Source organism: Pseudoxanthomonas broegbernensis, assembly GCF_014202435.1.
GTDB lineage: Bacteria > Pseudomonadota > Gammaproteobacteria > Xanthomonadales > Xanthomonadaceae > Pseudoxanthomonas > Pseudoxanthomonas broegbernensis.
The window spans coordinates 167172-387649 of sequence record NZ_JACHGU010000002.1; the positions used below are offsets into that span (position 1 = coordinate 167172).

Here is a 220478-nt window from a genome sequence, read left to right on the forward strand (position 1 = left end):
GAGCATGCGCGTGCGTTCGGCCGGCGAGGCGTTCCAGCGCTCGCGCAGCGGGGCGATCAGCAGTTCGCGCTGTTCGGCGCTCAGTTGCTCCCAGGCCGGCGGCGCGGCAACGGCCGGCGCGGGCGGGGCCGCCGACACGGCGTGCGGCAGCGCCAGGACGATCAGGCACACGGCGAGGCGCAGGGCGTTCATCGTCTTACTCCAGGGCCAGGAGGGGGACATCGGCCGAAGCCAGCCACAGGTAGAAGCCGGGATCTTCCTGCAGCGGCCCGGTGGATTCTTCGGCCAGCACGGCGGCGGCCGGCGGCCCCGGGGGCGCCGTTTCCGGGCGCAGCACCACCGCCAGCGCCAGGGCCGCGGCGACCGCGCCGCCGGCCAGCCAGGGCGAGCGCCAGGACGCGCGCCGCGGTTCGTCGACGGCCGCCGACGCGGCCCGGCGCGCATCGCGCAGCCGCGCCATGACCGGGGCGGAGAGATGGGCCAGGGCACTGGCGTGCAGGGCCTTGGCGCGCAGGTCGAGGGGATCGGGTGCGGTCGTCATCGGACGTCCTCCAGTCGCGAATTCAGGGCCTGCCGCGCACGCGACAGGTGGGTTTTGACCGAGCCTTCCGAACAGCCCATGGCGCGGGCGGTGGTGGCCACGTCCAGTTCCTCCAGCACGCGCAGGGTGAAGGCTTCGCGCTGGCGTGCCGGCAGCCCGCGCAGGCCTTCCACCAGGCGCGCATAGACCTCGTGCTGCTCGTGCGTCTGCGCCGGCCCGGCGGTGGGGTCGGCCCAGTCGATGCTGGCGTCCTCGCCGTGCGCGCCTTCGCCGGCCGGCAGCAGCCAGCGCAGGCGGAAGCGCGCGCGCCGCTGCACGTCGATGATGCGCCGGCGCAGGATGCTCCAGAACAGCGGAGTCCATTCGTTCGATGGGCGCTCGCGGTAGGCGAGCATTTTCATCATCGCGTCCTGCACCGTGTCCAGCGCGTCCTCGCGGTGGCGCAGGCCGGCCTCGGCGAAGCGGAAGGCGCGCGGGCCCACCTCCGCCAGGAAGGCGTCCAGCGACGCCCAGGCGGGCGTGGCGGCGGCTTCCCAGGCGGGGTCGAGCGGTGTGGTCACCAGCACAGCTTAGCCTCATCGGTGGCGCCGACGCCGTGGGGCGGCGGCGTGTCCAGGGACATCGACACGGCGGTTTCACCGGAAATCTCCGTGAGCCCGCTTCCCACCCGTAAACGCCTGTACGCGGACCGCGTTGACCGGCTGTATGCCGGTTCATGCTGCGGTTATCATCGCGCCGGGCGCTGTGCCCGGGGAGCGAGGCGGTAATGAACGACGGTTTTGTGGCGCTTTACATCTTCATGCTCGCAGCCATCGCGGGCCACGTGATCATCTCGCGGGTGCCGGTGATCCTGCATACGCCGCTGATGTCCGGTTCCAACTTCATCCACGGCATCGTGCTGATCGGCGCGATGGTGGTGCTCGGCCACGCCGACACGACCCTGGAGAAGGCGATCGGCTTCGTCGCGGTGGTGCTGGGCGCGGGCAACGCCGCCGGCGGCTACGTGGTGACCGAGCGCATGCTGGAGATGTTCAAGTCGTCCAAGAAGCCGGAGCGCAAGGCATGAGCGGCGCACTCGACCTGCGCACCTGGCTGGTGGCCTCCAGCTACCTGGTCGCCGCCACCCTGTTCCTGCTGGGCCTGCAGCGCATGGCCTCGCCGGCCACCGCGCGCAGCGGCATCCGCTGGGCCGGCCTGGGCATGGTGATCGCCACGGCGGTGACCTTCCTGCTGCCGAACCTGCACAACCTCCCGCTGATCGTCACCGCGCTGGTGCTGGGCACGGTGGTGGCGTGGATCTCCGGCAAGAAGGTGGCCATCACCGACATGCCGCAGATGGTGGCGCTGTACAACGGCATGGGCGGCGGCTCGGCCGCGGCCATCGGCGCGGTGGAGCTGCTGAAGTATTCGGACCGGGTGCATGCCACGCCGGGCGTGGTCGTGGGCGGTCCCGGCGCGGTGGTGCTGACCCTGGCGGTGCTGGGCTCGGCCATCGGCGCGGTATCGCTGTCCGGCTCGATCATCGCCTGGGCCAAGCTCGACGGCCGCCTGGACAAGCGCATGGCATTCCCCGGCCAGCAGGTGTTCAACCTGCTGGTGGCCGCGGCCATGGCCGCGCTGGGCGTATGGGCGGCGGTGACCTTGCAGACCGGGCCGATCATCGCCTTCTTCGTGGTGGCGCTGCTGCTGGGCGTGCTGATGACCCTGCCCATCGGCGGCGCCGACATGCCGGTGGTGATCTCGCTGTACAACGCCTTCACCGGCCTGGCAGTGGCCTTCGAGGGCTACGTGCTGGGCAACCAGGCGCTGATCATCGCCGGCATGATGGTCGGCGCGGCCGGCATCCTGCTGACCCGGCTGATGGCCAAGGCGATGAACCGGCCGATCTCCGGCGTGCTGTTCGGCAGCTTCGGCGGCGGCGGCCAGGCCCAGGAGATCACCGGCGCGCAGAAGCCGATCGAGGCCGGCGACGTGGCCGCGATGATGGCCTATGCCGAGCGCGTGGTGATCGTGCCCGGCTACGGCCTGGCCGTGGCCCAGGCCCAGCACAAGATCTGGGAGCTGGCCCAGCGCCTGATCGACCGCGGGGTGAAGGTGAAGTTCGCCATCCACCCGGTGGCCGGGCGCATGCCGGGGCACATGAACGTGCTGCTGGCCGAGGCCGGCGTGCCCTACGACCTGATCGCCGACATGGACGACATCAACCCCGAGTTCCCGAACACCGACGTGTCGCTGGTGATCGGGGCCAACGACGTGGTCAACCCAGTGGCCAAGACCGACCCGGCCAGCCCGATCTACGGCATGCCGATCCTGGACGTGGTCGAGTCCAAGAACGCCATCGTGATCAAGCGCGGCAAGGGCACGGGTTTCGCCGGCATCGAGAACGCGCTGTTCTACGCCGACAACACCCGCATGCTCTACGGCGACGGCGCCGAGATGGCCAGCGCGCTGGTCAGCGAGCTGAAGGCGCTGGACGGCGGGCACTGAGCCAGCGGTTCCCCGGAACGGCCTCCGCCCGGCGCCGAAGCCGGGCGGCCCCCACCGGCGAAGGCGACTGCGTGTTCCACGCCGGGGGCGAGCGTCCGCTGGTGCTGCGGCGCGAATAGAACCGGAGGCCCGGGGCGCGTGCCGGCCGCCTGCCGGATCGATGCGCGGTGTGTCGGCGCCTCAGCGCGCCGCGCGCAGCGCCAGCAGCGGCGCCAGGCCCAGGCACAGCAGGTCCAGCCGGGTGTTGGCCAGCAGGCTCAGGGTCCAGACGTAATAGGCGCCCATCTTCGGTGCGGCCAGCCACGGCGGCAGGCCCATCTGCCCGCCGATATGGCCGGAGGCGACGAGCCACTGCGCCGTCGCGGTCACCGCCAGGGTCGTGGCCGCGGCCAGCAGGCGCCGCGGCCAGCCGCGTGGCATGCCGCCCAGGCGCAGCAGCCAGGCCGCCTGCAGGGCGGCGGCCAGGGCGATCCAGCCGTGCTGCCGGCCGCTGGCCAGCGCCAGCGATGCCCAGGCCGCCACCATGGTCGCCGCACCGATCAGCAACAGCGGCGGCCACAGCCAGTGCGTGGCCCGGGGCGGCTTGGGAGAGGCGGACTTGACGGAGGTCATGGCGGGGCCGGGACGGATCGCCAAGGATACGCGTTGCCGGCATCGGCTAGAATCCGCACATCCCCACGGGGCCGCCGCTTGCGCGTGCGCTCCACACGCCCCATATCCTTCGCATGTATTCCCGCAGCAGTGAACCCGTCCGTTTCGAGCGCGACTGCGCCGCCGTCATGGTGCCGCAGGGCGAGGCCGTGACCCTGCCGGCCGGCAGCGTCGGCTACATCACCCAGGGCCTGGGCGGCAGCTACACCGTGTTCGTGGAGGGCAACCTGTTCCGCATCGCGGGCAAGGATGCCGACGCCATCGGCAAGGAGCCGGTGGCCGAACTGGAACTGCCGGCCGGCGCCGGCGACGACGAGATCGAGGCGATGGTCTGGCGCCAGTTGCGCACCTGCTTCGACCCGGAGATTCCCTTCAACATCGTCGACCTGGGCCTGGTCTACGAGGCCAGCCTGAAGCCGCGCGAGGACGGGCAGCGCATGGTCGAGGTGAAGATGACCCTCACCGCGCCGGGCTGTGGCATGGGCGAGATCCTGGTGGACGACGTGCGCAGCAAGCTGGAGCAGATCCCCACCATCGCCGAGGCCGACGTCGAGCTGGTGTTCGACCCGCCCTGGGGGCGGCACATGATGTCCGAGGCCGCGCGGCTGGAAACCGGGATGTTCTGAAGGCCGGCCCGGGCTGCCGCTTGCCCTTGCGGGAGGTGGCTTGCCGGTGCCGCCCTGCAAAGCCGCCTGCCGGTGATCCACCGGCCATGGCGATGCGTCCCATCCCCGGCGCCCGTGCCATGCCGCCGACTGGAGTCGCCCCCGCAGGAGGCATGGCGCCTCAGCGGCTGATCGCCACCGCCTGCGCCTTCAGCACCCGCATCGCGTCGGCGGGGGAAATCTCCAGTAGCAGTCCGCGCTGGCCGGCATTGACGAAGACGCTGTCGGCGGCCATCGCATCGCGCTCGATCCACACCGGGGCCGGCCGCTGCTGGCCGAACGGGCTGATCCCGCCGACCTTGTAGCCGGTGCGGCGCTCGGCCTCGGCCACCTCCATCATCTTCGCGCCCTTGCCGCCAGCGGCCGCGGCAAGGGCCTTGGGGTGCAGTTGGCGGTCGCTGGGGATGACCACGCATACCGGCCGTGCGTCGACCCAGGCCATCAGCGTCTTCAGCACCCGCTGCGGCGGCGCGCCCACCGCGGCAGCGGCCTGCAGGCCCTTGCCGCCCGCGGTGCTGGCCTCGGCGTCGTAGTCGTAGGGATGCAGGCGATAGGCCACGCCGGCGGCATCGAGCGCGCGGGTGGCGCGGGTGGCCATCGACATGGGCGGCTCAGCAGGCTTCGAAGCGGTTGGCGGCCACGTTCTTGCGCACCGTGCCCGGATTCCAGACCCGGCCGTTCATCGCGATGTAGACGCCGGCCGGCAGCGACTGCACCGCGCCCACCGCGCAGCCGATGTTGAACTCCGCGTCCGAGCCGCGGAAGCGTGCCGGGTTCAGCGCGCCGGTCAGGACGATGGTCCGGTCCGGGATCGACTGCAGCACCTGGGCCGTGTCCACCATCGAGTCGGTGCCGTGGGTGACCAGCACGTGGCGGGCGGGCTGGGCGGCGATGGTGGCGCGCACCAGCTCGCGGTCCTCGTCGGTGATGTGCAGGGAATCCTTGCGCAGGATGGGGATCACGTCGAAGCGGAAGGCCACGCCGATTTCCTCCAGGATGCGCCCGATCTGCGGTGCGCCGACCTGGAAATCGGACTTGTCGTCGAAGTAGACCTTGTCGATGGTGCCGCCGGTGGTGACGATCAGAAGCTGGTCCATGTCCGGTCCTGATGCGGCGCGGCGCATGCCGCGCCGGCCGCGAAGCGGGGGAGCGACGCCCGCGGAAGGGTGCGGGTGTCGCGCAAGTGCGGCCATTATCGGCCAAACCGGGGGTGCGGCCGTCGGTAGGCGCGTGCGGGCCAGGATGTCGATGCCGGGCAACTGCGCCTCGGCGCATCCGGGAGCGGTCCCATCGCGCCCAAGGCCATGCCCGCGGCAGCGGCATCCATCGCAGAGCGTCTTCGAGGGCGGCGATTTCCGGAGTGCGTCGGCGTGGCCGGCTTGCGCTGCGCGCGCGATGCCCTGCCGGATCAGCGCCGCCGCGCGCCCAAGCGCGCGCGCAGGCCAGGCCAGCTCGAAGTGCCGATCACCGCCAGCGAGAGCGATATCTCGGCCCAGGCGAGCGCGGCCCGCTGCGGATGCGCCCAGGCGCTCATCACTCCGTGGCTGAACCAGAACAGGGCCAGGACGCCGGCCCAGAACGCCGCGCGGCGGCCGCCCCGCCAGCACGGCACCGCCAGCAGCAGCGGCGGCAGCGCGAACACCAGCAGCGCGGCGGCGGCATGGCGGTCGTCGTGGAACCAGGCCAGGTACAGCACCGCCAGCGCCAGCAGCGCGATTCCCGACAGGCGGTGGGCGGCGGGCATGGCCATCAGCGCGCCATCCGCGCGGCGACGTCGGCCAGGCGCCGGCCCAGGGCGCGCGCCAGCGCGGCTTCTTCCTCCGACAGTCGCGGGTCGTCCTGCGTCCCGGCGACGTGGCTGGCGCCATAGGGCGTGCCGCCGCTGCGGGTGCTGGTCAGCAGAGGCTCGGTATAGGGGATGCCGAGGATCAGGCAGCCGTGGTGCAGCAGCGGCACGTGCATCGTCAACAGCGTGGATTCCTGCCCCCCATGCTGGGTGGAGGTGGAGGTGAACACGGCCGCCGGCTTGCCGACGAGGGTGCCGCTGGCCCACTCGGCGCCCAGGCCGTCGAGGAAATGCTTGACCGGCGCGGCCATGTTGCCGAAGCGGGTGGGGCTGCCCAGGGCCAGGCCGGCGCACTCGGCCAGGTCGTGCGCGTCCACGTACGGCGCGCCGTCCTCCGGCACCGGCGGAGCGGCCTGCTGGGTCACCGCCGCCACCGGCGGCACGGTGCGCAGGCGCGCCTGCATTCCCGGCACCTCCTCCACCCCGCGCGAGATCTGCCGGGCCAGGCGCGCGACCGAGCCGCCGCGGCTGTAGTAGAGGACCAGGATATCGGGCATCGGGCGGGTTCCGGGCATGGGGAGGCGCCAGTATCGGCGATCCGGCGGCGCTGCGGCCCGCGCGCCGCTTCGGGTAGGCTTCGCGGGTGGGCATCGTGGAAACCGCCATCCGCTGGAGCGAACGCGTGCGCGACCCGGCGCGCGCGGCCACGTTCGCGCGCTTCCTGTGGCGCCGCTTCCTGGACGACCGCCTGTTCCAGGCAGCCGCCGCGCTGGCCTACACCACCGCCTTCGCCCTGGTGCCGCTGGCGGTGGTGGTGTTCGGCGTGCTGGCCGCGTTCCCGGTGTTCGACCGCTGGAGCGACCAGCTCAGCCACTACGTGTTCTCCAACTTCGTGCCCAGCGCCGCGCGCACGGTGGAATCCTCGCTGCGCCAGTTCTCGGCCAGCGCCGGGCAACTGACCGCGGCGGGCATGGTGGCGCTGGTGGCCTCGCTGCTGGTCACGCTCAACAGCGTGGAGAGCACCTTCAACCGGATCTGGCGGGTGGCCTCGGCGCGGCCGCGGCTGAGCCGCTACCTGGTCTACTGGACCGTGCTGACCCTGGGCGCGCTGCTGGCCGCCGCCTCGCTGTCCATCTCCGCGCGCTTCTTCGCCCTGCCGCTGTTCGCCACCCCGGAGGGGCGCTGGCTGGCCGACATCAGCCTGCGCCTGGCGCCGGTACTGATCGAACTGGTGGCGGTGGCGCTGGTCTACCGCGTGGTGCCGCACCACACCGTGCAGTGGCGCCATGCCTTCGTCGGCGCGGTACTGGCCACGGTGCTGCTGGAAGCGGTGAAGGCGGGGCTGAGCCTGTACCTGGGCAGCTTCCAGACCTACCAGAAGCTGTATGGCGCGCTGTCGATCGTGCCGATCCTGATGCTGTGGATCTACCTGGGCTGGGTGGCGATCCTGCTGGGCGCCTCGCTGGCCTCCTCGCTGGCGGCCTTCCGCTACCAGCCGGCCGCGATGCGGCTGCCGCCGGGCTACGAGGCCTATGCGCTATTGCGCTTGATCGGCCGCTTCCAGGACGCGCGGCGCGAGGGCCGGGGCCTGCACACCGACGAACTGCTGGCGCTGGAGCCGATGCTCACCGACTCGCTGCTGCAGGAGTTCCTGTGCCGCCTCGACGCAATCGGCATGCTGCGCCGGGACGAGCGCGGCGAATGGCTGCTGGCGCGCGACCTGGAGCGCCTCACCCTGGCCGAACTCTACGAAGCCTGCCAGTTGCGCATCCCCATCGACGAGGCGTGGCTGCCATGCCGCGACGATGCGCTCGGCACGGCCGCCATCACGGTGCTCGACGACCTGCGCCTGCCCTTGCGCGACGCGCTGAAGCGGCGCGTGGGCGACCTCTACTCCCCCTCCACAGAACCCACCGGAGCCTGATCCATGCGCCTGCCGAAAATCGTGGTGTTGTTCCCGCTGCTGCTCCTGCTGCCGGCCGCATGCGACCGCACGCCCGAAGCGTCGCCCGAGGCCGCCGCCGCGATGGAAGCGCCTCCCGCGCCGCCGGCCTCGGGCGAGGAAGAGAATCCCGCCTCGGGTGGGGCAGAGCAGACCGCGCCCATGCCGCGGTTCTCTTCCACCGCGCTGGATGGAAGCCCGTACGACCTGGCCGCGCACCGCGGCAAGTGGGTGGTGGTGAACTTCTGGGCCACCTGGTGCGGGCCGTGCCTGAAGGAAATGCCCGAACTGTCGGCGCTGCACACCATGCGCGAACAGGTGGAGGTGGTCGGCCTGGCCTACGAGGACATCGAGCCGGAGGAGATGAGCGAGTTCCTGCGCGAGCGCCCGGTGTCCTACCCCATCGTCATCCTCGATCCGTACGATCCGCCGCAGGATTTCGCCACGCCGCGCGGCCTGCCGACCACCTACCTGATCGCGCCCGACGGCACCGTCGCCCACCACTTCCTGGGGCCGGTGACCGCGGCGGACCTGGAAGCGGCCATCGCCGAGGCGGGAGGGTCGGTGGGAGGCGGCCGGTGAAGGCGGCGCGCTTCCTCGTGTCGGGCCGGGTGCAGGGCGTGCGCTTTCGCGCCTCCACGCGCGAACAGGCGCAGCGCCTGGGCCTGGACGGTCGCGCCACCAACCTGGTCGATGGCCGGGTCGAGGTGGTCGCCATTGGCCCCGCCCACGCGCTGGAGGAACTGGAACGGTGGCTGCGCGTCGGGCCGCCGCAGGCGCGCGTGGAGGCCGTCGAGCGCGACGCGCATGCCGGCCCCGTGACCGCCGGCTTCGGCATCGGCTGAGGCGGCCGCCCCCTGCGCGGCCGCGGCTCAGTCCGCGGTCAGCCGCGCCAGTTCGTCGGCCTGGTGCTCCTGCTGCAGGCGGGCGACCAGGGGGGCCAGCCCGCCCTCCAGCACCTCGGGCAGGTCGTACAGGGTCAGGCCCTCGACCCGGTGGTCGGTGATCCGGCCCTGGGGAAAGTTGTAGGTGCGGATGCGCTGGCTGCGGTCGCCGCTGCCCACCTGCAGACGTCGGCTCTGCGCCTGCGCGGCCTGCTGGCGGCTGCGCTCGGCGTCCAGCAACTGCGCCTTCAGCCGCTTCATCGCCTTGTCGCGGTTGGCGTGCTGGCTGCGCTCGGTCTGGCTCTCCACCACCGTGCCGGTGGGCAGGTGGGTGATGCGGATGGCCGAGTCGGTCTTGTTGACGTGCTGGCCGCCGGCGCCGGACGAGCGGAAGGTGTCCACCCGCAGGTCCGCCGGGTTGATCGCGATGTCCTCGACCTCATCGGCCTCGGGGATGATCGCCACGGTCGCGGCCGAGGTATGGATGCGGCCCTGCGACTCGGTGGCCGGCACCCGCTGCACGCGATGGGTGCCGGACTCGAACTTCAGCTTCGAATAGGCGCCGCGCCCGACGATGCGGGCCACGATCTCCTTGTGCCCGCCGTGCTCGCCCGGGTTCTCCGATTCCACTTCCACCTTCCAGCCCTGGCGCTCGGCGTAGCGTGCGTACATGCGGAACAGGTCGCCAGCGAACAGCGCGGCCTCGTCGCCGCCGGTGCCGGCGCGCACTTCGAGGAACAGGTTGCCGTCGTCGCGCGGGTCCCTGGGTACCAGCAGCAGGGCCAGTTCGCCGTCCAGCGCGCCCAGGCGCTCGCGCGCCGCGGCGATCTCCTCCTCGGCCAGTTCGCCCAGCTCCGGGTCGGTGCGCATCGCCTGCGCGGCGGCGAGGTCGGCCTTGGCCCGGGCCTCGTCGGCCAGCGCGGTGGCGACCGGTTCGAGCTGGGCGAACTCGCGCGACAGGTCGCGGAAGCGGGCGTTGTCGGCCACCACGCCGGGGTCGGCGAGCAGGCGCTCCAGTTCCTCGCGGCGCTCGGCCAGCGCTTCAAGCTTGCGGCGCAGGCTCGGGGTCATCGGTCGGCCGGGAGACGGGATGGGGGTGGGAATAGCCCGGCTTGGCCGGGAACAGCCGCTCGGCGGCACGCGCCAGCTCGGCATCGCCGCTGAGCGCGGCCTCGCGCAGGGCCGCGGTCGGCGGGTGCAGCAGGCGGTTGGTCAGGGTGTGGGCGAGGAACTGCAGCACCTGGTCCGGGTCGCGGCCGCCGGCCAGTTGCTGCCGGGCGCGGGCCAGGATCTCGTCGCGGGTGCCGTCGCCCAGCGCGCGCAGGCGCTTGAGCGTGTCCTGGCGGCTGCCGGCCTGCAGGGTCTCCATGTAGCGGGCGACCTGCAGGTCGATGATGGCCTCGGCCGCCTCGGCGGCCTCGTGGCGGCCGCGGCGGTTGTCTTCCACCGCCCGTTCCAGGTCGTCCACGGTGTACAGGTAGGCATCGGCCAGCCCGGCCACACCCGGCTCGATGTCGCGCGGCACGGCCAGGTCGAACAGCAGGACCGGCTTGCGCCGGCGCGCGGCCAGGGCGGCCTCGACCTGGGCCTGGCGCAGCACCGGTTCGCGGCTGGCGGTGGCCGCGAACACCACGTCGGCCTCGGCCAGGTGGCGGTCCAGTTCGCTCAGCGGCAGGGCGTAGCCGCCGTGGCGGCCGGCCAGGTCCTGGGCGTGGGCGAGGGTGCGGTTGGCCACCAGCAGCCGGCCCACGCCGCCCCTGGCCAGGTGGCGCGCGGCCAGTTCGATGGTCTCCCCGGCACCGACCAGCAGCACGGTGGAGCCGGGCAGGTGGGCGAACGAATCCTGCGCCAGCCGGACCGCGGTGGAGGCCACCGAGACCGGGTTGACCCCGATGCGGGTATCGGTACGCGCGCGCTTGGCCACGGCGAAGGTCTGCTGGAACAGCCGGTCCAGGCGATTGCCCAGGGCGCCGTGCTGGCGCGCCAGTGCCCAGGCGTCCTTCACCTGGCCCAGGATCTGCGGCTCGCCCAGCACCATCGAGTCCAGGCCGGTGGCGACGCGGAACAGGTGGCGCACCGCATCGGCGTCGTGGTGCCGGTAGAGGTAGCCGTCCAGGCCCGGCGCATGGGCGTCGAGCCACTGCGCCAAGGCGTCGCCGTTCTCGGCCACCGCGTAGATCTCGGTGCGGTTGCAGGTGGACAGCAGCGCCGCCTCGGCCACATCCGGCAGCCCTTGCAGCGACGCCAGCGCCCGTGCCAGCGCATCGCCGGCAAAGGCGACACGTTCACGCAGGTCGACCGGCGCGGTCTGGTGGTTGAGGCCGAGGAGCCACAGCGTCATGTTCAGGTGCTTGCGCTAATCTGCTGGCTTTAGTTGGGGCTGCCATTTTACGGCCCGGCCGGTGCCAATGCCCGTATCGCTTCATTCCATCCGCGGAGTCCAGCGCCCGCGGTCTCGTTTCTACGGTGCGTGGGCGCGCCTGGGCGCCTTGCTGTGCCTGGCGCTGGCGGCCGCGCCGCTGGCCCGTGCGGGCACGCGCGACATGCTCGTGCCGCTGATGGCGGGCGAATACGCCTTGCAGGCCGGCCAGCTCGATGCCGCCGCGCGCTGGTACCTGGCGGCCGCCCAGGCCGCCGAGGACGACGCGGCCCTGGCCGAGCGCGCCACCCGCATCGCGCTGCTGGCCAACGACGACCTGCGCACCGCGCAATCGCTGCGGCTGTGGCGGCAGCGCGCGCCGCAGTCGGAGGCCATGCGTGCGGCCATCGCCACCCTGGCCCTGCGCGAAGGCCGGCTGCGCAAGGCGCGACGCGAGCTGGAAGCCCTGCTGCGCTCGCCGGATCCGCGCGGCTGGCGGTACGCCCTGTCGGCCCTAGGGGGCGGCCGCGACCCGGACCGGATCGCGCGGGTGCTGGGCTGGCTGGTGGACGATGGCGCCATCCCGGGCGAACTGCCCGCCTGGCAGGAGTTCGGCCGGCTGGCGCTGCGCCTGGACGATGCGGCGCTGACCCGGCGGATCGTCGACCAGTTGGCCGACCGCTTCCCCGAGGAGCCCCGGGTGGCCGTGCTGCGCGCCGGCCAACTGCAGCAGGCCGGCCGCGATCAAGAGGCCCGCGCCATGCTGCGCCAGGCCGAGCCGCGGGCCGAGCACGACCCGGAAGTGCGCGCCATGCTGGCCATGGCCTACGAATCGCTGCGCGACTACGGGCAGGCGGCGCGGGTCATGGCCATGGGCGCGCAGGACACCACCACCTACAGCGTGCGTGCCTCCCTGCTGGCGCGTACCGACGACACCGACACCCTGGGCGCGTTGTATTCGGAACTGGCGGCCGACGCCAGCAAGCCCGACCCCTCGCGGCGCCTGCTGCTGGGGCGCATCGCCGAATTCCTGAAGCGCCCCGCGGAAGCCGTGGGGTGGTATCGCGGCGTGCCCGGCGGGCCGCAGCGCAACGAGGCGCGCATGCGCACGGCCGTCGCCCTGCACGAGCTGGACCGCAAGGACGAGGCCTACGCCGAGGCGCGCGCATTGCAGGACGAAATCGCCGCGTCCGGCGACATGCGTCGCGACGCCTACCTGCTGGAGGCCGAGCTGCGCCAGCGTGCCGGCGAAGGCGAGGCTGAACTGGATGCGCTGGACCGCGGCCTGGCCGCCTGGCCCGACGACACCCACCTGCTGTACGCACGTGCCCTGGCCTGGGAACGCCGCGACCGCATCGACCGTGCCGAGGCCGACCTGCGCCGTCTGCTGGTGTCCGAGCCGGAGAACGTGGCCGCGCTCAATGCGCTCGGCTACACCCTGGCCGACCGGACCACCCGCTACCAGGAGGCGCTGGAACTGATCGACCGCGCCCGCGTGGCCGAGCCGGACGACGCGGCCATCGCCGACAGCTATGGCTGGGTGCTGTACCGCCTGGGCCGCCACGAGGAAGCGCTGGTCGAGCTGCGCCGGGCCTGGGGAATGATGAAGGACCCGGAGATCGGCGCCCACGTCGGCGAAGTGCTGTGGGTGCTGGGCCGTCGCGAGGAAGCGCAGCGCTACTTCGACGAGGCGCGCCGGCTCGACCCGGACAACCGCGCGCTGCGCCGGGCATTGCAGCGCTTCGGCCTGCCGGGGCGGGGCACGTGAGTCGGCGCCTGGGTGCGCTTGGCCTGGCGGTGTTCCTGTCCCTGGCCGGCTGCGCGACCGCCCCGCCGCGCCCGGCCGCGCCGCTGCTGGAACCGGGCGAGGTGCCCGTTGCGGCGCGCCAGGCCGAGGCGGCGCGTCGCGCGTGGCTGCAGGCCCGGCCGGACTGGGCCTTCCAGGGCCGGGTGGCGATCAGCCGCGGTCGCGATGGCGGCAGCGGCCGCGTGGACTGGCGCCAGCGCGAGCGCGTCTACGAGGTGCGCCTGAGCGCGCCGGTCACCCGGCAGAGCTGGCGGCTGCTGGGCGATACGCGGCATCGGGGCGGCCGCCTGGAGGGCCTGGAGGGCGGCCCGCGCGAAGGCGAGGATGCGCAGGCCCTGCTGCTGGAGGCGACCGGCTGGGAAATCCCCGTCGGCTTCCTGCCCGACTGGGTGCGCGGGGTGCCGGCGGACGACGCGGTCGCGCCGGAATCGGCCCTGTATGGCGCCGATGGGCGCCTGCGGCGCCTGCGCCAGATGGGCTGGACCATCGACTACCAGGACTGGTCCTTCGACGACGAGGAAGGCCGCCCGCCGCTGCCGCGCAGGATCGAGGCCGATAACGGCCTTGCGCGGGTCCGGCTGCTGGTGGACCGCTGGGAGTTCGGCGCGCCATGAACGCCCCCGCGGCCGGCGGCTGGTCGGAATGGCCGGCGCCGGCGAAGCTGAACCTGTTCCTGCGCATCACCGGCCGCCGCGCGGACGGCTACCACGAGCTGCAGACCGTTTTCCGCCTGCTCGACTGGGGTGATCGGATCCGGCTGCGGGTCCGCGACGATGGCCGGGTCGTGCGCCATGGGCCATCGCTGCCGGGGGTGGCCGAGTCCGACGATCTCACGGTCCAGGCGGCGCATCTACTCAAGGGTGATGCCAATTCCGCCAAGGGTGCGGACATCGTCGTGGAAAAGAACATCCCGGCCGGCGGTGGCTTCGGCGGGGGCTCGTCCGATGCGGGCACCGTCCTGTGCGCCCTCGACCGGCTCTGGGGGCTGGGCCTGGGCGAGGAACGCCTGGCCGCGCTCGGCCTGCGGCTGGGGGCGGACGTACCGGTGTTCGTACGCGGCCGCAGCGCCTGGGCCGACGGCGTGGGCGAACGGCTGCGCCCGCTGGACCTGCCGCCGGCCTGGTACGTGCTGGCCGACCCGGGCGTGCACGTGCCCACCGCCGCTCTTTTCCAAAGCCCGGATTTGACGCGAAATGCCAGGCCCGTGAAAATAGCCGACTTCGTTGCGGGAACGGTGCTCGACAATGCGTTCGAGCCGGTCCTGCGCCGCCGCGAACCGTCCGTGCAGGCCGTGTTCGATGCGCTGGCGCGGATCGGCCTGCCGCGCCTGACCGGCTCCGGCAGCGGATGTTTCGTCGAGTTCGCCGATCGCGCCGGTGCGGAAGACGCACTGGCGAGGTTGCCGCGCGGGCTGCGCGCCTGGGTCGCGGCCGGCGTGACCGAGTCGCCGCTGCGGACCGCCCTGGCGGGTTCGCGAACGTGATCCAGGGGCGTCGCCAAGTGGTTAAGGCACCGGGTTTTGATCCCGGCATTCGCAGGTTCGAATCCTGCCGCCCCTGCCAGGCAACCCGCGAGTGCTGCGGGGGTCCGCGTCTTGGCGCGGTGTTCCACAACGCGATGGCCACGATGGCCATCCCCTCCGCCCACCGACCGTAGCCGCCGCCGAAAATGAAGAAGATGCAAGAAGATCGCAACCTGCTCATCTTCGCCGGCAACGCGAACAAGTGCCTGGCCTCGAGCATCTGTCGCGAGCTCGGCATCCGCCAGGGCAAGGCGCTGGTGTCGACCTTCTCCGACGGCGAGGTCCAGGTCGAGATCGAGGAGAACGTCCGCCGCCAGGAAGTGTTCGTGGTCCAGCCCACCTGCGCGCCGGCCGCGGAGAACCTGATGGAGCTGCTGGTGCTGATCGACGCGCTCAAGCGCGCCAGCGCCTCCAGCGTCACCGCGGTGGTGCCGTACTTCGGCTATTCGCGCCAGGACCGGCGGCCGCGCTCCTCGCGCGTGCCGATCACCGCCAAGGTCGCGGCCAAGATGTTCACCGCGGTGGGCACCGACCGGGTGCTCACCGTGGACCTGCACGCCGACCAGATCCAGGGCTTCTTCGACCTCCCGGTCGACAACGTCTACGCTTCGCCGCTGTTGCTGGCCGACATCTGGCGCGCCCACGGCACCGAGAACCTGATCGTGGTGTCGCCGGACGTGGGTGGCGTGGTCCGCGCCCGCGCGGTGGCCAAGCGCCTGGACGATGCCGACCTGGCCATCATCGACAAGCGCCGTCCGCGCGCCAACGTCTCCACGGTGATGAACATCATCGGCGACGTGTCCGGCAAGACCTGCGTGCTGGTGGACGACATCGTCGATACCGCCGGTACCTTGTGCGCGGCCGCGGCGGCGCTCAAGGCGCAGGGCGCGACCAAGGTCGTCGCCTACTGCACCCACCCGGTGCTGTCCGGCCCGGCGGTGGACAACATCACCGGCTCGCAACTGGACGAGCTGGTGGTGACGGATACCATCCCGCTGTCGCCGGCGGCACGCACCTGCAGCCGCATCCGCCAGGTCAGCGTGGCCGAACTGCTGGCCGAGACCATCCGCCGCATCGCCTTCGGCGAGTCGGTCAGTTCGCTTTACGTGGATTGAGGGCGCTTAACTCCTCATCCCCGGTTATTCCCCCGTCGCGGGGACCCAAGGCTCTCCTGGTCGCGGGGGAGCCGCCAAAGCCGCCGCGAGGCGGTCCATCAACCTAGGTAGTGAAAAAATGGCAACTCATGTAATCAACGTCGAACGTCGCGAGGACGAGGGCAAGGGTGCGAGCCGCCGCCTGCGTCGCGACGGCAAGGTGCCGGCCATCGTCTACGGCGGCGACCTGCAGCCGGTCGGCATCCAGCTCGATCACGAAAAGCTGTGGCTGGCCAGCCAGAACGAGTGGTTCTACTCCTCGATTCTGGGCCTGAGCCTCAACGGCGACGTGCAGAAGGTCCTGCTGCGCGATCTGCAGCGCCATCCGTACAAGCAGCAGATCCTGCACCTGGATTTCCAGCGCGTGAGCGAGAACGAGATCCTGCGCGCGGCCGTGCCCCTGCACCTGCTCAACGGCGAGAAGTCGCCGGCCGGCAAGATCGCCGGCGTGGTGATCATGCACGAGCTGACCGAAGTGACCGTGGCCTGCCTGCCGAAGGACCTGCCCGAGGCCATCCAGGTCGACCTGTCCGACCTGGTCGTCGGCGCGGTGGTCCACCTGTCCGACCTGAAGCTGCCGGCCGGCGTGGAGATCCCGCAGTTGAAGCTGGGCAAGGAGCACGACGTGGCCGTGGTCGTGGCCAAGCACGCGCGCGGCGAGGAAGAGCCGGCCGCCGCCCCGGAAGAAGCGAAGAAGTAAGCCCGCGGCTCCCGTCCGGTTCGCCGGGCGGGAGCGTCGGTGCACTCCCTGTGATGGCGGAACTTCGTCTCATCGTCGGGCTGGGCAATCCCGGTCCGGAGCATGCCAACACCCGGCACAACGCCGGGTTTCGTTTGGCCGATGCGCTGGCCGCGCGCTCTGGTGCGCGTTTCGGCCTGGAGTCCCGGCTGTTCGGCGAGACCGCCAAGGTCGACATCGGCGGCCGCAGCGTGTGGCTGCTCAAGCCGGCCACCTTCATGAACCTGTCCGGCAAGTCGGTCGCCGCGGCGCTGCGCTACTGGAAGTTCGCCCCCGAGGAGGCGCTGCTGGCCCATGACGAACTGGACCTGCCGCCAGGCGCGGCGCGGTTGAAGTTCGATGGCGGCCATGGCGGCCAGAACGGCCTGCGCGACACCATCCACCACCTGGGGCATGGCGGGTTCCACCGCCTGCGCATCGGCATCGGCCATCCCGGGCACAAGGACCGGGTCACCGGTTGGGTGCTGGGGCGCCCCGGCAAGGACGATGCGATCCTGATCGACCGCGCCATCGACGACGCGCTGGACGTGCTGCCGCTGGCGGTGGCCGGCGACTTCAACGAAGCGATGAAACGCTTGCACACCAGCAGGGGAGCAGGGAATGGGGAATAGGGAATCGAGGGGCCGCGCGGCCTTTTCGTTCCCCATTCCCGATTCTCCGTTCCGGATTACAAGACATGGGCATCAAATGCGGCATCGTCGGCCTGCCCAACGTGGGCAAGTCGACCCTGTTCAACGCGCTGACCAAGGCGGGCATCGCGGCGGCCAACTTCCCGTTCTGCACGATCGAGCCGAACGTGGGCGTGGTGCCGGTGCCGGACCCGCGCCTTGGCCAATTGGCCGAGATCATCAATCCGCAGAAGGTCGTGCCCACCGCGGTGGAGTTCGTGGACATCGCCGGCCTAGTCGCCGGCGCGGCCAGCGGCGAGGGCCTGGGCAACAAGTTCCTGGCCCACATCCGCGAGGTCGATGCCATCACCCACGTGGTGCGCTGCTTCGAGCACGGCGACATCGTGCACGTGGCCGGCAAGGTCGACCCGCTCTCGGACATCGACACCATCGACACCGAACTGGCCCTGGCCGACCTGGACAGCGTGGAAAAGGCGCTCAACCGCGCCGAGCGCTCGGCCAAGGCCGGCGAAAAGGACGCCATCGCCCGCAAGCCGGTGCTGCAGAAGCTGCACGCCGGCCTGAGCGAGGGTCGGCCCGGCCGCGCACTGGGGCTGGACGAGGAGGAGCGGGCGCTGGTCCGCGACCTGTTCCTGCTGACCCTCAAGCCGGTCATGTACGTGGCCAACGTCCTGGAGGACGGGTTCGCGGACAACCCCCACCTGGACACCGTGCGCGCCCGCGCCGCGACCGAGGGCGCCGAGGTGGTGCCGGTCTCGGCCGCGATCGAGGAGGAGCTGTCGCAACTGGACGACGCCGATCGCGACACGTTCCTGGCCGATCTGGGCCTGGACGAGCCGGGGCTGAACCGGGTGATCCGCGCCGCCTACAAGCTCCTGGGCCTGCAGACCTACTTCACCGCCGGCGTGAAGGAGGTCCGTGCCTGGACCGTGAAGGCCGGCGCCACCGCCCCGCAGGCGGCGGCCGTCATCCACACCGACTTCGAGAAGGGCTTCATCCGGGCCGAGACCATCGGCTTCGACGACTTCATCAAGTACCGGGGCGAGAGCGGCGCGCGCGAGGCCGGGCGGATGCGCCTGGAGGGCAAGGAATACCGGGTCCAGGAAGGCGACGTGCTGCACTTCCGCTTCAACGTCTGACCCGGCCGCCGAAGAGCGCCGGATGCGTTGACATCGGCGCCGGGGGTGGTCAGAATTAAGGGCTGTTTCACCCCGGTTGCTTTTTTGCTGGCCGGTGGGAAATTCCGGAGGGATACCCAAGCGGCCAACGGGGGCAGACTGTAAATCTGCTGGCTTACGCCTTCGGTGGTTCGAATCCACCTCCCTCCACCAGCTCTACAATGCAGTACCGGAACATCGTGGCAAGCCCCGGGGCGGTCGACCGGGAAGCGGTTCCCCTCGCGGGAGTAGTTCAATGGTAGAACCTCAGCCTTCCAAGCTGATGGTGCGGGTTCGATTCCCGTCTCCCGCTCCATTGCGCCGCCCCCGATGTTCCATGCAGTACCGGTTTCACCTGCTCACGTAGCTCAGTCGGTAGAGCACCTCCTTGGTAAGGAGGAGGTCGATGGTTCGATTCCATTCGTGAGCACCATCTTTCCCGCCACGCCATGCAGGATGGCGGGTACGCGGAAACCCGTCATCCGGGCCACCGGTTCCAAGACAACCCCGATATCGAGAAGAAGCAGCCATGTCCAAGGGTAAGTTCGAGCGCACCAAGCCCCACGTGAACGTGGGCACGATCGGTCACGTGGACCACGGCAAGACGACGCTGACGGCGGCGCTGACGAAGGTGGGAGCGGAGCGTTTTGGCGGCGAGTTCCGAGCCTACGACGCGATCGACAAGGCGCCGGAAGAGAAGGCGCGCGGGATCACGATTTCGACCTCGCACGTGGAATACGAGTCGCCGACGCGCCATTACGCGCACGTGGACTGCCCGGGCCACGCCGACTACGTGAAGAACATGATCACCGGTGCGGCGCAGATGGACGGCGCGATCCTGGTGTGCTCGGCCGCGGACGGCCCGATGCCGCAGACGCGCGAGCACATTTTGCTGGCGCGGCAGGTGGGCGTGCCGTACATCGTGGTGTTCCTGAACAAGGCGGACATGGTGGACGACGCCGAGCTGCTGGAGCTGGTGGAGATGGAAGTCCGCGAGCTGCTGAGCAAGTACGAGTTTCCGGGCGACGACACGCCGATCATCAAGGGATCGGCGCTGAAGGCGCTGGAAGGGGACCAGTCGGAGATCGGCGTGCCGGCGATCCTGCAGTTGGTTGACGCGCTGGACAGCTACATTCCCACGCCCGAGCGCGACGTGGACAAGGCGTTCCTGATGCCGGTGGAGGACGTGTTCTCGATTTCGGGCCGTGGCACGGTGGTGACCGGGCGCATTGAGCGCGGGATCATCAAGGTGGGCGAGGAAGTGGAGATCGTGGGCATCCGTCCGACGGTCAAGACGACGGTGACGGGCGTGGAGATGTTCCGCAAGCTGCTGGACCAGGGGCAGGCGGGCGACAATGCGGGCCTGCTGCTGCGCGGCACCAAGCGCGACGAGGTGGAGCGCGGGCAGGTGCTGGCCAAGCCGGGCTCGATCACCCCGCACACGGACTTCGAGGCGGAGGTGTACGTGCTGTCGAAGGACGAGGGTGGCCGGCACACGCCGTTCTTCAAGGGCTATCGTCCGCAGTTCTACTTCCGGACCACGGACATCACCGGTGCGGTGACGCTGCCGGAGGGCGTGGAGATGGTGATGCCGGGCGACAACGTGAAGATGGTGGTGTCGCTGATCAACCCGGTGGCGATGGACGAGGGCCTGCGCTTCGCGATCCGCGAGGGCGGCCGCACCGTCGGCGCCGGCGTCGTGGCCAAGATCCTGAAGTGACGATCTGACCCGGGTGGGCGCAAGCCCACCCGGCTTTGTCGGGCCGTCGTCCCCGCGAGGCGCTTTTCAACGGTCCACTGGGCCGGCCGCCCGGGGATTCAACGGCTTGACGAGGCGACAAAGGCGGGCCGGAACCACGGTCCGCCTTCGCCGTCTAAAGGGAAGCCAAGGTTCACGCGTACGCCAGTAGCTCAATTGGCAGAGCAGCGGTCTCCAAAACCGCAGGTTGGGGGTTCGAGTCCCTCCTGGCGTGCCACTTCCCGACTAGCCCCGCAGGGCCGGCCCAGCGGGCCGTAACGGTAACGAGAGCGACAGCGAACTTGAACAGCAAGATCGATCCGGCCCAATCTGCCGCCAGCGGCGGCGAAATCGTCAAGTACACGCTCGCCGCACTGTTGGTGCTCGGCGGCCTGTTCGTCTGGTTCTGGTTTTCCTCGCCCGAACATGCCGCCCGGCTCGGCGAGTGGTCCACCCCGCTGCGCGGGCTGGCCGTGGTGGCCGGTCTGGCTGCCGGCCTGATGGTGTTCCTGACCAGTGTCCGGGGACACGACCTGCGCGAATTCGTGGCCGAGTCCCGCTTCGAGCTGCGCAAGGTGGTGTGGCCGACGCGCCAGGAGACCACCCGCATGACCTGGGTCGTGATCGCCGTAGTGGTGCTTTTGAGCCTGATACTGGCCGGCTTCGATTTCGTCGTGAAGTGGGCGATCGAGCTGTTCCTGAATCTGGGCCGCTGAGGAGAGTGTCGCAGTGAAGCGTTGGTATGTGGTTCACGCCTATTCCGGTTTCGAGAAGAGCGTCGCCCAGGCGCTGCGCGACCGCATCGTCCGCAACGGCATGGAAGATCGCTTCGGCGACGTGCTGGTCCCGACCGAGGAAGTGGTGGAGATGCGCTCCGGGCAGAAGCGCCGGTCCGAGCGCAAGTTCTTCCCCGGCTACGTGCTGGTCCAGATCGAGACCCACGAAGAAGCGGGCATCCCGCGCATCGACAGCGAAAGCTGGCACCTGGTGAAGGAAACCTCCAAGGTCATGGGCTTCATCGGCGGCACCGCCGACCGTCCCCTGCCGATCCACGACGACGAGGCCGACGCGATCCTGCAGCGCGTGCAGGAGGGTGTGGAGAAGCCGCGGCCGAAGGTGCTGTTCGAGCCCGGGCAGATGGTCCGCGTCGTCGATGGCCCGTTCAACGACTTCAATGGCGTGGTCGAGGAAGTCAACTACGAGAAGAGCCGTCTGCGCGTGGCGGTGCTGATCTTCGGCCGGTCCACGCCGGTGGAGCTGGAGTTCGGCCAGGTCGAGAAGGCCTGACCGGGCGGGCCCTGTGGGGCTGCCAAAACCCTGCTACAATGCCCGGCTTCCCGCCCGGAAGCTACCGGGTACCCGCATCGGCCGCCGACCTGGCGGCCTTTTGCACGGTCGGGTTTCAGTATGGACGCGGTGCCGGGACGCGTGATTTTCCCGGAACGATGGGGAGCCCGCCATGCGGGCGCTAGCACCCGGAGAGCATTGAAATGGCAAAGAAAGTCGTCGGTTACATCAAGCTGCAGGTGAAGGCCGGGCAGGCCAATCCCTCGCCGCCGGTGGGCCCTGCGCTGGGTCAGCGCGGCCTGAATATCATGGAATTCTGCAAGGCGTTCAACGCCGCCACGCAGAAGCTGGAGCCGGGCCTGCCGATTCCGGTGGTCATCACCGCCTATTCGGACCGCACCTTCACCTTCATCACCAAGACGCCGCCGGCGACCATCCTGCTGAAGAAAGCGGCGGGGATCACGTCCGGCTCCAAGCGCCCGAACACCGAAAAGGTGGGCAAGGTCACCCGCCAGCAGCTCGAGGAAATCGCCAAGGCGAAGGAACCCGATCTGACCGCGGCCGACCTGGAAGCGGCGATACGTACCATCGCGGGCTCCGCCCGGGCGATGGGTCTGTCGGTGGAGGGCTGAGAACATGGCACTGAACAAGCGGCAAAAGGCAATCAAGTCGGCCGTGGAGCCGGGCAAGGCGTATCCGATCGATGACGCCCTGAAGATCATCAAGGGCTTCACCAAGGCCAAGTTCGTCGAGGCCGTCGACGTGGCCGTGCGCCTGGGCGTGGACGCCAAGAAGTCCGACCAGCAGGTCCGCGGCTCCACCGTGCTGCCGGCCGGTACCGGCAAGAGCGTGCGCGTGGCCGTGTTCGCCCCGGCCGGTGCCAAGGCCGACGAGGCGCTGGCCGCCGGTGCCGAGGCCGTGGGCATGGACGACCTGGCCGAGAAGATGCAGGCCGGCGACCTGAACTACGACGTGGTCATCGCCACCCCGGACGCCATGCGCGTGGTTGGCAAGCTCGGCACCCTGCTCGGCCCGCGCGGGCTGATGCCCAACCCGAAGGTCGGCACCGTGTCGCCGAACCCGGCCGAGGCGGTGAAGAACGCCAAGTCGGGCCAGGTCCGCTACCGCACCGACAAGGCCGGCATCATCCACGCCACCATCGGCAAGGCCGATTTCGGCGACGACGCCCTGAAGTCGAACCTGCAGGCGCTGTTGCTGGACCTGATCAAGGCCAAGCCGGCGACATCCAAGGGCCAGTACCTGCAGAAGATCTCGCTCAGCTCGACCATGGGCCCGGGCGTGATCGTCGACCAGGCATCGCTGACCCTGAAGTGACGAAGCAGTAATGCCGTTGCCCCAGGCTATCGCCAAAGGCAGCGGCGAATTTTGAGGGCAGTCGCCGGTTCTTCCGGCGACAGCCGTCAAAGACCGCAGGTGCGGTCGGCGCACATCGACGACGGGCAGGGAGGCTCGCACTGGCAGGGAATCGCCGTCGATGCAGCGGGACAGCTTAATCGAGGGCCGTCGAGGCCCGGAGCCTGCGTAGATGGTGCCGCCTTCTGGAAGTTTTCCGGCATGCCCGATTGTTCGGGCATGCGGATCAGAAAGGCCAGCACCGGGATGCCGAGGCATCCCCGGCGCGCACGGAAGGGCGCCGCCCTGGACCGCAAGCGGCAGGAGCCGCGAGCGGAGTTCATACGGAGGAGTGTTATGGCTCTCAATCTGTCCCAGAAGAAGGAAGTCGTCGCCGAAATGGCCGACGTCGCCGCCAAGGCGCACTCCCTGATCGCCGCCGAGTACGCAGGCACCACGGTCGAGCAGATGACCGCGATGCGCAAGAAGGCCCGTGAAAATGGCGTGTTCCTGAAGGTCGTCAAGAACACGCTGGCCGCGCGCGCCGTCGAAGGTACCGAATACGAGTGCGCCAAGGATGCGCTCGTCGGGCCGCTGCTGTATGCGTTCTCGACCGAGGAGCCCGGCGCCGCCGGCCGCCTGATCAAGGAGTTCTCCAAGACCAACGACAAGCTGCAGCCGAAGGTGGTCGCCGTGGGCGGCCAACTGTACCCGGCGAGCCACGTCGAGGTCCTGGCGTCGCTGCCGACCCTCGAGCAGGCCCTGGCCATGCTGGCCCGCGTCCTGGCCGAGCCGGTCACCATGTTCGCCCGCGCGGTCAAGGCCGTCGGCGAGCAGCAGGGTGGCGGCGAGTCCGCGCCGGCCGAGGAGGCCCAGGCCGAGACGGCCTGAGTCGCATCGACGATTTCCTGAATCCCTTTCCAGAAAACATTTCAGAAGGTAATCACAATGTCCCTTTCCAACGAGCAGATCGTCGAAGCCATCGCCGGCAAGACCCTGATGGAAGTGATGGAGCTGGTCAAGGCCATCGAAGATAAGTTCGGCGTTTCCGCCGCCGCCCCGATCGCCGTGGCCGCCGGCCCGGCCGCCGCCGGCCCGGCCGCCGAGGAGCAGACCGAGTTCACCGTCGTGCTGAAGGCCACCGGCGAGAAGAAGGTCGAGGTCATCAAGGCCGTCCGCGCCATCACCGGCCTGGGCCTGAAGGAAGCCAAGGACCTGGTCGAAGGCGCGCCGAAGGACGTCAAGGAGGGCGTGTCCAAGGAAGACGCCGAGAAGTTCAAGAAGGACCTTGAGGCCGCCGGCGCCACCGTCGAGCTCAAGTAAGCGGCATCTTGCGTCGCCGGCATACCCGGGCGATGCACGAAGGCTGGGGGCGAAAGCCCCCGGCCTTTGGTCGTTCCGGAGCCTTGGGTTCCGCGGCGGCCTGAAACGACCGGGGAAACCCGGAGCGACACGGCAAAACCCAGTTTCCAGTACGGAGCTGGTAGTCGGAAGTAGCGATAGATGGCGTGCTGGTGCCGGCAATACCAGCGACTACCGACTGACAGCTTCATGTTCCCCGCAGGCCACGCACATGCGGCCCGCACTGCCAAAGGTGGTAGACCCATGACGTCCTATTCGTTCACCGAAAAGAAGCGCATCCGCAAGGACTTCGGCAAGCAGCGCTCGATCCTGGAAGTGCCCTTCCTGCTGGCCATCCAGGTCGATTCGTACCGTGATTTCCTGCAGGCCGAGACCGATCCGGCCAAGCGCCGCGAGCAGGGCCTGCATGCCGCCTTGAAGTCGGTGTTCCCGATTTCCAGCTACAGCGGCAACGCCGCGCTGGAGTACGTGGGCTACAAGCTCGGCGAGCCGGTGTTCGACGAGCGCGAGTGCCGCAACCGCGGCCTGTCCTACGGCGCCCCGCTGCGGGTGACCGTGCGCCTGGTGATCTACGACCGCGAGTCCTCGACCAAGGCGATCAAGTACGTCAAGGAGCAGGAGGTCTATCTCGGCGAGATCCCGCTGATGACCGAGCACGGTACCTTCATCGTGAACGGTACCGAGCGCGTCATCGTCTCGCAGTTGCACCGCAGCCCGGGCGTGTTCTTCGACCACGACCGCGGCAAGACCCACAGCTCGGGCAAGCTGCTGTACAGCGCCCGCATCATCCCCTACCGCGGCTCCTGGCTGGACTTCGAGTTCGACCCGAAGGACGCGCTGTACACCCGCATCGACCGCCGCCGCAAGCTGCCGGTGACGATCCTGCTGCGCGCGCTGGGCTACAACAACGAAGAAATGCTGCGCGCGTTCTTCGAGATCAACACCTTCCACATCGACCCGAACGAGGGCGTGCAGCTGGAGCTGGTGCCCGAGCGCCTGCGCGGCGAGACCCTGGGCTTCGACCTGGCCGACGGCGAGAAGGTGATCGTCGAGGCGGGCAAGCGCATCACCGCGCGCCACGTGCGCCAGTTGGAGCAGTCGGGCATCACCGCCCTGGCGGTGCCGGACGAGTACCTGCTCGGCCGCATCCTGGCCCACGACGTGGTCGACGCCAACACCGGCGAGCTGCTGGCTTCGGCCAACGACGAGGTCAACGACGAGCAACTGGCCGCCTTCCGCAAGGCCGGTGTGGCGGCCGTCGGCACGCTCTGGGTCAACGACCTGGACCGCGGACCGTACCTGTCCAACACCCTGCGCATCGACCCCAGCCGCACCCAGCTCGAAGCACTGGTCGAGATCTACCGGATGATGCGTCCGGGCGAGCCGCCGACCAAGGAAGCGGCGCAGAACCTGTTCCACAACCTGTTCTTCACCTTCGAGCGCTACGACCTGTCGGGCGTGGGCCGGATGAAGTTCAACCGCCGCGTCGGCCGCAAGGAAGTGCTCGGTTCGTCGGTGCTGTTCGACTCCAAGTACTTCGGCGAGCGCAACGATGAGGATTCCAAGAAGCTGGTCGCCGCCCAGGGCGAGACCTCGGACATCCTCGACGTGCTGCGCGTGCTGACCGAGATCCGCAACGGCCGCGGCACGGTGGACGACATCGACCACCTGGGCAACCGTCGCGTGCGTTCGGTCGGCGAAATGGCCGAGAACGTGTTCCGCGTGGGCCTGGTCCGCGTCGAGCGCGCGGTCAAGGAGCGTCTGTCGATGGCGGAGTCCGAAGGCTTGACCCCGCAGGAGCTGATCAACGCCAAGCCCGTCGCCGCCGCGATCAAGGAATTCTTCGGTTCCTCGCAACTGTCGCAGTTCATGGACCAGAACAACCCGCTGTCGGAAGTCACCCACAAGCGCCGCGTCTCGGCGCTGGGTCCGGGCGGCCTGACCCGCGAACGCGCCGGCTTCGAGGTGCGCGACGTGCATCCGACCCACTACGGCCGCGTCTGCACCATCGAGACGCCCGAAGGCCCGAACATCGGCCTGATCAACTCGCTGGCGGTGTTCGCCCGCACCAACCAGTACGGCTTCCTGGAGACGCCGTACCGCAAGGTGGTGGACGGCCGCATCACCGACGAGGTCGACTACCTGTCGGCGATCGAGGAGAACGAGTACGTCATCGCCCAGGTCAACGCCGCCCACGACGGCAAGGGCAAGCTGACCGAGGCGTTCGTGCCGTGCCGCTACCAGGGCGAGTCGCTGCTCAAGCCGGCCAGTGAGATCCACTACATGGACGTCTCGCCGATGCAGACCGTGTCGGTGGCGGCCGCGCTGGTCCCGTTCCTCGAGCACGACGACGCCAACCGCGCGCTGATGGGCGCCAACATGCAGCGCCAGGCGGTGCCGACCCTTCGCGCGGAGAAGCCGCTGGTGGGCACGGGCATCGAGCGTGCCGTGGCCCGCGACTCGGGCGTGACCGTGAACGCTCGCCGCGGCGGGGTGATCGAGCAGGTCGACGCCGGCCGCATCGTGGTCAAGACCAACGAGGCCGAGATCTCCGGCGAACACGACGCCGGCGTGGACATCTACACGCTGACCAAGTACACCCGCTCCAACCAGAACACCTGCATCAACCAGCGTCCGCTGGTGCACGTGGGCGACCGCGTGGCGCGCGGCGACGTACTGGCCGACGGCCCCTCGACCGACATCGGCGAGCTGGCCCTGGGCCAGAACATGCTGATCGCGTTCATGCCGTGGAACGGCTACAACTTCGAGGACTCGATCCTGCTGTCCGAGCGGGTGGTCCAGGAGGACCGCTACACCACGATCCACATCGAGGAGCTGACCTGCGCGGCGCGCGACACCAAGCTGGGCCCGGAAGAGATCACCGCCGACATCCCGAACGTGTCCGAGCAGGCCCTGGGCCGCCTGGACGAGTCGGGCGTGGTCTACATCGGCGCCGAAGTGCGCGCCGGCGATATCCTGGTGGGCAAGGTGACGCCGAAGGGCGAAAGCCAGCTCACCCCGGAAGAGAAGCTGCTGCGCGCGATCTTCGGCGAGAAGGCGTCCGACGTTAAGGACAGCTCGCTGCGCGTGCCGCCGGGCATGGACGGCACCGTCATCGACGTGCAGGTCTTCACCCGCGACGGCATCGAGAAAGACAAGCGCGCCAAGCAGATCGAGGAAAGCGAGATCAAGCGCGTCAAGAAGGACTTCGACGACCAGTTCCGCATCCTGGAAGCGGCGATCTACGCGCGCCTGCGCTCGCAGATCGTGGGCAAGGTCGCCAACGGCGGCCCGGGCCTGAAGAAGGGCGACACCCTGACCGACGCCTACCTGGATGGCCTGAAGAAGGCCGACTGGTTCGTGCTGCGGATGAAGGACGAGGACGCCTCGGAGGCCATCGAGCGCGCGCAGAAGCAGATCGCCGCGCACGAGAAGGAGTTCGAGCGCCGCTTCGCCGACAAGCGCGGCAAGATCACCCAGGGCGACGACCTCGCCCCGGGCGTGCTGAAGATGGTCAAGGTGTTCCTGGCGGTGAAGCGCCGCATCCAGCCGGGCGACAAGATGGCCGGCCGGCACGGCAACAAGGGCGTGGTCTCGAACGTGGTTCCGGTCGAGGACATGCCGTACATGGCCAGCGGCGAGTCGGTGGACATCGTGCTCAACCCGCTGGGCGTGCCTTCGCGCATGAACATCGGCCAGATCCTGGAAGTGCACCTGGGCTGGGCGGCCAAGGGCCTCGGCCGCAAGATCCAGCGGATGCTGGAGGCGCAGGCCGCGGTGACCGAATTGCGCAAGTTCCTGGAGGACATCTACAACCACGACCGCACCGTGGTCGGCGAGCGCGTGGACCTGGGCCAGTTCACCGACGAGGAACTGCTGGGCATGGCCCACAACCTGACCGGTGGCGTGCCGATGGCCACCCCGGTGTTCGACGGCGCGACCGAGGCCGAGATCAAGCGCATGCTGGAACTGGCCGAGCTGCCGAGCAGCGGCCAGACCGTGCTGCACGACGGCCGCACCGGCGAGGCGTTCGAGCGCCCGGTCACCGTGGGCTACATGCACTACCTGAAGCTGAACCACCTGGTCGACGACAAGATGCACGCCCGTTCGACCGGCCCGTACTCGCTCGTCACCCAGCAGCCGCTGGGCGGCAAGGCGCAGTTCGGCGGCCAGCGCTTCGGCGAGATGGAAGTCTGGGCGCTGGAAGCCTACGGCGCGGCCTACACGCTGCAGGAAATGCTGACGGTGAAGTCCGACGATGTGCAGGGCCGCAACCAGATGTACAAGAACATCGTCGATGGCAACCACGAGATGGTCGCCGGCATGCCGGAATCCTTCAACGTCCTGGTGAAGGAAATCCGCTCGCTGGCCATCAACATGGAGTTGGAGGACGAGTAAGGCGCTGGCGCGGCGTGCACGTGCATGCCGCGCCCCTTCCCGAACCGCCCATCGACTGCCTTCACTCCTGACGGAGACAAGAAATGAAAGACCTGCTCAACCTCTTCAACCAGCAGCGCCAGACGCTGGACTTCGACGCGATCAAGATCGCGCTGGCATCGCCGGACCTGATCCGCTCGTGGTCCTTCGGCGAGGTGAAGAAGCCGGAGACGATCAACTACCGCACCTTCAAGCCCGAGCGCGACGGCCTGTTCTGCGCCGCGATCTTCGGTCCCACGAAGGACTACGAGTGCCTGTGCGGCAAGTACAAGCGCATGAAGCACCGGGGCGTGGTGTGCGAGAAGTGCGGCACCGAGGTCACCCTGGCCAAGGTGCGGCGCGAGCGCATGGGCCACATCGACCTGGCCAGCCCGGTCGCCCACATCTGGTTCCTCAAGTCGCTGCCGTCGCGCATCGGCCTGATGCTGGACATGACCCTGCGCGACATCGAGCGGATTCTGTACTTCGAGGCCTACGTGGTCACCGAGCCGGGTCTGACCCCGCTCGAGCGCCGCCAGTTGCTCAACGAGGAGCAGTACCTGACCGCGCGCCAGGAGCACGGTGACGACTTCGACGCCGCCATGGGCGCCGAGGCGATCTACGAACTGCTGCGCACGATCGACCTGCAGGCCGAGATGGCCCGCCTGCGCGAGGAGATCGCCGCCACCGGGTCGGAGACCAAGCTCAAGCGCCTGACCAAGCGGATCAAGCTGGTCGAGGCCTTCATCGAGTCTGGCAACCGTCCGGAGTGGATGGTCATGACCGTGCTGCCGGTGCTGCCGCCGGACCTGCGCCCACTGGTGCCGCTGGACGGCGGCCGCTTCGCGACCTCCGATCTGAACGACCTGTACCGCCGGGTCATCAACCGCAACAACCGCCTGCGTCGCCTGCTGGAGCTCAACGCGCCCGACATCATCGTGCGCAACGAGAAGCGCATGCTGCAGGAGTCGGTTGACGCCCTGATGGACAACGGCCGCCGCGGCCGCGCCATCACCGGCACCAACAAGCGCCCGCTCAAGTCGCTGGCCGACATGATCAAGGGCAAGCAGGGCCGGTTCCGCCAGAACCTGCTGGGCAAGCGCGTGGACTACTCGGGCCGCTCGGTGATTGTCGTGGGCCCGTACCTGCGCCTGCACCAGTGCGGCCTGCCGAAGAAGATGGCGCTGGAGCTGTTCAAGCCGTTCGTGTTCGCCAAGCTGCAGCGCCGCGGCCTGGCCACCACGATCAAGGCCGCCAAGAAGCTGGTCGAGCGCGAAGAGGCAGAGGTGTGGGACATCCTCGAAGAGGTGATCCGCGAGCATCCGGTGCTGCTGAACCGTGCCCCGACCCTGCACCGCCTGGGCATCCAGGCGTTCGAGCCGGTGCTGATCGAGGGCAAGGCCATCCAGTTGCACCCGCTGGTCTGCACCGCGTTCAACGCCGACTTCGACGGCGACCAGATGGCCGTGCACGTCCCGCTGTCGCTCGAGGCGCAGCTGGAAGCGCGCGCGCTGATGATGTCGACCAACAACATCCTCTCGCCGGCCAACGGCGAGCCGATCATCGTGCCGTCGCAGGACGTCGTGCTCGGCCTGTACTACATGACCCGCGCCCTGGAGAACAAGAAGGGCGAGGGTATGGCGTTCGCCAACGTGGCCGAGGTCAAGCGCGCGTACGACAACCGCGTGGTCGAACTGCACGCCAAGGTCAAGGTCCGGATCGCCGAGACGGCGACCGACGAGGACGGCAACAAGGAGAAGAGGGCCTCGATCGTGGACACCACGGTCGGCCGCGCGCTGCTGGCCGAGATCCTGCCGGAGGGCCTGCCGTTCGCGCTGGCCAACACCGAGCTGACCAAGAAGAACATCAGCCGCCTGATCAACTCCTGCTACCGCCAGCTCGGCCTGAAGGACACGGTCGTGTTCGCCGACCAGCTGATGTACACCGGCTTCGCCTTCGCCACCCGCGCCGGCGTGTCGATCGGCATCGACGACATGCTGATCCCGCCGGAGAAGAAGGGCATCCTGACCGAGGCCGAGGCCGAGGTGCTGGAGATCCAGGAGCAGTACCAGAGCGGCCTGGTCACCGCCGGCGAGCGCTACAACAAGGTGGTCGACATCTGGTCGCGCACCAACGAGCGCATCGCCAAGGCGATGATGGACACCATCGGCACCGACAGGGTGGTCAACGCCAAGGGCGAGGAGATCGCCCAGAAGTCGATGAACTCGCTGTACATCATGGCCGACTCCGGCGCCCGCGGCTCGCAGGCGCAGATCCGCCAGTTGGCCGGCATGCGCGGCCTGATGGCCCGCCCGGACGGCTCGATCATCGAGACGCCCATCAAGGCGAACTTCCGCGAAGGCCTGAACGTGCAGGAGTACTTCAACTCCACCCACGGCGCGCGCAAGGGCCTGGCCGACACCGCGCTGAAAACGGCGAACTCCGGCTACCTGACCCGCCGCCTGGTCGACGTGGCCCAGGACGTGGTGATCACCGAGAACGACTGCGGCACCGTCCATGGCCTGACCATGACTCCCATCGTGGAAGGCGGCGACGTGGTCGAGCCGTTGCGCGACCGTGTGCTGGGCCGCGTGGTGGCCGAGGACGTGTTCCTGCCGGGCAACGACGAGGATCCCATCGTCACCCGCAACACCCTGCTCGACGAGGTCTGGGTGCAGAAGCTGGAAGAGGCCGGCGTCCAGACGATCAAGGTGCGCTCCACCATCACCTGCGAATCGGCCTTCGGCGTGTGCTCGCATTGCTACGGCCGCGACCTGGCCCGTGGCCACCTGGTCAACATCGGCGAGTCGGTCGGCGTCATCGCCGCGCAGTCGATCGGCGAGCCGGGCACCCAGTTGACCATGCGTACCTTCCACATTGGCGGCGCGGCCTCGCGTGCGGCGGCGGTGGACAACATCACGGTCAAGACCACCGGCTCGGTGAAGTTCACCAACCTCAAGTCGGTCGACCACGCCGCCGGCCACCTGGTCGCGGTGTCGCGTTCGGGCGAAATCTCCGTGCTCGACCCGCACGGCCGCGAGCGCGAGCGCTACAAGCTGCCGTACGGCGCGACCATCACCGTCAAGGACGGCGCCGAGGTCAAGGCCGGCCAGTCGGTCGCCCACTGGGATCCCCATAACCACCCGATCGTCTCGGAAGTGGCCGGTTTCGTCCGCTTCGTGGACTTCATCGACGGCGTCACCGTCATCGAGAAGACCGACGAGCTGACCGGCCTGGCCTCGCGCGAGATCACCGATCCCAAGCGACGCGGTACCCAGGGCAAGGACCTGCGTCCGCTGGTCCGCATCGTCGACAAGGACGGCAAGGACCTGAGCATCCCGGGCACCGACCTGCCGGCGCAGTACCTGTTGCCGCCGCGCTCGCTGGTCAACCTGCAGGACGGCGTGCCGGTGGGCGTGGGCGACGTGGTCGCCAAGATCCCGCAGGAGGCCTCCAAGACCCGCGACATCACCGGCGGCCTGCCGCGCGTGGCCGATCTGTTCGAGGCGCGCAAGCCGAAGGACCCGGCGATCCTGGCCGAGCGCTCGGGCGTGGTCAGCTTCGGCAAGGACACCAAGGGCAAGCAGCGCCTGATCATCCGCGACGGCGAGGGCGGCGAGCACGAGGAGCTGATCCCGAAGTACCGCCAGATCATCGTGTTCGAGGGCGAGCACGTGACCAAGGGCGAGACCGTGGTGGACGGCGAGCCGAGCCCGCAGGACATCCTGCGCCTGCTCGGCATCGAGCCGCTGGCCGCCTACCTGGTCAAGGAGATCCAGGACGTGTACCGCCTGCAGGGCGTGAAGATCAACGACAAGCACATCGAGGTCATCACCCGGCAGATGCTGCGCAAGGTCGAGATCGCCGACCAGGGCGACTCCAAGTTCCTCAATGGCGAGCAGGTCGAGCGCCAGCGCATCATCGAGGAGAACGCCCGCCTGGCGTCCCGCAACGAAATCCTGGCCAAGTTCGAGCCTGTGCTGCTGGGCATCACCAAGGCCTCGCTGGCGACCGAGTCGTTCATCTCGGCGGCTTCCTTCCAGGAAACCACCCGCGTGCTGACCGAGGCGGCCGTGCGCGGCACCCGCGACAGCCTGCGGGGCCTGAAGGAGAACGTGATCGTCGGCCGCCTGATCCCGGCCGGCACCGGCCTGGCCTACCACAGCCAGCGCCGCCGCACCGCTTCCGGTCTCACCGAGTCGGAGATGCAGACCCTGGCCGGTCCGGCCGAGCCGGCGGCGGCACCGGAAGCCGCTACCGCGGCCGCGGCCCAGGACGACGCTGCCGAGTGACGCAGTAGGGGCCTGGGCAGCCTGCCCAGGCGATCGGCGCGGCAAGGAAGCCGCCACCGGCACCGAGGGGCACTCCCCTCGGGCGGTCCCGGGGCCGATGTCCGGCGATGAGGGCGGTTGACGCAGTTTTCAGCCGCCCGCTATACTTTCCTGTCTCGGCAGGCCGTCCTTCGGCCTGCCGTCGTTTTCACGTACAGGCCCCGGCGGCAACGCGGGCCCCCAAGCAGAAGAACCTTACAGATGGCGACGATCAACCAACTGGTCCGCAAATCGCGGCAGGCGGCGACCTACATGAGTGCCTCGCCGGCGCTCGAGAAGTGCCCGCAGCGCCGCGGTGTGTGCACGCGCGTGTACACCACCACCCCCAAGAAGCCGAACTCGGCCCTGCGCAAGGTCGCCAAGGTGCGGCTGACCAACGGCTACGAGGTGATCTCGTACATCGGCGGCGAAGGCCACAACCTGCAGGAGCACTCGGTCGTGCTGATCCGCGGCGGCCGCGTCAAGGACCTGCCCGGCGTGCGCTACCACACCGTCCGCGGTTCGCTGGACGCCGCCGGCGTGACTAAGCGCCGTCAGGCGCGTTCCAAGTACGGCGCCAAGCGCCCGAAGAGCTAATCGAGGAAGCCCGACATGTCCCGTAAAGGTTCCACCCCCCAGCGTGCCGTCCTTCCCGATCCGAAGCACGGGAGCGAGACCATCGCCCGCTTCATCAACATGGTGATGAAGAGCGGCAAGAAGTCGATCGCCGAGAACATCGTGTACGACGCGATGGACGTCATCGGCGAGAAGAACGCCAGCGCCATCGAAGTGGTGCAGAAGGCGCTGGACAACGTGTCCCCGGCGGTCGAGGTCAAGTCCCGCCGCGTCGGCGGCGCGACCTACCAGGTGCCGGTCGAGGTGCGCGCGTCCCGCCGCCTGGCTTTGGCCATGCGCTGGGTGATCGACTCGGCCCGCAAGCGCGGCGAGAGCTCGATGGCCCGCAAGCTGGCCGGCGAGCTGCTCGATGCATCGGAGAGCCGCGGTGCGGCCATCAAGAAGCGCGAAGAGACGCACCGCATGGCCGAGGCCAACCGGGCCTTCGCACACTATCGCTGGTAATCGGCCGGGCCCCCATGGGCCCGCCTGACCAGCCCGGGCGTCGCGCACATCGCGCGCCCCCGCATCGCGGAAGCTGGCGCCGTGCGCCGCTCCGCCATCCATAAAGCCAAAAGCAAACGAGAGGCTCCCCGTGGCCCGCACTACTCCCATCGAGCGTTACCGCAACTTCGGCATCATGGCCCACATCGATGCCGGCAAGACCACCACGTCCGAGCGCATCCTGTTCTACACCGGCAAGAGCCACAAGCTCGGCGAGGTGCACGACGGTGCCGCCACCATGGACTGGATGGAGCAGGAGCAGGAGCGTGGCATCACGATCCAGTCCGCCGCCACGACCGCGTTCTGGAAGGGCATGGACAAGTCCCTGCCGGAGCACCGCTTCAACATCATCGATACCCCCGGACACGTCGACTTCACCATCGAGGTCGAGCGTTCGCTGCGCGTGCTCGACGGCGCGGTATTCGTGCTGTGCGCCGTCGGCGGCGTGCAACCGCAGTCGGAAACCGTGTGGCGCCAGGCCAACAAGTACCACGTGCCGCGCATCGCGTTCGTCAATAAGATGGACCGTACCGGCGCCAACTTCTACAAGGTCCGCGACCAGTTGAAGTCCCGCTTGGGCGCCGTGCCGGTGCCGATGCAGGTGCCGATCGGCGCCGAGGACGGCTTCGAGGGCGTGGTCGACCTGATCAAGATGAAGGCGATCCATTGGGATTCCGCCTCCCAGGGCCTGAGCTTCGAGTACCGCGAGATCCCCGCCGAGCTGCAGGCCAAAGCCGCGGAAGAGCGCGCGTTCATGGTCGAATCGGCCGCCGAGGCCAGCGAAGAGCTGATGAACAAGTACTTGGAGGGGGGCGACCTCACCGAGGCGGAGATCGTCGCGGGCCTGCGTATCCGTACCCTGGCCACCGAAATCGTGCCGATGTTCTGCGGCACCGCGTTCAAGAACAAGGGCGTGCAGGCCATGCTCGACGGCGTGATCAACCTGCTGCCGTCGCCGGTGGACGTGCCCGCGGTCAAGGGCCTGGACGTCGACGACGAAACCAAGGAGCTGATCCGCGAATCCAGCGACAAGGCCCCGTTCTCGGCGCTGGCGTTCAAGATCATGACCGACCCGTTCGTCGGTTCGCTGACGTTCTTCCGCGTGTATTCGGGCAAGCTCAATGCCGGCGACCAGGTGCTGAATTCGGTCAAGGGCAAGAAGGAGCGCATCGGCCGCCTGCTGCAGATGCATTCCAACAACCGTGACGAGATCAAGGAAGTGCTGGCCGGCGACATCGCCGCGGCGGTGGGTCTGAAGGACGTCACCACGGGCGACACCCTGTGCTCGCAGGACGACCCGATCGTGCTGGAGCGCATGGTGTTCCCCGAGCCGGTGATCTCCATGGCGGTCGAGCCGAAGACCAAGTCCGACCAGGAGAAAATGGGCACCGCCCTGGGCCGGTTGGCTCAGGAGGACCCGTCGTTCCGGGTGAAGACCGACGAGGAGTCCGGGCAGACCATCATCTCGGGCATGGGCGAGCTGCACCTGGACATCATCGTCGACCGCATGAAGCGCGAGTTCAACGTCGAGGCCAACGTTGGCAAGCCGCAGGTCGCCTACCGCGAGACGATTCGCGCCAGCGACGTGAAGTCGGACTACAAGCATGCCAAGCAGTCGGGCGGCAAGGGCCAGTACGGCCACGTCGTGATCGAGCTGTCGCCGCTGACCGCCGAGGACCGCGAGAAGTACGCCGCCGACATCAAGAACGATTTCCTGTTCGTCAACGAGATCACCGGCGGCGTGATCCCGAAGGAGTTCATCCCTTCGGTCGAAAAGGGCATGCGCGAGACCATCACCAGCGGCCCGCTGGCCGGCTTCCCTGTGGTGGGCGTGAAGGCCAAGCTGGTCTTCGGTTCCTACCATGACGTCGACTCCTCGGAAATGGCGTTCAAGCTGGCCGCGTCCATGGCGTTCAAGCAGGGCTTCGCCAAGGCCAGGCCGGTGCTGCTGGAGCCGATCATGAAGGTCGAGATCGTCAGCCCGGAGGACTACCTGGGCGACGTGATGGGCGACGTGAGCCGCCGCCGCGGCGTGCTGCAGGGCCAGGACGACAGCCCGTCGGGCAAGATCATCAACGCGATGATCCCGCTGGGCGAGATGTTCGGTTATGCGACCTCGCTGCGCTCGATGAGCCAGGGCCGCGCGACGTTCTCGATGGAGTTCGATCACTACGAGGAAGCGCCGACCAACATCGCCGAGACGGTGATCAAGAAGGCGTGATTCGTGCGCCCGTCCACGGGCGCGAAGAAGATCAAGAAGCGGCCATGCGTGGTCGCACTTTCCAAGAAAAGCAAACTCCAAGTTCAAGAGGCATCAGACAATGTCCAAGGGTAAGTTCGAGCGCACCAAGCCCCACGTGAACGTGGGCACGATCGGTCACGTGGACCACGGCAAGACGACGCTGACGGCGGCGCTGACGAAGGTGGGAGCGGAGCGTTTTGGCGGCGAGTTCCGAGCCTACGACGCGATCGACAAGGCGCCGGAAGAGAAGGCGCGCGGGATCACGATTTCGACCTCGCACGTGGAATACGAGTCGCCGACGCGCCATTACGCGCACGTGGACTGCCCGGGCCACGCCGACTACGTGAAGAACATGATCACCGGTGCGGCGCAGATGGACGGCGCGATCCTGGTGTGCTCGGCCGCGGACGGCCCGATGCCGCAGACGCGCGAGCACATTTTGCTGGCGCGGCAGGTGGGCGTGCCGTACATCGTGGTGTTCCTGAACAAGGCGGACATGGTGGACGACGCCGAGCTGCTGGAGCTGGTGGAGATGGAAGTCCGCGAGCTGCTGAGCAAGTACGAGTTTCCGGGCGACGACACGCCGATCATCAAGGGATCGGCGCTGAAGGCGCTGGAAGGGGACCAGTCGGAGATCGGCGTGCCGGCGATCCTGCAGTTGGTTGACGCGCTGGACAGCTACATTCCCACGCCCGAGCGCGACGTGGACAAGGCGTTCCTGATGCCGGTGGAGGACGTGTTCTCGATTTCGGGCCGTGGCACGGTGGTGACCGGGCGCATTGAGCGCGGGATCATCAAGGTGGGCGAGGAAGTGGAGATCGTGGGCATCCGTCCGACGGTCAAGACGACGGTGACGGGCGTGGAGATGTTCCGCAAGCTGCTGGACCAGGGGCAGGCGGGCGACAATGCGGGCCTGCTGCTGCGCGGCACCAAGCGCGACGAGGTGGAGCGCGGGCAGGTGCTGGCCAAGCCGGGCTCGATCACCCCGCACACGGACTTCGAGGCGGAGGTGTACGTGCTGTCGAAGGACGAGGGTGGCCGGCACACGCCGTTCTTCAAGGGCTATCGTCCGCAGTTCTACTTCCGGACCACGGACATCACCGGTGCGGTGACGCTGCCGGAGGGCGTGGAGATGGTGATGCCGGGCGACAACGTGAAGATGGTGGTGTCGCTGATCAACCCGGTGGCGATGGACGAGGGCCTGCGCTTCGCGATCCGCGAGGGCGGCCGCACCGTCGGCGCCGGCGTCGTGGCCAAGATCCTGAAGTAATTCACTGCTTTGCCGGTCCCCGTCCGCCTGGGCGGGCGGGGGCTCAACGCGAAAAGAGGCATAGGACGTGTCTCGTGTTCGCCGGACAGGGAAGGTTCGCGTGACGAATGCGCGGAAACGGCCGAATGGCTGTTGACCGCGCTGTTTACGCGTTCTATACTTTTCCGTCTGGGCAGGCCGGCTAGCTGGTCTGCCCACGCTTTTGGGGCCGCGCGCCGGCCCCGCCTGCCGGCCGGTACGGCACCAGGCAGATCAATGGACCATCCGGGGCAGGCATCCCAGAGGCCGCGCCCGTCGCTCTTTATAACGAAGGAACTCCGTCATGGCGGACCAAAAGATCCGGATTCGGCTCAAGGCGTTCGATCATCGTCTGATCGACCGTTCGGCCAGCGAGATCGTCGAGACGGCGAAGAGGACCGGCGCGCAGGTGCGTGGCCCGATCCCGCTGCCGACCAAGATCGAGCGCTACACCATTCTCGTTTCCCCGCATGCCGACAAGGATGCGCGCGACCAGTACGAGACCCGCACGCACAAGCGCGTGCTCGACATCGTCGACCCCAACGACAAGACCGTGGACGCGCTGATGAAGCTCGAGCTCGCGGCTGGCGTCGACGTCCAGATCAAGCTCGCCTGAGGACTGCCGACATGACGAAGAAGTATTCGTTGGGTCTGGTCGGCCGCAAGGCCGGCATGAGCCGGGTGTTCACCGAGGATGGCCGTTCCATCCCGGTGACCCTGATCGAGGCCACCCCGAACCGCATCACCCAGATCAAGACCGCCGAGGTCGATGGCTATAGCGCCGTCCAGGTCGCCGCAGGCACCCGCCGCGCCGCGCTGGTCAACAAGCCGCTGGCCGGGCATTACGCCAAGGCCAAGGTCGAAGCCGGCCGCGGCCTGTGGGAGTTCCGCGTCGCCGACGAGAAAATCGGTGATTTCGCCGTCGGTGGCGAGATCAAGGCCGACATCTTCGAGGTCGGCCAGATCGTGGACGTCCAGGGCGTGACCAAGGGCAAGGGTTTCCAAGGCACGATCAAGCGCCACAACTTCACCATGGGCGACGCCACCCACGGCAACTCGCTGTCGCATCGCTCGCCGGGTTCGATCGGCCAGCGGCAGACGCCGGGCCGCGTGTTCCCGGGCAAGAAGATGTCCGGCCACATGGGCGCCGAGGTGCAGAGCACGCAGAACCTGGAAGTGGTTCGCGTCGATGCCGAGCGCGGCCTGATCGCCGTTCGCGGCGCCGTCCCGGGTGCTCCGGGTGGCGATGTGATCGTGCGACCGGCGAGCAAGGCGTAAGGAGAAGCACGATGGAACTCACCATTACGGGTAGCGCCAACAAGTTGTCGGTTTCCGATGAAGTGTTCGGCCGCGAATTCAGCGAAGACCTGGTCCACCAGGTCGTGGTCGCATTCCGCAACGCCGGCCGCGCCGGCACCAAGGCGCAGAAGACCCGGTCCGAGGTCAGCGGCACCACCAAGAAGTCGAAGAAGCAGAAGGGCGGCGGCGCACGTCATGGCGCCCTGACCGCTCCGATCTTCGTCGGCGGCGGCGTGACCTTCGCGGCCAAGCCGCGCAGCTTCGCGCAGAAGGTCAACCGCAAGCAGTACCGCGCCGCGATCAGCTCGATCCTGTCCGAGCTCAACCGCCAGGGCCGGCTGAAGGTCGTCGATGCGTTCGAGGTCGATTCGGCCAAGACCAAGGGCCTGGTCGAGAAGCTGGCCGGTTTCGAGCTGGGCAAGCGTCCGCTGATCGTCACCGAGGAGGCCTCGGAGAACCTGTTCCTGTCCGCCCGCAACCTGCCGTACGTGCAGGTCCGCGACGTGCAGGGCCTGGATCCGGTGGCCCTGGTCGGCGCCGATTCCGTGCTGATCACCGCCGATGCGGTCAAGAAGGTCGAGGAGTGGCTGGCATGAGCACCAACGAGAATGTTTTCAGCGTGCTGCGCGCGCCGCGTGTGTCGGAAAAGACCGCGCGCCTGCAGGAGCTCAGCAACCAGTACGTGTTCGAGGTTTCGAACGACGCCACCAAGGCCGACGTCAAGGCCGCCGTGGAGAAGCTGTTCGACGTGAAGGTCGAGTCGGTCAACGTCGTCAACGTGAAGGGCAAGAACAAGTCCTTCCGCTTCCGTGCCGGCCGCCGCGGCGACTGGCGTAAGGCGTACGTGCGCCTGGCCGACGGCCAGAGCATCGACGTGTCCGCCAAGGCCTGAGGGTGATCCCATGCCATTGATGAAGTTCAAGCCCACTTCCGCCGGCCGCCGTTCCGCGGTTCGCGTGGTCACGCCCGACCTGCACAAGGGCGCACCACACGCCCCGCTGGTCGAGAAGCAGAGCAAGTCCGGCGGCCGCAACCACCACGGCCGCATCACCACCCGCCACGTCGGCGGCGGTCACAAGCAGCATTACCGCCTGATCGACTTCAAGCGCAACAAGGAAGGCATCGTCGCGCGCGTGGAGCGGATCGAATACGATCCCAACCGCACCGCGCACATCGCCCTGCTGTGCTACGCCGACGGCGAGCGCCGCTACATCATCGCGCCGAAGGGCCTGAAGGCCGGCGACCAGGTGATCGCCGGTTCCGATGCGCCGATCAAGGCCGGCAATACCCTGCCGCTGCGCAACATCCCGGTCGGCACCACCGTGCACTGCATCGAGCTCAAGCCGGGCAAGGGCGCGCAGATCGCGCGGGCCGCCGGTGCCGCGGTGCAACTGGTCGCCCGCGAACAGGGCTATGCGACCCTGCGCCTGCGTTCCGGCGAGATGCGCAAGATCCCGAGCGAGTGCCGCGCCACCATCGGCGAGGTCGGCAACGACGAGCACAGCCTGCAGAAGCTGGGCAAGGCCGGCGCCAGCCGCTGGCGCGGCATCAAGCCGACCGTCCGCGGCGCGGCCATGAACCCGGTCGATCACCCGCACGGCGGCGGCGAAGCCAAGGCCGGCCAGGGCAACCCGCACCCGGTCACCCCGTGGGGCGTGCCGACCAAGGGCTACAAGACGCGCAAGAACAAGCGCACCCAGCAATTCATCGTTCGTGATCGTAGGGGCTAATCGACCATGCCACGTTCCCTCAAGAAAGGCCCGTTCGTCGATCACCACCTCATCAAGAAGGTGGAAGCCGCCGGCGGCAGCAAGCGCCCGATCAAGACCTGGTCGCGCCGCTCCATGATCCTGCCGGAGATGGTGGGATTCACCATCGCCGTGCACAACGGCAAGAACCATATTCCGGTGCTCGTCAACGAGAACATGGTCGGCCACAAGCTCGGCGAGTTCGCCATCACCCGGACCTTCAAGGGTCACGGCGGCGACAAGAAGTCGAAGTAAGGAGAGATGACCATGGAAGCGAAAGCCATCCTGCGCACCGTGCGCATCTCCCCGCAGAAGGCACGCCTGGTCGCCGACCAGGTGCGCGGCCTGCCGGCCGAGCGCGCCGTCAACCTGTTGAAGTTCTCGGACAAGAAGGCCGCCCACCTGATCAAGAAGGTGGTCGAGTCGGCCATCGCCAACGCCGAGAACAACCAAGGCGCCGACGTCGATGCACTGAAGGTCAAGGCCATCATGGTCGACGAGGGTCCGACCCTGAAGCGTTTCATGGCGCGAGCGAAGGGCCGCGGCACCCGCATCCTCAAGCGGACCAGCCACATCACCGTCGTCGTGGGAGAGGGCAAGTAATATGGGTCACAAAGTTCATCCCACCGGTATCCGCCTGGGCATCGCCAAGGACTGGAACTCCAAGTGGTACGCGGGCAAGGGCGAGTACGCCCAGTACCTGGCGGCCGACCTCAAGGTCCGCGAGATGCTGCGCAAGAAGCTGGCCCAGGCCGGCATCAGCAAGATCCTGATCGAGCGTCCGGCCAAGACCGCGCGCGTGACCATCCACACCGCCCGCCCGGGCGTGGTGATCGGCAAGCGCGGCGAGGACATCGAGAAGCTGCGCAAGGAAGTCAGCGCGATGATGGGCGTCCCGGCGCACATCAACGTGACCGAGGTCCGCAAGCCCGAGCTGGACGCGCAATTGGTGGCCGAGTCGATCGCCCAGCAGTTGGAGCGCCGCATCATGTTCCGCCGCGCGATGAAGCGCGCCGTCGGCAACGCGGTGCGCCTGGGCGCACTGGGCATCAAGGTCAACGTCGCCGGCCGCCTGAACGGCGCCGAGATCGCCCGTTCGGAGTGGTACCGCGAAGGCCGCGTGCCGCTGCACACCCTGCGCGCGGACATCGACTACGGGTTTGCCGAGGCTCACACCACCTATGGCGTGATCGGCATCAAGGTATGGGTCTACAAGGGCGAGATCTTCGACTTCGCCCAGGTCGGACAGGAGAAGCAGGAAGAAGCCAGCAGCCCCCGCGGCGAGCGTGAGCGTCCCTCCCGTCCCGCACGTGAAGCGAGGTAACGGCGATGTTGCAACCCAAGCGAACCAAGTACCGCAAGCAGCACAAGGGCCGTAACGAGGGCCTGAGCTGGAGTGCCAATGCCGTTTCCTTCGGCGAGTACGGCCTGAAGGCCACCGCGCACGGCCGCCTGACCGCGCGCCAGATCGAGGCGGCCCGCCGCACGATCAGCCGCTACGTCAAGCGCGGCGGCAAGATGTGGATCCGAGTCTTCCCGGACAAGCCGATCACCCAGAAGCCGATCGAGGTCCGCATGGGCTCGGGCAAGGGTGGCGTGGAGTACTGGGTGGCCCAGATCCAGCCCGGCCGCATGATCTATGAAATCGAGGGCGTGCCGGAGGAGATGGCGCGCGAAGCGTTCCGCCTGGCGGCGGCCAAGCTCTCGGTCACCACCACCTTCGTGACCCGCACGGTGCGCTAATGGCTACGATCAACGAACTCCGTGAAAAGTCGGCCGACGACCTCAAGGCCCACCTGCTGGACCTGCGCAAGGAGCAATTCTCCCTGCGCATGCAGCGGGCGACCGGTCAGTTGACGAAGACCCACGAAACCCGCCGGGTGCGTCGCGAGATCGCGCGCGTGAAGACCCTGCTCGGCAGCAACAAGTAAGGGATCGCAGCGATGAGCGAGAACAACAACAAGCCGCTGCGCACGGTCGAAGGCCGCGTGATCAGCAACAAGATGGACAAGACGGTCACCATCCTGGTCGAGCGCCAGGTCAAGCACGCCCTGTACGGCAAATACATCAGGCGCTCGACCAAGCTCCACGCCCACGATGCGGACAACAGTTGCAACGAGGGCGATGTGGTGCGCGTGACCGAGATCGCACCGTTGTCCAAGACCAAGAACTGGCGCGTGGTGGAAGTCGTCACCCGCGCGGCCGAATAAGGGAGATCTGAATCATGATCCAGATGCAGAGCTACCTCGACGCCGCCGACAACTCCGGCGCCAAGGAACTGATGTGCATCAAGGTGCTGGGCGGCTCCAAGCGCCGCTATGCGGGCATCGGCGACATCATCAAGGTGACCGTCAAGGACGCGATCCCGCGCGGCAAGGTCAAGAAGGGCGAGGTTTACGACGCCGTCGTGGTCCGTACCCGCAAGGGCGTGCGCCGCGCCGACGGCTCGCTGATCCGCTTCGACGGCAACGCCGCGGTCCTGCTCAACAACAAGCAGGAGCCGATCGGTACCCGTATCTTCGGACCGGTGACCCGTGAGCTGCGTTCCGAGAAGTTCATGAAGATCGTTTCGCTCGCGCCTGAAGTGCTCTGAGCGGAGGAAGGCAGACATGGCAAACCGTATCAAGAAGGGCGACCACGTGGTCGTCACCGTCGGCAAGGACAAGGGCAAGCAGGGCGAGGTGGTGCGCGTGGACGGCGACCGTGTGGTCGTGTCCAACGTCAACCTGGTCAAGCGGCACACCAAGCCGAATCCGCAGGCGGGCATCGCCGGCGGCGTGGTCGAGCGCGAAGCCTCGATCCACATTTCCAACGTGATGCCGTTCAACCCGGCCACCGGCAAGGGCGAGCGCATCGGATACAAGGTCCTGGAGGATGGACGCAAACTGCGTGTGTTCCGCTCCAGTGGTGAGGCGCTCGACGCCTGAGGAATGAAGCAATGACCACGCGGCTCGAAAAGATCTACAAGGAACAGGTTGTGCCGGCTCTCATGGAGAAGTTCGGCTACACCAATCCGATGCAAGTGCCCAAGCTCGTCAAGATCACGCTGAACATGGGCGTGGGCGAGGCGGCGGCCAACAAGAAGGTGCTGGAAAACGCGGTCGCCGACATGACCAAGATCTCCGGCCAGAAGCCAGTGACCACCAAGGCCCGCGTCTCGGTGGCGTCGTTCAAGATCCGCGACGGTTGGCCGATCGGTTGCAAGGTCACCTTGCGTCGCGCCCAGATGTTCGAGTTCCTGGATCGCCTGATCAGCGTCTCGCTGCCGCGCGTGCGCGACTTCCGCGGCGTGTCCGGCCGCTCGTTCGACGGCCGCGGCAACTTCAACATGGGCGTGAAGGAGCAGATCATCTTCCCGGAGATCGACTTCGACGCGATCGATGCGACCCGTGGCATGGATATCGCCATCACCACCAGTGCCAAGACCGACGCCGAAGCCAAGGCGCTGCTCGAAGCGTTCAAGTTCCCGTTCCGCAATTAAGGGTTAGAGAAATGGCAAAGACCTCGATGGTCAACCGCGATGCGAAGCGGGCAAAGCTGGCGAAGAAGTACGCGGCCAAGCGCGAGGCCCTGAAGAAGGTCGTCTCCAGCCATACCGCGTCGTACGAGGAGAAGATCGAGGCGGCGACCAAGCTGGCCAAGCTGCCGCGCGATTCTTCGCCGAGCCGCCAGCGCAACCGCTGCGAACTGTCCGGCCGTCCGCGTGGCGTGTATCGCAAGTTCGGCCTGGGCCGCAACAAGCTGCGCGAGGCCACCATGCGCGGCGACGTGCCGGGCCTGCGCAAGGCCAGTTGGTAACAGCCCGCCGGGGGCGCGCACTGCCCCTGCCGGATGCGTCGATGGATGACCGGCCGGACGGCCGTTTATCTGCTATGATTTCGCGCTTTCCCGCCCGGTACGGCGCGCGGCAAGGGCCCCGGCCCCTTCCGGGACAATCCAGATTTCGCGAAAGCGGATATCGGTGCACTCAAGGAACCATTCATGAGCATGACTGATCCCATCGCCGACATGCTGGTCCGCATCAAGAATGCGGCCGCTGTGGGCAAGCCGACGGTGAAGCTGCCGTCTTCCAAGATCAAGGTGGCCATCGCCAACGTCCTGAAGGACGAGGGCTACATCGCCGACCTGCGTGTCGTCCAGGTCGAGAACAACAAGGCCGAGCTGGAAATCGTCCTGAAGTACTTCGAGGGTCGCCCGGTCATCGATCAGCTCAAGCGTGCCTCGCGCTCGGGGCTGCGCCTGTACCGCGGCAAGAGCGACCTGCCGAAGGTCCTTGGTGGCCTCGGCGTGGCCATCATTTCCACCTCCCAGGGCATCATGACCGACAAGCAGGCGCGCAGCGCCGGCGTGGGCGGCGAAGTCCTGTGCTACGTGGCCTAATCGAAGGAGTACGACGACCATGTCCCGCGTAGCCAAGAAGCCGATCGCCCTGCCCAAGGGCGTGGAACTGAACATCCAGGACACCAGCGTCAGCGCCAAGGGTCCGAAGGGCACTCTTTCCCTGGCCAAGCCGGCCGGCGTGCAGATCGCCATCGAGGACGGCAATGCCGTGCTGTCGGCCAACGATCCGTCCCTGGTTCCGCTGACCGGTACCGTCCGCTCCATCCTGGCCAACATGGTCAAGGGCGTGTCCGAGGGCTTCGAGCGCAAGCTCGAGCTGGTCGGCGTGGGTTACCGCGCCGCCATGCAGGGCAAGGACCTGAGCCTGTCGCTGGGGTTCTCGCACCCGGTCGTGTTCCAGGCGCCGGAAGGCATCACCCTGGCGGCCCCGACCCAGACCGAGATCCTGGTGCAGGGCGCAGACAAGCAGCGCGTCGGCGAAGTCGCGGCCAAGATCCGCGCCTTCCGTCCGCCGGAACCCTACAAGGGCAAGGGCGTGAAGTATTCCGACGAAGTCATCATCCGCAAGGAAGCCAAGAAGGCGTAAGCGTACGCGGGCCCTTCCGCAGGAGCCCGGCCATTCATGGCCAGGCTTCCCGAGGCAAAGGCCCGGACCATCCTTCAGCTTCCACGAGGTAATCCACATGAGCATCAAGAACGACGCCCGCCTGCGCCGCGCCAAGACCACCCGGGCCCACATCCGCAAGCTCGGCGTTCCGCGCCTGTCGGTGCTCCGCACCGGGCAGCACCTGTACGCCCAGCTTTTCACCGCCGATGGCGCCAAGGTCATCGCGGCCGCCAACACCCTGCAGGCCGACGTCAAGGACGGCCTGAAGAACGGCAAGAACACCGACGCCGCCGCGAAGGTGGGCAAGTTCATCGCCGAGCGGGCCAAGGCCGCGGGCATCGAGAAGATCGCATTCGATCGCTCGGGCTATCGCTTCCATGGCCGCATCAAGGCGCTGGCCGATGCCGCCCGCGAGGGTGGCCTGCAGTTCTGATCCATTCCGGTCATATGGGTCCGTTCCGGCGGACCCGTCCTGCCGGCGCAGGTGGCGCCGGGCGCCGTCCTCCTTCTGCGGGGACGTGACGCTGCAACGCGACAGCCCACAACCATAAGCGGCGCTCGAGCCGTACATATCCGAATCCATAAGGAAACGAAAATGGCAGAAGAACGTCAGCAGCCGCGGGGCCGCGACCGCAACCGCGAAGAAAAGATCGACGATGGCATGATTGAGAAGCTGATCGCGGTCAACCGCGTCAGCAAGACGGTCAAGGGTGGCCGCCAGTTCACCTTCACCGCGCTGACCGTGGTCGGCGACGGGGACGGCAAGGTCGGCTTCGGCTACGGCAAGGCCCGCGAGGTCCCGGTCGCCATCCAGAAGTCGATGGAGTACGCGCGCAAGGGCATGCTCAGCGTCGACCTGAACAACGGCACCCTGTGGCACCCGGTCAAGGCCGGCCACGGCGCGGCCCGCGTGTTCATGCAGCCCGCCTCCCAGGGTACCGGCGTGATCGCCGGCGGCGCCATGCGCGCCGTGCTGGAAGCGGTCGGCGTGAAGGATGTGCTGGCCAAGGCGGTGGGTTCGCGCAACCCGATCAACCTGGTCCGCGCCACCCTGAGGGGCCTGGAGGCCATGCAGTCGCCGGAGCGCATCGCGGCCAAGCGCGGCAAGAAGGCGGAGGAACTCCTCAATGGCTAACGAGTCGAACAAGACCGTCAAGGTGCGCCTGGTGCGCGGCCTGCGCGGCACCCAGGCCCGCCATCGCTTGTCGGTGAAGGCCCTGGGCCTGAACAAGCTCAACGACGTGCGCGAGCTGAAGGACAGCCCGCAGGTCCGCGGTCTGATCAACCAATTGCACTATCTGGTGCGGGTCGAGGACTAAGGAGAACACCATGCGTCTCAACACTCTCAAGCCCGCCGAGGGCGCCCGCCAGGAGCGTACCCGCGTCGGTCGCGGTATCGGTTCGGGCCTGGGCAAGACCGCTGGCCGCGGCCACAAGGGCTCGTTTGCCCGTTCCGGCAAGGGCAAGATCAAGGCCGGTTTCGAAGGCGGCCAGACCCCGATGCAGCGCCGCCTGCCGAAGGTCGGCTTCCGCTCGCTGTCGGCCAAGGACACCGCCGAGGTGCTGCTGTACAAGCTGGCGCTGATCGAGGGCGACACCGTCGATTTCGCCGCGCTGAAGGCGGCCAAGCTGGTGCCCAGCACCGCCAAGCGCGCCAAGATCGTCAAGAAGGGCGAGCTGTCGCGCAAGCTGGTCATCAAGGGCGTGCAGTTGACCGCCGGCGCCAAGGCCGCGGTCGAAGCGGCCGGCGGCAGCATCGAGGAGTAAGCGGCATATGGCGCAAGCTGGCATCGGCAATCTCGGCGGCGGTCTGGGCAAGTTCACCGAACTGCGCCAGCGCCTGCTGTTCGTGCTGGGTGCGTTGGTCGTCTATCGCATCGGCTGCTTCGTGCCGGTGCCGGGCGTCAATCCCGATGCCATGCTGGCGATGATGCAGGCGCAGGGCGGCGGCATCGTGGACATGTTCAACATGTTCTCGGGCGGCGCCCTGCACCGCTTCAGCATCTTCGCGCTGAACGTGATGCCGTACATCTCGGCGTCGATCGTGATGCAGTTGGCCGTGCACATCTTCCCGGTGCTGAAGTCGATGCAGAAGGAAGGCGAGTCCGGCCGCCGCAAGATCACCCAGTACTCGCGCATCGGCGCGGTGGGGCTGGCGGTGGTGCAGGGCGGCAGCATCGCCATGGCGCTGCAGAATCAGGTCGCGCCGGGCGGCATGCCGGTGGTGTACAGCCCAGGCATCGGCTTCGTCCTGACGGCCGTGGTATCGCTGACCGCCGGCACGATCCTGCTGATGTGGCTGGGCGAGCAGGTGACCGAGCGCGGCATCGGCAACGGCGTGTCGCTGATCATCTTCGCCGGCATCGTCGCCGGCCTGCCCAGCGCGGTGATCCAGACGATCGAGTCCTACCGCAGCGGCAGCATGAACTTCCTCGCCCTGCTGTTGATCGTGACGCTGGTGCTCGCCTTCACCTGGTTCGTGGTGTTCGTCGAGCGCGGCCAGCGCCGGATCACGGTCAACTACGCGCGCCGCCAGGGCGGGCGCAATGCGTACATGAACCAGACCTCGTTCCTGCCGCTGAAGCTCAACATGTCGGGCGTGATCCCGCCGATCTTCGCCTCCAGCATCCTGGCCTTCCCGGCGACGCTGAGCATGTGGTCGGGGCAGGCGACCTCGATCACCTGGTTGCAGCGCGTCTCGAACGCCCTGGCGCCGGGCGAGCCGCTGCACATGATCGTGCTGGCCTCGCTGATCGTGGGTTTCACGTTCTTCTATACGGCCCTGGTCTTCAATTCCAACGAGACGGCCGACAACCTGAAGAAGTCGGGCGCGCTGATTCCGGGCATCCGCCCGGGCAAGGCGACCGCCGACTACATCGATGGCGTGCTGACCCGCTTGACCGCCACCGGCTCGGCCTACCTGGTGATCGTGTGCCTGCTGCCGGAGGTGATGCGCACCGAACTGGGCACCTCGTTCTACTTCGGCGGCACCTCGCTGTTGATCGTGGTGGTGGTGGTGATGGACTTCATCGCCCAGATCCAGGCCCACCTGATGTCGCACCAGTACGAGAGCCTGCTGAAGAAGGCCAATCTCAAGGGCGGTTCGCGCGGCGGTCTGGGGCGCGGCTGAACTTACGAATCCAATCCGGCGGACCCATTCCGCCGGTCTCCGGCCAAGGCCGGAAACAGCAAATGGGCGGCCCGTGCGACGTCTCGCGCGCGGGTGAGACACTGCGGTGCCGCGCTGGAGTAGCGCGGTCGGCTCCGGGGAACCGGGTGCCAGCAGAGTCCGGCGCCGGAGCATGGGCACACTCCCCATGCCGGGCCAGGAACCTTTCGGTTCCGGGCTTCCAAGTAATCCGGGACATTGATAGAATTCGCAGTTCACTTTTGAACCAATCCTGTCGGGCGTGCCCTGGGCGCGTGCCGACCCTCAAGTTTGGAGATCGCGTCATGGCGCGTATTGCAGGCGTCAACCTGCCGACCCACAAGCACGTCTGGGTGGGGCTGCAGAGCATCTATGGCATCGGCCGCACCCGGTCGAAGAAGGTTTGCGAGGCCGCTGGCGTGGCCTCGGTGACCAAGATCCGTGACCTGTCCGAGCCGGAAGTCGAGCGCCTGCGCGCCGAGGTGGGCAAGTACGTGATCGAAGGCGACCTGCGTCGCGAAATCGGCATCGCCATCAAGCGACTGATGGACCTGGGCTGCTACCGCGGCCTTCGCCACCGCCGCGGCCTGCCTCTGCGCGGCCAGCGCACCCGCACCAATGCCCGCACCCGCAAGGGCCCGCGCAAGGCAATCAGGAAGTAAGGGATACCGATCATGGCAAAGCCGGCAGCAGCCAAGACCAAGAAGAAGATCAAGCGCGTCGTCACCGACGGCATCGCCCACGTCCACGCTTCTTTCAACAACACCATCGTCACCATCACCGACCGCCAGGGCAACGCGCTGTCGTGGGCGACTTCGGGCGGCGCGGGTTTCCGCGGTTCGCGCAAGTCGACCCCGTTCGCCGCCCAGGTGGCCGCCGAGAAGGCCGGCCGCGCCGCGCTGGACTATGGCGTCAAGTCGCTGGAAGTGCGCATCAAGGGCCCGGGCCCGGGTCGCGAGTCCGCCGTGCGTTCGCTCAACGCCGTCGGTTACAAGATCACCAATATCATCGACGTGACGCCGATCCCGCACAACGGGTGCCGTCCGCCGAAGAAGCGTCGCGTCTAAGGGAGCGATAAGAAATGGCTCGTTATATCGGTCCTACCTGTAAGCTCGCGCGCCGCGAAGGCGCCGACCTGTCGCTCAAGAGTCCGGCCCGCGCGCTGGATTCCAAGTGCAAGCTGGAGCAGAAGCCCGGCCAGCACGGCGCCACCGCGCGCAAGGGCAAGCTGTCCGACTACGCCACCCAGTTGCGCGAGAAGCAGAAGGTCAAGCGCATCTACGGCCTGCTGGAGCGCCAGTTCCGCAACTACTACAAGAAGGCCACCACCAAGAAGGGCAACACCGGCGAGAACCTGCTGCAGTTGCTGGAGACCCGCTTGGACAACGTGGTGTACCGCATGGGCTTCGCGGTGACCCGGCCGGCGGCGCGCCAGTTGGTCAGCCATCGCGGCGTGCTGGTCAACGGCAAGCCGGTCAACTTGCCTTCCTACCAGGTCAAGGCCGGCGACGCGATCGCCCTGGCCGAGAAGGCGCAGAAGCAGTTGCGCGTCCAGGAGGCGCTGACCGTGGCCGAGCAGCACGACCTCAGCCCGTCGTGGGTGGAGGTCGACGCCAAGAAGTTCGCCGGCGTGTTCAAGGCCGTCCCGGACCGGGCCGACCTGCCGGCCGACATCAACGAAGCGCTGATCGTCGAGCTGTACTCGAAGTAACAGTGGCAGGCCGCCGCGTCCATCCGGGCGCGGCGCCGCATCCCACCTCCGGCCGGATCGCGTCGCCCCGCCTTCCGGCCGTCCCCGGATGAAGGGGCCACACATCAGGGCCGGCGTTTCCCCCGAATCGTCGGCTTATTGCAGGAGAATCCGCAACATGACGGTTACCGCCAACCAGGTCCTGCGTCCCCGCGGACCGCAGATCGAACGCCTCACCGACAATCGCGCCAAGATCGTGATCGAGCCGCTCGAGCGCGGCTACGGCCACACGCTGGGCAATGCGCTGCGCCGCGTCCTGCTGTCCTCGATTCCCGGCTTCGCGATCACCGAGGTCGAGATCGACGGCGTGCTGCACGAGTACACCACGGTGGAAGGTCTGCAGGAAGACGTGCTGGAAGTCCTGCTGAACCTCAAGGACGTCGCCATCCGCATGCACAATGGCGAAAGCTCCACCCTGAGCCTGTCCAAGCAGGGTCCGGGCGTGGTCACCGCCGGCGACATCAAGACCGACCACAACGTCGAGATCCTCAATCCCGACCACGTGATCTGCCACCTGACCAAGGACACGGCGCTGAACATGCGCCTGAAGATCGAGCGTGGCTTCGGCTACCAGCCGGCCACTACCCGTCGCCATCCGGACGAGGAAACCCGCGCCATCGGCCGGCTGGTCCTGGACGCCTCGTTCTCGCCGGTCCGGCGCGTGGCCTACGCCGTGGAAGCCGCGCGCGTGGAGCAGCGTACCGACCTGGACAAGCTGGTCATCGACATCGAGACCAACGGCACCATCGATGCCGAGGAAGCCGTGCGCACCGCCGCCGACATCCTCAGCGACCAGTTGTCGGTGTTCGGCGACTTCACCCACCGCGACCGCGGCAGCGCCAAGCCGGCGCCAGCGGGCGTGGACCCGGTGCTGCTGCGCCCGATCGACGACCTCGAGCTGACCGTGCGTTCGGCCAACTGTCTCAAGGCCGAGAGCATCTACTACATCGGCGACCTGATCCAGAAGACCGAAGTGGAACTGCTCAAGACCCCGAACCTGGGCAAGAAGTCGCTTACCGAGATCAAGGAAGTGCTCGCCCAGCGCGGCCTGTCCCTGGGCATGAAGCTGGAGAACTGGCCGCCGGCCGGCATCGCACAGCACGGCATGCTGGGGTGATTCGCTGACGCGAACCCCGCCCGACCCCGCACGACCATGTGCGGGGTCCGGCAAAAGGCCCGGCCATGGACGGACGGGCGCGGCTCCGCGGAGCCGACGATACATGGCCCTGGATGGGCCGACACGATAACGGGCCTGCAGTCCCTGCAGGCTCCAAGCGCCGACGGGCCTGAAGGCACGCGGCGACTCTCCGGCCAGGGAATGCCGGACAGGACCAGCGCAGTCCGCAGCACCAACGCCTGGATGGCGACAGCGAACCACAGACGTCACACCATTCCGAAGGAACCACGACCATGCGTCACCAGAAAGCAGGCCGCAAGTTCGGCCGTACCAGCGCCCACCGCGAAGCGATGTTCCGCAACATGGCCGCCTCGCTGTTCAAGCACGAATTGATCAAGACCACCCTGCTCAAGGCCAAGGAACTGCGCCGCGTCGCCGAGCCGCTGATCACCCTGGCCAAGGTCGACAGCGTGGCCAACCGCCGCCTGGCCTTCGCCCGCCTGCGCGACAAGGAAGCGGTGGGCAACCTGTTCACCATGCTCGGCCCGCGCTACGAGGCCCGCCCGGGCGGCTACCTGCGCATCCTCAAGTGTGGCTTCCGGGCCGGCGACAATGCGCCGATGGCCTATGTCGAGCTGGTCGACCGCCCGCAGGCGGCCGAGTAACTCGTCCGCCGAGGCGGACATGTCCGAGAATCCCGGCCTCCGCGCCGGGATTTTCGTTTCAGGCGGCACGGTTACCCTTGCCGCCGCAGATGCGGAATAATTGGCCGATTCCTTCCATGCCCTGGGTGCCAACGCCAATGAACCCGTTCCGCTGGAGTTTCCGAGCCCAGTTCCTGGCTGGCTTCCTGGGCTGCGCCGCCTTGCTCGCCTATGCGATCTACACCCAGCTTTACCAGGGGCTGGAGCCATGTCCGCTGTGCATCTTCCAGCGCATCGCCTATGCCGCGCTGGGACTGGTGTTCCTGGTGGGAGGCCTGCACGCGCCACGGGCGCCGGGCGGGCGCCGCTTCTACGGCGTGGCGGTCGCGCTGGCCGGGCTGGTGGGCATCGGCATCGCCGGGCGCCATGTCTGGCTGCAGCTTCAGCCTCAGGGGACGGCGCCGTCCTGCGGTCCGCCGCTGTCGTTCCTGCAGGAAACCCTGGGCCCGATGGAGCTGGTGCGCAAGGTGCTGACCGGCACCGGCGATTGCGGCACCGTGGACTGGACCCTGCTGGGCCTGAGCATGCCGGCCTGGAGCCTGATCGGCTTCGTGTCGCTGGCCGCCTGGGGCTTGCTGGCCGCCTTCCGCCGGCGCAAGGGCCGCCACCGGTTCTGATCTCCCATCCCCCCATCCGAGTTTCACGATGAGTACCTTCGAACGTAGCCTGCAGCCCGTCTGCCTGGCCGAGGGCTGGTCGCCCGCTAGCTGGCGCGGCCGCCCGGCGCTGCAGATGCCGCAGTACCCCGACACCGCGGCGCTGGAGCGGGCGCTGGCCGAATTGCGCCGGCTGCCCCCGCTGGTCACCTCCTGGGAAATCTTCGCGCTGAAGAGGCAGATCGCCGAGGCGCAGGAAGGCAGGCGCTTCCTGCTGCAGGGCGGGGACTGCGCGGAGAACTTCGGCGATTGCGAATCGGGCACCATCTCCAACCGGCTCAAGGTGCTGCTGCAGATGAGCCTGGTCCTGATCCACGGCCTGCGCCTGCCCGTGGTGCGGGTGGGGCGCTTCGCCGGGCAGTACGCCAAGCCGCGCTCGGCCGACATGGAAACCCGCGGCGACATCAGCCTGCCCAGTTACCGCGGCGACGTGGTCAACGGCCCGGAGTTCACCGCCGCCGCGCGGGTGCCCGATCCGCGACGCATGCTGACCGCGCACGCGCGCTCGGCAATGACCATGAACTTCGTGCGCGCGCTCACCGACGGCGGCTTCGCCGACCTGCACCATCCTGAGTACTGGAGCCTGAACTGGGTCGGCTGCTCGCCGCTGGCCGAGGACTACCAGCGGATGGTGGGTTCGATCGGCGACGCGGTGCGCTTCATGGAGACGCTGGCCGGCGTGGAGATGCACAACCTCAACCGGATCGACTTCTACACCTCGCACGAGGCTTTGCTGCTGCCCTACGAGGAGGCGCTGACCCGACAGGTGCCGCGGCAGTGGGGCTGGTTCAACCTGTCCACGCACTACCCGTGGATCGGCATGCGTACCGCCGCGCTGGACGGCGCGCACGTGGAGTATTTCCGCGGCATCCGCAATCCGGTCGCGATCAAGGTCGGCCCGTCGGTGCAGCCGGACCAGTTGCTGCGCCTGATCGACGTGCTCAACCCGGACGACGAGCCGGGGCGGCTGACCTTCATCCACCGCATGGGTGCGGCGCAGATCGCCTCCAGGCTGCCGCCGCTGCTCGACGCGGTGCGCCGCGACGGCCGCCGCGTGCTGTGGGTGTGCGATGCGATGCACGGCAACACGGAAAGCACGTCCAACGGCTACAAGACCCGGCGCTTCGCCAACATCCTCAGCGAGCTGGAGCAGTCCTTCGACCTGCATGCGGCGGCCGGCACGCGCCTGGGCGGCGTGCACCTGGAACTGACCGGCGAGGACGTCACCGAGTGCACGGGCGGTGCGCGCGAGTTGACCGAGCACGACCTGGAGCGTGCCTATCGCTCCACCGTGGATCCGCGGCTGAACTACGAGCAGTCGCTGGAGATCGCATTGGCGATCGTGCGCAAGCAGGGCTTGCGGCAGGCGCTCGTCCACGGCTGAAAGCCGGCGGTGCATGGCCGTGGAGCGGAGGCTCGCGGCCCGCGCCTTGGGCGTTCGCTGCATATCCGTCACGCGGTGGCGGGCATCATCGGGCGTTACGAAACGATGCGCCGGCCCGCGCGCCCGTCCGCCGTTCCGGCCATCGTTCATGGCAGCGAAGGGGAACAGGGCGATGCCTTGCCTGCCATCATCCGTATGCACTTGCGGGCCGCGTTCGGCCGCGAGGCGGAAGACGCCGCGCCGACGCCGCGCCGGCAGGCACGACCGCGAGGCAGGTGCCGGGGTCGCCGCATGCGGAGGACGATGATGCCGGCGCGGAGGCCGCCGGTCGTCCCGTCGCGGCCGCGCGCTGAAAGCGTCAGGGTGCCGTGGTCGTCAGCGGCGGCGGGCGCCGGGCGCGGGTCAGTTGCTCGTAGGCGTAGCCGAGCTGCAGCAGGCGGGTCTCGCTCCATGCCGGGCCGATGAAGGTCAGGCCCAGCGGCAGGCCGCCGCTCTGGCCCATGGGGACGGTCAGCGACGGGTATCCGGCCACGGCGGCGGCGCCGTAGCTGGCGCCTGGAAAGCGGTCGCCGTGCGCCGGGTCGATCGGCCAGGCCACGCCGGTAGTGGGGGCGACAAGCACTTCCAGCCGCTGCGCGCGCAATGCGGCATCGATGCCCTCCGCGCCGGCCAGGCGGCGCGCGCGCATGCGTGCGGCGATGTACGCGGGCGAGGCGAGATCGCCGCGGGCGGCGGCCTGCTCGAACAATTCCTGGCCGAACAGCGGCATCGTTTCATGCGCATGCGCGCGGTTGTATTCGATCAAGCCGTCCAGCGTCCGCACCGGCGCCTGCCGCTGCTGCAGGTAGCGCTCCACGCCGGCCTTGAATTCGTGCAGCAACACCTCGAGCTCGTCCACTTCCCACTGGCCATCGGTGGGAATGCGCGCATCGACCACGGTCGCGCCGGCCTCGCGCAGGACCGCCACGGCACGTTCCGTCGCCGCGGCGACTTCGGGGGAAATGGCCATCGATTCGCGTAGCAGGCCGATGCGCACGCCCCGCAGGCTGCCTTCGCGCAGGTGCTCGGCATAGTCGAACGTAGTCAGAGTGGCGTTGGCCGAGGTGGCCGGATCGGCCGGGTCGCGCCCGGCCATGGCGGCCAGCAGCAGGGCCGCGTCCTCGACGCTGCGGGTCATCGGCCCGGCGGTGTCCTGGCTGTGCGAGATGGGCAGGATGCCGTCGCGGCTGACCAGGCCGACGGTCGGCTTGAGCCCGACCAGGCCGTTGACCGCCGCCGGGCAGAGGATGCTGCCGTCGGTCTCGGTGCCGACCCCGACCACGGCCAGGTTGGCGGCCACCGCGACCGCGGTGCCGGAACTGGAACCGCAGGGCGAGCGGTCCAGCGCGTAGGGGTTGCGGGTCTGGCCGCCGCGCGAGCTCCAGCCGGAGGTGGAGCGGGTGGAACGGAAGTTGGCCCACTCGCTGAGGTTGGACTTGCCCAGGATCACCGCGCCTTCCTGGCGCAGGCGCCGCACCAGGAAGGCATCGCCGCCCGGCCGGAAGCCGGCCAGGGCCAGCGAGCCGGCCGTGGTGCTCATCGGCGTGGCGTCGATGTTGTCCTTCAGTACCACGGGGATGCCGTGCAGCGGCCCGCGCACGCGGCCGGCGCGGCGTTCGGCGTCCATCTGCGCGGCTTCCGCGCGCGCGTGCGGGTTGATCTCCAGGTAGGCGTTGAGCCGTGGGCCGTTGCGGTCCACGGCGACGATCCGGGTCAGGTAGGCCTGGACCAGCGCGCGGCTGCTGGTCTCCCCGCGCGCCATGGCCGCTTGCAGGTCGCCGATGCCGGCCTCGGCATAGGCGAAATCCTGCGGAGACGCGGCCGCCGGCGGCCGTTGCGCGTCTCCCTCAGGCTGGCAACCCATCGCGGCACCGCACAGGGTTGCCGCGGCCAGCAATGCGAACGGACGCATTCGCAGTCTCCCCAGGTGAATCTCCGAGACTAAGGCGCCCGGCCGGGCTTGGCAAACCCGCCCCGGGGCGATCAGGCCGCGCGCGAGGCGCGCTTGCGGTCGCTCTCGGTCAGCATCTTCTTGCGCAGGCGGATGGCCTTGGGCGTGACCTCGACCAGCTCGTCGTCCTCGACGAATTCCAGGGCCTGCTCCAGCGACATCTTGATCGGCGGGGTCAGCGAGATCGCCTCGTCCTTGCCCGAGGCGCGGATGTTGGTGAGCTGCTTCTCGCGCAGGGCGTTGACGGTGAGGTCGTTGTCCTTGGCATGGATGCCGACCAGCATGCCCTCGTAGATGTCCTCGCCGGCGTCGATCAGCAGGCGCCCGCGCTCCTGCAGGCCCATCAGCGCGTAGCCGGGCGCCTTGCCCTGGCCGTTGGAGATCATCACCCCGTTCGGGCGCTTGGCGATGCTGCCTTCCTGCCGCGGGCCGTAGTGGTCGAAGATGTGGAACAGCAGGCCGCTGCCGGAAGTCAGGGTCTTGAACTCGCCCTGGAAGCCGATCAGCCCGCGCGCGGGGATGATGTAGTCCAGGCGCACGCGGCCCTTGCCGTCCAGCTCCATGCCGTTGAGCTGCGCCTTGCGCGTGCCCAGGCGCTCCATCACGCCGCCCTGGTGCTCCTCCTCGACGTCGATGACCAGTTGCTCGTAGGGCTCGTGCGGCACGCCGTCGATCTCTCTGACGATCACCTCCGGGCGGGAGACGCCCAGCTCGTAGCCTTCGCGGCGCATGGTCTCGATCAGCACCGACAGGTGCAGCTCGCCGCGGCCGGAGACCTTGAAGCGGTCGGGGTCCTCGGTGTCCTCCACCCGCAGGGCCACGTTGTGCAGGGTCTCGCGCATCAGGCGTTCGCGGATCTGGCGGCTGGTCAGGAACTTGCCGCCGGAATATTCCTTCTGCCCGGCAAACGGCGAGTTGTTCACCTGGAAGGTCATGGAGATGGTCGGCTCGTCCACGCTCAGCGCCGGCAGCGCCTCGGGGGTTGACGGGTCGGTGACGGTGTCGGAGATGCCCAGGTCCTCGATGCCGGAGATGGCGACGATGTCGCCGGCCTGCGCCTCCGCCACCTCGTGCCGCTCCAGGCCGAGGAAGCCGAGCACCTGCAGGACTTTTCCGTTGCGCTTCTTGCCGTCGCGGTCGACGATGCTGACCGGCATGTTGGTGCGGACCTTGCCGCGCTGGATGCGGCCGATGCCGATCAGGCCGACGTAGCTGTTGTAGTCCAACTGGCTGATGCGCATCTGGAACGGGCCGTCCAGGTCCACCGGCGGCGCGGGCACGTGCTGCATGATCGCTTCGTACAGCGGCGTCATGTCGCCCGAGCGTACGTCCTCGGTCAGGCCGGCGTAGCCGTTGAGGCCGGAGGCGTAGATGATCGGGAAGTCCATCTGCTCGGCGGTGGCGCCGAGCCGGTCGAACAGGTCCCATACCTGCTCCACGACCCACTCCGGCCGCGCGCCGGGGCGGTCGACCTTGTTGACGACGACGATCGGCCTGAAGCCCATCGCGAACGCCTTCTGGGTGACGAAGCGGGTCTGCGGCATCGGCCCGTCCATGGCATCGACCAGCAGCAGCACCGAGTCGACCATCGACAGCACGCGCTCGACCTCGCCGCCGAAGTCGGCGTGGCCGGGGGTGTCGACGATGTTGATGTGGTTGCCGTTCCAGTTGATGGCGGTGTTCTTGGCCAGGATGGTGATGCCGCGTTCCTTTTCCTGGTCGTTGCTGTCCATCACGCGCTCGCCCATCTGGGCGCGCTCGCTGAACGTGCCGGACTGCTTGAGCAGTTGGTCGACGAGAGTGGTCTTGCCGTGGTCGACGTGGGCGACGATGGCGATGTTGCGCAGGTTTTCGATGGACATGGGAATGACGCGCCGTCTGGGGGCACGTGGGGCGAGAGTGGGGGAAGCCGGGTATTATATCCGGCTGGCCGTCGCTCATAGCGACCGTTTGCCGGCGGGCGGCGCCGTCCCCCGGTGCCGCCCCGGCCGGCATCGCATCGATTGCCGTCCCCTCATCCCCTGCGCAGGAGCCTGACCGAATGTCCCTGATCGCCACCTTCGCCACCGCCCGCGGTCCGATCCGGGTCGAACTGCTGCCCGACAAGGCGCCCCTGACCGTGGCCAATTTCGTCAACCTGGCCGCGCGCGGCTTCTACGACGGCCTGAGCTTCCATCGCGTGATCCCCGACTTCATGGTGCAGGGCGGCTGTCCCGAGGGCTCCGGCCGTGGCGGCCCGGGCTACCGCTTCGAGGACGAGACCGACAATGGCGTGGCCCATGAGCGCGGCGTGCTGTCCATGGCCAACGCCGGCCCCAACACCAACGGCAGCCAGTTCTTCATCACCCACGTGGCCACCCCGTGGCTGGACGGCCGCCACACGGTGTTCGGCAAGGTACTGGAAGGCCTGGAGGCTGTGGATGCCATCGCCCAGGGCGACCGGATCGACTCGGTGAAGATCGAGGGCGATGCCGAAGCGGTGCTGGCGGCCAAGGCCGACCGCGTCGCCGAGTGGAATCGCTACCTGAGCGCTTGATCGGCCATGCCGGCACCGGACCTGCGTCCGGCCGGCCTGGCGGGGCCGCGTGATAAAATCACCGGCCCCACGCGACGGATTCCCATGCGCACCCTCGGCTTCCTGCTGATCCTCGGTATCGCCGGCGGGCTCTATGCCTGGTGGTCGCAGCACCGCCAGCCGGAACTGCACCCGGACGATCCGCGCGTGGCCACCGGCGAGCAGGGCATCGTGATGCTCGCCGCCGACTGGTGCGGCTACTGCCGCAGGCAGCAGGGCGACTTCGAGCGCGCCGGCGTGCGCTACCAGGTGCTCGACATCGACACCGAGCCCGGCGACCGCGCCCTGCGCGCGATCGGCGCCCGCGGCGTGCCGGTGACCGTGGTCGGTCAGGCCGTGATCCGCGGCTACGACACCGCCGCCCTGGACCGGAAGCTGGCCCCGCTGGGCTACGACGTCTATTGACCTGCGCGCCGGCCACGTCCATTCCTCCCACCTCCGCGACATCCGCAACCACCGTAAGGACCTCCACGCGATGAAGACCCCCGTTCGAGTTGCCGTCACCGGCGCCGCCGGCCAGATCGGCTACGCCCTGCTGTTCCGCATCGCCTCCGGCGAGATGCTGGGCAAGGACCAGCCCGTGATCCTGCAGTTGCTGGAACTGCCGATCGACAAGGCCCAGGCCGCGCTGAAGGGCGTGATCATGGAACTGGAGGACTGCGCGTTCCCGCTGCTGGCGGGCATCGTCGGCACCGACGACCCGGAAGTGGCATTCAAGGACGCCGACGTGGCCCTGCTGGTCGGTGCGCGTCCGCGCGGCCCGGGCATGGAGCGCAAGGATCTTCTGCTGGAAAACGCCAAGATCTTCACCGCCCAGGGCGCGGCGCTGAACAAGGTCGCCAGCCGCGACGTCAAGGTGCTGGTGGTCGGCAACCCGGCCAACACCAACGCCTACATCGCGATGAAGTCCGCACCGGACCTCAGGCCGGAGAACTTCACCGCGATGCTGCGCCTGGACCACAACCGCGCGCTGAGCCAACTGGCCGCCAAGGCCGGCGTGGCCGTGGGCGACATCGAGAAGCTGGTGGTGTGGGGCAACCACAGCCCGACCATGTACCCGGACTACCGCTTCGCCACCGTCGGCGGCGCTTCGCTCAAGGACAAGATCAACGACGCCGACTGGAACGCCAACGAGTTCATCCCCAAGGTGGGCAAGCGCGGCGCGGCGATCATCGAGGCCCGCGGCCTGTCCTCGGCCGCGTCGGCCGCCAATGCCGCCATCGACCACGTGCATGACTGGGTGCTCGGCAGCAACGGCAAGTGGGTGACCATGGGCATCCCGTCCGACGGCAGCTACGGCATTCCGGAGGGCGTGATCTTCGGCGTCGCGGTGACCACCGAGAACGGCACCTACACCCGGGTCCGCGACCTGCCGGTCGACGCTTTCAGCCAGGCTGCGATCGACAAGACCCTGGCCGAGCTGGAAGAAGAGCGCGCCGGCGTGGCCCACCTGCTGGGCTGAGCGCGATGATGCCGCGTACGAAAAGGCCGGGTTTCCCGGCCTTTTCGCGTTCCGGGGCACTGGGCTCCGGCGCGTTCCCCCACGGCCGGGCCGGGCTTTCCGCCGCGCCATCGGGAAATCGGCGGACGTACGCCGCCGGGTCCGCTGTCCTCCTCGCACTGAAGAAGAGCGGCGCGGCCGACGGTGCGGCGCATGGGCGTCGAGGTTTGGCACCGGGAGCATCCGGTACCGTGCCACGCCCACGGATGCACGTTGATGCGCATCCGGACCTCATCCCGGAAGCGGCGCCTCAGTCGTGCGCCGCCGCCGCCGCGGCCTCCGGCTGCAACCCGGTATAGCGGGCGCGGGGGCGGATCAGGCGGCCTTGGGCCTGCTGCTCCAGCGCATGGGCCAGCCAGCCGGCGAGGCGGCTGGTGGCGAACATCGCCAGCGCATGGGTGGCCGGCAAGCCGAAGGCCAGGCAGATCGCGGTGAGCATGAAGTCGATGTTGGGCTGCCGTCCGCTGGCCTGGCCGGCCGCGTCGATCACCGTGTCGAGCAGCCGCATCGTCGCCGGGTCGACCGGCGCGGCGCGCAGCATGGACAGCAGTTCGGCCGCGCGCGGATCGCCGTCCGGATACAGGGCGTGGCCGAAGCCTGGCAGGTCTTCTCCCTGGCGCCAGTGGGTGGCGATGAAGCGGCCGATGTCGCGGGACTGCCCGGCTTGCTCGATCAGCATGTAGGCGCGCGTGGCCGCGCCGCCATGGCGCGGGCCGGACAGCGCGGACAGCCCCGCGCACACTGTGGCGTGCAGGTGCGCTCCGGTGGAGGCGACCACGCGCGCGGCGAAGGCCGAGACGTTGAGTTCGTGGTCGGCGCACAACACCAGCGCGGCGCGGACCAGTTCGGCGAAAGCCGCATCGCCGGGGCGCCATGTCTGGCCCAGCAGGCGATGCACCGGGCCGGCGGGCCGGCTGGCCACCAGCAGCGCGGCGTTCTGCCGCAGCAGGGTGGCGGCCACCGCGCGGCGCGTGGCCTGGTCTGCGCGAAAGGAGTGCGGCACCTGCAGCGCCAGCAGCGGGATCACCGCCATCGCCCGTGCCAGCGGCGGCAGTTCGGCGTCGAGCGCCAGCGCAGCGACCCGCGCGGGCCAGTCGCCGGGCGGCTCGACGAACGGATCCTGGCTGCCGCAGTCCCACAGCAGGCGGGCGGTGTCCTCCAGGGTGGCGCCGGCGCGGACCGCGGCCACGGCCGAGCGGCCGCGGTAGTAGGGCCCGTCCGGCCGGATCAGCGAGATCCGCGTCTCCAGTACCGGCAGGCCGCGATCCAGGCTCTGTGCCGCGCCACGCGCCGGTCCGCGGCCCAGTCGCTTGCGCTGCGCCAATTGTTCCACCTCGCGGCGCAGGTAGACGCGGCTGCGGTGATCGCGGCCCGGCCGCGATTCCAGCAGCCCGCGGCTGACGTAGGCGTAGAGCGTGGCCGGGCTGATGCCCAGCAGCCGGCAGGCCTCGACGGCGGGGATCAGATCGCTATCCATCGAATGTATTGATTCTTCAGATCAAGATTGATCAACTGGTGACAGGGTGCCACATTGCCGCTGCCGCTGCCGCTGCCGCTGCCGCTGCCGCTGCCGCTGCCGCTGCCGCTGCCGCTGCCGCTGCCGCTGGCACGCCGCGCCCTCGCATTCCTCCCAGCCAGGCCGAGGTCCGAACATGACCATGTCCCCGTCCGCAGGCGCCCGCTTCCGCGCCGCGCTGACCGCCGAGTCGCCGCTGCAGGTGATCGGCGCGATCAACGCCAACCACGCCCTGCTGGCGCGGCGTGCCGGCTATCGGGCGATCTACCTGTCGGGCGGCGGCGTGGCCGCCGGTTCGCTGGGCCTGCCGGACCTCGGCATCAACACGCTTGAGGATGTGTTGATCGACACCCGCCGCATCACCGACGTGTGCGAGCTGCCGCTGCTGGTGGACATCGACACCGGCTTCGGACCGAGCGCATTCAACATCCAGCGCACGGTCAAGTCGCTGATCAAGGCCGGCGCGGCGGCCTGCCACATCGAGGACCAGGTGGGCGCCAAGCGCTGCGGCCACCGGCCCGGCAAGGAGATCGTGCCGGTGGCCGAGATGGTCGACCGGGTCAAGGCCGCGGCCGACGCGAAGACCGATCCGGACTTCTTCCTCATCGCGCGCACCGACGCCATCCAGGTCGACGGGGTGGACGCGGCCATCGAGCGCGCCATCGCCTGCGTGGAGGCCGGCGCCGACGGCGTCTTCGCCGAGGCCGCCTACGACCTGGACACCTATCGCCGCTTCGCCGGGGCGGTGAAGGCGCCGGTGCTGGCCAACATCACCGAGTTCGGCAGCACCCCGCTGTTCTCCCGCGAGGAGCTGGCCGCGGCCGGCGTGGCGATCCAGTTGTTCCCGCTGTCCGCGTTCCGCGCGGCCAACCGGGCCGCCGAGCGCGTCTACGAGGCCATCCGCCGCGACGGCCACCAGCGCGGCGTGGTCGACGCCATGCAGACACGCGAGGAACTGTACGAGCGCATCGGCTACCACGCCTTCGAGCGCAGGCTCGATGCGCTGTCGGCGGCGAAGCGATAGCCTCGTCCCTCAGCCTTGAGGCAACCAGGCAACAGGACCGGGAGCACTCCGATGAGCGAAGCCACCCCTGCCGCATTCAAGCCGAAGAAGTCGGTCGCACTGAGCGGCACGGTCGCCGGCAACACCGCGCTGTGCACCGTCGGCCGCAGCGGCAACGACCTGCACTACCGCGGCTACGACATCCTCGACCTGGCCACGGCCAGCGAGTTCGAGGAGGTGGCCCACTTGCTGGTCCACGGCACCCTGCCCAACCGCGCCGAGCTGGCCGGCTACAAGGCCAGGCTGAAATCGCTGCGCGGCATTCCCGCCGCGGTGAAGGCGGTGCTGGAACGGTTGCCGCCCTCGGCGCATCCGATGGACGTGATGCGCACCGGCGTATCGGCGCTGGGCTGCGTCTGCCCGGAAAAGGACGACCACGGCCATCCCGGCGCGCGCGACATCGCCGACAAGCTGATGGCCAGCCTCGGCTCGATGCTGCTGTACTGGTACCACTACAGCCACAACGGCCGCCGCATCGAGGAAACGGCGCCCGGGGAAGACTCCATCGGCGGCCACTTCCTGCACCTGCTGCATGGCCGGGAACCGCACGAATCGTGGGTGCGTGCGATGCACACCTCGTTGATCCTCTATGCCGAGCACGAGTTCAACGCCTCCACCTTCGCCGCGCGGGTGATCGCCGGTACCGGCAGCGACATGCATAGCTGCATCGCCGGGGCGATCGGCGCGCTGCGCGGGCCCAGGCACGGCGGCGCCAACGAGGTCGCCTTCGAGGTGCAGCAGCGCTACGACACCCCCGACGAGGCCGAGGCCGACATCCGGGCGCGGGTGGAGCGCAAGGAAGTGGTGATCGGCTTCGGTCACCCGGTCTACACCGTGGGCGATCCGCGCAACCAGGTGATCAAGCAGGTGGCGCGCGAACTGTCGGACGAGCAGTCCAACCGGAAGATGTTCGACATCGCCGAGCGGCTGGAAACGGTGATGTGGGACATCAAGAGGATGTTCCCGAACCTGGACTGGTTCAGCGCGGTCAGCTACCACATGATGGGCGTGCCCACGGCCATGTTCACCCCGCTGTTCGTGCTGGCCCGCACGTCCGGCTGGAGCGCGCACGTGATCGAGCAGCGGGCCGACGGCAAGATCATCCGGCCCAGCGCCCACTACACCGGCCCGGAGAACCGGGAGTTCGTGCCGCTCGACCGGCGGGGGTGATAAGGTTGGGAGATGCGTATTCCTGGGGGGGAACGATGCGCGAGGGGATCTATCGCAAGACCGACGCCGGCCGGGACGAGATCCGCGACCGTGGGCGGCGCCTGCCGCCGCCGCTGCGGACCGTCCTGCTGATGGTGGACGGGCAGCGCACGTTGTCCGAGCTGCGCGAGCTGGCTACCGGCGTGCGAGCCCAGGAGGACGCGCTGGAGCGTCTGTTGGCAGAGGAGCTGATCGAGCTGGTGCCCAGCGGCTTCGACGCCGCCGGCCTGATGCGGGCGTTGGGGCCTGCGGCGCCGGCAACTGCGGCCGCCGCCGTCCCGCCTTCGCCTTCGCCACCTTCGCCCGCAGCGGTAGAGGCAGTGGAAGAGGAGCCGGCCGCGGCTGCGCCGGCCGGCACGCCCGGCGACACGGACCGCTACGTCCGCTTACACACGGAAATGAGCGAGGCCGTGCGCGGCCATCTGGGGCTGCGCGGCTATTTCCTGCAGTTGAAGATCGAGCGCTGCAAGGACCTGGGCGCGCTGCAGGGGGTGCTGCCCGAGTTGCGCCAGGCGCTGGCCAAGGGCAAGGGCGAGGCGTTCGCCACCGACTGGGAAGCGCGCCTGGCCGATCCCGGCTGACCAGCGGGCGCCGCCCGCAAGGGCAGGGCGCCGCCGGGCGGGAGGGTCAGGCCAGGCCCTCGGTGCGCAATGCGCGTTGTACGCCGGCATCGGCCTGCATGCGCTGGCGGAAGCCGGCCAGCCGGTCCAGGCCGGCCAGGTCCACACCGAAGCGCTCGGCCCAGGACAGGGTCACGAACAGGTAGGGGTCGGCGAAGCTGCGGAAGCCGGCCAGCCAGTCGCGGCCGTCCAGGCGCGCATCCGCGGTTTCGTACAGCCCGCGCAAGCGCTTGCGCGTGGAGGCCGCCAGCGCCTCGTGCTGCGCCGGGTCGGCGATGAACAAGGCCGGTGCGAACAGCGGCCGGAACGCCGGGTGCAGGTCGGAGTTGACGAAGGACAGCCAGCGGGTGGCTTCGCCCCGCTGCCGGGCGCTGCCGTCGCCGGCCAGGCCGGCCTGCGGGAAGCTGTCGGCGATGTAGCCGACGATGGCGGCGTTCTGGGTGAGGACGAAGTCCCCGTCGACCAGCACCGGCACCGAGCCGGCGGGATTCAGGGCGCGGAATGCGGGTGCCTTCATCCGCTCGGCGTCCATCACCTCCACGTCGAACGGCTGGCCGGTCCAGCACAGGTCGATATGGACTGCGGTGGAGCAGGCGCCGGACTTGGTATAGAGCTTCATGCGGGGATCCTCGTGCAGAAACGGAACGGACCCGCGATTATGCGGGCCCGTGCCGTGTCGTGCGCGTGGTCTGCCGGCGGTGCCGGGAGCGGCGGATCAGGTGCGCGGGCGCAGCCGCTGGACCCGGTAGAAGGTGTGGTCGCCGATGGTCGCCACCTGGTAGGCGTTGCTCCAGCTCGGGCTGGCGATGGCGTGGGCGGCGAAGTGGCTGGCGCCGGGGACGATCTCCTCGCGCTGGCCCAGCGGCAGCGCCCAGTTGCGCTCGGCGCGCAGGGCCACGTCGATCGAGCGGTTCCAGGCGTCCAGGTTCCGCAGCCGGGTATTGGGCGAGACGATGGTGGGCGCGAACTGCTTGCGGGCGGTGACCACGTCGCACATCGATTCGCCCCACAGGCCGCTGTCGCGGCGGCGCAGGGCGACCTCGGCCACCGCCTGCTGGCCGCGCACGCTCTGGTCGCGGGCTTCCAGGTACACGGTGGTGCTCAGGCACAGCGAGTCGGCGGCCGGCTGCGGCAGGAGCTGCGACAGCCAGAGGATCCATGCCAGTTTCATTCGTTTTCTCCTTGCTCCGTCTTCGCCGCCCGGCTGCCTTCCTCCACGTGCGGGAGGAAGCTGGCGGGTCATGGCGCGGCGTCATGGGGAGGCGGCCTTCCGCGGGTCGCCCGGGATGTCGGCCAACGAAGGGCCGGCGGGTCCGCCAGTTGAATAGGGGCGGATCAGAGGTGGCGCGCAAGATAGAGGCGCTTTGCAGAACGAAAACTGAACATCCTGGCTTGACAACCGGCTTCGGTACAGATTCCGGAATGGGGCGCCCCCCGGCCGCGAGCGGGCAGGCGGCCGGCCAGGACGGGCGTCGGGACCCAAGGTGGAATGGAGCGGGCCCGGCGCAGAAAGGGGTTCCGGAGGCCGGGCATGCACTCGGGGTCAAGCCCCCGGCCTTGTCCTTCTGGTGGCGCCTACAGCATGGCCGCCAGGCGGCTCGCCTGGGCGATGGCCCGCTTGGCGTCCAGTTCGGCGGCCACGTCGGCGCCACCGATCAGGTGCACCGGGGCGACAACGCCGGCCGCCTGCAATTGCGCCTGGAGGTCGCGGCGGGGTTCCTGCCCGGCGCATACCACCACCGTGCCCACCGGCAGGCGCATTTCCTCGCCGTCGATGCGGATGCGCAGGCCTGCGTCGTCCACGCCCAGGTATTCGGCCCCGCCCAGCATCCTGACGCCCTTGGCCTTGAGCGCGGCGCGGTGGATCCAGCCGGTGGTCCTGCCCAGCCGCGCGCCGGGCCGGCCGGGGCTGCGCTGCAGCAGCCAGACCTCGCGCGCGGCTGGTTCCGGGCGCGGCACGGCCAGGCCGCCGCGGCCGTCGCCGGCGAGATCCACGCCCCATTCGGCCTGCCAGCGGGCGGGATCCAGGCTGGGCGAGGGACCGGCCTGAACCAGGAACTGGGCCACGTCGAAGCCGATGCCGCCGGCGCCGATGACGGCGACCCGGCCGGCGGCCTCGACCCGGCCGCCCAGCACGTCCAGGTAGCCGACGACCATCGGATGGTCCGCACCGGGAAAGTCGACCTTCCGCGGCACGATGCCGGTGGCCAGCACGATCGCCTCGTAGCCGGCCAGGTGCCCGGGCCCGACGGGCGCGCCCAGGTGCAGTTCCACGCCGGTTTCCTCGATGCGATGGTGGAAATAGCGCAGGGTCTCGTGGAATTCCTCCTTGCCCGGGATGCGCTTGGCCAGGTTGAACTGGCCGCCGATCTCATCGGCGGCCTCGAACAGGGCCACCGCATGCCCGCGCTGGGCGGCCACCGTGGCGCAGGCCAGCCCGGCCGGTCCGGCGCCGACCACCGCGATCCGCTTCGGCGTCTTCGCCGGAAGGTAGTCCAGCTCGGTCTCCGCGGCCGCGCGCGGGTTGACCAGGCAACTGGCGCGCTTGTTCTCGAACACGTGGTCCAGGCAGGCCTGGTTGCAGGCGATGCACGTATTGATGGCGTCGGCGCGTCCGGCGCGTGCCTTGTTCGGCCATTCCGGGTCGGCCAGCAGCGGGCGGGCCAGGGAGACCAGGTCGGCCTGGCCGGCGGCGAGGATGCCCTCGGCCACGTCGGGCATGTTGATCCGGTTCACCGCCACCAGCGGCAGCGATACGTGCGGCTTCAGCCGTGCGGTGATGCCGGCGAAGGCACCGCGCGGCACCGAGGTGGCGATGGTGGGCACCCGCGACTCGTGCCAGCCGATGCCGGAGTTGATGATCGTGGCGCCGGCCGCCTCCACGGCCCGGGCCTGGACCGCGATCTCGTCCCAGGCGTTGCCGTCGTCGACCAGATCCAGCAGCGAGAGCCGGTAGACCAGGATGAAGTCCGGGCCGCAGGCCTCGCGCACCCGGCGCACGATCTCCACCGCGAAGCGCATGCGCCTTTGCGCGTCGCCGCCCCAGGCGTCCGTGCGGCGGTTGCTGCGCGGGGCGGTGAACTGGTTGATCAGATAGCCTTCCGAGCCCATCACTTCCACGCCGTCGTAGCCGGCATCGCGGGCGCGCGCGGCGGCCGAGGCGAAGGCGGCGATCTGGCGCTCGACGCCACGGGCGGACAGCGCGCGCGGGGTGAACGGGTTGATCGGCGCCTTCAGTCTCGAGGGCGCCACCTGCAGCGGGTGGTAGCCGTAGCGGCCGGCGTGCAGCAGTTGCAGGCAGATCTTCGCCCCGTGTTCGTGCACCGCACGGGTCACCTGCCGGTGCGGCGCCACCTCCCAGGGCCAGGACAGCTTGCCACCGAACGGTTTGAGCCAGCCGACCGTGTTCGGCGAGAAGCCGCCAGTGACGATGAGCCCGGCGCCGCCGGCGGCGCGCTCGGCGAAATAGGCGGCCAGCTTCGGGAAGTCGCGGGCGCGGTCCTCCAGGCCGGTATGCATCGAGCCCATCAGCACCCGGTTGCGCAAGGTGGTGAAGCCCAGGTCCAGGGGAGCGAACAGGTGCGGGTAGGCGGGCGCGCGGCGGCGGGCAGGCGTCATGTTTGGATACGCAGGCGTACGGAATGAGGCCAGCCTGCCGCGAAACCGCGCAGGCGGCAAGCCGGGACGGAATCAGCGTGCCTGCGCCGGGCGCGGGCCGCGGTCGAACAGGGGCAGGGCGATGCCGCACAGCGGCCCGATCAGCAGGGCGAAGGCCAGGGTGCCCCAGCCGACGTCGCCGCCCAGCCACCACCCCACCGCCAGCACCGACGTCTCCAGCAGGGTGCGGACCCGCCAGATCGGCTGGCCGGTGCGCGCGTTCAGGCCGGTCATCAGCCCGTCGCGCGGGCCCGGCCCGAAATGCGCGCCGATGTACAGGCCGGTGCCGACCGCCAGCAACACCAGGCCCGCGGTGAACAGCGAAAGCCGGCCGGCCGGCGTGGTCGCCGCGGGAATCAGCCACAGCCCCCATTGCGCGCTGGGGCCGATCAGCAGTGCGTTCAGTACGGTGCCCAGGCCCGGCTTCTGCCGCAGCGGCCACCACAGCAGCAACACGGCGATCCCGACCAGGTTGGTGACCAGGCCGAACGCAAGCCCGCTGCGGATCGACACGCCCTGGGCCAGCACATCCCAGGGCGCGATGCCGATGCCGCCCCGGATCATCAGCGAGGAGGCGATGCCGAACAGGAACAGCCCCAGCAGCAGTTGCAGCAGGCGTGCCGGCAGCCGAACCGGCGGGACGGCTTGCGCGCTGGACTCCGGCATCCGGCGCGTGATCGCGGGCTCGCTCACGGCCACCCGGCCAGTGCCAGCTTGCCGATGACGGTCCCCGACTCCAGGCGCCGATGCGCCTCGCGCAGGCCGGCCGCGTCGATCGGCCCGAGCACCTGCGCGAGCGTGGCCTGCAGCTCGCCGGCCTCCACCAGGCTGCCCACCCGGCCCAGGATGCGGTGATGCTCGATCATGTCCGGGGTGCGGAAGCGCGGCCGGGCGAACATGAACTCCCAATGGATGCCGATGCACTTGGCCTTGTACGGATCGCCGATGCGCAGCGGGCCGGCCGGCTCGACGATCAGGCCCACGTGGCCCTGCGGTGCGAGCAACTGGCCCAGTTCGTCCCAGTACCGGTCGGTGTCGGCCAGGTTGATCGCGGCATGCACCTCCTCCAGGCCCAATGCCCGCACCTGCGGCGCCAGCGGTTGGCGGTGGTCGATGACGTGGTGGGCGCCCATCGACCGGCACCAGTCGCTGCTGCGCGGGCGCGAGGCGGTGGCCACCACGGTGAAGCCGGCGTGCCGCGCCAACTGGATGGCGATGGAGCCCACGCCGCCGGCGCCGCCGATCACCAGCAGGCAGCGCCCGCCATTGTCGGCGTCGAAGTCGAAGGGCATGCGCTCGAACAGCAGCTCCCAGGCGGTGAGCGTGGTCAGCGGCAATGCCGCGGCCGCGGCGAAATCCAGCGTGGCCGGCTTGGCACCGGCCAGGCGTTCGTCGACCAGGTGGTATTGCGCGTTGCAGCCGGGCCGGGTGACGTCGCCGGCGTAGTAGACCTCGTCGCCCGGACGGAACAGGGTGACGCCCGGACCGACCGCCTCGACCACGCCGGCGGCATCGAAGCCGAGCACTCGCGGCTGCGCCTCGACCTGCGGCCTGGGCGCACGCAGCTTGGTATCCACCGGATTGACCGAGACGGCCTCCACCCGCACGCGCAGGTCCAGGTCGCCCGGCACCGGCTGCGGCAGCTCGACGTCCTGCAGCGAGAGCGGGTCGTCGATGGGCAGGTAGCGGGTCAGTGCGATGGCCTTCATGGGCGGCTCCGTTCTGCGGCCTGGACGCCGGCCATCATACGCATCGGGTCGCTCCGCGATCCGGCCCGGAACGGTCCTTGAGGCAGGTGCAGGCGCGCCTTCATGCCTTGCCGAAGGTGCCGGATTCCGGCCTCGTCCGGGATCGCAGGCTCCGGGTCGATGCGGGCGACGCGTCCGTGCTGCCGCGCCAGTCGCTGGCCTGGCGGGTCATGGTCGGCAAGCGTGCGGAGGCGCCGGCACGACACCGGTCCGGCAGCGCATCGCTAGGTGAACGAAAGCTTGCCGGGCGAGCTGGATGGCTCCACCAGGCCCGGCGATTTTCACATGTTATGGTACTGTTAACGCCGTCTTCACCCGGTCCCGCCTACCCTTCGCGGCGACGACGTGACAGAACGGCCGTCAGGGATGTCCGCTGCCGCAAGCAGCGATGTCTATATACGAGAACCCTGAGGCACCCGAAGGTTTCTTCGATCCCCCTGAATCATCAAGGAGCTATAGATGAACAAGAAACTTCTGACTGCTGCGTTGATCGGCGGCCTCGCCGTTTCGCAGCTCGCCTCCGCGCAGGAGTTCGACGACCGCTGGTACCTGACCGGCGCGGTCGGCTTCAACGTGCAGGACAACGACCGCGGCACCGAAGACGCGCTGTTCGGCACCCTGGGCCTGGGCAAGTTCATCAGCCCGAGCTGGTCGGTCGATGGCGAACTGAACTACCAGAACCCCGGTTTCGAGGCCAACCAGGACCTCAACTGGAGCCAATACGGCGTGTCGCTGGACTTCCGCCGCCACTTCATCAACGAAGCCCGCGGCTGGAATCCCTACCTGCTGTTCGGCGTCGGCTACCAGCGCTCGGAAGAAGAGTTCGACAGGTTCCCGAACCCGGATTCGCCGGGCAAGCGCAAGGACGGCAACCTGGCCGCCAAGGTCGGCGTCGGCCTGCAGACCACGTTCAACCAGCGCGCCGCCGTCCGTGCCGAGCTGGCCTACCGCGGCGATTTCGACGACCAGAGCGTCGGCGGTGCGGGTGAGGACTGGTTCGGCGACGTGCTGGCTTCGGTCGGCATCGTGATCCCGCTGGGCCCGGCTCCGGTCTCCGCCCCGCCGCCGGCTCCGGCTCCGGTCGCGCCGAGCTGCGCGGACCTGGACGACGACGGCGACGGCGTCAACAACTGCGACGACAGGTGCCCCGGCTCGCAGGCCGGCCAGGCGATCGGTCCGGACGGTTGCCCGGTGCCGGTCTCCATCGACCTGAAGGGCGTGAACTTCGACTTCGACAAGTCCACCCTGCGTCCCGACGCGGTCGCGATCCTGTCCGAGGCCACCGAGATCCTGAAGCGTTACCCGGATCTGCGCGTGGAAGTGGCCGGTCACACCGACTCGAAGGGTACCGATGCCTACAACCAGGCCCTGTCCGAGCGCCGCGCCAAGGCGGTGTACGACTACCTGACCAACAACGGCGTCAGCGGTTCGCGTCTGGTCGGCCCGGTGGGCTACGGCGAGAGCCGCCCGATCGCTCCGAACGCCAACCCGGATGGTTCCGACAATCCGGAAGGCCGCGCGAAGAACCGTCGCACCGAGCTGAACGTCCAGAACTGAGTGACGTCCGCTCGCGGTCGAGTGAACGCGGGGCCCGGCAATGCCGGGCCCCGTTTTTTTGTGCCGGCCATGCAAGGCCCGCATGGGCCGATGCGCCTTCGCAGGCGACGCGCTGCAGCATGCATCGGCCGATGCACGCGCGTCGTCCTTGAATCGGTCCATGGCGCTGCCTACACTCGGTCACTGTCCTGGAGACCCATGCCCATGCACGCTTTCGCCGTGGCCGGATTGCTGGCCCTCACCTTCGCCCCGGCCGCTGCCACCGCCGCGGTGAGTTGCTCCGGATCGGCCGTGCCGCAGCCCCTGCAACTGCCGTCCACGGTGGTGGCGCCGGTGGCGCCCGAACTGGGCGCGCGCGCTTCGCAACTGGGGATGCCCTCGGGCGTGCTGGCCCCGGCCAGCGATGCTTCGCAGTCCCTGGACCGGGTGTTGCTGCGCCTGCGCATCGAGGGTTGCCGCAACGTCGCCCAGGCATTGCCGGCCGCACCTGTGGCGGCCAACCCGGACGATCCGGCCGCCTACAAGCCGCAGACCGAATTCGACAACACGCCCTGGCGCTTCGACATGAGCCAGGGGGGCAAGCGCATGACCGCCGACGAGTTCGACGCCTGGATGAAGGCGCGCGGCGTGCGCGTGGCCAAGGGCGCGCCGAGCGCGGCGCCGGCGGAAGCGCCCGTGGCACCGGCCGCCACGGAATGATCGCTCCGCGACGATGACGCTGCGCGTGCCGCGAGCAGGGCATCGGCCCGGCGCGGCGCGCCGGCGCGCACGGCACGGGGAGGGGGCGATCGCGGGGGAAGCTGCCCTGGTGCCTTCGATCCGCTTCCTCCAGGCATGGGTCGCCCTGGGCCTGATCGCTGCCTGCGCTCCAGCGAAGGACCGGCCCGCGGCCGGGGAGGGGGTGGTCGTCCGCAGCGAAGATCCGCTGGACTATCGCTTCGACATGCAACAGGACGGGCGCGGGATGAGCGCGGACCAGTTCGATGCCTGGATGAAGGCACGCGGGATCCGCATCGCCAAGGGCGTGCCTGCGCGGCACCTCCGCAAATAGACCGCGCGGTACGCCGGCACGGATCGGGGGCACGGATCAGCCGGAGAGGGCGCCCAGTTCGCGGCCGACGCGGACGAAGGCGTCGATCGCCTGGTCCAGTTGCGGGCGGGTGTGCGCCGCGCTGATCTGGATGCGGATGCGGGCCTGGCCTTGCGGCACCACCGGATAGAAGAAGCCGGTCGCGTAGATGCCTTCCTCCAGCAGCCGTCGGGCGAAGCGCTGCGCCAGCGGCGCGTCGTACAGCATCACCGGGCAGATTGGATGGGTGCCGGGTTTCAGGTCGAAGCCGGCCGCGCCCATCCGCTCGCGGAAGTAGGCGGTGTTGTCCCGCAGGCGCGCGCGCAGCTCGTCGGCGCCGGCCAGCATCTCGAACGCCTCGATCCCGGCGGCCACCACGTGCGGCGGCAGCGAATTGGAGAACAGGTAGGGGCGCGAACGCTGGCGCAGCAGTTCCACGATCTCGGCACGGGCGGTGGTGAAGCCACCCAGCGCGCCGCCCATGGCCTTGCCCAGGGTGCCGGTGAAGATGTCGATCTTCTCCATCACGCCCTTGACCTCGGCCGAGCCGCGGCCGGTGGCGCCGAGGAAGCCGGTGGCATGGCATTCGTCGATGTGGACCAGGGCGTCGTACTTGTCCGCCAGCGCGGCGATCTCGTCCAGCGGGGCGATGAAGCCGTCCATCGAGAACACCCCGTCGGTGGTGACCATGACGGTGCGGGCGCCGTCGGCGCGGGCCTGCCGCAGTTGCTTCTCCAGGTCGGCCATGTCGCAGTTGGCGTACCGGTACCGCTTGGCCTTGCACAGGCGCACGCCATCGATGATCGAGGCATGGTTGAGGGCGTCGGAAACGATCGCGTCGCGCTCGTCCAGCAGCGGCTCGAACAGGCCGCCGTTGGCGTCGAAGCAGGCGGCATAGAGAATGGTGTCCTGGGTGCCGAAGAACTCGGCGATGGTCCGCTCCAGGCGCTTGTGCAGGTCCTGGGTGCCGCAGATGAAGCGTACCGAGGCCATGCCGAAGCCGTGGGAGTCCAGCGCGGCCTTGGCCGCGGCGACGATGTCCGGGTGGTCGGCCAGGCCCAGGTAGTTGTTGGCGCAGAAATTGAGCACCGTGCGCCCGTCGGCCAGGGCGATCCGCGCCGACTGCGGGCCGGTGATGATGCGCTCGGCCTTGAACAGGCCCTCCGCGCGCAGGGCCTGCAACTGCGCCGCGTAGCGGGCGAGGGCGGCTTCGGACATGCGCAAATCCTTAACTGCAAAGGGAAAAAGATAGTCTACCCGGGGTGGTGCCCGGCCCGCCTTCATGCGCGTTCGCTATAAGAATCCGCCGTCAAGTCATTTCCCGAGCCGAAACTGAATAGGGACTATTTGCCCACCGGCCGATCGGCCACCACCAGGAAACGAGCAATGCAACTGCGACGCAACGAGGGGCGCGGTGCCGGCGGGAGGCAGATGTTCTGGCTGGCCGGGGCGCTGGCCTGCGCGCTGGCGGCTCCTGCCCTGGCCCAGGACAAGAAGCCGACGGTGGATGAGCTGCAGCGCCGGCTCGAGGCGCTCGAGCAGCGCTTTGGCGGCGCCGGGACGGCCACCGTCGACGGCCAGCCGCTGGACCTGTCCGCCCTGGACCAGCGCCTGCGCGCGCTGGAGCGCAACCTGGAACTGCAGGAAGAGGTCCGCACGGCCAAGGAGAAAGAGGCGGCGGTGGTGACCGTCAACGACAAGGGCGCCTCGTTCAAGTCCGGCGACGGCGGCTACGAGGTCAAGATCCGCGGCCTGCTGCAGGGCGACGGCCGCTTCTTCGGCAGCGGCGCACCGGCCGGCGCCAACGACACCTTCCTGCTGCGCACCGCGCGGCCGACCATCGAAGGCACCCTGGGCAAGTGGATCGGCTACCGCTTCACCCCGGAATTCGCCGGCGACAGCGCCAGCATCGTCGACGTCTACGCCGACCTTAAATTCTCCCCGGCGGCCACCCTGAGGGTGGGCAAGTTCACCTCGCCGGTCGGCCTGGAGCGCCTGCAGTCGTCCTCGTCGCTGCCCGACATCGAGCGCGCGCTGGTCAGCGAACTCAACCCCAACCGCGACATCGGCGTGCAGTTGCAGGGCGAGGTGGCCGGCGGCAAGGTCGGCTATGCGATCGGCGTGTTCAACGGCACCGTCGACGGCCGCGACGCGGTGACCAGCAACCCGGACGATAACTTCGAGTACGCCGGGCGGGTGTTCGTCGAGCCGCTCAAGGGCAGCGGCGGCTTCTGGTCCGGGCTGGGCTTCGGCATCGGCGGCAGCATCGGCGACGTCGAGGGCGCCGGCAACAACTTCCTGCCGCGCTACCGCACCCCGGGCCAGTCGCAGTTCTTCAACTACCGCAGCGCCGTGGCCGCCGACGGCCGCCGTACCCGCTGGTCCCCGCAGGGCTATTTCTATCGCGGGAGCTTCGGCCTGCTGGCCGAATACGCTTCTTCCAGCCAGGAACTGCGCGTGGACGGCGCCACCGCCGAGCTGGAAACCACCGCCTGGCAGGCCACCGCCAGTTGGGTGCTGACCGGCGAGGACGCCGGCTACCGCGGCGTGGCCAAGCCGGCACGGTCGTTCAACCCGGGCAAGGGCGGCTGGGGCGCCTGGGAAGTGGTGGCGCGCTATGGCGAGCTGGAAGTGGACGATGGCGCCTTCCCCCTGTTCGCCGACCCGGCGGTGGCCGCGCGCAAGGCCGATGCCTGGGTGGCCGGCGTCAACTGGTACCTCAACAGCAATCTCAAGCTGGTCGTGAACTACCTGCAGACCGGGTTCGAGGGCGGCGCGGCCGGCGGCGCCGACCGTCCCACCGAGAAGGCCGTGTTCACCCGCCTGCAAGTCGCGTTCTGACCTACTCCCACGCAAACGGAGCCAAGCCCATGAACATCTCCACCCGCTACCGCAAATCCGCCTTCCGCCTGCTCGCCGCCGCGTTCTGCCTGGCCATGGCGGCGGGCGCGGCGGCCAAGGACGCCAAGCTGCTCAATGTCTCCTACGACCCCACCCGCGAGCTCTACCGCGAATACAACGCCGCCTTCGCCGAGCACTGGCAGAAGGCCAAGGGCCAGAAGGTGACGATCGAGGCCTCGCATGGCGGTTCGGGCAAGCAGGCGCGCGCGGTGATCGACGGCCTGGAGGCCGACGTGGTCACCCTGGCGCTGGCCTACGACATCGATTCCATCGCCGAGCGGGCCAAGCTGTTCCCGGCCAACTGGCAGCAGCGCCTGCCCGAGAACAGTGCGCCCTACACCTCGACCATCGTGTTCCTGGTGCGCAAGGGCAACCCGAAGAACATCCGCGACTGGCACGATCTGCTCAAGCCGGGCGTATCGGTGATCACGCCCAACCCGAAGACCTCCGGCGGCGCGCGCTGGAACTACCTGGCCGCCTGGGCCTACGGGCTGAAGATCTTCAAGGGCGACGAGGCCAAGACCCGCAACTTCGTGTCCGCACTGTTCCGCAACGTGCCGGTGCTGGATACCGGCGCCCGCGGCTCGACCACCACCTTCGTCCAGCGCGGCATCGGCGACGTGCTGCTGGCCTGGGAGAACGAGGCGTTCCTGTCGATCGAGGAACTGGGCCCGGACAAATTCGACATCGTGGTGCCGTCGCTGTCGATACTGGCCGAACCACCGGTGGCGCTGGTGGACAAGAACGTGGACCGGCACGGTACCCGCGAGGTCGCGCAGGCCTACCTGGAATACCTGTATTCGCCCGAGGGCCAGCGCATCGCCGCCAAGCACTACTACCGCCCGCGCCATCCCCAGCACGCCGACCCGAAGGACATCGCGCGCTTCCCCAAGGTCGAGCTGGTGACCATCGACGGGGTGTTCGGCTCCTGGGCCGAGGCGCAGAAGAAGCACTTCGCCGACGGCGGCGAGTTCGACCGCATCCAGCAGGCGAAGAGGTGACGATGGCACTGCTTCACGGGACGCCGCGATGAGCGCGGCGGCAACGGGTCCCGCGATCGCCACGCCGCCTTCGGGCGGCGTGGCCGTGCGCGGGCGCCGGGTGATGCCCGGCTTCGGCCTGAGCCTGGGCTATACGCTGTCCTGGCTCGGCCTGATCGTGCTGATTCCGCTGGCGGGGGTGTTCCTGCATTCGGCACAGTTGGGGTGGGATGGGTTGTGGCGGACGTGGACCGAGCCGCGCGTGCTGGCGGCGCTGAAGATCAGCTTCGGCACCGCGCTGGTGGCGGCCGCGTTCAACGCGGTGATGGGCACGCTGGTGGCCTGGGTGTTCGTGCGCTACCGCTTCCCGGGCCGGCGCCTGTTCGACGCGGTGATCGACCTGCCGTTCGCGCTGCCCACCGCGGTGGCCGGCATCGCACTGACCGCGCTGTACGGCCCCAACGGCTGGATCGGCCGCTGGCTGGAGGCGGTCGGAGTGAAGGTCGCCTACACCCCGCTGGGAATCATCGTGGCGCTGGTGTTCATCGGCCTGCCGTTCGTGGTGCGCGTGGTCCAGCCGGTACTGGCCGAGGCCGAGCGCGAACTGGAGGAGGCCGCGGCCACCCTGGGCGCCGGCCGCTGGCAGACCGTGGTCCGGGTGGTGCTGCCCTCGGTGTGGCCGGCGGTGCTGGCCGGCTTCGCCCTGGCCTTCGCCCGCGGCGTGGGCGAGTACGGCTCGGTGATCTTCATCGCCGGCAACATCCCGCAGGTGTCGGAGATCGCGCCGCTGCTGATCACCATCAAGCTGGAGGAGTTCGACTACGCCGGCGCCACCGCCATCGCCACCGCGATGCTGCTGCTGTCGTTCGCATTGCTCTTGCTGATCAACACGCTGCAGTCGCGCCTGGCGCGCGGCGGGCGCAGGGGAGGGAGCTGACGATGGCCGACCGATCCACCGGCGCCCTCGCCCTGGATGCACTGGAGTTTCCCATGCAACACGCAACGACCCGCAGCGCGGCCCGGCCGGCCTCGCCGACCACCGAGCCGCGCTGGGTGCAGTGGCTGCTCATCCTGCTGGCCCTGAGCTTCCTGCTGTCCTTCCTCCTGCTGCCGTTGCTGCTGGTGTTCTCCGAGGCGCTGCGCGGCGGGGCGGCGGCGTTCCTGGCCGCGATCCGCGAGCCGGACGCGCTGGCCGCCATCCGCCTGAGCCTGTTGGTCACCGCCATCGTGCTGCCGCTGAACCTGGTGTTCGGCGTGGCCGCGGCCTGGACGGTGAGCAAGCACAGCTTCCCGGGCAAGCGCTGGCTGGTCAGCCTGATCGACCTGCCGTTCGCGGTCTCGCCGGTGGTGGCCGGCCTGCTGTTCATCCTGATCTTCGGCGCGCACGGCTGGGCCTGGCCGCTGATCGACGAGGGCTGGACCTTTGGCGTGCCGCTGCTGGGGCAGTTCCACCTGCAGTTGCCGAAGATCGTGTTCGCGCTGCCCGGCATCGTGCTGGCCACGGTGTTCGTGACCTTCCCGTTCATCGCCCGCGAGCTGATGCCGCTGATGGAGCAGCAGGGCAGCGACGAGGAACTGGCGGCGCTGAGCCTGGGCGCCGGTGGCTGGCAGACGTTCTGGCGGGTGACCCTGCCCAACATCCGCTGGGGCCTGCTGTACGGCGTGCTGCTGTGCGGGGCGCGGGCGATGGGCGAGTTCGGCGCGGTGTCGGTGGTGTCCGGCCACATCCGCGGGCGCACCAACACGCTGCCGCTGCACGTGGAGATCCTCTACAACGAATACGCCTACAGCGCGGCCTTCGCCACCGCCTCGCTGCTGGCGCTGACCGCGCTGGTCACGCTGGTGCTCAAGACCTGGCTGGAATGGCGCCACGGCGAATCCCTGGCCACCGGCCACCGCCGCTGAAGGAGACGACATGTCGATCGAGATCGAACACCTGTACAAGCGCTTCGGTACCTTCGCCGCGCTGGAGGACATCAGCCTGGAGATCCGCGAGGGCGAACTGCTGGCCCTGCTCGGCCCGTCCGGCTCGGGCAAGACCACGTTGCTGCGGATCATCGCCGGCCTGGAGCACGCCGACGGCGGCCGCGTCCTGTTCGGCGGCGAGGATGCCTCGCGGCTGGGCGTGCAGGAGCGGCGCGTGGGCTTCGTGTTCCAGCACTACGCGCTGTTCCGGCATATGACCGTGGCCGACAACATCGCCTTCGGCCTGAAGGTGCGGCGCCGGCGCGAGCGCTGGCCGGCGGCCAAGATCGCCGGGCGGGTCGAGGAACTGCTGTCGCTGGTGCAACTGCAGGGCCTGGGCGGGCGCTATCCGGCGCAGTTGTCCGGCGGCCAGCGGCAGCGCGTGGCGCTGGCCCGCGCGCTGGCCATCGAGCCGCGCGTGCTGTTGCTGGACGAGCCGTTCGGCGCGCTGGACGCGCAGGTGCGGCGCGACCTGCGTGGCTGGCTGCGGGAACTGCACGACCGCACCGGCGTGACCACCGTGTTCGTCACCCACGACCAGGAGGAAGCGCTGGAACTGGCCGACCGTGTGGCCATCCTCAACGGCGGCCGGATCGAACAACTGGCCACGCCGGCCGAAGCCTACGACCGACCGGCCTCGCCGTTCGTGTATTCGTTCGTCGGCGCGGTCAACCGCCTGCGCGGCCGCCGCCGCGGCGACCGCATCGAGGTCGCCGGACTGGCACTGCCGGCCGGCGCGGCGACGCCGGACGCGGCGGAAGTGGACCTGTACGTGCGGCCGGAGGACCTGAGGATCGGTGAGGGCGGCTGGCCGGCTTTGGTGCTGGGCAGCCAGCGCAGCGGCCCGCGCGTGCGCCTGCGCGTGCGCCTGCTCGGCGGCACCGACGAGGAAGTGGAACTGGAACTGCCGGTGGACGCCGAGGCGGCGCATCCGCCCGGCAGCCAGGTGCGATTGGCGCCGGCCCGATACGGCACCTTCGCGGCGGGCTGAAGAACGCGCGGGACGCGGACCGGGACGAAGGCGACGGGTTCTCCAGAGGCCGATAAATGGCGCGGCGTGGTGCATACGCTGCCCCATTCGGGGGCGCCCGCACTGGGTTGGTGCAAACATTAAAAATTTGTTGCACGGACAATGCCGGCCGGGTTAAACGTTCGCTGGAACCATGGGTGGAGAGCGGCAAGGGCCCATGGTTCCGCTCCCACCCCCACCGATTGGAGAACCCCCGGATGAAGCCGTTCAAGCTCGCTGCGCTCGCCATTGCGCTTCTCGCCCTGCCCTTTGCATCGCTGGCGCAGGAGGCCGACGAGGCCGCCTCGCCGTTGACCTGGTCCGTCGCGGCCGTTTCCGACTACGTCTGGCGCGGTGCCTCGCAGTCGGACGAGAACCCCACCGCCCAGGCCGGGCTGACCTATACCTCGTCCAGCGGCGTGTATGCCGGCGTCTGGGGTTCGGGCGTGGACTTCGGTCCCGGCGATCCCGACCTGGAGGTCGACTACTTCGTCGGCTACAACGTCGATCTGAGCGAGTCGGTCAATTTCGACGTCCTGCTCAACCGCTACAGCTATCCGGGCGCGGCCGACCTGAACTTCAACGAGCTGGCCGCCACCGCCGCCTTCGCCGAGACCTACCGCCTGACGGTGGCCTACAGCAACGACTTCGGCGGCTCGGACACCGACGCGTGGTACTTCGCCGGCGGCGCCAGTTGGGGCCTGCCCAACGACTTCAGCCTGGATGCCGGGGTGGGCTACAGCAAGTTCGACAGCGCCTACTCGGACAACTACGTGGACTGGAACATCGGCGTCAGCAAGAGCTGGGGCCTGTTCACCGCCGCGTTGGGCTACCACGGCGTGGACGGCAACGGTCGCGACATCTTCGGCGACCTGGCCGACGACCGCCTGGTGCTGACCTTGAGCCTGGGCAACTGAGCCGGGCGGATTCCGCGCCGGCGAGGCGGCAAGCGCAACACGGGAAAGGCGCCGCAAGGCGCCTTTCCCCCATTCTCACCCTGGAATATTCGCACCCTGGAGTAGACCGATCGCCAGCGCGATGCGCGAACGGCTCCCGGCCGCCGGCTCAGTGCCAGCTCAGCACCACCTTGCCGGCCTTGCCCTGTTCCATCAGGTCGAAGCCGCGCTGGAACGCCTCGGCCGGCAACTGGTGGGTGAGTACCTTGCCCAGCGGGAAACCGGACAGCACCAGTTGGGTCATCTTGTACCAGGTCTCGTACATCTTCCTGCCGTAGATGCCCTGCACGGTCAGGCCCTTGAAGATGATCCGGTCCCAGTCCACGCCCGAGCCCTTGGGCAGCAGGCCGAGCAGGGCGACCTTGCCGCCGTGGTACATGCAGTCGAGCATGTCGTTGAACGCGCGCGGGTTGCCGCTCATCTCCAGGCCCACGTCGAAGCCTTCCATGTGCAGGTTGGCCATCGCGTCCTTGAGCGAGGCGTCGGCCACGTTGACCACGCGGGTGGCGCCCATGTCCGCGGCCAGCTTCAGGCGGAAGTCGTTGACGTCGGTGATGACGACATTGCGCGCGCCGATGTGCTTGCAGATGCCGGCGGCGATGATGCCGATGGGGCCGGCGCCGGTGATCAGTACGTCCTCGCCGACCACGTCGAACTCCAGCGCGCAGTGAGCGGCGTTGCCGCAAGGGTCGAAGAAGGCAGCCAGCTCCGACGGGATCGGGTCGGGGATCGGCCACAGGTTGGAGGCCGGCATCACGATGTACTCGGCGAAGGCGCCGTCGCGGTCGACCCCTATGCCCTGCGTGTGCGGGCACAGGTGCGGGCGCCCGCCGCGGCAGTTGCGGCAGTGGCCGCAGACGATGTGGCCCTCGGCCGACACGCGCTGGCCGATGCGGTAGCCGGACGCACCCGGGCCCAGCGCGGCCACCCGGCCGACGAACTCGTGGCCGATCACCAGCCCCGGGCGGATGGTGCGCTGCGCCCACTCGTCCCACAGGTGGATGTGCAGGTCGGTGCCGCAGATGGCGGTCTTCTCGACCCGGATCAGCACCTCGTTGGGGCCGGCCATGGGCACCGGCACCTCGTCCATCCAGAGGCCCCTGGTGGCCTCGCGCTTGACCAGCGCCCTCATCGTACCGGCCATCGTCGGTCTCCGGCGGGGAAAGCGGCATTGTATGTTGCTCGAGAAACCATTGGCGTGATGCCGCCGCGGTGCGGCCGTAGGCCATCGGTCATGGGGCGCCCCGGACCGGGCGTGGCTAGAATGGGGAAATCATTTCACATGGAACCGTCGCCATGCGCCTGCGTCTGCTCTCCGTTTCCGTCCTGGCGGTCCTGGCCGCCGTTCCCGCCGCCCATGCCGGCGAGGGCATGTGGGTGCCGCAGCAACTGCCGCAGATCGCCGGCCCGCTGGAGAAGGCCGGCCTGAAGCTGTCGCCGCGGCAACTGGCCGACCTGACCGGCGATCCGATGGGCGCGGTGGTGGCGCTGGGCGGCTGCACCGCCAGCTTCGTCTCCCCCAACGGCCTGGTGGTGACCAACCACCACTGCGCCTACGGCGCCATCCAGCTCAACTCCACCGCGCAGGACAACTTGATCGAGCAGGGATTCAACGCGCCCACGCCGGCCGCCGAACTCAGCGCCGGGCCCAACGCGCGCGTGTTCGTGCTCGACCAGATCACCGACGTGACCGAACGGGCGCAGGCGGCCATCGCCGCCGCCGGCGACGACGCGCTGGGCCGCACCCGCGCGCTGGAGGACTTCGAGAAGAAGCTGGTCGCGCAATGCGAGGCCGACGAGGGCTTCCGCTGCCGCCTGTACAGCTTCTCCGGCGGCAACGTCTACCGCCTGTTCAAGAACCTGGAGATCCGCGACGTGCGCCTGGCCTACGCGCCCCCGGGCAGCGTGGGCAAGTACGGCGGCGACATCGACAACTGGATGTGGCCGCGCCACACCGGCGACTTCGCCTTCTACCGCGCCTACGTCGGCAAGGACGGCAAGCCGGCCGCGTTTTCGGCCGACAACGTGCCGTACAAGCCCAGGCACTGGCTCACGCTCGCCGAGCAGCCGCTGGGCGCGGGCGATTTCGTGATGGTGGCCGGCTACCCGGGCTCGACCAACCGCTATGCGCTGGCCGCCGAGTTCGACAACACCGCGCAATGGACCTATCCCACCATCGCCCGCCACTACCGGGAGCTGATCGCCCTGGTCGGCGAGGCCGGCAAGCAGGACCCGGACATCCAGGTGAAGTACGCCAGCACCATGGCCGGCTGGAACAACACCAGCAAGAACTACGCCGGCCAGCTCGAAGGCTTCCGCCGGATCGACGCGGCCGGGCAGAAGCACGCCGAGGAAGCGGCGGTGCTGGCCTGGCTGAAGGGGCAGGGCGGCAAGGGCGCTGCCGCGCTGGCCGCGCACGACCGGCTGGTGGCGCTGCTGGAGCAGTCCAAGGCCACGCGCGAGCGCGACCTGGCGCTGGGCATGTTCAACAACACCGCCGTGCTCGGCTCGGCCACCCAGCTCTACCGCCTGGCGATCGAGCGCGCCAAGCCCGACGCCGAGCGCGAGCCCGGCTACCAGCAGCGCGACCTGCCGGCGATCGAGGGCGGCCTGAAGCAGCTCGAGCGCCGCTACGTGCCGGCGATGGATCGGCAGTTGCAGGAATACTGGCTCAACGAGTACCTCAAGCTGCCGGCCGCCCAGCGCGTGGCCGCGGTGGACGCCTGGCTGGGCGGCGGCGACGCGGCCGCGGTCCAGCGCGCCCTGGACCGCCTGGCCGGCACCCGGCTGAGCGGCACCGAGGAACGCCTGAAGTGGATGGATGCCGAGCGCGACGCGTTCGAGTCCAGCGACGACCCGGCCATCCAGTACGCGGTGGCGGTGATGCCGACCCTGCTGCAACTGGAACAGGAGCGCAAGACCCGCGCCGGGCAGAACCTGGCCGCGCGCCCGGTCTACCTGCAGGCGCTGGCCGACTACAAGAACGGCCAGGGCCGCTTCGTCTACCCGGACGCCAACCTGTCGCTGCGCATCACCTTCGGCAACGTCACCGGCTACGTACCCAGGGACGGCGTGGAGTACACCCCGTTCACCACTCTGGAAGGCGTGGTGGCCAAGGAAACCGGCGCGGCCCCGTTCGACTCGCCCAGGGCGCTGCTCGATGCGGTGGCGGCCAAGCGCTACGGCGGCCTGGAAGACCCGCGCCTGGGCTCGGTGCCGGTGAACTTCCTGGCCGACCTGGACATCACCGGCGGCAACTCCGGCTCGCCGGTGCTGGACGCGCACGGCCGGCTGGTGGGCCTGGCCTTCGACGGCAACTGGGAATCGGTCAGCTCCAACTGGGTGTTCGATCCGAAGATGACCCGCATGATCTCGGTCGACCAGCGCTACATGCGCTGGATCATGCAGGAGGTCTATCCGGCGCCGCAGTTGCTGCGCGAGATGGGCGTCGGCGCCCGCTGAGGCCGGCCCGGCGGCGGCCGGGCCACGGGCCGGCCGCGAGCGGGTATGATGCGCACCCCGCCGCGCCCACCCGGCGCGGCGGTTTGCCGATACCAGGGATTTCCATGCGCATCCTGCTTGCACGCCACGGCGAGACGCCGTGGAACGCCGAAGGCCGATACCAGGGCCAGATCGACATTCCGCTCTCGCCGGTGGGCGAATCGCAGGCGCGCGCGCTGGGCGAGCGACTGCGCGAAGTGCCGATCTCGCGGGCGGTGGCCTCGCCGCTGTCGCGCGCGCGCCACACCGCCGAGCTGGCACTGGGCCAGGCGCGCACCGGCCTGCTGTCGATCGACCCGGACGTGCAGGAGATCGCCCACGGCGAATGGGAAGGCCTGCTGGCCAGCGAGATCAACGACAAGGACCCGGCCCGCCTGCGCGCCTGGCGCGAGGAGCCGGACACGGTGCTGATGCCCGGCGGCGAGTCGCTGCGCCAGGTGCTGGACCGTTCCTGGCGCGGATTGGTCCGCGCCACCGAGGGCCTGGGCGCGGACGACATCCTGCTGCTGGTCGCGCACGACGCGGTCAACCGGGTGCTGTTGTGCAAGATCCTGGGCCTGCCGATCGGCAAGCTGTGGACCTTCCGCCAGGCCCCGACCACGCTCAACCTGCTCGAAGGCGCGGACGTGGACAGCCTGGAAGTGGTGCGCCTGAACGACTGCGCCCACCACACCCCGTTCTTCGGCGAGGCCAAGCACCGGGCGCTGTAGCCGGAAACGCCACCGCGCCATCGCCGGGCGGACGGCGCGTCCGCTTCCGTGCCGCCCCTCGCGCAGCCGCCGTGGGCGTGGGTGGCCCGATCATCCCGCGGGCCGGCGCATGCTGGCTGCGGGCCCTGGCTTTGACCGCCGCCCTCCGCGGGACGAGGATGGCCGGCGCAGGCTCGAGGATTCGAGGGCATCGACGTGAACCTGGATCGTTGGCTGGCCTACATCGAGCGCCAGCATCCGCGCAGCATCGAGATGGGGCTGGAACGCGTGCGCGCGGTCGCCGCGCAGATGGGCCTGGCGCGGCCCGCGCCGCGGGTGGTCACGGTGGCCGGCACCAACGGCAAGGGCTCGACGGTGGCCTTCGTCGAGGCCATCGCCCGCGCCGGCGGCTGGAAGACCGGCGCCTACACCTCGCCGCACCTGCTGCGCTACAACGAGCGGGTGCGCATCGATGGCGAGGAAGCCTCCGACGACGCACTGGCGCAGGCCTTCGCCGCGGTCGAGGCCGCGCGCGGCGATACCGCGCTGACCTACTTCGAGTACGGCACCCTGGCGGCGCTGTGGCTGTTCGAGCGCGCCGGGCTGGACCTGGCGGTGCTGGAAGTGGGCCTGGGCGGGCGCCTGGACGCGGTTAACGTGGTCGATGCGGACGTGGCGGTGGTCACCACCGTGGACATCGACCATACCGACTGGCTGGGCGCGGACCGCGAGGCGATCGGCCACGAGAAGGCCGGCATCGCGCGGGCCTGGAAGCCGCTGGTGCTGGGCGAGACCGACCCGCCGTCCAGCGTGCTGCGCCATGCCTACGCCATCGGTGCCAACGCCATCCGCCTGGGCAGCGACTTCTTCCACGAGCCGGTGGACGCGGCGCACTGGCGCTGGCGCGAGGTCGGCGCCGATCTGCTGTTGCCGGTGCCGGGGCTGGCCGCGCCGGCGCAGCGGGCCAACGCGGCCACGGCGATCGCTGCGCTGCGCGCGCTGCCGGGTGCCGCATTGCCGGAGCGGGCCTTCGCCGAGGGCGTGGCGAACGCGGCGCTGCCCGGGCGTCTGCAGCGCTTCGACCGCGGCGGCGTGGAGATCGTGGTCGACGTGGCCCACAACCCGCAGGCCGCGCGCGAGCTGGCCGCCTGGCTGCAGGCGCGGCCGGCCGCGGGCAGCACCGCGGCGGTACTGGCGATGCTCGGCGACAAGGACGCCACGGCGGTCGTCCAGACGCTGGCGCCGCACGTATCGCGCTGGCACCTGGCGGGCCTGGACGGCATCGCGCGGGGCCAGGACGTGGCCGCCTTCGCGGCGCGGCTGGCCGGCACCGCGGCCGCGGCCGGCAGCCGCGATGCGCAGGTCGCCGCTGCGCTGGATCGCGCGCTGTCCCTGGCGGCGTCCGGCGACCGGGTGCTGGTGTTCGGCTCGTTCCACACCGCCGCGGCGGCCCTGGCGGCCCTGCATTCAGGCCGCTGACGGCCTGGCGACGGAGGGGCGGCCTATAATCGCCGCGCTATCCCCCACGGCGCCGCGAACCGCATGGACACCCCGCTGAAACAACGCCTGATCGGCGCCGTCGTGCTGGTCGCGCTGGCGGTCATCTTCCTGCCCATGCTGGTCCAGGGGCCGGCGCCGGACAGCGGCGTGGCCGACGTGTCGATGCGCGTGCCCGATGCGCCGGCGGGCGAATACGAGACCCGCGAGCTGCCGCTGCTGGCGCCGCCTTCCGGCCCGGCGGGGCAGGGCGGCGCGCTGCCGGCGCCGGCGCCCGCCGCCGAATCCGCCGCCGACGAGGCCGAGGCTCCCACGACCGAGCCTGAGCGCACCGATCCCGGCACGGCGGCCGGCCAGTGGGCCGTCAGCTTCGGTGCATACGCCAGCGCCAGCGATGCCGAGGCGGTGCTCTCGCGCCTGCGCCAGTCGGGCCTGCAGGGGTTCAGCGAGGCGGCCGAGCTCAATGGCCGCCAGGCCTGGCGCGTGCGCGTAGGCCCCTACCCGGACCGTGCGCTGGCCGAGGCCGGGCGCCTGCAGGCCATCCGCATCCGTGGCGACGTCAATGCGCAGGTGATCGCGCTGGATGCCGGCGAAGGCGCGTCCACGCCGGCCGCCGCCTCGCCTGCGCCCGCCGTGCCCGTGCCCGGACGCAGCACCGTCGCCGCGAGCACGGCCGTCGTGCCGGTGGACACGCCGCCGCGCCCGGCGGCCGCGTCCACCGCCGCGCAGACGACGACCGCCGCGCCGGCACGGCCCGCACCCGCACCCGCATCGACCGCAACATCTAATCCGGCCGCCAGCAGCATCGGCTTCGCGGTGCAGATGGGCGCCTTCGCCGGCACCGCCGACACCGAGGCCATGCGCGAGCGCCTGCGCGCGGGCGGCTTCAGCACCATCGTCCAGCCGGTGCGCACCGACAAGGGCGTGCTCAACCGGGTCCGGGTGGGGCCGGTGAGCAGCCGCGCCGAGGCCGAGCAACTGAAGGCGCGCCTGGCCGCCGGCGGCTTCGGCGCCGGCATGGTGGTTCCGCACCCGTGACCGCGATGCGCCGCACGCGGGCGCGACAGGGCGCATGAACGCGATCGACCTGCTGCTGCTGGCGGTGGTGGCCGCCTCGGCGCTGCTGGGGTTGATGCGCGGCTTCGTCGGCACCGTCGCCTCGGTCGTGGCCTGGCTGGGCGCGGGCTGGGTCGCGTTCCGCCATGGCGCCGAACTGGCGTTCTGGTTCAGCGACGACGGCCAGCCCGGCGCCACCGAACTGCTCGGCGGCTACGTGGTGTCGTTCCTGGCGGTGATGATCCTGGCCGGCGTGGTGGGCTGGATCATGCGCAAGCTGCTGGCCTCGGTCGGCCTGTCGGGCGTGGATCGCGCGCTGGGCCTGTTCCTGGGCCTGGCCCGTGGCGGCCTGGTGGCGTGCATGCTGGTGCTGCTGATGGCCTTCAGCCGGCTGCCGCAGGAGCCGGCCTGGGGGCAGTCGCGGGCGGTGCCGGTGCTGGTGCCGGGCGCGCAGTGGCTGGCCCGCTGGCTGCCGGCCTGGGCGCTGGACGAGCTGGACTTTGGCAATGGCCGGGCGAGCGGCGATAATTCGCTGCTGGAACGGGACGCCCTCGGGCGTGCCGCCGCGGCGGCCAGGTCGGTCGCCGAGGCGCTGCCCGCTCCGATGGACGGGGACCCAGCCCCGCCAGGCGCGGCACCGCCGCCTTCCCCGTCCAACCCCGGTCATTGACCGTCGCGGAGATTTCGCAACATGTGCGGCATCGTCGGTATCGTCGGCAACCAGAACGTCGCCGCGCAACTCTACGACGGCATGACCGTCCTCCAGCACCGTGGCCAGGACGCGGCCGGCATCGCCACCGCCGACGGCACCCGGCTGCGCGTGCACAAGGGCAACGGCCTGGTCCGCGACGTGTTCGACGCCAAGGCCATGGGCCTGCTCGAAGGCCGCGTGGGCATCGCCCATTGCCGGTATCCCACCGCCGGTTCGGAAGGGCTGGACGAGGCGCAGCCGTTCTACGTCAACTCGCCCTACGGCATCGCCCTGGCGCACAACGGCAACCTGACCAACACCGACGCGCTGCGCCAGCAGGTGTTCGCCCAGGACCGGCGCAACATCAACACCGACTCGGACAGCGAGGTGCTGCTGAACGTGTTCGCGCACGAACTGGACCTGCAGCGCGAGCTCAGCCCCGAGGCGGCGCTGCGCGCCGTGGCCGGGGTGCACCGCCGGGTGACGGGCGGCTACGCGGTGGTCAGCGTGGTGCTGGGGCTGGGGCTGATCGCCTTCCGCGACCCGCACGGCATCCGCCCGCTGGTGCTGGGACGGCGCGAGCACGGCGAGGGCGCCGAGTACATCGTCGCCTCCGAGTCGGTGGCGCTGGACATCCTCGGCTTTTCCCGGGTGCGCGACGTGCAGCCGGGCGAGGCCATCGTCATCACTCCGCGCGGGGAGATGTTCGCCGAGGTCTGCGCCGAGCCGGTGGAGCGCGCGCCGTGCATCTTCGAGTACGTGTACTTCGCCCGCCCCGACTCGATGATCGACGACGTCTCGGTGCACAAGGCGCGCATGCGCATGGGCGTGAAGCTGGGCGAGAAGATCCTGCGCCTGCGCCCGGACCACGACATCGACACCGTCATCCCCATTCCGGACACCTCGCGCGACGCGGCGCTGGAAATCTCCAACGTGCTGGGGGTGAAGTACCGCGAGGGCTTCATCAAGAACCGCTACGTCGGCCGCACCTTCATCATGCCGGGGCAGGGCGAGCGGGTGAAATCGGTGCGGCGCAAGCTCAATCCGATCCACCTGGAGTTCCGCAACCGGGTGGTGCTGCTGGTGGACGATTCCATCGTGCGCGGCACCACCAGCCAGCAGATCGTGCAGATGGCCCGCGACGCCGGCGCGCGCAAGGTCTACCTGGCCAGCGCCGCGCCGCCGGTGCGCCACCCGAACATCTACGGCATCGACATGCCCGCGGCCGACGAATTGATCGCGCACGGCCGCAGCGTGGAGGAGATCGAGGCCCTGCTCGGCTGCGACTGGCTGATCTACCAGGACCTGGAAGACCTGGAGGCGGCGGTGCGCGAGGGCAACCCGCAATTGCATCGCTTCGACTCCTCGTGCTTCGACGGCAAGTACGTCACCGGCATCGACGCCGGCTATTTCGAGCGCATCCGGCAGATGCGCAGCGACGAGGCCAAGAAGAAGCGGCGCGTGGCGTCCTGATGCCCGCGGCGTCCCGGTACGATGCCCGCCGCCGCTGCGGCATCGGTCCCGGTTGCCGTGAAGACCCTCGTGGACCCGGGCTGAGGGCGCCTACGCCATGACTTCCCTGTTCGAAGCCGCCGCGCAATGCCTGGCCGCCGCCGACCCGGGCGAGAAGGTGGCGCTGACCCACCGCCATGCCGCGGCCTTCGCCCGCGGCGAACTGCGCATCCCCCGGGATGCGCCGCCACCGGCTCCGATCCGCATGCCCGGCCGGCCGCCGCGGCCGCGCCTGGTGCATCCGCGCGAACTGCCCAAGCGCGGCCTCGGCAGCGACGAGGGCAGGGCGGCGTTCATCCATGCCATCGCCCACATCGAGCTCAACGCCATCGACCTGGGCTGGGACGCGGTCTATCGCTTCCGCGGGCTGCCGCCGGAGTTCTATCGCGACTGGGTACGGGTGGCCGACGACGAGGCGCGGCATTTCATGCTGTTGCGCGAGCGCCTGCGCGAACTGGGCCACGAGTACGGCGACTTCGACGCCCACAACGGGCTGTGGGAGATGTGCGAGAAGACCGCGCTGGACGGCCTGGCGCGGATGGCGCTGGTGCCGCGGGTGCTGGAGGCGCGCGGGCTGGACGTGACGCCGGGGATGATCGAGCGCCTGCGCGGGCTGGGCGACACCCGCACGGTGGAGATCCTGGAGACCATCCTGGGCGAGGAAGTGGCGCACGTGGCCGCCGGTTCGCGCTGGTACCGCTGGTACTGCGAGCGCGCCGGGGTGGAGCCGCGCGCGCGCTTCCGCGAGCTGCTGCGCGCATACGCCGGCGGCTACCTGCGCGGGCCGTTCAACGTCCAGGCGCGGCTGCTGGCGGGCTTCGACGAGGACGAACTGGAATCGCTGCGGCACGTGGAAGCGACGCAGGCGCAGGGCTGAGGCAGCCTGCCGGCGCCGCCATGCCTGACGGGCCACTGGCCGGTGGTTCGCCATGGCGGTCGCCGGCCCGCCGGCTCCTACGGGGGAGCGACCCGCTCGGTGGCGGTCGCCAGCGCTTCCAGCGCCATCCCGTCCGGGTCCACCCGCAGCACCGAGCCTTGCCGGTACCAGTCGCCCAGCACGATTCGCCGGCCCGCGCGGCCGCCGGCCCGCAGCGCGTGGATCGCAGGCCTGTGGGTATGGCCATGGATCAGGGTGGCCACGCCAAAGCAGGCCAGGGTGGCTTCCACCGTGGCCGGGGTCACGTCGGTGATGGTCTCGAACGCGCCGCGGTCCCCGGCGATCATTTCCTTTTGCCGGGCGGCGCTGGCCTGGCGCGCCTGCTCGGCGAAGGCCAGCCGCGCGGCCAGCGGCTGGGCGAGGAAGCGCTGCTGCCAGCCGGGGTCGCGGGTCTGGGCGCGGAAGGCCTGGTAGGCGGTGTCCTCGCTGCACAGCAGGTCGCCGTGCATCAGCAGCACCGGCTCGCCGTAGAGCGACACCACCGCCGGATCGGGCAGGACCCGCATGCCGGCGCGGTGCGCGTATGCGGGGCCGAGCAGGAAGTCGCGGTTGCCGTGCATGAAGTACACGGGCACGCCGGCGTCGGCCAGGGCGCGCAGCCCGGCGGCCACCTCGCCGCCGGCCGCCGAGGGGTCGTCGTCGCCGACCCAGGCCTCGAACAGGTCGCCGAGGATGTAGAGCGCATCGGCGCGTCTGGCTTCCCCGCGCAGGAAATCCAGGAACAGCGCGGTGATCGCCGGCCGGGCCGGGTCCAGGTGCAGGTCGGAGACGAACAGCGTGGTCATGGGCCGATTGTAGGCCGGCCCGGCAACGTCACGGTCGTCCTTCCTTGAGGGGCATGGCCGAAATGGCACATGGCTGTGCCACGGCCCCGAGTAAAGGCAGGAGGTCGTCCCCCCATGCGGGTAAAATGGCCGGATTCCCCGGAACATCGATCCTCATGACCTGCCGCACCCGCTTCGCCCCCAGTCCCACCGGCTACCTGCACATCGGTGGCGCGCGCACCGCGCTGTACTGCTGGCTGGAGGCGCGCCACCGCGGCGGCGAGTTCGTGCTGCGCATCGAGGACACCGACCGCGAGCGCAGCACCCAGGCGGCGATCGACGCGATCCTGGAGGCGATGGACTGGCTGGGCCTGGACTACGACGAAGGCCCGGTCTACCAGACCGCGCGCATCGGCCGCTACCGCGAGGTCGCCGAGCGGCTGGTCGCGCAGGGCAAGGCCTACTACGCCTACGAATCGAAGGAAGAACTCGACGCCATGCGCGAAGCGGCCATGGCCCGGCAGGAGAAGCCGCGCTACAACGGCGCCGCGCGCGAGGCCGGGCTGCCGTACCGCGACGATCCCAACCGGGTCATCCGCTTCAAGAACCCGCTCGACGGCACGGTGGCGTTCGACGACCTGATCAAGGGCCGCATCGAGATCGCCAACGGCGAGCTGGACGACATGGTGATCTTCCGCCCGGACGGCTACCCCACCTACAACTTCGCCGTGGTGGTGGACGACTGGGACATGGGCATCACCGAGGTGATCCGCGGCGACGACCACATCAACAACACCCCGCGCCAGATCAACATCTACCAGGCGCTGGGCGCGCCGGTGCCGAAGTTCGCGCACATGCCGATGATCCTGGACGAGTCCGGCGCCAAGCTGTCCAAGCGCACCGGCGCGGCCGACGTGATGCAGTACAAGGACGCCGGCTACCTGCCGCACGCGCTCATCAACTACCTGGCGCGGCTGGGCTGGTCGCACGGCGACCAGGAGATCTTCAGCCGCGCCGAGCTGATCGGCCTGTTCGACGTCAAGGACGTCAACTCCAAGGCCGCGCGCCTGGACATGGCCAAGCTGGGCTGGGTCAACCAGCATTACCTGAAGGCCGACGACCCGGCCACGATCGCGCCGCAACTGGCGTACCACCTGGAGAAGCTGGGGCTGGACCTGGCCGCCGGCCCGGCGCCGGTGGACGTGGTGCTGGCGCTGCGCGAACGCGTGCAGACCCTGAAGGAAATGGCCGAGAAGGCGGCGGTCTGGTACGTCCCGCTGGAAAGCTACGACGAGGCCGCGGTGGCCAAGCACCTGAAGGCCGGCGCCGAGGCGCCGCTGGCCAAGGCGCGCGAACTGCTGGCCGCGCTGCCGCAGTGGACGGTGGAGGCCGTGTCCGCCGCGCTGCACGAGGCCGCTGCCGCGCTGGAACTGGGCATGGGCAAGGTCGCCCAGCCGCTGCGCGTGGCCATCACCGGCACCCAGGTCAGCCCCGACATTTCCCATACCGTGTACCTGGCCGGCCGCGAGCAGGCCTTGAAACGCATCGACGCGGCGCTTATGAAGGTAATGAGGGCCTGATCCGCCGGGCCGACGGAGTCCGCCATGTCCGCCGAGCACGCCTGCACCGATCCGCACCATCACGTCGAAGGTGCCGATGCGTTCGTCCGCGCGGTCGAGCGCGCCTGCGCCGAGCGCGGCCTGCGCCTGACCCCCATCCGCGGCAACGTGCTGCGCCTGATCGCCGATGCCGGCAAGCCGGTCAAGGCCTACGAACTGCTGGAGAAGGTGCGCGAGGGCAAGGGCGTCGGTGCCGACGCGCCGCCCACCGTGTACCGCGCGCTGGATTTCCTGATGGCCAACGGCTTCGTGCACAAGCTCGAGTCGGTCAACGCCTTCGTCGCCTGCCACCACCCCAACAGCGCCCAGCACTCGGTGCCGTTCCTGATCTGCGACCGCTGCCACAGCGCGGTGGAACTGGAGGACCGCCAGGTCGTCGCCCAGCTCGATGCCCGGGCCAAGGCGCTGGGCTTCCAGCCGCAGGCGCAGACCCTGGAAGTGCACGGGCTGTGCGCGCGCTGCGCCGAGGCCGGCGGCTGACTGCCTCGCAGGAGCCGGCTTGCCGGCGCCCGTGTTCCCTCGGGTTCAGGCGGGCGGCCCTGCCTCGAGGGCATCGGCGAACCTTCGCATCAGTCTGACGAAGACATCGAGTTCGTCCCGGCTCCAGTCCTTGAAGATCGCATGGCCCATGCGTTCGCGCGCAGCGTCGATGCGGTCCGTCATCGCCTTGCCCTTTGCGGAGACGACCGCCTCGCGCACGCGGCGGTCGAGGGGGTTCTCGCGGCGCTTCACCAGGCCCAGGCTTTCGAGCTTGGCGACCTGGCGGCTGACGGTGGTGTAGTCGCGGCCCGCGCGCTCGGACAGCTCCACCACGCCGATCGGCCCCAGCCGCTCGATGCCCACCAGCACCGAGAACAAGGCCCGGTCGAGCCGGATGCCGGCCTCCTCGATCATCCGCTCGTCGTTCCGCGGCCGGTTCATCGCGCCGGCGATGCCGACCAGCGCCGCGTGCAGCGCCTTCATCTGCGCCGATATATGTGCATCTTGCACATTGTTTTTCGTTGGCATAGCATGGCTCCTATCGAGTGCATATTACACATATTGGAGTCGCCATGGCGCATCGTTCGACGACCGACGTGCTGGTCTGCGGGGCCGGCGCGGCCGGCCTCACCCTTGCCATCGAACTGGCGCGCCGCGGCGTCCGGTTCCGGCTGGTCGAGAAGAGGGCCACGCCGTTCCCGGGTTCGCGCGGCAAGGGCATCCAGCCGCGCACGCAGGAGATTCTGGAAGATATGGGCATCCTCGACAGGGCGGTGGCGGCCGGCGGCCTCTACCCGCCGCTGCGCGCCTACCGTGACGACGGCGGCTGGACCGATGCGGACATCGCCGAGCACGCCGGGCCGACGCCGGCCGAGCCCTACCGCCTGCCCCTGATGGTTCCGCAGTGGGTGACCGAACGCCTCATGCGCGAGCGGCTGGCCGAGCTGGGCCACCGGGTGGAATTGGGCTGCGAGCTGCTCGGCTTCGAACAGGACCGGGACGGCGTCGCGGCGCGCCTCGCGGGCCCGGCCGGCGAGGAGACCGTGCATGCCCGCTATCTGGTCGGTGCGGATGGCGGGCGCAGCTTCGTGAGGAAGGCGCTCGGCGTGGACTTCCCCGGCAAGACCCTCGGCGTGCGCGCGCTCGTCGCCGACGTCGTCCTGACCGGGCTTGACCGCGATGCCTGGCACCAGTTCAACGGCGGCGACATGGCGCGGACAGTCGCGATCTGCCCGCTGGCCGGAACCGGCCTTTTCCAGATCCAGGCGCCGATCCCGCCGGATGCGCAGGCCGACCTCTCGGCCGAAGGGCTGGGCGCCCTCGTCGCCGAGCGCACGGGACGCACGGACATCCTCGTGCGCTCGGTGTCCTGGGCCTCGGACTACCAGATGAACGCGCGGCTGGCCGAACGCTACCGCGTGGGCCGGGTGTTCCTGGCCGGCGACGCCGCCCACGCGCATCCGCCCACCGGCGGCCAGGGGCTGAACACCAGCCTGCAGGATGCCTACAACCTGGGCTGGAAGCTCGCGGCCGCGCTGAAGGGCGCGCGGGAAGACCTGCTCGACAGCTACGAGGCCGAGCGCCGCCCGGTGGCCGAGGCCATGCTCGGTCTTTCCACCCGGCTGCTCGATGCCCAGAAGCAGGGCCGGATGCGGCGCGGACGCGAGGTGCTCCAACTCGACATCGGCTATCCGGACTCGCCGCTGTCCAAGGAAACGCCCGCACGCACCGGCGGCCTGCGGGCGGGGGACCGTGCACCGGATGCCCCGGTCCGCGGCGCCGCAGGCCAGGCCACGCGGCTGTTCCGGTTGTTCCAGGGGACGCACTGGACGTTGCTGGCCCATGAGGCAGGCGATGCGTTGGTCGAGCCACGTCCGGGCCTGCATGTCCACCGCATCGGCGCGCAGGGCGAGGTGGCCGATGCCTGGGGGCATGTCCGCGATGCGTACGCATTGGCGCCGGGCGCGTGCGCGCTGATCCGCCCGGACGGATACGTCGGCGCGATCTTCGACGCGGAGCGGACCGCGAAGCTCGAGGCCTATCTGGCCCGGATGGGGGTGGCTCGGCTCGAGGAAGCATCCAGGTGAAGCCGGGGGCGCGTCCGGCTGGAGCCGGCCGGCGCGGCCGAAGCCGGCCGCATCGTTCGTCCTGAAGCGAAAAGGGCGGTGCCGTTGCCGGCACCGCCCATCCAGGCCGGTCGAGGGAGAGGGCTCAGAACCAGGCGCGGATGCCGAACGCCAGCGCGCGCCCCGGCAGCGGCGCGTAGTCGCGCAGCAGCGAGGTGTGCGGGCGCACCTCCTCGTCGGTCAGGTTGCGGCCATCCAGGAACAGTTCCCAGCCGTTGCCGCCGGCGCGGTCCCAGCGGTAGGCCAGATGCGCGTCGACCAGGGTGTAGGCGGGGCTGGGCGCCTCGTTCTGCGCCACGTCGTCCTGCTTGCGATGGTGCACGGCTCCCAGCGAGGCGCGCCAGCCGCCCAGGGTCCAGCCCAGGTCGGCACCGAGGCGGGCCGGCGCGATGCGGGGCAGGTAACCGTCGTTGTCCAGTTCCACCCGGTAGTGGTGGAAGTGGTCGCCGTGCGGCACGGCGAAGCCGACCTGGCGGCTGCCGTCGCCGTCCAGCCGCGCACGCACCCGGTCGGCGAACAGGCGCAGGTCCCAGGCGCCGCTGGCGTTGTCGGCCAAGTGCAGCACGGCCTCGGCCTCGGCGCCGGTGAACACCGCGTCGGCCTGGGTCCACAGCCGCACCGGGGTGCCGTGTTCCTCGATGCCGGTGTCGGCCAGGTAGATGAAATCGTCGAAGCGGCTGCGGTAGACCGACAGCTTCAGGTCGAAGCGTTCGTCGTGGGCGTGCAGGCCGATCTCGCCGCGCAGCGCGCCTTCCACGTCCATGCCCGCATCGCCGATCTCGATCGAGCCGGTGGCCACGTGCAGGCCGCCGGCGAAGAGCTCCTCCTGGGTGGGCGCGCGTTCCGACCGGTCCAGGCCCAGGCGCAGGTCCATCGCCGGGTTCAGGCGCCAGATCGCCGCGGCCGACAGGCTGGTCGCGCCGAACCGGCGGTCCGTATGCCCGTCCTCCGGTTCCACCCGCACGCGGTCGTGGCGCGCGCCCAGTTCCAGCTTCACCGGCCCCAGGGTCTTCTCCTGCAGCAGGAACAGGCCCTGGCTCGCGGTCACCGTCGCCGGCACGAAGGCTTCCTCGCCGACGGCGGCGAAATCCACGCGGCCCAGTTGCAGGCCGAAGGCGCCGCGCCAGCCGGCCATTTCCTTCTGCACCGCCTGGATGCGCGCATCGTAGCCCTGGCTGGTGAAGCGGGTGCCGACCTCGTCGCCTTCCAGCTCGACGTGCTCGTAGTCGCTGTAGGCGCCGTGGACGTCGATGCGCTGCAGGAAGGACAGCGGCTCGTACACGCCGCCCTTCAGCTCCAGCCGGTTCTGGACCATGTCGATGCGCACGTGCTCCTCGCCGTGCGCCTCGTCGCCATGCGCGTGTTCCTCTTCGTGGTCGTGGTCGTGGTCGTGTCCGTGGTCGTCTTCCGCATGCACGTGGGCACCGGCGGGAATGCCGTAGTTGGTGCGATAGGTACTGGCGGCCAGGCCGAAATAGCCCGTCTCGCCGAGCCAGGTCGCCCCGACCGCGCCGGCGCGGGTCTTGAGCGAGCTGTTGCCGAGGCGGCCCGGCACGTCTTCGTCGTGGTCGTCTTCGCCCGGGTGGTCGTGGTCATGGTCATGCCCGTGGTCGTCGTCGTGCGCGACCGCCGCAAGGCCGGGGATGTCGTAGTCGCCGGTGTCGCGCAGCAGGCCGTCGATGTGCAGGACCAGGTTGCCGCCGCTGACGCCGTCGAGGCGGAACATGCCGCTGCGCTCGTCGTTGACGGTATTGCCGCGGATCTCGGCGCGGCCGCTCAGCGGCCGGTCCGGCAACGCGCGGGCGATGCGGCCGTCGACCACGTTGACGGCGCCGCCGATCGCGCCGCTGCCGAACAGCAGCGTGGCCGGTCCCTTCAGCACTTCGATCTGGTCGGCCAGGAACGGCTCGACGCTGGCGGCATGGTCGGCGCTCACGGTGGAGGCGTCCATGCTGCCCAGGCCGCTGGCCAGCACCTGCACGCGCGGGCCGTCCAGGCCGCGCAGGATCGGGCGGCCCACGGCCGGGCCGAAGTAGCTGGTCTGCACGCCGGGCAGCTTGGCCACGGTCTCGCCCAGGGTGGCGCCCTTGGCCTGGTCCAGCGCATCGCCCTGCAGCACTTCCACCGGGCGGGCCAGCGATTCGGCGTCCCCGGACAACGGCGAGGCGGTGACCTCGATGGCAGGCAGTTCGGTCGGTTCGTGGGCCATGCCGGCGAAGGGCAGGCCGGCCAGCGCCAGGGCGGCAGCGAGGCGGGTACGGCGGGGAAGGAGGAGGCGCGCGAGGGTGGGCATGTGGAATATCCGTAGGGAGTGACGGCGGGTTATGGATGTTATAATATATCCTCCAATCCACCGCCATCCGTCAAGGCCCCCGATGCCAGATACCCACCGCGACCTGCTGGACCGTTTTGGCGCGACCGGCTCCCTGTTGTGCGCGATCCATTGCGCGCTGACGCCGCTGTTGCTGGCGGCCTTGCCGGCGCTGGGCCTGTCGCTCTGGTTCGACGATCGCCTGGAATGGGCGCTGGTGGTGTTCGTGACCCTGCTGGGCCTGTTCAGCCTGGGCTGGAGCTATCGCCGACACCGGGTGTTGCGCGCGCTGGGTGTGCTGGTGCCCGGCCTGGTGGCGCTGTGGGCAAGCCTGCTGTATCCGCCGCTGCACGAGTCCACGGTGCCGCATGCGGTGGCGATGACCTTCGGCGGCACCCTGGTGGGGATGGCGCACCTGGTGAACCTGCGCTTGAACCATGGCCACGTCCATGACGCCGGCTGCGCCCACTGAGCACGGCATGCTAGGCTTGCCGGCCTGTCGCGCAACGCGCACCAGCCGAACAATGCTAATTCTCAAGGAGTCGAAAGATGGGCAAGGGTGACCGCAAGACCGCCAAGGGCAAGCGCTACAACGCCAGCTACGGCAATGCGCGCCGCCATGGCGGCACCCGCGCCGCCGCGGGCGCCGCTGCGCCGGTGGCGAAGAAGAGCGTGGTCAAGCCGGCCGCCAAGAAGGCCGTGGCCAAGAAGACGGTGGCCAAGGCCGGCTGAGCCGGGGGGTTCCCGCGTAAGGGCGGCAACCGGAAACGCGGCGCATGGCGCCGCGTTTTTCATGGGCGATAGGTTTCGCGCCGATGCCGTGGGGAACCGCCGCGAAGGCTCGGCCGCCGTGCGATTCCGTACCGGAAGGGATTCCGGAAGAGCGGACCGGCAGGCCGCTCAGAACAACAGCGAGGCCATCTTCCGCCGGTACTGGCCCACCAGGTCCTCGTCCTCGACCACGCGGAAAGCGTCGATCAGCGCCTGCTTGGGCAGGCCGTCCTCGAAGCCGCGGTCGCGGCGCAGCATCTCCAGCAACTGCTCCAGGCCGGCGGCGGCATCGCCACCGACCAGGTGGTGCACCGCCAGCAGGTGGCGTGCCTTGAGGTCGTCCGGATTGGCGTCGACGGCCTGCTGCAGAACCGCGACCGGTGGCGCATTCTCGAGCAGGCCGGCGAAGCCGAGCCGGGCGCGGGCGCGGACGCTGCGGTCGTCGGTGGCGAGGTTGGCCGGCAGCGCGTCGAGCAGTTGCTCGGCTTCGGAGGCGGAACCGGTCTTCAGCAGCGCCAAGGCCAGGTCCAGCTTCAGTTCGGCCTGCTCGGGCTCGGCCTCGATGGCCTCGCGCAGGCGCACGACTTCCTCGTGCGGGTCCAGCGGCGCGAGATCGACCGCGGTGTCGTCGTCGTCGCCGGCGGCCGGCTCGATGCCGTGCTGTTGCAGGAACTGGCGCAACTGGCCTTCCGGCAACGCGCCCTGGAAGGCATCCACCGGCTGCCCGCCGATCAGCAGGAACACGCTGGGTACCGAGCGGATCTGGAAGGCGGCGGCGACCTGCTGTTCGCGGTCCACGTCGACCTTGGCCAGTATGAAGGCGCCGCCATATTCGGCGGCCAGCTTCTCCAGCACCGGCGTCAGCGACTTGCACGGACCGCACCAGGTGGCCCAGAAATCGACCAGCACGGGCGTCTGCAGCGATTTCTGCAGGACCTCGGTCTCGAAGGTGGCGGTGGTGACGTCGAGGACGTGGGGCAGTTCGCTCATGGATAGGGGGCCAGTTCCGGGATTGCGCAGGGATATGGTGCCTGGCCGGGCAGGATACAAGACAGCGCGGCGCCGGGAGGGTGGCGCCGCGCCGAAGTCATGGCATCACGGTGCCGGTGGCGAGGCCAGCGCGGGAACCGACGCGCCGTGGTCCGCCACCGAGGCCGACGGTATTGCCGGGGCAACCGATTCGGAGGAACCGGGCAGCGACAGCTCGGGATTGGCCTGCACCGCCTGCAGCGCCTCGATGCGCTGGTTGATCGCGTCCAGTTCGCTATGGCTGGCGCGCAGGTCGCTGCTGAGCGAAACCGCCTGCTGGCGGGCCTGTTGCAGGGCGGTGCTGACCTGCAGCGATTGCTGGCGCTGCATCTCCACTTCCTGCTGCAGGTTGCGCAGGCGCTGCTCGTTCAACGCGACCATGCGCTCGGTGAAGCGCTTGCCGGCATCCAGGCGGACCGTGTCGATGTAGACCTGCGCCAGGTCTTCGGTCTGGGCGACGAAGGTGCGGTAGTAGCGCTCCGCGTCGTCGACCGAGTCGGTCTTGATGACGCGCCAGAACTCGCGGTCGCGGAACAGGGCCACGTAGTAGTGGAGACTCTGGGTATAGAACAGCAGGCTGGCGCCGTAGTTGCCGTTGTAGGTGGTGCGCAGCTCGGTAAGCCGGCCGCCGTCCATGAGCTCGCGCAGTTCGGCCACGGTGCTGCCGGCGGCTTGGTCGGCCGGCGGCGCGGCGGTGGCTTCCTCGGGCGTGCGTGGCTGCTTCCAGGGCCGCGCCGCCGAGGCATCGGCCATGGCCAGCACGGTGGCGGCCAGCAAGGGCAGGCAGGCCAGCGCTGCCAGGCGCGGACGGGACGGCGTGCAGCCGGTGCGGGTGCGTTCCTTGACCATGACTCTCCTTCCCAGGGGGCGCAGGGTTCCGGTTGTCGCGCCAGAGCCCGAGCATGCGCCGGTACGCGGCACAAGGCAAAGGGGGGCGACGGGGCGGTGGGAACCGGAGGGGCGTGTGATTGCGGTCATTGGACGAGCCGGACGGGTTTGCATTGGATGGAGTGCATGTGGACGTCGGTGCGGCCCAGTTGGATGCCGAGCACATCTTCCAGGGTCTCGCCGAGGAATCTGCCGACGGCGTTGAGCAGGGGTTTGAGTAGTGCCAGGGCCGGCTTGAGCACCAGGCACAGCAGCCCATTGCAGGAGACCGCATCGGTAGTCGGGTCGACCAGCCCGCCTTCATCGGCATGTGGGTCGAGGAAGCCATTCGGCGCGGTGCGCAGGTAAGACACCAGGTTGTTTCTGACACAGGCGTTGTAATTGAGGTTGCCAAGCAGCGAATCGCACCGGTTGACTACCAATCCCCCCAGCAACCCGCCGAGAAGTACGTCCAGAGTGCCGAAGCCATCGCCGGTAACCAGGGCGCGATAGCTGTCCCAGACCGAACCATCGCTCCAGCAAGTATTGAGGCCCAAAAGGCCGCAAGGGCTGGGGACGGCTGCTTTCACCTCCCATTGACCCAACGGTTCCAACCCGGAGGCGCTGGAGCCGTTGCGCAGCGCCTGGATGATGGTGTCTACGTTGTAGCGGCCGCTCCCGGGATTCGTGGCAGCGATGTAGCGACTGGCGAGTCGTTGTGCGGTGTCTTGCTCGGGGGCGTCCGAGTTCTTGGGGTTCACGCCTTGCGCCATGATTCCCAGGAGTTTTTCCACGAGTTCGGAGACGGTAGCGCCGACTGCCAGTGGATTGGCGCGCACCGAGCCGCTCTGGCCCTCGGCCAGCGTGATGTCCTGGGTGTCGGGCAGTGCCGGCAGCGAGAACCGGCCGTTGACCACGGGTGCCCCGAACAGGCGCAGCAGTTCCTCGTCCTGGAGCTGGCTGTCGCAGACCGCCTGAGTGGAGAAGCGCAGCGCCGGCGGAACCCGGCCGACGCAACTGCGCAGGATCGAGGACTGGACGCGCACGGTGGCCGTCGGCGGGTCGGCATTGCAGTCGATTTCCTGCAGCGTCCCCATCGCGTTGACCAGGTCGAGGTGGATCGGCAGGTGCAGGCGCACGTCCAGGAGGCCGAGAAGGCTGGAAACGGCCGGGATGTTGTTGCTGTCGATGTCCAGGAACACCCGCACCTGCGCGTTGTAGGCAGTGACGCCGGGGCCGCCGATGGCGATGGAGGGCGGCTCGATGATGCGGGCTTGCGCCGTCACCAGCCCGAGGATGTCCAGTCCGTCCACGGTGACGGCATTGTCCCCGCGCGCGATCGCGATCCCGGTGTTCAACAGGCCGTATACGTCGACTTCTGCGTCCAGGACGCCGTTGATGGCCGCTTGTCCGGCGTCGATCCGGGCGAACAGGCCGCCCTGCTCGGGGGTGGAGCCGAGCGGGATCGACAGGCGATTCAGGTCGATGGCGGGCGCGAGGGCGTTGCGCAGCGCAGCCAGGTCGATGTCGGCCGCCTCGCTGCGCGAGACCAGCACGGCGCTGGCATCCAGCAGGTCGCCCAGCGAGACGGTACGGCCGGCCAGCAAGGCATCCAGCTCGCCGGCGCCGATGTCTGCCTGCACCGGGATGCCCAGTGCCTCCAGCAGGCCCCTGGGCGTGGCCTTGACCTGGGCCAGGCCGTCGTAGCCGAGCACGCTGGTGCCGTCGAGGTCGGCGCCGACCAGTTTCAGGGTGGTGCCCAATGGGGTCTGGCCGTCGATCCGCAGCAGTTGCGAGCCGACGCTGAAGCTGGCCTGCGGGTCCGGCAGGATGGCCACGGCCACGGCTTGGATCCGAGGCAGCGTCTGGACCATGCCGAAGAACGGCACCACCGTGCGCGCGGCGACCGCCTTGACCGCGTTGAGCGGCAGCGACGGGTCGCCATGGACGAAGCGCTCTTCCACCGTGGCGTCGGGGCGCCAATGGCCGCATTCGATGCGCAGGTCGCCGGCGAAGCGGTTGTCGTCGAACGCATTGCCGCGCGCCGCGCCGTTGTCGAGGTTGTCGGGGCTGCACAGCTCCAGCGCCTGCGCGCCGGCCAGGGCCGCCAGGTCCGCCACCTTCTGGGCATCGCGCTTGGCCCAGAACAGGTAGCCGATCTCGGCCAGTCCGAGCATGCCGACCAGGGCGACTAGGATCAGCATCGCGGTCACCGACATGCCGCCCGCCTGGCGGCGGTGCGGTGGACGGCGAGCGGGCGGGCGGTGCATCGGTTCACTCCGCGCGCGCGTCTTCGGTCTCGACCGTGGCCCGGAAGAACTCCGGGATGTCGTATTCGAAGCTGCGCAGGTAGCGGCGGTAGCTGGCGTCGGCCTGGGCGCCTAGGATCGGCCGCAGCGGCGCGGCGTGGTGGCCGTCCGCCTGCATGCGCAGCAGCGCGCGCGTGGTGTCGCCGACGGCACCGCCGGCGGCCGGGAGCGCGGGGACGGCGTCGATGGACGATGCGGCGCGGATGGGCGCGGGTGCGGGCGTTGGGCGATCCGCGGCCGGGTCGTTGCCGAGCATGCGGCCGGTCAAGGGCGCTTGCGCGGGATCCGAGGCGAGCGCATCGAGGGGAAGGAGCAGGCAGGTCAGGAGCAGGAAGCGTCCGTTCATGGCGTCTACCGTTCGTCCAGGAGGCCGTCGCCGGCGGAGGGGGAGGGGCGGAAGCGTTCGAGCATCGGTGGAGGCGCGGCGATGCCGGCGGCGCTGGCCGCCAGCGGCGGGGGGGATGCGCCGCCGGTGGATGCATCGGCGCGCTGCGCATGGCGCACGGCCGGACGCAGTTCCGAGGCGAGCCGGTACACGGCCTGGCGGCTGGCATCGGGCAGCTTGGCGCCCTGCATGAGGGTTTCCGCGCGCCGGGTATCGCCCTGCAGCAGCGACCACAAGGCCAGGTTGGCGATGGCGCGCGGGTTGGCCGGGGAAAGCTCGGCGGCCATGGCCAATGGCGTGCGGGCGTCGGCGAGGCGGCCGGCGCGCAGGCGCTGGTAGCCCAGGTCGCCCAGGTAGTCGGCATTCAGCGGGGCCAGCTCGGTGGCCCTGGCCAGGGCCTGTTCGGCGCGGGCGGGCTGGCCGCCGGCGACGGCGATCAGTCCCAGTCCATGCCAGGCCGCCGCCGCGTAGGCGCCGCCGGTCAGGGTTTCGTAGATCTGCCGGGCCGCATCGGCCTGGCCGGTGCCGCGCAAGGCGTCGGCCTGCATGAGCCGCAGGCGCGGCGGGTCGCCGTGACGCTGGCGGAAGGCGTCTATATGCGCGAGCGAGGCGTAGTACGCGCCTTCGCGCTGCATGCGCTCGATCAGGCCCAGGTAGACGGTGCGGTCGTCGTCCGCGCGCCTGGCCGGCTCGTCCGCCGAGGGCGGCACGCGGTGCCCGGGGCCGGAGCCGCAAGCGCCCGCCAGCGCGGCGACCAGCGCCACCGCAGCCAGGGTCGCATGCCGCTTCGTCGAGTCGTTCATCCGCCTAGCTTCCCCAGGGTGCCGGACAGCGCGACCAACGCAGGCCCGGCAAGCACCAGCATCAGGGCCGGCAGCAGGGTCAGCATCATCACCACGGTCATCTTCACCGACAGCTTGCCGACCTTCTCCTTCATCTCCATCCGCCGCTGTTCGCGCAGGCGCAGGCTGAACTGGCGCATCGGCTCCTGCACCGCGCCGCCATGCTGGGAAACCTGGACGATGATCTGGGCCAGGCTGCGCAGATCCTCGTCGTCGTAGGACTCGGACAGCCGCCGCAGCGATTGCTCGCGCGTACGGCCGCGCATGTAGGCGGTGTTGGCGTCGCGCAGCTCTCGTCCCAGCACCGGCAGCACCGTGCCCAGCTTCTCGCCGAGCATCTGCAGGCTCTGGTCCATGCTCATGCCCACACCCTGCAGCAGGCGCAGCATGTCGATCAGCAGGGGCAACTCGTCGTGGGCCCGCTTGCGCAGGCGCCCGGCCCAGGCGCGCAGGGCCAGCTTGGGCAGGAGGATGCCGGCGGCCAGCGCGCCGACGAGTACCAGAAGCCCGGAGGCGCCCTCCGGGCGCAGCGTTGCCAGCGCGGCGAACAGCGCCAGCAGCGCCAGCGCCAGGCGCAGCCCCAGGTAGGCGGCGGCACCCGCACTGGTGTTCCAGCCGGTCTGGTCCAGCAGTATCCGGTCCTCCGGAGCCAGCAGGGCCTGCTGCAGCCGGGTGCCGTCCAGGCGCTTGCCGAAGTCCTCCAGCCAGGCGAGCAGGCGCCGGACCAGGCCGGTGGGAACCGGGGATGGCATGGCCTGGTGATTGGCGTCCAGGGCTTCCTGGAGCGCCTGGCCGGCCCGTTTCCGGATGTTCTCGCGCCACAGCAGGCCGGCGGCGAACAGCCCGGAAGCGGCGGCCAGCATGCCCAGGGCGGTGGCGAACATCGCCTGCGCATTCATAGCGACCTCGCCAGCCGATAGAGCAACAGAGCGCCGATGACTTCCATCGCCAAGGCGATCAGCAGCAGCCGGTGGCCGAGGGGCTCATCGACCATGGGCTGGAAGAACTCGGGGCTGGCGAAGGCCATCAGCAGGGCGCACAGCGGCGGCAGCAGGCCGATCACCCAGGCCGAGGCGCGGGTCTCGGAGGTGGTGGCGCTGAGTTCCTGGCGCGCTTGCTGGAGGTCGTGCATGAAGTCGCTCATGCGCTGCAGGACCTGGTCGGTGCGTCCGCCCACGCGCATGCCGGTGCCCAGCACCACGGCCAGCACGTGGAGGACGCGCAGCCCGGTGGGCTGGCTGGCCTGCGCCAGTGCGCGGTCGAGGTCCAGCCCGGTGCGCGAGGCGGCCAGGGTCGCATCCAGGAGGTCGCGCAGCGGTGGCGGCGCATGGGCGGCGGCGCTCTGGAAGGCCATCGGCAGGCTGTTGCCGAGCGCGGCGAGGCGGACCATGTGGTCCAGGAAATCGGGAAGCTGCCGCAGCAGCGCCTGTTGCCTGCGCTCGATGCGCCTGCGCAGCCACACCCAGCACAGCAGCGCATAGGTGCACAGGACCACGGGGATCACGCCGGAAGTGCCGATGCGCTGTTTGAACAGCCACGCCAGGATCAGCCCGGCCAGCGCGCCGACCAGCGGGATGCGCCAGCCGGGCGGCAGGCCCGCGCGGTACAGCCATGGGTCCCAGGGCAGCCGGCCGGGGCGAGGCGGCGGAGCGGCCGCCGCCGGCGAGGGCGCCGCCGCTGGGTGCGCGTGCAGGTGGCGCTCGACGTTCTCCAGGTTGGCCGCGTGCAGCCTGCGCCGGCTCGCGCTGCGCCAGGCTTCCATCGCGGCCGCGAGCAGCAGCAAGGCGATGCTGGCCAGCAGCAGGGCCGCGTTCACGGCGAGAGCCCTTCCATGCTCGCTTCCCGCAGGGCCTGCCGGAACGGTTCGAGCTTGTGCGAATGGGGCTGGAATCCCAGGCCGGTCCAGCGGTCCTGTTCGCGGCCGTCCGGGTCGACCCTGGATTCGTGCCGGAACATCTCCTGGGTGGTGACGGTGCGGTCGCTGACGCCGATCACCTCGGTGATCGAGGTCACCAGGCGGCGGCCGTTGCCCATGCGCGAGATCTGCACGATGAAGTCGATGGCGCTGGCGATCTGCTGGCGCAGGCTGTCCTCGCTGCCCTGGAAGCCGGCGAAGCCGGACAGCATCTCGATCCGGTACAGGCAGTCGCGCGGCGAATTGGCGTGGATGGTCGCCATCGACCCGTCGTGGCCGGTGTTCATGGCCTGCAGCATTTCCAGCACCTCGGCGCCGCGGACCTCGCCCACGACGATGCGGTCCGGGCGCATGCGCAGGCTGTTGCGCACCAGGTCGCGGATGGTCACCTCGCCCTGCCCGTCGCTGCCGCCCAGGCGGCTCTCCAGGCGCACCACGTGCGGGTGGCTGAGCGACAGCTCGGCGGTGTCCTCGACCGTGATCACGCGCTCGCCTTCGGGGATGAAGCTGGCCAGGGCGTTGAGCAGCGAGGTCTTGCCCGAGCTGGTGCCGCCGGAGATCAGGATGTTGCAGCGGCCCAGCACCATCGCGTTGAGCAGGACGTGCATGGGCCGGTCGAAGCAGCCCTTGGCCAGCAGTTCGGCCGGGGAGAACGGGTCCTTGCGGAACTTGCGGATCGACACCATCGGCCCGTCCACGGCCAGCGGCGCGATGATGGCGTTCAGGCGGCCGCCGTTGGGCAGGCGCGCGTCGACCATGGGGTTGGACTCGTCCAGCCGCCGGCCGAGCGGGGCGAGGATGCGGCGCAGGATGCGCAGCAGGTGCCGTTCGTCGCTGAAGCGCTGGTTGGCGCGGGTGAGCATGCCGCCGCTGGAGACGTGGATCTGCTGGTGGCCGTTGATCAGGATGTCCTCGATGGCCGGGTCGTGCAGGAGGTCGTCCAGGGGGCCGAAGCCGTTCAGCTCCTTGCACAGCGCGCGGGCGACCTGGGCCATCTCGGCCTCGTTGACCGGGATCTTCCATTCGCGGATGAAGGCGGCCGTCTGGCTGTCGACGTACTTCTCCACCGTTTCCGGGCTCCAGGCGTCGATGTCGATGCGCTCGTCCTCGATCGCGTTGAGCAGGCGCTCGTGCGCGGCCGCCAGCACGCTCTGGAAATGGTCGGTGTACTCGAAGGGCACCGGGTCGGCGGCACCGTCGCGCCGCTTCGCGCCGGCGGCCAGGTGCGGGGCCAGTGGCGTCACTTTGTCTTCCATCGGGATAGGCCCATGCGTGAGGCGAGATGTCGCCAGGGAGACGAGGGCTGCAGCGGGCCGGCATCGGCATGCCCGATCCGCGCCAGCAGCGGACCGAGCGCGCGCAGGTAGGGGTCGCGCGGATGATCGTGGTGCAGCAGCAGGCCCTGGCTGGCGCTGGCGCGCAAGGTCTGCAGCCGCTCGGGGATGGTGGCGATCAGCGGCAGCTCGAAGCGCTCGGCGATCTGCCGCGCGTCGATGCCGCCGCTGTCGTCGAAGCGGTCGACGATCAGGTGCAGGCGCCCGTCGCGCAGGCCGTCGCGTTCGAGCTGTTCGAGCAGCGTGTCCAGCGACACCAGGGCGCCGATCGATTGGTCCGTCACGATCCAGGTCTCGTCGGCGCGGCGCAGCAGCGCGGCGGGGCATTGCTCGGGGGAAAGGCCGCCCAGGTCGCACAGGAGGGTGTCGAACAGGGCGCACAGCCGGTCCAGCAGCGGCTCCATCGTGCCGGACTGGGGCGGGTAGGGCACGCACGAGGGGTGGCCGAGCAGGGTCAGCCCGCTTTCGTGCTGGACCATGGCCGTGCGCACCAGCGTGGCGTCGAGTCGGGCGGCGTGGTGGATGGCGTCGGCGAAATGGAATTCGCTGCGCACGCCGAGGTAGAGCGCGGCGTCGCCGGCCGGCTGGCCCAGGTCCAGGAGCAGCACCTGCGGATCGTCCGCCGGCACGCGCGGCGCCGGCCCGGCCGGTTTCCGTGCAAGCGCGCCCAGGTGGGCGGCCAGCGTGCTCACGCCCAGGCCGGCGCGGGCGCCGAGCAGCAGGATCACGCGTGCCTCGCGCGGCGGTGCGGGAGCCAGGGGCGGCCGGTTGACGGGATTGGCCGGTGTCGTGCTGATGCGTCGCAAGGTGATGGCGATATCCTCGGACGAGGCGTCTCCGGCGATGAAGTCGCGCACGCCGGCGCGCAGCGCCGCGAGGACCGCATTGGCCTGGTCGTGGTCGCTGGTGCCGACCGCCACGAGCGGCAGGTCCGGGACCAGCATGCCGAGCTGGCGGGCCAGGTCGGCGGACTGCACGTACTGGTCCGAGGCGAAGTCGAGCAGCAGGACCCGCCATGCGCTGCGGCGCGCGACCAGCGTGGTCACCGCCACGCTGCGGCTGTCTTCCCAGCACACTTCGGCGCCGACCTGCAGGAGGTCGGCCAGACGCTGCGCCCGCTCGCGCGAGGGCCCGTAGAAGGCCACCCTCATTGCGGCGTAGGCGGGACCTTGTGGAAGCATGGCGGGGAGCGGCAGCATGGTCTCGATGGAACCGGGTCAGCGTGAGAATCCGGGCAGGGCGTCGGCACCGGCGGGATGCAGCAGCCAGGCCCCCCAGGGCGGCAGGCGGGCCTGGGTCTCGCGATCGCCCGGCAGCGTCAGGGGAGCATCGCGCGCCAGCGGGCGGACCAGCCGTGGCGTGACCACGATGACCAGTTCCTTGTCCTGCCGGCGGTAGTCCAGGTTGCGGAAGAACGAGCCGATGATGGGCAGGTCGCCCAGCAGCGGGATCTTGTCGACGCTGGAGCTGAGCGTGCTGCTGACCAGGCCGCCGATGATGAAGCTCTCGCCATCGCCGAGTTCGACGGTGGTGTCGGCGCGGCGGGTGGAGATGCTGGGCACCAGCACGCCGTTGTAGTTCACGCCGCTGGAGTAGTCGAGGTCGCTCGCCTCGGGCGCGACCTTGAGCGCGATCCGGTCCGGCGCCAATACCGTCGGGGTGACGGTCAGGCCGATGCCGAACGGCTTGAAGGCGACGGTGGTGGTGCCCAGGCCCTGGGGTTCCAGGATCGGCAGTTCGCCGCCGGCCAGGAAGCTGGCGCTCTGTCCGGACAGGGCCACCAGGGTCGGCTCGGCCAGGATGCGGGCCATGCCGTTGCTCTGCAGCAGGTCGAGGTTGGCGCGCCAGTCCAGCTTTCCGTTCTTGAACAGCGACGTGGCGACCAGGCCGAAGGCCGAGGACATGGGGTTGCCGCCGCCACTGGTCCCGGGCGAGGCGATCTCGTACGTGAATCCTCCGTTGGTGTTCTCGAAGCGCAATCCGAACTGCTTGAGCACGGTCTTGTTCAGCTCCACCACCTTGACCTCGACCTGGACCACGCCGCCGCTCGCGACCGTCGAGACGTCGTCCACGGTGCCGTCCGTGCCGGTCGCCGCCGCCGCGGCCTGGCGTGCGCGGGCATGGTCGAGCAGGGTGGGCAGGCTGCCGGCGACCAGTGCCTGGTCGCCCTGGGCCAGCACCTGCGCGCCGCTGCCGGCCAGCAGCCCGGCCTGCACCGGATTGCGGACCTCCACGCGCAAGCGTTGCGGAGCGGGCTCCCCGCGATGCCACAGCAGCAGCGTGGTCGTTCCCGGCGTCTTGCCGACCAGCAGGGCCTGGCGGCGGTCGCGCAGCACGGTCAGGTCGGCGACCTCTGGATTGGCGATGGCGATCCGCTCCAGGTCGGCGGGCAATTGCCAGGGCCGCTGTTCGTGTTCGGCCAGCAGGATCGGGGTTTCCTGCGCGAGTACGGGAGCCGTCGCCAGGGCCAGCAGCAGGCCGGCCAGGCGATGCAGGAGGACGGAAGGTCGTGCTGGGCTGGGCATCGTCGGCGTCCCGGATTCAAAGTCGCTGGGCATGGGAGCCGCGTCCATCGCCGCGGATGATCTCGATGCCCGCCTCGCGGCTGGCGTTCCTGCGCGCCGGCGGCGGCGTCGGTCGTGCGCGCTGCTGGTCCTGCCCGGACAGGGCCGGCAGGTCGATGCCCGAGAACGCATGGTTCTCCGGTGCGTCCAGCGCGGCCTTGCGTTGCGCCTCACTGAGCCCGGCCTGCGGCGTCAGCACCGGGCGCGGCGCAGGGAACAGCGAGGCGTCGGCGATTCCGGTGTCGCCGGGGTGGCGCAGGCCCAGGAACAGCTTGCCGTTCTGCGCGCCCAGCAGGAGGGCATTGACCTGCGCCACCGGCACCGCGAGCAGGGCCGTCCGCGCAGCCGACTGGGCCTTGCGCTCCGGTTCGGGGGGGGCGCCGGAACCGCTGCTTGCGATCGCCTGCGCACGCCGGTCCGCGGGGGCGGGGGAGTGGGGCGCGGGCGCCCTCGCCTCGGCCGGCTGGCCGGCGTCTGCCGCAAGATCCATTGCGCCATAGCCGAGTACCCGCAGGCGCGACAGCAGCAGACGCGTCTGCGGGGCCGCCCGCTCGCCGCCGGTGGTGTTCGGGCGCAGGCTGAGGAACACGTCCACGTAGTCGCCCGGCACGATGCGGTTGCCGGCGCCGGCCAGTTCGTCCACGGGGATGGCCAGCGCCCGCTCGCCGGGGACCAGCAAGGCCGACACGCCGTGGGCGAAATGCGCGCGCGACAGCGGGGTTCCCGCGGGGATGGAGTCCAGCGGTATGGCCCCGACGAGATCGTCCCGCAGGGCGAAACCGCCGGCGACCTGCTGGGCAACGGCGACTTCCTCGACGTCGTCCCGCTCCAGGGCGATGCCCGCGGGCAGGTTCTTGGCGGCGGCGATTGCGTGGTGGGCGGACTTGGCGCTGGGCGGCGCGGCCGCGGCAGGGGCGGATGCGGCGGGTGCGGACGCCGAGCGCCGGCCCAGCATCAGGGCGGTGGCGGCCAGGATGACGGCCATGGCGACCAGGAGCAATGCGACGATGCGTATGACCTTGTACATGCGGCTCCCCTGGACGTCCCCGTGTTGCCTCTATTCGGTGCCGGTGTCGATCTGGGCGATCGCCGAACTGGCGATCGTTCCGCCCAGCACCCACCCGTACACACGCCCCACGCCCGGGATGAAGGGGTGCGTGTCGTAGTCGTAGCGGGTGACGACCTGGAGGCAACGCGCCTGCACGTTGCCGGCGCACGGTGCGGGCGTGGAGACGGCCACCGCCGCGCTGCCGGAGGACGGGCTGTCGGGAGCGGCGCAGTCCGTGCCGTTACCGCTGAAGTCGAGCAGCCACTGCATCGAGCGTGTCGCCGCCATGCAGGCGGCGGTGCGGCGTTCGGCATCGCTGCCGTGGATCACGGCGGCGCGCGCGCCCTCGGCCGAGGCCAGGGAGAGCGACTGCTGCGCGGCCAGGATCATCACGCCCGAATAGGTGAGCAGCAGCAGCGGCAGCAGGCCGAGCATCAGCAGCAGCGCGAACTCGACGGTGACGACGCCGTGCGGTCGCCGGCGGCGTGCCGCACGGCATGCGCGCGGTGAGGTGGGCTCAACCATGCCGGAATACCTCCGGCGCCAGCAGCAGCACGACCGCGCCTATCGCCAAGAAGGTGGCGTACGGCGCCCCGGTCCTGTCCCGCGATGCCATGCGTGTGCCTGCGCGCACCGCCTGGGCGGGCAGCCATCCCCGCCGCTGGAATGCTCGCGCCGGTGCCCACGCCTCGTTGCGGCGAGTGGCCAGGACGGCCACGGCGTGGGCACCGGCCAACAGGCTGGCGACGATCCAGATGGGGAGGAGGGACGGCCAGCCGAGCAGGAATCCCAGTGTGGCGAAGAACTTGACGTCGCCGGCGCCCATCCATCCCAGTCGATAGAAGGGAAGGAGCACGGCGAGCCCGAGCAGTGCGCTCAAGGCCGCGGTCGAGGCCGGCATGCCGCTCCATGGCGTGCACATCGCGATTGCGCCCGCGCTCAGGGCTGCCAGCAGTGCCCGGTTGGAGACACGCCGCGCATGCAGGTCGCTCAGGGCGACGTGCAATGCGAGTAGCAATGCGATCAGGTGGAGGGGCGACATCCTGTGCCTCCGCACTCGGTGCTGCTGTCGTGGAGCGGTCTGCGTGCCTGGTGTTCTCTCGTGCGGTCCGGCTCAGGACGGGGGGGTGGTCGCCTCCGTCACCAGGGAGGCCAGGGTCGCGAACAGGCTGGTGAAGAAATTCGTGATCTGGGTGCGCCCCACCGTGACCAGAATCCCGGCGATGACCGCGGCCAGGAGCCCGTATTCCAGTGCGGTGACTCCGTCTTCCTCGTGCAGGAAGCGCGCGATGTGTTTTTTCATTTCATTTACTCCCGTCGTTGGTCCATTCAACTTGAGAAGCCGATTTTTATTGGTTTTATAACCGCCTTAGAGAAAATATTGCGATTCCATAAGGCAGGTAAATCGATGTTGCGATGAAGTGTCTCGGGCATAAACTGTGATGGGGGTCAAGGTATGGATATTCTTTTTTTAGGCTTCCGATAGCTCTTGCTGGTTATTGAATGATGCTCGGCCGTGCGCGAGGGAAAGTATGCACGGAACCGGCAAGATAAATGCCGTAACGATAGGCTGAACTCCCGGCGATGTGTTTGTGCATTGGTTGCTTGAATCATCTTGCCGTTTATGTGCATCGCCATTCTCGTAAGGATTCGTATATAAGTGGTTGCGGGAAATGTCGTTGCGCTTTGGATTTAGTGGCGGCGGTGTTTTCGGGAATGGAGTCCCGGGCGGTTTCCGCCATGGGACCGGTTCGGGCAATGGAATGGGGACGTCACTGCATCATGGTCGATGAGGTGTCGCTCGGTAAGCACGACGAGGTTCTGCGGGCCTACGACCTGGTGAGCCTCGGCGGCGTGCTGCAGGTCTGCGACCTGGAGATGGTCCTGTTGGACGACAACGGCCCGCGCGCGGACATCCATTCCCTGGTCCACGACGAGGCGCTGTTCTGCACGGTGCAATGCGGATTCCGCTTCCGGGGGCGCTTCATGCTGCCCGTGGACTGGGGCCTGCTCGGCTTCGTGCACGAAACCGGCGCATGGGAAAGCTGGTGCCATGGCACGGTGCTGCCTTCGGGTTCGGCGGTGACGGTGCTTCCCGAGGGCATCACCGAGATCGCGGTCGGCGCCGGTGCCTGCCTGACCCTGATGCTGGTGCCGCTGCGCCGGCTGCAGCGAAAGCTTTCCGAGATCAACCTGCGCGGCGCCGGCATGCCGGGCCATGCCCTGCAGACATTCGTCGTCGGCGACGATTCCTGGGGGCAGCACCTGGTGGCGCGCTACCGGCACCTGCGGGAGAGCCTGGCGAGCCAGGAATGCGTGCTGGGCGACGAGGAAGTGGATGCCCTGATCGACATCCACGTGCAGGCGGCGCAGAGCGCGGGGGCGGCCAGCCGACCGGTCTGCTCGCGCGGGCGCCGGGCCTACTACCTGATGCTGCAGCGTGCGGAGAATTTCATGCGCGCCAACATGCGCCGCGACATCTACATCGAGGAGATCTGCGAGGCGGCGGGCGGCAGCGAACGCGCGCTTCGCTATGCGTTCGACCACCTGCTGGGAACCTCGCCCAAGCGCTACCTCTCGATGCTGCGCCTGTGCGCGGCGTGCCGCGGCCTGTCGATGGCTAACTCGACCCGCCGCTCGGTCAAGGCCATCGCCCTGAGTTGCGGCCTGTGGGACCTGTCCCGGTTCGCGGAGAACTATCGCCGTGTCTTCGGCGAACTTCCGCGCGACACGCTGATGCGTTCGCCGATGGGCTCCGGCACGGCCTGATCGCGCGCGGCATGTGGCCGCAGGGCCGATCTTGCCGGAATCGCCCATGCGCATGCCGTATTCGGCCATGCATTTGCCGGAAGCGGAATCCGTCATGCCGGATCGGCGCAAGCACGGGGCCTCGCACGCGCTGGAATGGAGACACGGCCGATTCCCGGTTCCAACGGAACGGCCACCGTCCTTTCCAGCGGGGAAGCACCATGAACAGCATGTATCGAATGACTTGGAGCAGCACGCTCGGCGCCTATGTCGCCGCACCCGGATCCGTGCAGGCCCGCGACCCGGTCGCGGTCCGCGCGGCGGACCGTCCGCTCGCCGCGCCGGTGTCGGCGTTGTGCATGGCCTTGGTACTCGCGCTCGGGGCGGGAGCCGCGCAGGCTTCCGAGGACCGGCGCATGGAGGACCTGGCCGTGCTGGTCGGCAAGTACGTCGACAGCGCCGGCGCGTCGCGGTCCGCCGCGTCGTTGCCGGTCGCCACCCTGTCCAGAACCTCCCCCGGAACGGCGGCGCCCCGTGCGTCCAGGCAGGAAGCCTCGACCGTCGCGGCTGCATCCGCTCCTCTTCCCCCGCTGGCGTTGTTGGGGTCGGATGCAGCCGCCGGTCGCGCCAAGGACGCGATCGCCAGGAAGGTGGGAGGCGCCCTGGATTCCACCGTGCGCCGTGCGCTTGGCGTACCGCTGCAACGGGTGACGGCGCCGTCGTCCCGCGATGCCGCCACGGCGAATGGCATCCAGGCCGAGGTGACGGTGGTGACGCACCACGACCATGGCGGGATGTACGGTGCGCGGGCCAATGCCGCACTGGCCGCCGGTGGCTTCGTGTTCGCCGAGGCGGACGCCGGCGTGGCGCTGGACCGTGGCCTGGAGGTGTCCACCCAGGTCGCCGCGGGCCTGGGGCCCATCGGCGCGGGCGTGGCACTGGATGTCGATCTGGACGTGGCGGTCGCGCGCGCGGTGGCCGAACTGGACGTGGAGCTGGACACCGGCGTGGCGGCGCTGCCGGGCCAGGTCGGCAAGATCCTGGGCACGAACGTCGTGGGTATCGTCACGGGCGGGCCGGGCCAGGGCGCAGAAGGCGCGCGCACCGCATTGGACGGGACGCTGGAGGCGGTCGCCGGCACGGTCGGCGGCGTGGTCGCGGGCGCGGCGGGGCATGCGGGCCTGGGCGACGTGGCGAACGGTGCCACCGGCGCGCTGGCACAGACCGTCGAGCACGCCGGTACGGGTGCCGCGGGCTTGATCGGGAGCCTGACCGGTTCGAAGACGCTGGCCGATACGGTGGCCGGGGCGACCGGCGGGCTGGCTTCGGGATTGGAGGACATCGTCGGTGAGGTGCTCGGCGGCGACCTGCAGGGCGCCGTGGTCTCGGTCAAGGACACGGTGACCACGGTGGCCGGGCATGCGGTGGGCGGAACCGCCGGGACGGTTTCGGAATTGGTGGGATCGACCCATGGAGTAGGAGGGTTGGGCGGCATCGCCACCGGCGCCCTGGGCGGCCTGGGCGACGTGCTGGGCGGGATCGCCGGCGGAGTGCTGCCGGGGCTCGCGCCGGCCGCGGCGCCGGCGGTGCCGGCCGCGGTGGGCAGCCCGGGCCTGATCATCGGCACCGGCGGCCTGACCGGATCGATGGGGCAGTTGCTGGACAGCGTCGGCCCCAGTGCGCTGTTCGGCGGCGACGGATACATCCGCAACGGCGACCTGGCGGTGCGTGCCGTCAATTTCCAGCAGGGCTATAGCGTTCTGGACGTTGCCGGCGTGCCGGTGGTCCAGCTCACCCCGGTGGGCACGGTGCTGGACGCGCTCGGCAACGCGGCAACCGGCGGCAATGCCTACCTCACCCTGATCGGCGGGGTGACCTCGGACAGCTACATCACCGGCATCAACAACGGCGACCCGGGCGGCTTGCTCGACCTGCTGCTGCCCGGCAGCGCGCCGGCCTGGGCGGAGCGCTGCGCCAGCGTGCTGGGCCTGGTGAACGTGGACTGCTGGGCGGTCAACGCGGCGCAGAACTACCAGGTGCTGATCGGCGATGGCGCCTACGCCAACGGTTCCAAGGAAGTGGTGATCGGCACCGGCGCGCGCCACCAGTTGCCGCAGCAAAGCGCCGCACAGGCGTTCCCCGGCGCCGGCGGCAACGACCCGGCCAACCCCACCGGCGTGCCGACGGCCGACTACGACGCCCGGCTGGGCCATTCGGTGGTGATCGGCGACAGCGCCAGCGGTTCGGCCAACGCGCAGACCCTGATCGGCGCGGGCGCCACCTCGGACAAGGCCAACAGCGTGGCGCTGGGCTACAACTCCAGTGCCACGCGCGGCGGCCGGAACGGCTATGCCGCCTTCGGCCTGGCCGCGCCGCAGGACTCGATCGGCGAAGTGGCGGTCGGCTCGGCCGGCCGCGAGCGCCAGATCACCCACGTCGCCGCCGGCAGCGCCTCGACCGATGCGGTGAACGTGGCCCAGTTGCAGGGCGCCATCAACCTGGCCAACGGCGTGGACCTGTTCTCGGTGAAGTACGACGCCGATGCGGCCGGCCAGCCCGACTACCGGCACGTGACCCTCGGCGACGCGAGCGGCGCCACCCTGCTGGCGAACCTGGCCGACGGCGCGATCGCCGCGGGCAGCAGGGAGGCGGTCAACGGCGGCCAGCTCCACGAGGGCTACCTGGCCCTGGCCGCGTTCTTCGGCGGCGGCGCGGCGCCTGGCGCCGCGGGCTGGACCGCCCCGGCCTTCCGCATCAGCCACATCGGTGCCGACGGCAAGGTCACCATGGCCACGTACGGCGACGTCGCCGCCGCCTTCGCCGCGGTGGACGGCTCCCTGGTCAACATCCACCGGCTCATCGGCCTGGAGGGCCCCGGACGCCAGGAGGGCGACGGCCCCGGCGCCTATTCGCAGCCCTATCTGGCGGTGAACTCGACCAAGAGCGGCGCCACCGCCGCGGGCGGCGAAGGCGTGGCGGTGGGGCCGGAGGCCTCGGCGGCGGGCGCGGGCAGCGTGGCGCTCGGCGACGGCGCCACCGCCAGTGCCGACCGCAGCGTGGCGCTGGGCGCGGGCTCGGTGGCCGACCGCAGCGACAGCGTGTCGGTCGGCAGCGCGGGCGCGGAACGGCAGATCGTGCATGTGGCCGATGGCGCGGCCGCCACCGACGCGGTGAACGTGCGCCAGTTGCGCGCCTCCGAGCAAGGCACGCTGCGCTACGACACCGCGGCCGACGGCGGCACCGACTACACCAGCGTCACCCTGGGCGCGCCGGGCGTGGCCGCGGCGCCGGTGCGGGTACGCAACGTGGCCGCCGGCACCGCCGGCACCGACGCGGTCAACCTGGACCAGCTCAACAAGGGCATGGCCGATACCCTGGACTGGTCGCGCGCCTATACCGACGAGCGGTTCTCCACGGTCCACGGCGACCTGCGCCGGATCGACGACCGGGCCGCGGCCGGCGTGGCCTCGGCGATGGCGATCGCCGGTCTGCCGCAGCCCTACGAGGCGGGACGCAACATGGCGGCCATCGCCGCCGGCACCTTCAACGGCGAGTCGGGCATGGCCGTGGGCATTTCCGGCGTCACCGAGGGCGGGCGCTGGATCTACAAGTTCAGCGGTTCGACCAACACGCGCGGCGACGGCGGCGTTTCGATCGGCGCCGGCATCCAGTGGTGACGCGCTGGCCGGCCGTGGCCGCCATGCGCGGCCACGGCCGGCCCAATCGACAGACGAAGGGGACGACCATGAACATCATTCGGACGATGACATTCGGCTTGATCGCCGGCGCAGCGCTGGCGCTGGCCGGCTGCAGCACCTCGGGCGGGAGCGCGGAAGCGGGCATGTGGGAGGACGCGTTTCCCGATCCCGCACGCGCCAGGCCACGCGAGGGCCTGTACGTGAACCTGGACGACCTGCGCCAGGCCGCGCCCGGCATGAGCAAGCGCCAGTTGTACGGATTGCTGGGCACGCCCCACTTCGGCGAGGGCATGTGGGGCGTGCGGCAGTGGAACTACCTGTTCAATTTCCGCCGCAGCGCCGCGGGCCAGGAGCATTTCACCTGCCAGCTAAGGGTCGATTTCGACCGCGAACAGCGCGCGACCGGCTACCACTGGAAACCGGAGGCCTGCAGGGGCCTGACCGACCCGTTGCCGGCGCCCACGGCGGCCGCGCCTGCGCCACCGCCGCCGCCGCGCCAGACGCTGCGGCTGTCGGCCGATGCGCTGTTCGCGTTCGACAGCGCCGAACTCAGTGCGCGCGGCCGGACGGACCTGGATGCGTTGCTGCACCAGATCCAGGGCGCGGCCCAGGTGGGGCAGATCGTGGTGGCCGGGCATGCCGACCGCATCGGCGGCGATGCCTACAACCTCGACCTGTCGCACCGGCGCGCGCTGGCGGTACGGCAGTACCTCGTCGAGCGCGGGGTGCCGGTCACCTCGATCACCGCCGAGGGGCACGGCAAGGCGGAGCCGCTGGTCGAATGCAAGGACGTGCCGGCCGGGCGCCTGGTCGACTGCCTGGCGCCGAACCGCCGGGTCGAGATCAGCGGCGTGGCGATGAATTGAGGCCGGTGCCCGGTGCCCGGCGTTGCTGCGCCGGGCAGGGCTGGGGGATCATGCAGCCACGCTGCGCGGAATCGGTCGCGGCATCCACCGGTTCAGGGAGCAGGCATGTCCACCGGCATGGCATCGCGCATCGCCGCCGCGCTCGCGCCGCTGTCCTTCCTGGCCGCCGCCGCGCTGGGCGCAGTGGCGGTGGAAGGCTATTCGCACCTGCGCCACCCGCTGGCGCTGCTGGGCGCGGTGCAGGCCCCGCACCCGGTGGCCTTCGGCGTGTTCGCCTTCGCCCTGCCCGGGCTGGCCGGTGCCTGGGTGGCCGTGGAGTTGCGCACGCGGCTGCCGCCGCTCGCGTCGTGGCTGGCGCGCATCGGTGCGCAGTTGCTGCTGCTGGCCGCGCTGGCGTTCGCCGCCCAGGGCGCGCTGCCGCTGGACATCGAGGGCATGGACGCCGGCCGCAGCCGCTACCACGCCGCCGCGTGGCTGCTGTGGGCGCTGGCGTTCCCGGCCGGCGCCGCGCTGCTGGCCCGCGGCCTGTGGCGGCAGCCGGGCTGGCACCGCTTCTGCGTCACCAGCCTGCTCGCCGCGCTGGCGGTGGTCGGGTGCGGTTTCTTCGCCAGCGGTTGGATCGGCGCGGCGCTGGTGCAGCGCGCGGCCTTTGCCGCCTGGCTGGCCTGGGGCGTATGCGCGGCCGCGGCCGGGCGCGCCGTCAGCCGTGGCGCAGCTTGAGCGCCAGGATCACCAGCGCCAGCCCCAGGGTGATCACGTTGGACAGGATCATCGGCCAGGAGCCCAGCACGATCCCGTAGGCCAGCCAGAAGCACAGCCCCACGGTGAACACCACGTACATCCCCAGCGAGATCGCGCGCGTGTCGCGGCTGCGCAGGGTCTTGAGCGCCTGCGGGACGAACGCGGCCGTGGTCAGGGTCGCCGCCACGTAGCCCACCCATTCGGCGCTCATGGCGCGCCGGCGCGGGTGCGCGGGGGCGGTGGACGCCTGTGAGGGGAGTCGTATCGGCTCATGGTCCTTGCCTTCCTGGGGTGGCGTTGCCGCCGGATCGCCCGCCGGGCGGGGAATCGGGGATGGTAGCCGGCAACCGCCGCCGTCGAGGCCGGCCGCCGTCAAGTGGAGCGGGATGCTGCGCTGCGGTACCCTTGTCGACTTTGCCGCAGCAGTCGCCAACCGCAATGTCCGCCGTCCCCGAAAACGCCTCCGCCTACGACCCCCGGCCGGTCGAGTCCGCCGCCCAGAAGTTCTGGGACGACACCCGCGCCTTCGAGGTGGGCGAAGCCTCCGACAAGCCCAAGTACTACTGCCTGTCGATGCTGCCGTACCCGTCCGGCGCGCTGCACATGGGCCACGTGCGCAACTACACCATCGGCGACGTGATCAGCCGCTACAAGCGCATGACCGGGCACAACGTGCTGCAGCCGATGGGCTGGGACGCGTTCGGTCTGCCGGCGGAGAACGCGGCGATCAAGAACAGGACCGCGCCGGCGAAGTGGACCTACGCCAACATCGACCACATGCGCAGCCAGCTCAAGTCGCTGGGCTACGCCATCGACTGGTCGCGCGAGTTCGCCACCTGCACCCCGGACTACTACGTCCACGAGCAGCGCATGTTCACCCGGCTGATGCGCAAGGGCCTGGCCTACCGCAAGAACGCGGTGGTCAACTGGGACCCGGTCGACCAGACCGTGCTGGCCAACGAGCAGGTGATCGACGGCCGCGGCTGGCGTTCCGGCGCACTGGTGGAGAAGCGCGAGATCCCGCAGTGGTTCCTGCGCATCACCGACTACGCGCAGGAACTGCTCGACGGCCTGGACCAGCTTCCGGGCTGGCCGGAGGCGGTCAAGACCATGCAGCGCAACTGGATCGGCCGTTCCGAGGGCCTGGAGATCCGCTTCGACGTGGTCGACCCGGCCGGCACCGCGCCCGAGCCGCTGCACGTGTTCACCACCCGCCCGGATACGCTGATGGGCGTGACCTTCGTCTCCATCGCCGGCGAGCATCCGCTGGCGCTGAAGGCCGCCGCGTCCAACCCGGCGCTGGCCGCGTTCCTGGAGGAACTCAAGCACGGCAGCGTGTCCGAGGCCGAGCTGGAGACCCAGGAAAAGCGCGGCATGGATACCGGCCTGAAGGCCGTGCACCCAGTGACCGGCGAGCAGGTGCCGGTATGGGTGGCCAACTTCGTGCTGATGGGCTACGGCACCGGCGCGGTGATGGCCGTGCCCGGCCACGACCAGCGCGACTTCGAGTTCGCTCACAAGTACGGCCTGCCGGTGATGCAGGTGATCGCGCTGAAGGACCCGAAGAACGAGGACGAGCGGACCTACGACCCCGCCGCCTGGCGCGACTGGTACGGCGACAAGGCGCGCGAGCTGGAACTGGTCAACTCCGGCGAGTTCGACGGGCTGGACTACCGCGGGGCCTTCGAGGCGCTGGCCGAGCGCTTCGAGCGCAAGGGCCAGGGCCAGCGCCGGGTGAACTACCGCCTGCGCGACTGGGGCGTGAGCCGCCAGCGCTACTGGGGCTGCCCGATCCCGGTGATCTACTGCCAGGCGTGCGGCGCGGTGCCGGTGCCGGAGGACCAGTTGCCGGTGGTGCTGCCCGAGGACGTGGCCTTCAGCGGGACGGGCTCCCCGATCAAGAACGATCCGGCGTGGCGCACGACCACCTGCCCGGACTGCGGCGGGCCGGCCGAGCGCGAGACCGACACCTTCGACACCTTCATGGAATCGAGCTGGTACTACGCGCGCTACACCTCGCCCAAGGCGCGCGAGATGGTGGACAAGCGCGGCAACTACTGGCTGCCGGTGGACCAGTACATCGGCGGCATCGAGCACGCGATCCTGCACCTGATGTACTTCCGCTTCTACCACAAGCTGCTGCGCGACGCGCGCATGGTGGACAGCGACGAGCCGGCGACCAACCTGCTCACCCAGGGCATGGTCATCGCCGAGACCTACTACCGCGACAACGCCGACGGTTCCAAGGACTGGATCAACCCGGCCGACGTGGACGTGCGGCGCGACGACAAGGGCCGCATCACTGGCGCCACCCTGCATGCCGACGGCCAGCCGGTGAAGACCGGCCCGGTGGAGAAGATGTCCAAGTCCAAGAACAACGGCGTGGACCCGCAGGCGATGGTGGACAAGTACGGCGCCGACACCGTGCGCCTGTTCTCCATGTTCGCCGCTCCGCCGGAGCAGTCGCTGGAATGGAACGAGGCCGGCGTCGACGGCATGGCCCGCTTCCTGCGGCGGCTGTGGACCCAGGTGCAGAAGCATGCCGCCGAGGGCGCCGCGCCCGGGCTGGACGCGACCGCGCTGGACGCGGCGCAGAAGACCCTGCGCCGCAAGACCCACGAGACCATCGAGAAGGTCGGCGACGACTACGGGCGCCGGCACAGCTTCAACACCGCCATCGCTTCGGTGATGGAGCTGATGAACGCGGTGGCCAAGTTCGACGACGCCAGCGCGCAGGGCCGTGCCGTGCGCCAGGAAGCGCTGGAGGCGGCGGTGCTGCTGCTCAATCCGATCACCCCGCATGCCTGCCATGCGCTGTGGCAGGCCCTGGGCCATCCCGAGGCGCTGCTGGAGGACGTGCCGTTCCCGCGGGTCGCCCCGGACGCCCTGGTGCGCGAGGCGCTGGTGCTGGCGGTGCAGGTCAACGGCAAGCTGCGCGGCACCATCGAGGTCGCCGCCGACACGCCGCGCGACCGGATCGAGGAACTGGCCAGGGCCGAACCGAACGCGGCCAAGTACCTGGAGGGCCTCACCCCGCGCAAGGTGATCGTGGTGCCGGGGAAGATCGTCAACATCGTCGCGGGTTGATCCGCCGCAGGCGGATCAACCCCCCTAAGTTCCGCTTGCGGAACTTAGGGCCCCACGCCTTGGGCTTCCAACCCCCATTCGCGCTGCGCGCGAACCGCCCCCGACTCGGAGGAGTGCGTGGGCGGCGATCGCCGCCCACGCCCCAAGGTTCCTGGCGGAACCTCGGGTCCCGACTCCGTGACTTCCACCCCCATTCGCGCTGACGCGCGAATCGCCTCGACTCGGGGGCTGGACGGCTCCGGTGGTTGCGCTTCCCTGCAGGAGCTGGCCTTGCCAGGCCCGAAGCGTTCCGGTGCGATGCCAGCCGACGGGAAGTAAAGGAGGAGGCTGCGGCCGCAGGCCGGAGCCGGGGGACATGAGCGGCGGCAGGCATCGTGCAGGAACGCCGCGGCCAAGATTCCCAGTTGCGGCCATCCGTCTTTCTCAACCCGCGTTCACGCGCTGTCGGGCACGCTGCGTGCCTGTTGCCGCTCCCGGCCGGCTCGTCCAGACTTCCCCCATGATCCCAACCGTGTCCACGCCTTCCCGGCTCCTGATCGTCCTGGTCGCAACGCTGGCCCTGGCCGGCTGCGGCTTCCACCTGCGCGAACGCCTGGCCCTGCCCAGCGACACGCCGCCGGTGCGGGTGATCTCCAACACGCCCTATAGCGAGCTGGTCACCATCCTGGAGCGCAACCTGCGCAATGCCGGGGCCAGCGTGGCCGGGGCGCAGGCCGCCGGCGGCGAGGTGGCGCGGCTGGAGATCGTGTCCGAGCGCTGGGGCGACCTGCCCATCGCCATCGACGAGCGCGGCCGCGCCCAGGAGTTCAGCCTGCGCTACGCCACCATCTTCTCCTTCCGCATGGCCGATGGCGCCGAGCTGGTGCCGCAACAGTCGGTGGAACTGTCGCGCGACTACGTCTCCCCGCCGGAGGACGTCACCGGCACCAGCACCGAGCGCGAGATCCTGGCCGACGAGCTGCGCCGGGAGATGGCCGCCTCGATCCTGCGCCGGATCGACAGCGTGGTCCGCGCCGACCTGGCCCGGCCCCATGGCGAGGCGGCCGTGCCGCCGCCCGCCGCGCAATGACCGTGCCGCACGGTTCCGGCACCGCGGGCGCGCGCTGATGGAGCTGCGGCCCGAGCAACTGGTCGCGCAGGCCGGCAAGCAGCCGCTGCAGCCGGCCTACCTGGTCGCCGGCCCGGAAACCCTGCACGTGCTGGAAGCGGCCGACGCGGTGCGCGCCCGCGCCCGCGCCGATGGCGCCGAGCGCGAGGTGTTCGAGCTGGACGGGCGCGACATCGACTGGGACGCGCTGTCGGCCAGCTTCGCCGCGCCGGGCCTGTTCGCCTCGCGCCGCCTGCTGGAAGTGCGCCTGCCGTCGGGCAAGCCGGGCAAGGTCGGTGCCGAGGTGATCGCCGGGTTCTGCGCCGACCCGCCGCCGGACACCCACCTGATGATCGTCGCCGACGAATGGAGCAAGGCCCACCACAGCGGCAAGTGGGTCGATGCGGTCTCGCGCCGCGGGGTGGTGTCCATCGCCTGGGCGCTGAAGCCGCACGAACTGCCGGGCTGGATCGACCGGCGCCTGCGCGAGCGCGGCCTGCGCGCCGCGCCCGACGCGGTGCAGGGTCTGGCCGAGCGCGTGGAGGGCAACCTGCTGGCCGCCGCGCAGGAGATCGACAAGCTGGCGCTGCTGGCGCCGGAAGGCGTGCTGGACCTGGCGACGATGGAGTCGCTGGTCGCCGACGCGGCGCGCTACGACGTGTTCCGCCTGCTCGAATCGTCCCTCTCCGGCCATGCCGCGCAGGTGCGGCGCATGCTCGCCGGCCTGCGCGCCGAGGGCGAGCAGGTGGCCGGGCTGATGCCGATGGTGATCCGCGAGCTGCTGCGCACCGCCGCCCTGGCCCGCGCCCAGGCGCGCGGCGCCAACCTGGCCGCGGAGATGAAGTCGCAGGGCCTGTGGGAGGCGCGCCAGGCGCCGTTCAAGCGCGCCCTGCAGCGGCATGCCGCGCCGCTGCGCTGGAACCGCTTCGCCGCCTACGCCTCGCGCATCGACCGCGCGGCCAAGGGCCGCGGGCCGGGTGACGCCTGGCAACTGCTGGAGCGCCTGCTGCTGGCCATCGCCGAGCCGCCGGCCACCCGGCTGCTGGTCGGGACCGGCCGTTGACCCGCACCGATGCCGGCATGCTGGCGATCTGGTACGGCGGCACGTTCGACCCGGTCCACAACGGCCACCTGGCCATCGCCCGCGCCGCGGCGGATGCCTTCGGCGTGCCGGTGACCCTGGCGCCGGCGGCCGACCCGCCGCATCGCGCCGCCACCGGCGCGGCCGCGGAGCCGCGCGCGCGCATGCTCGACCTGGCCGTGGCCGGCGATGCGCGATTGCGGGTGGACCGGCGCGAACTGCGGCGCCCGGGGCCTTCCTGGACCGTGGACACCCTGCGCGAGCTGCGCGCCGAGCGCGGCGGCGACGTGCCGCTGGCGTTGCTGCTGGGCGCCGACAGCTTCCGCTCGCTGCCCACCTGGCGGGATTGGCGGCGCTTGCCGGCGCTGGCCCATTTCATCGTGGCCGAGCGCAGCGCGGGCGGCCTGGACAATCTGCCGCCCGTGCTGGCGGCCGAGTTCGAAGGGCGCTGGGCGCAGGCGCCCGCCGACCTGGCCGCGTCCGCGGCCGGCCGCGTGTTCCGGCTGCGCCAGCCCTTGCGCGGGGAATCGGCCACCGCGGTGCGCCGGGCCATCGCTGCGGACGACCCGGCATGGCCGGCGCAGATGCCCGCGGCCGTGGCCGGGTGGATCCGCGCCCACGGCCTGTACCGGGCTTCATGAACGCGGCCCATGCAGGCGCCCCGGTATAATCGCTCCGCCGGACCCATGCGCCGGCCACTCGACCTTCCCGAAACTCCCGAGCCTCCCATTTGAGCAGCCAAGCCCACGTCATCAAGACCCGCCTCCCCGAACCGCCGCCGCCCGTGGAAGCGCTGCTGGGCGCCGTCCGCAACGCGGTGGAGGAGATCAAGGCCAAGGATGTCGTCGAGATCGACGTGCGCGGCAAGACCAGCGTGGCCGACCACCTGGTGATCGCCTCGGGCACCTCCACCCGCCACGTGAAGTCCATCGCCGACGAGGTGGTCCGGTTCGCCAAGAGCCTGGGCGCGATGCCGCTGGGCGTGGAGGGCGAGCGCGAGGCGGAGTGGGTGCTGGTCGACCTGGGCGACGTGATCGTGCACGTCATGCTGCCGCGGGTGCGGGAGTTCTACGCCCTGGAGCGGCTGTGGACGGTGGGCGACCAGCCCGACGCCGACGCCTGAGCGCCGCGCCTGCCTGCCCGGTTCCCGGCGCGTTGCGCCGGCGAGGCCCCGGCTTCGCGCCGGTCCACCGGTGATGCCGCCATCGCGCTGCCCGGCGCCGTGAAGCGGCGCCGCTCAGGCGCCGACCAGCAGCACGAATGCTCCCAGTTGCGAGTTCATCAGCAGGGCCAGGCTGCGGTCGCGGTCGGCGGCCAGTTGCGCGGCGGAGACGGAGTTGTCGGGCGGGAACGCGTGGTAGGACACCTCGTCCGGCAGCACGTTGCGCACTGCATAGCCCATCAGCACGTTGACCACCTCGCCCAGCCCGTCCAGCGCCAGCGCATTGTCGCAGCGCTCCGGGCCGATCTTGAGCAGGGCGCAGGTCAGCGCGCGCATCGTCTCCAGGTCGCAGGCCAGGCCGATGGACAGCGAGCGCTCGCCTTCCACGCGAACGTGCGCCACGTGCGGGTAGGCATCCAGTTCGCCGGGGCCAAGCAGCCCGGCGGCCTGGCACTGGCTGTCGAGCATGCGCGGGAACAGGCGCCCGCACAGGGCGATGGTGCCCTCGGCGAACTCGGCCAGCGCATGGTCGGCCACGCCGACGGCGAGCGCATGCTGGGCCGCGTCCTGGCCGGCGCGGTGCGCGGCCAGTTCCGCCTCCAGCCGCTGCGCGTCGATCACGCCTTGTTCCACCAGGACCTGGCCGAACAGCTTGCGCCCGGCCTTCTGCGCGGCCAGCAGCGATTCCAGTTGCCCGGCGTCCAGCAGCCCCATTTCCTGCGCGATGTCACCGAAGCGGCGGTCCTCCACGCGCTGGCGCTCGTTGATGCGGCGCGCCTGCGCCGCGCTCAGCAGGCCCTGGCGCACGGCCAGCTCGCCCAGCAACGGGTTAGAGGCGCGCTGCGCCTGGATCGCGGCCAGCAACTGCGGCGGCGTGATGACGCCGCGCTCCATCAGGAACTGGCCCAGGAATTTGACTGCCATCTCGTGCCCTCTGCGGATAGGTCGGACGTGGAGTCGCCGGTCAGGCGAGCACTTGGTGCAGTACGCGTTCCATCGCCTCCGGATCGATGGGTTTCTGCAGATAGGAGCGCGCGCCCATGCGCAGGCATTCCTCGATGTCGCTCTGCGCGCCCAGCGAGCTGAGGATAACCACGCGCGCGTCCGGGTCCACTTCCAGGATCTTGGCCAGGGCCTGGCGGCCGTCGCACTCGGGCATCACCAGGTCCAGCAGCACCAGGTCGGGCTTGAGCGCGCGGTACTGGCCCACCGCCTCCAGGCCGTTGCCGGCCTCGCCCACCACCTGGAACCCGGCTTCCTCCAACTGGCCGGCCGCGAGCATGCGCAGCGCGCGCGAGTCGTCGCACAGCAGCACGGTGGGTCGTGCGGTCATCGGTGTTTCTCCCGGGTCGAATGACGGGCCGCAGGGGCCCTGTCCGGTTTAGCGGCCGCGGCAGCGCGCGCTTGAGGGGAATCGATGCTGCGCCGCCGCATGCCGGTGCCCGGCCGGTCGCCGGCTGGCGTCGGCTCCCACGACACATGCCCACACGCCGGCATGGATCGAGTCGTGTTTTCCAGCGCGTATCGGTTTTGTCGGCTACAGCAGGACGATCAGCGCATGCAGTGCCAGGCCGATCAGCCCGCCGACCACGGTGCCGTTGTAGCGGATGTATTGCAGGTCGCGGCCCACGCCCAGCTCCAGCTCGCGCACCAGGTGGCGCTCGTCCCAGCCCTTCACGGTCTGGGCGATGTGGTCGGTCACCCCGCCGCGCAGGCGCAGGGCCAGCTTCTCCGCGCCGCCGAGCACGTGCTGGTTGATCGCCTCGCGCAGCGCCTCGTCGCGGCCCAGCGCCTGCCCCAGGCCGGCCAGCGAGCGCTCCACGTGGCCGGCCAGCACGCCGTCCTCGCTTTCGAGGTCGCGGCGCAGGGCGGTGTGGATGCGGTCCCACAGGCCACGCACGTATTCCTGCACGCCCGGGTGGTCGATCAGGTCCTGCTTGATCGCCTCGGCCTTCGCCGCCAGCGCCGGGTCGTGGCGCAGCCGGGCGATGTAGTCCTGCAGCCAGCGCTCGTAGTCGCGGCGCAGCGGATGCTCCGGTTGCTGCAGGATCTCGTTGAGTTCCTCCAGCAGGGCGTGGGCGATGCGCTCGGCCAGGCCGTCGGCGATGCCTTCCACCGGTTTGACCCAGTCCACGGTACCGACCAGCCGCGGCCATTCCCGGCGCGCGTGCTTGACCAGCAGCTCCGCGGTGCGGCGCTTGACCCCTGCGTCGTCCAGGTGGCGGCCCAGGCGGCGCAGGGCCTCGTCCAGCAGCGCCTGATGGCGGCCGTCGGCGGTGAGCAGGCCGAGCACGTCGCCGGCGCTGGCGGCCGCATCCCACGCATCCAGGCGCGCCAGCACGAACTCCTGGATGCTCTGGCGCACCGCGCGCTCGTCCAGCAGGTCCAGCGCCTGCAACGCCCATCCGCGCGCCATCCGCGCCAGCCGTTGCGACTGCTCCGGACGCGCCAGCCACTGGCCCAGCCTGGCCGCCGGGTCGAACACCTCCAGCCGCGCCAGCAGCGCGCGCGGCTCCAGGAAATGGTCGCGCACGAACGCGGCCAGGCTGTCGGCGATGCGCGCCTTGCCGCGCGGGATGACCGCCGTGTGCGGGATGGGCAGGCCCAGCGGCCGGCGGAACAGCGCGACCACCGCGAACCAGTCCGCCAGCGCGCCGACCGTGGCCGCCTCGCAGAACGCCGCCACCCAGGCCCACGCGCCCTGGTTGCCCATCAGGTGGGCGAGCACGAAGCCGGCCACCATCGCCAGCAGCATCGCCACGGCGATGGCCTTCAGGCGGCGCAACTGCGCCGGGCGCGGATCCTCGCTGCTCATGCCGGTCCTGTGGAAGAGCGGTACGCGCCGCGTGGCCGATGTCCTGCAAGGCGCTGGCCGGCGGCGATGCGGCGCAGTGTAGCCGCCGTCGCGTGCAGGCCGCATCGCCGGCGCAGGGCGGCGCCGTGGAACCGGCGCCCGCATTGCCGCGCGGCGTCCGGCCTGCCTCGCCGGATGCGCCGGGAGAAGCGCCGGGTTCGTGCCCGCCTTGGATGATCGAACGAGGGCCATGCCGGCCCGGCGTCCGGCCTCCCGCCGGAAACGCCGCGCGGGCTACTGCGCCAGCGCCTCGGCCGCGGGCGTGTAGGGCAGGCCCAGCGCGTCGGCCACGGCGCGATGGGTGAGCTTGCCGGCATGCACGTTGAGGCCGTTGCGCAGGTTCGCATCGTCGGCCAGCGCCTGTATCGCGCCCTTGTCGGCCAGCGCCAGCGCGTGCGGCAGGGTGGCGTTGGCCAGGGCGAAGGTGGAGGTGCGGGCCACGCCGGCGGGCATGTTGGCCACGCAATAGTGGACGATCCCGTCCACCTCGTAGGTGGGCTGCTGGTGCGTGGTTGGCCGGCTGGTCTCGAAGCAGCCGCCCTGGTCGATGGCCACGTCCACCAGCACCGAGCCGGTGCGCATCAGCTTGAGCTGCGCGTGCGAGATCAGCTTCGGCGCCGCCGCGCCGGGGATCAGCGCCGCGCCCACCACCAGGTCGGTGCGGGGCAGGCGCTGGTCGATGGCGTCGCGGGTGGAGTAGAGCGTGGACACGCGCCCGCCGAACAGCGCGTCGGCCTGTTTCAGCCGTTCCAGCGAGCGGTCCAGCAGGACCACCCGCGCGCCCAGGCCGATGGCCATGCGCGCCGCATTGAGGCCCACGGTGCCCGCGCCGATGATCATCACCTCGCCCGGCGCCACGCCCGGCACGCCGCCGAGCAGGATGCCGGCCCCGCCCTGGATCTTCTCCAGCGCATGCGCACCGGCCTGGATCGCCATGCGCCCGGCGACCTCGCTCATCGGCGCCAGCAGCGGCAGGCCGCCATGGTCGTCGGTGACGGTCTCGTAGGCGATGGCCGTGGCCCCGGAGGCCAGCAGCGCCTGCGCCAGTTCTGGATCGGGTGCCAGGTGCAGGTAGGCGTACAGCACCTGGCCGGGGCGCAGCATCGCGCATTCCCCGGCCTGCGGCTCCTTGACCTTGACCACCAGGCCGGCGCGGGCGTAGACCTCGGCGGCGCTGTCCACGATCTGCGCGCCGGCCGCCTCGTAGGCTTCGTCGGCGACACAGATGCCGGCGCCGGCGCCGCGCTCCACCAGCACCTGGTGGCCGCGCGCGGACAACTCGCGCGCGCCGGCGGGGGTGAGGCCGACGCGGTATTCGTGGTCCTTGGTTTCCTTGGGTACGCCGACCAGCATGGGGATCTCCGTGGGTTGCGGGGGCCGTCGCGCGCCTGCGGACGTCCACAAGGCCATCCGCGCCGGCTACCCGTTCAATCGTATCGCTTTCGCCGCCGCCGCCGCGCGGGCGGTCCCGCATCCGGTCCCGGTAGGAGCCGGGTATGCCCGGCGACCGCCATGCCAGCCATCCCCGGTGGCCGGGCCCTGTCGCCGACTGGCGCCGGCTGCCGCAGGAGGCGAACGAGAGGGTGGGCAGGACAGCGGAAGGAGCGCGCGGCTCAGGGCAGCTCCGCCAGCACCTCGCCCAGGATTGCGAACATCCGGTCGATGTGGCCTTCCTCCACGATCAACGGGGGCGACAGCGCCACCGTGTCGCCGGTCGCCCGCACCAGCAGGCCCTTGCGGAACGCCAGGTCCAGCACCTGGTAGCCGCGCGCGCCCGGCGCTCCTTCGCGCGGGGCCAGTTCCACCGCGCCGACCAGGCCGAAGTTGCGGATGTCCACCACGTTCGGCATGCCGCGCAGCGCGTGCAGTCCATCCTCCCAATGGCCTTCCAGCTTGCGGGCGCGGGTGAGCAGGCCTTCCTCCTCGTAGGTGTCCAGCGCCGCCAGCGCGGCGGCGCAGGCCAGCGGGTGCCCGGTGTAGGTGTAGCCGTGGAACAGGTCGATGGCATCGTCCGGGCCCTGCATGAAGGCCTGGTGGATGTCCTCCGAGGCGAACACCGCGCCCATCGGCACGCAGCCGGAGGTCAACCCCTTGGCCGTGGCCATCATGTCCGGGACCACGCCGAAGCGCTGCGCGGCGAACGGCTCGCCGACACGGCCGAAGCCGGTGATCACCTCGTCGAAGATCAGCACGATGCCGTGCCGGTCGCAGATGTCGCGGATGCGCTGCAGGTAGCCCGGCGGCGGCAGGATCACCCCGGCCGAGCCGGAGATGGGCTCGATGAGGACCGCGGCGATGGTGCTGGCATCGTGCAGTTGCACCAGCCGTTCCAGGTCTTCCGCCAGTTCGACGCCGTGCGCCGGCAGGCCGCGCGAAAACGCGTTGCGCCCGATGTCCAGAGTGTGGCGCAGGTGGTCCACGCCGGGCAGGCCGGGGCCGAACCACTTGCGGTTGTTTGCCAGCCCGCCCACCGAGATGCCGCCGAAGCCGACCCCGTGGTAGGCCTTCTCGCGGCCGATCAAACGCGTGCGCTGGCCCTGCCCGCGGGCGCGGTGGTAGGCCAGCGCGATCTTCAGCGCGGTGTCCACAGCCTCGGAACCGGAGTTGGTGAAGAACACGTGGTCCAGCGGCCGCGGCGCGATCGCCTTCAGCCGCTGCGCCAGCACGAAGGGCAGCGGCGAGCCCATCTGGAAGTTGGGCGCGAAATCGAGCGTGGCCACCTGCCGCGCCACCGCCTCCACGATCCGCGGCCGCGCATGGCCGGCGTTGCAGCACCACAGGCCGGCGGTGCCGTCGAGGATCTGCCGGCCCTCCACATCGCGGTAGTACATGCCTTCGGCGCTGGCGAGCAGGCGCGGGGTGTCGCGGAACCGACGGTTGGCGGTGAACGGCATCCAGAACGCGTCCATGGCCGCCGGCGCGGAGAGGTTCTGCGCGGCATAGTGCTCGCCCAGGGCGGCCCGGTCGGCGTCGGAGTGGCGTTTCATGCGGGAGGCTCCGGTGGGGCGGGCGGGTACGCGGAATGCCAATCGTTCGATAAATTCAACGATCCGTCCGAGTCCAAGCCGGAAATTGACCCTCTTGGACGCGCATGTAAAGTATCCGGCAACACGCCGGGCCACCGGCCGGTGGCGGAGCGGAACCACGGGATGGACATTGGTGCCTGCAGCGGGTACGCACGGCCCGCGGCCTGAGCCAGCGCGAGCTGGCATGCCGCCCGCCGCCGGCCACTTTTTGAGCGCGGCGGCGCGCACGGCGCCCGCGCGCTGCCTTCCATCCACCGCCGCCCTGGAGGCCCCGATGTCCGCACCCCGCACCCGCGCCGACTGGCAGGCCATGGCCGGCCGCCTGGACCTGCGCACCCACGCCTTCATCGATGGCCGCTACGCGCACGCCGTCGACGGCGCCACCTTCGATTGCATCAGCCCCATCGACGGGCGCGTGCTGGGGCGGGTGGCCGCCTGCGGCGCGACGGACATCGACCGTGCGGTGCGCGCGGCCCGGCGCAGCTTCGAGGCCGGCGCCTGGTCGCAGGCCAGGCCCGCCAGGCGCAAGAGGACCCTGCAGACACTCGCGTCGCTGATCGAGAAGCATGCCGACGAGCTGGCCCTGCTGGAAACGCTGGACATGGGCAAGCCCATCGACGACGCCCGCAACGTCGACATCGCCGCCGCCATCCGCTGCTTCGCCTGGACCGCCGAGGCGCTGGACAAGGTGTACGGCGAGATCGCGCCGACCGGGCCGGGCGAACTGGGCCTGGTCACCCGCGAGCCGCTGGGCGTGGTGGGCGCCATCGTGCCGTGGAACTTCCCGCTGCTGATGGCTGCCTGGAAGCTGGCGCCGGCGCTGGCCACCGGCAACTCGGTGGTGCTGAAGCCGTCCGAGAAATCGCCGCTGAGCGCGCTGCGCCTGGCCGAACTGGCGGCCGAGGCCGGCATCCCCGAGGGCGTGTTCAACGTGGTGCCCGGCACCGGGCAGGCTGCCGGCCAACCGCTGGCCCTGCACATGGACGTGGACGGGCTGGTGTTCACCGGCTCCACGGCGGTGGGCAAGCGCCTGCTGCGCTGCGCCGGCGAGTCGAACATGAAGCGCGTGTACCTGGAGTGCGGCGGCAAGAGCCCGAACATCGTCTTCGCCGACGCCCCGGACCTGGACAAGGCCGCGCAGGCCGCGGCCCTGGGCGTCTTCTACAACCAGGGCGAGGTGTGCACCGCCGCCTCGCGCCTGCTGGTGGAGCGCGGCATCAAGGACGCGTTCCTCGCCCGCGTGGTCGAGGCAGGCAAGAAGATGCAGCCGCGCCACCCGCTGGAACCCGGCGCCCCCATGGGCGCGCTGGTGGACGAGGGGCAGGCCGCGCGCGTGCTGGACTACATCGGCAAGGGCCGGGCCGAAGGCGCCAGGCTCGCCCTGGGCGGCGAACGCGCCGAACCGGTGGCCGGCGGCAGCTACGTGCAGCCGACCGTGTTCGACGAGGTGCGTCCCGAGCACACCATCGCCCGCGAGGAGATATTCGGCCCCGTCCTGGCGGTGATCCCGTTCGACGACGAGGCCCAGGCCCTGCGCATCGCCAACGACACCCAGTACGGCCTGGCCGCCGGCGTGTGGACCGCGAACCTGTCGCGCGCCCACCGCGTGGCGCGCGGCCTGCGTGCCGGCAGTGTCTGGGTGAACCATTGGGACGGCGGCGACATGACGGCGCCGTTCGGCGGCTACAAGCAATCCGGGAACGGGCGCGACAAATCGCTGCATGCGTTCGACAAGTACACGGAGATCAAGGCGACGTGGATCGACCTGGGGGATTGAACGAAGGGGCAGTCGGAGCGGGCCAGGCCGGCCAACCGGCTTGAAGCCGTTATGGCGGTACGGGTGCCGTGCTGGACCGGACAAGGCGGTGGCAACAGGCAAGGCCGCCGCATGACGCCGCGATGTGGGATGCCAAGGCGTCGATCGCTTCATGGCAAGTTATTGGTGGGCTGGGGGTATGCCCGGTTGACTGGTGTGGGGGGTAATCACAGAATCGGTGCTAAGCCGATGCTTTAGGTCTAATAATAGTTAGCCCCCATGAAAGGAATCAGCCACATTACATTCATCGTTCGTGACCTCGATCGCATGGCTGCGTTTCTATGTGAGGGGCTCGGCGCATGCGAGGTGTACAACAGCTCCAGCCAAAACTTTTCATTGTCACGCGAGAAGTTCTTTGTGCTCGGAGGCATCTGGTTGGCTGCAATGGAGGGCGATCCACCCGCTGATCGTTCGTATCAGCACCTTGCCTTTGCAGTGAGTGAGTCTGACTTGCCCATGTACCAGGCCAAGCTTGAGGCACTTGGCGTCGAGATTCGTCCGCCGCGTACTCGCGTCGAGGGAGAGGGCCTGTCCCTGTACTTCTACGACTTTGACAACCATCTATTTGAGCTGCACACAGGTACATTGGGGCAGCGTCTTGCCCGATATGGGGCTGTGCGCTAACAATTCATTCGAGCCGAACCCGCTTCGCGGGTTGGCTTAACTCAGGCGTTAGGGGCCACAGGGGAGTATCGGTGAACGACATTGACCAAAACTGGCATGACCTTCGTCGCAATATTTCCGAGCGTAATCGCAGGCTCGCTGTTGAGAGCCGGTTGCACAAGCTCACAATGATCATTATGGGGCTTATGGCCTATTCGGCCTTTGGTAATTTCGTAGGGGCCGTCATGGTTCTTGGCACATCGCCAATCGATTTTGGCGTTGGGTTATTTTTTGGCATGTGGTACTCATTCGGTGTTTACCGCGTCTGGCTGAAAGATGACACTCGCTGGTGGCCCGTAGCAGTGCCCGCCTGCTTGACGATCGTATGGCTATTGCTTGTTTGGTGGGCCACGGGCATGTTCCTCCCCATACCTGTGTTACTAAATGTAGCTCTGCTGGTACTGGTTCCTATCAGAGCGAGAGCTAGTGCGGCGTTGACTCCAGTGTTGCCTAGCAATACATTCAAGCCGAACCCGCTTCGCGGGTCGGCTTAATTCAGGCGTTAGGCTCCATGATCATTTCCTTCGAAGGTCCAACATTCTTTGAGTTTGGGGGGTGAGGATCAGTTTTTTGGGCGGCTGTATTCGCTGCCTGAATACAAGGGCATTCGCGGCAGGGGTACGATCTTGGACCTGGAGTTCGCACATTCGGTAAGCGCTGACACCGTTCGGCAGCTCTTAGTCGTATTTCGCCGCTGGCGCATTGCCCCAGCGCCGCTAAACCCTTTGCGGGCCCCCTGAGGCAGATGGCCTCGTACTTTGGGATATTTCCCTTCGAGAAGTCTGGCCTGAGGCCTGACAATTCATTCAAGCCTATGCCGCCTCTCGGCGTGGCTCAATTCAGGTATTAAGGCGCGCGTGGCGCATCCGCAGACACCCGATGGCCGATACATGGTGGTACGCGGCCGCCTCTGGCGGGTTGCGAACCCTCATCTTTCGCCACAGGAACGCGAGACCCTCGTCGGCGCGCTCATGGCCGCACGGCGGCAAGTAAAAGCCGCAATGGCAGTGGGCGATCCGGTTGCACTTTCGGCGGCCCGCAGCGCCGTCGACGCCGCGAAAACATCGCTTGGAGAGCGCGGCTCCGTCTGGTGGCATGATGGAGCCAAGGACTTCAATCGCTACCTGGTCAAGAACACCCCGTATCGGGAGTGGTATGAGCAGCTCATCGGGCCGCAGGCCTAACCATCCATTCAAGCCGACGCTTCGCGGCGTGGCCGAGTTCAGGTGTTTGGCACCGGGGGACGACCATGTCCGCGTATCTCGCTAACACATGGATCAGGATCGGCCTTGCCCTGGTCGTTCTTGGGTGGGGCCCGCTCTTGGCGATCATCGTGCTCGCCGCCATCGGCCTCTGGCCGGACCCCAATCCAAACCCCATCGGCCCGGGCCTGCTGTTCTTCTTCACGTTTTGGCCGGCAATCATTTGCCTCTCGGTCGGCGTTGTTCGCGTCAGGCGCAACGCAGCGGCCGCCCCACGCGGCCCCATTTCCCGTACCGCGACCGCTTCCGCCGCGCGGACGCAGCCGGTTCTGGCACGCCTCAGCGGGTTTTTCTGGGTCAGGTTGTTCGTAGGCCTTTCCGGTGCGGGCCTGTTCCTGTATGGCTTGGCTTCTTTGTCCGAGGATTCCTCGCGCGGACCTGCGGCATCGATCGTCCTGGGGGGCGTGGCGATGTACTGGGGGTTTGTCGGTCGCGTTCCTTCGTGGTTCCGCCGTTGATCGCGAAAGCCTGTTGCCTAACGGTTCGTTCAAGCCGGCGCCGCTTCGTGGCCCGGCTCAATTCAGGGGGTAGGCCGCACCGATGCAATCTCATCGACTCCAGCTTTTCGCGGACTACCATCAGTTCTACCTCCAGGATGAGGCGGCGGACGGCGATCTATCCGAGGCGTGGAGCCCGGTCGCCGTACAACGGATGCTTGCCGTTTCCGACGGGGTCGTAGGCATCGGCACGGTGCGCAACATGGACGTGCCCGTGACGATAGAACTTCTTGAGTCGGAGCCATCCGTCGATCTGGCGGGCTTTGACCACGTCGTCGAGGGGTCGCTTGCGATCGGCCGCGGCCCGCTTGTGGTGGCGGGCTGTACGGACTACTTCCCGGACGCAGCGCGCTTTGACTTGGCGCCGGGGACATACAGGGTGCGCCTGTCGGCCTCCGGCTTCGAAACGCTCTCGGAGGACGGCCTCGACGGGCAAGACCGCTACTTGGTGCAGTTGTGGCAAGCGCCGTTTATCGAGCCAACCGTGCTCAAGCAGGGTGCGGGGTGAGTCGACGCCTCCGGCGCACCGTTCCTGGGGGGTCTTAGGTCGCCCGAGGGTGCCGTGCGGCCCTGGCGTTTCCTGGGCCGCGAGTTGAGTTCTCGGGCGGGGAAGCCGCAGCCGCGTCGTCGTATCCGGGCGAGGCTTTCGCGCTTCGGGAACCGGGCCAGGCCCGGCGACCTAGGTGTGATCTCTCAGTAGGTTGTTCATCCGGGGCATCTCTGGAAGATGGGGGTTGCGAAGCCAACCCAGCCCCCAGGAGCCCCGGATGAACCTGCATAAACATGCCCGTCTTACGCCTCGCGGTCGAGCCCTGCTTGTCGAGCGGGTGATCGATCACGGCCTGCGGGTCGAGGAGGCCGCCCACGCCGCCGGGGTGAGCATCCGCACGGCGTACAAGTGGCTCCGCCGTTTCCGCCAGGAGGGCCTGGACGGGTTGCATGACCGCTCCTCGCGTCCTCTCCGATCCCCCACGGCGACTCCGCCAGGGGGGGGTGCGCAGGTGATCATGCTACGCCGTCAGCGACAGACCTATCGCCAGATCTCGCTGGCCTTGCCCGTCGGGCCGAGCACCATCGCCCGACTGATGCAGCGTGCCGGGCTGCACCGACTGGCGGAGCTCGCGCCGGCACGCCCGGACAACCGCTACGAGTACCCGCAGGCGGGCGACCTGCTGCACCTGGACGTCAAGAAACTGGGGCGCTTCTGGCGGCCCGGACACCGGGTCACCGGTGATCGCCAACGCGCATCCGACGGCGCCGGATGGGAGTTCGTCCACCTGGCCATCGACGACCACTCCCGGGTCGCCTTCGGCACCATCGAGAACGACGAGCGTGGCTCCAGCGCCTGCCGCGCATTGCTGCAGACACTGCGCTACTACCGAACCCTCGGCGTCACCTTTACCCGGGTGATGACCGACAACGGGGCCTGCTACAGGAGCCGGCGGTTCCGCCGACTCCTGCAGCGCCTGGGGCTGCGACACCTGCGCACACGGCCCTATACGCCACGCACCAACGGCAAGGCCGAACGGCTGGTCCAGACCGCGTTGCGCGAATGGGCCTACGCCCGCTCCTACCACAACTCCCACCAGCGCCAGCAGGCACTTCCTGCCTGGCTGCACCGCTACAACTGGCATCGACCGCATGCCAGCCTGGGCTACAAGCCCCCTATCAGCCGACTCCACCTCCCGCTGAACAACGTCATGGGTTTACACACCTAGGCGTCGTCTTCCGCGGCGGCCTCGCGGCCCTGCTGACGGATCAGTGCTTCTTCGCGGGCGTCGTTGATGGCCTGGCGCACGCTGTCCAGGTCGACCGCGGATTCGTCCGGGGTGAATTCGCCGGTCAGCTCCGTGTCCGGCTGCAGGTCGCCGGCCTGGAACAGCGCCCACATCTCCTCGCCGTACCAGGTGTCCAGCAGCTCGGGCGCCCAGCGGCCGAGGTTGGCGGTGAGGTTGTTGACGTCGCGCAGCAGCATCGTGCGCGCGGCGTTGTTGCCGGCGGCGCTGACCACCTGCGGGAAGTCGATCACCACCGGCCCGTCCGATCCGACGAGCACGTTGTAGGCGGACAGGTCGCCGTGGATCAGGCCGCAGCACAGCATGAGCTTGACCTGCCGCACCAGCACCTGGTGGTATTGGCGCGCCTGTTGCGCATCGAGTTCCACCTCGCCCAGGCGCGGCGCGGAGAAGCCTTCGGCATCGGCGACCAGTTCCATCACCAGCACGCCATGGAAGTAGCCGTGCGGCTCGGGTACGCGCACGCCGGCGGCGCGCAACTGGTAGAGCGCCTCGACCTCGGTGTTCTTCCAGGCGGCCTCCTGCTGCTTGCGCCCGTACTTGCTGGCCTTGCCGATGGCGCGCGCCTGGCGGCTGCCGCGCACCTTGCGGCCTTCCTGGTATTGCACGCGCTGCTGGAAGCTGCGCTGGGCCATGTCCTTGTAGACCTTGGCGCAGCGCACTTCGCCGCCGCTGCGGACGACGTACACCGCCGCTTCCTTGCCGCTCTTGAGCGGTCGCAGCACTTCATCGATGACGCCGTCATCGATCAGCGCCTGCAGGCCTTGGGGGGTCTTCACGGAGTCTCTGGAGGGGGACGCGGCGATGCCGGCGCCGAGGCGGCGAATCTTCGCATCTTCGGGCGGGCGTAGCCATCGCCGGATGCGGCCCTGGCTGCCGGCGGAGGCCGGCGGCCAGGACGGAAGGGGCACGGGCGGTGCCCCTTCCGTCTTCCCGGTCCGCCGTGGATGCCGTCGGCCGGGAACCGGCCGCTCAGCCCGCCTGCGGCTCGGGTTCGCCGCTGGCTTCGCCCTCGGCCGCGGCGGCGCGGTCGTGGCCGTGGTCGCGGGCAAGGAACAGGTACATGGCTGGCAGCACGAACAGGGTGAACAGGGTACCCAGGGTCATGCCGGCGGCGATGGTGGTGCCCATGGAGAAGCGCGCGGCCGCGCCCGGTCCCTTGGCCATCAGCAGCGGCACCATGGCGAACACCAGCGCGGCGGTGGTCATCAGCACCGGGCGCAGGCGGATGCCGGCGGCCTGTTCGATCGCCTCGCGCTTGGACAGCCCTTGCCGCTGCAGCTTGTTGGCGAACTCCACGATCAGGATGCCGTGCTTGGAGATCACGCCGACCAGGGTCACCAGGCCCACCTGGGTGTAGATGTTGATGCTCATGCCGGGGAAGGCCTCGATGCCGGCGAACTGCAGCACGCCGGACAGCAGGGCGAGGGCGTTGAGCACCAGTAGCGCCCCGGAGATGGCCATGGGCACGGTGATGAGCATGATCAGCGCGTCGCGGAAGCTCTCGAACTGCGCGGCCAGCACCAGGAAGATGGCCACCAGGGCGAAGGCCAGGGTGACCAGCATGGTCGCGCCTTCCTGCTTGAACTGGCGCGACTCGCCGGCGTAGTCGACGCTGTAGCCTTGCGGCAGCACCTCGGAAGCGGCCTGTTCCAGCACCCGCAATGCCTCGCCCTTGGACACGCCCGGGCGCGGTGCGAAGGTGATGCCCACCGCATTGAGCTGCTGGAAGCGCTTGAGCGTCTGCGGCTGGGTGGTCTCCTTCAGCGTCACCAGGGTGGACAGCGGCACCAGTTGCCCGTCGCGGGTGCGGGTGTAGTAGTTCTCCAACTGCTGCGCGTTGAGGCGGTCGCTGCGCTGCACCTGCGGGATCACGCGGTAGGAGCGGTTCTCCATGGCGAAGCGGTTGGTGTAGCCGCCCGAGAGCATGGCCGCCATGTCCGCGGCCAGGGTGCGCATGTCGATGCCCAGCATCGCCGCCTTCTCGCGGTCGATCTGCACTTCTATGCGCGGCTTGTCGATCTTCAGGTCCTTGTCCAGGAAGATGAAGCGGCGGCTTTCCATCGCCTTCCGCAGGATCGCCTCGGACAGCTCGTCCAACTGCTGCAGGCTGCCGATGCCCAGCACCAGGAACTCGCCGCCGCCGTCGCCACCGGCGCTGGGCAGCGAGGGCGGGACCAGGGCGAAGGTGTTCAGGCCGGTGACCTGGGCCAACTTGGGCTGAAGGTCCTGCTGCAGCACCTGGTTGGTGGAGCGCGTGCGCTCGGCCCAGGGCTTGAGCACGAAGCCGGCCATGGCGCTGTTGCTGGCGCCGCCGCCGCCGAAGCCGCCGTTGAACAGGAAGAAGTCGTTGATCTCGGGGATGTCCCGGGCGATCGCGTTCACTTCCTCGGTGTAGCGCTCCACGTAGTCCAGGGTGGTGTAGGCGTCGGCGCTGCCGATGGCGAAGACGAAGCCCTCGTCCTCCAGCGGCGCCGGCTCCTTGGGCGCGGTGACGTACAGCACCGCGCACGAGGCCAGCACCAGGGCGCCGAACACGCCGATCACCACCTTGGTGTCCAGCGCGCCGTGCAGGCGCCGCTCGTAGCCGCCGCGCAGGCGCTCGAAGCGCGCGTCCAGCCACCGCTCCAGCCGGGTCTTGCCGTGGCCGCCCGCGTGCGCCTTGAGGAACTTGGCGCACATCATCGGAGACAGGGTCAGGGCGATGATGCCCGACAGCAGCACCGCGCCGGCCAGGGTGAAGGCGAACTCGGTGAACAGCACGCCGGTCAGGCCGCCCTGGAAGCCGATGGGCAGGTACACCGCCACCAGGGTGGTGGTCATGGCCACCACCGGCCAGGCCAGCTCGCGCGCGCCCTTGATGGCCGCGTCGTGCGGACTCATGCCGTCCTCGATGTGGCGGTGGATGTTCTCCAGCACGATGATGGCGTCGTCGACGACGATACCGATGGCCAGGACCATCGCCAGCAGGGTCAGCAGGTTGATGGTGAAGCCCATCAGCAGCATCAGGAACAGTGCGCCCACCAGCGACAGCGGCACGGTGATCGCCGGGATCAGCACGCTGCGCAGCGAGCCCAGGAACAGGAAGATCACCACGATCACGATGAGCACCGCCTCGACGATGGTGCGCACCACCTCGTCGATGGCGCCCTGGATCGACTCGGTGCTGTCGTAGGGGATGGTGGCGACGATGCCCTCGGGGAGTTGCGGCACGATCTCCTCGTCCCAGGCCTTGCGCACTTCCTCGATCACGTCCAGCGAGTTGGCGTCGGGCGAGACGTAGATGCCCATGAAGGTGGCCGCGTCGCCGTTGATGCGCACCGAGGTGCCGTAGCTCTCCGAACCCAGGTGCACGTCGGCCACGTCGCCCAGGCGGACGATGGCGCCGTCGTGCTCGCGCACGACCAGCCGGCGGAATTCCTCGGCGCTGCGCAGGTCGGTGCGCGCGGTCAGGTCGATGGCCACCATCTGGCCCTTGGTCGAGCCCAGCGCGGACAGCACGTTGTTGGCCTGCAGTGCGTTGTGGATGTCGCTGGCGGTGACCTGCTGGGCGGTCATGCGGTCCGGCTTCATCCACACGCGCATGGCGAAGGTGCCCGCGCCCATGATCTCGGCGCGCTGCACGCCGGGGATGGTGGCGATGCGCGGCTCCACCGCGCGGCTGAGGTAGTCGGTGATCTGGTTGTTGTCCAGCCGCTCGCTGGCGAAGGACACGTACATCGCGGCGATCTGCTGGCCCTGCTGCAGGTCGATCACCGGGTCCTCGGACTCGGCCGGCAACTGGCTGCGCAGCTTGTTGACCTTGGCCGCGATCTGGGTGAGGGCCTCGTTGGCGTCGTGGTCCAGGCGGATGTAGGCCTGGATCACGCTGGCGCCGGCGGCGCTGGTGGAGGTGAGGTAGTCGATGCCCTCGGCGCTGGCCACCTCGCGCTCTAGCGGGGTGGTGATGAAGCCCTGGATCAGGTCCGCGTCGGCGCCGTAGTAGGTGGTGGTCACGGTGACCACCGCATTCTGCAGCTCCGGGTACTGGCGCACGTTCAGTTCGGAGAACGAGCGCAGCCCCAGCAGCAGCACGAACAGGCTGACGACCATCGCCAGCACCGGCTTGTTGATGAAGATGTCGGTGAATTTCATCTCAGCGGTTCTCGGGCGTGGGCGCCTGGTCGGCGGCCGGCTGCACCTTGTTGTTGACGATCACCGCCGCATCGTTGCGCAGGCGCAGCAGGCCGCTGCTGACCACCACCTCGCCGGGCGCCAGGCCGTCGATGATGCCGACCAGGTCGCCGCGGGTCGGGCCGGTGGTGACGAAGCGCTGCTTGACCACGTGCTGCGGCGCCTGCTGGCCTTCGGCCGCCCCGGCCTCCTTCATGCGCGGCGGCGCGTCCACCAGCACGTACACCGAGTTGCCGTACGGGTTGAAGCTGACCGCGGTCTGCGGCACCACCACCACGTCCTGCGCCTGGCCCAGGTCGAAGCCGACGCGGGCGAAGGTGCCGGGGCGCAGCGCGCCGTCCGGGTTGGCCAGGGTGGCACGCACGGCGAAGTTGCGGGTGCCGGCGTCCACCGAGGGCTCCAGCGCGGTGATCGTGGCCTCGAACTCCCGATCGGGCAGGGCGTCCACGCCGAGCGCCACCTTCGTGCCCACGGCGACCTGGCCCATGCGCTGCTCGGGCAGGGAGAAGTCGGCGTGGATCGGGTCCAGCGCCTGCAGGTTGACGATGGGGTCGCCGGGGCCGAGGTACTGGCCCAGGTTGACCCGGCGGATGCCCAGCACGCCGTCGAACGGGGCGCGGATGGTCTTCTGCGCGATCAGCGCGCGCTGCGCTTCGGCCTGGGCCTGGGTGCTGGCCGCGTCGGTGGCGCGCTGCTCGACGTCGGCGCGGGAGACCAGCCTGGACTCGCCCAGTTCGCGCCAGCGCTCGCGCTGGGTGGCGGCCAGGCGCGCGGCCGCGTCCAGCGCCTTGAGCTGGGCCAGCTCGTTGGCGGTGTTCAACTGCACCAGCAGGTCGCCCTTCTTCACCGGCTGGCCGGATTCGAACGCGATTTCCCGGACCACGCCGCCGGCCTCGGTGGTCACCTCGGTGCCGTTGTCGGCCACCAGGCTGCCCACCGCCTCGGCGCTGCCGGTCCAGTGCTCGGCCCGGGCCCGGTAGGTGCTCACTTCCACCGGCGGCTGCGGCATGTTGTCGAAGAACTGGTTGGTCATCGCGCGCATTGCCGCCCACACGGCGAACACGCCGCCGAAGACGACGAGGAAGGCCGCCAGCATCAGGACCATGCGGCGGGCGGTGGAGGGCGGGCGCTTGGCGCGGGGCGGCGTGCTGGGACTCATGGCGATTCCATTCCGGTACGGTCTTGGGGGATGGAGCCCGGCGACGCGCGGGTCGGGGCGGTGTGCGGATGCGGGGCGCAGCGGCGGGGCGCGTGGCGGGGAGGGGCGGAAGGCCGGGCACGATCACGGGGCTGCGGAAGGGGGATTCTGCCGGTCGGCCGCTTGCCGGGCAACGCTTGCGCTCGGGGTGCCGGGTGTGGGCAAGGCGCCGCGGCCGCGGCGGGGCGGAGGCGGGCCGGCGTTGCTTCATAATCGCGGCGACTTCACGCCGACCCCACCCTGCCGATGAGCGCACCCGCCTCGCCCCGCCGCATCCTGTTCGCCAGCCTCATCGGCACCACCATCGAGTTCTTCGACTTCTACATCTACGCCACCGCGGCGGTGCTGGTGTTCCCGGCGTTGTTCTTCCCCGCGGCCGAGCCGGCGGCGGCCACGCTGCAGTCGCTGGCCACCTTCGCCCTGGCGTTCTTCGCCCGGCCGCTGGGCTCGGCGCTGTTCGGCCACTTCGGCGACCGCGTCGGACGCAAGGCCACCCTGGTGGCGGCGCTGCTGACGATGGGCATCTCCACCGTGCTCATCGGCCTGCTGCCCACGCATGCGCAGATCGGCGTGGCCGCGCCGGCGCTGCTGGCGCTGTGCCGCTTCGGCCAGGGGCTGGGCCTGGGCGGGGAGTGGGGCGGGGCGGTGCTGCTGGCCACCGAGAACGCGCCGCCGGGCAAGCGCGCCTGGTACGGGATGTTCCCGCAGTTGGGCGCGCCGCTGGGCTTCCTGTGCTCGACCGGCGTGTTCCTGGTGCTGGCGCACTACTTGAGCGATGCCCAGTTCATGGCCTGGGGCTGGCGCATCCCGTTCCTCGCCAGCGCGGTGCTGGTGCTGATGGGGCTGTGGGTGCGGCTGCGCATCACCGAGACCCCGGCGTTCCAGGAAACGCTGGACCGTGGCGAGCGCGAGCGCCTGCCGATGCTGACCGTGCTGACCCGGCACTCGGGCACGCTGCTGGTCGGCACGCTGTCGCTGATGGCGACCTTCGTCCTGTTCTACCTGATGACGGTGTTCGCGCTGAGCTGGGGCACCTCGGCGCTGGGCTACGGGCGCGAGCAGTTCCTGCTGCTGCAGATGCTGGGCGTGCTGTGCTTCGCCATCACCATCCCGTTGTCGGCGGTGTACGCCGACCGCTTCGGCCGGCGCCGGGCGATGATCGTGGCCACGGTGGGGATCATCGTCTTCGGGCTGCTGTTCGAGCCGCTGTTCGCCGCCGGCAGCGCCTGGCAGGTGCTGCTGTTCCTCGGCCTGGGGCTGGGGCTGATGGGCCTGACCTACGGGCCGTGCGGGACGATCCTGGCCGAGATGTTTCCCACCCCCGTGCGCTACACCGGCGCCTCGCTGGCGTTCAACCTGGCCGGCATCCTCGGCGCCTCGCCGGCGCCGTACATCGCCACCCGGCTGGCCGGCAGCCATGGCATCGCCTCGGTGGGCTGGTACCTGGCGGGGATGTCGGCGCTGACCCTGCTGGCGCTGCTGGCGGTGCCGAAGCGGCCGCTGGACTGAGCGTCTCCTGCCGGGCGTTCGCGGCGGCTGGCGCGGGCCGGGCGGGCATGGCCGGGCGCTGCGTCGGTCCCGGCGGCGAAGGCGGGCATGCCGGCCGCCGCCGCCCGGCGCTCAATCGGACACGATCACCCGGTTGCGGCCGGCGGCCTTGGCCAGGTACAGGCGGCGGTCGGCCTCTGTGAGCAGGCGGTGCAGGTCGTCGCCCGGTTCGGCGCTGCGCACGCCGATGCTGACCGTCATCTGCAGCTCGCTGCCGCGCACCGGCACGCGCAGGTCCTCGATGCGCTGGCGCAGGTCCTCGAAGTAGCGGGCCAGTTCCTCCCCTTCCAGCCCGGGCACCAGCAGGCAGAACTCCTCGCCGCCGAAGCGCGCCACCTGGTCCTGGCGGCGGGCGTGGCTGGACACCGCGGCGGCCACCGCGCGCAGGGCCTGGTCGCCGGTGTCGTGGCCCCAACTGTCGTTGATGTGCTTGAAGTGGTCGATGTCCAGCATCGCCGCCGCCACCGGGGCGCGCACGTCCTGCAGGCGCGGCACCATCCGCTCGGCCTGTTCGAGGAAGTGGCGGCGGTTGGGCAGGCCGGTGAGGAAGTCGCGGGTGGCCAGGTCCTGCAGGCTGCCGATCAGCTCCAACTGGTCCACGTTCTGCGAGACGCGGCAGAAGAATTCCTCGCGCGTGTAGGGCTTGCGCAGGAAATCGTTGGCGCCGTTCTTGAGGAAGCGGGCGACCAGGCCCGGGTCGTCGCGCCCGGACACGCCGATCACCGCCACCCGGTCGCGGGTGCGCAGGGCGCGCAGGCGGCGGGTCAGCTCGATGCCCTGCATGCCCGGCATCTCCTGGTCCACCACCGCCAGGCGGATGGTCTGGTCGCCCTCCAGCGCCCGCAGCGCCTCGGGGCCGTCGGCGGCCTGCACCACGCGGTAGCCGAACATCTCCAGCAGCGCGGCCGCGTGCGTGCGCGCCGAGGGCGAGTCGTCCACCACCAGGGCGGAGATGCGGCGGTTGCGCTCCAGCCGCTGCACCAGCCAGACGATGTAGTCCAGGTTGCCCGGCGTGCTCTTGACCACGAAGTCGATGATCTGCCGGCGCAGCATGCGCTCGCGCAGGTCCTCGTCGTAGACGCCGCTGACCACCACGGTGGGCAGCCCGCGGTCGAGGAAGCAGTCGACGACCATGTCGCGGTCGCCGTCGGCCAGGACCAGGCCGGTCAGCACCATGAACCAGTCGTCGTGTTCCTCCAGCGCCTGGCGCGCCTCGGCCAGGGTGGACGCCGCCGTCACCGGCAGTTCCAACTGGTGCTCGATGGCCTGGGCCACGGCCTGCACGTAGGCGCGCGAATTCTCCACCAGCAGCACGCGCTGCGGCAGGGGAGTGGGCTGGGATGTCAGCGGCAGCGCGTGCATACGGAGGCGTTCGGCAGTCTCTGCCGGTGGATAGCGGCGCGGCCCGGGGAAACTTTAGAACCCCGTCACAGATTTTGTGGTGGCGCGGAGCCGGCCGCCGCCTACCACAGGGCGTCGCGCAGCTTGTACCAGGCCATCGCCAGGACCAGCAGCGGCGTGCGCATGATCCGGCCGCCGGGAAAGGGCGCGTGCGGGATCTTGGCGAACAGGTCCAGCCGCTGCGACTGGCCGCGGATGGCCTCGGCGATCAGCCGGCCGGCCAGGCCGGTGCTGGCCACCCCGTGCCCGGAGAAGCCCTGGGCGAAGTACACCTTGGGCGTCAGCCGGCCCCAGTGCGGCGCGCGGTTGAGCGAGATGTCCACGTAGCCGCCCCACAGGTAGTCGATCGGCACCTGCGCCAGTTGCGGGAACACCGCGCGGATGCGCCGGCGCATGACCCCGCGCAGGTTCGGCGGCGGCAGGCTGGAATAGCTGGCGCGGCCGCCGAACAGCAGGCGGTGGTCGCGGCTGAGGCGGAAGTAGTCCAGTGCCCAGTTCACGTCGGCCACGGCCATGTCGTTGCGGATCAGCGCCCTCGCGCGCGCCTGGCCCAGCGGCGCGGTGGCGGCGATGTAGGTGCCCACCGGCATGATCCGCGATTCCAGCTCCGGGGCGATTCCGCGAAGCCAGGCGTTGCCGGCGATCACCGCGAAATCGGCCGCGACCTCGCCGCCGTCGGTGCGCAGGCGCGGCCGGGGTTCGCGGACCAGTTCCCGTACCGGCGAATGCTCGAAGATGCGCACCCCGGCGGCCAGCGCGGCGCGGGCCAGGCCCCGGGCGTACTCCAGCGGATGCAGGTGGCCGCTGGCGGGGTCGTACACCGCGCCCAGGTAGCGCTCGCTGTCCAGCTCGGCGCGCAGGCGCGGGCGGTCCCACCACTGCAGCGGGTAGTCGTAGCGCTGCGCCATCTCGACGATGTCCCGGCGCAGGGCGCGCGCCTGGCGCGGCCGCACCGGCACGTGGGCATGGCCGTCGCGCCAGTCGCAGGCGATGCGGTGGCGGGCGATGCGCGCGCGCAGCAGGTCCATGCCCTCGCGCGAGAGGTCGAACAGCGCCCGCGCCGCGCCGCGGCCGAGCATGTTCTCCAGGGTGGCCTGGCCGCAGCCGTAGCCGGCGATGGCCTGGCCGCCGTTGCGCCCGGAGGCGCCCCAGCCGACGCGCCGCGCCTCCAGCACCGCCACCCGGTAGCCGGCCTGGGCCAGTTCCAGCGCCGCCGACAGGCCGGTGTAGCCGGCGCCCAGGATGCACACGTCGGCCTCGATGCGCCCGCACAGCGCCGGCTGCTCGGCCAGCGGCGCGGCGCTGGCGGCGTACCAACTGGGCGGATCGGCGGCGGGTGCGGTCATGCGGCCGCCAGCCGGCCGCGGCCGCCGCCGCCGCGCGTACCGCGCCGGTCACACGGTGCGCAGGTACCAGGCATGGTCAAGATCGGTGACGGCGGCCTCGAAGTCGCGCATCTCCTTGCGTTTCTGCTGGCCGTAGATGTGGCGGAAGGCCTCGCCGTACCAATGCGCGGCGAAGTCGCTGCCGAGGAAGTCGCCGATGGCCTGGCGCCAGTACGGTTCCTGCGCCGGGTATTGCGCATAGGCGTTGCCCGTCGCCGGCGGCCCCGGCTCCATGCGCCGCTCGATGCCGTGCAGCATGCCGGCCAGCACCGCCGCGGCCACCAGGTAGGGATTGGCGTCGGCGCCGGCGATGCGGTGCTCGATGCGGGTGTTGGCCGCGTCGCTGTGCGGGATGCGCAGGGCCACGGTGCGGTTGTTGAAGCCCCAGGCCAGGTTGAGGGGTACGAAGGCGTGGGCGACGAAGCGCCGGTAGCTGTTGGCGTGCGGGGCGAACAGCAGCAGGTTGTCGCGCGCGCTGGCCTGCAGCCCGGCGACGGCGTGGCGCAGCATGCCGGCCGGCGCGGCGGCATCGCCGGCGAAGGCGTTGAGGCCCTGGTCGTCGAGCAGGCTCACGTGCAGGTGCAGGCCGCTGCCGGCCTGGCCGGCCAGCGGCTTGGCCATGAAGCTGGCCAGCGCGCCTTGCCGCTGGGCGATGGACTTGATCGCGCGCTTGAGCAGCACCGCGTCGTCGCAGGCGGCCAGCGCGTCGGCGCGGTGGCCCAGGTTGATCTCGAACTGGCCGGGCGCGTACTCGGCCACCGCGGTGTCGGCCGGGATGCGCTGGGCGCGGCAGGCGTCGGCCACCGCGTCGATGAAGCCGGCATGCTCGTCCAGGTCGTCGATGGAATAGACCTGGGTGCTGGCGTTGCGCCGGCCGTCGCCGGGGTTGAGCGTGGGCCGCGGGCGGCCGTCGGTGCCGGGCAGGCGGTCGAACAGGTAGAACTCCAGTTCCACCGCCACCACCGGGGTCAGGCCGAGCGCGCGGCAGCGTCCGAGCACGCGTTCCAGCACCCAGCGCGGCTGCGCCTGGAACCCGCCGCCGCTGCCGTCCTCCATCTGCAGCAGCAACTGCAGCGCCGGCCGCGGCGACCAGGGCACCGGGCGCAGCGTGCCGGGGATCGGCCGGCAGGTGCGGTCCTCATCGCCGATGTCATAGCCCAGCCCGGTTTCCTCCACGGTATTGCCGGTGATGTCGGCGGCCACCAGCGACATCGGCAGGCACACGCCGTCGGCGTAGACCTTCTCCAGCGCCTCGGCGGCCACGCGCTTGCCGCGCAGCACGCCGTTGCAGTCCGGCAGCAGCAGGTCCACGTGCGCGGCGCCGCCGGGCAGGGCGAGCAGGGTCTGCAGGTCCTCGGGCGGCAGCGCGGACGGTGCGGTTTCGCGGTTCATCGACGGCCTCGGCGAGGGGCGATGGCAGCTTAGCAGGCGGGGGTGCGCGTCAAGAATACTCAACGTCCCGGCGGCGGATACGCGCGTTCCGCGGGGAAAACCGCCCGCTTGCGGCCGTGCGCGTCGTTGTAAAACCAAAACGCGCGGGGTAAGTTGCGGGAAAGCCATCGGACATCGCTCGCATGGCCCTGCCGCCCCTGGTCGGCCTGCCCACCGACCATAAACCGATCGGCCCGCATCCCTTCCTCGCGGTCGGCGAGAAGTACGTCCGCGCGGTGGTCGAAGGGGCCGATGCCACGCCGGTACTGTTGCCGGCGCTGCAGCCGCCGGTGCCGCCCGGGCAATGGCTGGCGCGGCTGGACGGCCTGCTGCTGACCGGCTCGGTCAGCAACATCGAGCCTTACCACTACAGCGACACGCCCACCGACGCGGACGACGTGAGCGACCCGGCACGCGACGCCACCACCCTGGCCCTGGTCCCGCTTGCGCTGGCGATGGGGCTGCCGGTGCTGGCGATCTGCCGCGGCGCCCAGGAAGTGAACGTGGCCCTGGGCGGCAGCCTGCACCGCCGGCTGCACGAGGTGCGGGGCCTGTCCGACCACCGCGAGGACCCCGACGACCCGCTGGAAGCCCAGTACGCGCCCGCGCACGAGGTGCGCCTGTGCGAGGGCGGGCTGCTGGCGGCCATCGCCGGTGCGCCGCATGCACGGGTGAACTCGCTGCACGGCCAGGGCGTGGACCGGCTGGCCGCCGGGCTGGTGGTGGAGGCCACCGCGGAGGACGGCCTCGTCGAGGCCTTCCGCAGCGACGGCGGCGGCTTCCTGCTGGGGGTGCAGTGGCATCCGGAATGGCAGGTGACGCGCGATCCGTTCTACCTGGGCATCTTCCGTGCGTTCGGCCAGGCCTGCCGCGACCATGCGGCGCGGCGGCGCACGGACGATGCGACGCCGGCCACGGCCGCCCCGACCGATGGGACATCCTCATGAGCACCCGCCCCGCACGCGGCAGGCCCGCCAGCCCGCAACAGCAGGAAAGCTCGCTGCGGCGCTGGCTCAAGGAGCGGCGCATCACCGAGGTCGAGTGCCTGGTGCCCGACATCACCGGCAACGCGCGCGGCAAGATCATCCCCGCCGACAAGTTCAGCCACGACTACGGCACCCGGCTGCCCGAGGGCATCTTCGCCACCACCGTCACCGGCGAATACCCGGACGACTACTACGAGCTGGTCTCGCCCTCGGACTCGGACATGATCCTGCGCCCGGACCCGGACACCGTGCGCATGGTGCCCTGGGCCACCGACCCGACCGCGCAGATCATCCACGACTGCTACACCAAGGACGGCCAGCCGCACGAGCTGGCGCCGCGCAACGTGCTGCGCCGGGTGCTGGCCGAGTACGAAAAGGAGGGGCTGCGGCCGGTGGTGGCGCCGGAACTGGAGTTCTTCCTGGTGCAGAAGAACACCGACCCGGATTTCCCGCTGCTGCCGCCGGCCGGCCGCAACGGGCGCCCGGAGACGGCGCGGCAGTCGTACTCGATCGACGCGGTCAACGAGTTCGACCCGATCCTGGACCTGATGTACGACTACTGCGAGGCGATGAAACTGGACGTGGACACCCTGATCCACGAGTCCGGCGCCGCGCAGTTGGAGGTCAACTTCACCCATGCCGGGGCGCTGTCGCTGGCCGACCAGGTGTTCCTGTTCAAGCGCACCATGCGCGAGGCCGCGCTGCGCCACGGCGTGTACGCCACCTTCCTGGCCAAGCCGATGGAGACCGAGCCGGGCAGCGCCATGCACATCCACCAGAGCCTGGTCGACGGCAAGGGCCGAAACGTGTTCACCGGGCGCGGCAAGGCGCGCCACAGCGAGGCGTTCGCCCACTACCTGGGCGGGCTGCAGGAGTACGTGCCGATGGCGATGGCCTTCTTCGCGCCCAACGTCAATTCCTACCGGAGGCTGATGTTCGGCGAGGCCTCGCCGATCAACGTGGAGTGGGGCTACGACAACCGCACCTGCGGCCTGCGCGTGCCGATGGACACCCCGGAGAACATGCGCGTGGAGAGCCGCTTCGCCGGCTCCGACGCCAACCCCTACCTGGCCCTGGCCGCGACCCTGGCGTGCGGCCTGCTGGGCATCCGTGGCAAGCTCGGGCCCACCGCGCCGCTGGCCGGCAGCGCCCAGGAGCGGGGCTTCACCCTGGCCCGCTCGCTGGGCGAGGCGCTGGACCGGCTGGAGGCCTGCGCCGCGCTGCAGGAGATGCTCGGCCCGCGCTTCGTGCGCGCGTACGTGGCGGTCAAGCGCAAGGAGTACGAGACCTTCTTCCGCGTGATCAGCTCGTGGGAACGCGAGTTCCTGCTGCTGAACGTGTGAGGTCCGCCATGGACGCGCCGGACATCCGCGAACTGCAGCGCCTGGACGCCGCCCACCACCTGCATCCGTTCAACGACAACGCGGCGCTGGCCCGGCAGGGCACCCGGGTGCTGGTCCGCGGGCAGGGCTGCTACGTGTGGGACGCGGACGGCAACGAGCTGCTGGACGCCTTCGCCGGGCTGTGGTGCGTGAACATCGGCTACGGCCGCGCCGAGCTGGGCCGGGCCGCGGCCCGGCAGATGACGCGACTGGCCTACTACAACAGCTTCTTCCAGTGCACCACCGAGCCGACCATCCGCCTGGCGGCGAAGCTGGCCGAGCTGGCGCCGGGCGACATCAACCACGCCTTCTTCGTCAACTCCGGCTCGGAGGCCAACGACACCATCCTGCGCCTGGTGCGGCACTTCTGGGCGGTGCAGGACCAGCCGCGCAAGAACATCTTCATCGGCCGCCGCAACGGCTACCACGGGACCACCGTGGCCGGCGCCAGCCTGGGCGGGATGGCCGCCATGCACGGGCAGGGTGGATTGCCCATTCCCGACATCCACCACATCGCCCCGCCGTTCTGGTTCGCCGACGGCGGCGAGCTGCCCGAGGACGAATACGGCCTGCTCGCCGCGCGCCGGCTGGAGCAGAAGATCCTGGAGCTGGGCCCGGAGCGGGTGGCCGCGTTCATCGGCGAGCCGGTGATGGGCGCCATCGGCGTCCATATCCCGCCGCGCACCTACTGGCCGGAGGTCGAGCGGATCTGCCGCAGGTACGACGTGCTGCTGGTGGCCGACGAGGTGATCTGCGGCTTCGGCCGCACCGGGCGGTGGTTCGGCTCCCAGCACTTCGGCTTCCAGCCGGACGTGATGACCCTGGCCAAGGGCATCACCTCCGGCTACATCCCGCTGGGCGCGGCGATGTTCAACGACCGCGTGGCCGGCGTGCTCAAGGACAGCGGCGGCGAGCTGGCGCACGGGGCCACCTATTCCGGCCACCCGGTGTGCGCGGCGGTGGCGCTGGAGAACCTGCGGATCATGCAGGACGAGCGCATCGTCGAGCGCGCGCGCGAACAGGTCGCGCCGTACCTGGCCCGGCGCTGGGCCGAGCTGGGCGAGCACCGGCTGGTCGGCCAGGCGCGCATCGTCGGCCTGATGGGTGCGCTGGAGCTGGTCCCGGACAAGGGCCGGCGCGCATTCTTTCACGAGCGCGGCCAGGCCGGCGTGCTATGCCGGGACAACGCCCTGCGCAACGGCCTGATCCTGCGCGCCACCCACGATTCGATGCTGCTGTCGCCGCCGCTGGTGATCGCCCGGGAGCAGGTGGACGAACTGTTCGACAAGACCTGGAAGTCGCTGGACCAGACCGCCGCCCGGCTGGGCCGGTGAACCCGGTGGGCAAACCGCCTTGCCTGGCGCTACCCTGCGCGGGACTCCCCCGACCGAGGACACCCCGATGAAGCTGCGCCCGCTGACCCTGAGCATCGCCGCCCTGCTGCTGGCCGCCTGCGGCGGCAAGGACGCCGGTTCCGGCGCGGGCGGCGCCGAGGAAAAGGTACTCAACGTCTACAACTACTCGGACTACATCGCCGAGGACACCATCCCCGACTTCGAGAAGCGGACCGGCATCCGCGTCACCTACGACGTCTACGACAGCGACGAGATCGTGGAGACCAAGCTGCTGGCCGGCTCCAGCGGCTACGACATCGTGGTGCCGACCCTGAACTTCTTCGGCCGCCAGATCCAGGCCGGCGTGTTCCGCAAGCTGGACAAGAGCAAGCTCCCCAACCTGGCCAACCTGGACCCGGAGGTGATGGAGCGCATCGCCGCCCAGGACCCGGGCAACGAGTACGGCGTGCCGTACATGATGGGCACCACCGGCATCGGCTACAACGTGGACAAGGTGGTGGCCGCGTTCGGCAGCGACGACATCGCCGGAAGCTGGGACCTGGTGTTCAAGCCGGAGAACATCGGCAAGCTCAAGGACTGCGGGGTGACCCTGCTCGATACGCCCTCGGACATGATCCCCATCGCCCTGCACTACCTGGGCGAGGACCCGCACAGCGCCGACCCGGCCACGATCCAGAAGGCCGCCGAGCTGATCAAGTCGATCCGCCCCTACGTGCAGAACTTCCACTCCAGCCAGTACGTCAGCTCGCTGGCCAACGGCAGCACCTGCCTGGTGGTGGGCTGGTCGGGCGACATCATCCAGGCCCGCGACCGCGCGCAGGAGGCCGGCAACGGCGTGAACGTGGCCTATTCGATCCCGAAGGAAGGCGCGCCGCAGTGGTTCGACATGCTGGCCATCCCGGCCGATGCCCGGCACCCGGACAACGCCCACGCCTTCATCGACTACCTGCTGCAGCCGCGGGTGGCGGCCGCCAACACCAACTACATCCAGTACGCCAACCCGGTGGGGGCGGCCACGCCGCTGGTGGACGAGGACATCCGCGACGACCCGACGATCTACCCGCCGCGGGAGGTGGCCGCGAAGATGTTCACCTACGCCACCAACGCGCCGGAGACCGACAAGCTCTACACGCGCCTGTGGACCGAGATCAAGACCGGCCGCTGAGGCCGCGGGAGCGTCCATGACGGCGAGCAGCGCACGCACGCACGCACCCTCCGCCGCCGCGGACCCGGCGCACTACCTGCGCATCGAGGGGGTGCGCAAGGAGTTCGACGGCTTCGTCGCCGTGGACGACGTCAGCCTGGACATCCGCAAGGGCGAGATCTTCGCCCTGCTGGGCGGCTCGGGCAGCGGCAAGTCCACCCTGCTGCGCTGCCTGGCCGGCTTCGAGCGGCCGACCAGGGGAAGGATCGTGCTCGACGGCGAGGTCATGAACGAGCGGCCGCCCTACGAGCGCCCGATCAACATGATGTTCCAGTCCTACGCCCTGTTCCCGCACATGAGCGTGGAGCAGAACATCGCCTTCGGCCTCAAGCAGGACGGCCTGGCCAAGGATGCCATCGGCAGGCGGGTGGGCGAGATGCTCGAACTGGTGCAACTGGGCAAGCTGGCCAGGCGCAAGCCGCACCAGCTCTCCGGCGGCCAGCAGCAGCGCGTGGCCCTGGCTCGCTCGCTGGCCAAGGGGCCCAAGCTGCTGCTGCTGGACGAGCCGATGGGCGCGCTGGACAAGAAGCTGCGCTCGCGCATGCAGTTGGAGCTGGTCAACATCATCGAGCAGTCCGGCGTCACCTGCGTGATGGTCACCCACGATCAGGAGGAGGCCATGACCATGGCCACCCGCATCGCGGTGATGGACCAGGGCTGGATCCAGCAGGTGGGCAGGCCCGACGACATCTACGAGCAGCCGGCCAGCCGCTTCGTCGCCGGCTTCATCGGCTCGGTCAACCTGATCGAGGGCGCGATCGAGGAGGACCGGCCCGAGTACGTCGTCCTGCGCACCGGCGACTTTCCCGCGCCCATCTACATCGGCCACGGCATCACCGGCTACGAGGGGCAGCCGGTGGCCTTCGCGCTGCGCCCGGAGAAGGTGCACATCGGCAAGGACGAGCCGCCGGGCGACAGCAACAAGGCCCGCGGCACGGTCGAGGACATCGCCTATTTCGGCAGCCATTCCGTGTTCCACGTGCGCCTGCCCAGCGGCGCCAAGATCCTGGCCAACTTCGCCAACATGAAGCGCTGGGACAGTGACGGCATCACCTGGAACGACCCAGTCTGGGTGTCGTGGGGCGAGGACGACGGCGTGGTGCTGACCGCATGAGCGCGCGCGGCCTGAGGCGGCTGCTGCCTTCCGGCCGCTGGGCGGTGATCGGGGTGCCGTTCCTGTGGCTGGCGCTGTTCTTCGCGGTCCCGTTCCTGATCGTGCTGAAGATCTCGTTCTCGCGGCCGGCCATCGCCATGCCGCCGTACGCGCCGATCCTGGAATACATCGACAACGCGCTGACACTGCGCCTGAACCTGGGCAACTACGCGGCCCTGTTCACCGATTCGCAGTACGTGCTGGCCTACCTCAGCTCGATCCAGATCGCCGCCGTGTCCACGGTGCTGTGCCTGCTGATCGGCTACCCGATGGCCTACGCCATCGCGCGGATGAAGCCGTCGGTGCGCAACATCGCGCTGATGGCGGTGGTGCTGCCGTCGTGGACCTCGTTCCTGATCCGGGTCTACGCCTGGATCGGCATCCTCGACGCCAACGGCATCCTCAACCGGTTCCTGCTGTGGACCGGGCTGGTCGATGCGCCGCTGCGCATCCTGTACACGCCGACCGCGGCCTACATCGGCATCGTCTACTGCTACCTGCCGTTCATGATCCTGCCGCTGTACGCCACCCTGGCGAAGCTGGATGGCCGCCTGCTGGAGGCCGCCTACGACCTGGGCGCCAAGCCGTGGCAGGCGTTCGTGCGCATCACCCTGCCGCTGTCGCGCTCGGGGATCGTGGCCGGCTGCATGCTGGTGATGATCCCGGCGGTGGGCGAGTTCGTGATCCCGGAGATGCTGGGCGGGCCGGACACGCTGATGATCGGCCGGGTGCTGTGGGGCGAGTTCTTCAACAACCGCGACTGGCCGGCGGCCTCGGCGGTGGCCATCGTGATGCTGTTGCTGCTGCTGGTGCCGATACTGGTGTTCAACCGCTACCAGCAGAAGGAGATGGAGGGCCGGCTGACATGAACCCGACCTTCGGCCAGCGGGCGCTGCGCTGGGCGGTGCTGGCGCTGGGCTTCGCCTTCCTGTACCTGCCGATCGTGCTGCTGGTGGTGTACTCGTTCAATTCCTCGCGGCTGGCCACGGTGTGGGCGGGCTTCTCGACCAAGTGGTACGGCGAGCTGCTGCGCGACCGGCAGATGCTGGACGCGGCCTGGGTGAGCCTGCGCATTGCGTTCTGGACGGCCAGCGCGGCCACGGTGGTGGGCACCCTGGGGGCGATGGTGATGACCCGCTTCCGGCGCTTCCCGGGCAAGACCGTGTTCGGGGCGCTGGTGACCGCGCCGCTGGTGATGCCGGAGGTGATCATCGGCCTGTCGATCCTGCTGATGCTGGTGTCGGCCGGCGCGGTGCTGGGCATCCCGTCCAAGGGCATGGTGGCCATCTGGATCGCGCACGTGACCTTGACCGTGTCCTTCGTCACCGTGGTGGTGTCCTCGCGCCTGCAGGAGATGGACCGCTCGCTGGAAGAGGCGGCGATGGACCTGGGCGCGAACCGGCTGAAGGTGTTCTTCCTGATCACCTTGCCGATCATCGCGCCGGCCCTGCTGAGCGGCTGGCTGCTGGCGTTCACGCTGTCGCTGGACGACGTGGTGATCGCCAGCTTCGTGGCCGGGCCGGACTCGACCACGCTGCCGATCAAGATCTTCTCCTCGGTGCGCCTGGGCGTGAGCCCGAAGATCAACGCGCTGGCCGCGTTGTTGATCATGGCCGTGTCGCTGGCCGCGGTGGTGGGCTGGTGGCTGATGTACCGCAAGGACAAGCGCCGCCGGCATGACATGCAGTTGGCCCTGCAGGAGAACGGCTGAGGCCGCGCGGCCCCTTCCGAAGCCGATGCTTTTTGTTCCAGGCGCTCCTTGAGGCCAACGCGGCCACCAAGCCTGTTCCCGGCACCGTTCCGCCACCGCAACAGTCCGGTGAAACCGGGAAGGTTATGCTCGCCGCCATCGGCACCATCTTCGGGCGAAGCCACCCAGGAGCGTCCCATGAACGCCATCGATCCACGCCATGCACCCGCCCGCGTCATCCGCACCGTGCGCGGCCGCGCCGCTTCCGATGGCGCAGGGGTGAAGCTGACCCGGGTGATCGGCGGTCCCGAACTGCCCGACCTGGACCCGTTCCTGCTGCTGGACGAGTTCGGCACCGACCAGGCCGAGGACTACCTCGCCGGCTTCCCGAGCCATCCGCACCGCGGCTTCGAGACGGTGACCTACATGCTCGACGGGCGCATGCGCCACAAGGACAACCACGGCAACGAGGGCCTGCTCACGCCGGGCAGCGTGCAATGGATGACCGCCGGCCGCGGCCTGGTCCATTCGGAGATGCCCGAGCAGGAATCCGGGCGCATGCGCGGCTTCCAGCTTTGGGTGAACCTGCCGGCGCGCGAGAAGATGACCGAGCCGCGCTACCAGGAATTCGCTCCGGAGCGCATCCCGGCGGTGCTGCCGGCCGCGGGCGTGGAAGTGAAGGTCATCGCCGGCCGTGTCGGCGAGACGGCCGGGCCGATCACCCAGCCGGCCACCGACCCGCTGTACCTGGACATCGCGCTGCAGCCGGGCGCGGCCTGGGAGCATGCGCTGCCCGAGGGCCACAACGCCTTCGCCTACGTGTTCGAGGGCGCGGCGACGGTGGGCGAGGGCGAGGATGCGCGCGCGCTGGACACCCACCAGATGGGGGTGCTGGGCGGTGGCGCGGTGCTGTCGCTGCGTGCCGGGGATGCCGGCGCGCGCCTGATCCTGGTCGCCGGCGCGCCGCTGCGCGAGCCGGTGGCGCGGCATGGTCCGTTCGTGATGAATACCCGCCAGGAACTGATGCAGGCGTTCGTGGACTACCAGGAAGGCCGCTTCTGAGCGAGGGCCCACGCAGGCGTCGCCCGTAGGAGCTTCCCTGCGGGCCATGCCTGCCGTTCATCGTGCCGCCGTCGCCGATGCCTCTTCACCCGGGCCACCAGAAGACGGCCCGCGCGCACGGGGCCGCGTGAGGTGCGATCAGAAGTGGCGCTGGAAATCGAAGGACTGGCGGCGGCCGTCCGCGTCCACCTGGACGTCGATGCGCACGACGTCGCGGGGCGAGACGGGCAGCACGCCGATGTGGTCGACGTAGTCGCCGGTGGACACCGGGCGCAGGGCGATGGGTGCGCGGCGGCCGCTGAGGTCGCGCGCCTGGGCCTGGAGCCGGCCGTCGGCCGGGTGCTCCACGCCTTCGCCATCGACGCGGCGCAGCGCCACCACCAGCAGCGCGCTGCCCGGTGCGCGGGCGATGCCGTACTGGCGCGCGACGGCCTCGCCCAGGGACAGCGTGGGCAGCAGGTTGTAATGCGCGCGCAGCGCGCCGTCGAGGTCGGCCACGGCCGGCGCGGGGGCGACGAACTGCGCCGGTTGCGGCGCGTCGCCGCCCACGCAGCCGGCCAGCAGCGCGGCGGCCAGCAGGGTAGCGGCGGCGAGGCGCGGGGAGCGCACGGCCATCATCCGGCCGCCAGCTCGGCGCCGCGGACGCGCGCGGCATGCACGGCCGTCGCCACCAGCGCTTCGAAACCGCCGGCCTGGAAAGCCTCGATCGCGGCCTGGGTGGTGCCGCCGGGCGAGGTCACCCGGCGGCGCAGCTCGGCCGCCGGCTCGCCGCTCTCGGCCAGCATGCGGCCGGCGCCCAGGAGCGTCTGCACCACCAGGGTGCGGGCCTGCGCCGCGGGCAGGCCTTCGGCCTCGGCCGCCGCCTGCATGGCCTCGGCCAGCAGGAACACGTAGGCCGGGCCGCTGCCGGAGACCGCGGTCACCGCGTCCATCAGCGGCTCGTGCTCGATCCACACCGTCGCGCCGGCGCTGGCCAGCACCGCATCGGCGCGCGCGCGCCGGTCGGCATCCACGCCCGCGCCGGCGAACAGGCCGGTGACGCCGGCGCCGAGCAGTGCGGGGGTGTTGGGCATGCAGCGCACCACCGGCAGGCCGCCGCCCAGCCATTGCTGCAGGCGCGCCACCGGGATGCCGGCGGCGATGGACACCACCAGCGGCCGCGTGGCCTGCGCCTGCGCGGCCACCGATTCGCACACCTGGCCCATCACCTGCGGCTTGACCGAGAGCACCCACAGGTCGGCGCCCCGCACCGCGTCGGCGGCGTCGGCGAAGGCCTGCACGCCGAAGTCGGCGGCCAGGGCCTGGCGCAGTGGTTCCACCGGCTCGGCCACGTGGATCGCGGTGGTGTCCGTGCCGCGCGCGGCCAGGCCGCCGATCAGGCTGCGGGCCATGTTGCCGCCGCCGAGGAAGGCGATGCGGCCGGGCGCGGAAGGAGAGTGGGTCATGGGGGCGGGGCTCCTGGCGGATACCGCGCCAGTGTACGCGCGCCGCTCAGCGCGGCGGGCGCGGGCCGAACAGCGCGGTGCCGATGCGCACCATCGTGGCGCCCTCGGCGATGGCCACGGCGAAGTCATCGCTCATGCCCATCGACAGGGTGTCCATGCCCGGGTGTTCGGCCGCCAGTGCGTCGAACAGCGCCCGCATCCGCCGGAACGCCGGGCGCCTGGCCTCGGCCTCGGCATGCGGCACCGGGATCGACATCAGCCCGCGCAGGGCCAGCCGCGGCTCGGCCGCGACCTTGCGCGCCAGTGCCGGCAGTTCCTCCGGGTGGCAGCCGGCCTTGCCGGCTTCGCCCTCCACGTTGACCTGCAGCAGCACGTTCAGCGGCGCGCGCGCCGGGTGCCGGTGCCGGGCCAGGGCCGCGGCCACGCTGGGCCGGTCCACGCTCTGCACCCAGTCGAAGACCTGCGCGGCCAGGGCGGCCTTGTTCGATTGCAGGTGGCCGATCAGGTGCCAGTCCAGGCCCGCGTCCAGGGCGCCGCGCTTGGCCGCCGCTTCCTGCACGTAGTTCTCGCCGAAGGCGCGCTGCCCGGCGCCGGCCAGGACGGCCACCGCCTCGGGCGGCTGCACCTTGGAGACGGCCAGCAGGGCCGGTGCCGGCCGCCCGGCGGCGGCGGCGGCCTCGTGGATGCGATGCAGCACCTGGTGCAGGCGTTCGGCGGGCGTGGCGGGTGGGGGCACGGGGCGGCGGGTTTCGGGATTGGCGGCGGCGGCCGTGGCGCTATACTGCCGCGAGGGGATGTATCGCACCAGTGCGCGCACGACGGCGCGACCACCAGGGGATGGAAACGATGGATATCGCCGAACTGCTGGCGTTCTCGGTCAAGAACAAGGCCTCCGACCTGCACCTTTCCGCCGGCCTGCCGCCGATGATCCGCGTGGACGGCGACGTGCGCCGGATCAACATCCCGGCGCTGGACCACAAGCAGGTCCACGCGCTGGTGTACGACATCATGTCGGACAAGCAGCGGCGCGACTACGAGGAATTCCTCGAGGTCGACTTCTCCTTCGAGATCCCCTCGCTGGCCCGCTTCCGCGTCAACGCGTTCAACCAGAACCGCGGCGCCGGCGCGGTGTTCCGCACCATTCCCTCCGAGGTGCTGAGCCTGGAGGACCTGGGCTGCCCGCCGATCTTCCGCGAGCTGATCCAGCAGCCGCAGGGCCTGATCCTGGTCACCGGCCCGACCGGCTCGGGCAAGTCGACCACGCTGGCGGCGATGATCGACTTCATCAACAAGAACGAGTACGGGCACATCCTCACCGTCGAGGACCCGATCGAGTTCGTGCACACCTCGCAGAAGTGCCTGATCAACCAGCGCGAGGTGCACCGCGACACCCACGGCTTCAGCGAGGCGCTGCGCTCGGCGCTGCGCGAGGACCCCGACTACGTGCTGGTCGGCGAAATGCGCGACCTGGAAACCATCCGCCTGGCGCTGACCGCCGCCGAGACCGGACACCTGGTGTTCGGCACCCTGCACACCTCCTCGGCGGCCAAGACCATCGACCGCATCATCGACGTGTTCCCGGCCGGCGAGAAGCCGATGGTGCGCTCGATGTTGTCCGAGTCGCTGCGCGCGGTGATCAGCCAGGCGCTGCTGAAGAAGGTCGGCGGCGGGCGCACCGCAGCCTGGGAGATCATGGTGGGCACCCCGGCCATCCGCAACCTGATCCGCGAGGACAAGGTCGCGCAGATGTACTCGGCCATCCAGACCGGCCAGCAGCACGGCATGATGACCCTGGACCAGCACCTGCAGGACCTGGTCAAGCGCGGCCTGGTCACCCGCCAGCAGGCCCGGGAATACGCCAAGGACAAGCGCCTTTTCGAGTGACGGAGCCGGCATAGTCCCGGCCCGAATCCCCCGCACTCCGGAGCATCGCCATGAGCACCATCGACTTCACCTCGTTCCTCAAGCTGATGGCGCACCAGCGGGCGTCGGACCTGTTCATCACCGCCGGCATGCCGCCGGCGATGAAGGTGCACGGCAAGATCAGCCCCATCACCCAGACCGCGCTCACCCCGCAGCAGAGCCGCGACCTGGTGCTGAACGTGATGACCCCGTCGCAGCGCGAGGAGTTCGAGAAGACCCACGAGTGCAACTTCGCCATCGGCGTGGCCGGCGTCGGCCGCTTCCGCGTGTCGTGCTTCTACCAGCGCAACCAGGTGGGCATGGTCCTGCGCCGGATCGAGACCAAGATCCCCACGGTGGAGGAGCTGAACCTGCCGCCGGTGATCAAGACCCTGGCGATGACCAAGCGCGGCATCATCATCTTCGTCGGCGCCACGGGCACGGGCAAATCCACCTCGCTGGCGGCGATGATCGGCTACCGCAACCAGAACTCCACCGGGCACATCATCACCATCGAGGACCCGATCGAGTTCGTGCACAAGCACGAGGGCTGCATCATCACCCAGCGCGAGGTCGGCATCGACACCGACAGTTGGGACAACGCGCTCAAGAACACCCTGCGCCAGGCGCCGGACGTGATCATGATCGGCGAGGTGCGCACCCGCGAAGGCATGGATCACGCCATCGCCTTCGCCGAGACCGGCCACCTGGTGCTGTGCACCCTGCACGCCAACAACGCCAACCAGGCGATGGACCGCATCATCAACTTCTTCCCCGAGGACCGGCGCGGCCAGTTGCTGATGGACCTGTCGCTGAACCTCAAGGGCGTGGTCGCCCAGCAACTGGTGCCGACCCCGGACGGCAAGGGCCGCCGGGTGGCGATGGAGATCCTGCTGGGCACGCCGCTGATCCAGGACTACATCCGCGACGGCGAGATCCACAAGCTCAAGGAAGTGATGAAGGAATCCACCAACCTGGGCATGAAGACCTTCGACCAGAGCCTGTTCGAGCTGTACCAGGCCGGCGAGATCTCCTACGAGGATGCGCTGCGCTACGCCGACTCGCAGAACGAGGTGCGCCTGCGGATCAAGCTCTCCCAGGGCGGCGACGCCCGCACCCTGGCCCAGGGCCTGGACGGGGTGGAGATCTCCGAGACGCGCTGACCGGGCGCGGCGCTCCGCGCCGCCGGCGGCGGCAAGGCTGGGTAAACGGTGTCGCGTGGGGGGGTCGTGCGCGGGCGGTCAGGCTTTCGCCGCCGCCATCCACGGCGGCGCCTGCGCGGCGATGCGCGCATGCACCGGGCAGCCGGGGCGGTGCGCGCCCGGCAGGTAGCCCAGGCTCATCAGGAATTCGCCGGTGATCTCGCCGCCGGTGAAGCGGAAGGTGCGCTTGAACAGTTTCACCCAGCCGGCCTTGTCCAGAGGATGGTGGGCATCGAGCCACCGGGCGAAGCCGCCGTGGCTGTCGCGCAGGCGCATGATCGCCCCGGCGTTGTGGATCGCCGCGTCCACCTTCAGCCGGTTGCGGACGATGCCCGGGTCGGCGAGCAGGCGCGCGCGGTCGGCGTCGCCGTAGGCGGCCACCCGGGCCACGTCGAAGCCGTCGTAGGCGCGGCGGAAGCCTTCGCGCTTGCGCAGCATCGTCTCCCAGCTCAGCCCCGCCTGGTTGATCTCCAGCAGCAGGCGCTCGAACAGCACCGCTTCTTCACGCTGCGGGAAACCGTATTCGCGGTCGTGGTAGGGGCCGTGCAGCGGGTGGCCGGGGGCGAAATCGCAATAGCCGGACATGGTCGACGCTCAGTGGGAGTCGGCGGTGGCCGGTGGAGGTTCCAGGTGCTGCGGCGCGGTGCCCTGGCCCAGCGAGAGCGCCGGCCAGCGTTGGTGGTGCACCTGGAGCTGCCCGGTGCGCAGGGCCTGGCGCAGGTCCGGCCGGCCGTGCGTGCCGGCGCTCCAGAACCCGACCCGCCCGGCATCCTCCCAGCCACCGTCCTCGTGCGCATGCAGCCGGCATTGCGCGTGCCGGTCGCCGGCCAGGCTGCACAGCAGCGCTTCGTCGCGCCCGTCGTCGTCCAGGTCGCGGACCAGCACGACGCACTCCGCATCCGGCTGCAGGCATTCGCCCGCATCCAGGCGACCGCCGACCAGCGCCTGCCACCAGGCATCGCCGGGGTCGGTGCCGCCTTCGGCCGGGACGATCAGCGCGCGCGCCTGGTCCGCGTCGCGCAGCCGGGTGCGTTCGCGCTCCGCGGCGCTGCGGTGGGTGTTCCAGCGCTGGCTGCGCCGGAGCATGGCGTCCAGTTCGGCCACCGCACCGGCATCGCCGGCGAAGGCCGGGTCGGTGCGCAGGGCCTGCACCGCGCGGTAGCCGCGCCGTCCCAGGTCGAAGCGCAGGTACGCCAGGTCTTCCCGGGCCAGTTCCGGCGCCGCCTCGCGCAGCCGTTGCGCCTGGCTGGCGGCGCTGATCCGCTGCGCATCCAGCGCCGGCGAATTGGCCAGCACCACCAGGGCCATCACCATCCAGGACAGGACCATGTTGACCCCGCGCAGCGGACCCAGCCAGACCCCGCGCGAACGCAGCACCGACCACGCGTAGCCCAGCGCGTACAGCGCGGCGACCACCGCCACCAGGCCCGCCCAGAAGCGGTCGGCGGTCCACCCGTACTGGGCGATGCGCAGGCCCATCGCGTACAGGGCCAGGCCGGCGTACAGCGGCAGCACCAGCAGCCCGGCCTCCACCATCCGCCGCAGCCAGGCCGGATAGGGACGCTCGCCTTCGCCGTCCTGGTACACGGCGTTGGCGAACACCACCAGCAGCACGACCACGTTGACCAGCAGGGTGGCGGCCGAGCGCGTGCGCCACAGCGGCTCCAGCCCGGTGAACAGCAGGCTGGCGACGAACAGCACGGCGATGAAGGCCAGCAGCGGCAGCAGGCCCTTGAACACCGCGAACAGGATCTGCCGCGCGACCTGCACCGGGCGCTGCTGGGTGCGGCCGATCAGGATGCCCAGCCCGGCCATCGCGCCGGTGGCCAGGTGGACGAAGGCGTCCTCGCCGAACAGGTCGCGGAAGAAGTGCACGTCCACCAGCGCGAACAGCCGGCCCCACAGGTACAGCACCGCCCAGCAGATGCCGGTGAACAGCGCGGCCAGGGCCAGGGTCAGCGCGTTCTGCCAGGCGTGCTCGAACAACGCCGGGTAGGGCGCCCGCCAGTTCCCGTGTGCCAGCCGGCATTGGAGCCAGGGCAGGGCCACGAACAGGCCGATCGCCAGCGCCGCCCCGAACGGGCCCAGCACCTGCGAACTGCGCAGGCCCGGCGCGCCGGTCGCGTTCCATCCGGCCCAGGCGGCCAGGGCCAGGAACAGGGCGGACAGCGCCGCGGCGTGCCGCCAGAAGCGCGCGTCCCGCAGGTCCTGCACGCTGAGGGCCATCGCGGTCGGCACGGTCAGCACCAGGGTGTACCAGCACACCCGGCCGCCGAGCCCGGAGAACGGCCACCAGCCGTGCTCGGCGCCCTTCTGCGCCAGGTACATCAGGCCGCCCTGCAGCAGCGCGGCCAGGACGATGAAGGAGCGGGTCTGGCGCGGCAGCGCCGGGTCGCTGTGCATGGGCGGGGGTTCCTGGAGGCTGCCCGATTATGGCAAAGCCGCGCACCGGCGGCCGGGCTAGAATGCGCGCATGCCCGCCACTTCCGACACCCTCGCCAACCAGTTGCTGGTCGCGTTGCCGGCGCTGGCCGACCCCAACTTCGCACGCAGCGTGGCCCTGATCTGCCAGCACGACGACCAGGGCGCGATGGGCGTGATGGTCAACCGCGCCTCCGAATACACCCTGGGCCAGGTGCTGTCGCAGATGGGCATCGGCAGCGACGACGCGCAACTGTGCGCGCGCGCCGTGCTGCACGGCGGGCCGGTGCACCAGGAGCGCGGCTTCGTCCTGCACGACGGCGGGCGCGAGTGGGACTCCAGCCTGCAGGTGGCCGCAGGCCTGTACCTGACCACCTCGCGCGACGTCCTGGAGGCGATGGCCGCCGGCGAAGGCCCGCGCAACGCGGTGGTGGCGCTGGGCTGCGCCGGCTGGGGCGCCGGGCAACTGGAGTTCGAGCTGGGCGAGAACACCTGGCTGACCGCGCCGGCCGACTCGGAGCTGCTGTTCGAGCTGCCCCTCGAACGCCGCTGGCAGACCGCCGCCGGGCGCATCGGTGTGGACCTGTTCCGCATGACCGACTACAGCGGGCATGCCTGAGCCTTCCGCGCCTTCCGCGCTTGCGGCCGGCGCATTGCCGGCCGATGCGATCGTGCTGGGCTTCGACGTCGGCGCGCGGCGCATCGGCGTGGCGGTGGGCAGCGGGCTGGGCGGCGCGCGCGCGGTGGCGGTGGTCGAGGTGCGTGCCGTCGGGCCGGACTGGGACGCGATCGACCGCCTGCACGGGCAGTGGCGTCCGCGCGGCCTGGTGGTCGGCGACCCGATGAGCCTGGACGGCGGGGACCAGCCGATCCGCCGCATCGCCCGCGCCTTCGCCCGGGAGCTGAAGGCCCGCTACGCCTTGCCGGTGGCGATGATCGACGAGCGTTCCAGTTCGGTGGAGGCCGCGCAGCGCTTCGCCCGCGACCGCGCCGCCGGCAACCGCCGCCGTCGCGACGCGCAGGCGCTGGACGCGGCCGCCGCGGCGGTGATCGTCGAGCGCTGGCTGGCCGCGCCCGCGGATGCCACGCCGGTGTAGCGCCGTGTCGGCCACGCGACGACCGCCATGCGCACGAACCGCCACAATCGCTTGCGAGCGGTGACGCCGCCGCCCGAACTCCCCGTGCCGCCGGCCGCCGCCGGCTCCTACTGGACCTCTCCCACGCCATGACCCAGCAACTCGACTCCGACGGCCGCCTGCGCCACCTGCTCACCCTGGAAGGGTTGCCGCGCACGACCCTGCTGCAACTGCTCGACCGGGCCGGCCAGATCCGCGACGCGGCGGTCGGCCGCGTGGGCAAGCGCGCGGTGCTGGCCGGCACCGCGGTGTGCACGCTGTTCTTCGAGCCCTCCACGCGCACCCGCAGCTCGTTCCAGTTGGCCGCGCAGCGGCTGGGCGCGGACGTGCTCAACTTCGATGCCTCCACCTCATCCACGCGCAAGGGCGAGACCGCGCGCGACACGCTGAAGAACCTGGAGGCGATGGGCGTGCGCGGCTTCGTCGTGCGCCATCCCGACGACCATGCGGTACGGATGCTGGCCGAAGCGGCCGGCGAGGGCACCGCGCTGGTCAACGCCGGCGACGGCCGCAGCGCGCACCCGACCCAGGGCCTGCTGGACATGCTGACCCTGCGCCAGGCCAAGGGCGGCGATTTCTCCAGGCTCAAGGTGCTGATCGTGGGCGACGTGCGGCACTCGCGGGTGGCGCGCTCGGACCTGGACGCGCTGCGCACGCTGGGCACCGGGGAAATCCGGATCTGCGGCCCGGCCTCGCTGCTGCCCGATGCCGCCACCGTCGCCGGCTGCGTGGTCGGCGAGGACTTCGACGCCATGCTCGAGGGCGTGGATGCGCTGATGATGCTGCGCCTGCAGCGCGAGCGCATGGAGGAGGGGCTGGTGCCCTCGCTGGAGGACTACCACGCCCGCTACGGCCTCACCGCGCCGCGCCTCAGGCGCGCGGCGCCGGAGGCGGCGGTGCTGCATCCCGGGCCGATCAACCGCGGCGTGGAGATCACCGACGAGGTGGCCGACGGCCCGCAATCGTGGGTGCTGCGCCAGGTCGCCAACGGCGTGGCCGTGCGCATGGCGGTGCTGGAGATGCTGCTGGGCTGAGTAGGCGGATGCCCGGGCATGGCTTCCGGAAGCCTGTCGCCGACCGGAGCCGGTTCCTGCAGGAAGCGGCCAGGAGGCGGCCTCATGCAGGAGCCGGGCATGGGGCCGGCGATGCGCCGGCCGTCAGTCCTCGGCGATCGCCGCGGGCCGCGGCGGGATCGGGCCGGTCGCCTGGCGTGCCGACTCGACCAGGCCGAGGAATTCGCGGCGCAACCCCCAGCGGTCCTCGCCGATGGCGCCGCGCGCGGTGGCGGCCACGTCGTCCCAGTCCCAGCCTTCCACGTTGGCGCCGCCGCGCAGCAGGTCGGCGTAGCCGATGAGCGCGCTGGCGAAGCGCATCGATTCGCCCGGCGCGGTGCGCAGCGAGGCGCGCAGCACCGGGGTCTCGATCAGCCGGCTGTGGGCCTGGCCGGGCAGCTTGTAGCGCAGCCGCAGGTGGGCCAGCTCGGCGCCCTCGGCGCCGGCCGCCGCCGAGGCGCCGGCGTAGCGCAGCGCGGGCAGGCGCTCGCCGCCGGAACCGGCCAGCGCGATCTCGTACAGCGCGGTCACCTCGTGGCCGGCGCCGATGTCCCCGGCATCGACCTTGTCGTTGGCGAAGTCCTCGCGCGCCAGCAGGCGGTTCTCGTAGCCGACCAGGCGGTACTCGGACACCACCGCCGGGTTGAACTCGATCTGCACCTTCACGTCGTTGGCGATGGTCAGCAGGGTGGATTGCATCTCCTGCACCAGTACCTTGCGCGCTTCCTCGGGCGTGTCGATGTAGACGTGCTGGCCGTCGCCGGCATCGGCCAGGCGCTCGGCCATGGCGTCGTGGTAGTTGCCCTGGCCGAAGCCCAGGGTGGACAGGGCGATGCCGGACTTGCGCTGGTCGGACACCAGCGTCTCCAGCGCGTCGCGGGAGATAGTGCCGACGTTGAAGTCGCCGTCGGTGGCCAGCAGGATCCGGTTCACGCCGCCCTCGATGAAGCCCTCCCGGGCCACGGCGTAGGCCAGGCGGATGCCATCGCCGCCGTTGGTGCTGCCGCCGGCCTGCAGGCGCTCGAGCGCGGCCAGTATCCGGTCGTGGCGGTCGCCCGGGGTGGGCGGCAGCACCAGCCCGGCCGAGCCGGCGTAGACCACGATGGACACGCGGTCCTGCGCGCGCAGTTGCGGCACCAACTGGGCGAAGGCGTGCTTGAGCAGCGGCAGCCTGTCCGGGGCGTGCATCGAGCCGGAGGTGTCGATCAGCAGCACCAGGTTGGACGGCGGCAGCTCGGACTTGTCCACGTCGTAGCCCTTGATCCCGACCATCAGCAACTGCCGCTTGGGGTTCCAGGGCGCCGGCGCCAGCTCGGTGGTCACCCGGAAAGGGGCTTCGCGCGTGGCCGGGGCCGGGTGGCCGTAGTCGAAATAGTTGAGGAACTCCTCCACGCGTACTGCGTCGGCCGGCGGGCGCATGCCCCGGCGCAGCATGCGCCGCACGTTGGCGTAGCTGCCGGTATCCACGTCGATGGAGAAGGTCGATACCGGCTGCTCGCCGGTGCGCTGCACCGGATTGTCCTCGCGGCCCTCGTAGCGCTCGGTGTCGGCCTGCGGGGCGATGCCGGGCATGGCCCGCTGCATCGCCGCCGGCGCGCCGTGCATCGGATGCACGCCGGTGGCCAGGGGCGTGGGAGCGGGCGGTGCCGGCGGCGCGTAGGCATCGGCCATCCGGTCGGCCGCGATCTCCCTCCGTGCGGGCGGGGCGGATGCCTCGGCCGCGTGCCCGGCGCCCGAAGGGGTGGAGCGGCAGGCCGGCAGCGACAGGGCCAGCAGCGAAAGCAGGGCGGCGGCGAGCAGGGACGCGCGCCTGGACGAAAGAGTGTGCATGTTCGGACTCCCGGGTTGGTCGTGGAATCGAACGCGCGATGCGCGCCGGTGGGGTTATCGGTTTCCGGCGCGCGAGGGCGCAGTCCCCGCCGCGCCGGGTCAGACCACCATCGGCTCGAACTCGATGCCCAGGCCGGGCATGTTCTCCTTCTCGCCCAGCAGGTCGGCGCGCAGCAGCGGGCGGGCTTCGATCCAGGCGCGCTGCACGACCAGCCGCAGGCCGTCCTCGGTGGCGGTCAGCTCCAGCATCGGGATGGGGTCGTCGTCGTGCGCGCGGTGCAGCAGCACCGCCAGGCGCAGCAGCGCGGCCTTGCGCCGGGCCGAAAGCAGCAGGCGGTCGGGCAGGGCGTCGAAGGCGGCGCGGGGCACGCTGCGCCGGTGGGTGCGCACCAGCGCGGCCAGCACCTGCTGCTCCTGGCGGGAGAAGCCGGCGATGTCGGAATGCTCGAGGATGTAGGCGCCGTGCACGTGGTAGTGGCTGTGGGCCAGGGTCAGGCCCAGTTCGTGCAGGTGCGCGGCCCAGCCGAGCATGCGCGCGTCGTCGTCGTCCAGCGCCCAGTCCTGCGCGGCCTGGGCGAACAGGCGCAGCGCGGTGCGCTCCACGCGCGCGACCTGGACCTCGTCGATGCCGTAGCGGGAGGTGAGTGACTGCACGGATGCGTCGCGCGGGTCGTTGTCGCCACCGCGGCCGAGCATGTCGTAGAGGATGCCCTCGCGCATGGCCGCCTTGCTGACCAGCAGCTTCTGCAGGCCCAGCGCCTGGAAGGCGGCCTCCAGCACCAGCAGGCCGCCGGCGATGATCGGGCGGCGCTCGCCGGACAGGCCGGGCAGGTCGATCCTGTCGATGCTGCTGGCCTGGAGCAGGCGGTCGCGCACCAGCGGCAGGGCCTCGGCGGTGATCGCGCCCTTGGTCAGCTTCATGGCCGCGCAGATCTCGCCGATGGACTTGTGCGTGCCCGAGGACCCCAGCGCCTCCTGCCAGCCCAGGGCGCGGTACACGCCGGCGAACTGCTGGAACTCGGCGCTGATCTCGGTCAGCGCGTCCTTCCACTTCTTCTTCGACAGCCGGCCGCTGGGGAAGAACCGCCGGGTGCTGGCGATGCAGCCGGCCTGCAGGCTCTCGCGCTCCACCGGGTCGAAGCCGCGGCCGATGATGAATTCGGTCGAGCCGCCGCCGATGTCGATCACCAGGCGCAGTTGCCCGGGCTTGGGCGGCTGCGCATGGGCCACGCCCAGGTAGATCAGGCGCGCCTCCTCGCGGCCGGAGACCACCTCGATCGGGTGGCCCAGGGCGGCCTCGGCCGCGGCCAGGAACGCCTGCGGCTGGCGCAGGCGGCGCACGGTGTTGGTGGCCAGCGCGCGCACGTGCAGGCGGGACACGCCGCGCAGGCGCTGGCCGAAGCGGGCCAGGCAGTCCAGCGCGCGCTGCCGCGCCGGCGCGGCCAGGCCGCCGTGGCCGTCGAGGCCGTCGGCCAGCCGCACCGTCTCGCGCAGGCGGTCGACCACGCGCAACTGGCCCAGCGTGTGCTGGGCCAGGATCATGTGGAAGCTGTTGGACCCCAGGTCGATGGCGGCCATTGCGTCGCCGTCCTGGACCTGGGGCAGGGCGGGAGCGCTGCGCATCGCGAGAGGACTGGGCATGGGGGCGAATCTTAGCGGATGCGCGCGCGCCCCTCCGGAAAGGGACTAGAGCGCGTCCAGCAGCGCCTGCTGCGCCGAATACGGCACCTCGCCTTCGGCCGGCGCGCACGGGCGGTAACGGCCGTCGGCGCCCAGCTCCCAGGCATTGAGATTGTCGGCCAGGTAGTTGCGCAGGGCCTCGCGGCGGACCCGTTCCACCAGCCCCGGCGCCAGCACCGGGAAGCAGGTCTCCACCCGGCGCAGCAGGTTGCGCTCCAGCCAGTCGGCGCTGGCGCAATACAGCTCGGGCTTGCCGTCGTTGCCGAACCAGTACACCCGGCTGTGCTCCAGGAAGCGGCCGACGATCGAACGCACCCTGATGTTGTCCGATATTCCCGGCACGCCCGGGCGCAGGGTGCAGGCGCCGCGCACGACCAGGTCGATCGACACGCCGGCCTGCGAGGCCTGGTACAGCGCGCGGATCACCTGCGGCTCGTTGAGCGCGTTCATCTTGGCCACGATCCGGCCCGGGCGGCCGGAGGCGGCCAACTGCGACTCGCGCGCGATCCGGGCCAGGATCCCGCTGTGCAGGGTGAACGGCGACTGCAGCAGGCGCTTGAGCCGGATCGACGGCGCCAGCCCGGACAACTGCTGGAACAGCAGGTGCACGTCGTTGCCGATGTCGGCATCGGCGGTGATCAGGCCCAGGTCGGTGTAGGCGCGCGCGGTGCCGCTGTGGTAGTTGCCGGTGCCCAGGTGCACGTAGCGGCGCAGGCGGCGGCCCTCGCGGCGCACGATCAGCAGCATCTTGGCATGGGTCTTGAAGCCGACCACGCCGTACACCACCTGCACCCCGGCCTCCTGCAGGCGGTCGGCCACGCCCAGGTTGGCGTCCTCGTCGAAGCGCGCGCGCAGCTCGATCACCACGGTCACGTCCTTGCCGTTGCGCGCGGCCAGGACCAGCGCGTCGACGATGGCCGACTCCTTGCCGGTGCGGTACAGGGTCTGCTTGATTGCCAGCACTTCCGGGTCGGTGGCGGCCTGGTTGAGCAGGTCCAGCACGCTGGCGAACGAGTCGAACGGGTGGTGCAGCAGCACGTCGCCGCGGCCGACGGCCTCGAAGACGTTCTCGCCCTCCAGCCGGTTGCGCGGGGTGAACGGCGGGTACTTCAGCTCCGGCCGCTGCACCAGGTCGTAGACCTGGATCACCCGGTTGAGGTTGACCGGCCCGTCGATGTAGTAGACCGCGTTCTCGCCCAGCTCGAAGTTCTGCAGCAAGGTGCGCACGATCGGCTTGGGGCAGTCGTGAGCGATCTCCAGGCGCACGGCGGGGCGGTAGCCGCGGCCGACCAGCTCGCTGCGCAGCGCCGAGGCCAGGTTCTCCACCTCGTCCTCGTCCACCACCAGCTCGGAGTTGCGGGTGACGCGGAACTGGAAGGCGCCGCGCACGGTCATGCCCGGGAACAGTTCGCCCACGAACGCCGACAGCATCGAGGACAGCAGCACGAAGGCCTGCTCGTCCTTGCCGCGCAGGCTCGGCGGCAGCTCGACGATGCGGTTGAGCGAGCGCGGCGCGCGGACGATGGCCAGGTGGCCGGGGCGGCCGAACGCGTCCATGCCCTCCAGCACCACCACCACGTTGAGCGACTTGTTGAGGATCCGCGGGAACGGGTGCGAGGGGTCCAGGCCCAGCGGCGAGAGCACCGGCATGACGTTGTGGCGGAAGTACGCGCGCAGCCAGCGGCTCTGGCGCGCGGACCAACTGTGGCGGCCGAGGATGCGCACCCCGGCCTGGGCCAGGGCCGGGCGCACCACCTGGTTCCAGCACTCGTACTGCGCCTGTACCAGCCCGGCGGCGCGGCCGTGGATGGCGTCCAGCAGTTGCGCCGGGGCGATGCCGTCCGGCGCGGCGGGCAGGCCGAAGTCCGCCGCGTGGCGCACGGCGGCGGCGCGGATCTCGAAGAACTCGTCCAGGTTGGTGCAGGAAATGCACAGGAACCGCAGCCGCTCCAGCAGCGGCACCCGCGGGTCCTGCGCCTGGGCCAGCACCCGGGTGTTGAAGTCCAGTTGCGACAGCTCGCGGTTGAGGTACAGCGCCGGGTCGCGCAGGTCGTCGCCGGCCGCGTATCCGGGCGTGGCCGGTGCGGGGTCGCAAAGCGGGCTGTCGGTATCCATGGCGGGTGCGCTGGCGGAGTGGCTGGGGTGGGGGTTCATGGGGTATCCGGCGAAGCGTGGTGTCCGGATGCATCGCCATCATGCCGCGATTGCACCCGTTCGGGGCCGAAATGGCAGGCGAACACGCTGCCCTGGCCGACGGTGCTTTCGATCGACAGCCGCGCCTGGTGCAGCCCCAGCACGTGCTTGACGATGGACAGGCCCAGGCCGGTGCCGCCGCTCTCGCGCGAGCGGCTGCTGGAAACGCGGTAGAAACGCTCGGTCAACCGCGGCAGGTGCGCCTCGGCGATGCCGTAGCCGGTGTCGCGCACCGCCAGCGCCACGCCGCCGCCGTCCTCGCGGGCGAAGGTCACGGCGACGGTGCCGCCCACCGGGGTGTAGCGCACCGCGTTGGTCACCAGGTTGGAGAAGGCGCTGTGCAGCTCCTTGGTCGAGCCGAGCAGGTCGCAGCCGGCCAGGTCGTGCACCTCGATGGTGTGCCGGCCCTGGCTGAAGGCCTCGGCCTCGCGCTTGAGCGTGGCCAGCATCGGCACCATCGCCACCGGTTCCTCGGGCAGGCTGTCGCGCGACTCCAGCCGCGACAGGGTCAGCAGGTCCTCCACCAGTTGGGTCATGCGCTGGGACTGCTTCTGCATCTCCTCCAGCATCGGCCGCCATTCCGGGAATTCGGCCGGGTCGAGCATGTCCAGGTAGCCGTGGACCACGGTCAGCGGCGTGCGCAATTCATGGGACACGTTGGCCACGAAGTCGCGGCGCACCTGTTCCAGGCGCAGCAGCTTGCTCACGTCGCGGGCGACCAGCAGCCAGTAGTCGTCCGAATAGGGGATCAGGCGCAGGTTCAGGCGCAGCCGCTCGTTCACCGGTGCGGGCGCATCGAGGATGGGCTCGGCCCGGCGCCCGGCTGCCAGCCAGCGGGACAGCGGCAGCGGCTGCAGGCGTTCGGCCACCGGCGCGCCGAGGTCGCGCGGGTGGGCCAGGCCGAGCAGGTCGGTGGCGGCCTCGTTGAACCACAGGATGCGCTGGGTGTTGCGGTCCACCACCACCACGCCGTCGGGCAGGGCGGCGGCGGCGGCGCGGTAGGCGCGCAGCATGTCCAGCAGGCGGCGCTTGCGCGCGCGCATCTCCGACTGGCTGCGGTGCAGCAGGCGGTCCAGCTCGTTCCAGGCGCCGTGGCCCTGGCCCGGCTCCCAGCGCTTGCGCGCGGTGAGCCGCAGCAGCACCCGGCGCAGCCGCCAGTAATGCCAGGCCAGCACGCCCAGCGCGGCGGCGGCCAGCATCGCGGCGGGCCGGCCGATGGCGAGGCCGAACACCGTGGCCGCCGCCAGCAGCGCGAACACCGCCGGCAGCGTGCGCCACCAGGCCGAGCGCAGGCGGTCCGGCGCGCGCGCGGTGGAGGCGTGCGCGTCGCGGCGCCGTCCGTCGTCCTCCCGCGGGGGCGGCACGGGGAGCGTGGGGAAATCGTCCATCCCGGGGCCGCCGCGGCCGCCTCAGGCCGCCGCGGAGAAGCGGTAGCCGGCCCCGCGCACGGTCTGGACCATGCCGTCCACGCCGAACGGTTCCAGGGTCTTGCGCAGGCGGCGGATGTGCACGTCGATGGTGCGCTCCTCCACGTACACGCTGCCGCCCCAGACGTGGTCCAGCAGTTGGGCGCGGCTGTAGACCCGGTCGGGGTGGGTCATGAAGAAATGCAGCAGGCGGTATTCGGTGGGGCCGATCGTCACCGCGGCCTCGCCGGCGAACACGCGGTGGGCGGCCCCGTCGATGCGCAGCCCGCCCATGGCCACGCTGCCGTCCTCGTCGTCCTCGCGCGAGCGCCGCAGCACCGCGCGGATGCGCGCCAGCAGCTCGCGCGCGGAGAACGGCTTGACCACGTAGTCGTCCACGCCCGCTTCCAGCCCGCCGACGCGGTCGTTCTCCTCGCCGCGCGCGGTGAGCATGATGATGGGCACCTCGCGGGTGAGCGCCTCGCGGCGCCAGCGCCGGGCCAGGTCCAGGCCGCTGGTGCCCGGCAGCATCCAGTCCAGCAGGATCAGATCGGGGACGCGGTCGGCGATGGCGGCCTGGGCCTCGCGCGCGTCGCCGGCGTGCACGGGGGCGTAGTCGCCCTTGCGCAGAGCGAAGGCGACCATGTCGCGGATGGCGGGTTCGTCGTCGACGATGAGGATCTGCTTCTGCACGGTCCTTCCCGGCGTTTGGGCGGTTCGCCGGGATTAGACTACCGTTGGATGACGGTTGTGTGACAAGGCGTGGCGAACACGGCCGCGGCGGTTCAGCGCCGCTGCATGTCCGGGTCGCGGATGCCCTGCCGGCGCAGCTCCAGCACGGTCGGGGTGATGGAGGCGATGCGCGCGTCCACCCGGGCACGGGCCACGTAGTCCAGGTCGCCGCGCTTCTTCAGGTTCTCCAACTGGATCAGCGCCTGCTCCGGGCGGCCGTTGAGGAAGGCGGCCTCGGCGTAGGCCTCGCCGGCGCGCGCGCCGTCGCCGGCCAGTTCGCAGGCGCGGGCGAAGGTCTGCTGGAACACCGGGTCCTCGCCGGCGCGGGCCAGCAGCGGGCGCAGCACTTCCTGGGCGCGCTGGCCGGCCTGCGCACCGCCCTGCTCGACCAGGACGCGGGCGTAGCTCAGGGCCACCGGCCGGCTGCCGGGCAGGCGGCGCAGCCATTCGTCGAAGCGGCGGTTGGCCTGGGCGGTGCGGCCGGCGCGGGATTCGGCTTCGCCCAGGGCCATCGCCACCCAGAGGTTGTCCGGGTGGCGCTCCAGCAGGGCCTGCAGTTCGGCGGCCGCGCTGGCCGGCTCGCGCGCGCTCTGCACCAGGGCCAGGCCGTAGCGCTGGGCATCGCTCAGGCCGTCCGGCCCGGCCCGGCGCAAGGCCTCGTATTCGCGTACGGCCGCATCGGCGGTGACGGCGCTGAGCGCGCGCAGGCGTTCCTGCGCCCAGGCGAACTGGCCGCTGTCGCCGCCGGCCAGCGCGGGGGGCAGGGCATGGAGCCGGAAATCGGCGGGCAGCAGGGGGTTGGGCTTTCCCGGCGGCGCCGCGGCCACGCCGCCGCGTTCCAGCCGCTCGACCCGCTGCACCTGCTCGCCGCCGGGCTCGCCGACCGAGGTGGTGGCGGTGACCGCGCCGCGCCGCAGTTGCTCGGCGCGCTGCTTGGCCTCGCCGATGCGGGTGGTGTTGACCGGGTGAGTGCGCAGGTAGTCGGGCGCGCTGTAGCCCCCCTGGTTGCCGCGCATGGCGAAGGACATCCGCTCGAAGAAGCCGGCCATGGCGTCCACGTCGTAGCCGCTGCGCGACAGCGTGCGGATGCCGATGCGGTCGGCCTCGGACTCGTTGGAGCGGGTGTAGTTGATCTGGTTCTGCTGGATCAGGCCCATCGCGCTGATCAGCGCGGCCTGGGTGGCTTCGCCGGAGGAAGTGCCGCCGGCCGCCTGCGCGGCGACGATGGCCGCCAGCATGCCCAGCAGGATCGGCACCTGGTCGCGCTGCGCGCGCTCCACCCCGCGCAGCACGTGCTGCTGGGTGACGTGGGCGATCTCGTGGGAGAGCACCGCGGCGACCTCGTCTTCGCGCTGGGCGGTGAGGACCAGGCCGGCGTTCATGCCGATGTAGCCGCCCAGGGTGGCGAAGGCGTTGATCTGCCGGTCCTTGAGCATGAACAGGGTGTAGCGCTGCTCGGGCCGGTCGCTGTTGGCGCCCAGCCGGTTGCCGATGGACTGCAGCCAGTCGTCGACCAGCGGGTCCTCCAGCGTGTAGCGGTAGTTGCGCAGTTCGCGCAGCATCATCGCGCCGTACTGCTCCTGCCGCGCGGGGGTCAGCAGCTCGCCGGCGGAGGAGCCGATGTCGGGCAGGCGCAGGTCGTCCTGGGCCGGCGCGGGGGCGGCGGCCAGGCCCGCGAGCACGGACAGGGACAGGGCGGTGGCCAGCGGGAGATAGCGCAAGTTCGGGCTCCGGGGATGGCGCAGCATGCCGGTCGCGGCGTGGGCGGGAGTGAATCGGCGGTTAATCCGCAGCGTTCCGGGCATCGACACTGGTCCGGGCCGCGATCGATACCATATCCCTATCGACCCCACTCGCCGCGCGGAGTTTCCCGTGTCCTCCTCTCCCCAGACGATTCGCATCTATTCCACCGCCATCTGCCCGTACTGCGTGGCCGCCAAGAACTTCCTGAAGAGCCAGGGCCGCCAGTGGACCGAGATCCGCGTCGACCTGGACCCGGTCGAGCGCGACAAGATGGTCGGCCTGGCCCGGCGCACCAGCGTGCCGCAGATCTTCGTCGGCGACGTCCACGTCGGCGGCTACGACGACATGATGGCCATGCATCGCGCCGGCCGGCTGCTGCCCTTGCTCGACGGGCTGGCGCCTTCGGCGTAAGCGGGCCCGGACCGGCAGGCCGTCCGGACGGGGGCGGCCCGTGCGTGGCCGTGGCCGGGGAGGGCGGACGGCGCCGGTGGGACCGGCGCGTAGCCGGCCTTCCCCGGCTGCTCCCAAGGTCGAAGTGGGGCGTTCAGTGGGGATGGGGCATAATTTCACCACAAACTTTCCCTCCCCCCCCCCCTGCGCCCTCGTCCCGGTTTCCGGGCGTGTGCGCCTGTTCGGAATCCCAATCCCATGACCCAGAAGATCACGGTCATCCGCGGCGACGGCATCGGCCCGGAGATCATGGACGCGACCTTGCACGTGCTCGACCGGCTCGACGCCGGGTTGGAATACGAGTACGCCGACGCCGGCGTGGCCGCCCTGGACAAGCACGGCGACCTGATGCCGCAGGCGACCCTGGACTCGATCGCGCGCAACGCGGTCGCCCTGAAGAGCCCGCTGACCACCCCGGTGGGCGGCGGCTTCACCTCGATCAACGTCGCCCTGCGCCGCCATTTCGACCTGTACGCCAACGTCCGCCCGGCCAAGTCGTTCCCCAACACCGGCTCGCGCTACGGCGAGGGCGTGGACCTGGTCACCGTGCGCGAGAACACCGAGGGCGCCTACCTGGCCGAGGGCCAGGAGATCTCCGACGACGGCGAGATCGCCTTCTCCGGCGCCCGCATCACCCGCAAGGGGTCCGAGCGCATCGTCCGCTACGCCTTCGAGCTGGCCCGCGGCGCCGGCCGCAGGAAGGTCACCGCGGTGCACAAGGCCAACATCATCAAGTCGACCTCGGGGCTGTTCCTGACCGTGGCGCGCGAGGTCGCCGAGCACTACCCGGACATCGAGTTCCAGGAGATGATCGTCGACAACGCCTGCATGCAGTTGGTGATGCGTCCGGAACAGTTCGACGTGCTGGTCACCACCAACCTGTTCGGCGACATCATCTCCGACCTGTGCGCCGGGCTGGTCGGCGGCCTGGGCCTGGCGCCAGGCGCCAACATCGGCGAGCACGCGGCGATCTTCGAGGCGGTCCACGGCACCGCGCCGGACATCGCCGGCAAGGGCATCGCCAATCCCTGCGCGCTGCTGCTGGGCGCGGCGCAGATGCTGGACCACATCGGCCAGCCGCAAAACGCCGAGCGCGTGCGCCAGGCCATCGTCGCCACCCTGGAGGCGAAGGACTCGGTGACCGGCGACCTGGGCGGCAACGGCACCACCCTGGGGTTCGCCGAGGCCATCGCCCGCCGGCTCTGACGGATGCATGCGGGGCCGGGCAGGGGGCGTCTCGTCCTCTCGCGATCCCCTTCCCACCCGGTGGAACCCCAGGAAAAAGGGCGCCCATGGCGCCCTTTCCCATACCCGAAACCGCCCGGCAGGCTCAGTCGCGCGACTGCAGCTTGGCCAGCAGGCGCAGGAACTCGACGTACAGCCACACCAGGGTGACCATCAGCCCGAAGGCGCCGTACCACTCCATGTACTTCGGTGCGCCGCGCTCCACGCCGGTCTCGATGAAGTCGAAGTCCAGCACCAGGTTCAGCGCCGCCACCACCACCACGAACAGGCTGAAGCCGATGCCGATCAGGCCCGAGTCGTGGATGAAGGGGATATTGACGTTGAAGAACCGCAGCGCAAAGGAGGCCAGGTAGACCAGGGCGATGCCGCCGGTGGCCGCGATCACGCCGAGCTTGAAGTTCTCCGTGGCCTTGATCAGCCCGCTGCGGTAGGCGAACAGCAGCGCGAACAGGGTGCCGAAGGTCAGCAGCACCGCCTGCATGACGATGCCCGGGAAGCGGGCCTCGAACACCGCCGAGATGCCGCCCAGGAACAGGCCCTCGGTCAGCGCGTACAGCGGCGCGCTGACCGGCGCCCATTCCTTCTTGAAGATCGTGACCAGGGCCAGGACGAAGCCGCCCAGCGCACCGCCCCAGACGTAGCCCATGCCGGTGACGCCGGCCTCGGTGACCTGCATCTGCGACCAGGCGAAGGCGCCGGTCAGCACGCACATCAGCAGCAGCAGCCCGGTCTTGTTGACCGTGCCATTGAGGGTCATGGCCCCGCCGTCGCGGGACACCACGGTGCCGCTGCCGAGGTCGAGGAAGGTGGATTCCTTCAGTGCGGGATTGCCGCTGCGCATGTTCGCTCCGTCGATGGTGTGTTGACCGGGGAAGGATACACGGGGCGAGGGACGGGGGCTTGGGCAAGGCGCCGGCGGGGCGCGGCAAAAGCGGCGGCGCTATACGCGCGGGGTGCCGCTCGCGGACGCTCGTTCCTCATGGCGGCGGCCCGGGGTATGCGCGGGCTGGTGCGAAAGGCGGGACTCGAACCCGCACGGGGGCTGCCCGCTGGAACCTAAATCCAGTGCGTCTACCAATTCCGCCACTTTCGCCAGGCCGCCGGCATTCTAACCGCGGCGGTGCAGGTCGCGCTGCCACGCCGGCGAGCCGGCCCTTCGGGCGGGCAAAGAAAAAGGCGCCGAGGGGATGCCTGGGCGCCTGATTCTGGTGGGCTGTCAAGGATTCGAACCTTGGACCTACTGATTAAGAGTCAGCTGCTCTACCAACTGAGCTAACAGCCCGAAACTTCAGAAGCCGCGCAGTCTAGCGGGACCGCGCGGCCCTGACAAGCCGCGCGACCCGTGCGGTGTCGCCGCTTGCCAGCATGGGAGGGGTGGGGTGGCTGAGGGGATTCGAACCCCCGACCACTGGAATCACAATCCAGTACTCTAACCAACTGAGCTACAGCCACCACCGGTGAAACTCAAACCGTCCGCCGGTGCCCGTCATGGCGCGCCCGGCAGGACTCGAACCTGCAACCGCCGGCTTAGAAGGCCGGTGCTCTATCCGGTTGAGCTACGGGCGCACAACTGGGTGTCGCATCGCCCGCTTGCGGCGGGATGGTCGGGGTAGAGGGATTCGAACCCCCGACATCCTGCTCCCAAAGCAGGCGCGCTACCAGACTGCGCTATACCCCGGTATGCGGGTCGGCCCCAGAATCGCGCTCAAGCTCCGGTTTGCCGAGCCCGGCTCGCGCGCCGCCGACGGGGCGGTGCGCAAGGCCGGCTATTGTTCGGGATCGCCCTCGCGGCTGTCAATGCCGCCGGCGCGATCCAGACTGGCGCAGGGCCGGCTGATCGGCGAAACTATCGCGTTTTCCGCTGGCGCCGGCCGGGCGCCGAACATCCACCCAACGTGATTTCCGCCGTGGCTGGAGCCGCGGCAGCAGGAGCCAGATCAACATGCAAGTCTCTGTCGAATCCACCGGCAACCTCGAACGCCGCATGAACTTCAGCCTGCCGGCGGAGCAACTGGAGTCGGGCGTCAGCGGCCGCCTGCGCGAGATCGCGCGCACGGTCCGGATCAAGGGCTTCCGCCCGGGCAAGGTGCCGGCCAAGGTGGTCGAGCAGCGCTATGGCGAACAGGTCAAGGCCGAGGTGCTCAACGGCCTGCTGCGCCAGGCGTTCGACTCGGCCGTGCGCGAGCACGACCTGCGTCCGGCCGGCAACCCGCGCATCGACCGCGCCGGCGAGGGCGAACTGGATTTCACCGCCACCTTCGAGATCGTCCCGGACTTCGGCGACGTCGACGTTTCCAAGCTCACCGTGGTCCGCCACACCGCCGAGGTCGCCGACGCCGACATCGACCAGATGATCGAGAACCTGCGCCTGCAGCGCCGCACCTGGAACAAGGTCGAGCGCGAAGCGAAGGAAGGCGACCTGGTCGCCGGCGGGCTGTGGACCCAGTCCGGCGATTTCCGCCAGCCGGCCGAGGGCGAGGAGCGGTTCAGCACCGTGATCGGCTCGGCCCAGTTGCTGCCGGCGCTGGAGGCCGCGCTGGCCGGTCTGCAGCCCGGCGTGGAGCACGTGCTGGACGTGGCCTTCCCGGAGAACTGGCGCCAGCCGCAACTGGCCGGCAAGACCGCCCAGGTGCACGTGACCCTGGCCCAGGTGTCCGAGCCGGTGCTGCCGGAGGTCGATGCCGCGTTCATCAAGAGCTTCGGCGTGAAGAGCGGCCAGGCCGACAAGTTCCGCGAGGACATCCGCACCAACCTGGAGCGCGAGCTCAGGGGCGCGCTGATGACCCGCCTGCGCCGCGAGGTGGGCGAGCAGCTCACCGCCACCTGGGCCCACGTCGAACTGCCGCCGCGCCTGGTCGAGAACGAGGCCCGCGGCATGCTCGCCCAGCAGGTCGAGCAGGTCCGTCGCAGCGGCCGCGACCCCGGCCAGCCGCCGGCCAACGCCCACGAGCAGTTCCTGGAGGCCGCGCGCAAGCGCGTCCTGGCCGGCCTGCTGGTCGGCGAGGTGGCCCGCCGCCACGACCTGCGCCTGGACCCCAAGCGCGTGAACGAGACCCTGCGCCTGATCGCCTCCACCTACGAGGAGCCGGAGCAGGTCATTGAGATGTACCGCAACGACCCCCAGTTGATGCAGGGACTGCAGGCCCGGGTGATGGAGGAGCAGGTGATCGACTGGATCTCCGAGCGCGCCCAGCGCACCGAGCAGGCGCTGTCGTTCCAGGAAGCGATCCGGGGATGACCGCGCCGTGGCGAGGCGGCCCCTCGGGGCCGCTCCCGCCGCCGCAGCCGGCGGCCCGCCCAGGCGGGCGCCGCCCGCGTTCCCCACAGGCCAACCACGAGGCGCCAGCACCATGAGCATGATCCCGACCACAGCCCTGAATCTGGTCCCGATGGTGGTCGAGCAGACCAGCCGCGGCGAGCGCGCCTACGACATCTATTCGCGCCTGCTCAAGGAGCGGGTGATCTTCCTGGTCGGACCGGTCGAAGACCACGTGGCCAACGTGATCATCGCCCAGATGCTGTTCCTGGAGGCCGAGAACCCCGAGAAGGACATCAGCCTTTACATCAATTCGCCCGGCGGCCTGGTCACGGCCGGCATGGCGATCTACGACACCATGCAGTACATCAAGCCGGACGTGAGCACCATCTGCGTCGGCCAGGCGGCCAGCATGGGCGCGGTGCTGCTGGCGGCGGGCGCGGCCGGCAAGCGCTACGCGCTGCCCAACTCGCGGGTGATGATCCACCAGCCGCTGGGCGGCTTCCAGGGCCAGGCCACCGACATCGACATCCACGCCCGCGAGATCCTGAGCATGCGCGCGCGGCTGAACGAGATCCTGGCCCAGCACACCGGGCAGAGCATCGAGACCATCGCCCGGGACACCGAGCGGGACAACTTCAAGAGCGCCAGCGAGGCCAAGGCCTACGGCCTGGTGGACGAGGTCCTGCAGCGGCGTACGGACGACTCGATCCAGGCCGGTTGAGCCGGCCTGCCAGCCCCCTCGGCCGCGGCCGCCCGGCAGGGCGGCACGTGCCTTGCAGGCCCCCCGATGGCCCGGCCCGGCGCGCGTCTGTGCGGCCTGGGCCCTGTGCTATTCTCGAATCGAAGCCCCGCTGCGGCGGGCTGGAACACTGGAAAAGCGAAGCATGAGCGAAGACCGGCAAGGCCGTTCCGGCGACAGCAACAAGATCCTGTACTGCTCGTTCTGCGGCAAGAGCCAGCACGAGGTGCGCAAGCTGATCGCCGGCCCGAGCGTGTTCATCTGCGATGAATGCGTGGAGCTCTGCAACGACATCATCCGCGAGGAACTGGAAGAGAAGGCCCAGTCCGCACGCAGCTCGCTGCCCAAGCCGCGCGAGATCCTCGAGGTCCTGGACCAGTACGTGATCGGCCAGCAGCGGGCCAAGAAGACCCTCGCGGTGGCCGTCTACAACCACTACAAGCGGATCGAGAGCCGCCAGCGCAACGAGGAAGTGGAGCTGGCCAAGTCCAACATCCTGCTGGTCGGCCCGACCGGCTCGGGCAAGACCCTGCTGGCCGAGACCCTGGCGCGGCTGCTCAACGTGCCCTTCACCATGGCCGATGCGACCACCCTGACCGAGGCCGGCTACGTCGGCGAGGACGTGGAGAACATCATTCAAAAGCTGCTGCAGAAGTGCGACTACGACGTCGACAAGGCGCAGCAGGGCATCGTCTACATCGACGAGATCGACAAGATCTCGCGCAAGAGCGAGAACCCGTCCATCACCCGCGACGTGTCCGGCGAGGGCGTGCAGCAGGCGCTGCTGAAGCTGATCGAAGGCACCCTGGCCAGCGTGCCGCCGCAGGGCGGGCGCAAGCACCCGCAGCAGGAATTCCTGCAGGTGGACACCAAGAACATCCTGTTCATCGTCGGCGGCGCGTTCGCCGGGCTGGACAAGATCATCCAGCAGCGCAGTTCCGAGGCCGGCGGCATCGGCTTCGGGGCCAAGGTCAAGAGCACGGTGCGCAAGGCCGACATCGGCAAGGTGCTGGCCGAGGTGGAGCCGGAGGACCTGATCAAGTTCGGCCTGATCCCCGAGTTCGTCGGCCGCCTGCCGGTGGTGGCCACGCTGGAGGAGCTGGACGAGGCCGCCCTGGTCAAGATCCTCAGCGAGCCGAAGAACGCCATCACCAAGCAGTTCAAGAAGCTGTTCGAGATGGAGGGCGTGGACCTGGAGTTCCGGCCCGACGCGCTGTCGGCCATCGCCCGCAAGGCGCTCAAGCGCAAGACCGGTGCCCGCGGCCTGCGCACCATCGTCGAATCGGTGCTGCTGGACACCATGTACGAGCTGCCCTCGGCCGAGAACGTCAGCAAGGTGGTGGTGGACGAGTCGGTGATCGAGCACAAGACCGAGCCGTACCTGATCTACCAGACCCCGCCGCCGGCCGCGCCCAAGGTCGCGTCGGCCGAGTAGCCCGCGCGGATCGCGCCGGCGCCCGCCGGCCGTCGAAAACCACCCCCGTCGCGGCTTGCCGCGGCGGGGGTTTGTTTTCTGCAAGCCATTGATCCGGCACGGGTATTGGCGTGCGTCTTGCATCGCCCGCGGTCAGCCCCCATAACGGGGCCAGGACGGCCGAGACCGTCGCCCCCATGATTTCCGGAGCCTCCATGTCCCGCACCCGAACCGACGCCCTCGACCTGCCCGTGCTGCCGTTGCGGGACGTGGTGGTGTTCCCGCACATGGTCATCCCGCTGTTCGTCGGCCGCGACAAGTCCATGCGTGCGCTGGAGCAGGCGATGGAGGCCGACAAGCAGATCCTGCTGGTCGCGCAGAAGTCGGCCGAGACCGACGACCCGGAGGCCGGCGACCTGTACACGGTCGGCACCCTGGCCCAGGTCCTGCAACTGCTGAAGCTGCCCGACGGCACCATCAAGGTGCTGGTCGAGGGCAGCACCCGCGTGCAGGTCAGCCGCATCGCCGAGCACGACGGCGCGCTGCACGGCCGCGGCGAGCCCATCGAGGCCGGCAGCAGCCGCGAGCCGCGCGAGATCGAGGCGGTGGCGCGCACGCTGACCGGGCTGTTCGAGCAATACGTCAAGACCAACCGCAAGTTGCCGCCCGAGCTGCTGCAGACCCTGTCGGGCATCGACGATCCCGGCCGCCTGGCCGACACCATCTCCGCGCACATCGGCGTGCGCCTGGCCGACAAGCAGCGGCTGCTGGAGAGCGAGGACACCGGCGAGCGGCTGGAACTGCTGGTGGGCCTGGTCGAGGGCGAGATCGACGTGCAGCAGATGGAGAAGCGCATCCGCGGCCGGGTCAAGTCGCAGATGGAGCGCAGCCAGCGCGAGTACTACCTCAACGAGCAGATGAAGGCCATCCAGAAGGAACTGGGCGACCTGGACGACTCGCCGGGCGAGCTGGAGGAACTGGCGCGCAAGATCGCCGAGGCCGGCATGCCCAAGGCGGTGGAGGCCAAGGCCAAGAGCGAGCTGAACAAGCTCAAGCAGATGTCGCCGATGTCGGCCGAGGCCGCGGTGGTGCGCAACTATCTGGACTGGCTGCTGGGCGTGCCGTGGAAGAAGCGCAGCAAGGTGCGCAAGGACCTCAAGGCCGCGCAGGACACCCTGGACGCGGACCACTACGGGCTGGAGAAGGTCAAGGAGCGCATCCTCGAGTACCTGGCCGTGCAGTCGCGGGTCAAGCAGATGAAGGGCCCGATCCTGTGCCTGGTCGGCCCGCCCGGCGTGGGCAAGACCTCGCTGGGCCAGTCCATCGCCAAGGCCACCCACCGCAAGTTCGTGCGCATGAGCCTGGGCGGCGTGCGCGACGAGGCCGAGATCCGCGGCCACCGCCGCACCTACGTCGGCTCGATGCCGGGCCGGATCGTGCAGAACCTCAACAAGGTAGGCACCAAGAACCCGCTGTTCGTGCTCGACGAGATCGACAAGATGTCGATGGACTTCCGCGGCGACCCGTCCTCGGCGCTGCTGGAGGTGCTGGACCCGGAACAGAACCACTCATTCAACGACCACTACCTGGAGGTCGACCTGGACCTGTCCGAGGTGATGTTCGTGGCCACCTCCAACTCGCTGAACATCCCCGGCCCGCTGCTGGACCGCATGGAGGTGATCCGCATCCCGGGCTACACCGAGGACGAGAAGCTGAGCATCGCCGCGCGCTACCTGGTGCCCAAGCAGCTCAAGGCCAACGGCCTCAAGCCCGAGGAACTGGCCATCGCCGAGGACGCCATCCGCGACATCGTGCGCTACTACACGCGCGAGTCCGGCGTGCGCAACCTGGAGCGGGAGATCGCCAAGATCTGCCGCAAGGTGGTCAAGGAACTGGCGCTGAAGGGGCCGCAGCCGGCCAGGAAGGCGCCCGCGAAGAAGGCCGCCCCGCGCCGCAAGACCGCGCTGGTGCAGGTGGCCGCGAAGAACCTGGACAAGTACCTGGGCGTGCGTCGCTTCGACTTCGGCCGCGCCGAGGAGCAGAACGAGATCGGCCTGGTTACCGGCCTGGCCTGGACCGAGGTCGGCGGCGACCTGCTGCAGATCGAGGCCACCCTGGTGCCGGGCAAGGGCCAGTTGATCCTGACCGGCCAGTTGGGCGACGTGATGAAGGAATCGGCCTCCGCGGCGCTGTCGGTGGTGCGCGCCCGCGCCGAGCGCCTGGGCATCGACGTCGACTTCCTGCAGAAGCACGACGTCCACCTGCACGTGCCCGACGGCGCCACGCCCAAGGACGGACCCAGCGCCGGCGGCGCGATGGTCACCGCGCTGGTGTCCACCCTGACCAAGGTGCCGGTGCGCGCGGACATCGCCATGACCGGCGAGATCACCCTGCGCGGCAAGGTCACCGCCATCGGCGGGCTGAAGGAGAAGCTGCTGGCCGCGCTGCGCGGCGGCATCCGCACCGTGGTGATCCCCGAGGAAAACCGCAAGGACCTGGCCGACATCCCGGCCAACGTCACCGAAGGGATGAAGATCGTGCCGGTGCGCTGGATCGACGAGGTCCTGGACCTGGCCCTGGAGCGTCCGCTGCTGCCGGCCGCCGGCCGTGCCGCCGCGCGCGTGGGCAAGGCCCCCGGGCGACGCCAGCGGCCGCCGCAGGGGCGCTCGGACGTCAAGCACTGAGGCCCGGTTCCATTGGCAGAAACCCGCGCCGTTGCTGCATTTCCGGCTTGCCGCAGGGGGTGGCGCCCTGTATAACGGGCGCACCCGCCGACAGTGCGAGATCGTACGGCGGATCGGAACATCGGGCACGTCCTAAGGGTCGCGCGGCCCGGTCACTCATCTCGCGGCGTGGCCGCACAGGGAGCAAAGACGCATGAACAAAACCGATCTGATCGACGCCGTTTCCGGCGAAGCCGAAGTCACCAAGGCCGAAGCCGCCCGTGCGGTCGATGCGGTCATCAACTCCATCACCAAGGCGCTGAAGAAGGGCGACGCGGTGACCCTGGTCGGCTTCGGCACCTTCCAGGTGCGCAAGCGCGCCGCCCGTACCGGCCGCAACCCGAAGACCGGCGAGACCATCAAGATCAAGGCTTCGAAGAACCCGGCCTTCAAGGCTGGCAAGGCACTGAAGGACGCTGTAAACTAATCGGCCCGCTGCCTGGGGCAGGGTGCACGCATCCGGGTGCTTAGCTCAGCGGTAGAGCGTCGCCCTTACAAGGCGAGGGTCGGGGGTTCGAAACCCTCAGCACCCACCAGCTTTCGGGCGGCGCGGCAAGAGGTTCGGGTGGTCTAGCGGAAACATCGCCAAGCCACTTACAATGTGTCGCACCAACGCGGAGTGGTAGTTCAGTCGGTTAGAATGCTGGCCTGTCACGCCGGAGGTCGCGGGTTCGAGTCCCGTCCACTCCGCCACTATACGGAAAGCCCCTGAGCGATCAGGGGCTTTCATTTTTTCCGGGATACCCGCATCTGGCAACCGGTTCGCGCGGCGCGGCGGTCCGTCCCTATCTCCGCACCGCCGGAACGGGCCCTACTGGACCATGTGCGGACGCGTCGGGTTAAACTCTCGCGCTTACATTCGCCGCTTACCACTGGGCTGGGACAATGCTGCAGAAACTCCGCGACCGGACTTCGGGTTGGGCCGCCACGATCGTCATCGGGCTGCTGACCCTCCCGTTCCTTCTCGTCGTCGACCAGGGCTACATGGGAGGCCTGGGCGCCAACAGCGTCGCCCAGGTCAAGGCGCCGCCGACGTGGTGGTCGGGCGCGCCCTCCTGGTGGCCGGTGTCGAAGGTGTGGCGGCACGAGGACGTGGGCGTGGAGGAATTCCGCCAGCGCTTCGAGCAGGAGCGCATGCAGCAGCGCCAGCAGCAGGGCGAGGACTTCGACCCGCGCGCGTTCGAGAGCATCGAGAACAAGCGCCGGGTGCTGGAGGGGCTGATCGACGAGAAGGCGCTGCTGCTGGCCGCAAGCCGCGCCGGCATCACCGTCGGCGATGCGGCGGTGCGCGACTACATCGAGAGCATTCCCGCGTTCCAGGTGGACGGCCGCTTCGACGCCACGCGCTATCAGTTGGCGTTGTCCTCGCAGGTGCCGGCGCGTACCCCGCGCCAGTTCGAGGAGCTGGTGAGGCAGTCGCTGCAGCAGTCGCTGCTGCCCAGCGGCATCGGCACCTCCGCATTCGCCACCGAGGCGGAAGTGGACCGCATCCTGCGCCTGTCGGGCGAAACCCGCGACGCGGAAGTGGCGCTGCTGCCGCTGCAGGAGGAGGACGCCGCTGCGGTCTCCGAGGCCGAGCTCCAGGCCTGGTACGACGCGCACAAGAACGATTTCCTGCACCCGGAATCGGTGGCCATCGAGTACGTGGAGGTCGGCGCCGGGCAACTGCCCGCGCCGGCCGAGGCCGACGAGGCGACCCTGCGCAGCCGCTACCAGGAGGAGCGGGCGCGCTTCGTCGAGCCCGAGCGCCGCCTGGCGTCCCACATCCTGGTGCGGGTGGAGGCCGGGGCCGACGAGGCCACGCGCAAGGCCGCCGAGGAGAAGGCCGCGCGCCTGGCCGGCGAGGCCGCGGCGGAAGGTGCGGATTTCGACGCGCTGGCCAAGGCCAATTCCGAGGACCCCGGTTCGCGCGACAGCGGCGGTGACCTGGGCTGGGTCGAGCGCGGCCTGATGGTGGCGCCGTTCGAGGAAGCGCTGTTCGCGATGCAGCCGGGCGAGGTGCGCGGGCCGGTGAAGACCGACTTCGGCTACCACGTGCTGAAGCTGCGCGAGGTCGATGCCGGCGCGCAGGTACCGTTCGAGCAGGCGCGCGAGGAACTGGCGCGCGAACAGGCACAGGCCGATAGCGAGCGCGCCTACAGCGAGCTGACCGGGCGCCTGACCGACCTGATCTACCAGAACCCCTCGTCCCTGGAGCCGGCGGCGCGCGAGACCGGGTTGCAGGTACAGAAGCTGGGCCCGTTCACCCGCGAGCAGGCGATGGGCGTGGCGGCCGCGCCGGGGGTCAGGCGCGCGGCGTTCTCCGAGGCGCTGATCGAGGACGGCACGGCCAGCGACCCGATCGAACTGGGTCCGAACCACAGCGTGGTCATCCGCGTGATCGACCATGCGCCGGAGCAGGCCAGGCCCTTGGCCGAGGTGCACGAGGCGGTCGAGGCGGCGATCCGCGCCGATCGCCGTGAGAAGGCGGCGGTGGCGGCGGCAGAGGCGCTGGTCGAGCGCCTGAAGGCGGGCGAGGCGCTGGCCGACGTGGCCGCCGGGGCGGGAGCCGAGGTGGTGCCGCTGCAGGGCCTGCCGCGTGGTGCGCCGGTGCCTTCGCAGGCGGCCAACCGCATCCTCTTCGAAGCCGCGCCGCCGGAACAGGGCAAGCCCTCGGTGGGGCGCTTCGGCCTGCAGGATGGGCGCCAGGCGGTCTTCGTCCTCGATGCGGTGCATCCGGGCAAGCCGGAGGAATTGTCGAAGGAACAGCGCGAGCAGTTGCGCGGGCAGCTTGCGCAGCTCGACGGCGCGGCGGCGGCCGACGACTACGTGCGCCGGCTGCGCCAGCGCTTCGTCGTGGTGGTGCAGGAAAGCCAGTTGTAAATCCGCCGCGCAGCGGCAGGGTATCGGGGGCGCGGGGTGGAAATCCCGCGCCCTTCTATTTCATGGGCCGGTTCGGAAGACCGGGGTGGCGATGCATCGCCCCGAAACCGCCGGGAGCGCCCTTGGGCGCGAGGGCTTGCTCCGTTGCCGGCCCCTCGCCGCGCCCGACGCTTCCACGATCACGGCGATGCATGCGGGCATCACTCGATACGCAGGATCATCCCGGGGCGCAGCACGCTGCGGCGCCCCAGCCCGTTCAGTTCGAGCAGGCGATCCAGTCCCAGGCCATGGCGGCGGGCGATGCTCCAGGCCGACTCGCCGCCGCTCACGACATGGATGTGCCTGGTGGCGGCACCGGCTTCGTGGCCGGTCCGGGGCGATGCCGGCACGGCTGCCGTCGTCGTCGCCCCTGCTTCCGCCATCGCCGCGGCCGTGGACGCCTCCGCCATGGCCGGCGCCGATACCGGCACCAGGGCGAGGGGCGCCTCGCCGCGCGGCCAGCGGCCGTTGGCCAGCGCCGGGTTCAACCGGCCCAGCGCGGCCGGGTCGTGACCGTTGTGCCGGGCCCAGGCATCGAGGCGATCGTCGCCCTCCAGCCGCCTTGCATGCAGGCGCTGTACCGGCCGGTCCAGGCCATCGCGCCATTGGGCGCGCTCGTCCGCCTGTTCGAGCACGCAGGCCAGCGCATGCAGCTTGTCCACGTAGGCGTGGGTGATGGGCGACAGGCCGGGAAGGTCGGCGGGCGTGGCGTCCGGCGCGCTCGAACCGCTGCGCCTGAGCGACTGCAGCAGGCGGTGCTCGCCTGCGTTGTAGGCCATCGCGGCCAGGCGCCAGTTGCCGCCGAACATGCCGTTGAGCGTCTTGAGGTAGCGCACCGCGGCGCGCGTGGACTCGGCCGGCGACAACCGCGCGTCGTAGCCGTCGCCGACGTGGAGTCCGTGATGGCGGGCGGTGACGGCCGCCAGTTGCCACAGGCCGGCCGGGCCGCCCTTCGCCCGCGCGGCGGGGGCATAGCCGCTCTCGATGAAGGGGATGAGCGCGAATTCGGTAGGCAGGTGCGCCTCGCGAAGCGCATCGACGACATGCCCGAACAGCGGCAGTGCGTCGCTGCCCGGATCGGCCAGCCGCGACGGTGCGTGGGCGAAATGACGCAGCCAGCGCGTGTCGTCGCCGTCGCATCCGGGATCGGCCAGGCCCTGGCGGAAGGCGGCATAGATGTCCCGGCCGCTGCGCATGGCCGGGTCCGCGGTGGAATCGGCCGCCGGGTTAGGTGAAACCGGAATCGGCGCCGCCGGGATTTGCGGCGCATCGGCATCCGGTGCCGTTTCCGCGATGGCGCTTTGGTGCGCGGCGGAGAGGGCGGTCCGTTCCGCCTCCGCCTCGGGCGGTGCCCCGGTGCCAGCCGTGGCCGTCGCGGCAAGCGCCAGGGCGAGCGTGGCCGACGACGCCGTGGCGCGGGCGCGCCTCATGCGCGGAACACGTCCTTCCACGCGCGCAGCGCAGCGAAGGTTTCCTCGTCCGTGGACGGCGCATGGCCCAGGTGCCGTGCCGCGGCCGCGCGCACGGCCGGTTCGGCGCAGCGCAGGAAGGGGTTGCAGGCGCGCTCGGAGGCCAGCGTCGCCGGCAACGTCGGTCGTCCCGCCCGGCGCTGCGCGAGCGCTTCCTCGCGACGCGCCTGCAGCGCGGCATTGCCCGGTTCCACCGCCAGCGCGAAGGCGGCATTGGCCAGGGTGTACTCATGGCCGCAACACACGCGGGTATCGTCCGCCAGGGCGGACATGCGCTGCAGCGAGGCGTGCATCTGCGCGGGCGTGCCCTCGAACATGCGTCCGCAGCCCAGGCTGAACAGCGCATCGCCGCAGAACAGGTTGCCGCCGCCCAGGTAGGCGATGTGGCTGCGGGTATGGCCCGGCACGGCCAGCACGTCGATCTGCAGGCCGAGCAGGCGCAGGCGCGTGCCGTCGCCGACGCGCTCGCAGTCCAGGTCGATGCGCGCGTCGTCCGGTGCGTAGACCGGCAGGTCCGGCCAGCGTTCGCGCAGCGCCGGCACGCCGCCGCAGTGGTCGTGGTGGTGATGGGTGAGCAGCACGGCCTGCGGGACCAGGCCCTGTCCGGCCGCGGCCAGTACCGGCGCCGCGTCGCTGGGATCCACCACCAGGGATCGGGATCCTTCGCCGAGGACCCAGATGTAGTTGTCCTCCAATGCGGGCAGGGCGCTGGGTCGCATAGAATCGTGACCATGCCCGCCATCGCGTCCAGCCGTCAACCCGGCGCCCCGATCTGGTTCAGCGGACGCGAAGGACAGTGGCTGCTGGCCATGCAGCGGCAATGGCTGCTGGCGCGGCTGGAGGCGCGTCCCGCGCGGTCCTGGCTGTGGATCGCCCCGGTGCCGGCCGAGGGCGGGGCATTGCCCGCGCGGCGCGGCCTGTTCCTGCATCCGGACGGCCACGGCTACCGGGGCGGCGTGCGCTGCGGCCTGCCGCTGCCGCTGCCCAGCGGATGCCTGGGCGACGTCGTCCTGCAGCATCCGCCGGCAGCGCGGCTGGACGAACTGATCGAGGAAGGCCGGCGCCTGCTGATCGAAGGCGGCCGCCTGTGGCTGTGCGCGTTCAACCCGTACGGCCCGCTGCGCTGGCGCGGCACGGGTGCGCGCTGGGCGGCGCCGTCGGTGGGCCAATGGCAGCGGCGGCTGTCCCGCGCCGGCCTGGTCTGCGCACCGCCGCGCTTCATCGGGCCGCGCTGGCGCCTGGGCGAAACCGCCGGTGCGGAAAGCGGTTGCGCGCTGTCGCTGCGCGCGGGCTGCGTGATCGAGGCCGAGAAGCGCGCCGCGCTGCCGTCGTCGCCGGCGTCCCTGCACTGGCGCCGCGGCGCCGCGCCGGCGGCATGAATCCCCTACGTTGCGAGCCGATGAAGAACATCCACATCCATACCGATGGCGCCTGCCTGGGCAATCCAGGACCCGGCGGCTGGGCGGCGCTGCTGCGCTACAACGCGCACGAGCGCGAACTGGCCGGCGGCGAGGCGGCCACCACCAACAACCGCATGGAACTGATGGCCGCGATCATGGCCCTGGAGACGCTGCGCGAGCCGTGCGCGGTGGTGCTGCATACCGATTCGCAGTACGTGCGGCAGGGCATCACCGAGTGGATGGGCGCCTGGGTGCGGCGCAACTGGAAGACCGCCGGCGGCGACGCGGTGAAGAACCGCGACCTGTGGGAACGCCTGCACGCCGCCGCCGGCAGGCACCGCATCGACTGGCGCTGGGTCAAGGGCCATGCCGGCGATCCGGACAACGAGCGCGTGGACGCCCTGGCGCGCGCGGCCGCGCAGCAGGCCCGCGACGCGGCGCGGTAGACTTGCAGCGCATGCGCCAGATCATCCTCGATACCGAAACCACCGGCCTGGAATGGAAGAAGGGCAACCGCGTCGTCGAGATCGGTTGCGTGGAACTGCTGGAACGCCGCCCCAGCGGCCGCAACTTCCACCGCTACCTGAAGCCCGACTGCGCGTTCGAGGCCGGCGCCCAGGAAGTCACCGGGCTGACCCTGGAGTTCCTGGCCGACAAGCCCGCGTTCGAGGAGGTGGCCGAGGAGTTCCTGGCCTACGTCGACGGCGCCGAGCTGATCATCCACAACGCGGCCTTCGACCTGGGCTTCCTCGATTACGAGCTGTCGCGGCTGGGCGATCGCTACGGGCGGATGGCCGACCGCATCACCGTGGTCGACACCCTGCTGCTGGCGCGCGAGCGCTTCCCCGGCCAGCGCAATTCGCTCGACGCGCTGTGCAAGCGGCTGGGCGTGGACAACTCGCATCGCCAACTGCACGGCGCGCTGCTCGATGCCCAGATCCTGGCCGACGTCTACATCGCCCTCACCTCGGGCCAGGAGGAGATCGGCTTCGCCCAGGCCGACGCGGGCGGGTCCGGCCCGGCGACCGTGGTCGCGTTCGCGCCGGTGGCCGGGCCGCGGCCGCGGATCGGCGCGGACGCCGGCGAACGGGAGGCGCACCTGCGCCGCCTGGCCACCCTGCGCAAGAAGGCCGGGCACGCGCTGTGGGACGCCCTGGAACCGGTGGCCGAGGCCGAGGCGCTGGAGGCCTGACGGGGCTGGCCGTCCGCCCCTCCTGCAGGAGAGGCGTGCCGGCGACCGGCAGGGCCGGCGGATCGTGGGGATGCGGTCCCCGCGGGGAGTCGCGGGCGAGCCGGCCCACAAGGGGGAGCAAGCCCACGCAGCTCAGTGGCAGCGCACCAGCACCGCGGTGATGTTGTCCGAGCCGCCCGCATCCAGCGCCGCGGCCACCAGGATGTCCACGCATTCCTGCGCGCTGCAGTCCTGCAGGCCCAGCGTCTCGCCGATCCGGGCATCGCCCACGTCCTCGGTCAGCCCGTCGCTGCACAGCAGCAGTTGCATGCCCGGGCGCAACTCGCCGGCCATGTTCGCCACGTTCAGGTGGGCCGGGTCGGTGACTCCCAGGGCCTGGGTGACGACGTTGCGGTGCGGGTGCGAGCGTGCCTGCTCGGGCGTGAGGCTGCCCTGGGCGACCAGGTCCTGGACGTAGCTGTGGTCCTGGCTGAGCTGGGCCAGGCCGCCGTCGCGCCACAGGTAGGCGCGGCTGTCGCCCACCCAGGCCACCTCGAAGCGGTCGCCCTGGATCCGGGCGGCGACCACGGTGGTGCCCATGGGCAGGGTGTCGTTGCGGCGGCGCGAGGCGCGGATGATCTCCTCGTCGGCCGTGCGGATGGCCTGGGCCAGCGCCGCGCCGCCGCGGACCTCGCGGACGATGGCCTCGCGCGCCAGCGCGCTGGCCACCTCGCCGCAGGCGTGCCCGCCCATGCCGTCGGCCACCAGCCACAGGCCCAGTTCGCTGTCGCCGTAGTAGGTGTCCTCGTTCAGCGCCCGGCGCAGGCCGACGTGGGTGAGGTGTCCGAATTCGATCATGGCGTCGCTGGCCGGTGGGCTGTCGGGCAGGATGGGCGTAGGCAAGCGTATACGCCGCCCCCGTAAGAGCGGCGTCAGGACCGGGCCGCGGCGTGCCGAAACGAAGAAAGACGGGTCCGGGCCCGTCTTTCGTCGCTGGCGGAAAGGGTGGGATTCGAACCCACGGTACCGGAGACCGGTACACCGGATTTCGAATCCGGCGCATTCGACCACTCTGCCACCTTTCCGCGATGCCCCGCCGCGTGGTCGCCGCGGGGCGGGCAATCATACGAGAAGCGGCCGGCCCGGCACAACTCGCGCCCGGCCTCGCGGGCGGGCGTCGTACATGCGCCATGGCCTAGACTGGGCGCCCTTCCACTGGCCCCGTACCGACCCATGTCCGAGATCCTGGTTCCCGTCTCCTTCGGCGAGCTGCTCGACAAGATCGCGATCCTGCAGATCAAGTCCGAGCGCATGAGCGACGCGGCAAAACTGGCCAACGTGCGCAACGAGCTGTCGGCGCTGGAACGGACCTGGATGCAGCATCCGGCCGCCGGCGGCGACGTCGTCGAGTTGCGCGCGCAGCTCAAGGCGGTCAACGAGCGGCTGTGGCAGATCGAGGACGACATCCGGCTCAAGGAGAAGGCGCAGGAGTTCGACGAGGATTTCGTGCGCCTGGCGCGCAGCGTGTACTTCGAGAACGACGAGCGCGCGCGGGTGAAGAAGGCGATCAACCTGGCGCTGGGCTCGGCCTACGTCGAAGAGAAGTCCTACCAGGACTACCGCGCCGACGCGCCCTGACCCGGCGCCGGCCCGCCGGCTGCGGCCGGCGGCTCCAGCGCGCGGATTCTGACCATGTGCCGGACCATGCGCAGCCCCGGGCTGTGCGGCAGGGCCACGCCGTAGCCCTCGTGCAGGCGCTCCACCTCGCCGGGCCGGTCCAGGCCCAGGGCGCCGAGCTGGGCGATCAGCAGGGCCTGTTCCTGCACCGGCAGCGGCAGCGCCTGCGGCAGTTGCAGCAACGCCTCGCCGCTGGCGCGCATGGCGGCCGCGTCGCGCGTTGCCGCCGCCGCGTACATGTCCAGCATCGCCCGCACCGGTTCGGGTTGCCGCGCCGGGTCGATCCACGCCGGCTCGATCCATGCGCCGCGCAGGTCCTGCGCCGGCAGGTGGCCGAGGGTGGCCATCGCCACGGCCGCGGCGGCGCTGGTCCAGGTGGCCGTGTCCTCGACGGTGCCGTGGGACAGGCCCAGCAGCGCCTGCAGCTCCATTTCCGCGGCGGCCAGCTCGTGCTGGCGCCGGGGCAGGGCGGTGGCGCGTCCGCCGGTGCGCAGCGCCTGGACCAGCGTGATCGCGCGCTCCCGGGCCTGCAGCAGGCTGTGGCCGGGCAGGACGGGAATGTCCGCCGAGGCGCCGGGCGGGGTGCGCCCTTCCAGGACGTCCAGCACCGGCAACCCGTTGTCGGCCAGCCGCTGCAGGGTGTCGGCGCGGTCGCCGCGGAAGCGGGTACGCGGGCCCTGCAGTGCGACCTGCGGGTGGAAGTCGCTGTGCGGCCGGGCCTGCAGGGCACGGGCGTAGGTGGCCAGCAGCGCGCGACCGCCGATCCGGCGCAGTTCCAGCGCCTCCTCGCTGGCCAGGCCGACCCGCGCGGTCTCGCGCGCCAGCGCGGCCGTGGCCCGCAGGCGCGAGGCGTCCGGCGCCGGGCAGGCGCCGCGGCAGGCGACGACGGCGAGGTCGTTGTCCTGGGCTAGGTACACCGCCGCGTCGGGGAAGTTCTCCAGCAGCGCGGCCATGATCGTCGCCAGCAGCGCGTCGTCGATCTCGTAGGTCTGCAGCCACTGCACCAGCAGGCCGTCCTCGGCCAGGTGGTCGTGCAGGAATCGGTAGAACTGCGTGGTGAACAGGCCGGCCACGCCGCTGACCCAGGGGTTGGACGGCTCGGAGACGATGACGTCGTAGCGGCGGTTGCCGCTGGCGTAGAAGCGTCGCGCATCGTCGAAGCGCACCTGCGAACGCGGGTCGTGCAGGGCGCGGCCGATGCGCGCGGCGAACAGGCGCTCGCCGGCCGCATGCACCAGCGGTTCGATCTCCACCGTCTCCACCCGCTCCACCTGGTCGCTGCCGAGCAGGGTATGGGTGGACAGGCCCAGCCCCCAGCCGATCACCCCGACCTGGCTTGGCCGCGGGTGCAGTGCCAGCGGCAGCGCGCCCAGGCCGACCATGGTCAGCTCGTCGCCGCCGGGCGGGCCGTCGAGGGTGGCCGACATCGCCCCGTCGGACTTGCCGTTGGTCAGCAGCGAGAGGGTGCCGCTCGCGGGCGAACGCGCGACGCCGATGGTGGCGGTCTTGCCGTCGCGCAGGAACGGCACCTGCAGCGACGGGTCCAGGCGGGCGAAGCCGGTGCGGAACGCCCCGGACAGTTGCGCGCGCGGGTCCGGCCGGCCCCAGGCCAGGGCCACGGCCAGCGCCGCGATCGCGCCCAGCACCAATAGCTCCAGGCGCCGCGGGGCCAGTTCGGTGCGCGCGTGCGCCAGCAGCCAGAAGCCCAGCGCGATGTCGCCCGCGGCGGCCAGTACCAGCCCGGTGCGCACGCCCAGCAGCGGGATCAGGACGTGCGTCATCAGCAGCACGCCGGCGATGGCGCCCAGGGTATTGGCCGCGTACAGCCGGCCGATCGCCGTCTCGCCGGTGCCGGCGCGCAACAGCGCCAGAGTGAACAGTGGCAGCGTGGTGCCGGCGAAGAACGCGGCCGGCAGCATCACCGCCAGCGCGATGCCGGCGCTGCCCAGCAGGTACAGCCGATAGCCGCCATCGGTGCGCGCCAGCGCCTGCACCAGCGCCGCGCTCCAGTCGAAGGAGTGGGCGAAGGCCAGCAGCGACAACAGCGCGGCCGCGCCCATCGCCACCTGGGCCAGTGCCGCGGTGCGCAGGGGGTCGTGCAGCCGCGCCGCGCGCCGGTGCACCCAGGCGCCACCGAAGGCCAGCCCCAGCAGGAACGCGGCCAGCATCAGCTCGAAGCTGTGCACGGTGGTGCCCAGTGCCTGATTGAGCAGCCGGATCCAGCCGATCTCGTAGACGAAGGAACAGGCGCCCGAGAGCAGGCCGGCCGCCAGTACCGCGCGCACCAGCGTGCGCGGGGCATCGCCGTGCGGGCCGGCGGCCGACGATGGCGGCGCGACCGTGGAGTAGGCGTCGGGCGCCCGCTCGAAGCGCAGCGACAGCGCCCAGGCCATCGCCGCCACCGCCAGGTTGACCGCCCCGGCCACCGCCAGTGCGCCGGGCATGCCCAGCCGCGGCAGCAGCAGGAAGGTCGCGCCCAGTGCGCCGAACGCCGCGCCCAGGCTGTTGGCGAAGTACAGCCCGCCCAGTACCCGCGCGTCCCGGCCCGTGCCCGTGCCCGGCCCGCCGGCGCGCAGCCAGCCGGCGCTGAGCAGGGGGAAGGTCGCGCCCAGCAGCAGGCAGGCCGGCAGGATCAGCAGCGCGGCGGACAGCCACGGATACAGGTGGCCGGCCAGGCCGTCGCCCAGGGCCGGCAGCACCGCCTCGGACAGCCCCGTGTAGCCGCGGAACAGGGGATGGAAGGCCAGCCCCAGCACGCCGATGGCCGCCTCGGCCAGGGCATAGGCGCGCAGCAGGCGGCGCCAGCGCAGGCCCAGCCGCGCCGCCAGCCAGGCCCCGCCGGCCATGCCGCCCATGAAGATCGCCAGCACCAGGCTCTGCGCGTAGGCGGCATGGCCCAGCACCAGCCCCAGGTAGTGCGACCAAAGCGACTGGTAGACCAGCCCGGCGAAGCCGGAGAGCACGAACAGGCCGATGACCGCGGTGCCCGGGAGCGCGGAGCCGGTGGCGGGCAGCGGCGTCGGCCGGGGGCGGATCACTCCGCGGGCGGCCTCGCCGGCACCTGCGCGGGCCGCGCCGGCGATACCGGCCGTTCCCCGCGGGCCGGGTCAGCGGCCGTGGTCGGCACGGTAGCGCTCGAAGGCAGCGATCGCATCGTCCACGGCGACCAGGTCCATCACCCCGTCGTGCTCGATCTTGGTGCCCCACTTCAGCTCGGCGGAGGGTTTGCCCAGGTACTTGCGCGCCGCCTCGTCGTAGCGGTCCACGCAATAGCGCCGGTCCGAGTACGGGCCGCTGCGCGCCGGGTTGCTGGCCGCGTGCAGGCCCAGCACCTTGGTGCCCATCGCGTTGGCGATGTGCATGGGGCCGGAATCGGGAGTGACCAGCAGGTCGGCGCGTTCCAGCAGCGCGGGCAACTGCTTGAGGGTGTCCTTGCCCACCAGGTCCAGCACCGGCGCGCGCATGGCCGCGGCGATGGCGTCGGCGGTGCGGCGCTCCAGTTCGCTGCGGCCGCCGCACAGCACCACCCGCCAGCCGCGCGCGGCGGCATGGTCGGCCAGGGCGGCGTGGCGCTCGGGATACCAGTTGCGGCGCTCGTGGCTGGAGCAGGGCGAGATCATCAGCACCGGGGCGCCGTCGTCGTCCCATTGCGCCCTGGCCCACTCGCGCGCGGCCTCGGGCACCGGCAGGTTCCAGGTCACCTGGTCCTGGCGCAGGCCCAGCGGCTCGCAGAAGCTGCCGATGGCGTCGAGCACGTGGATGCCGGGCCGGGCGGGGATGCGCTCGTTGACGAACAGGCCGTGCAGGTCCTTCGAGCGGGCGCGGTCGTAGCCCACCCGCCGCCGCGCGGGCACGAAGGCCGACAGCAGGTTGGCGCGCGCGGCCACCTGCAGTTGCAGCAGCACGTCGAAGCCCCCGTCCGGCAGGGTACGGCGCAGTGCGCGCATGCCGGCCAGGCCGCTGCGCTTGTCGTAGACGTGGAAGGCCACGCCATCGAGCCCGTCCAGCAGGCGATGGCCGGCCGGATCGATGATCCAGTGCAGCGGCGCATCGGGCCACGCCCGCAGCAGCGTGCGGACCAGCGGCACCACGTGGGTGACGTCGCCGAGGGCGGACAGGCGCAGCAGGCAAATCGAGGGGCGCATCGGTCTCGGCTGTTGTTAGACTCGCGCGGATGGTCGCGTTCGACGCCAACGAAGCCCTGACGCCGTATCGTACCGACCGCGGATACGGGGCCATTCTGTTCGACCGCCAGCGGCTGCGGCAAGCCGGCGCCGAATTGTTCTCCCCTGCGGCCTGGGGCGAGCGCGCACGGCCGGTGGATTCGGGCGGGCGCGGCGGCGCGTGGTTCGTGGATGCGCCGTTCGGCGCCTGCGTGCTGCGCCACTACCTGCGCGGCGGGCTGGCCGCGCGCCTGTCCCGCGACCGCTACCTGTGGCGCGGGGTGGCGCGCACGCGCAGCTTCGCCGAGTTCCGGCTGATGCGCGAACTGCTCGGCCGCGGCCTGCCGGTGCCGCGCCCGCTGGCCGCCTCCTACGTGCGCGAGGGGCTGCGCTACCGCGCCGCGATCCTGCTGGAACGGCTGGAGGGCGTGCGGTCGCTGGCCGACCGCGCGCTGGTGGCCGGCAGCGGCGCGCCGTGGGAAGAGGCCGGGCGGCTGATCGCGCGCTTCCACCGCGAGGGCCTGGACCATGCCGACCTCAACGCCCACAACCTGCTGTTCGACGGCAACGGCCGCGGCTGGCTGATCGATTTCGACCGCGGGCGCATGCGCATCCCGGCCACCGGCTGGCGCGAGGGCAACCTGCGCCGGCTGCACCGCTCGCTGCTCAAGCTGCGCGGCGGGCGCAGCCGCGACGAGGTCGAGCGCGACTTCGCGCGCCTGCGCCGCGCCTACGAGCTGGCCTGGAAGCGAGGCTGCTGAGATGGCCGGCTGGGCGCTGCGGTTGCATGGGGTGGGCAATGCGTCGGCGGTGGAGCTGGGTTCGGCCATGGCCAGCATCGAGCGCGGCGGCGCGCCGTGGCTGACCATCGATTGCGGCGCCGAGGGACTGACCGCGTTCGAGGCCCTGTACGGGCGTGCGCCCGAGGCGATCTTCCTCACCCACGTGCACCTGGACCATGTGGCCGGTTTCGAGCGCCTGTTCGTGTCGAGCTACTTCGACCCGCGCCGGCGCGGTCGCGTGCGCCTGTACGTGCCGGCGCCCATCGTGCCGCTGCTGCACCGCCGGGTGGGCGAATACCCCAACGTGCTGGCCGAGGGCGGGGCCAACTTCTGGGACGCGTTCCAGTTGATCCCGGTGGGCGAGGCGTTCTGGCACGAGGGCCTGCGCCTGGAAGCGTTCCCGGTGCGCCACCACTGGCCTGACACCGCCTTCGGCCTGCGCCTGCGCGGCAGCCTGGTGTGGAGCGGCGATACCCGGCCGATCCCGGAGATGCTGGCCCGCTACGCCGACGACGGCGAGCTGATCGCCCACGACTGTGCCCTGCACGGCAATCCCTCGCACACCGGGCTGGACGACCTGGAGCGCGAGTACCCCGAGTCCTTGCGCCGGCGCATGCTGCTCTATCACTACGCCAGCCAGGCCGACGCATCCGCGCTGGCCGCGCGCGGCCATGCCGTGGCCCGTCCCGGCGAGGTGCGGCCGTTGGCCGAACCGACCGCGATGCGGCCTGCCTGAGCGCCGTGCGCTGGTGGCCCTGGCATGGGCGCCGGACTGCCTGACCGATGCATGCGATGGCCGCGGTTCTTACCGGCCTGCCGACACGGTTCGGGCATGGCGGCTGGCTGAAATCCAAGCGGACCCGCGTGCTTTCCGGGGCCGGAAAAGGTGGCGGCCCCGCCGGCTTGCCCCGGCGCCCGCGTCGATCGATACCGTTGCTGCCTTCCGGCCCTGGCGGGATTTTCGACCTAGCGTCGCGGGGGGCCGACGGGGCCACCATGGAGACGGGCCGCGCAACGCGCGGCCCGGTTGGCGCACCGGCGCCGCAATGCGGATGCGGACCGGCTGGAACTGGCGAACGCGTAAAGACGTCGCTGCGTCTTCGAAACTGGCGGAGAGAGGGGGATTCGAACCCCCGAAGCGCGGTTTAGACGCTTACACACTTTCCAGGCGTGCTCCTTCAACCACTCGGACACCTCTCCGGACCCGTCCGCTGCCGCAGGCGGCACGACGGGGGCGCAAATTCTAGCTTCGCGGGCACTTGTCCACAAGCGCGGGCCGAGGGGCGGGGCGGGCGTGGCACAATGCCGGTCCTGGTCCAAGCGGTAGTCCGATGTCCTACCTCGTCCTCGCCCGCAAGTGGCGCCCGAAGCGGTTTTCCGAGCTGGTCGGGCAGGAGCACGTCGTGCGCGCGCTGGGCAATGCCCTGGATACCGGCCGGGTCCACCATGCCTTCCTGTTCACCGGCACGCGCGGGGTGGGCAAGACCACCATCGCCCGCATCTTCGCCAAGTCGCTGAACTGCGAGAAGGGCGTCAGCGCCGAGCCCTGCGGCCAGTGCGCGGCCTGCACCGACATCGACGCCGGCCGCTACATCGACCTGCTGGAGATCGATGCGGCCTCCAACACCGGCGTGGACGACGTGCGCGAGGTGATCGAGAACGCGCAGTACATGCCCTCGCGCGGACACTACAAGGTGTACCTGATCGACGAGGTGCACATGTTGTCCAAGGCGGCGTTCAACGCGCTGCTCAAGACCCTGGAGGAGCCGCCGGGGCACGTGAAGTTCCTGCTGGCCACCACCGACCCGCAGAAGCTGCCGGTGACGGTGCTTTCGCGCTGCCTGCAGTTCAACCTCAAGCGCCTGGACGAGGGCCAGATCGAGGGCCAGATGACCCGGATCCTGGCCGCCGAGCGGATCGAGGCCGATGCCGGCGCGATCCGCCAGCTCGCCCGCGCGGCCGACGGCAGCCTGCGCGATGGACTGTCGCTGCTGGACCAGGCCATCGCCTATGCCGGTGGCGCGCTGGGCGAGGACACCGTGCGCGCCATGCTCGGCAGCGTCGACCGTACCCAGGTGGCGGCGCTACTGGATGCCCTGGCCGACGGCGACGGCCAGGCGTTGCTGGGCACGGTGGACGCCCTGGCGGGCTTCGCCCCGGATTGGGGCAGCGTGCTGGAGGCGCTGGCCGAGGCCCTGCATCGCATCCAGGTGAAGCAGCTCGTGCCGGGGGCCGCGCGCGAGGACGAAGGCATCGACGTGGATGCCTGGGCGGGCCGTTTGCGCCCGGAGGTGACCCAGCTCTGGTACCAGATGGCGGTCAACGGCCGCCGCGACCTGGAGCTTGCACCGGCGCCGCGCGTGGGCTTCGAGATGAGCGTGCTGCGGATGCTGGCGTTCCGGCCCGAGGCCGATGTCGGTCCACCCGCGGGGCCGGGCGCGGGCGCCGGCAGTGGCGTGGCCGCGACGGGAGGGCCGCCGCCGCGTGCGGCGTCCGCCATGGCGCCCGAAGCCGCGGCCGCGCTGCCCACCGCCGTGGAATCCACGCCTGCCGCCGCGTCTCCATCGCGCGCCCAGGCCCCATCGCCGCTGCCGGCGGGTGCCTCGGATGCGCCGCCGTGGGAAGTTCCCGCCGCGGTGGCATCCAGCCCGGCGCGTTCTGCGCCGCGGGGCCCGGCAGGGCCCGCCGATGCCGCCGGGCCGCGCGCCGCGGTGCCGCCGGCCGATCCGTTCGCCGCCGGCGCCGACATGCCGATGCGTGCGGCCGCCGGCAACGCCAGGCCGGCCGCCGCCGAAGCGCTGCAGCGCGGCATCGTGATGCCGCCGTCCGCCGCCGCGGTCGCGGCGCCGCCGGAATCTTCCCGGCCGATGGCCGCGCCGGTGGCGTCCGCTCCGGCAACGATTGCCGTGCCTTCGCCGGTGCCAGGCGCGGTCCCGCCGGCTTCCGCGCCCGGTACCACCGCCGTCGCCGACGCCGAGGACTGGCTGCGGTGCGTGGCCGCCTGCGATCTGAAGGGTCCGGCGCGCGAGTTGGCCGCGCATACCGCCTTCGTCGGCCATGTCGACGGCGTGCTGACCCTTGCCCTGGATCCGGGCTTCGAGTACCTGCGCAGCGAGCGTTCGGTCGCCGCGCTGGCCGAGGCCATGGCGGCCTCGCTGGGAGCGCCGCCGAAGATCGCGATCCAGACCGGCGCGGCACAGGCGCCGACCCTGCACCAGCGCCAGGAGAGCGAACGCGATTCGCGCCAAAGCGCCGCCGAGCAGGCCTTCCTCAACGATCCCGGCGTCAAGCGCCTGATCGAGCAGCACGGCGCCCGCGTCGTGCCCGATTCCATCCGACCCCACGACGAGTGAGCGACATGCGCGGCAATATCGCCCAATTGATGCAACAGGCGCAGAAGATGCAGGAGAACCTGCAGCGCGCCCAGGAGGAACTGGCCAAGCTGGAGGTCACCGGCAGCGCCGGCGGCGGCATGGTCAGCATCACCCTCAGCGGCATCAAGGAATGCCGCAAGGTGCGGATCGACCCGAGCGTGCTGACCGACCAGGAGATGGCCGAGGACCTGATCGCCGCCGCGTTCAACGATGCATCCAACAAGGTCGATGCCGAATCCAAGGCGAGGATGGCCGCGGCCTCGGCCGGCATGCCGCTGCCGCCGGGCATGAAGCTGCCGTTCTGAGCATGCGTGCCGGGATTGGCGCGCCGGCCGGCGCGACCGCATGAGCGCGCCGCTGCTTGAGCAGTTGATCGAGGCCTTCCGGGTGCTGCCCGGCGTCGGCCGCAAGACCGCGCAGCGCATGGCCTACCACGTGCTGGAGCGCGGCCGCGACGGGGGGCTGCACCTGGCCCAGGTGCTGGCCGAGGCGGTGGAGCGGATCGGCCATTGCAGCCAGTGCCGCGACTTCAGCGAAACCGACGTGTGCGCGGTATGCGCCGGCACCGGCCGCGACCGCCAGCAGCTATGCGTGGTCGAGTCGCCGGCCGATCGCCTGGCCATCGAGACGGCCACCGGCTATCGCGGGCTGTACTACGTACTGCAGGGCAGGCTCTCGCCGTTGGACGGCATCGGCCCGCGCGAACTGGGCCTGGACGCGCTGGCCGCGCGCCTGGCCGGTGGCGAGGTGGTGGAGATGATCGTGGCCACCAGCGCCACGGTGGAGGGCGAGGCCACCGCGCACTACCTGGCGCAACTGGCGCGCCGTCATGGCGCGCGGCCGAGCCGGCTGGCGCAGGGGCTGCCGCTGGGCGGCGAGCTGGAATACGTGGACCGCGGCACCCTGTCGCATGCCTTCGGCACGCGCGGGGAGATGCCGGAGTAGGGCGGCGCGGGCCAGGGGGGCGGCCCTTCCGGCCGCGGGGCGCTACGATGCCCGTTCCGTTCCTTCGCATGTTGCCGCCATGACCGACACCCTCTTCGGCAAGATCATCCGCCGCGAGATCCCCGCCACCATCGTCTACGAGGACGAGGACATCCTCGGCTTCCGCGACATCGCCCCGCAGGCGCCGGTGCACGTGCTGTTCGTCCCCAGGCACGAGGCGATCCCGACCCTGGACGACGCCCGACCCGAGCATGCCGCGCTGCTGGGCAGGCTGATGCTGGCCGCGGCCGAGTTCGCGCGCCGCGAGGGCCTGGCGCAGGACGGCTACCGGGTGGTGATGAACTGCCGTGAGCATGCCGGCCAGACCGTCTTCCACGTGCACCTGCACCTGCTGGCCGGCGCGCCGCTGGGACACTTCGGCACGCCCGGCACGCCCTGAGCGCGGATGCGCGCAGAAGCAGAACAGGGTTTCCCTACAAGCGCCGGTGAACGCAGCCGCTCCCGGGATGCAGCGGCTCAGCCGCCTATGGGAGCCGGCGTCAGTCGGCGACAGGCTCCGGAGCCGGAGCAAGGATTGGCCGGCGCATGCGCATGGCCGCCGCCCGTATCCGGCTGCCCGGCTCCTGCGGTCCTAAAGGCAAAGCGCGCTGACGCGTGGCGCGCCCTTGCCGTGCCTTTCGCCGCTACCACCCCCACCAGCCGCCCCACGGACCCCAGTACGGGCCCCAGTAGGGGCGCGGCGGCGGCATCACCACGTCCACCTCGCGCACTTCCGGCCACAGGTACACGGTGTCGGCGGCCAGTTGCGGCAGGCGATAGTCGTACTCGCCGATGCGCACCGTGTCGGTGCCCTCGATGCGGCCGACGAAGGTCACGTCGCGTCCCGGGGTGAACACCGCCGGATCGTAGAAGCCGGCGCGGCAGGCCATGAAGCGGCCCTGGCTGGCGTCGGCCGAATCGCTGTCGGGGCGGCCGGTGGCGTTCAACGGCATGCCCACCATCTGGAAGCAGGTGCGGTCCTGCTTGGGCAGGGTCTCGACGATGCGGCCGCCCCAGCGCACGGTGGTGCCGGGCGATGGGCTGGCCACGGCCTGTTGCGGGGTGACCGCGGGGAACGCGCCCTGCAGCGGCTGCGGCGCGGTGGCGCAGGCGCCCAGCAGGGCGGCGGCCGCGAGGGCGAGGGCGAAATGGGTGCGATGGCGGACGGGCATGGCGGCCTCCGTGGGTGTCAGGGACGATGCCGCCGCAGGTCTTCGACCAGGCGGTGCGTCTGCGTTTCCCGGGCAGCGTAGCGCGCGGCGGCGAAACGCCGGCTGAGCGCCAGCAGCGCCGGGCCCGAGGCCGGATGGGCGGCGGCCACGCGCCCGGCCCAGGCCAGGGCCGGCTCGTGGGGCGCGCGGCCCAGGCCCAGCTTCGCGTAGTGCCTGCCGAGGCGGCGCCAGGCACGCAGCAGCGGGTCGCGTTCGCGCTCGCCACGGGCCAGCACCCAGATCATGCCGGCCAACGCCAGCGCGGCCAGGGCGGCGAACATCGCCAGCAATTGCGTCGGTCGCAGGTGCTGAAGGCCCAGCGGGCTGAGCAGCGCCTGCTGGCGTCCGGCGTCGAACCCGAGTACCAGGTCGTTCCAGCCGCGGCGCAGCCAATCGGTGAGATCGCCGAGGTTGTCCAGGCGCAGCAACTCCATCCCCGTGCCGCTGCGGGCGGCGTTGCGGCGCTGTTCCAGGGTGTCGTAGATGCGCTCGGGCGCCACCGCCGCGGTCGGGTCCACCCGCACCCAGCCGTGGCCTTCCAGCCACACCTCGACCCAGGCATGGGCGTCCATGCGCCGCACCACCCAGTAGCCGCCGAACGGGTTGCGGTAGCCGCCCACGTAGCCGGTCACCACCCGCGCCGGGATGCCGGCCGCGCGCATCAATACCGTATAGGCCGAACTGAAGTGCTCGCAGTAGCCTTCCTTCGTCCCGAACAGGAACTCGTCCACCGCGTCGCGGCCGGGCAGCGGCACGTCCAGGGTGTAGGCGAACTCGGCGCGGATCCATTCCAGCGCGCGCGTGGCGATGGCCGCGTCGTCCCCGCCCGCCTCCTCACGCCATTGCCGGGCCAGCGCCAGGGTGCGTGGATTGCGCCCGCCGGGCAGGTCCAGGGCGATGGCGCGCAGGGCCGGGCGCAATTCCGGCTCGAACTGCGCGGGGGGCGAGGAACGCAGCCGCCACCGGCTGGGCGCGGACAGCGGCCGCTCCGCGGTGAGCGAGTGGTCGAAGCCCAGGCGGCTGCCCGCGGGCGCGGCTGTGGGCAGGTCCAGGGCGACCAGTTGCCGGCGGTCGGTGGCCTCCATCTCGATCTCGTAGTCCCACGTCGTGCCCTGCGCGCGCACCTCGGGCATCGGGAGGCCGTCGAGCCAGCGCAGCCGGGTCCAGGCGCGGCCGTCGAACTGCCACAGCACCGGCCCGCGCCAGTACATCTGCTCCGGCGGCGGCGGGTCGCCCCGGAACGAGGCGCGCAGCGCCGGCGAGTCGTCGCTCATCAATTCGCCCCAGGCGCCGGGTTCCATGCTGTCCGACAGCCCGGGTCGGGCCAGGGCGCGCTCGGGCACGCCCCACAGCGGCGAGCCCAGCCGCGGGAACAGCCAGAACGCGGCCATCGCCAGCGGCAGGCCGATCCCGACCAGCCGCGCCATCACCCCCATGCGCTGCCGCAGCGGCAGCGGCGGCGCCTGGTTCTCGGCGTCGGCCAGGCGCTGCAGGGTGAGCAGGGCGCACAGGGCGGCGACCAGGCCCAGCACCATGACCATCGGGCCTTGGTCCAGCAGAAACGCGGCGAACGGGGCGAACAGGGAGAAGCCGAGCAGGCTGCGCGCATCGCGCAGGGAGTGCGCCTCGGCCGGCTTGATCGCCAGCATCGCCGCCAGCAGGGCGCAGCCGGTATCGCGGCCCAGGCGCGTGCCCATTGTCGCGAACACCGCCGCCAGCATCGCCAGGGTCAACAGCAGCCGCAGCCAGCCGGGCAACGGCGCACGCCAGGCCAGCGCCGCCACGACCACGGCGGTCAGGCCGAAGCCCAGGGCCAGGGTGGAGGGCAGGATCAGCAACAGCGGCAGCAGGGCCAGGCCGGCGGTGGCCAGCGCCCAGCCGCGGCTGGAGGGGTCGAGGATCTGCGAAGGATGCGCCATGGAGGATCAGCCCTGCGGCAACACGGCCAGCGCGCGCAGGCAGGCGTGGCGGTGGTCGGGGCCGCGGGCGGGGCCCAGTTCCGGCTGCCCGGGCAGGCGCAGGCGGTAGCGCCTGCCTTCGCGCTCGGCCTGGTCGACCCAGGCCGCGAGGCGGGCGATGCGCCGCTCGTGCGCCAGCGGCGCCAGCGACCGCCAGTCCAGCACCACGTCCAGGCCCTGGCTGCGTTCGAATTCGCGCACCACCAGGCTGTCGCGGCGTGCGCTGTGCTTCCAGGCGATGCTGCGCGGTGGGTCGCCGGCGCGATAGGCGCGCAACTGGTGCGGTTCCTCGCCGAGCGGGTGCAGGCGGCTGTGGCCGGCGCTGCCGCCGCTCTCCGGCAGCGGCGGAGCCGGGGTTTCCGCGCGTGGATAGACCAGCAGCAGATGCCGCGGCCATACTCGCGACCAGCCGCGGACCAGGCCCAGCGGCTGGGTGGTGGACAGGCGGATGCGGCCGGGCTCGAGCCAGCCGCGGCGGTGCGTGGCAAGGACCAGGGTGAATTCGCAATGCCCGTCGCTGCCGCTGCTGGCGCGGTCGCTCGCCGTGTCCAGGTCGGCACGCAGGCCGCGCCGGCGGCGCCCGTCGCGGCTGGACAGCGCCAGGCGCATGGCCAGCGGCTGGCCGGCGGCGACCGGCTCGGCCGAGACCGCCTCCACCCGCAGCCCGGACAACTGCAGGTGGGTGGCGATGAGGCTGGCCAGGCCCGCCGCGCCCAGCAGCAGCGCCAGCAGCAGCGCGGGGTTGTTGTTGTAGTTCAGCGCGCCCAGCACCATCGCCAGGACCAGCGCGGCGTAGAACAGACCGAACGGCGTGGGCAGCACGTAGATCCGCCGCCGGCCGATGGCCACCGGTAGCGGTTCGGGCGCGCGCGGCCGTTCCAGCGCCCGCAGGCGGTCCATGAAGCGGCGCAGCGCCGCCGCCATCAGTCCACCGGCACCGCGTGCAGCACGGCCTTGGCCAGCGCCGCGCCGGAGCCGGCCTCCGCCTCCGGGACCAGCCGGTGCCCGGCCACGGCGGCGAACAGCGCCTGCACGTCCTCGGGCAGCACGTGGTTGCGGCCCAGCAGCAGCGCATAGGCGCGCGCAGCGCGCAGCAAGGCCAGGCCGGCGCGCGGCGACAGGCCCACGCGCACGCCCGGATGCTGGCGGCTGCGCGTCAGCAGCGCCTGCACGTAGCCTACGAGCGCCTCGCTGGCGTGGATCTGCGCGGCGGCGCGGCGCAGGGCCGCCACGTCGCCTTCGCCCAGCAGCGGCAGCGCCTGGGCGATCAGTTCGCGGCGGTCGGCGCCGGTGAGCAGGGCGCGTTCGGAGTCGGCTCCCGGATAGCCCAGCGAGAAGCGCAGCAGGAACCGGTCCAACTGCGAGTCGGGTAGCGGAAAGGTGCCGGACAGGTCGACCGGATTCTGGGTGGCGATGACGAAGAACGGATCGGGCAGGGCATGGGTGATGCCATCCACGGTCACCTGCTGCTCGGCCATCGCCTCCAGCAGTGCGCTCTGGGTGCGCGGCGGGGCGCGGTTGATCTCGTCGGCCAGCAGCACCTGGGCGAACACCGGCCCGGGATGGAATTCGAAGCGGCGCGCGGCGGCGTCGTACACCGACACGCCCAGCACGTCGGCCGGGAGCAGGTCGGAGGTGAACTGCACACGCTGGAACGACAGCCCGATCGTGGCGGCCAGGGCGTGGGCCAGCGTGGTCTTGCCCAGGCCGGGCAAGTCCTCTATCAGCACGTGGCCGCCGGCCAGCAGGGCGACGAAGGCCATGCGCACTTCCTGGGGTTTCCCCAGGACCAATCCGTTGACCTGGCGTTGAGCGTGCGTGAGGGACGCGCGCAGCGCGTCGGTTAGGATTCCATCGGGAGGTTGGACGGTGTGCGCCATCGCATGCCTGTGTCCTGGGTCGCTCCGGAGTGTAGCGGGTATGCAGGGAGAACAACGCGCGCGGCGCACGTTCACCGCGCTCTGGGCGGCGGCATGCCTGGCCAAGCTGGTGATCGCCGCGCGTCTGCCGCTGTTCGTGGACGAGGCGTTCTACTGGCAGGAAGGCCGGCACCTGGCCGCAGCCTATTCCGACCTGCCCGGCATGACCGCCTGGCTGGCGCGGCTGGGCACCGCGCTGGGCGGCGAGCATCCGTTCGCGCTGCGCCTGCCGTTCCTGGCGATGGGCGCGCTGCTTCCGTGGTGGGTAGTGCGGATCGGCCGGCAGTGGTTTGGCGCGATCGCCGGATGGCGGGCCGGCAGCCTGGCGGTATTGCTGCCGCTGGTGGGCATGCTGGGGGTGATGGCGGTGCCGGACGTGCCACTGGCCCTGGCCACCGTGATGTGCCTGCACGCAGGCACCCGCCTGCTGCGCGAGGCCAGCCCCGGCGCGGCGCTGGAACTGGCGCTGGGCCTGGCCCTGGGGGCCACCAGCCACTACCGCTTCGGCGGGGTGGCCGTGGCCGGAGCGGCGGCCATGCTGTGGCTGCCGCAGGGGCGGCGCCTGCTGCGTGATCCGAGGGTGCTGCTGGCGCTTGCGGTTGGTGCGCTGGCCTGGGTGCCCCTGCTGCTGTGGAACCTGGAGAACGGCGAGGCCGGTCTGCGCTTCCAACTGATCGACCGGCATCCCTGGACGCTGCACGCCGGCGGGCTGGCGTTCCTGCCGGCGCAGGCGCTGCTGGTCACGCCGGTGCTGTTCGCCGCCCTGCTGGCCGCGGCCTGGCGCGATGCCTGGCCGCGGCGGGCGATGCGGCCGCAGTGGCGGTTCCTGGGCATGTTCGGGGCGATCGTGCTGTGCGGCATCTTCCTGCTCGGCTTCTTCGCCGACAGCGAGCGGGTGAGCTTCCACTGGCCGGTGCCGGCCTGGCTGGCGCTGCTGCCTGCCGCCGCCATGGCCCTCCACCGCTGGCCGGTGCCCTGGCGGCGCGCGGCATGGGTCACCGCCGCGCTGGGTTCGTGCGCGGCCCTGGGCCTGTGCCTGGCGCTGGCCTCGCCTTCGCTGCGCGCAGCCAGCGCCGGCGGCAAGCACTATCCGCGCAATTTCGCCGGCTGGAAGCCGCTGGCCACGGCGGTGCGCTCGGAATTGCAGGCGATGCCGCCCGGCACACGCGTGCTGGCCGGCGACTTCAAGCTCGGCGCCGAACTGGGCTTCGCCCTGGGCGACCCGGACATCGCGGTCCTGGACCATCCGCTCAACCACGCGCACGGCCGCGCGCCGCAGCTTCGCCTGTGGAAGTTGCAGGCCGATGCGCCGCCGCCGGTGCCGACCCTGCTGGTGCTGGCGCCGGGGCACCTGCCGTTCCGGCAATGGCTGCAGCACTACCACGGCCTGTGCGCGCGGCTCGGGCCGCTGCCGCCGGTGCGCCGGACGGTGATGGCCGATCACGGCGCGCAGCGCTTCCTGTTGCTGCACCTGCCGCCGGCCCCTGCCGCCGCGGCGGGCACGGCCTGCAGCGTGCCGGCGATGGCCTGGATCGACGCGCCCGCGCGGCGGCAGGCGGTGCCGCTGCGCTTCGAGGTGAACGGCTGGGCGTTCAAGGACGGGCCCGGGCTGTCGCGGGTGGAGATCACCCTGGACGGGGCGGTGGTGGCCGAGGCCGAGTACGGCTTCCGCTTTCCGGTGGATGCGTATTTCCCGCAGTCCACCGACCCGAACCAGCCGCACGTGGGCTTCCGCGCGCTCGTCGACGTACCGGCCAGCCAGGCGGGCCGGCGCTGGCTGGGGCTGCGCCTGCACGGCGCCGACGGCAGCGTGGAGGAATGGCCGGAGCAGCCGGTGGACGTCATGGACGCCGCGCCCGCCCGGTAACATTCGCGCCGACAAGAATTGAGGAAACACCATGGTCCGCACGACATCGGCCGGCACCGCACAGGGTGCGCGGGTCGGCCCGTCACCGCTTCCTGCGCCGCTGCGCATCGCGCTGCTGCTGCCGTGCCGGAACGAGGCGGCCACCGTGCGCCGCGTGCTGGACGGGTTCCGCGCCAGCCTGCCGGGAGTGGAGTGCCACGTGTTCGACAATGCGTCGGACGACGGCACCGGAGCGATCGCCCGGGAGGCCGGCGCGCACGTGCACGCGGTCGCGCTGCGCGGCAAGGGCAACGTGATCCGCCGCGCCTTCGCCGACGTGGAGGCCGACATCTACCTGATGGTCGACGGCGACGCCACCTACGACGCGGACGCCGCGCCGGCGCTGGTGCGGCGCCTGCTCGACGACGGCCTGGACATGGTGGTCGGCGCGCGGGTGGACAGCGAGCGCGCCGCCTACCGCGCCGGCCACCGTGTCGGCAACCGCCTGCTCACCCGGTGCGCCGCGCTGCTGTTCGGCGACAGCTTCGAGGACATGCTGTCGGGCTACCGGGTGTTCTCGCGGCGCTACGCGAAGTCGTTCCCGGCGCACGCCTCCGGCTTCGAGATCGAGACCGAGCTGGCGGTGCACGCGCTGCAGTTGCGCATGCCGGTGGCCGAGGTGCCGACCGCCTACGGCGCCCGCCCGGAGGGCTCGGCGAGCAAGCTCAACACCTGGCGCGACGGCCTGCGCATCCTCGGCACCATCGCCCGCTTGTTCAAGGCCGAGCGGCCGTTGCTGTTCTTCTCGCTGTTCGCCGGCGCCAGCCTGCTGCTGTCGGTGGTGCTGGCCGCGCCGCTGCTGGCCACCTACCTGCAGACCGGGCTGGTGCCGCGCTTCCCCACCGCGATCCTGTGCTCGGCGCTGGCGCTGCTGGCGGCGTTGGCGCTGGCCTGCGGCCTGATCCTGGACACGGTCACCCGCGGGCGAACCGAGGCCAAGCGGATGGCCTACCTGGCGGTGCCCGCGACCCGCGGTTCGTGGCACAGGGACGCAAGCCACGCCGCCCCGCGGACGGCCCCGGACGAACCGCCGGTCCGTGCCGGCCCCGCCGCACCAGCCCCGCGATGAGCGCCGCGTCCCGCGGTTCCCGCCTGCAGCGTACCGCGGCACGGACAGGTCGCGCGCTGGAACGCAGGTTCGGGTTCCGCTCGCGGCGCGGCGTGCTTGCCGCGACCCTCGGCGTGGCCGCGCTGTGCGCGCTGCTGTCGCTGCTGCGTGGCCAGGACGCCAACTGGGACCTGCGCAACTACCACCTGCACAATGCCTGGTCGCTGCTGCAGGGCCGCATCGGCCTGGACCTGGCGCCGGCGCAGTTGCAGAGCTACTTCGTGCCGCTGCTCGACGTGCCGTACTACCTGCTGGTGCAGCATTTCCCCGCGCCGGTGGCCGGCGCCGCGCTCGGGCTGCTGCACGGGCTCGCGTTCCTGCCGCTGGCCTGGATCGCCTGGCGCGTCCTGGGCGGCGATCCGCGCCGGGATCGGCGGGCGCCGTTGCTGGCCCTGGCCGGGCTGGCCAGCGCGGCCTTTTTGTCCGAACTGGGCAACACCATGGGCGACAACAGCACCGCGCCGCTGGTCCTGGGCGCGCTGGCGCTGGCGCTGCCGGGCGGCGATGGCCGCTGGCGCGGCATGCGCCTGTTCGCGGCCGGCGGCCTGCTCGGCCTGGCGGTGGGCCTGAAGCTGACCAATGCCGGCTATGCCGTCGCGCTCGGCCTGGCGGTGCTGGCTGCCCCGCTGCCTGCGCGCGAGCGCCTGCGTGCGGCCACGCAGCTCACCCTGGCCACGGCGGCGGTGTTCGCGCTGGTGGCCGGGCCCTGGTTGTACCGGGTGTGGAGCGAATTCGGCAATCCGCTGTTCCCCCAGTACAACGCCTGGTTCCAGGCACCGCTGGCCGCGTCCGACGTCACCGGCGACATCCGGTGGCGGCCGAGGGGCTGGGGTCAGGCCCTGCTGTGGCCGCTGCTGTTCACCGCCGATCCCTACCTGGCCGGCGAGGTCGCACTGCCGCAGGTGGCGTGGGCGGTGCTGTACCTGGCAGCGCTGGCGGCCGCCGCGGCCTGGTTGCGGCGGCGCCTGAGCGGCGTGGCGACGACCGCGCCCGTGGCATCGGCTGTGCCGGCCGCGGTGCCGCGGATGGTCGGGGTGTTCTTCCTGGCCGGCTTCGTGCTGTGGCTGGGGATGTTTGGCATCCATCGCTACCTGGTGGTACTGGAACTGCTGGCGCCGGTGGTGCTGTGGATGCTGCTGCGCGGGCTGCTGCCGTCACGCTCCGGTGAGCGCCTGGCCTGGCTCGCCGTCGCCGGCTGCGCACTGGTCGCCGTGGCCGGATGGAACGGCTGGGGGCATGCGCGCTGGACGCGGCAGGCGTTCGCGGTGGAAAGGCCGGCGCTGCCCGCACCGGGCACGGTGCTGCTGGTCGGCGACGAACCGCATTCCTGGCGGGTGCCATTCCTGTGGCCGGAATCGAGCTATGTCGGCGTGGCCTCGAATTTCCCCGAATCGCCCGCCTACGTGCAGCGGGTGCGCACGATGGTGGCCGCGCGCGGCCCCGCGCTGGCCCTGCTCAAGGCCACGGCCGACGAGGCCGGCTTCCGCGAACGGCGCAGGAACGCGAAGATCGAGCGCGAGAACCGTTGGGCCTCGCGCCTGCGGCTGGATCGCGGCGATTGTGGCGCGATGCGCTGGCTGGCGTCGCGCGGCAAGCGCAGGGAATTGCTGCAGGCCGACCGTTCCCCCAGCGGGCGCTGCCGGTTCGTCGCAGCCGCCACTGCGACTGCGGGGCACGGGGGCGACGCGCCGGCGGCCGGCCGCGACCGCGAACAGTTGGTCGCGGCGGCGGCACTGGCCCGGCGCTACGGGTTGCGCATGGCCGTTGAAGACTGTTCGTCCCACGCCAGCCGCGTGGGCGACGCCGCCTTTCCCTACCTGCTGTGCCCGGTGGAATGGACCGCGCGGGCGCCGGGGGCGCGGTGAGCCGCTATGGCACCGCGTGGCCGGCTTCGCGCAGGAGCCCGGTCAGGGCGATCAGCGGCAAGCCGACCAGGGCGGTCGGGTCCCGGGTCTCGATCGCCTCGAACAGGGCGATGCCCAGGCCCTCGCACTTGAAGCTGCCGGCGCAGTCGTAGGGCCGCTCGGCATCCACGTAGCGGGCGATTTCCGCCGCGTCCAGGCGGCGGAAGCGGACGCGGGTCAGGTCCGCGGCGGCCAGCACGCGGTCGCCCCGGCGCAGGCAGACGGCGGTGTGGAAGTCCACCGTGCGTCCGCTGGCCGCGGCCAACTGGGCGATGGCCGCCTCGCGGCCGCCGGGCTTGCCGAGGATGCGTCCTTCCAGGTCGGCGCACTGGTCCGAGCCGATCACCCACGCATCGGGGCGGCTGGCCGCGACCGCGGCGGCCTTGGCCGCGGCCAGGCGCGGCGCCAGGTCCGCCGGTGGCTCAGCCGGCCGGGGCCGCTCGTCGGTGCCCGGGCCCACGCACTGGAACGGCAGCCGCAGCCGCTCCAGCAACTGGCGGCGATAGGGCGAGGTCGAGGCGAGTATCAGCATGGCCGGGGCGCGGCGAGGACGGCCCCAGTGTGCGTCGGCCGCGCCGGCCCGGCAAACCCGCCGGCGCCGGTATTGACCGTGTTTGACAGGGCGTGGGACGGTCCTTAACATTCAGCGGCTTATGTCCGCGGGTGCGTCCGTCGTGCAGGTTCCCGAAACGCTGGATGCTTGGCGGATGGTCGCTACGGGGCGGCGGTTCGAGGGGGGTGTCCCGCTGTCGGCGATGGCCCGGCTGGGCGGCAGCCTCGCCGATGCCGAGGGCGAATGCCGCTTCGCGCTGGAGTTTGGCTGCGATGCGCTGCAGGTGCCGTTCGTCGAACTGTCGATCGAGGCCGGCCTGCCGCTGGTGTGCCAGCGCAGCCTGGAGCGGTTCGTGTTCCCGGTGAAGTCCGTGCAGCGGCTCGGCCTGATCCGCGACGAGGCCGATGACGCCGCGTTGCCGCCGGGCTACGAGGCGCTGCTGGTGCCGGAGGATGGACAGTTGCGCCCGCTGGACCTGGTCGAGGACGAGCTGGTCCTGGCCCTGCCGGTGGTGCCGGTGGCGCCCGACAGCCGGCCGATCGACCACACCTGGTCGGCTGGCGAGGAAGAACAGCAGGCGGCCAGCCCGTTCGCGGCGCTGGCATCGCTGAAGAAGAGGCAGTAGTACGGCCGCGCCGCCGTTGCAGGCGCCCTGGAACGGCACCGGCGGGTGGCTTCGAGGTCACAAACCAGTACACGCAATTCAACCGAGTTTGGAGCAATCCCATGGCTGTGCAGAAATCCCGAGTCACCCCGTCCCGCCGCGGCCAGCGCCGTTCCCACGATGCGCTGACGGCCAAGCAACTGGCCACCGATCCGACCAGCGGGGAGATCCACCTGCGCCACCACGTGACCGCCGACGGCTACTACCGGGGCAAGAAGGTCATCGCCACCAAGTCTTCCACGGTCGAGGAAGACTGAGCGCGACGCCGGCGCGCGGACTGCGCGCCGGAAGGCGGCGGCATTCGTCCGGCTCCCGCGGGAGCCTTCAGCGGGAGTGGGCATGAGCGAGCGGATCTATTCGCGCATCGCCGGAACCGGCAGCTATCTGCCGGAGAAGGTGGTGACCAACGACGACCTGGCCAAGGTGGTCGACACCAGCGACGAATGGATCCGAACCCGCACCGGCATCCGCGAGCGACGCATCGTCGCCGACGACCAGGCCACCAGCGACCTGGGCTACGAGGCCGCGCTGAAGGCGATCGAGGCGGCCGGCGTCGATGTCGGCCAGATCGACCTGATCGTGGTCGGCACCACCACGCCCGACGTGGTGTTCCCGTCCACCGCCTGCCTGATCCAGCAGAAGCTGGGCATCGCCGGCTGCGCGGCGTTCGACGTCAACGCGGCGTGCTCCGGCTTCGTGTTCGCGCTCAGCGTCGCCGACAAGTTCATCGCCAGCGGCGCGGCGAAGACGGCGCTGGTGATCGGCGCCGAGACCCTGACCCGCATCGTCGACTGGACCGACCGCACCACCTGCGTGCTGTTCGGCGACGGCGCCGGCGCGGTGGTGCTCAGGGCCGACACCGAGACCGGCATCCTGTCCACGCACCTGCACGCCGACGGCAGCAAGAAGGACCTGCTGTGCTGCCCGGCGGGCGTGTCCAGGGGGTTCGACAGCAATGCGGCCAACGGCGGCGTGCACATCCTCATGGCCGGCAACGAGGTGTTCAAGTACGCGGTCAAGGCCCTGGACAGCGTGGTCGACGAGGCGCTGGACGCCAACGGCCTGGACAAGTCCGCGCTGGACTGGCTCATCCCGCACCAGGCCAACCTGCGCATCATCGAGGCCACCGCCAGGCGGCTGGACATGCCGATGGAGCGCGTCATCGTCACCGTGGACCGCCACGGCAACACCTCCGCCGGCTCGGTGCCCCTGGCCCTTGACGAGGCGGTGCGCTCGGGCCGCGTGCAGCGCGGCCAGTTGATCCTGCTGGAAGCCTTCGGCGGCGGTTTCACCTGGGGTTCGGCGCTGCTGCGCTATTGATGGGGCGAGTCTTCGCGCCTTCCCCTCCGGAAGGATGGGTCATCGTCCGCACTTTCTCGCGAAGCGGGTGCAGGGAGAGGTCATGGCCGTACAATCGATGCGCCTGGCCGGGCGCCGGGCCTGGATCAAGCGCTATGGGCAAGGCCGCCGCAGGCTGAGCCTGGGTTCGCTGGACCTGGTGGCGCGCAAGCTCGACCTGCCGGCGCTGCGGCCGCCGCCGCACCATGGTGGTCCGCTGGCCAAGGAAACCGAGCGTCGCCGCATCGCCGAACTGGACGCGCTGGGCGTACGCGTGCCCGAGGTGCTGGGCGAGAACGGCGACACGCTGCTGCTGGGCGACATCGGCGCCACGCTCTCCACGCGGCTGCGCGCGGTGCGCGGCGATCCGCAGGCGATGGACGGCCTGGTCGCCAAGACGATCGCCGCCATCGCCGATGCCCACCGGCGCGGCGCCTACCTGGGACAGCCGCTGCCGCGCAACATCACCCTGGATGCCGGCGGCGCCATCGGCTTCATCGATTTCGAGGAAGATCCGCTGGAGGTGATGCCGCTGGAGCAGGCGCAGGCACGCGACTGGCTGCTGTTCGCCTTCGGCATGGCCAAGTACTACCACGACCGTCCCGAGGCGCTGGCGCGGATGCTCGGGGAGGTCATGCGGGCCGGGCCGCCGCAGGTGGGCCGGCATGCGCGCCATGTGGGGATGCGGCTGCATGGCATCGCGCGCCTGGCGCGGAAGCTGGGGCGTTCGGCACGCACGTTCGCGCATGCGGTGTTCGTCATCCACGGCGCCACCGCCTGGCTTGCGCTGGCGCTGATGCTGCTGCTGATCGACTGGATCGGCGACGGCGAGCTCGACCTGCTGCAGGCCATCGTCGGGTGAAGGGCGCGGCTCGCCCGTCGGGCCTTGGGCATACGCCCGGGTACAGACAAACCCGGTGGTTCGCCCGTATCATCGCCGCTCTCTTTTTTGGCTGCGACAGCGCGTGACCGAACCGACGCTCGCCTTCGTTTTTCCCGGACAGGGTTCCCAGTCCGTGGGCATGCTCGCCGAGCTGGCCGAACTGCATCCGCAGGTCCGCCAGGCCTTCGCCGAAGCCTCCGACGGCGCCGGGGTCGACCTGTGGGCGCTGTCCCAGGGCGGTCCGGAAGAAATGCTCAACCGCACCGAGTACACCCAGCCGGCGCTGTTGGCCGCGGGCGTGGCGGTATGGCGCGCGTGGCAGGCGCAGGGCGGCCCGCAGCCGGCGCGGCTGGCCGGGCACAGCCTGGGCGAGTACACCGCGCTGGTCGCCGCCGGCGCGTTGTCGCTGAAGGACGGCGCCCACCTGGTCCGGCTGCGCGGCCAGTTGATGCAGGACGCCGCGCCCGCGGGCATCGGCGCGATGGCCGCGGTGCTCGGCGCCGAGGATGCGCTGGTGCAGGAGGTCTGTGCGCAGGCATCCGGCAGCCAGGTCGTGGTGCCGGCCAACTACAACTCGCCCGGCCAGGTCGTGATCGGCGGCGACGCGGCGGCGGTGGACCGTGCGCTGGCGCTGCTGGCCGAGCGCGGCGTGCGCAAGGCCGTGAAGCTGGCGGTCAGCGTGCCGTCGCACACGCCGCTGATGCGCGAGGCCGCCAATCGCCTGGCCGAGGCCATGGCCGGCCTGGCATGGCGCGTGCCGGCGCTGCCGGTGGTGCAGAACGTGGACGCGCAGGTCCATGGCAGCGTGGACGCGATCCGCGACGCGCTGGTGCGCCAGCTCTACCTGCCGGTGCGCTGGACCGATTGCGTGAAGGCGCTGGCCGCCGGAGGCGCCGCCCGCATCGCCGAGTGCGGGCCGGGCAAGGTGCTGGCCGCCCTGGCCAGGCGCATCGACAAGTCGCTGGATGCGCGTGCGCTGGGCGGCGTGGGCGACTTCGAGTCCGCGCTGGCCGACTGGCGCTGATCCCGCACGCGGCACGGCGCATCGCGCCCGCGGCCGCCCACTAGAGCAACGCAAACGAGGTCCACGATGACGAACCTGCCCCTCACCGGTGAAATCGCGCTGGTCACCGGCGCCAGCCGCGGCATCGGCGCGGCGATCGCCGATGCGCTGGCCGAGCGCGGCGCCACCGTGGTCGGCACCGCCACCAGCGACGCCGGTGCCCAGGCCATCGGCCAGCGCCTGGCCGGGCAGGGCGGCCATGGCCGCAAGCTGGACGTGACCGACACGGCCGCGGTGGACGCGCTGATCGAAGCCATCGCCAAGGCGTTCGGCCCGGTCTCCATCCTGGTCAACAACGCCGGCATCACCCGCGACAACCTGCTGTTGCGGATGAAGGAGGAGGACTGGCAGGCGATCCTGAACACCAACCTGACCAGCGTCTACCGCACCTCCAAGGCGGTGATGCGCGGAATGATGAAGGCGCGCCGCGGCCGCATCGTCAACATCGCCTCCGTGATCGGCGCCACCGGCAATGCCGGGCAGGCCAATTACGCCGCGGCCAAGGCCGGGATCGTCGCCTTCTCCAAGTCGCTGGCCAAGGAGATCGGCAGCCGCGGCGTCACCGTGAACGTGGTGGCGCCCGGATTCATCGACACCGACATGACCCGCGAACTGCCCGAGGACGCCCGGAACGCGCTGCTGGGCCAGATCGCGCTGGGCCGCTTCGGCGAGCCGGCCGACATCGCCCGCGCGGTGGCGTTCCTGGCCGGGCCGGACGCCGGCTACATCACCGGCGAGACCCTGCATGTGAACGGCGGCATGTACATGGCCTGAGGGCCGCGCGTTACACGAGGATTTCAAAGACTTCGTAAGTTTTTGATTCGGCTGCGGTTGCCGGCCAGTGCCCGGGGCCGCGGCTTTTGACTACACTATCCGCCTTGCTGGAAAGTGAAACCCGCACCGCCGCGATCGCGGCGGTCCGATCGACAACCACTCCGTCTGGAGCAGAGAAACCTATGAGCACCATCGAAGAGCGCGTCAAGAAAATCGTCGTCGAACAGCTCGGCGTTAAGGAAGAGGAAGTCACCAACAGCGCCTCGTTCGTCGACGACCTGGGCGCGGACTCGCTCGACACCGTCGAGCTGGTGATGGCCCTCGAGGAAGAGTTCGAGTGCGAGATCCCGGACGAGGAAGCCGAGAAGATCACCTCGGTCCAGCAGGCGATCGACTACATCAAGGCGCACGTCAAGAGCTGAGGCGCGCCGCGGCCGCGGACCGGAGCCTCCGGCTCCGCGGCGCCACATCACGGACGGGGCCGCTGCGTGCGGCCCCGTCCGCATCCGGCGATTGCGCCCGCCGGTGCGAAACGCAGAAATCCGATCCGAAGGACAGCAGGAGCCGCCAATGAGTCAGCGTCGCGTCGTCGTCACCGGCATGGGCATGGTCTCGCCGCTGGGCAACGACCTGGCCAGCAGTTGGGACGGCATCGTCAACGGCCGTTCCGGCATCGGCCCGGTCACCCATTTCGATACCACCGGCTTCACTACCCGCATCGCCGGCGAGATCCGCGATTTCGACCCCACCGCCTTCGTGCCGCCCAAGGACGCGAAGAAGATGGAGCCGTTCATCCACTACGGCCTGGCCGCCTCGTTCATGGCCCTGGACGACTCCGGGCTGGAGATCGGCGAGGCCAATGCCGAGCGCGTGGGCGCGATCGTCGGCTCGGGCATCGGCGGCATCCTCGGCATCGAGGAGCAGACCGCCAAGTACATCGAGGGCGGCCCGCGCAAGATCTCGCCGTTCTACGTGCCCAGCACCATCATCAACATGCTGCCGGGCCAGTTGAGCATCATCCGCGGGCTGAAGGGCCCGAACTTCTCGGCCGTATCGGCCTGCGCCACCTCCAACCACTCCATCGGCACGGCCATGCGCCTGATCCAGCACGGCGATGCCGACGTGATGGTCGCCGGCGGCGCCGAGCGCGGCTCCTCGCCGACCTCGATGGGCGGCTTCTGCTCGATGAAGGCCATGTCCACCCGCAACGACGACCCGCAGCGCGCCTCGCGTCCCTGGGACGCCGAGCGCGACGGCTTCGTCCTGGGCGACGGCGCCGGCATCCTGGTGCTGGAGGAGTACGAGCACGCCAAGGCGCGCGGCGCGAGGATCTACGCCGAGCTGCTGGGCTTCGGCGCCAGCGCTGACGCCAGCCACATGACCGCTCCCAGCGAGGACGGCGATGGCGCGGCGCGCTGCATGCTGGCCGCGCTGCGCGATGCGAGGATCGACCCGGCCGCGGTGGGCTACCTCAACGCGCACGGCACCTCCACCCCGCTGGGCGACCTGGCCGAGACGCGGGCGATGAAGCGCGCCTTCGGCGAGCATGCGTACAAGCTGATGGTCAGCTCGACCAAGTCGATGACCGGACACCTGC

General features: G+C 70.4%; 212 protein-coding genes, 14 tRNA genes and 1 other RNA gene (2 of these 227 cut by a window edge). 148 read left to right on the plus strand and 79 right to left on the minus strand.

Translation table 11 applies throughout. The annotated features are described in order from the left end of the window. The 3 genes in view from HNR76_RS04205 to HNR76_RS04215 are tightly spaced (at most 4 nt apart) and all read right to left on the minus strand, a layout consistent with a single transcriptional unit that may run on beyond the window. Window positions 1-192 carry the 5' end (the start) of a DUF3106 domain-containing protein gene (locus HNR76_RS04205; RefSeq protein WP_162310906.1) on the minus strand. The gene continues 237 nt to the left of window position 1, outside the view, so the window shows 192 of its 429 coding nt (coding positions 1-192); the start codon lies at window positions 190-192; the stop codon falls past the left edge of the window. Window positions 193-196: 4 nt separating this feature from the next. Beyond that, window positions 197-541, minus strand: coding sequence for a hypothetical protein (locus HNR76_RS04210; protein WP_162310905.1), 345 nt, complete (start codon window positions 539-541; stop codon window positions 197-199). Beyond that, complete coding sequence (locus HNR76_RS04215) at window positions 538-1107, minus strand: RNA polymerase sigma factor (protein ID WP_162310904.1); 570 nt, start codon at window positions 1105-1107, stop codon at window positions 538-540. Before HNR76_RS04215 ends, HNR76_RS04210 begins: the two co-directional genes overlap by 4 nt. Window positions 1108-1307: 200 nt before the next feature. Between HNR76_RS04215 and HNR76_RS04220 the strand changes: the two genes are divergently transcribed. Both HNR76_RS04220 and HNR76_RS04225 read left to right on the plus strand, forming a co-directional pair. Further along, a complete protein-coding gene (locus tag HNR76_RS04220; RefSeq protein WP_162310903.1) occupies window positions 1308-1607 on the plus strand; it encodes an NAD(P) transhydrogenase subunit alpha part 2 in 300 nt (99 codons plus the stop codon). Then, window positions 1604-3028, plus strand: a complete 1425-nt coding sequence (locus tag HNR76_RS04225) for an NAD(P)(+) transhydrogenase (Re/Si-specific) subunit beta (protein WP_162310902.1) — start codon at window positions 1604-1606, stop codon at window positions 3026-3028. Before HNR76_RS04220 ends, HNR76_RS04225 begins: the two co-directional genes overlap by 4 nt. 180 nt (window positions 3029-3208) lie before the next feature. Here HNR76_RS04225 and HNR76_RS04230 read toward each other — a convergent pair whose 3' ends face one another. Beyond that, window positions 3209-3640 carry a hypothetical protein gene (locus HNR76_RS04230; protein ID WP_162310901.1) on the minus strand — a complete coding sequence of 144 codons (432 nt, stop codon included), beginning with the start codon at window positions 3638-3640 and terminating at the stop codon, window positions 3209-3211. 113 nt (window positions 3641-3753) lie between these two features. Here HNR76_RS04230 and sufT point away from each other — a divergent pair, with 113 nt between their 5' ends. Next, window positions 3754-4305, plus strand: a complete 552-nt coding sequence (gene sufT, locus HNR76_RS04235) for a putative Fe-S cluster assembly protein SufT (RefSeq protein ID WP_162310900.1) — start codon at window positions 3754-3756, stop codon at window positions 4303-4305. A gap of 160 nt (window positions 4306-4465) precedes the next feature. Here sufT and ybaK read toward each other — a convergent pair whose 3' ends face one another. From ybaK to wrbA, 4 genes are all read right to left on the minus strand, one after another. Further along, on the minus strand, window positions 4466-4948 hold the full coding sequence (gene ybaK, locus HNR76_RS04240) for a Cys-tRNA(Pro) deacylase (protein ID WP_162310899.1): 483 nt from the start codon (window positions 4946-4948) through the stop codon (window positions 4466-4468). Between the two features lie 7 nt (window positions 4949-4955). After that, window positions 4956-5441, minus strand: a complete 486-nt coding sequence (locus HNR76_RS04245) for an asparaginase domain-containing protein (protein WP_162310898.1) — start codon at window positions 5439-5441, stop codon at window positions 4956-4958. Between the two features lie 311 nt (window positions 5442-5752). Next, a complete protein-coding gene (locus HNR76_RS04250) occupies window positions 5753-6094 on the minus strand; it encodes a DUF2069 domain-containing protein (RefSeq protein ID WP_162310897.1) in 342 nt (113 codons plus the stop codon). Next, entirely contained in the window at window positions 6094-6687 is a 594-nt protein-coding gene (wrbA, locus tag HNR76_RS04255) for an NAD(P)H:quinone oxidoreductase (RefSeq protein WP_162310896.1), read from the minus strand. The genes HNR76_RS04250 and wrbA overlap by 1 nt, the downstream gene beginning before the upstream one ends. Window positions 6688-6773: 86 nt before the next feature. On the opposite strand from wrbA, the gene HNR76_RS04260 reads away from it, so the two are divergent. From HNR76_RS04260 to HNR76_RS04270, 3 genes are read left to right on the plus strand one after another with little or no spacing between them, the layout of a single operon-like run. Continuing rightward, the gene (locus HNR76_RS04260) at window positions 6774-8054 is read left to right on the plus strand and encodes a YihY family inner membrane protein (protein WP_162310895.1); all 1281 of its coding nucleotides are present in this window, start codon (window positions 6774-6776) and stop codon (window positions 8052-8054) included. 3 nt (window positions 8055-8057) lie between these two features. Then, complete coding sequence (locus HNR76_RS04265) at window positions 8058-8654, plus strand: TlpA family protein disulfide reductase (protein WP_162310894.1); 597 nt, start codon at window positions 8058-8060, stop codon at window positions 8652-8654. Continuing rightward, window positions 8651-8917 carry an acylphosphatase gene (locus HNR76_RS04270; RefSeq protein ID WP_162310893.1) on the plus strand — a complete coding sequence of 89 codons (267 nt, stop codon included), beginning with the start codon at window positions 8651-8653 and terminating at the stop codon, window positions 8915-8917. The genes HNR76_RS04265 and HNR76_RS04270 overlap by 4 nt, the downstream gene beginning before the upstream one ends. A gap of 27 nt (window positions 8918-8944) precedes the next feature. On the opposite strand, the gene prfA is transcribed toward HNR76_RS04270, so the two are convergent. Further along, a complete protein-coding gene (prfA, locus tag HNR76_RS04275; RefSeq protein ID WP_162310892.1) occupies window positions 8945-10027 on the minus strand; it encodes a peptide chain release factor 1 in 1083 nt (360 codons plus the stop codon). After that, on the minus strand, window positions 9999-11297 hold the full coding sequence (gene hemA / locus HNR76_RS04280) for a glutamyl-tRNA reductase (protein ID WP_162310891.1): 1299 nt from the start codon (window positions 11295-11297) through the stop codon (window positions 9999-10001). Before hemA ends, prfA begins: the two co-directional genes overlap by 29 nt. A gap of 67 nt (window positions 11298-11364) precedes the next feature. Here hemA and HNR76_RS04285 point away from each other — a divergent pair, with 67 nt between their 5' ends. From HNR76_RS04285 to HNR76_RS04550, 54 genes are all read left to right on the plus strand, one after another. Further along, window positions 11365-13083: a tetratricopeptide repeat protein gene (locus HNR76_RS04285; RefSeq protein ID WP_246429007.1), complete on the plus strand. Its 1719-nt coding sequence runs from the start codon at window positions 11365-11367 to the stop codon at window positions 13081-13083. Continuing rightward, window positions 13080-13736 (plus strand): lipoprotein insertase outer membrane protein LolB, encoded by a 657-nt coding sequence (gene lolB / locus HNR76_RS04290; RefSeq protein ID WP_162310890.1) that lies wholly within the window; start codon window positions 13080-13082, stop codon window positions 13734-13736. The genes HNR76_RS04285 and lolB overlap by 4 nt, the downstream gene beginning before the upstream one ends. Then, window positions 13733-14605, plus strand: a complete 873-nt coding sequence (ispE, locus tag HNR76_RS04295) for a 4-(cytidine 5'-diphospho)-2-C-methyl-D-erythritol kinase (protein WP_162310889.1) — start codon at window positions 13733-13735, stop codon at window positions 14603-14605. Before lolB ends, ispE begins: the two co-directional genes overlap by 4 nt. A gap of 3 nt (window positions 14606-14608) precedes the next feature. Further along, a tRNA-Gln gene (locus HNR76_RS04300) sits at window positions 14609-14684 on the plus strand. Between the two features lie 115 nt (window positions 14685-14799). After that, a complete protein-coding gene (locus tag HNR76_RS04305; protein WP_162310888.1) occupies window positions 14800-15759 on the plus strand; it encodes a ribose-phosphate diphosphokinase in 960 nt (319 codons plus the stop codon). 118 nt (window positions 15760-15877) lie between these two features. Then, window positions 15878-16498, plus strand: coding sequence for a 50S ribosomal protein L25/general stress protein Ctc (locus tag HNR76_RS04310; RefSeq protein WP_162310887.1), 621 nt, complete (start codon window positions 15878-15880; stop codon window positions 16496-16498). Between the two features lie 53 nt (window positions 16499-16551). Next, a complete protein-coding gene (pth, locus tag HNR76_RS04315; protein WP_162310886.1) occupies window positions 16552-17148 on the plus strand; it encodes an aminoacyl-tRNA hydrolase in 597 nt (198 codons plus the stop codon). Window positions 17149-17213: 65 nt separating this feature from the next. Continuing rightward, window positions 17214-18305 carry a redox-regulated ATPase YchF gene (gene ychF / locus HNR76_RS04320; RefSeq protein ID WP_162310885.1) on the plus strand — a complete coding sequence of 364 codons (1092 nt, stop codon included), beginning with the start codon at window positions 17214-17216 and terminating at the stop codon, window positions 18303-18305. A 106-nt stretch (window positions 18306-18411) separates the two neighbouring features. Further along, a tRNA-Tyr gene (locus HNR76_RS04325) sits at window positions 18412-18497 on the plus strand. Window positions 18498-18565: 68 nt separating this feature from the next. After that, window positions 18566-18639: transfer RNA gene (locus tag HNR76_RS04330), tRNA-Gly, on the plus strand. Between the two features lie 41 nt (window positions 18640-18680). Continuing rightward, window positions 18681-18756 (plus strand) — tRNA-Thr (locus HNR76_RS04335). Window positions 18757-18852: 96 nt separating this feature from the next. After that, a complete protein-coding gene (gene tuf, locus HNR76_RS04340) occupies window positions 18853-20043 on the plus strand; it encodes an elongation factor Tu (RefSeq protein WP_162310873.1) in 1191 nt (396 codons plus the stop codon). A gap of 180 nt (window positions 20044-20223) precedes the next feature. Beyond that, window positions 20224-20299 (plus strand) — tRNA-Trp (locus HNR76_RS04345). A 64-nt stretch (window positions 20300-20363) separates the two neighbouring features. Continuing rightward, window positions 20364-20777 carry a preprotein translocase subunit SecE gene (gene secE, locus HNR76_RS04350; RefSeq protein WP_162310884.1) on the plus strand — a complete coding sequence of 138 codons (414 nt, stop codon included), beginning with the start codon at window positions 20364-20366 and terminating at the stop codon, window positions 20775-20777. A gap of 13 nt (window positions 20778-20790) precedes the next feature. Next, the gene (gene nusG / locus HNR76_RS04355; RefSeq protein WP_162310883.1) at window positions 20791-21348 is read left to right on the plus strand and encodes a transcription termination/antitermination protein NusG; all 558 of its coding nucleotides are present in this window, start codon (window positions 20791-20793) and stop codon (window positions 21346-21348) included. 203 nt (window positions 21349-21551) lie between these two features. After that, window positions 21552-21980 carry a 50S ribosomal protein L11 gene (rplK, locus tag HNR76_RS04360; RefSeq protein ID WP_162310882.1) on the plus strand — a complete coding sequence of 143 codons (429 nt, stop codon included), beginning with the start codon at window positions 21552-21554 and terminating at the stop codon, window positions 21978-21980. A gap of 4 nt (window positions 21981-21984) precedes the next feature. After that, window positions 21985-22683: a 50S ribosomal protein L1 gene (gene rplA / locus HNR76_RS04365; protein ID WP_162310881.1), complete on the plus strand. Its 699-nt coding sequence runs from the start codon at window positions 21985-21987 to the stop codon at window positions 22681-22683. Window positions 22684-23058: 375 nt separating this feature from the next. Continuing rightward, window positions 23059-23592, plus strand: a complete 534-nt coding sequence (gene rplJ / locus HNR76_RS04370) for a 50S ribosomal protein L10 (RefSeq protein WP_162310880.1) — start codon at window positions 23059-23061, stop codon at window positions 23590-23592. Window positions 23593-23649: 57 nt separating this feature from the next. Further along, window positions 23650-24024 (plus strand): 50S ribosomal protein L7/L12, encoded by a 375-nt coding sequence (gene rplL / locus HNR76_RS04375; protein WP_162310879.1) that lies wholly within the window; start codon window positions 23650-23652, stop codon window positions 24022-24024. Window positions 24025-24306: 282 nt separating this feature from the next. Beyond that, on the plus strand, window positions 24307-28461 hold the full coding sequence (rpoB, locus tag HNR76_RS04380; protein WP_162310878.1) for a DNA-directed RNA polymerase subunit beta: 4155 nt from the start codon (window positions 24307-24309) through the stop codon (window positions 28459-28461). 83 nt (window positions 28462-28544) lie between these two features. After that, window positions 28545-32771: a DNA-directed RNA polymerase subunit beta' gene (gene rpoC, locus HNR76_RS04385; RefSeq protein WP_162310877.1), complete on the plus strand. Its 4227-nt coding sequence runs from the start codon at window positions 28545-28547 to the stop codon at window positions 32769-32771. A 240-nt stretch (window positions 32772-33011) separates the two neighbouring features. After that, window positions 33012-33386 (plus strand): 30S ribosomal protein S12, encoded by a 375-nt coding sequence (gene rpsL / locus HNR76_RS04390; protein WP_162310876.1) that lies wholly within the window; start codon window positions 33012-33014, stop codon window positions 33384-33386. A gap of 15 nt (window positions 33387-33401) precedes the next feature. Continuing rightward, window positions 33402-33869 carry a 30S ribosomal protein S7 gene (gene rpsG, locus HNR76_RS04395; RefSeq protein ID WP_162310875.1) on the plus strand — a complete coding sequence of 156 codons (468 nt, stop codon included), beginning with the start codon at window positions 33402-33404 and terminating at the stop codon, window positions 33867-33869. Between the two features lie 130 nt (window positions 33870-33999). Beyond that, window positions 34000-36129, plus strand: coding sequence for an elongation factor G (gene fusA / locus HNR76_RS04400; protein ID WP_162310874.1), 2130 nt, complete (start codon window positions 34000-34002; stop codon window positions 36127-36129). 100 nt (window positions 36130-36229) lie between these two features. Continuing rightward, window positions 36230-37420, plus strand: coding sequence for an elongation factor Tu (gene tuf / locus HNR76_RS04405; protein ID WP_162310873.1), 1191 nt, complete (start codon window positions 36230-36232; stop codon window positions 37418-37420). Between the two features lie 322 nt (window positions 37421-37742). Continuing rightward, the gene (rpsJ, locus tag HNR76_RS04410; protein ID WP_013535997.1) at window positions 37743-38054 is read left to right on the plus strand and encodes a 30S ribosomal protein S10; all 312 of its coding nucleotides are present in this window, start codon (window positions 37743-37745) and stop codon (window positions 38052-38054) included. A gap of 11 nt (window positions 38055-38065) precedes the next feature. Continuing rightward, window positions 38066-38716: a 50S ribosomal protein L3 gene (gene rplC / locus HNR76_RS04415; RefSeq protein ID WP_162311787.1), complete on the plus strand. Its 651-nt coding sequence runs from the start codon at window positions 38066-38068 to the stop codon at window positions 38714-38716. A gap of 11 nt (window positions 38717-38727) precedes the next feature. After that, on the plus strand, window positions 38728-39333 hold the full coding sequence (gene rplD, locus HNR76_RS04420) for a 50S ribosomal protein L4 (RefSeq protein ID WP_162311786.1): 606 nt from the start codon (window positions 38728-38730) through the stop codon (window positions 39331-39333). Beyond that, window positions 39330-39629: a 50S ribosomal protein L23 gene (gene rplW / locus HNR76_RS04425; protein WP_162311785.1), complete on the plus strand. Its 300-nt coding sequence runs from the start codon at window positions 39330-39332 to the stop codon at window positions 39627-39629. Before rplD ends, rplW begins: the two co-directional genes overlap by 4 nt. Before the next feature lie 10 nt (window positions 39630-39639). Further along, complete coding sequence (gene rplB / locus HNR76_RS04430; protein WP_162311784.1) at window positions 39640-40467, plus strand: 50S ribosomal protein L2; 828 nt, start codon at window positions 39640-39642, stop codon at window positions 40465-40467. A gap of 6 nt (window positions 40468-40473) precedes the next feature. Further along, on the plus strand, window positions 40474-40740 hold the full coding sequence (gene rpsS / locus HNR76_RS04435) for a 30S ribosomal protein S19 (RefSeq protein WP_162311783.1): 267 nt from the start codon (window positions 40474-40476) through the stop codon (window positions 40738-40740). Between the two features lie 12 nt (window positions 40741-40752). Next, window positions 40753-41088, plus strand: coding sequence for a 50S ribosomal protein L22 (gene rplV, locus HNR76_RS04440; protein ID WP_162311782.1), 336 nt, complete (start codon window positions 40753-40755; stop codon window positions 41086-41088). A gap of 1 nt (window position 41089) precedes the next feature. Continuing rightward, complete coding sequence (gene rpsC, locus HNR76_RS04445) at window positions 41090-41809, plus strand: 30S ribosomal protein S3 (protein WP_162311781.1); 720 nt, start codon at window positions 41090-41092, stop codon at window positions 41807-41809. A 5-nt stretch (window positions 41810-41814) separates the two neighbouring features. Next, complete coding sequence (gene rplP / locus HNR76_RS04450; protein WP_162311780.1) at window positions 41815-42228, plus strand: 50S ribosomal protein L16; 414 nt, start codon at window positions 41815-41817, stop codon at window positions 42226-42228. After that, a complete protein-coding gene (gene rpmC, locus HNR76_RS04455) occupies window positions 42228-42416 on the plus strand; it encodes a 50S ribosomal protein L29 (protein ID WP_162311779.1) in 189 nt (62 codons plus the stop codon). The genes rplP and rpmC overlap by 1 nt, the downstream gene beginning before the upstream one ends. A gap of 12 nt (window positions 42417-42428) precedes the next feature. Beyond that, complete coding sequence (gene rpsQ / locus HNR76_RS04460) at window positions 42429-42695, plus strand: 30S ribosomal protein S17 (protein ID WP_162311778.1); 267 nt, start codon at window positions 42429-42431, stop codon at window positions 42693-42695. Between the two features lie 14 nt (window positions 42696-42709). Beyond that, the gene (gene rplN, locus HNR76_RS04465) at window positions 42710-43078 is read left to right on the plus strand and encodes a 50S ribosomal protein L14 (protein WP_014161372.1); all 369 of its coding nucleotides are present in this window, start codon (window positions 42710-42712) and stop codon (window positions 43076-43078) included. Window positions 43079-43094: 16 nt separating this feature from the next. After that, complete coding sequence (rplX, locus tag HNR76_RS04470; RefSeq protein ID WP_162311777.1) at window positions 43095-43412, plus strand: 50S ribosomal protein L24; 318 nt, start codon at window positions 43095-43097, stop codon at window positions 43410-43412. 11 nt (window positions 43413-43423) lie between these two features. Then, complete coding sequence (rplE, locus tag HNR76_RS04475; protein WP_162311776.1) at window positions 43424-43966, plus strand: 50S ribosomal protein L5; 543 nt, start codon at window positions 43424-43426, stop codon at window positions 43964-43966. An 11-nt stretch (window positions 43967-43977) separates the two neighbouring features. Then, window positions 43978-44283: a 30S ribosomal protein S14 gene (rpsN, locus tag HNR76_RS04480; RefSeq protein ID WP_162311775.1), complete on the plus strand. Its 306-nt coding sequence runs from the start codon at window positions 43978-43980 to the stop codon at window positions 44281-44283. A gap of 183 nt (window positions 44284-44466) precedes the next feature. Next, entirely contained in the window at window positions 44467-44865 is a 399-nt protein-coding gene (rpsH, locus tag HNR76_RS04485; protein ID WP_162311774.1) for a 30S ribosomal protein S8, read from the plus strand. A gap of 19 nt (window positions 44866-44884) precedes the next feature. Beyond that, the gene (gene rplF, locus HNR76_RS04490) at window positions 44885-45412 is read left to right on the plus strand and encodes a 50S ribosomal protein L6 (protein ID WP_162311773.1); all 528 of its coding nucleotides are present in this window, start codon (window positions 44885-44887) and stop codon (window positions 45410-45412) included. A gap of 97 nt (window positions 45413-45509) precedes the next feature. Continuing rightward, the gene (gene rplR / locus HNR76_RS04495) at window positions 45510-45866 is read left to right on the plus strand and encodes a 50S ribosomal protein L18 (protein WP_162311772.1); all 357 of its coding nucleotides are present in this window, start codon (window positions 45510-45512) and stop codon (window positions 45864-45866) included. A 162-nt stretch (window positions 45867-46028) separates the two neighbouring features. Further along, window positions 46029-46568 (plus strand): 30S ribosomal protein S5, encoded by a 540-nt coding sequence (gene rpsE, locus HNR76_RS04500; RefSeq protein WP_162311771.1) that lies wholly within the window; start codon window positions 46029-46031, stop codon window positions 46566-46568. After that, the gene (rpmD, locus tag HNR76_RS04505) at window positions 46561-46752 is read left to right on the plus strand and encodes a 50S ribosomal protein L30 (RefSeq protein WP_162311770.1); all 192 of its coding nucleotides are present in this window, start codon (window positions 46561-46563) and stop codon (window positions 46750-46752) included. The genes rpsE and rpmD overlap by 8 nt, the downstream gene beginning before the upstream one ends. A 10-nt stretch (window positions 46753-46762) precedes the next feature. After that, the gene (gene rplO / locus HNR76_RS04510) at window positions 46763-47200 is read left to right on the plus strand and encodes a 50S ribosomal protein L15 (protein WP_162311769.1); all 438 of its coding nucleotides are present in this window, start codon (window positions 46763-46765) and stop codon (window positions 47198-47200) included. A 7-nt stretch (window positions 47201-47207) separates the two neighbouring features. Continuing rightward, window positions 47208-48563 (plus strand): preprotein translocase subunit SecY, encoded by a 1356-nt coding sequence (gene secY / locus HNR76_RS04515; RefSeq protein ID WP_162311768.1) that lies wholly within the window; start codon window positions 47208-47210, stop codon window positions 48561-48563. A gap of 323 nt (window positions 48564-48886) precedes the next feature. Next, the gene (gene rpsM / locus HNR76_RS04520; RefSeq protein WP_162311767.1) at window positions 48887-49243 is read left to right on the plus strand and encodes a 30S ribosomal protein S13; all 357 of its coding nucleotides are present in this window, start codon (window positions 48887-48889) and stop codon (window positions 49241-49243) included. A 12-nt stretch (window positions 49244-49255) separates the two neighbouring features. Continuing rightward, window positions 49256-49648, plus strand: a complete 393-nt coding sequence (gene rpsK / locus HNR76_RS04525; RefSeq protein ID WP_028918219.1) for a 30S ribosomal protein S11 — start codon at window positions 49256-49258, stop codon at window positions 49646-49648. Window positions 49649-49662: 14 nt separating this feature from the next. Continuing rightward, entirely contained in the window at window positions 49663-50292 is a 630-nt protein-coding gene (gene rpsD / locus HNR76_RS04530; RefSeq protein WP_162311766.1) for a 30S ribosomal protein S4, read from the plus strand. A 157-nt stretch (window positions 50293-50449) separates the two neighbouring features. After that, window positions 50450-51448: a DNA-directed RNA polymerase subunit alpha gene (locus HNR76_RS04535; RefSeq protein ID WP_162311765.1), complete on the plus strand. Its 999-nt coding sequence runs from the start codon at window positions 50450-50452 to the stop codon at window positions 51446-51448. Between the two features lie 293 nt (window positions 51449-51741). Then, complete coding sequence (gene rplQ / locus HNR76_RS04540) at window positions 51742-52113, plus strand: 50S ribosomal protein L17 (protein ID WP_162311764.1); 372 nt, start codon at window positions 51742-51744, stop codon at window positions 52111-52113. Window positions 52114-52250: 137 nt separating this feature from the next. After that, window positions 52251-52769: a disulfide bond formation protein B gene (locus HNR76_RS04545; protein WP_162311763.1), complete on the plus strand. Its 519-nt coding sequence runs from the start codon at window positions 52251-52253 to the stop codon at window positions 52767-52769. Between the two features lie 28 nt (window positions 52770-52797). Then, window positions 52798-54192 carry a class II 3-deoxy-7-phosphoheptulonate synthase gene (locus tag HNR76_RS04550; protein ID WP_162311762.1) on the plus strand — a complete coding sequence of 465 codons (1395 nt, stop codon included), beginning with the start codon at window positions 52798-52800 and terminating at the stop codon, window positions 54190-54192. Window positions 54193-54550: 358 nt separating this feature from the next. Here the strand turns inward: HNR76_RS04550 and HNR76_RS04555 are convergent, their stop codons facing one another. Together HNR76_RS04555 and typA are read right to left on the minus strand one after the other, a co-directional pair. Beyond that, window positions 54551-56143 carry an amidase gene (locus HNR76_RS04555; RefSeq protein WP_246429008.1) on the minus strand — a complete coding sequence of 531 codons (1593 nt, stop codon included), beginning with the start codon at window positions 56141-56143 and terminating at the stop codon, window positions 54551-54553. Window positions 56144-56214: 71 nt separating this feature from the next. Next, entirely contained in the window at window positions 56215-58044 is a 1830-nt protein-coding gene (gene typA / locus HNR76_RS04560; protein WP_162311761.1) for a translational GTPase TypA, read from the minus strand. Between the two features lie 179 nt (window positions 58045-58223). Here typA and HNR76_RS04565 point away from each other — a divergent pair, with 179 nt between their 5' ends. The 3 genes from HNR76_RS04565 to HNR76_RS04575 all read left to right on the plus strand — a co-directional run bounded on the left by HNR76_RS04565 (window position 58224) and on the right by HNR76_RS04575 (window position 60219). Then, window positions 58224-58718 carry a peptidylprolyl isomerase gene (locus HNR76_RS04565; RefSeq protein ID WP_162311760.1) on the plus strand — a complete coding sequence of 165 codons (495 nt, stop codon included), beginning with the start codon at window positions 58224-58226 and terminating at the stop codon, window positions 58716-58718. An 84-nt stretch (window positions 58719-58802) separates the two neighbouring features. Continuing rightward, on the plus strand, window positions 58803-59162 hold the full coding sequence (locus tag HNR76_RS04570; RefSeq protein ID WP_162311759.1) for a glutaredoxin family protein: 360 nt from the start codon (window positions 58803-58805) through the stop codon (window positions 59160-59162). Between the two features lie 70 nt (window positions 59163-59232). Beyond that, window positions 59233-60219 carry a malate dehydrogenase gene (locus HNR76_RS04575; protein ID WP_162311758.1) on the plus strand — a complete coding sequence of 329 codons (987 nt, stop codon included), beginning with the start codon at window positions 59233-59235 and terminating at the stop codon, window positions 60217-60219. 289 nt (window positions 60220-60508) lie between these two features. On the opposite strand, the gene HNR76_RS04580 is transcribed toward HNR76_RS04575, so the two are convergent. Then, window positions 60509-61735, minus strand: a complete 1227-nt coding sequence (locus tag HNR76_RS04580) for a citrate synthase family protein (RefSeq protein WP_162311757.1) — start codon at window positions 61733-61735, stop codon at window positions 60509-60511. Window positions 61736-61910: 175 nt separating this feature from the next. Here HNR76_RS04580 and prpB point away from each other — a divergent pair, with 175 nt between their 5' ends. From prpB to HNR76_RS04595, 3 genes are read left to right on the plus strand one after another with little or no spacing between them, the layout of a single operon-like run. Continuing rightward, window positions 61911-62798, plus strand: coding sequence for a methylisocitrate lyase (gene prpB, locus HNR76_RS04585; protein ID WP_425501819.1), 888 nt, complete (start codon window positions 61911-61913; stop codon window positions 62796-62798). A gap of 51 nt (window positions 62799-62849) precedes the next feature. Next, complete coding sequence (gene prpC, locus HNR76_RS04590; protein WP_162311755.1) at window positions 62850-64007, plus strand: bifunctional 2-methylcitrate synthase/citrate synthase; 1158 nt, start codon at window positions 62850-62852, stop codon at window positions 64005-64007. A gap of 35 nt (window positions 64008-64042) precedes the next feature. Further along, window positions 64043-64627 (plus strand): hypothetical protein, encoded by a 585-nt coding sequence (locus HNR76_RS04595; RefSeq protein WP_162311754.1) that lies wholly within the window; start codon window positions 64043-64045, stop codon window positions 64625-64627. A gap of 46 nt (window positions 64628-64673) precedes the next feature. Here the strand turns inward: HNR76_RS04595 and HNR76_RS04600 are convergent, their stop codons facing one another. The 5 genes from HNR76_RS04600 to HNR76_RS04620 all read right to left on the minus strand — a co-directional run bounded on the left by HNR76_RS04600 (window position 64674) and on the right by HNR76_RS04620 (window position 70032). Beyond that, on the minus strand, window positions 64674-65285 hold the full coding sequence (locus HNR76_RS04600) for a glutathione S-transferase family protein (RefSeq protein ID WP_162311753.1): 612 nt from the start codon (window positions 65283-65285) through the stop codon (window positions 64674-64676). Window positions 65286-65381: 96 nt separating this feature from the next. After that, window positions 65382-65837 carry a cell wall hydrolase gene (locus tag HNR76_RS04605; RefSeq protein WP_162311752.1) on the minus strand — a complete coding sequence of 152 codons (456 nt, stop codon included), beginning with the start codon at window positions 65835-65837 and terminating at the stop codon, window positions 65382-65384. Window positions 65838-66241: 404 nt separating this feature from the next. Next, window positions 66242-68284, minus strand: coding sequence for an NADPH-dependent 2,4-dienoyl-CoA reductase (locus HNR76_RS04610; RefSeq protein WP_162311751.1), 2043 nt, complete (start codon window positions 68282-68284; stop codon window positions 66242-66244). Window positions 68285-68356: 72 nt separating this feature from the next. Further along, window positions 68357-68989, minus strand: a complete 633-nt coding sequence (gene yczE / locus HNR76_RS04615) for a membrane protein YczE (protein ID WP_162311797.1) — start codon at window positions 68987-68989, stop codon at window positions 68357-68359. 23 nt (window positions 68990-69012) lie between these two features. Next, complete coding sequence (locus tag HNR76_RS04620) at window positions 69013-70032, minus strand: zinc-binding alcohol dehydrogenase family protein (protein WP_162311750.1); 1020 nt, start codon at window positions 70030-70032, stop codon at window positions 69013-69015. A 498-nt stretch (window positions 70033-70530) separates the two neighbouring features. Here HNR76_RS04620 and HNR76_RS04625 point away from each other — a divergent pair, with 498 nt between their 5' ends. The 3 genes from HNR76_RS04625 to HNR76_RS04635 all read left to right on the plus strand — a co-directional run bounded on the left by HNR76_RS04625 (window position 70531) and on the right by HNR76_RS04635 (window position 72679). Continuing rightward, window positions 70531-71628 (plus strand): OmpA family protein, encoded by a 1098-nt coding sequence (locus tag HNR76_RS04625; RefSeq protein ID WP_162311749.1) that lies wholly within the window; start codon window positions 70531-70533, stop codon window positions 71626-71628. A gap of 204 nt (window positions 71629-71832) precedes the next feature. Beyond that, on the plus strand, window positions 71833-72327 hold the full coding sequence (locus tag HNR76_RS04630; RefSeq protein WP_162311748.1) for a hypothetical protein: 495 nt from the start codon (window positions 71833-71835) through the stop codon (window positions 72325-72327). Between the two features lie 13 nt (window positions 72328-72340). After that, window positions 72341-72679, plus strand: a complete 339-nt coding sequence (locus HNR76_RS04635) for a hypothetical protein (protein WP_246429009.1) — start codon at window positions 72341-72343, stop codon at window positions 72677-72679. A gap of 36 nt (window positions 72680-72715) precedes the next feature. On the opposite strand, the gene kbl is transcribed toward HNR76_RS04635, so the two are convergent. After that, window positions 72716-73915: a glycine C-acetyltransferase gene (kbl, locus tag HNR76_RS04640; protein WP_425501818.1), complete on the minus strand. Its 1200-nt coding sequence runs from the start codon at window positions 73913-73915 to the stop codon at window positions 72716-72718. 168 nt (window positions 73916-74083) lie between these two features. On the opposite strand from kbl, the gene HNR76_RS04645 reads away from it, so the two are divergent. The 6 genes from HNR76_RS04645 (at window position 74084) to HNR76_RS04670 (ending at window position 80469) form a co-directional block, all read left to right on the plus strand. Next, window positions 74084-75538 carry an OprO/OprP family phosphate-selective porin gene (locus tag HNR76_RS04645; RefSeq protein WP_246429010.1) on the plus strand — a complete coding sequence of 485 codons (1455 nt, stop codon included), beginning with the start codon at window positions 74084-74086 and terminating at the stop codon, window positions 75536-75538. 29 nt (window positions 75539-75567) lie between these two features. After that, a complete protein-coding gene (locus tag HNR76_RS04650; protein ID WP_162311746.1) occupies window positions 75568-76599 on the plus strand; it encodes a sulfate ABC transporter substrate-binding protein in 1032 nt (343 codons plus the stop codon). Window positions 76600-76702: 103 nt separating this feature from the next. After that, on the plus strand, window positions 76703-77515 hold the full coding sequence (cysT, locus tag HNR76_RS04655) for a sulfate ABC transporter permease subunit CysT (RefSeq protein WP_162311794.1): 813 nt from the start codon (window positions 76703-76705) through the stop codon (window positions 77513-77515). Between the two features lie 53 nt (window positions 77516-77568). Continuing rightward, window positions 77569-78483, plus strand: coding sequence for a sulfate ABC transporter permease subunit CysW (cysW, locus tag HNR76_RS04660; protein WP_162311745.1), 915 nt, complete (start codon window positions 77569-77571; stop codon window positions 78481-78483). A gap of 10 nt (window positions 78484-78493) precedes the next feature. Further along, complete coding sequence (locus HNR76_RS04665; protein ID WP_162311744.1) at window positions 78494-79534, plus strand: sulfate/molybdate ABC transporter ATP-binding protein; 1041 nt, start codon at window positions 78494-78496, stop codon at window positions 79532-79534. 236 nt (window positions 79535-79770) lie between these two features. Next, the gene (locus HNR76_RS04670; protein ID WP_162311743.1) at window positions 79771-80469 is read left to right on the plus strand and encodes a TorF family putative porin; all 699 of its coding nucleotides are present in this window, start codon (window positions 79771-79773) and stop codon (window positions 80467-80469) included. Window positions 80470-80617: 148 nt separating this feature from the next. Here the strand turns inward: HNR76_RS04670 and tdh are convergent, their stop codons facing one another. Beyond that, window positions 80618-81652 carry an L-threonine 3-dehydrogenase gene (tdh, locus tag HNR76_RS04675; protein ID WP_162311742.1) on the minus strand — a complete coding sequence of 345 codons (1035 nt, stop codon included), beginning with the start codon at window positions 81650-81652 and terminating at the stop codon, window positions 80618-80620. Between the two features lie 152 nt (window positions 81653-81804). Here tdh and HNR76_RS04680 point away from each other — a divergent pair, with 152 nt between their 5' ends. The 7 genes from HNR76_RS04680 to HNR76_RS04710 all read left to right on the plus strand — a co-directional run bounded on the left by HNR76_RS04680 (window position 81805) and on the right by HNR76_RS04710 (window position 90331). Beyond that, complete coding sequence (locus HNR76_RS04680; RefSeq protein WP_162311741.1) at window positions 81805-83970, plus strand: S46 family peptidase; 2166 nt, start codon at window positions 81805-81807, stop codon at window positions 83968-83970. Between the two features lie 104 nt (window positions 83971-84074). Further along, entirely contained in the window at window positions 84075-84719 is a 645-nt protein-coding gene (locus HNR76_RS04685) for a histidine phosphatase family protein (RefSeq protein WP_162311740.1), read from the plus strand. Between the two features lie 195 nt (window positions 84720-84914). Next, window positions 84915-86177: a bifunctional tetrahydrofolate synthase/dihydrofolate synthase gene (gene folC, locus HNR76_RS04690; RefSeq protein ID WP_282959743.1), complete on the plus strand. Its 1263-nt coding sequence runs from the start codon at window positions 84915-84917 to the stop codon at window positions 86175-86177. 63 nt (window positions 86178-86240) lie between these two features. Continuing rightward, window positions 86241-87233 (plus strand): SPOR domain-containing protein, encoded by a 993-nt coding sequence (locus tag HNR76_RS04695; protein ID WP_162311739.1) that lies wholly within the window; start codon window positions 86241-86243, stop codon window positions 87231-87233. 34 nt (window positions 87234-87267) lie between these two features. After that, on the plus strand, window positions 87268-87921 hold the full coding sequence (locus HNR76_RS04700) for a CvpA family protein (RefSeq protein WP_162311738.1): 654 nt from the start codon (window positions 87268-87270) through the stop codon (window positions 87919-87921). Between the two features lie 21 nt (window positions 87922-87942). Beyond that, window positions 87943-89415 carry an amidophosphoribosyltransferase gene (purF, locus tag HNR76_RS04705; RefSeq protein ID WP_162311737.1) on the plus strand — a complete coding sequence of 491 codons (1473 nt, stop codon included), beginning with the start codon at window positions 87943-87945 and terminating at the stop codon, window positions 89413-89415. Window positions 89416-89512: 97 nt separating this feature from the next. Then, window positions 89513-90331: a ferritin-like domain-containing protein gene (locus HNR76_RS04710; RefSeq protein ID WP_162311736.1), complete on the plus strand. Its 819-nt coding sequence runs from the start codon at window positions 89513-89515 to the stop codon at window positions 90329-90331. Window positions 90332-90408: 77 nt separating this feature from the next. Here the strand turns inward: HNR76_RS04710 and lpxH are convergent, their stop codons facing one another. Then, the gene (gene lpxH / locus HNR76_RS04715; protein WP_162311735.1) at window positions 90409-91176 is read right to left on the minus strand and encodes a UDP-2,3-diacylglucosamine diphosphatase; all 768 of its coding nucleotides are present in this window, start codon (window positions 91174-91176) and stop codon (window positions 90409-90411) included. A gap of 155 nt (window positions 91177-91331) precedes the next feature. Here lpxH and gltX point away from each other — a divergent pair, with 155 nt between their 5' ends. Next, window positions 91332-92735: a glutamate--tRNA ligase gene (gltX, locus tag HNR76_RS04720; RefSeq protein ID WP_162311734.1), complete on the plus strand. Its 1404-nt coding sequence runs from the start codon at window positions 91332-91334 to the stop codon at window positions 92733-92735. Window positions 92736-92759: 24 nt separating this feature from the next. After that, window positions 92760-93254 (plus strand): transcriptional repressor, encoded by a 495-nt coding sequence (locus HNR76_RS04725; RefSeq protein WP_162311733.1) that lies wholly within the window; start codon window positions 92760-92762, stop codon window positions 93252-93254. Between the two features lie 45 nt (window positions 93255-93299). On the opposite strand, the gene HNR76_RS04730 is transcribed toward HNR76_RS04725, so the two are convergent. Next, complete coding sequence (locus HNR76_RS04730; protein WP_246429011.1) at window positions 93300-93737, minus strand: MarR family winged helix-turn-helix transcriptional regulator; 438 nt, start codon at window positions 93735-93737, stop codon at window positions 93300-93302. An 89-nt stretch (window positions 93738-93826) separates the two neighbouring features. Between HNR76_RS04730 and HNR76_RS04735 the strand changes: the two genes are divergently transcribed. Beyond that, window positions 93827-95341, plus strand: a complete 1515-nt coding sequence (locus tag HNR76_RS04735; protein WP_162311731.1) for an FAD-dependent oxidoreductase — start codon at window positions 93827-93829, stop codon at window positions 95339-95341. A gap of 124 nt (window positions 95342-95465) precedes the next feature. On the opposite strand, the gene HNR76_RS04740 is transcribed toward HNR76_RS04735, so the two are convergent. Further along, window positions 95466-97673: a TonB-dependent receptor gene (locus HNR76_RS04740; RefSeq protein ID WP_162311730.1), complete on the minus strand. Its 2208-nt coding sequence runs from the start codon at window positions 97671-97673 to the stop codon at window positions 95466-95468. Between the two features lie 82 nt (window positions 97674-97755). Here HNR76_RS04740 and HNR76_RS04745 point away from each other — a divergent pair, with 82 nt between their 5' ends. Then, window positions 97756-98163 (plus strand): MerC domain-containing protein, encoded by a 408-nt coding sequence (locus HNR76_RS04745; protein ID WP_162311729.1) that lies wholly within the window; start codon window positions 97756-97758, stop codon window positions 98161-98163. A 77-nt stretch (window positions 98164-98240) separates the two neighbouring features. Beyond that, window positions 98241-98423 (plus strand): 30S ribosomal protein THX, encoded by a 183-nt coding sequence (locus tag HNR76_RS04750; protein ID WP_162311728.1) that lies wholly within the window; start codon window positions 98241-98243, stop codon window positions 98421-98423. A gap of 168 nt (window positions 98424-98591) precedes the next feature. Here HNR76_RS04750 and trxA read toward each other — a convergent pair whose 3' ends face one another. The 14 genes from trxA to HNR76_RS04820 all read right to left on the minus strand — a co-directional run bounded on the left by trxA (window position 98592) and on the right by HNR76_RS04820 (window position 112058). Next, window positions 98592-99452 carry a thioredoxin gene (gene trxA / locus HNR76_RS04755; RefSeq protein WP_162311727.1) on the minus strand — a complete coding sequence of 287 codons (861 nt, stop codon included), beginning with the start codon at window positions 99450-99452 and terminating at the stop codon, window positions 98592-98594. Between the two features lie 105 nt (window positions 99453-99557). Then, window positions 99558-100244 (minus strand): DUF2968 domain-containing protein, encoded by a 687-nt coding sequence (locus tag HNR76_RS04760; protein WP_246429031.1) that lies wholly within the window; start codon window positions 100242-100244, stop codon window positions 99558-99560. Window positions 100245-100465: 221 nt separating this feature from the next. Then, window positions 100466-102628, minus strand: coding sequence for a TadG family pilus assembly protein (locus HNR76_RS04765; RefSeq protein WP_162311725.1), 2163 nt, complete (start codon window positions 102626-102628; stop codon window positions 100466-100468). A gap of 4 nt (window positions 102629-102632) precedes the next feature. After that, window positions 102633-103013, minus strand: a complete 381-nt coding sequence (locus HNR76_RS04770; protein ID WP_162311724.1) for a DUF3613 domain-containing protein — start codon at window positions 103011-103013, stop codon at window positions 102633-102635. Window positions 103014-103018: 5 nt separating this feature from the next. Continuing rightward, window positions 103019-103855, minus strand: coding sequence for a tetratricopeptide repeat protein (locus HNR76_RS04775; RefSeq protein WP_162311723.1), 837 nt, complete (start codon window positions 103853-103855; stop codon window positions 103019-103021). Further along, window positions 103852-104778, minus strand: a complete 927-nt coding sequence (locus tag HNR76_RS04780; protein ID WP_246429012.1) for a type II secretion system F family protein — start codon at window positions 104776-104778, stop codon at window positions 103852-103854. The genes HNR76_RS04775 and HNR76_RS04780 overlap by 4 nt, the downstream gene beginning before the upstream one ends. 11 nt (window positions 104779-104789) lie before the next feature. After that, the gene (locus tag HNR76_RS04785; protein WP_162311721.1) at window positions 104790-105710 is read right to left on the minus strand and encodes a type II secretion system F family protein; all 921 of its coding nucleotides are present in this window, start codon (window positions 105708-105710) and stop codon (window positions 104790-104792) included. Then, on the minus strand, window positions 105707-107065 hold the full coding sequence (locus HNR76_RS04790) for a TadA family conjugal transfer-associated ATPase (RefSeq protein ID WP_162311720.1): 1359 nt from the start codon (window positions 107063-107065) through the stop codon (window positions 105707-105709). The genes HNR76_RS04785 and HNR76_RS04790 overlap by 4 nt, the downstream gene beginning before the upstream one ends. Then, window positions 107050-108342, minus strand: coding sequence for a fimbrial protein (locus HNR76_RS04795; protein WP_246429013.1), 1293 nt, complete (start codon window positions 108340-108342; stop codon window positions 107050-107052). The genes HNR76_RS04790 and HNR76_RS04795 overlap by 16 nt, the downstream gene beginning before the upstream one ends. Before the next feature lie 18 nt (window positions 108343-108360). Next, entirely contained in the window at window positions 108361-109668 is a 1308-nt protein-coding gene (locus HNR76_RS04800) for a type II and III secretion system protein family protein (RefSeq protein WP_162311719.1), read from the minus strand. 16 nt (window positions 109669-109684) lie between these two features. Next, window positions 109685-110734, minus strand: a complete 1050-nt coding sequence (gene cpaB, locus HNR76_RS04805; protein ID WP_162311718.1) for a Flp pilus assembly protein CpaB — start codon at window positions 110732-110734, stop codon at window positions 109685-109687. A gap of 30 nt (window positions 110735-110764) precedes the next feature. Further along, window positions 110765-111280, minus strand: coding sequence for a TadE/TadG family type IV pilus assembly protein (locus HNR76_RS04810; protein ID WP_162311717.1), 516 nt, complete (start codon window positions 111278-111280; stop codon window positions 110765-110767). Beyond that, entirely contained in the window at window positions 111273-111797 is a 525-nt protein-coding gene (locus tag HNR76_RS04815; protein ID WP_162311716.1) for an A24 family peptidase, read from the minus strand. The genes HNR76_RS04810 and HNR76_RS04815 overlap by 8 nt, the downstream gene beginning before the upstream one ends. 72 nt (window positions 111798-111869) lie before the next feature. Then, a complete protein-coding gene (locus tag HNR76_RS04820) occupies window positions 111870-112058 on the minus strand; it encodes a Flp family type IVb pilin (RefSeq protein ID WP_162311715.1) in 189 nt (62 codons plus the stop codon). A 455-nt stretch (window positions 112059-112513) separates the two neighbouring features. Between HNR76_RS04820 and HNR76_RS04825 the strand changes: the two genes are divergently transcribed. The 4 genes from HNR76_RS04825 to HNR76_RS04840 all read left to right on the plus strand — a co-directional run bounded on the left by HNR76_RS04825 (window position 112514) and on the right by HNR76_RS04840 (window position 118787). Further along, window positions 112514-113524 (plus strand): AraC family transcriptional regulator, encoded by a 1011-nt coding sequence (locus HNR76_RS04825; protein ID WP_425501816.1) that lies wholly within the window; start codon window positions 112514-112516, stop codon window positions 113522-113524. A gap of 218 nt (window positions 113525-113742) precedes the next feature. Then, a complete protein-coding gene (locus HNR76_RS15565) occupies window positions 113743-117180 on the plus strand; it encodes a YadA family autotransporter adhesin (protein WP_281383370.1) in 3438 nt (1145 codons plus the stop codon). A 68-nt stretch (window positions 117181-117248) separates the two neighbouring features. Continuing rightward, window positions 117249-118067 (plus strand): OmpA family protein, encoded by an 819-nt coding sequence (locus tag HNR76_RS04835; RefSeq protein WP_162311714.1) that lies wholly within the window; start codon window positions 117249-117251, stop codon window positions 118065-118067. A gap of 105 nt (window positions 118068-118172) precedes the next feature. Next, window positions 118173-118787, plus strand: coding sequence for a DUF998 domain-containing protein (locus HNR76_RS04840; RefSeq protein ID WP_162311713.1), 615 nt, complete (start codon window positions 118173-118175; stop codon window positions 118785-118787). Here the strand turns inward: HNR76_RS04840 and HNR76_RS04845 are convergent. Further along, window positions 118768-119019, minus strand: coding sequence for a SemiSWEET transporter (locus HNR76_RS04845; RefSeq protein ID WP_162311712.1), 252 nt, complete (start codon window positions 119017-119019; stop codon window positions 118768-118770). The two genes, HNR76_RS04840 and HNR76_RS04845, sit on opposite strands and share 20 nt — an antisense overlap. Before the next feature lie 227 nt (window positions 119020-119246). Between HNR76_RS04845 and leuS the strand changes: the two genes are divergently transcribed. The 5 genes from leuS (at window position 119247) to rsfS (ending at window position 125186) form a co-directional block, all read left to right on the plus strand. After that, the gene (gene leuS / locus HNR76_RS04850) at window positions 119247-121895 is read left to right on the plus strand and encodes a leucine--tRNA ligase (RefSeq protein WP_162311711.1); all 2649 of its coding nucleotides are present in this window, start codon (window positions 119247-119249) and stop codon (window positions 121893-121895) included. A 499-nt stretch (window positions 121896-122394) separates the two neighbouring features. Beyond that, window positions 122395-122964: an LPS-assembly lipoprotein LptE gene (locus HNR76_RS04855; protein WP_162311710.1), complete on the plus strand. Its 570-nt coding sequence runs from the start codon at window positions 122395-122397 to the stop codon at window positions 122962-122964. Window positions 122965-123001: 37 nt separating this feature from the next. Next, on the plus strand, window positions 123002-124045 hold the full coding sequence (holA, locus tag HNR76_RS04860; protein ID WP_162311709.1) for a DNA polymerase III subunit delta: 1044 nt from the start codon (window positions 123002-123004) through the stop codon (window positions 124043-124045). A gap of 17 nt (window positions 124046-124062) precedes the next feature. After that, window positions 124063-124704, plus strand: coding sequence for a nicotinate-nucleotide adenylyltransferase (gene nadD, locus HNR76_RS04865; protein ID WP_162311789.1), 642 nt, complete (start codon window positions 124063-124065; stop codon window positions 124702-124704). 89 nt (window positions 124705-124793) lie between these two features. Continuing rightward, on the plus strand, window positions 124794-125186 hold the full coding sequence (gene rsfS, locus HNR76_RS04870) for a ribosome silencing factor (RefSeq protein WP_162311708.1): 393 nt from the start codon (window positions 124794-124796) through the stop codon (window positions 125184-125186). Between the two features lie 114 nt (window positions 125187-125300). Here the strand turns inward: rsfS and HNR76_RS04875 are convergent, their stop codons facing one another. The 5 genes from HNR76_RS04875 to aptA form a co-directional block, all read right to left on the minus strand. After that, the gene (locus tag HNR76_RS04875) at window positions 125301-126149 is read right to left on the minus strand and encodes a cyclic di-GMP-binding domain-containing protein, MshE-related (RefSeq protein ID WP_162311707.1); all 849 of its coding nucleotides are present in this window, start codon (window positions 126147-126149) and stop codon (window positions 125301-125303) included. A gap of 40 nt (window positions 126150-126189) precedes the next feature. Further along, window positions 126190-126558, minus strand: coding sequence for a response regulator (locus tag HNR76_RS04880; RefSeq protein ID WP_162311706.1), 369 nt, complete (start codon window positions 126556-126558; stop codon window positions 126190-126192). Window positions 126559-126762: 204 nt separating this feature from the next. Then, window positions 126763-128040, minus strand: a complete 1278-nt coding sequence (locus tag HNR76_RS04885) for a DUF445 domain-containing protein (protein ID WP_183982122.1) — start codon at window positions 128038-128040, stop codon at window positions 126763-126765. 273 nt (window positions 128041-128313) lie between these two features. Then, entirely contained in the window at window positions 128314-129432 is a 1119-nt protein-coding gene (gene ald, locus HNR76_RS04890) for an alanine dehydrogenase (RefSeq protein WP_162311705.1), read from the minus strand. A gap of 260 nt (window positions 129433-129692) precedes the next feature. Beyond that, window positions 129693-131066: an omega-aminotransferase AptA gene (gene aptA, locus HNR76_RS04895; RefSeq protein WP_162311704.1), complete on the minus strand. Its 1374-nt coding sequence runs from the start codon at window positions 131064-131066 to the stop codon at window positions 129693-129695. Window positions 131067-131379: 313 nt separating this feature from the next. Here aptA and HNR76_RS04900 point away from each other — a divergent pair, with 313 nt between their 5' ends. From HNR76_RS04900 to HNR76_RS04930, 7 genes are all read left to right on the plus strand, one after another. Beyond that, window positions 131380-132882 (plus strand): aldehyde dehydrogenase, encoded by a 1503-nt coding sequence (locus HNR76_RS04900; RefSeq protein ID WP_162311703.1) that lies wholly within the window; start codon window positions 131380-131382, stop codon window positions 132880-132882. A gap of 258 nt (window positions 132883-133140) precedes the next feature. Beyond that, a complete protein-coding gene (gene fosX, locus HNR76_RS04905) occupies window positions 133141-133545 on the plus strand; it encodes a FosX/FosE/FosI family fosfomycin resistance hydrolase (protein ID WP_162311702.1) in 405 nt (134 codons plus the stop codon). A gap of 71 nt (window positions 133546-133616) precedes the next feature. After that, window positions 133617-134078: a hypothetical protein gene (locus HNR76_RS04910; protein ID WP_162311701.1), complete on the plus strand. Its 462-nt coding sequence runs from the start codon at window positions 133617-133619 to the stop codon at window positions 134076-134078. Window positions 134079-134474: 396 nt separating this feature from the next. Next, window positions 134475-134768, plus strand: coding sequence for a hypothetical protein (locus tag HNR76_RS04915; protein ID WP_162311700.1), 294 nt, complete (start codon window positions 134475-134477; stop codon window positions 134766-134768). Between the two features lie 65 nt (window positions 134769-134833). Beyond that, window positions 134834-135304, plus strand: a complete 471-nt coding sequence (locus HNR76_RS04920; protein ID WP_162311699.1) for a hypothetical protein — start codon at window positions 134834-134836, stop codon at window positions 135302-135304. 82 nt (window positions 135305-135386) lie between these two features. Further along, window positions 135387-135851, plus strand: a complete 465-nt coding sequence (locus HNR76_RS04925) for a hypothetical protein (RefSeq protein WP_162311698.1) — start codon at window positions 135387-135389, stop codon at window positions 135849-135851. Between the two features lie 259 nt (window positions 135852-136110). Continuing rightward, entirely contained in the window at window positions 136111-137061 is a 951-nt protein-coding gene (locus HNR76_RS04930) for an IS481 family transposase (protein ID WP_162311697.1), read from the plus strand. Here the strand turns inward: HNR76_RS04930 and HNR76_RS04935 are convergent. The 3 genes from HNR76_RS04935 to HNR76_RS04945 all read right to left on the minus strand — a co-directional run bounded on the left by HNR76_RS04935 (window position 137058) and on the right by HNR76_RS04945 (window position 142471). Next, window positions 137058-137918, minus strand: coding sequence for a PA4780 family RIO1-like protein kinase (locus HNR76_RS04935; protein WP_162311696.1), 861 nt, complete (start codon window positions 137916-137918; stop codon window positions 137058-137060). The two genes, HNR76_RS04930 and HNR76_RS04935, sit on opposite strands and share 4 nt — an antisense overlap. Window positions 137919-138111: 193 nt before the next feature. Continuing rightward, window positions 138112-141273 carry an efflux RND transporter permease subunit gene (locus HNR76_RS04940; protein ID WP_162311695.1) on the minus strand — a complete coding sequence of 1054 codons (3162 nt, stop codon included), beginning with the start codon at window positions 141271-141273 and terminating at the stop codon, window positions 138112-138114. A 1-nt stretch (window position 141274) separates the two neighbouring features. After that, entirely contained in the window at window positions 141275-142471 is a 1197-nt protein-coding gene (locus tag HNR76_RS04945; RefSeq protein WP_162311694.1) for an efflux RND transporter periplasmic adaptor subunit, read from the minus strand. A gap of 285 nt (window positions 142472-142756) precedes the next feature. On the opposite strand from HNR76_RS04945, the gene HNR76_RS04950 reads away from it, so the two are divergent. After that, on the plus strand, window positions 142757-144019 hold the full coding sequence (locus HNR76_RS04950) for an MFS transporter (RefSeq protein WP_183982124.1): 1263 nt from the start codon (window positions 142757-142759) through the stop codon (window positions 144017-144019). Between the two features lie 111 nt (window positions 144020-144130). Here the strand turns inward: HNR76_RS04950 and HNR76_RS04955 are convergent, their stop codons facing one another. The 3 genes from HNR76_RS04955 to HNR76_RS04965 form a co-directional block, all read right to left on the minus strand. Further along, window positions 144131-145420, minus strand: coding sequence for a diguanylate cyclase (locus tag HNR76_RS04955; RefSeq protein ID WP_162309787.1), 1290 nt, complete (start codon window positions 145418-145420; stop codon window positions 144131-144133). A gap of 101 nt (window positions 145421-145521) precedes the next feature. Continuing rightward, a complete protein-coding gene (locus tag HNR76_RS04960) occupies window positions 145522-146805 on the minus strand; it encodes an NAD(P)/FAD-dependent oxidoreductase (protein ID WP_162309788.1) in 1284 nt (427 codons plus the stop codon). Window positions 146806-146853: 48 nt separating this feature from the next. Next, window positions 146854-148236: a glutamine synthetase family protein gene (locus HNR76_RS04965; protein WP_162309789.1), complete on the minus strand. Its 1383-nt coding sequence runs from the start codon at window positions 148234-148236 to the stop codon at window positions 146854-146856. A gap of 182 nt (window positions 148237-148418) precedes the next feature. Between HNR76_RS04965 and HNR76_RS04970 the strand changes: the two genes are divergently transcribed. The 8 genes from HNR76_RS04970 to HNR76_RS05005 all read left to right on the plus strand — a co-directional run bounded on the left by HNR76_RS04970 (window position 148419) and on the right by HNR76_RS05005 (window position 157107). Then, window positions 148419-149222 (plus strand): gamma-glutamyl-gamma-aminobutyrate hydrolase family protein, encoded by an 804-nt coding sequence (locus HNR76_RS04970; RefSeq protein ID WP_162309790.1) that lies wholly within the window; start codon window positions 148419-148421, stop codon window positions 149220-149222. Beyond that, entirely contained in the window at window positions 149219-150604 is a 1386-nt protein-coding gene (locus HNR76_RS04975; RefSeq protein WP_162309791.1) for a glutamine synthetase family protein, read from the plus strand. Before HNR76_RS04970 ends, HNR76_RS04975 begins: the two co-directional genes overlap by 4 nt. Before the next feature lie 8 nt (window positions 150605-150612). Beyond that, a complete protein-coding gene (locus HNR76_RS04980; RefSeq protein ID WP_162309792.1) occupies window positions 150613-151977 on the plus strand; it encodes an aspartate aminotransferase family protein in 1365 nt (454 codons plus the stop codon). Window positions 151978-152044: 67 nt separating this feature from the next. Then, window positions 152045-153163, plus strand: a complete 1119-nt coding sequence (locus HNR76_RS04985) for a polyamine ABC transporter substrate-binding protein (protein ID WP_162309793.1) — start codon at window positions 152045-152047, stop codon at window positions 153161-153163. Between the two features lie 16 nt (window positions 153164-153179). Next, a complete protein-coding gene (locus tag HNR76_RS04990) occupies window positions 153180-154316 on the plus strand; it encodes an ABC transporter ATP-binding protein (protein ID WP_162309794.1) in 1137 nt (378 codons plus the stop codon). Next, on the plus strand, window positions 154313-155224 hold the full coding sequence (locus HNR76_RS04995; RefSeq protein ID WP_162309795.1) for an ABC transporter permease subunit: 912 nt from the start codon (window positions 154313-154315) through the stop codon (window positions 155222-155224). Before HNR76_RS04990 ends, HNR76_RS04995 begins: the two co-directional genes overlap by 4 nt. After that, entirely contained in the window at window positions 155221-156066 is an 846-nt protein-coding gene (locus HNR76_RS05000; RefSeq protein ID WP_162309796.1) for an ABC transporter permease subunit, read from the plus strand. The genes HNR76_RS04995 and HNR76_RS05000 overlap by 4 nt, the downstream gene beginning before the upstream one ends. A 177-nt stretch (window positions 156067-156243) precedes the next feature. Further along, the gene (locus HNR76_RS05005) at window positions 156244-157107 is read left to right on the plus strand and encodes a pirin family protein (protein WP_162309797.1); all 864 of its coding nucleotides are present in this window, start codon (window positions 156244-156246) and stop codon (window positions 157105-157107) included. A gap of 138 nt (window positions 157108-157245) precedes the next feature. On the opposite strand, the gene HNR76_RS05010 is transcribed toward HNR76_RS05005, so the two are convergent. The 3 genes from HNR76_RS05010 to HNR76_RS05020 are packed head-to-tail and all read right to left on the minus strand — an operon-like array spanning window position 157246 to window position 159288. Beyond that, on the minus strand, window positions 157246-157722 hold the full coding sequence (locus HNR76_RS05010; protein WP_162309798.1) for a DUF4426 domain-containing protein: 477 nt from the start codon (window positions 157720-157722) through the stop codon (window positions 157246-157248). Further along, window positions 157722-158552 carry a pyrroline-5-carboxylate reductase gene (proC, locus tag HNR76_RS05015; protein ID WP_162309799.1) on the minus strand — a complete coding sequence of 277 codons (831 nt, stop codon included), beginning with the start codon at window positions 158550-158552 and terminating at the stop codon, window positions 157722-157724. The genes HNR76_RS05010 and proC overlap by 1 nt, the downstream gene beginning before the upstream one ends. A gap of 46 nt (window positions 158553-158598) precedes the next feature. Beyond that, window positions 158599-159288 (minus strand): YggS family pyridoxal phosphate-dependent enzyme, encoded by a 690-nt coding sequence (locus tag HNR76_RS05020; protein WP_162309800.1) that lies wholly within the window; start codon window positions 159286-159288, stop codon window positions 158599-158601. Window positions 159289-159398: 110 nt separating this feature from the next. On the opposite strand from HNR76_RS05020, the gene HNR76_RS05025 reads away from it, so the two are divergent. Both HNR76_RS05025 and HNR76_RS05030 read left to right on the plus strand, forming a co-directional pair. After that, window positions 159399-160436, plus strand: coding sequence for a type IV pilus twitching motility protein PilT (locus HNR76_RS05025; RefSeq protein WP_162309801.1), 1038 nt, complete (start codon window positions 159399-159401; stop codon window positions 160434-160436). A 50-nt stretch (window positions 160437-160486) separates the two neighbouring features. Continuing rightward, complete coding sequence (locus HNR76_RS05030; RefSeq protein ID WP_162309802.1) at window positions 160487-161617, plus strand: PilT/PilU family type 4a pilus ATPase; 1131 nt, start codon at window positions 160487-160489, stop codon at window positions 161615-161617. Window positions 161618-161695: 78 nt separating this feature from the next. Here the strand turns inward: HNR76_RS05030 and HNR76_RS05035 are convergent, their stop codons facing one another. Together HNR76_RS05035 and HNR76_RS05040 are read right to left on the minus strand one after the other, a co-directional pair. Then, entirely contained in the window at window positions 161696-162241 is a 546-nt protein-coding gene (locus HNR76_RS05035; protein WP_162309803.1) for a DNA-3-methyladenine glycosylase I, read from the minus strand. A gap of 9 nt (window positions 162242-162250) precedes the next feature. Continuing rightward, on the minus strand, window positions 162251-164059 hold the full coding sequence (locus HNR76_RS05040; RefSeq protein ID WP_162309804.1) for a DUF4153 domain-containing protein: 1809 nt from the start codon (window positions 164057-164059) through the stop codon (window positions 162251-162253). A 70-nt stretch (window positions 164060-164129) separates the two neighbouring features. On the opposite strand from HNR76_RS05040, the gene HNR76_RS05045 reads away from it, so the two are divergent. The 3 genes from HNR76_RS05045 (at window position 164130) to HNR76_RS05055 (ending at window position 166247) form a co-directional block, all read left to right on the plus strand. Further along, window positions 164130-164696, plus strand: coding sequence for a YqgE/AlgH family protein (locus HNR76_RS05045; RefSeq protein ID WP_162309805.1), 567 nt, complete (start codon window positions 164130-164132; stop codon window positions 164694-164696). Beyond that, a complete protein-coding gene (gene ruvX, locus HNR76_RS05050; protein ID WP_162309806.1) occupies window positions 164689-165174 on the plus strand; it encodes a Holliday junction resolvase RuvX in 486 nt (161 codons plus the stop codon). The genes HNR76_RS05045 and ruvX overlap by 8 nt, the downstream gene beginning before the upstream one ends. A gap of 128 nt (window positions 165175-165302) precedes the next feature. Then, window positions 165303-166247, plus strand: a complete 945-nt coding sequence (locus HNR76_RS05055; RefSeq protein ID WP_162309807.1) for an aspartate carbamoyltransferase catalytic subunit — start codon at window positions 165303-165305, stop codon at window positions 166245-166247. Between the two features lie 123 nt (window positions 166248-166370). Here HNR76_RS05055 and HNR76_RS05060 read toward each other — a convergent pair whose 3' ends face one another. The 6 genes from HNR76_RS05060 to HNR76_RS05085 form a co-directional block, all read right to left on the minus strand. Next, window positions 166371-168095 (minus strand): vWA domain-containing protein, encoded by a 1725-nt coding sequence (locus HNR76_RS05060; protein ID WP_162309808.1) that lies wholly within the window; start codon window positions 168093-168095, stop codon window positions 166371-166373. A gap of 99 nt (window positions 168096-168194) precedes the next feature. Further along, complete coding sequence (gene ppx / locus HNR76_RS05065) at window positions 168195-169718, minus strand: exopolyphosphatase (RefSeq protein ID WP_425501761.1); 1524 nt, start codon at window positions 169716-169718, stop codon at window positions 168195-168197. A gap of 63 nt (window positions 169719-169781) precedes the next feature. After that, window positions 169782-171890 carry a polyphosphate kinase 1 gene (gene ppk1, locus HNR76_RS05070; RefSeq protein ID WP_162310109.1) on the minus strand — a complete coding sequence of 703 codons (2109 nt, stop codon included), beginning with the start codon at window positions 171888-171890 and terminating at the stop codon, window positions 169782-169784. Window positions 171891-171925: 35 nt separating this feature from the next. Further along, the gene (gene phoR, locus HNR76_RS05075; RefSeq protein ID WP_162309810.1) at window positions 171926-173356 is read right to left on the minus strand and encodes a phosphate regulon sensor histidine kinase PhoR; all 1431 of its coding nucleotides are present in this window, start codon (window positions 173354-173356) and stop codon (window positions 171926-171928) included. Window positions 173357-173377: 21 nt separating this feature from the next. Further along, window positions 173378-174067, minus strand: coding sequence for a phosphate regulon transcriptional regulator PhoB (gene phoB, locus HNR76_RS05080; RefSeq protein ID WP_162309811.1), 690 nt, complete (start codon window positions 174065-174067; stop codon window positions 173378-173380). 92 nt (window positions 174068-174159) lie between these two features. Further along, window positions 174160-175827, minus strand: a complete 1668-nt coding sequence (locus HNR76_RS05085; RefSeq protein ID WP_162309812.1) for a M48 family metalloprotease — start codon at window positions 175825-175827, stop codon at window positions 174160-174162. A gap of 151 nt (window positions 175828-175978) precedes the next feature. Here HNR76_RS05085 and grxC point away from each other — a divergent pair, with 151 nt between their 5' ends. Further along, a complete protein-coding gene (grxC, locus tag HNR76_RS05090) occupies window positions 175979-176260 on the plus strand; it encodes a glutaredoxin 3 (RefSeq protein WP_249065584.1) in 282 nt (93 codons plus the stop codon). Window positions 176261-176497: 237 nt separating this feature from the next. After that, a complete protein-coding gene (locus tag HNR76_RS05095; RefSeq protein WP_162309814.1) occupies window positions 176498-177505 on the plus strand; it encodes an isocitrate dehydrogenase in 1008 nt (335 codons plus the stop codon). Between the two features lie 124 nt (window positions 177506-177629). Here the strand turns inward: HNR76_RS05095 and HNR76_RS05100 are convergent, their stop codons facing one another. From HNR76_RS05100 to HNR76_RS05125, 6 genes are all read right to left on the minus strand, one after another. Continuing rightward, window positions 177630-178385, minus strand: a complete 756-nt coding sequence (locus HNR76_RS05100) for a Bax inhibitor-1/YccA family protein (RefSeq protein ID WP_162309815.1) — start codon at window positions 178383-178385, stop codon at window positions 177630-177632. 166 nt (window positions 178386-178551) lie between these two features. Next, window positions 178552-178637: transfer RNA gene (locus HNR76_RS05105), tRNA-Leu, on the minus strand. Between the two features lie 113 nt (window positions 178638-178750). Continuing rightward, window positions 178751-178826, minus strand: a tRNA-Lys gene (locus HNR76_RS05110). A 93-nt stretch (window positions 178827-178919) separates the two neighbouring features. After that, window positions 178920-178996 (minus strand) — tRNA-His (locus HNR76_RS05115). Between the two features lie 37 nt (window positions 178997-179033). Further along, window positions 179034-179110, minus strand: a tRNA-Arg gene (locus HNR76_RS05120). A gap of 35 nt (window positions 179111-179145) precedes the next feature. Further along, window positions 179146-179222, minus strand: a tRNA-Pro gene (locus tag HNR76_RS05125). Window positions 179223-179486: 264 nt separating this feature from the next. Between HNR76_RS05125 and tig the strand changes: the two genes are divergently transcribed. The 8 genes from tig to HNR76_RS05165 all read left to right on the plus strand — a co-directional run bounded on the left by tig (window position 179487) and on the right by HNR76_RS05165 (window position 188541). Continuing rightward, entirely contained in the window at window positions 179487-180782 is a 1296-nt protein-coding gene (tig, locus tag HNR76_RS05130) for a trigger factor (RefSeq protein ID WP_162309816.1), read from the plus strand. 118 nt (window positions 180783-180900) lie between these two features. Next, window positions 180901-181524 carry an ATP-dependent Clp endopeptidase proteolytic subunit ClpP gene (gene clpP, locus HNR76_RS05135; RefSeq protein WP_425501762.1) on the plus strand — a complete coding sequence of 208 codons (624 nt, stop codon included), beginning with the start codon at window positions 180901-180903 and terminating at the stop codon, window positions 181522-181524. Between the two features lie 163 nt (window positions 181525-181687). Next, window positions 181688-182977 carry an ATP-dependent Clp protease ATP-binding subunit ClpX gene (gene clpX, locus HNR76_RS05140; RefSeq protein WP_162309818.1) on the plus strand — a complete coding sequence of 430 codons (1290 nt, stop codon included), beginning with the start codon at window positions 181688-181690 and terminating at the stop codon, window positions 182975-182977. 194 nt (window positions 182978-183171) lie between these two features. Beyond that, on the plus strand, window positions 183172-185640 hold the full coding sequence (gene lon / locus HNR76_RS05145; protein ID WP_162309819.1) for an endopeptidase La: 2469 nt from the start codon (window positions 183172-183174) through the stop codon (window positions 185638-185640). 193 nt (window positions 185641-185833) lie between these two features. After that, window positions 185834-186106 (plus strand): HU family DNA-binding protein, encoded by a 273-nt coding sequence (locus HNR76_RS05150; RefSeq protein ID WP_052629990.1) that lies wholly within the window; start codon window positions 185834-185836, stop codon window positions 186104-186106. Between the two features lie 34 nt (window positions 186107-186140). Beyond that, window positions 186141-186215: transfer RNA gene (locus HNR76_RS05155), tRNA-Val, on the plus strand. Window positions 186216-186295: 80 nt separating this feature from the next. Continuing rightward, window positions 186296-186372 (plus strand) — tRNA-Asp (locus HNR76_RS05160). Window positions 186373-186564: 192 nt separating this feature from the next. Further along, window positions 186565-188541, plus strand: a complete 1977-nt coding sequence (locus HNR76_RS05165; RefSeq protein ID WP_162309820.1) for a peptidyl-prolyl cis-trans isomerase — start codon at window positions 186565-186567, stop codon at window positions 188539-188541. Window positions 188542-188741: 200 nt separating this feature from the next. Here HNR76_RS05165 and HNR76_RS05170 read toward each other — a convergent pair whose 3' ends face one another. Both HNR76_RS05170 and gloB read right to left on the minus strand, forming a co-directional pair. Continuing rightward, window positions 188742-190010, minus strand: a complete 1269-nt coding sequence (locus tag HNR76_RS05170; protein WP_183982137.1) for a LysM peptidoglycan-binding domain-containing protein — start codon at window positions 190008-190010, stop codon at window positions 188742-188744. Next, entirely contained in the window at window positions 190007-190768 is a 762-nt protein-coding gene (gene gloB, locus HNR76_RS05175) for a hydroxyacylglutathione hydrolase (RefSeq protein WP_162309822.1), read from the minus strand. Before gloB ends, HNR76_RS05170 begins: the two co-directional genes overlap by 4 nt. A gap of 12 nt (window positions 190769-190780) precedes the next feature. On the opposite strand from gloB, the gene HNR76_RS05180 reads away from it, so the two are divergent. The 3 genes from HNR76_RS05180 to dnaQ are packed head-to-tail and all read left to right on the plus strand — an operon-like array spanning window position 190781 to window position 192641. Then, window positions 190781-191428: a hypothetical protein gene (locus HNR76_RS05180; RefSeq protein ID WP_162309823.1), complete on the plus strand. Its 648-nt coding sequence runs from the start codon at window positions 190781-190783 to the stop codon at window positions 191426-191428. 20 nt (window positions 191429-191448) lie between these two features. Beyond that, window positions 191449-191895, plus strand: a complete 447-nt coding sequence (gene rnhA / locus HNR76_RS05185; protein ID WP_162310110.1) for a ribonuclease HI — start codon at window positions 191449-191451, stop codon at window positions 191893-191895. A gap of 11 nt (window positions 191896-191906) precedes the next feature. Next, window positions 191907-192641, plus strand: coding sequence for a DNA polymerase III subunit epsilon (gene dnaQ, locus HNR76_RS05190; RefSeq protein ID WP_162309824.1), 735 nt, complete (start codon window positions 191907-191909; stop codon window positions 192639-192641). A gap of 132 nt (window positions 192642-192773) precedes the next feature. Here dnaQ and HNR76_RS05195 read toward each other — a convergent pair whose 3' ends face one another. Both HNR76_RS05195 and HNR76_RS05200 read right to left on the minus strand, forming a co-directional pair. Beyond that, window positions 192774-193478, minus strand: coding sequence for a PP2C family protein-serine/threonine phosphatase (locus HNR76_RS05195; RefSeq protein ID WP_162310111.1), 705 nt, complete (start codon window positions 193476-193478; stop codon window positions 192774-192776). 136 nt (window positions 193479-193614) lie between these two features. Beyond that, a tRNA-Ser gene (locus HNR76_RS05200) sits at window positions 193615-193705 on the minus strand. A 148-nt stretch (window positions 193706-193853) separates the two neighbouring features. Here HNR76_RS05200 and HNR76_RS05205 point away from each other — a divergent pair. Further along, window positions 193854-194258 (plus strand): DUF6165 family protein, encoded by a 405-nt coding sequence (locus tag HNR76_RS05205; RefSeq protein WP_162309825.1) that lies wholly within the window; start codon window positions 193854-193856, stop codon window positions 194256-194258. On the opposite strand, the gene HNR76_RS15570 is transcribed toward HNR76_RS05205, so the two are convergent. Next, entirely contained in the window at window positions 194237-197335 is a 3099-nt protein-coding gene (locus HNR76_RS15570; RefSeq protein WP_282959739.1) for a fused MFS/spermidine synthase, read from the minus strand. The genes HNR76_RS05205 and HNR76_RS15570 overlap by 22 nt on opposite strands. 69 nt (window positions 197336-197404) lie before the next feature. After that, window positions 197405-198442, minus strand: a complete 1038-nt coding sequence (locus HNR76_RS05215) for a glycosyltransferase family 9 protein (protein ID WP_162309826.1) — start codon at window positions 198440-198442, stop codon at window positions 197405-197407. 29 nt (window positions 198443-198471) lie between these two features. Between HNR76_RS05215 and HNR76_RS05220 the strand changes: the two genes are divergently transcribed. Then, window positions 198472-199221: a 3-deoxy-D-manno-octulosonic acid kinase gene (locus HNR76_RS05220; RefSeq protein ID WP_162309827.1), complete on the plus strand. Its 750-nt coding sequence runs from the start codon at window positions 198472-198474 to the stop codon at window positions 199219-199221. Window position 199222: 1 nt separating this feature from the next. Beyond that, window positions 199223-199978 (plus strand): MBL fold metallo-hydrolase, encoded by a 756-nt coding sequence (locus tag HNR76_RS05225; RefSeq protein ID WP_162309828.1) that lies wholly within the window; start codon window positions 199223-199225, stop codon window positions 199976-199978. 162 nt (window positions 199979-200140) lie between these two features. Here the strand turns inward: HNR76_RS05225 and ffs are convergent. Together ffs and HNR76_RS05235 are read right to left on the minus strand one after the other, a co-directional pair. Further along, window positions 200141-200231, minus strand: an RNA gene (gene ffs / locus HNR76_RS05230) — signal recognition particle sRNA small type. A gap of 118 nt (window positions 200232-200349) precedes the next feature. Next, window positions 200350-200442: transfer RNA gene (locus HNR76_RS05235), tRNA-Ser, on the minus strand. Window positions 200443-200573: 131 nt separating this feature from the next. On the opposite strand from HNR76_RS05235, the gene dnaX reads away from it, so the two are divergent. The 4 genes from dnaX (at window position 200574) to HNR76_RS05255 (ending at window position 204000) form a co-directional block, all read left to right on the plus strand. Beyond that, window positions 200574-202595, plus strand: a complete 2022-nt coding sequence (gene dnaX / locus HNR76_RS05240; protein ID WP_162309829.1) for a DNA polymerase III subunit gamma/tau — start codon at window positions 200574-200576, stop codon at window positions 202593-202595. Between the two features lie 5 nt (window positions 202596-202600). Then, entirely contained in the window at window positions 202601-202921 is a 321-nt protein-coding gene (locus tag HNR76_RS05245; protein ID WP_162309830.1) for a YbaB/EbfC family nucleoid-associated protein, read from the plus strand. A 40-nt stretch (window positions 202922-202961) separates the two neighbouring features. After that, on the plus strand, window positions 202962-203561 hold the full coding sequence (gene recR / locus HNR76_RS05250) for a recombination mediator RecR (RefSeq protein ID WP_162309831.1): 600 nt from the start codon (window positions 202962-202964) through the stop codon (window positions 203559-203561). Window positions 203562-203640: 79 nt separating this feature from the next. Then, on the plus strand, window positions 203641-204000 hold the full coding sequence (locus tag HNR76_RS05255; protein ID WP_162309832.1) for a histidine triad nucleotide-binding protein: 360 nt from the start codon (window positions 203641-203643) through the stop codon (window positions 203998-204000). A 244-nt stretch (window positions 204001-204244) separates the two neighbouring features. Here the strand turns inward: HNR76_RS05255 and HNR76_RS05260 are convergent, their stop codons facing one another. The 4 genes from HNR76_RS05260 to HNR76_RS05275 are packed head-to-tail and all read right to left on the minus strand — an operon-like array spanning window position 204245 to window position 208649. After that, window positions 204245-204772, minus strand: coding sequence for a Slp family lipoprotein (locus tag HNR76_RS05260; protein ID WP_162309833.1), 528 nt, complete (start codon window positions 204770-204772; stop codon window positions 204245-204247). Window positions 204773-204789: 17 nt separating this feature from the next. Beyond that, window positions 204790-206730 carry a transglutaminase TgpA family protein gene (locus tag HNR76_RS05265; protein ID WP_162309834.1) on the minus strand — a complete coding sequence of 647 codons (1941 nt, stop codon included), beginning with the start codon at window positions 206728-206730 and terminating at the stop codon, window positions 204790-204792. Window positions 206731-206736: 6 nt separating this feature from the next. Further along, window positions 206737-207693 (minus strand): DUF58 domain-containing protein, encoded by a 957-nt coding sequence (locus HNR76_RS05270; protein ID WP_162309835.1) that lies wholly within the window; start codon window positions 207691-207693, stop codon window positions 206737-206739. Beyond that, window positions 207693-208649 (minus strand): AAA family ATPase, encoded by a 957-nt coding sequence (locus HNR76_RS05275; RefSeq protein WP_162309836.1) that lies wholly within the window; start codon window positions 208647-208649, stop codon window positions 207693-207695. Before HNR76_RS05275 ends, HNR76_RS05270 begins: the two co-directional genes overlap by 1 nt. Window positions 208650-208689: 40 nt before the next feature. Between HNR76_RS05275 and HNR76_RS05280 the strand changes: the two genes are divergently transcribed. Genes HNR76_RS05280 through HNR76_RS05290 form a run of 3 tightly spaced genes read left to right on the plus strand, consistent with a single transcriptional unit; the run spans window position 208690 to window position 213567 of the window. Next, window positions 208690-210555: an ArnT family glycosyltransferase gene (locus HNR76_RS05280; protein ID WP_162309837.1), complete on the plus strand. Its 1866-nt coding sequence runs from the start codon at window positions 208690-208692 to the stop codon at window positions 210553-210555. Window positions 210556-210586: 31 nt separating this feature from the next. Further along, a complete protein-coding gene (locus HNR76_RS05285; protein ID WP_162309838.1) occupies window positions 210587-211663 on the plus strand; it encodes a glycosyltransferase family 2 protein in 1077 nt (358 codons plus the stop codon). Beyond that, entirely contained in the window at window positions 211660-213567 is a 1908-nt protein-coding gene (locus HNR76_RS05290; RefSeq protein WP_162309839.1) for a glycosyltransferase 87 family protein, read from the plus strand. Before HNR76_RS05285 ends, HNR76_RS05290 begins: the two co-directional genes overlap by 4 nt. Window positions 213568-213571: 4 nt before the next feature. Here the strand turns inward: HNR76_RS05290 and HNR76_RS05295 are convergent, their stop codons facing one another. Beyond that, window positions 213572-214138 carry a Maf family protein gene (locus tag HNR76_RS05295; protein ID WP_162309840.1) on the minus strand — a complete coding sequence of 189 codons (567 nt, stop codon included), beginning with the start codon at window positions 214136-214138 and terminating at the stop codon, window positions 213572-213574. Between the two features lie 121 nt (window positions 214139-214259). On the opposite strand from HNR76_RS05295, the gene HNR76_RS05300 reads away from it, so the two are divergent. From HNR76_RS05300 to fabF, 8 genes are all read left to right on the plus strand, one after another. Further along, window positions 214260-214784, plus strand: a complete 525-nt coding sequence (locus HNR76_RS05300) for a YceD family protein (protein ID WP_162309841.1) — start codon at window positions 214260-214262, stop codon at window positions 214782-214784. A gap of 101 nt (window positions 214785-214885) precedes the next feature. Further along, complete coding sequence (gene rpmF, locus HNR76_RS05305; protein WP_162309842.1) at window positions 214886-215080, plus strand: 50S ribosomal protein L32; 195 nt, start codon at window positions 214886-214888, stop codon at window positions 215078-215080. 82 nt (window positions 215081-215162) lie between these two features. Next, window positions 215163-216143, plus strand: a complete 981-nt coding sequence (locus HNR76_RS05310) for a beta-ketoacyl-ACP synthase III (RefSeq protein ID WP_162309843.1) — start codon at window positions 215163-215165, stop codon at window positions 216141-216143. Window positions 216144-216225: 82 nt separating this feature from the next. Next, window positions 216226-217023, plus strand: a complete 798-nt coding sequence (locus tag HNR76_RS05315) for a BUD32 family EKC/KEOPS complex subunit (RefSeq protein ID WP_162309844.1) — start codon at window positions 216226-216228, stop codon at window positions 217021-217023. A 103-nt stretch (window positions 217024-217126) separates the two neighbouring features. Continuing rightward, the gene (gene fabD, locus HNR76_RS05320; protein ID WP_162309845.1) at window positions 217127-218068 is read left to right on the plus strand and encodes an ACP S-malonyltransferase; all 942 of its coding nucleotides are present in this window, start codon (window positions 217127-217129) and stop codon (window positions 218066-218068) included. A gap of 66 nt (window positions 218069-218134) precedes the next feature. Next, window positions 218135-218881 carry a 3-oxoacyl-ACP reductase FabG gene (fabG, locus tag HNR76_RS05325; protein WP_162309846.1) on the plus strand — a complete coding sequence of 249 codons (747 nt, stop codon included), beginning with the start codon at window positions 218135-218137 and terminating at the stop codon, window positions 218879-218881. A 182-nt stretch (window positions 218882-219063) separates the two neighbouring features. Beyond that, window positions 219064-219303 (plus strand): acyl carrier protein, encoded by a 240-nt coding sequence (acpP, locus tag HNR76_RS05330; RefSeq protein WP_013535667.1) that lies wholly within the window; start codon window positions 219064-219066, stop codon window positions 219301-219303. A gap of 148 nt (window positions 219304-219451) precedes the next feature. Continuing rightward, a protein-coding gene (gene fabF / locus HNR76_RS05335; RefSeq protein ID WP_162309847.1) for a beta-ketoacyl-ACP synthase II crosses the window boundary here: on the plus strand, window positions 219452-220478 show its 5' portion. The gene runs 212 nt beyond the window's last position; the window shows 1027 of its 1239 coding nt (coding positions 1-1027); it begins with the start codon at window positions 219452-219454; its stop codon lies beyond the right edge, outside the window.

What these genes read in the sequence shown, in the direction of transcription:
- HNR76_RS04210 (WP_162310905.1), bottom strand. Translation starts at nt 541, where the DNA reads ATGACGACCGCACCCGATCCCCTCGACCTGCGCGCCAAGGCCCTGCAC.
- HNR76_RS04220 (WP_162310903.1), top strand. Translation starts at nt 1,308, where the DNA reads ATGAACGACGGTTTTGTGGCGCTTTACATCTTCATGCTCGCAGCCATC.
- HNR76_RS04225 (WP_162310902.1), top strand. Translation starts at nt 1,604, where the DNA reads ATGAGCGGCGCACTCGACCTGCGCACCTGGCTGGTGGCCTCCAGCTAC.
- HNR76_RS04230 (WP_162310901.1), bottom strand. Translation starts at nt 3,640, where the DNA reads ATGACCTCCGTCAAGTCCGCCTCTCCCAAGCCGCCCCGGGCCACGCAC.
- sufT (WP_162310900.1), top strand. Translation starts at nt 3,754, where the DNA reads ATGTATTCCCGCAGCAGTGAACCCGTCCGTTTCGAGCGCGACTGCGCC.
- ybaK (WP_162310899.1), bottom strand. Translation starts at nt 4,948, where the DNA reads ATGTCGATGGCCACCCGCGCCACCCGCGCGCTCGATGCCGCCGGCGTG.
- HNR76_RS04245 (WP_162310898.1), bottom strand. Translation starts at nt 5,441, where the DNA reads ATGGACCAGCTTCTGATCGTCACCACCGGCGGCACCATCGACAAGGTC.
- HNR76_RS04250 (WP_162310897.1), bottom strand. Translation starts at nt 6,094, where the DNA reads ATGGCCATGCCCGCCGCCCACCGCCTGTCGGGAATCGCGCTGCTGGCG.
- wrbA (WP_162310896.1), bottom strand. Translation starts at nt 6,687, where the DNA reads ATGCCCGATATCCTGGTCCTCTACTACAGCCGCGGCGGCTCGGTCGCG.
- HNR76_RS04265 (WP_162310894.1), top strand. Translation starts at nt 8,058, where the DNA reads ATGCGCCTGCCGAAAATCGTGGTGTTGTTCCCGCTGCTGCTCCTGCTG.
- prfA (WP_162310892.1), bottom strand. Translation starts at nt 10,027, where the DNA reads ATGACCCCGAGCCTGCGCCGCAAGCTTGAAGCGCTGGCCGAGCGCCGC.
- hemA (WP_162310891.1), bottom strand. Translation starts at nt 11,297, where the DNA reads ATGACGCTGTGGCTCCTCGGCCTCAACCACCAGACCGCGCCGGTCGAC.
- HNR76_RS04285 (WP_246429007.1), top strand. Translation starts at nt 11,365, where the DNA reads ATGCCCGTATCGCTTCATTCCATCCGCGGAGTCCAGCGCCCGCGGTCT.
- ispE (WP_162310889.1), top strand. Translation starts at nt 13,733, where the DNA reads ATGAACGCCCCCGCGGCCGGCGGCTGGTCGGAATGGCCGGCGCCGGCG.
- HNR76_RS04305 (WP_162310888.1), top strand. Translation starts at nt 14,800, where the DNA reads ATGCAAGAAGATCGCAACCTGCTCATCTTCGCCGGCAACGCGAACAAG.
- HNR76_RS04310 (WP_162310887.1), top strand. Translation starts at nt 15,878, where the DNA reads ATGGCAACTCATGTAATCAACGTCGAACGTCGCGAGGACGAGGGCAAG.
- pth (WP_162310886.1), top strand. Translation starts at nt 16,552, where the DNA reads ATGGCGGAACTTCGTCTCATCGTCGGGCTGGGCAATCCCGGTCCGGAG.
- ychF (WP_162310885.1), top strand. Translation starts at nt 17,214, where the DNA reads ATGGGCATCAAATGCGGCATCGTCGGCCTGCCCAACGTGGGCAAGTCG.
- tuf (WP_162310873.1), top strand. Translation starts at nt 18,853, where the DNA reads ATGTCCAAGGGTAAGTTCGAGCGCACCAAGCCCCACGTGAACGTGGGC.
- rplK (WP_162310882.1), top strand. Translation starts at nt 21,552, where the DNA reads ATGGCAAAGAAAGTCGTCGGTTACATCAAGCTGCAGGTGAAGGCCGGG.
- rplA (WP_162310881.1), top strand. Translation starts at nt 21,985, where the DNA reads ATGGCACTGAACAAGCGGCAAAAGGCAATCAAGTCGGCCGTGGAGCCG.
- rplJ (WP_162310880.1), top strand. Translation starts at nt 23,059, where the DNA reads ATGGCTCTCAATCTGTCCCAGAAGAAGGAAGTCGTCGCCGAAATGGCC.
- rplL (WP_162310879.1), top strand. Translation starts at nt 23,650, where the DNA reads ATGTCCCTTTCCAACGAGCAGATCGTCGAAGCCATCGCCGGCAAGACC.
- rpoB (WP_162310878.1), top strand. Translation starts at nt 24,307, where the DNA reads ATGACGTCCTATTCGTTCACCGAAAAGAAGCGCATCCGCAAGGACTTC.
- rpoC (WP_162310877.1), top strand. Translation starts at nt 28,545, where the DNA reads ATGAAAGACCTGCTCAACCTCTTCAACCAGCAGCGCCAGACGCTGGAC.
- rpsL (WP_162310876.1), top strand. Translation starts at nt 33,012, where the DNA reads ATGGCGACGATCAACCAACTGGTCCGCAAATCGCGGCAGGCGGCGACC.
- rpsG (WP_162310875.1), top strand. Translation starts at nt 33,402, where the DNA reads ATGTCCCGTAAAGGTTCCACCCCCCAGCGTGCCGTCCTTCCCGATCCG.
- tuf (WP_162310873.1), top strand. Translation starts at nt 36,230, where the DNA reads ATGTCCAAGGGTAAGTTCGAGCGCACCAAGCCCCACGTGAACGTGGGC.
- rpsJ (WP_013535997.1), top strand. Translation starts at nt 37,743, where the DNA reads ATGGCGGACCAAAAGATCCGGATTCGGCTCAAGGCGTTCGATCATCGT.
- rplC (WP_162311787.1), top strand. Translation starts at nt 38,066, where the DNA reads ATGACGAAGAAGTATTCGTTGGGTCTGGTCGGCCGCAAGGCCGGCATG.
- rplD (WP_162311786.1), top strand. Translation starts at nt 38,728, where the DNA reads ATGGAACTCACCATTACGGGTAGCGCCAACAAGTTGTCGGTTTCCGAT.
- rplW (WP_162311785.1), top strand. Translation starts at nt 39,330, where the DNA reads ATGAGCACCAACGAGAATGTTTTCAGCGTGCTGCGCGCGCCGCGTGTG.
- rplB (WP_162311784.1), top strand. Translation starts at nt 39,640, where the DNA reads ATGCCATTGATGAAGTTCAAGCCCACTTCCGCCGGCCGCCGTTCCGCG.
- rpsS (WP_162311783.1), top strand. Translation starts at nt 40,474, where the DNA reads ATGCCACGTTCCCTCAAGAAAGGCCCGTTCGTCGATCACCACCTCATC.
- rplV (WP_162311782.1), top strand. Translation starts at nt 40,753, where the DNA reads ATGGAAGCGAAAGCCATCCTGCGCACCGTGCGCATCTCCCCGCAGAAG.
- rpsC (WP_162311781.1), top strand. Translation starts at nt 41,090, where the DNA reads ATGGGTCACAAAGTTCATCCCACCGGTATCCGCCTGGGCATCGCCAAG.
- rplP (WP_162311780.1), top strand. Translation starts at nt 41,815, where the DNA reads ATGTTGCAACCCAAGCGAACCAAGTACCGCAAGCAGCACAAGGGCCGT.
- rpmC (WP_162311779.1), top strand. Translation starts at nt 42,228, where the DNA reads ATGGCTACGATCAACGAACTCCGTGAAAAGTCGGCCGACGACCTCAAG.
- rpsQ (WP_162311778.1), top strand. Translation starts at nt 42,429, where the DNA reads ATGAGCGAGAACAACAACAAGCCGCTGCGCACGGTCGAAGGCCGCGTG.
- rplN (WP_014161372.1), top strand. Translation starts at nt 42,710, where the DNA reads ATGATCCAGATGCAGAGCTACCTCGACGCCGCCGACAACTCCGGCGCC.
- rplX (WP_162311777.1), top strand. Translation starts at nt 43,095, where the DNA reads ATGGCAAACCGTATCAAGAAGGGCGACCACGTGGTCGTCACCGTCGGC.
- rplE (WP_162311776.1), top strand. Translation starts at nt 43,424, where the DNA reads ATGACCACGCGGCTCGAAAAGATCTACAAGGAACAGGTTGTGCCGGCT.
- rpsN (WP_162311775.1), top strand. Translation starts at nt 43,978, where the DNA reads ATGGCAAAGACCTCGATGGTCAACCGCGATGCGAAGCGGGCAAAGCTG.
- rpsH (WP_162311774.1), top strand. Translation starts at nt 44,467, where the DNA reads ATGAGCATGACTGATCCCATCGCCGACATGCTGGTCCGCATCAAGAAT.
- rplF (WP_162311773.1), top strand. Translation starts at nt 44,885, where the DNA reads ATGTCCCGCGTAGCCAAGAAGCCGATCGCCCTGCCCAAGGGCGTGGAA.
- rplR (WP_162311772.1), top strand. Translation starts at nt 45,510, where the DNA reads ATGAGCATCAAGAACGACGCCCGCCTGCGCCGCGCCAAGACCACCCGG.
- rpsE (WP_162311771.1), top strand. Translation starts at nt 46,029, where the DNA reads ATGGCAGAAGAACGTCAGCAGCCGCGGGGCCGCGACCGCAACCGCGAA.
- rpmD (WP_162311770.1), top strand. Translation starts at nt 46,561, where the DNA reads ATGGCTAACGAGTCGAACAAGACCGTCAAGGTGCGCCTGGTGCGCGGC.
- rplO (WP_162311769.1), top strand. Translation starts at nt 46,763, where the DNA reads ATGCGTCTCAACACTCTCAAGCCCGCCGAGGGCGCCCGCCAGGAGCGT.
- secY (WP_162311768.1), top strand. Translation starts at nt 47,208, where the DNA reads ATGGCGCAAGCTGGCATCGGCAATCTCGGCGGCGGTCTGGGCAAGTTC.
- rpsM (WP_162311767.1), top strand. Translation starts at nt 48,887, where the DNA reads ATGGCGCGTATTGCAGGCGTCAACCTGCCGACCCACAAGCACGTCTGG.
- rpsK (WP_028918219.1), top strand. Translation starts at nt 49,256, where the DNA reads ATGGCAAAGCCGGCAGCAGCCAAGACCAAGAAGAAGATCAAGCGCGTC.
- rpsD (WP_162311766.1), top strand. Translation starts at nt 49,663, where the DNA reads ATGGCTCGTTATATCGGTCCTACCTGTAAGCTCGCGCGCCGCGAAGGC.
- HNR76_RS04535 (WP_162311765.1), top strand. Translation starts at nt 50,450, where the DNA reads ATGACGGTTACCGCCAACCAGGTCCTGCGTCCCCGCGGACCGCAGATC.
- rplQ (WP_162311764.1), top strand. Translation starts at nt 51,742, where the DNA reads ATGCGTCACCAGAAAGCAGGCCGCAAGTTCGGCCGTACCAGCGCCCAC.
- HNR76_RS04545 (WP_162311763.1), top strand. Translation starts at nt 52,251, where the DNA reads ATGAACCCGTTCCGCTGGAGTTTCCGAGCCCAGTTCCTGGCTGGCTTC.
- HNR76_RS04550 (WP_162311762.1), top strand. Translation starts at nt 52,798, where the DNA reads ATGAGTACCTTCGAACGTAGCCTGCAGCCCGTCTGCCTGGCCGAGGGC.
- HNR76_RS04555 (WP_246429008.1), bottom strand. Translation starts at nt 56,143, where the DNA reads ATGCGTCCGTTCGCATTGCTGGCCGCGGCAACCCTGTGCGGTGCCGCG.
- typA (WP_162311761.1), bottom strand. Translation starts at nt 58,044, where the DNA reads ATGTCCATCGAAAACCTGCGCAACATCGCCATCGTCGCCCACGTCGAC.
- HNR76_RS04565 (WP_162311760.1), top strand. Translation starts at nt 58,224, where the DNA reads ATGTCCCTGATCGCCACCTTCGCCACCGCCCGCGGTCCGATCCGGGTC.
- HNR76_RS04570 (WP_162311759.1), top strand. Translation starts at nt 58,803, where the DNA reads ATGCGCACCCTCGGCTTCCTGCTGATCCTCGGTATCGCCGGCGGGCTC.
- HNR76_RS04575 (WP_162311758.1), top strand. Translation starts at nt 59,233, where the DNA reads ATGAAGACCCCCGTTCGAGTTGCCGTCACCGGCGCCGCCGGCCAGATC.
- HNR76_RS04580 (WP_162311757.1), bottom strand. Translation starts at nt 61,735, where the DNA reads ATGGATAGCGATCTGATCCCCGCCGTCGAGGCCTGCCGGCTGCTGGGC.
- prpB (WP_425501819.1), top strand. Translation starts at nt 61,911, where the DNA reads ATGACCATGTCCCCGTCCGCAGGCGCCCGCTTCCGCGCCGCGCTGACC.
- prpC (WP_162311755.1), top strand. Translation starts at nt 62,850, where the DNA reads ATGAGCGAAGCCACCCCTGCCGCATTCAAGCCGAAGAAGTCGGTCGCA.
- HNR76_RS04595 (WP_162311754.1), top strand. Translation starts at nt 64,043, where the DNA reads ATGCGCGAGGGGATCTATCGCAAGACCGACGCCGGCCGGGACGAGATC.
- HNR76_RS04600 (WP_162311753.1), bottom strand. Translation starts at nt 65,285, where the DNA reads ATGAAGCTCTATACCAAGTCCGGCGCCTGCTCCACCGCAGTCCATATC.
- HNR76_RS04605 (WP_162311752.1), bottom strand. Translation starts at nt 65,837, where the DNA reads ATGAAACTGGCATGGATCCTCTGGCTGTCGCAGCTCCTGCCGCAGCCG.
- HNR76_RS04610 (WP_162311751.1), bottom strand. Translation starts at nt 68,284, where the DNA reads ATGACGCCTGCCCGCCGCCGCGCGCCCGCCTACCCGCACCTGTTCGCT.
- yczE (WP_162311797.1), bottom strand. Translation starts at nt 68,989, where the DNA reads ATGCCGGAGTCCAGCGCGCAAGCCGTCCCGCCGGTTCGGCTGCCGGCA.
- HNR76_RS04620 (WP_162311750.1), bottom strand. Translation starts at nt 70,032, where the DNA reads ATGAAGGCCATCGCACTGACCCGCTACCTGCCCATCGACGACCCGCTC.
- HNR76_RS04625 (WP_162311749.1), top strand. Translation starts at nt 70,531, where the DNA reads ATGAACAAGAAACTTCTGACTGCTGCGTTGATCGGCGGCCTCGCCGTT.
- HNR76_RS04630 (WP_162311748.1), top strand. Translation starts at nt 71,833, where the DNA reads ATGCACGCTTTCGCCGTGGCCGGATTGCTGGCCCTCACCTTCGCCCCG.
- HNR76_RS04635 (WP_246429009.1), top strand. Translation starts at nt 72,341, where the DNA reads ATGACGCTGCGCGTGCCGCGAGCAGGGCATCGGCCCGGCGCGGCGCGC.
- kbl (WP_425501818.1), bottom strand. Translation starts at nt 73,915, where the DNA reads ATGTCCGAAGCCGCCCTCGCCCGCTACGCGGCGCAGTTGCAGGCCCTG.
- HNR76_RS04645 (WP_246429010.1), top strand. Translation starts at nt 74,084, where the DNA reads ATGCAACTGCGACGCAACGAGGGGCGCGGTGCCGGCGGGAGGCAGATG.
- HNR76_RS04650 (WP_162311746.1), top strand. Translation starts at nt 75,568, where the DNA reads ATGAACATCTCCACCCGCTACCGCAAATCCGCCTTCCGCCTGCTCGCC.
- cysT (WP_162311794.1), top strand. Translation starts at nt 76,703, where the DNA reads ATGCCCGGCTTCGGCCTGAGCCTGGGCTATACGCTGTCCTGGCTCGGC.
- cysW (WP_162311745.1), top strand. Translation starts at nt 77,569, where the DNA reads ATGCAACACGCAACGACCCGCAGCGCGGCCCGGCCGGCCTCGCCGACC.
- HNR76_RS04665 (WP_162311744.1), top strand. Translation starts at nt 78,494, where the DNA reads ATGTCGATCGAGATCGAACACCTGTACAAGCGCTTCGGTACCTTCGCC.
- HNR76_RS04670 (WP_162311743.1), top strand. Translation starts at nt 79,771, where the DNA reads ATGAAGCCGTTCAAGCTCGCTGCGCTCGCCATTGCGCTTCTCGCCCTG.
- tdh (WP_162311742.1), bottom strand. Translation starts at nt 81,652, where the DNA reads ATGGCCGGTACGATGAGGGCGCTGGTCAAGCGCGAGGCCACCAGGGGC.
- HNR76_RS04680 (WP_162311741.1), top strand. Translation starts at nt 81,805, where the DNA reads ATGCGCCTGCGTCTGCTCTCCGTTTCCGTCCTGGCGGTCCTGGCCGCC.
- HNR76_RS04685 (WP_162311740.1), top strand. Translation starts at nt 84,075, where the DNA reads ATGCGCATCCTGCTTGCACGCCACGGCGAGACGCCGTGGAACGCCGAA.
- HNR76_RS04695 (WP_162311739.1), top strand. Translation starts at nt 86,241, where the DNA reads ATGGACACCCCGCTGAAACAACGCCTGATCGGCGCCGTCGTGCTGGTC.
- HNR76_RS04700 (WP_162311738.1), top strand. Translation starts at nt 87,268, where the DNA reads ATGAACGCGATCGACCTGCTGCTGCTGGCGGTGGTGGCCGCCTCGGCG.
- purF (WP_162311737.1), top strand. Translation starts at nt 87,943, where the DNA reads ATGTGCGGCATCGTCGGTATCGTCGGCAACCAGAACGTCGCCGCGCAA.
- HNR76_RS04710 (WP_162311736.1), top strand. Translation starts at nt 89,513, where the DNA reads ATGACTTCCCTGTTCGAAGCCGCCGCGCAATGCCTGGCCGCCGCCGAC.
- lpxH (WP_162311735.1), bottom strand. Translation starts at nt 91,176, where the DNA reads ATGACCACGCTGTTCGTCTCCGACCTGCACCTGGACCCGGCCCGGCCG.
- gltX (WP_162311734.1), top strand. Translation starts at nt 91,332, where the DNA reads ATGACCTGCCGCACCCGCTTCGCCCCCAGTCCCACCGGCTACCTGCAC.
- HNR76_RS04725 (WP_162311733.1), top strand. Translation starts at nt 92,760, where the DNA reads ATGTCCGCCGAGCACGCCTGCACCGATCCGCACCATCACGTCGAAGGT.
- HNR76_RS04730 (WP_246429011.1), bottom strand. Translation starts at nt 93,737, where the DNA reads ATGAAGGCGCTGCACGCGGCGCTGGTCGGCATCGCCGGCGCGATGAAC.
- HNR76_RS04735 (WP_162311731.1), top strand. Translation starts at nt 93,827, where the DNA reads ATGGCGCATCGTTCGACGACCGACGTGCTGGTCTGCGGGGCCGGCGCG.
- HNR76_RS04740 (WP_162311730.1), bottom strand. Translation starts at nt 97,673, where the DNA reads ATGCCCACCCTCGCGCGCCTCCTCCTTCCCCGCCGTACCCGCCTCGCT.
- HNR76_RS04745 (WP_162311729.1), top strand. Translation starts at nt 97,756, where the DNA reads ATGCCAGATACCCACCGCGACCTGCTGGACCGTTTTGGCGCGACCGGC.
- HNR76_RS04750 (WP_162311728.1), top strand. Translation starts at nt 98,241, where the DNA reads ATGGGCAAGGGTGACCGCAAGACCGCCAAGGGCAAGCGCTACAACGCC.
- trxA (WP_162311727.1), bottom strand. Translation starts at nt 99,452, where the DNA reads ATGAGCGAACTGCCCCACGTCCTCGACGTCACCACCGCCACCTTCGAG.
- HNR76_RS04760 (WP_246429031.1), bottom strand. Translation starts at nt 100,244, where the DNA reads ATGGCCGATGCCTCGGCGGCGCGGCCCTGGAAGCAGCCACGCACGCCC.
- HNR76_RS04765 (WP_162311725.1), bottom strand. Translation starts at nt 102,628, where the DNA reads ATGCACCGCCCGCCCGCTCGCCGTCCACCGCACCGCCGCCAGGCGGGC.
- HNR76_RS04770 (WP_162311724.1), bottom strand. Translation starts at nt 103,013, where the DNA reads ATGAACGGACGCTTCCTGCTCCTGACCTGCCTGCTCCTTCCCCTCGAT.
- HNR76_RS04775 (WP_162311723.1), bottom strand. Translation starts at nt 103,855, where the DNA reads ATGAACGACTCGACGAAGCGGCATGCGACCCTGGCTGCGGTGGCGCTG.
- HNR76_RS04780 (WP_246429012.1), bottom strand. Translation starts at nt 104,778, where the DNA reads ATGTTCGCCACCGCCCTGGGCATGCTGGCCGCCGCTTCCGGGCTGTTC.
- HNR76_RS04790 (WP_162311720.1), bottom strand. Translation starts at nt 107,065, where the DNA reads ATGGAAGACAAAGTGACGCCACTGGCCCCGCACCTGGCCGCCGGCGCG.
- HNR76_RS04795 (WP_246429013.1), bottom strand. Translation starts at nt 108,342, where the DNA reads ATGCTGCCGCTCCCCGCCATGCTTCCACAAGGTCCCGCCTACGCCGCA.
- HNR76_RS04800 (WP_162311719.1), bottom strand. Translation starts at nt 109,668, where the DNA reads ATGCCCAGCCCAGCACGACCTTCCGTCCTCCTGCATCGCCTGGCCGGC.
- cpaB (WP_162311718.1), bottom strand. Translation starts at nt 110,734, where the DNA reads ATGTACAAGGTCATACGCATCGTCGCATTGCTCCTGGTCGCCATGGCC.
- HNR76_RS04810 (WP_162311717.1), bottom strand. Translation starts at nt 111,280, where the DNA reads ATGGTTGAGCCCACCTCACCGCGCGCATGCCGTGCGGCACGCCGCCGG.
- HNR76_RS04815 (WP_162311716.1), bottom strand. Translation starts at nt 111,797, where the DNA reads ATGTCGCCCCTCCACCTGATCGCATTGCTACTCGCATTGCACGTCGCC.
- HNR76_RS04820 (WP_162311715.1), bottom strand. Translation starts at nt 112,058, where the DNA reads ATGAAAAAACACATCGCGCGCTTCCTGCACGAGGAAGACGGAGTCACC.
- HNR76_RS04825 (WP_425501816.1), top strand. Translation starts at nt 112,514, where the DNA reads ATGGAATGGGGACGTCACTGCATCATGGTCGATGAGGTGTCGCTCGGT.
- HNR76_RS15565 (WP_281383370.1), top strand. Translation starts at nt 113,743, where the DNA reads ATGACTTGGAGCAGCACGCTCGGCGCCTATGTCGCCGCACCCGGATCC.
- HNR76_RS04835 (WP_162311714.1), top strand. Translation starts at nt 117,249, where the DNA reads ATGAACATCATTCGGACGATGACATTCGGCTTGATCGCCGGCGCAGCG.
- HNR76_RS04840 (WP_162311713.1), top strand. Translation starts at nt 118,173, where the DNA reads ATGTCCACCGGCATGGCATCGCGCATCGCCGCCGCGCTCGCGCCGCTG.
- HNR76_RS04845 (WP_162311712.1), bottom strand. Translation starts at nt 119,019, where the DNA reads ATGAGCGCCGAATGGGTGGGCTACGTGGCGGCGACCCTGACCACGGCC.
- leuS (WP_162311711.1), top strand. Translation starts at nt 119,247, where the DNA reads ATGTCCGCCGTCCCCGAAAACGCCTCCGCCTACGACCCCCGGCCGGTC.
- HNR76_RS04855 (WP_162311710.1), top strand. Translation starts at nt 122,395, where the DNA reads ATGATCCCAACCGTGTCCACGCCTTCCCGGCTCCTGATCGTCCTGGTC.
- holA (WP_162311709.1), top strand. Translation starts at nt 123,002, where the DNA reads ATGGAGCTGCGGCCCGAGCAACTGGTCGCGCAGGCCGGCAAGCAGCCG.
- nadD (WP_162311789.1), top strand. Translation starts at nt 124,063, where the DNA reads ATGCTGGCGATCTGGTACGGCGGCACGTTCGACCCGGTCCACAACGGC.
- HNR76_RS04875 (WP_162311707.1), bottom strand. Translation starts at nt 126,149, where the DNA reads ATGGCAGTCAAATTCCTGGGCCAGTTCCTGATGGAGCGCGGCGTCATC.
- HNR76_RS04880 (WP_162311706.1), bottom strand. Translation starts at nt 126,558, where the DNA reads ATGACCGCACGACCCACCGTGCTGCTGTGCGACGACTCGCGCGCGCTG.
- HNR76_RS04885 (WP_183982122.1), bottom strand. Translation starts at nt 128,040, where the DNA reads ATGAGCAGCGAGGATCCGCGCCCGGCGCAGTTGCGCCGCCTGAAGGCC.
- ald (WP_162311705.1), bottom strand. Translation starts at nt 129,432, where the DNA reads ATGCTGGTCGGCGTACCCAAGGAAACCAAGGACCACGAATACCGCGTC.
- aptA (WP_162311704.1), bottom strand. Translation starts at nt 131,066, where the DNA reads ATGAAACGCCACTCCGACGCCGACCGGGCCGCCCTGGGCGAGCACTAT.
- HNR76_RS04900 (WP_162311703.1), top strand. Translation starts at nt 131,380, where the DNA reads ATGTCCGCACCCCGCACCCGCGCCGACTGGCAGGCCATGGCCGGCCGC.
- fosX (WP_162311702.1), top strand. Translation starts at nt 133,141, where the DNA reads ATGAAAGGAATCAGCCACATTACATTCATCGTTCGTGACCTCGATCGC.
- HNR76_RS04915 (WP_162311700.1), top strand. Translation starts at nt 134,475, where the DNA reads ATGGTGGTACGCGGCCGCCTCTGGCGGGTTGCGAACCCTCATCTTTCG.
- HNR76_RS04920 (WP_162311699.1), top strand. Translation starts at nt 134,834, where the DNA reads ATGTCCGCGTATCTCGCTAACACATGGATCAGGATCGGCCTTGCCCTG.
- HNR76_RS04925 (WP_162311698.1), top strand. Translation starts at nt 135,387, where the DNA reads ATGCAATCTCATCGACTCCAGCTTTTCGCGGACTACCATCAGTTCTAC.
- HNR76_RS04930 (WP_162311697.1), top strand. Translation starts at nt 136,111, where the DNA reads ATGAACCTGCATAAACATGCCCGTCTTACGCCTCGCGGTCGAGCCCTG.
- HNR76_RS04940 (WP_162311695.1), bottom strand. Translation starts at nt 141,273, where the DNA reads ATGAAATTCACCGACATCTTCATCAACAAGCCGGTGCTGGCGATGGTC.
- HNR76_RS04945 (WP_162311694.1), bottom strand. Translation starts at nt 142,471, where the DNA reads ATGAGTCCCAGCACGCCGCCCCGCGCCAAGCGCCCGCCCTCCACCGCC.
- HNR76_RS04950 (WP_183982124.1), top strand. Translation starts at nt 142,757, where the DNA reads ATGAGCGCACCCGCCTCGCCCCGCCGCATCCTGTTCGCCAGCCTCATC.
- HNR76_RS04955 (WP_162309787.1), bottom strand. Translation starts at nt 145,420, where the DNA reads ATGCACGCGCTGCCGCTGACATCCCAGCCCACTCCCCTGCCGCAGCGC.
- HNR76_RS04960 (WP_162309788.1), bottom strand. Translation starts at nt 146,805, where the DNA reads ATGACCGCACCCGCCGCCGATCCGCCCAGTTGGTACGCCGCCAGCGCC.
- HNR76_RS04965 (WP_162309789.1), bottom strand. Translation starts at nt 148,236, where the DNA reads ATGAACCGCGAAACCGCACCGTCCGCGCTGCCGCCCGAGGACCTGCAG.
- HNR76_RS04970 (WP_162309790.1), top strand. Translation starts at nt 148,419, where the DNA reads ATGGCCCTGCCGCCCCTGGTCGGCCTGCCCACCGACCATAAACCGATC.
- HNR76_RS04975 (WP_162309791.1), top strand. Translation starts at nt 149,219, where the DNA reads ATGAGCACCCGCCCCGCACGCGGCAGGCCCGCCAGCCCGCAACAGCAG.
- HNR76_RS04980 (WP_162309792.1), top strand. Translation starts at nt 150,613, where the DNA reads ATGGACGCGCCGGACATCCGCGAACTGCAGCGCCTGGACGCCGCCCAC.
- HNR76_RS04985 (WP_162309793.1), top strand. Translation starts at nt 152,045, where the DNA reads ATGAAGCTGCGCCCGCTGACCCTGAGCATCGCCGCCCTGCTGCTGGCC.
- HNR76_RS04990 (WP_162309794.1), top strand. Translation starts at nt 153,180, where the DNA reads ATGACGGCGAGCAGCGCACGCACGCACGCACCCTCCGCCGCCGCGGAC.
- HNR76_RS04995 (WP_162309795.1), top strand. Translation starts at nt 154,313, where the DNA reads ATGAGCGCGCGCGGCCTGAGGCGGCTGCTGCCTTCCGGCCGCTGGGCG.
- HNR76_RS05000 (WP_162309796.1), top strand. Translation starts at nt 155,221, where the DNA reads ATGAACCCGACCTTCGGCCAGCGGGCGCTGCGCTGGGCGGTGCTGGCG.
- HNR76_RS05005 (WP_162309797.1), top strand. Translation starts at nt 156,244, where the DNA reads ATGAACGCCATCGATCCACGCCATGCACCCGCCCGCGTCATCCGCACC.
- HNR76_RS05010 (WP_162309798.1), bottom strand. Translation starts at nt 157,722, where the DNA reads ATGGCCGTGCGCTCCCCGCGCCTCGCCGCCGCTACCCTGCTGGCCGCC.
- proC (WP_162309799.1), bottom strand. Translation starts at nt 158,552, where the DNA reads ATGACCCACTCTCCTTCCGCGCCCGGCCGCATCGCCTTCCTCGGCGGC.
- HNR76_RS05025 (WP_162309801.1), top strand. Translation starts at nt 159,399, where the DNA reads ATGGATATCGCCGAACTGCTGGCGTTCTCGGTCAAGAACAAGGCCTCC.
- HNR76_RS05030 (WP_162309802.1), top strand. Translation starts at nt 160,487, where the DNA reads ATGAGCACCATCGACTTCACCTCGTTCCTCAAGCTGATGGCGCACCAG.
- HNR76_RS05035 (WP_162309803.1), bottom strand. Translation starts at nt 162,241, where the DNA reads ATGTCCGGCTATTGCGATTTCGCCCCCGGCCACCCGCTGCACGGCCCC.
- HNR76_RS05040 (WP_162309804.1), bottom strand. Translation starts at nt 164,059, where the DNA reads ATGCACAGCGACCCGGCGCTGCCGCGCCAGACCCGCTCCTTCATCGTC.
- HNR76_RS05045 (WP_162309805.1), top strand. Translation starts at nt 164,130, where the DNA reads ATGCCCGCCACTTCCGACACCCTCGCCAACCAGTTGCTGGTCGCGTTG.
- ruvX (WP_162309806.1), top strand. Translation starts at nt 164,689, where the DNA reads ATGCCTGAGCCTTCCGCGCCTTCCGCGCTTGCGGCCGGCGCATTGCCG.
- HNR76_RS05055 (WP_162309807.1), top strand. Translation starts at nt 165,303, where the DNA reads ATGACCCAGCAACTCGACTCCGACGGCCGCCTGCGCCACCTGCTCACC.
- HNR76_RS05060 (WP_162309808.1), bottom strand. Translation starts at nt 168,095, where the DNA reads ATGCACACTCTTTCGTCCAGGCGCGCGTCCCTGCTCGCCGCCGCCCTG.
- ppx (WP_425501761.1), bottom strand. Translation starts at nt 169,718, where the DNA reads ATGCGCAGCGCTCCCGCCCTGCCCCAGGTCCAGGACGGCGACGCAATG.
- ppk1 (WP_162310109.1), bottom strand. Translation starts at nt 171,890, where the DNA reads ATGGATACCGACAGCCCGCTTTGCGACCCCGCACCGGCCACGCCCGGA.
- phoR (WP_162309810.1), bottom strand. Translation starts at nt 173,356, where the DNA reads ATGGACGATTTCCCCACGCTCCCCGTGCCGCCCCCGCGGGAGGACGAC.
- HNR76_RS05095 (WP_162309814.1), top strand. Translation starts at nt 176,498, where the DNA reads ATGACCCAGAAGATCACGGTCATCCGCGGCGACGGCATCGGCCCGGAG.
- HNR76_RS05100 (WP_162309815.1), bottom strand. Translation starts at nt 178,385, where the DNA reads ATGCGCAGCGGCAATCCCGCACTGAAGGAATCCACCTTCCTCGACCTC.
- tig (WP_162309816.1), top strand. Translation starts at nt 179,487, where the DNA reads ATGCAAGTCTCTGTCGAATCCACCGGCAACCTCGAACGCCGCATGAAC.
- clpP (WP_425501762.1), top strand. Translation starts at nt 180,901, where the DNA reads ATGATCCCGACCACAGCCCTGAATCTGGTCCCGATGGTGGTCGAGCAG.
- clpX (WP_162309818.1), top strand. Translation starts at nt 181,688, where the DNA reads ATGAGCGAAGACCGGCAAGGCCGTTCCGGCGACAGCAACAAGATCCTG.
- lon (WP_162309819.1), top strand. Translation starts at nt 183,172, where the DNA reads ATGTCCCGCACCCGAACCGACGCCCTCGACCTGCCCGTGCTGCCGTTG.
- HNR76_RS05150 (WP_052629990.1), top strand. Translation starts at nt 185,834, where the DNA reads ATGAACAAAACCGATCTGATCGACGCCGTTTCCGGCGAAGCCGAAGTC.
- HNR76_RS05165 (WP_162309820.1), top strand. Translation starts at nt 186,565, where the DNA reads ATGCTGCAGAAACTCCGCGACCGGACTTCGGGTTGGGCCGCCACGATC.
- HNR76_RS05170 (WP_183982137.1), bottom strand. Translation starts at nt 190,010, where the DNA reads ATGAGGCGCGCCCGCGCCACGGCGTCGTCGGCCACGCTCGCCCTGGCG.
- gloB (WP_162309822.1), bottom strand. Translation starts at nt 190,768, where the DNA reads ATGCGACCCAGCGCCCTGCCCGCATTGGAGGACAACTACATCTGGGTC.
- HNR76_RS05180 (WP_162309823.1), top strand. Translation starts at nt 190,781, where the DNA reads ATGCCCGCCATCGCGTCCAGCCGTCAACCCGGCGCCCCGATCTGGTTC.
- rnhA (WP_162310110.1), top strand. Translation starts at nt 191,449, where the DNA reads ATGAAGAACATCCACATCCATACCGATGGCGCCTGCCTGGGCAATCCA.
- dnaQ (WP_162309824.1), top strand. Translation starts at nt 191,907, where the DNA reads ATGCGCCAGATCATCCTCGATACCGAAACCACCGGCCTGGAATGGAAG.
- HNR76_RS05195 (WP_162310111.1), bottom strand. Translation starts at nt 193,478, where the DNA reads ATGATCGAATTCGGACACCTCACCCACGTCGGCCTGCGCCGGGCGCTG.
- HNR76_RS05205 (WP_162309825.1), top strand. Translation starts at nt 193,854, where the DNA reads ATGTCCGAGATCCTGGTTCCCGTCTCCTTCGGCGAGCTGCTCGACAAG.
- HNR76_RS05215 (WP_162309826.1), bottom strand. Translation starts at nt 198,442, where the DNA reads ATGCGCCCCTCGATTTGCCTGCTGCGCCTGTCCGCCCTCGGCGACGTC.
- HNR76_RS05220 (WP_162309827.1), top strand. Translation starts at nt 198,472, where the DNA reads ATGGTCGCGTTCGACGCCAACGAAGCCCTGACGCCGTATCGTACCGAC.
- HNR76_RS05225 (WP_162309828.1), top strand. Translation starts at nt 199,223, where the DNA reads ATGGCCGGCTGGGCGCTGCGGTTGCATGGGGTGGGCAATGCGTCGGCG.
- dnaX (WP_162309829.1), top strand. Translation starts at nt 200,574, where the DNA reads ATGTCCTACCTCGTCCTCGCCCGCAAGTGGCGCCCGAAGCGGTTTTCC.
- HNR76_RS05245 (WP_162309830.1), top strand. Translation starts at nt 202,601, where the DNA reads ATGCGCGGCAATATCGCCCAATTGATGCAACAGGCGCAGAAGATGCAG.
- recR (WP_162309831.1), top strand. Translation starts at nt 202,962, where the DNA reads ATGAGCGCGCCGCTGCTTGAGCAGTTGATCGAGGCCTTCCGGGTGCTG.
- HNR76_RS05255 (WP_162309832.1), top strand. Translation starts at nt 203,641, where the DNA reads ATGACCGACACCCTCTTCGGCAAGATCATCCGCCGCGAGATCCCCGCC.
- HNR76_RS05260 (WP_162309833.1), bottom strand. Translation starts at nt 204,772, where the DNA reads ATGCCCGTCCGCCATCGCACCCATTTCGCCCTCGCCCTCGCGGCCGCC.
- HNR76_RS05265 (WP_162309834.1), bottom strand. Translation starts at nt 206,730, where the DNA reads ATGGCGCATCCTTCGCAGATCCTCGACCCCTCCAGCCGCGGCTGGGCG.
- HNR76_RS05270 (WP_162309835.1), bottom strand. Translation starts at nt 207,693, where the DNA reads ATGGCGGCGGCGCTGCGCCGCTTCATGGACCGCCTGCGGGCGCTGGAA.
- HNR76_RS05275 (WP_162309836.1), bottom strand. Translation starts at nt 208,649, where the DNA reads ATGGCGCACACCGTCCAACCTCCCGATGGAATCCTAACCGACGCGCTG.
- HNR76_RS05280 (WP_162309837.1), top strand. Translation starts at nt 208,690, where the DNA reads ATGCAGGGAGAACAACGCGCGCGGCGCACGTTCACCGCGCTCTGGGCG.
- HNR76_RS05285 (WP_162309838.1), top strand. Translation starts at nt 210,587, where the DNA reads ATGGTCCGCACGACATCGGCCGGCACCGCACAGGGTGCGCGGGTCGGC.
- HNR76_RS05290 (WP_162309839.1), top strand. Translation starts at nt 211,660, where the DNA reads ATGAGCGCCGCGTCCCGCGGTTCCCGCCTGCAGCGTACCGCGGCACGG.
- HNR76_RS05295 (WP_162309840.1), bottom strand. Translation starts at nt 214,138, where the DNA reads ATGCTGATACTCGCCTCGACCTCGCCCTATCGCCGCCAGTTGCTGGAG.
- HNR76_RS05300 (WP_162309841.1), top strand. Translation starts at nt 214,260, where the DNA reads ATGTCCGCGGGTGCGTCCGTCGTGCAGGTTCCCGAAACGCTGGATGCT.
- rpmF (WP_162309842.1), top strand. Translation starts at nt 214,886, where the DNA reads ATGGCTGTGCAGAAATCCCGAGTCACCCCGTCCCGCCGCGGCCAGCGC.
- HNR76_RS05310 (WP_162309843.1), top strand. Translation starts at nt 215,163, where the DNA reads ATGAGCGAGCGGATCTATTCGCGCATCGCCGGAACCGGCAGCTATCTG.
- HNR76_RS05315 (WP_162309844.1), top strand. Translation starts at nt 216,226, where the DNA reads ATGGCCGTACAATCGATGCGCCTGGCCGGGCGCCGGGCCTGGATCAAG.
- fabG (WP_162309846.1), top strand. Translation starts at nt 218,135, where the DNA reads ATGACGAACCTGCCCCTCACCGGTGAAATCGCGCTGGTCACCGGCGCC.
- acpP (WP_013535667.1), top strand. Translation starts at nt 219,064, where the DNA reads ATGAGCACCATCGAAGAGCGCGTCAAGAAAATCGTCGTCGAACAGCTC.